We start from the raw sequence: 220300 nt of genomic DNA, 5'->3' as shown, positions 1-220300 counted from the left end.
GCGCGGTCCTTCTCGAAGTGCTGGCGGAACTCCTTATATGTGGTGGAGCCCATGGTGCGCAGTTTGCCGCCCTGAAGCGCGGGCTTCAGCAGGTTGGAGGCATCCATCGCGCCGCCCGAAGTGGCACCTGCACCGATCACGGTGTGGATCTCGTCGATGAAAAGCACGGCGTCCTTGTGATCCTCAAGCTCGGTCACCACGGCCTTCAGCCGCTCCTCGAAATCGCCGCGATAGCGGGTGCCTGCCAGCAGCGCGCCCATGTCGAGCGAGTAGATCGTGGTATTGGCCAGCACCTCAGGCGTTTCACCGGCAACGATCTTGCGCGCCAGCCCTTCGGCGATGGCAGTCTTGCCTACGCCCGGATCCCCCACCAAAAGCGGGTTGTTCTTGCGCCGGCGGCAGAGCACTTGAATGCAGCGCTCAACCTCGCCCTCGCGGCCGATCAGCGGGTCAATGTCGCCTTCGCGGGATTTGGCGTTGAGGTCCACGCAGTATTTCGCCAGCGCGGATTCCTTCTTGTCGCCATCGGTGACGCCTTGGGCCTCTTCCTCGGTCTCGGGCGCGCCTGTGACGGGGCGGGATTCACCATATGCCGGGTCTTTGGCGACACCATGGGCGATAAAGTTCACCGCGTCATAGCGGGTCATGTCCTGTTCTTGCAGGAAATAGGCGGCGTTGCTCTCACGCTCGGCAAAGATGGCGACCAACACGTTGGCGCCCGTCACTTCGGTCCGGCCCGAGGATTGCACATGGATTGCGGCGCGTTGGATCACGCGCTGGAAAGCCGCCGTTGGCACCGCTTCGGAACCGTCGATGTCGGTGATCAGATTGCTGAGATCATCGTCGACGAATTCCACCAGCGTATCGCGCAGGTCAGAGACATCGACGGAACAGGCTTTCATGACCTGCACGGCATCGGGTTCATCGAGCAAGGCCAGCAACAGATGTTCAAGCGTTGCGAATTCGTGGCGGCGGGCATTGGCCAGCGCGAGGGCCGCGTGGATTGCCTGCTCAAGTGTAGTCGAGAATGAAGGCACGGGCGTGCTCCTTTTCGATCGGGGTCGGTGAGGTGCTGAGATGTCTCAGGCCCCGGTCCGACCATGGCCTCATAGTATTAGAGTTTGGTTGATCATGGCCCATCTTCAAGAAGATTCTGGTCCGAATCGGTCACATTTGCCGTGAGCGAGGACTTTGAGCCATGATTGCAGGCGCTCAGAACTGGTCTTTTCGCCTGCGGATTTCGGTGAACACTTCTGTGTCGGTGGCGTCTGGCATCCCCAAGGTCGCGCGGATGGCCGGGTCGGCGGGGCGCAGGAAGGGATTGGTTTCTAGTTCCAGTGAAAGCGACGAGGGGACGGTCGGCTGCCCCTGGGCGCGGGCGCTGTCGATGTCCTTGGTCCTTGATATAAGGGCGGGATTGTCCGGATCAACGGTCAGGGCGAATTTTGCGTTGGCGGCGGTGTATTCGTGGCCCGAGCAGATCGTCGTGTCACGGGGCAGGGCGGCCAGCTTTTGCAGGCTTTCCCACATCTGCGCAGGCGTGCCCTCGAACAGGCGGCCGCAGCCGAGCGCCATGAGGCTGTCTGCGGTAAAGGCCGCCTTGGCTTGGGGCACATGAAAGGCGATATGGCCGACGGTATGGCCAGATACGTCGAGCACTTGGGCCGCAAGCGCGCCCAACTCGATGCTGTCACCCTCGGCCACCGCGCGGTCGAGCGGGGGCAGGCGGTGGGCATCGGCCTTGGCGCCGATCACCTCGGCGGGGAAACGGGTCAGGACCTCGGCCAGCCCTTGGACGTGGTCGGGGTGGTGGTGGGTCAACCAGACTTGGCTCAGCGTCCAGCCGCGGCGGTCAAGCTCTGCCATTATCGGCGCGGCCTCGGGCACGTCGATCAGCGCCACCGCGCCGCTGTCATGGTCACGCAGCAGAAAGGCGTAGTTGTCCGACAGACAGGGAATCGTGACCAGATCAAAGGCCATGGCGTCTTACCTCGCTGTGTTGTTATGGTCCGGTAAGAGTGACATTCACCAAGGCGGGCTGCAATGCATCTTGATGTACAGGATCTGCGCAATTTCTATTATCGCAGCGCGTTGGGACGTGCGGCGCAGAAATCCCTGCGCGGGCGGTTGTTGGAGCTTTGGCCCGAGGCGAAGGGCCAGACCGTTGTCGGCTTTGGCTTTGCTGCACCCCTGCTGCGCCCCTATCTGGCGGATGCGCGGCGGGTGATGGTCTTGATGCCCGGCCCGCAGGGGGTGATGCCTTGGCCGGCGGGGATGCCCAACACCTCGGTCCTGACGGAAGAGACGCTTTGGCCGGTCGAGACGGGGGCGGTGGATAAGCTGGTGCTGATGCACGGGCTCGAAACCTCTGAGCGGCCCAGTGAACTGCTGGACGAATGCTGGCGCGTGCTGGGGCCGGGGGGCAAGGCGCTGTTTATCGTGCCAAGCCGCGCGGGCATGTGGGCGCGGCGCGACCGCACGCCTTTCGGCTATGGGCGGCCCTATTCGCCGGGGCAGCTAGAGACGCAGTTGCGCAAGCATCAGTTCCTGCCCGAACGGCACCTTGGCGCGCTTTATCAGTTCCCGTCGCAGCAGCGAATCTGGATGAAATCGGCGCCTTTGTTCGAGAAAATCGGGCGTCAGATGCCGACGATGATGGGCGGCGGCGCGATCTTGGTGGAGGCCACGAAACTGGTTTACCCGCCACGGGGCCGCCCGCAACGCAGCACCGCAAGGCGCGCCATCGGGGTGTTGGAGGGGATGGCAGAGCCGCAGGCCAAACCGGTCTAAACGCCTCAGCGCCTTGTAGACTTAGCGCATGCAGCGGGCGAGGGGACTGGATTCGTGGGCCCGCTCCAGCGGTGAGTGGGGTGGCATTTTTCTGCGGCAAAGAGCCGCGATAGGCCGCAGCCCTTGCAATATTGCAGCACGCCGCGACATTACCTGCCTATACTGTGTTGCCGGGCGTGAACCTGTCTGCTACATCGCCCCTGATTTAGACGTCTTGGGTAACTTCAAGCCGCGCCAACTGCTGGTGACGCGACATCTTCGCATATCCGGCGCTTATTGAACGAGAGGATGGACGTGTCCGAACCTGCTTCCATTTCCACCGGTATCGCGGAACGTTATGCGACAGCCGTGTACGATCTGGCCCGCGAGGCCAATCAGGTCGATGCCATCGAGGGCGATCTTACCGCGCTTGAAGCGGCATTGAACGACAGCGACGATTTTCGCCGCCTGACCACTTCGCCGCTCTATACCCGCGAAGAGCAGGAGCAGGCGATCAAGGTGCTGGCCGAAAAGATGGGCCTGACCAAGATCATGGCGAACACGCTGCAACTGATGGCGCAAAAGCGCCGCCTGTTCGCGCTGCCCGCGCTGGTTAAAGCGCTGCGCGAGACCATTGCCGAAGCCAAAGGTGAAATCACTGCCGAGGTCACAACGGCCAAAGCACTGACGAAGACACAGTCGGACAAGCTGGCGAAATCGCTGACCGCTTCCACCGGCAAAAAAGTATCACTTCATGCGACCGTTGATGAAAGCCTCATCGGCGGTCTTGTCGTCAAAGTGGGCTCGAAGATGATCGACACCTCGATCCGCTCCAAGCTCAATTCCCTCCAGAATGTAATGAAAGAGGTCGGATAAATGGGTATCCAAGCAGCAGAGATTTCTGCGATCCTGAAGGACCAGATCAAGGATTTCGGTCAGGAAACCGAAGTGGCCGAAGTGGGTCGCGTTCTCTCCGTCGGTGACGGTATCGCCCGCGTCTATGGTCTGGACAACGTTCAGGCCGGTGAAATGGTCGAATTCCCCGGCGGCATTCAGGGCATGGCCCTGAACCTCGAAGCCGACAACGTGGGTGTCGTTATCTTCGGCTCCGACCGCGACATTACCGAAGGCGACACCGTCAAGCGCACCAACTCCATCGTGGACGTGCCAATCGGTGACGAACTGCTGGGCCGCGTTGTTGACGGTCTGGGCAACCCCATCGACGGCAAAGGCCCCATCGGCGCCACCAAGCGCGGCATCGCCGACGTGAAGGCACCGGGCATCATCCCGCGTAAATCCGTGCACGAGCCGATGGCCACTGGCCTCAAGTCCGTCGACGCGATGATCCCGATCGGCCGTGGCCAGCGTGAGCTGATCATTGGCGACCGTCAGACCGGCAAGACCGCCGTCGCGCTCGACGCGATGCTGAACCAAGCTCAGGTCAACGAAGCCGCTGGCGACGACGAGAGCAAGAAGATGTACTGCGTCTACGTCGCGATCGGCCAGAAACGCTCGACCGTGGCGCAGCTGGTGAAAAAGCTCGAAGAGACCGGCGCGATCGACTACTCCATCGTCGTGGCTGCGACTGCTTCCGAGCCCGCGCCGATGCAGTTCCTCGCGCCCTATGCCGCCACCGCGATGGCCGAGCATTTCCGCGACAACGGCCGCCACGCGCTGATCATCTACGATGACCTGTCCAAGCAGGCCGTGTCCTACCGTCAGATGTCCCTGCTGCTGCGCCGCCCGCCGGGCCGCGAAGCTTACCCGGGCGACGTTTTCTACCTTCACTCCCGCCTGCTCGAGCGTTCCGCGAAGCTGGGTGATGAGGCTGGCAACGGCTCGCTGACGGCTCTGCCGATCATCGAAACCCAAGGTGGCGACGTTTCCGCGTTTATTCCGACCAACGTGATCTCGATCACCGACGGTCAGATCTTCCTTGAGACCGAACTGTTCTACCAGGGCATCCGCCCCGCCGTGAACACCGGTCTGTCGGTTTCGCGTGTTGGCTCTTCGGCTCAGACCAAGGCGATGTCTTCGGTGGCCGGTCCGGTGAAACTGTCGCTGGCCCAGTACCGCGAAATGGCGGCCTTCGCCCAGTTCGGTTCCGACCTCGACGCCGCGACCCAGCAGCTGCTGAACCGTGGTGCGCGTCTGACCGAACTGATGAAGCAGCCCCAGTACGCGCCGCTGACCAACTCCGAAATCGTCTGCGTGATCTACGCCGGTACCCACGGCTATCTCGACAAGGTGGACATCTCGGACGTTGGCCGCTTCGAAGCGGGTCTGCTGGCGCATCTGCGCAGCAAGCATGACGACCTTCTCAAGGACATCACCAACAACGACCGCAAGGTCAAAGGCGAGTTGGAAGAGAAGATCAAAGCCGCCATCGACGGTTTCGCCGCCGACTTCGCTTAAACGGGAGATAAGGCAATGCCAAATCTCAAGGACCTGAAGAACAGGATCTCGTCGGTCAAATCGACCCGCAAGATCACCAAGGCCATGCAAATGGTTGCCGCGGCGAAACTTCGCCGCGCGCAGGAGGCTGCCGAGGCTTCGCGTCCCTATTCTGAGCGGTTCAACGCCGTGATGGCAGGGCTCGCGGCCAGCGTCGGCGGTTCCGACAGCGCGCCCAAGCTGCTCAGCGGCACGGGTGAAGACAAGGTGCATCTGCTGGTGGTCATGACCGCCGAACGCGGGCTGTGCGGCGGCTTCAACAGCAACATCGCGAAGAAGGCCAAGGCCCATGCGCGCGATCTGCTGGCCCAGGGCAAAGAGGTGAAAATCCTTACCGTTGGTAAGAAGGGCCGCGACGCGCTGCGCCGCGATCTGGGCGATCATCTGGTGGGCCATGTTGACCTCAGCGAAGTCAAAAAGATCGGCTACGGCGACGCGCAGAACATCGCGCAGGACGTGCTGAACCGCTTTGACGCGGGCGAATTCGACGTGGCGACGATCTTCTACGCGAAGTTCGTCAACGTGGTCATGCAGACGCCGACGGCGCAGCAGATCATCCCCGCCAAATTCGACGGCGAAGAAGGCGACGACAGCGCAGCGTCCACATTGTTCGACTATGAACCCAGCGAAGAGGCGGTCTTGGCCGACCTTCTGCCGCGCGGGGTCGCCACGGCGATCTTCTCGGCTCTGCTGGAGAACGGTGCATCCGAACAGGGTGCCCGGATGTCGGCGATGGACAACGCCACACGCAACGCGGGTGAGATGATCGACAAGCTGACCATCGAGTACAACCGCTCGCGTCAGGCTGTCATCACCAACGAGCTGATCGAAATCATTTCCGGCGCGGAAGCGCTGTAAGCAAATCGGAGACACGACATGGCAAAAGCTGTCGGTAAAATTACACAGGTCATCGGCGCTGTCGTTGACGTTCAATTCGAGGGCGACCTGCCCGAGATTCTCAACGCGCTCCACACCGAGAACCAAGGCAAGACGCTGGTTCTCGAAGTGGCGCAGCACCTTGGCGAAAACACCGTGCGTGCCATTGCGATGGACGCCACCGAAGGTCTGGTCCGCGGTCAGGACGTGACTGACACGGGCGACCAGATCCGCGTGCCCGTCGGCAACGCGACCCTGGGCCGCATCATGAACGTCACCGGCGAAGCCGTGGACGAGCAAGGCCCGGTCAACGCGGACAACTCCCGCGCCATTCACGGCGAAGCGCCCGAGTTCGCGGCCCAGTCGACCGAGACCGAAATCCTCGTCACCGGCATCAAGGTCATCGACCTGCTGGCCCCCTACACCAAGGGTGGTAAAATTGGCCTCTTCGGCGGTGCCGGTGTGGGCAAGACCGTTCTGATCATGGAACTGATCAACAACATCGCCAAAGTGCACTCGGGTCTCTCGGTGTTCGCGGGCGTGGGTGAGCGGACCCGTGAGGGCAACGACCTCTACCACGAGATGATCGAATCCGGCGTTATCGTTCCCGACAACCTCGTGGATTCGAAAATTGCGCTGGTCTACGGCCAGATGAACGAGCCTCCGGGTGCGCGTATGCGGATCGCCCTGACCGGCCTGACACTGGCCGAGCAGTTCCGCGACGAATCCGGTTCCGACGTTCTGTTCTTCGTTGACAACATCTTCCGCTTCACGCAGGCCGGTTCCGAAGTGTCCGCCCTTCTGGGCCGTATTCCTTCGGCCGTGGGCTACCAGCCGACACTGGCGACCGACATGGGCGTCATGCAGGAGCGTATTGCTTCGACCAAGAATGGCTCGATCACCTCGGTTCAGGCCGTCTACGTTCCCGCGGACGACCTTACCGACCCCGCGCCGGCGACCTCCTTTGCGCACCTCGACGCGACAACGGTTCTCGACCGTTCGATCTCGGAAAAGGGCATCTACCCTGCGGTTGACCCGCTCGGCTCCACCTCGCGTCTGCTTGACCCGCTGATCATCGGCGACGAGCACTACAAGGTGGCGACGGACGTGCAGCAGGTGCTTCAGCGCTACAAATCGCTTCAGGACATCATCGCCATTCTCGGCATGGACGAGTTGAGCGAAGAGGACAAGCTGACCGTGGCCCGCGCCCGTAAGATCGAGCGTTTCCTCAGCCAGCCTTTCGACGTGGCGAAAGTCTTCACAGGCTCCGACGGCGTTCAGGTGCCGCTGGAAGAAACCATCGCCTCCTTCAAGGCCGTGGTTGCCGGTGAGTATGACCACCTGCCCGAAGGTGCCTTCTACATGGTTGGTGGCATCGACGAAGTGAAGGCGAAAGCCGAGAAAATGGCGGCAGACGCCGCTTAAGGAGCGCTGACAATGGCAGACACAATGCAATTCGACCTCGTTTCGCCGGAACGGCGGCTGGCATCGATGCAGGTGACGGCCGTGCAGATTCCGGGCACCGAGGGTGACATGACGGCCATGGCCGATCATGCGCCCACCATCACCACCCTGCGTCCGGGCCTTCTGCGCGTGGAAGGGCCGGAGGGCACGACCGAATACGTCGTGACCGGCGGCTTCGCCGAAATCGGCGGTCAGGGCGGCGTGTCTGTGCTGGCGGAACGTGCCGTGGCGCGTGCCGACATGACGCAGGAGCAGATGGACAGCATGGTGGCAGAGGCGCATGCCGTCTACACCCGCGCCAAGGACAACTGGGAGAATGAGCCCGGTCCCGTGGACGACGCCGCCAAGCTGCTCTCCGATATGGTTGCCGTTGGTGATCACATCGGGTTGTCGAGCAAGCAGCCTAACCTGTAATGCGTTGAAAATTCGTGAAAAGCCCCGCTTCGGCGGGGCTTTTTGCTTTTCTGCCTCTCGCTGCTGCGGCATCATTGTGCAGTGAACAAAAAAGCGGGCAGGCTAGGGATATGAAACGACTGCGCAGCCATACCATCGGCGTGGATAATGGCGATGTCATGCTGTTTTCAGAGTTCGAAGACGGCGGTTCGATGTGGACGGGTCATGGCCAGCGTGAACGCCGCCGCCGGATCAATTTTTCCGAACCTTTCCGAGAGCCGCCGCATGTTCAGGTGAGCATGTCCCTTTGGGACATCGACGCCAGCACCGTCACCCGCGCCGATATCGGCGCCGAGGCAGTGACGGACACGGGCTTTGACATGGTGTTCCGCACATGGGGCGACACCCGCGTCGCGCGTGCGCGGCTGGCTTGGACGGCGATTGGATCGCTGGGGGAGGAGGATGACTGGGTCATCGGCTAGGCCCGGCGCTCTCGGGGAGGGGCCTAGAAGGCGTGGGCGGCCCGCTGGGGCCGGCCCTAGATCACAGCACGCGGCTTAGCTCGCGGCATACATCCCGTCATAGATCGGGCCCAGCGTTTCCGCCTCGAACAGAGAGGAGACGGAGGTGCCGTTCCAGATGTTCAGGATCGCTTGGGCAAACATCGGCGCGGTGGGCACGATGCGGATGTTCGGCGCTTTCTTGACCGCGGGGGTCGGCGCGATGCTGTCGGTGATGACCAGCGATTTCATGACCGAATTGGCCACACGTTCAACCGCCGGGCCGGACATGACGCCGTGGGTGATGTAGGAGTGTACCTCCTTGGCGCCGTTCTCCAACAGCACTTCGGCGGCTTTGCAGAGCGTGCCCGCGGTGTCGCAGATGTCGTCCACGATCAGGCAGGTCTTGCCCTTCACATCGCCGATCACGGTCATCTCGGCCACTTCGCCCGCTTTCTCGCGGCGTTTGTCGACGATCGACAGGGGGGAGTTGATCCGCTTGGCAAGTTCACGCGCGCGGGCCACGCCGCCAACGTCGGGGCTGACGACCATCAGCTCATCCATACGGTCTTTGAAAGCGTCCTTGATATCCAGCGCAAAGATCGGGGAGGCGTAGAGGTTGTCGACCGGAATGTCGAAGAAACCTTGGATCTGCGCGGCGTGCAGGTCCATGGTCAGGATCCGCTCGATCCCGCTGCCGGTCAGCATGTTGGCGACCATCTTGGCGGTGATCGGCGTGCGGGCCTTGGTCCGGCGGTCCTGACGGGCGTAGCCGAAGTAGGGCAGCACCGCAGTGACCCGCGCGGCCGAGGACCGGCGCAGCGCATCGGCCATGATCATCAGTTCCATCAGGTTGTCGTTCGCGGGGTTCGACGTGGGCTGGATGATGAACATATCCTCGCCGCGCACGTTCTCATAGACCTCGACGAAAATCTCGCCGTCGTTGAACCGTTCGACCCGTGCATCGACAAGGCCGACATTGACGCCGCGATGCAGCGACATGCGCCGCGCGATGGCCTTGGCAAGCGGCATATTGGCATTGCCTGAGATCAGTTTAGGTTCTGAAGTGCGTGGCATAGGGGCTCCGGGGCAGCGGTAGGTTGCAGATTCGTGACGTTGACACCGCTTAGCATGCGCTTACGGTCGGGCAAAGCTGCACCGCCCCCGAAGGAGAGCCAAATGGCCCGGATCGACTATTTTTTCGCAACGCTGTCACCCTATTGCTACCTCGCCGGGAATCGGCTTGAGGCGATTGCTGAAAAGCACGGGGCCGAGATCGTTTACAAACCTTTCGACATCGTGGCGGCTTTCCCGCGTACCGGCGGGCTGCCCCCGGCAGAGCGTCACCCCAGCCGGAATGAATACCGCGCCCAAGACCTGCCGCGGCAGGCGCGCAAGCTGGGCCTGCCCTTCAACCTCAAGCCCGCGCATTGGCCGACGAATGGCGCGCCTGCGGCCTATGCGGTGATCGCGGCGCAGAACGCGGGCGGGGGCGATTTGGGCAAGCTGACCCATGCCATCACCCGCGCCGTCTGGGCCGAGGAAAAGGACATCGGCCATGACGATGTGGTCCGCGCCTGTCTGAGTGAGGCGGGGTTCGATCCGGCTCTGGCCGACAGCGGGTTGCTGCAAGGCGCCGAGACCTATGCCGCGAACCTTGAAGAGGCTGTGGCGCAGGGTGTCTTTGGCGCGCCGTTCTATATCGTCGGCGATCAGAAATTCTGGGGGCAGGACCGTTTGGAAGACCTCGATCTGCACCTCGGGGGCAAGCTGTGATTCCAGAGATTAACGCGCGCCGTTTTGGTCACGGCCCGCGCCCGGCCTTGGCGATCCATTGCTCGCTGGCGCATTCCGGCGCGTGGCGGGGCATCGGGGCCGCGCTGTCGGATGAGCTGACCCTCCGCGCCTTCGATCTGCCGATGCACGGGCGGTCGGGCGATTGGGACGGGCAGGGGAATATCCACGACGTGGCGACAGAGATGGCACTGAGCCTGCTCGAAGCGCCGATGGACCTGATTGGCCATTCCTTTGGCGCGACGGTGGCGATGCGGTTGGCGATTGAACATCCCGAACTGGTGCGCAGCATCACACTGATCGAGCCGGTCTATTTCGCCGCCGCCAAACAGGATGACCCCGAGGCGATGGCCGAATACAACGAACAGAACGCGGCCTTTGAGGCGGCTTTGGCCGAAGGCGACGCGGAAACCGCCGCGCGGCTCTTCAACCGGGTTTGGGGCGATGGCACGAAATGGGATCAAATCCCCGAGCCGACCCGCGCCTATATGGTCGATCGCATCGGCTTCATCCCCGCCTCTTCGCCCTTCTTGGGGGAGGACAGCGCTGGCTTGCTGGCACCGGGCATGTTCGAGCGTGCGTCGATGCCCGCGCTTTTGGTCGAAGGCAGCGCCTCTCCCAAAGCGGCCCATGCGATCAACGCGTCACTGTTGCGCCGCTTGCCGGACGCGCGGCGCGTCTCGGTCGAGGGGGCAGGGCATATGGTGCCCATCACCCATGCCGCCGAGGTCGCCGAAGCGATCCGTGATTTCCTGAACGACGTGCCGCTGGCGTGAGCGTTTAGAACTGGCTCAGGAACTGGTCGATCTGCTCACGGCTGATCGACCAGTCGCAGACCATCCGCGCCGCGACCATCTCATCATCATCGCCGTCCAGCGTGCCGTCCCACAGATAATAGCGCGCACCAGCTTCATGCAGCTTGCGGTGGATGGCGCGGGGGAAGCGGGCGAAGATCATGTTCGCCGCAGGTTCATGCAGGAATTCCGCCCCCGCCGCGCGCAGCCCTTGGGCAAGATGGGCCGCATTAGCATTGGCCGCCTTGGCCGTTTCCAACCATGTGCCATCCGCAAGGTAGCCCGCCATCTGGGCCGAGAGATACCGATGTTTGGAGAAGAGATGCGCGCCGCGTTTGCGGCGCAACTCGAATTCCCACGCCTTCTTAGGGTCGAAGAAAACCACGGCTTCGACACCCATGCAGCCGTTCTTGGTGCCGCCAAAGCTCACCACATCGACGCCCGCTTTCCACGTCATCTCAGCCGGGGTGCAGCCCAGTGCCACCAGCGCATTGGCAAAACGCGCGCCGTCCATATGGACGGGCAGGTCGTATTCCTTGGCCACCGCGGTCAGCGCCCGCAACTCTTCAAGGCTGTGCACCCCGCCGCGTTCCGTCACCTGCGTGATCGACACCGGTCCGCGTTGCGGCGTGTGCACGTCGCCCGCCATCCGCGCGACGATGGCCCGGCGCAGGGCCTCTGGGGTCATCTTGTCTTCGGTCTCTACCAGCGTCAGCTTGGCCGCCCCGGCGTAGAACTCGGGCGCGTTGCACTCATCCTCTTCGATATGCGCGACCTTGGCGCAAAAGATCGTCTGCCACGGCTGGGTGTAGCAGGCCAGCGCCAGCGCATTGGCCGCGGTGCCGGTGGCAACGAGGTAGACCTCGGCCTCTGGCGCCTCGAACTGCTGCCTGATTTGGTCGCGGACCTCATCCATGATCGGGTCTTTGCCGTAGGGCATCGCGTAGTCCGTATTGGCGGCGATCACGCGCTCCATCACTTTGGGGTGGACGGGGCCGGCGTTGTCAGAGGCGAAAAACATCAGGTGGGCTCCTCGATAATATGGTCTTCCCATTCTTCGAACGGGGTATCAAATTCGGACACGGTATCAAATTGCACGCTGACCCCGGCGTCATGCACGCTGTCGGGGGTGCTGGTCAGCAGGGGGTGCCATTCAGGCAGCGGTTTGCCCTCCCACAGCAGGCGGTAAGCGCAGGTCTGGGGCATCCAATAGGCGTGGGTATCGAGGTTGTCGGGGCGCAGCACGATGCAGTCGGGCACGAACTCGTGCCGGTTTTCGTAGTGCACGCACCGGCAAGTGCTGTCGTCGAGCAGGCGGCAGGCGACGCGGGTCAGGGCCACTTCGCCGCTGTCCTCGTCTTCTAGCTTGTTTAGGCAGCATTTGCCGCAACCGTCGCAGAGCGCTTCCCATTCGGTCTGGGACATCTCCGTCAGGGCTTTCTTCTCCCAGAACTTCGGGGTCAGGCCCTTGCGGGGGATCGGATCGCTCATAACGCCGCCAGAATGGTCCGGGCGCGGTCGCAGTCCTGCCCCATCTGGGTGATCAGCGCATCGAGGCTGTCAAACTTCTCTTCGCCGCGCAGATGTTCGACCAGCCCGACCGAGAGCGGCGCGCCATAAAGGTCGCCTTTGAAGTCAAAGACATAGGTCTCGATATTGGCTTTGTTCTCACCGAACATCGGGCGGGTGCCGATGCTGGCCGCCCCGTGGTAGCTGCCCTTATGCGGCCCCTCCAGCACGTCGACCAGCACGGCGTAGACGCCGAAGGCGGGCGGGTGCAGACCGTCGATGGACATATTCGCGGTGGGAAAGCCCAGCTCGCGGCCACGCTGCTCGCCCGAGATCACCGGCCCGTCAATGCGGTGCCAATGGCCCAGCATGGCGGCTGCTTCGCGGGGCGCGCCGCGGGTCAGTGCTTCGCGGATGGCGGTCGACGACACGGTCAGCTCATCGCGGGCCATCAGCGGGGCGATGGTGACGCCAAAGCCATATTGCGCGCCGAAGCGAACCAGATCCTCAGCCGTGCCTTCGCGGCCCTTGCCAAAGCAGAAGTCAGCGCCGACGACCACATGGGCCAGCCCCAGCCCTTCATGCAGCACGTCGCGGGCAAAAGCCTCGGGCGAGAGGCCCGCCAGCGTGCTGTTGAAGGCCAGTTCATAGAGCCGTTTGACGCCTATTTTTTCAAGCCGATGCGCGCGGGCCTCGCGGCCCATCAGGCGAAAGGGCGGGGCGTCGGGGGCGAAGTATTCGCGGGGATGCGGCTCAAAGGTGACGACGCCGAGCGGCGCGGCGGGGGCCGCCTGCTGCGCCAGTTCGATCACCGACCGGTGGCCAAGGTGCACGCCATCAAAATTACCGATCGCGGCGGTGGCACCGCGATCTGGCAGGTCGACGAATTGATAATCTCGGATGATCCGCATGCGCCTTGCCTAGCCGTGCTGCGGGGCGAGAGCAAGATGCACAGGCGGCGAAAACCGCCTGCTTAGTCGAGCTTGGCCGAGGGCGCGAGCACCGTGGCCTCTCCGGCCAGCACGGGTTTGCCGTCGACCGTACAGCGGCAGTCCATTTTCACGCGGCGTTTGGCGATGTCCATGTCGGTCACGGTGACTTCGGCCAGCACCATATCGCCGGGGCGCACGGGGCCGAGGAATTTGAGCGATTGCCCAAGGTAGATCGTGCCATGGCCGGGCAGCTGTTCCCCGATCACCGCCGAGATCAGCCCGGCGGTCAGCATCCCATGGGCGATGCGCCCCTCGAATATCGTCTCGCGGGCATAGTCGTCATCCAGATGCACCGGGTTGCGGTCGGTCGAGACCTGCGCGAAAAGTTCGATATCCATATCGGTCACGACTTTGCGCAGATGGCGCGACATGCCGATTTCGATATCTTCGATGCAGATCGTCCCGCGTGGCATATTGTCCAACATGACGGCTCCTTGGTAACAAAGTGACGCTAGGCTGCGCCGAGATGCAACTTTATTACTTCGCGGCTGCAGAAAATCAAGCTCTTTCTGGGTTAGCGCAAGAATCCGATGGCATAGGTCGGGGCCGATGCTTCGCGGTCGAGATAGGCGCGGAGTTTGGCTTCGTCGGGCTGCTCGGTCGTGGCGGTTTCCGCGGCGGCCAGTCCGCCGGTGATGAAGAGCGAATCGATGCCTTCGTCCATCGCGCCTTTGACATCCGTCAGGATGCCATCGCCGATGGCAAGGATGCGATTGTCGGGGATGTCGACCTCAAGCGCGGGAAGACGGCGGCGGGCGAGGTCATAGATCGGGGCGTGGGGCTTGCCGAAATAGAGGCTTTCGCCCCCCATTTCCGTATATAGCGCAGCCAGCGCCCCGGCACACCATTCGCGCACCTCGCCCCGGTCGACCACGATATCGGGGTTGGCGCAGAGCAGCTTCAGCCCGCGGGCGATGGCCTGCTCAAACTCGGGGCGCATGACTTCCGGGTCGGCCATGGCATCGACGGGGCCGGTGCAGACGATGCCCTCGGCCTGCGCCAGCGGGACGGTCTCGATCTCAACCGGGTCTTTCAGGATCGTTAGCGGCTCGAAAAACTTGCGCTCACCGGGATGGCCGATGAACCAGACCTTTTCGCCCACGACCCCTCGGAACATCGCCGACCGCGCGGAATCGCCGGAGGTGGCGATGCTGTCCCATGCGTCTTGCGGCACGCCGAATTGCTGCAACTGTTTCTCCACGCCATCACGGGGGCGGGGGGAGTTGGTGACCAAGACGACCTTGCCGCCGGTCTTGCGATAGGCCTGCAAGGCCGCCACCGCCGCGGGCAGCGCTTTGCGCCCGTCATGCACACAGCCCCAAAGATCGACGAAAAGCGCGTCATATTGATCGGATACTTCGGGCAGAGCAGAGATAATGCGGGTCATGGGGCGGCCTTTCAAAAAGTGAGGGCGGGCACTGGGCCCGCCCGATTGGCTTACATCTTGAGGTTCGGGATGATCTGCTTTTTACGGCTCATCACACCGGGCAGCACGACCGTGTCGCCGGAGACCTCAGCGCCAAAGCTCTGCTCGGCAATATGTTTGACCATGTCGTTGGGCACCAAGAGGGTCGCCTCTTCTTTCAGAATGTCGACGATGAACAAAAGCACCTGCGCGGCACCGTCGGCTTCGGCCACTTTGGGCATCTCGGCCATCAGCGCGTCCTTACGCTCCAACAGCGGCGCGGGGGAGGTGGTTTCCAACACGCTCACGCGCAGGTTGGTGCCGTCAAGGTCAAAGCCCTTGCTGTCCATGCGCAGCAGTTCCGCTTCGCTGAAGGCAGAGACATCGGATTTCGCGGCGAACATTTCGGTCGCATAATCCGTGATATCGACGCCGAGATCCTGCGCGATGTCATGGGCGATGGCGCGGTCTTCTTGGGTGGTGGTGGGGCTGCGGAACTCAAGCGTGTCCGACAGGATGCAGGACAGGGCCGCGGCCTTTACCCCGCGCGGGGCCTGCGCCCAATCCTTGCCGATCATCTTGTACATGATCGTCGCGGTGCAGGCGAGCGGCTGGATGTTGATCTCGATCGGGCCGCGTGTCTCAAGCCCTGCCACCAGACGGTGGTGGTCGATGATGCCGGTGATATCGGCGTCATTGATGTTGTCGGGCAGTTCGGCGGGGTTGTTGGTGTCGACGATGACAACCTTGGTGTCGGCCTCAAGCTCGGTCAGGATCTCGGGCTTTTGGAGGTCCCATTTGTCGAGCATGAACAGCGCTTCGGTATTCGGCTCGCCCAGCAGGACGGGTTTGGCGGGGATGCCTTTGATCTCATTGAGATACCACGCCCAAACGATCGGGCTGCCGGTGCTGTCGGTGTCGGGGGATTTATGGCCAAAAACAAGCGTTGTCATGGGGCGGTCCTGTCTGTTCGGGTGGATTTGCGCGCCTTATAGCAGGTTGAATAGGCTTGTCACCTGCGCGCGCTGCAATGCGGCATTGCGCGGCACTTTCAGCCGGTGCCGCCCTTTGCATAGCGCCGCGCGATGGGGCAAGTTGCGCGCCATGAGCAATCCGCGCGAAACCGACCTTTACCCGCCGATCAAAGCCTTCCTTGAGGATCAGGGCTATATCGTGAAGGCCGAGGTCGGCGCGGCGGATGTGGTGGCCGTGCGCGGAGCCGAGCCGCCGGTGGTGGTCGAGTTGAAGCTCGGCTTTTCGCTGGCGCTGTTTCATCAATGTCTGGCGCGGCTGAAAGTGGCGGATGATGTCTACCTTGCCGTGGCGCGCCAACCGGGAAAGCGCTTTGCCAAGGCGGTGAAGGACAACGTCACGCTGGCCCGGCGGCTGGGGCTGGGGCTGATCACCGTGCGGCTGTCGGATGGGCTGGTCGAGGTGCATTGCGATCCTGGCCCCTATGCGCCGCGCAAGAATGCCAAACGGGCGGCGTTGCTCTTGCGAGAGTTTGCCCGGCGGCAGGGGGATCCGAACGACGGCGGCCAAACCCGCGCAGGGCTGGTGACGGCTTACCGACAGGATGCGCTGAAGCTCGCGGTCTACCTCTTCGAAGCGGGCGCCAGCAAAGGCGCGGATGTGGCCCGGGCGACTGGCGTCTCGGCGGCGACCCGCATGATGCGGGACGATCACTATGGTTGGTTTGAAAAGGTCGACAAAGGCATATACGGGCTGACCCCAAAGGGGGCCGAGGCTGTCGCGACTGCGGGGCGCATTTTAGGGGCCGAATAATGGTTCCAATGCGCTCAAAATTTTTCAACGCCGTTGTTGACAGGCCGCGGGCCGCTCCTTAGCTATGCATCGTTATCACTCATATGGGTCGAGTGCTAACGGCTGCACCCCTCGCCCGGAGGGGGTGGCTTGGAAGAGTAACTTTGAGCCTTAAGGAGCTGCAAAGATGGCATTGAAACCGCTTCATGACCGTGTGCTGGTCAAGCGCACAGAAAGCGAAGAGAAAACCGCCGGCGGGCTGATCATCCCCGATTCCGCCAAGGAAAAGCCTTCCGAAGGTGAAGTCGTGGCTGTCGGCACTGGCGCCCGCAAAGACAACGGCGAGCTGATCGAAATGGCCGTCGCACCCGGCGACAAAATCCTGTTCGGCAAGTGGTCCGGCACAGAGGTCACCGTCGACGGCGAAGAAATGCTGATGATGAAAGAAAGCGACATCATGGGGATCATCGCGTAAGCCACTTGGCTTGCCGAACCCTGACGACGCTCACATCAAATCCAAGATTTTAGGAGAAGACAACATGGCTGCTAAGGACGTCAAATTTGACACCGATGCCCGCAACCGGATGCTCAAGGGTGTGAACATCCTTGCCGATGCGGTGAAAGTCACACTCGGCCCCAAAGGCCGGAACGTGGTTCTGGACAAATCCTTCGGCGCACCGCGCATCACCAAAGACGGTGTATCCGTGGCGAAGGAAATCGAACTGGAAGACAAGTTCGAGAACATGGGCGCGCAGATGGTCAAGGAAGTCGCTTCCCGGACCAACGACGAAGCCGGCGACGGCACCACCACCGCGACCGTTCTGGCCCAAGCCATCGTGCGCGAAGGCATGAAATCGGTTGCCGCTGGCATGAACCCGATGGACCTCAAGCGCGGCATCGATCTGGCGACTGCCAAGGTCGTCGACGCGATCAAAGCCGCCGCACGCGACGTGTCCGACAGCGACGAAGTCGCGCAGGTTGGCACCATCTCCGCCAACGGCGAGCGTGAAATCGGCCGCCAGATCGCGGACGCGATGCAGAAAGTCGGCAACGAAGGTGTGATCACCGTCGAAGAGAACAAAGGTCTGGAAACCGAGACCGATGTCGTCGAAGGCATGCAGTTCGACCGTGGCTACCTGAGCCCCTATTTCGTCACCAACTCCGACAAGATGACTGTCGAGCTGGAAGACGCGATCATCCTGCTGCACGAGAAGAAACTGTCGAGCCTTCAGCCGATGGTGCCGCTGCTCGAGCAGGTCATCCAGTCCCAGAAGCCGCTTCTGATCATCGCCGAAGACGTCGAGGGCGAAGCCCTGGCAACCCTCGTCGTGAACAAGCTGCGTGGCGGTCTGAAAATTGCTGCTGTGAAGGCACCGGGCTTCGGTGACCGTCGCAAAGCGATGCTGCAAGACCTCGCGATCCTGACCGGTGGTCAAGTGATCTCCGAAGACCTCGGCATGAAGCTCGAGTCCGTGACCATGGACATGCTGGGTTCGGCCAAGAAAGTGTCGATCACCAAAGACGAGACCACCGTTGTTGACGGCGCTGGCGAGAAGGCCGAGATCGAAGCCCGCGTGGCTCAGATCCGCAACCAGATCGAAGAGACCACCTCCGACTACGACCGTGAGAAGCTGCAAGAACGCGTTGCCAAACTGGCAGGCGGTGTTGCCGTGATCCGCGTTGGCGGCATGACCGAAGTCGAAGTGAAAGAGCGCAAGGACCGCGTCGATGACGCCCTGAACGCGACACGTGCCGCTGTTCAAGAAGGCATCGTCGTTGGCGGTGGTGTGGCTCTGGTTCAAGGCGCCAAGAAGCTGGAAGGCCTCACAGGCGACAACAATGACCAGAACGTCGGTATCTCCATCGTCCGTAAGGCGCTGGAAGCACCGCTGCGTCAGATCGCTGAGAACGCTGGTGTGGACGGTTCCGTTGTGGCCGGCAAAATCCGCGAAAGCGACGACCTGAAGTTCGGCTTCAACGCACAGACCGAGGAATATGGCGACATGTTCTCCTTCGGCGTCATCGACCCGGCGAAAGTGGTGCGCACCGCACTGCAAGACGCAGCTTCGATCGCAGGTCTGCTGATCACCACCGAAGCGATGGTTGCCGACAAGCCCGCCAAAGAGGGCGCAGCCCCCGCAGGCGGCATGCCCGACATGGGCGGCATGGGCGGCATGATGTAAGCCAGCCCTTTCGGCTAAGGTTCCGGAGGCGCGCCAGCAATGGCGCGCCTCTTTTCGTTTCGGGCGAGGCTTTGACTGGCGGTTATCCGGTTCTCATCGGGCTAACTGGGCAGCTCCACGATCCGCGCGTAGGTGTTCAGCATGTCGAGCGCATTTGCAAAGGTCTCTGACGGGTTCTCCTTCACGATATAGCCTGCGACATTTTTGCTATAGGCCGATTGCACATCCGTGGGCATATCGGAGGTCGTGAAGACGAAGACCACCATACGCTCCAAGGCGGGATCGGCCCGAACGACCTCCAAGAACTCAAGCCCGCCCATGCGCGGCATATTGAGGTCGAGCGTGATGATGTAAGGCGGCAATCGCCCGTGCCGCTTCACCTCCTCCGCCAGAAACTCAAGCGCCTGCTGGCCGTCATGGCAAACCGCCGTCTCATTGACGATCTTCAACTTGCGCATTGCCCGTTGCATGGCCATCACGCTGACTTTGTCGTCATCGACGATAAGAAATTTCGCGGGCGTCGTTTTCATCCGATATTCCTTTCCGACTGCTGTCACGCCGCGGCCGCCACGGGCAGAGATTGATGTGCTTGTGGTGCCAGTGGAAGCTCAACCACAAAGGTCGCGCCGCGCCCTTTGTCAGGGTCGGAAAATAGCGTGACCTTGCCTTTTTGGTGGGCCGCAAGCTTGCTTACGATGGCGAGGCCCAAGCCGCTCCCCTCAACCTCATCGCGGGGTTTAAGGGTTTGAAAGAGTTCAAATATCTTTTGCTGATGTCGAAGCTCTATACCCGGCCCATCATCGCGGACGGTCAAGATAAGGTGGTTCTGCCGCCGTTGTGCACTGATATGGATCGTCCCATGATCCCGGTCATGGTGTTTGATGGCGTTCGAGATGAGATTGCCCAAGATTTGCTGCAAGGGTGTGAGCTGCGCGTCGACGACCTGTTCCGCCCCGGTAAAGGTGATTTTGAAACGGCCTTCGGTATCGATGTAGCGAGCGAGCTCCGTCACCAAGCGGCCAAGATGCACGGGCTCCGACGCAGGTTGGTCCTGCCCTGCGCGAGCGTAGTCCAAAAGATCGGCCAAAAGACGGTTTAGCCGGTCGATCCGCTGTTGAGACATCAGCAAATAGCTTCGGCTTTCGGCGCTCAGCGCGTTGTCTTCATCCTCCAGCACCCAAAGGCTCAATTCATGCACCGCCCGGAGGGGCGACCGCAGGTCGTGCGCAGCGACATAGGCGAATTTCTCCAACTCGATATTCGAGCGCCGCAGCTCCTCCGCCGTGGTGCGGAAGACGGTCAATGCGCGCGCCATCTCTCCAAGTTCGTCCCGCCCTCTCACGGTAATCGGATGGTCGAGATCCCCCCGAGCGATCGCGGTCACGGAATCGGTCAAGCGTCTGATGCGGCGGTTAAACTGCCGTTCGATAACCAAGCCGTTGGTCATTGCAATCACGAGAAAGGCGCAGGCCATGGTGAGGCCCACGGTCCAAATGACCTGGTTGATGGTATCACGCAGGGCCTGCGTCGCAGCATCCACCCGCTCTAGGGTGTTTTGGGTCAGATCGGAGGAGATATCGGAAATTTCCACGATCATGGGGAGATGTTCGGCTTGCAGCCTTTCGAAGCTATTGTGAAACCGCAGGCGGGCCGTTGTATGGGCAAAGAACCCTGTTTTGGGACGCAGCAGCAGGTCGCGCAACGCGTCAATTTGGCGGGCAAGTGACCGCCTGCTGGCTGTATCGTGAATGCGCGGTAAGCGGGTTATGGTATCCTGAAAATGTTCGTCGACAAGCAGTTTCGCGCGCGCGAGTTGAAGGGGTTGGTTCTGTAGCCCTTGCGATATGACGATATTGATGAGCGTGTCGAGACTGAGCTGAATGTCATTCAAATTGACCGCACTTAACAACAATTCGGGAAAGCGGGACGTAGGATTTTGAAGCTGGCCGGAACCCGAAGTCCTAAGGGCTTCGGCCAGCAAAGCTTCGGTTTGCCTAGAAAGCCGATAGGCCAGATCGTCGATAATGAGGTGACTTTGCTCTTGAATTTGCTCGACAAGATCGAGGGTTGAGACGATTTGCGCCTCGGCGCGCCGCATCTCTTGAAGGCTGACTACTGTCGCATCCGTCGCACGCCGTGCCATCTGCAGACGCTGTTCCAGCCGGGCGGCTAAGGGAGGCGCGATCTCGGACGTCGATAAGTCATCTAGAAGTTTGGAGACTTCGCTGATTTTTGTCTCGATTTCCTGCCCAAGTACTGATGGCGAAGCGGTGGTACCTTTCTGATTTAACTGCTCAATCGAAAGAAATACACCATTCAAAGAGTGCTCGATCTGCTGGGAGACGCCCAACATCGGTAGCGCCGATTGGCTTAGATGAGCATGACTGGCCAACACAGCGCGCATTTGCCCCGTAGCAACCCACCCCGCTAGGCCGATGATGCCCGCAACGAGCAGAAAAGCGGCCCGGAGACGGGTGCTGATGCGGCTGCCGAAAAGCTGCAGGAGGCGCCAAAGGGGGGGCATCGTTTTCATGCCTTGTGAATAGCCGTGACCGATTAACGCAATGTTAATCGCCGTCGCCCTAAAACCAGCGCCACGACAGCGGGAAGGGGTCATGCCCCGGCGTATTGGAGGATCGAATCGTGTCAGGCGGCCGCAGGTTAACAAGGCGAACGGTTTCAATCGGATTGGGCGCCGGTCTGAGCACGCTGATCGCCGCTCCGGCATTCGGTGAGGCGATCGATATAAAGGTGACCGCGCAGGCCCGCGAATTGGGGGGAAACGCCAAGACGCTTTCGGTGCTATTGCCTGAAGGGTCGCGGGCCAATCTCGCGCCGGTTGCAAAAGCCTTTACAGAACGGACCGGGGTCGCGGTCGACCTACAAGAAGTGCATGTAGATCAGATCAACGCGGAACTGATGCTTAATAGTGTGCTCGGGGAGGCGCGATATGATGTTGCTTTGCCCGCGACGTTTGGTCTTGCAGATCTGGTGGCCGCAGGGGCGGTCCATGCTTTGGATGGCTTCGCCGCACGCTATGAACCGCCGGGGTTTCGCGACCCTATGCTTTATCAAGAAGGGGACAAGTTCGACGGTAAAACCTATGGATTTCAAACGGATGGCGACGCCTATTTGATGTTCTACCATCGCGAGATGCTGCGCGATCCGCATGACCAAGCGCGCTACGCCGATCGTTTCGGCTATCCACTTGTTCAGCCAGAAACTTGGCAGGAACTGGACCGGCAAATCCGGTTCTTTCATGCACCAGAGGCCGGTCGATATGGCGGATTGTTGTTCCGCACGCCGGGGTATCTCGCATGGGAATGGTGGGTGCGGTTTCACGCCAAGGGCTATTGGCCTCTGTCCCCCGATATGACGCCGCAAATTGCAGATGACGCGGGTGTCGCGGCGCTGGAAGAGTTGATTGCGATCACGGACTGCCTTGCCCCCGAAACTTCGAGCCTGGGGCTGTTTGGAAATTGGGCGCGTTACGCGAAGGGTGATGTCTATTGCAATATCGGCTGGGGCGGAACGCAGAAATACCTTAACTCCCCTCGATCATTGATGCGCGGACGGATGGTTTACGGGCCAACCCCCGGAGGGCAGGTGGGGGAGGAACTGCTCGAAATCCCCTATTTCAATTGGGGATGGAGCTTTGTGATCAGCGCGGCATCGACCCAGAAAGAACTCGCCTATCTATTCGCCCTCTTCGCGGTCACGCCAGCAATGTCGACACTTGCCGTTCGGCAGCCGGACGGGTTTTTCGACCCTTTTCGTAATGAGCACTACAGTGACCGGGGCGTGGAAGCGGCCTATTCAAAGTCTTTTCTTGAGGTGCATCGCGCGGCGCTTAAAGGGGCGATTCCCGATTTCTATTTGAAAGGGCAATCAGAGTATTTCCAAACATTGGGAAGGGGATTGGATAAGGCGCTTCAGGGTGAGGTTTCGCCGAAAATGGCCCTGACCAGGGTGGCAAAGCAATGGCAGTTGATCACCAGCCGGGTTGGACGCGAAAGGCAAATACAAAGGTGGGCGCGCCTGCGAGCGAAATATCCGCCCAATGCGCGTCGATTGCTACGGGATATCGCTTGATGGAACTTTTAGTTTTAATTCGGGTTAGCAGGGCGTTTTGCTCATGCGCTGATCGCAGGGAGGTCGCGATATGACGCAGCGGCTGTTAAGGTTACCTGCCGACCATGAGTTACCTTCGCGCGAAGAGCCGCAGCCTCTCGGGCCTGATGCAGAGGAGTTTATCCATCTGGTAAGTCACGATCTGCGCGGCTCCATTCGCGCGTTGTTGGAACTGCCTGAATGGATCGCCGAGGATATTGAGGAGGCGGGACTGGAGGTAAGCGCTTCGGTCCACAGTTCCATCGCCTTGTTGAAGCGGCACGCGCGGCGGTTGGATCGAATGCTAGTCGACTTGCTTCAATACTCGCGCGCCGGAAGGGGGGGCAATGCGACTGTGCTTGAGGTTCGTCAGGCTTTTGATGCCGCGGTAAAGGAAGTCGGGCTGCCTAGTGGTTTCCGGGTTGATCATCATTTCGGGTGCGACTCTTTCGTCGTTGACGATCAGGACCTGCACTGGCTTTTCGTGGCGTTGATTGGAAACGCGCTCAAGCATCATGATCGGTTTTCCGGGCGGGTCGAGGTAGTGGTAAAAAACGAAGGGGAGGCCATGATGCTCACCGTTTCCGATGATGGGCCGGGAATACCGTCGCGTTATCATGAGCGTGTCTTCCAGCCGATGACCACTTTGCGGTCGCGCGATGAGGTTGAAGGGTCGGGCTTGGGGCTGGCCTTGGTTCGCAAAATCGCAGCGGCTTATGCGGGCCATGCCTGTTTGGTATCCACCGGTGCTGGGCGCGGTGCGACTGTATCCGTGCGTTTGGAGGGCGTGGCTATGACATAGCATAGGTGAAACCCCGGGGAGCCAAGGAACCCCTCTGCCGCCACTATCGAATTGCAGCGCGCGTACCGCCTTATCTCACCACAGCATTCAATGCGAAGGAGGAGATCATCACGTCCCAGTTAGAACCTTGTGCCAAAGGCATTCCGCGCTTGGCGCGGCTCGAGAGTGAGGCTAAGCGAGAGGTCATGCAGCTTTTCCTTCTTTCCGTCCTCACCATGTGCGCTTTTGCGGCGAACTCAATTTTGACCCGAATGGCGATGGACGGCGGGCATATCGATCCGGCGGGCTTTGCCCTTGTGCGGGTCGGTGCGGGGGCATTGGTTTTGGCCGTCTTGGTTGCGCTGCGGGGTGGACGGTTGCCGCTTTTGCGGCGCAACAGGATCGGCGGAGCCGTGAGCCTCGCTGTCTATATGATCGGGTTCAGTCTGGCGTATCTGACGTTGGATGCGGGGCTCGGGGCGCTCATCCTTTTTGGTGTGGTGCAGATTACCATGTTCACCTACGCCGCTTTGGCCGGCGCGGCGCCCACCGCGCGGCAGATTACAGGGGCTGCGGCGGCTTTTGCGGGGTTGGTTTTGGTCCTCTGGCCAGATGGGCAGGGTTCCACGGATCCAATCGGCGCCGGGCTGATGGTTCTGGCGGGGATCGGCTGGGCCGCCTATACGATCATCGGTCGCACATCGGGCGATCCGCTGGCGGCAACTTCGGCGAACTTTTTGCTCTGTTTGCCGTTCATGCTCATCCTGCCAGCTTTTGCGGGGGCGCATTTCAGCCTGACGGGGCTTTTATTGGGCGCGCTTTGCGGCGGGGTGACCTCGGGGCTTGGCTATGCCCTGTGGTATGCGGTGCTGACGCGGATCGACGGGGGCACGGCGGCGGTGGCGCAGCTAAGCGTGCCGATCATCGCCATCCTCGCCGGGGCGCTGCTCTTGGGTGAGCCGCTGAGCCTGACGCTGATCATCGCGACGGCCTTGGTTCTGGGCGGGATCGCTTGGGCGATCAGCGCAAAATCGGCTCCAAAGGATCGTAGGTGATCGCCGCCTCCGTCGGGCCAAAGGCAACTGTGCCGAGGCTATCGGGCTTGTGGGGGACTTGTGCCAGTTCCGCTTGGGTGACCCATCGATGCCGCGTGACGATGGCCTCTCGGTCTTGCCAATCGGGGGCGATTTGGGCGGATCCGAGGATGTGGCATCTGAAATAGATATCCACCTGATGGAAATCGCCGCCGGGGTCATGGAACTCATTGACCAAACAGGGCGCGCCGACAGAGATCGTGAGGCCCGTTTCCTCAAAGACCTCGCGGCGCAGGTTATCGGGGAGGGAGGCGCCGGCCTCCACCCCACCGCCGGGGGCGCACATCAGGCCCAGCCGATCATCGGCATAGGCGTTGACCAGCAGCAGCCGGCCTTCGTGCAGCAGCACGGCGCGGGCGGCCAATCGGGGGCAGGGTCGGGGCATCGGCATACTTTCGTCAGGTAACGCGCCAAGACCATTTCACAGTCGGGGCAATCAGTCTATCTGGGGGGCATGATGAGATTTTTCACTCTGCTGATTGCCGCGATCTGCTTGGCGATCCCCCTGCCTGCCGCGGCCGAAAACGCAGCGGGGCGCTGTGTGGTTTTGCTCCATGGGCTGGCTAGGACCGAGATGTCTTTTGCCGTGATGGAAGCCGCCTTGGCCGCCGAAGGCTACCGCGTGGTGCGCCCGGGCTACCCTTCGACTGAGGCCAATATCGCGGAATTGGCGAAACAGACCCTGCCGCGCGCAATTGAGGCCTGCGGCACTGCGCAGATCGATTTCGTGACTCATTCCATGGGCGGTATTTTGGTGCGCAAATGGGTGGCCGAGGCCGGTGCCGACCGGGTCGGGCGCGTAGTGATGCTGGGGCCGCCCAATCACGGCAGCGAGGTGGTGGACGAATTGGTCGAGAACCCTGCGTTCGAATGGTTGAACGGGCCCGCCGGGGCCGAGATCGGCACCGATGATGCGGCCTTGCCGAACCAATTGCCGCCGGTCCCTTTCGAATTGGGCGTGATTGCCGGCTCACAGTCGCTCAACCCCTATTTTTCGAGCCTTTTGCCGGGGCCGGATGACGGGAAGGTCTCGGTCGCCTCGACCCGTGTGGCGGGGATGAAAGATCATATCGTCCTGCCGGTGACCCATACCTTCATGATGAACAACCCGCGCGTTATCGCCCAGACGATGGCCTTCTTGAAAACCGGCAGTTTTGATCGGTCGATGACTTTTATCGATGGCGTCCTGAATGCGATCGGCTGCCCGGAAGCGGGCTGCCTGCCGGGGGTGGGAGGGGACGATGCCAAACCTTGATCTCGTCAATGCGGAGGTGCTTCACCCCGAGGGGCTGAGCCGCGCGCCGCTCTCTTTTGCCGACGGGGTGATTGCCGATGCCCCGGTCGGGCGGCCTGTCGATCTGACCGGCTTTCAAGTCTTGCCGGGGATCGTCGATCTGCATGGCGACGCGTTCGAGCGGCATCTGGCTCCACGTCGCGGGGCGATGAAGCAACTGTCCGAAGGGTTGGTCGCGGCGGAGGCGGAGCTTGCGGCGAATGGCATGACCACCGCGGTTTTGGCGCAATTCGTCAGCTGGGAAGGCGGGCTGCGGGGGCTCGCGTTCGCCGATCAGGTCTTTAGCGGCATCCGCGACACCGCGCCGGAATTGGTCACCGACATCCGCCCGCAGCTTCGGTTCGAGACCCATATGCTCGACCTTTACGACAGCCTGCCGCAGCGCATGGCGGATTGGGGCGTGGGCTATGTGGTGTTCAACGATCACCTGCCGCATGATCGTTTGGCGGCGGGCAAGACCCCAAAACGGCTGGTCGGGCAGGCGCTGAAGGCCGGGCGCAGCCCGGAGAGACATTTGGCACAGATGCAAGAGATGCACGCGCGGCGCGATGAGGTGCCCGCGGCCTTGGACCGACTCTGCGCGGAACTGGCGCAGCGTGGCGTTAAAATGGGCAGCCATGATGACCAAACCGCCGAGGGCCGCGCCCTTTGGCGGGCGCGGGGCGTGACGCTGGCGGAATTCCCCGAGACGCAGGAGGCCGCCGAGGCCGCGCATGGGGCGGGGGATGCGGTCATCATGGGCGCGCCCAATGTGGTGCGCGGCGGGTCGCATAATGGCAACCTTTCGGCGCTGGACCTGATCACCATGGGGCTTTGTCACGCGTTGGCGTCGGATTACCATTACCCTTCGCCGCGCCGCGCCGCCTTGATGCTGGCGCAGAGCGGATTGCTGGACCTTGCGGGCGCTTGGGCGTTGGTCTCATCCGGGCCGGCGCAGGTCTTGGGGCTTACGGATCGCGGCACGCTCGCGCCGGGCAAACGCGCCGATATCGTCGTCTTGGACAAGGCCACGGGGCGCGTCGCCGCCACTTTCGCGGCGGGGCGGGTGAGCTTCATGTCCGGCGCGGTGGCGGATCGGTTCTTCGGCTGACCTCAGCCGCGGGTGATCTGGTTTACATGACCCATCTTGCGGCCCGGCTTGACCTCGGCCTTGCCGTAGAGATGCAGCGCCGTGTCGCGGGCGCGGGCCAGTTCGGGCACGCGGTCCATGTCATCGCCGATGAGGTTGGTCATCACCACATCTGCATAGCGCTGCCCATCGCCCAAGGGCCACCCGGCCACGGCGCGGATATGCTGCTCGAACTGGTCGATGGTGCAGCCGTTCTGGGTCCAATGGCCAGAGTTGTGCACCCGCGGAGCGATCTCATTCACGATCAGCCCCTGCGGCGTGACGAAAAGCTCGACCCCCATAACGCCCACGTAATCCAGTGCGTTCAGCACGCGACCGGCAAGCAGCACTGCGTCGGTGCGCTGTGCATTGCTGATCTTGGCGGGCACGGTGGTGGTGTACAGGATGCCATCGCGGTGGACATTCTCACCAGGGTCGAAACAGGCAACCTCGCCCGTGGCACTGCGCGCGGCGATGACAGAGATTTCGGCACTGAAGTTCACGAAACCTTCGAGCACGGAAGGCGCACCGTTCATCTCGGCCCAAGCGGCGTCGAGGTCGGCATCGTCTTTCAGTCGCGCTTGGCCTTTGCCGTCATAGCCGAAACGGCGGGTTTTGAGGATCGCAGGCGTGCCGATCTGGGCCACGGCGGCCTTCAGGCTGGCGACGTCGGTCACATCGGCGAAAGGGGCCACGCGCAGGCCAAGGTCGCCGAGGAAGGTTTTCTCGGTCAGCCGATCTTGGGAAATGCGCAGCGCCTCGCGGCCTGGGCGCAGCGGGGTGATCGCCTCGACCACGTCGAGCGCTTCGGTGGGGATGTTCTCAAACTCGAAGGTGACGATGTCACAGGCACGGGCGAAAGCCTCCAGCGCCTTGTGGTCGTCATAGGGGGCGGTGGTCACCGCATGGGCCACATCGGCGGCGGGCGGGTTGGCGCCCGGCTCGAATATATGGGTGCGAAAGCCAAGCCGCGCGGCGGCGACGGAGAGCATGCGGCCCAATTGGCCGCCGCCCAGAATGCCGATGGTGGCGCCGGTTTGCAGGGGTTCAGTCATGCGGCACCTCGGGGATCGAAGCGCTGAGCGCATCGCGCCAATCGTCCAGCCGCTTGGCCAGTTCCGGGTCTTGCAGCGCAAGGATGCCCGCCGCCATCAGGGCGGCATTGGCTGCGCCTGCGGCACCGATGGCCATGGTCGCGACCGGGAAGCCGCGTGGCATTTGCAGGATGGAATAGAGCGAATCCACCCCCGACAGCGCCTTGGTCTGCACCGGCACACCGATCACCGGCACCCGGGTTTTGGAGGCCATCATGCCCGGCAAATGCGCCGCCCCGCCTGCGCCCGCGATGATGACTTGCAAACCCCGGTCCACCGCCGTCTTGCCATAGTCCCAGAGCCGGTCCGGGGTGCGATGGGCCGAAACGATGCGCGCCTCGAAGGGGATGTTAAGCTCGTCCAGCAGGGTTGCTGCTTCGCGCATGGTGGCCCAGTCGGACTGGGACCCCATGATGATGCCAACCGGGGGCGTGGTCATTGCTGCGGGCCTTCTCTTGGTGGATCAGAGCGCGCACTATACCCATCACGGCCCATCTGGCAACGCCGATTGCCGCGGGCCATGGGGATAATGGGTCAGGCGATGATATCGGGCGTCAGCCGGTCTTCGATCTGGGCGATCAGATCCTTGAGGCGCAGTTTGCGTTTCTTGAGGCGTTGCAGGGTCAGTTGATCTCCGGTGCCGCGTTCGACCAGCGCATGGATGGCGTCATCCAGATCGCGATGTTCCCGTCGAAAGACCTCAAGCTCGACACGCAGCACTTCGTCCGTTTTCATCGACAGATCGGTAGGGGCATTCATGGGCAGGTGATTCCGTTGGGCATCTGAACCTTGAATATAAGCGGTTGAGATCATTTGGCATAGCCCTTGCGCCCTTGCCCAAGCCCCCCCATATTCAATGCAACGGGCTGCCGGTTGCGGGGCCTGTGAAACACTGTCGCTTGACCTGATAAGGACGTGTCGCATGACGAAATTAACGCTTGCCTCTTACCCGCATATGCTTGGGTTTGAACAATTGGAACGGGTGCTTGAACGCAGCGCCAAGGCCGGAAACGAAGGTTATCCGCCGTTCAACATTGAACAAACCTCGGACTACAGCTATCGCATCACGCTGGCGGTAGCGGGTTTTTCGGAACAGGATCTGTCGATAACCGTTGAGGATAGACAGCTCGTGATCCGTGGGCGTCAGTCCGACGATGGCGAAGACCGGGTGTTTCTGCACCGTGGAATCGCCGCGCGTCAATTCCAACGCTCGTTCGTACTGGCCGATGGGGTCGATGTGGGCGAGGCGGTTATGGAGAATGGTCTGCTGCATGTCGACCTGACCCGCGCCAAGCCTGAAACGGTGGTTCAAACCATCAAGATCAAGAAGGGGTAACATCATGCAAGACGCAATCACCCACGGAAACGACCGTATGGTCTATGTCAAAACCATCGCTGTCGCCGACCTGCCGCGCGAGGTGCGCGATCAGGCCGAGGGGCTTGAGCTTCTCTATGCCGTTCACGATGCCGAAGGGCAGCAGCTTGCGCTGGTCGGCGACCAGAAACTCGCCTTCTCATTGGCGCGAGAGCATGACTACCGGCCAGTGATGGTGCATTGACGCCGCCCGGCACGACGATACGCTAAGCCCGATGCAAGGCCGCAGTCCGCTGCGGCCTTTTTTATTGGGAGCAGTCTTATGGATTTCGATTTCGACTGGGTAGACGCCTTTACCGACCAAGTCTTTGGCGGCAATGGCTGCGCCGTGGTGCATGGCGGGGCAGGGCTGCCGGATGAGCTATGCATGGCCTATGTGCGCGAAACATCCCTCGTGGAATGCACCTTTACCGGCCCGTCGGAGGTCGCGGATTTCAAGGTGAAATACTACCTCGCCAGTCGTGAGATACCCTTTGCGGGCCATCCCACCATCGCCACCGTCGCAGCGCTGCGCCATCGCGGGTTGATCGGCGAAGGGCCACTGCGGTTGGAGACCGGCGCGGGGATCGTTGAGGTCGAGGTGCGCGGCTCCCAGATCGCCATGACCCAGATCGCGCCGGTTTTCGGGGAGGAAGTGCCTGCCGATCTCGTCGCCAAGGTGGGCGGCTTGGTACCCGAGGATATCATCGCGCCGCCGCAGGTAGTTTCTACCGGGCTGCCGTTCTGTGTCACCGTTCTGCGCAGTCGCGCCGCCTTGGAAGGGCTGAAACTCAACCCCGAGGCGCTCGCGGCCTATAATGCCCATCTGGGGCAGGGCAGCGATATGATGGAGCCTTTTTGGGTCACCCTCGAGGGCGCGACCGCTGCGGGCAATACCTATGCGCGGCTGCTGCTGGCCCCGCCCAGCCCCGCCGAAGACCCTTTCACCGGATCGGCGACGGGTGCCATGGCAGCCTGTCTCTGGGCGCGCGGATTGATTGACAGCCCGAATTTCGTGGCCGAGCAGGGGTACCTCATGGGCCGCCCCGGACGGGCGGAGGTCGAGGTGCTTGGCCCCCGCGATGCGATCACCGGTGTCCGCGTGGCGGGGCAGGGGCGTGTGGTGATGTCGGGCCAAGTCTTCATGCCCGAGATGGCCTGACCCCAAACGTAAAACGCAGCCCCGAGGGGCTGCGTTGTTCTTAGCAGAGACTGAGCGGCTTACCCCGCGATCAGCCCCATGCTTTCGAGCTTCAGCAACACCTGATGCGCGCAGTTGTCGACCTCGACATTCTCGGTCTCCAGCACCAGTTCGGCGTTCTGCGGCACATCGTAGGGGTCGGAAATGCCGGTAAATTCCTTGATCTTGCCCTCCCGTGCCAGCTTGTAGAGCCCCTTACGGTCGCGGCGTTCGCATTCCTCGATGGAGGTTGCGACATGCACTTCAACAAAGGCACCAAAGCTTTCCACATCCTTGCGCACCGCGCGGCGGGTGGCGGCATAGGGCGCGATCGGTGCGCAGATGGCGATGCCGCCGTTCTTGGTGATCTCGCTTGCGACATAGCCGATGCGGCGGATGTTCAGATCGCGGTGCTCTTTCGAGAAGCCGAGTTCGGAACTGAGGTTTTTCCGCACGATGTCACCATCCAGCAGCGTCACCGGGCGGCCGCCCATCTCCATCAGCTTGACCATCAGCGCGTTGGCAATGGTGGATTTACCCGAGCCGGAGAACCCGGTGAAGAAGACAGTGAAACCCTGCTTGGAGCGCGGCGGGGAGGTGCGGCGCAACTCTTTCACGACCTCGGGGAAGGAGAACCACTCAGGGATCTCCAGCCCTTCACGCAGGCGGCGGCGCAGCTCGGTGCCCGAGATGTTCAGGATGGTGACGCTGTCCTTGTCCTTGATCTCATCCATGGCCTCATATTGCGCGCGTTCCTGCACCCAGACCATGTGTTTGAAATCGACCATCTCGATGCCCATCTCCTCCTGATGCGCGCGGAACAATTCCTGCGCGTCATAGGGGCCATAGAAATCCTCACCGGCGGAGTTCTTGCCGGGGCCAGCGTGGTCGCGGCCCACGATGAAATGGGTGCAGCCGTGGTTTTTGCGGATCAGCCCGTGCCAGACGGCCTCGCGCGGGCCAGCCATGCGCATGGCGAGGTTCAAGAGCGACATGGAGGTGGTGGCGGCAGGATACTTATCGAGCACCGCCTCATAGCAGCGCACGCGGGTGAAGTGATCGACATCGCCGGGTTTGGTCATGCCGACAACGGGGTGGATCAGCAAGTTGGCCTGCGCTTCACGGGCGGCGCGGAAGGTGAGTTCCTGATGCGCGCGGTGCAGCGGGTTGCGGGTTTGGAAGGCCACGACGCGGCGCCAGCCCAGCTTGCGGAAATAGGCGCGCAATTCGTTGGGCGTGTCGCGGCGGGCGCGGAAGTCGTAGTGCACGGGCTGCTGGATGCCGGTCACGGGGCCGCCGAGATAAACGTTGCCCGCCTGGTTGTGCAGGTAGTTCACCGCCGGATGCGCCTCGTCATCGGCGCCAAAGACCTTCTCGGCCTCGCGCGATTTGTTCGGGGTCCAGCGGTCGGTGACGGTCATGGTCGCGAGAATCACGCCCTCTTGGTCGCGCAGGGCGATGTCCTGCCCTACTTCCAGCTTCTCGGCGAAAGCCTCGGTCACGTCGAGGGTGATTGGCATCGGCCAGAGGGAGCCATCCGCCAGACGCATATTCTCGACCACGCTGTCGTAGTCCTCTTCGCCCAAGAACCCTTTCAGCGGGTTGAAGCCGCCGTTCATCAAGAGTTCCAGATCGCAGATCTGGCGCGGGGTGAGGTCGAGGCTCACCAGATTGCCCGCCTCCACCTTCAGCTTTTGCGAAGACTCGTAAGAGACGTAGAGTTCGGGGATCGGCGTGAGGTTGCTGGGCATCATGACTATCACTTTTCTTCAGGGAACAGGCGGCTTTGGTCCCGGCTGCCATAGCTGCAAAAGATGTGAAAAGTCTATAGAACTAAGGGGTGTCGCCCCGTTAAAGGCCGAAATCCCATGATCCGAGGGTGGCCTGCAATTCGGGTACTGAGGGGCGGCGGAAACCGGAATTATCTCCGCCGCGCCTTCGTCTGAGTTAAACGTCTTCCTTCACCTCGGCCCCGTAGCCGAGCGGGAGGGAGGTATCTTTGCCGTCATCGTCGCCCACTTCGGCAAGGAAGCGCTCGGCTTCGAGTGCTGCCATGCAGCCCATGCCGGCGCTGGTCACCGCTTGGCGGTACTTGTGGTCGGTCAAATCGCCTGCGGCAAAGACGCCGGGGATGGAGGTCTCGGTGCTGTCGGGTTTGGTCACGACATAGCCGCCCATGTGGGTCTCCAGCGTGTCTTTGACCAACTCGTTGGCAGGCGCATGGCCGATGGCCACGAAGACGCCCTTGGCGGGGATGTCGGTGATCTCGCCGGTCTTGGTGTGTTTGACCTTCACGCCCTCGACGCCGAGCGGGTTGTCGGTGCCGTAGACCTCATGCAACTCATGGAACCACAGCGGCTCGATCTTGGGGTTCTTCATCAACCGGTCGATCAGGATCTTCTCGGCGCGCAGCTCGTCCCGGCGGTGGATCAGCGTGACCTTGGAGGCGAAGTTGGTGAGGAACAGCGCCTCTTCCACGGCAGTGTTGCCGCCGCCGATGACCACGATCTCCTGACCACGATAGAAGAACCCATCGCAGGTGGCACAGGCCGAGACGCCGAAGCCCTTGAACTTTTCTTCGCTCTCCAGCCCGAGCCACTTGGCCCGCGCCCCGGTGGCGAGGATCACGGAATCGGCGACGTAAGTCGTGCCGCTGTCGCCCTTGGCGTGGAACGGGCGGCTCGACAGGTCGAGGTCGGTGATGATGTCGCCGATGATCTCGGTCCCCATGGCCTTGGCGTGGTCCTGCATGCGGATCATCAGGTCGGGGCCCTGCACCTCGCTGTCGCCGGGCCAGTTCTCGACCTCGGTGGTGGTGGTCAGCTGGCCGCCCGGCTCGATCCCCTGCACGAGGATCGGCTCCAACATGGCGCGGCTTGCGTAGACCCCGGCGGTATAGCCCGCAGGGCCGGAGCCGATGATCAGTACCTTGGTTTTACGTGTCTCGGCCATCTGGCGCCCCCGGGCTGTCATTGATATTGCCCGCCTCATATAGCGATAGCCGCGAAGCCGTTAAACCCCTGCCGTCACCGCCCCGTCATTACGCTTGCGTGAGCGGTGAGGGCGGTCGGCCTCAAGGGGCGCGATAAAGAATATTGCGCTTGTGTGAAACTTTATTGCGCGTACCACGCAGGCTGCTATAAGAATCGAAAATTCACTGAGGATGTTATGGCGGGTACACGACTTGATCCGATAGACCGGATGATCTTGGCCGAGTTGCAATCTGATGGCCGGATGACGAATGTCGAACTGGCCAAACGTGTCGGCATCTCTGCACCGCCCTGTTTGCGCCGGGTGCGCACCTTGGAAGAGCAGGGCTATATCAAAGGCTATCATGCAGATGTCGATGCGCGTGAACTGGGCTTTGAGGTGCAGGTCTTCGCCATGGTCGGGCTGGCCAGTCAGGCCGAGGCTGATCTGAGCGCGTTTGAAGAGAAATGCCGTGGTTGGCCGCTGGTGCGCGAGTGCCATATGCTGAACGGTGAGGTCGATTTCATCCTCAAATGCGTGGCACCGGATCTGTCGAGCTTTCAAAGCTTCCTGACCGGGCAATTGCTGACCACGCCCAATGTGGAAAGCGTGAAGACCAGCCTCGTGATCCGCGGGGCCAAGGATGAGCCCGGCGTGCCCTTCGACGTGTTGGAAGCGCGGCTGTCGACAGCGCCTTGAGATCAGCTGTCGGCGCGGTCTTCTGCCGCCTCGGGCGCGCGGGGGTGGGCGAGGGGGCCGAAATCCCGCCCATGCGCGATCTGCGGAAACATGGATAGAAAGCGATCCCGCAGGCCGGGTGTTGCGTCACGCAGCGCTTGAGCGCCGGGGTGAAACGTCTCCATCTCTAGCCCGCCTGCCTTGATCACCGCATGGCGCGACAGACAGATATGAAACAGGCGCACCGGAGTTGGCGGGGTGACCTCGATCACATTGACCCCATCCACGAATTCGCACAGCGGGGTGAGCAGGCGGCTGCCCTCCGCCTCGGCCCGCAGGTGGGGCGGCGTCTGGAGTACCCGTGCGGCGGGGCCGAGGGTGAGGAACGAACTCGGGCGCCCCTCGCCGAAACTGTCGGGCATGATGCGGATGAGGGGCAGCCGCCCACTGTCCGCCGGGATGAAACGGCTCGACCCGATCCAGATCAACTGCGCCGGACCTCCGGCACTCGTGTGGATCATGTCGCCGGGCTGGAGATCTTCGATGGCGATGTCGCCCTGCACCGTTTGGATTGGCGTCCCGCGGGCGAAGGCCGCGAAAGCGGCTTCGAAAAGTGGCGCAGTGGGGGCGGTGTCTTGCCCGATATAGAGCGACCCGTCGGCGCGGAGCGCGGCGACTTCATAGCTGCGCATCGGCGCGGGCGGCGGGCCTTCGGCTTTGGTGGCGGTCTCAGTCATGCAAAACCCTTTGTCGGCCCGGCTCAGCGGTGCCGTGGGCGGCATGCACCGGCGCGGGCTGACGGATACTGCGCCATGTTCTGCGGGATTTGTCAAAATATCCGGCCTGAGCGCTGCGCTTTGCGCGCCAATCTCGGCTGAATGCGGGGGCTGTTTCCGGGCCGGGTGCGTGATCGCCATATTCGCATGAAAACGCCCCTCGCAACGAATCAACGGCACGAGGGGCGGTCTGCTATACCGAGCGCGTGGCACCGGTACCGGGGGGAACTTCTCAGGCGGTCTTGCGGGCCGGCGCGTTGCCCGAGCGTTTGGCGATGAAAGCGGCGCGGCGCGCACCGCGGGCCCAAGGCATGACGGTGTCGTTCTTGGCCGCTGTCTCGACAACGGATTTGATGAAGCGCGGGTTCTTTTTCATGGCTCTGTTCCTCTTCGGGTCACGCGGGCATCGTTGCATCCACTATCGCAGTGCAATCGGGCCGGTTTTTGACCGTGGGCGAGAAACTTGTGGGAAATTGACGGGTTCGAAGGGCGATTTGGGGCGCCTTTGCCATACTTCGAAAAGTGTTAATTTTCGGTGGTTTGCAGGGGGTGCGAGAAACAATGGGGCCGCAAAGGGCTGATTGTGCCAGATTTCGCGACAGCAATGCGGCGCGAAGCGGGCAGGCTTTGCCGCAATCTCGCCCCGTTCAGAGGGTGATCGCCGAGAGCAAGCGGCCATAGTCCGCTTCTTTGGCGTGGGTCGTGCGCCGGTAGGAATAGAATCGCGCGGCATCGGCGTAGGTGCAATGCCGCGTCCATTCCGCATGGCCCACGCCTGCCGCGCGCAGCCGGTTCAGGCCAAAGCCGGGCAGGTCGAAATGCAGTCGGTCGCCTTCGCCTTGGGCAAAGTAGCGGGCAAACTCGGGGTCGGCATTCATGAAGTTGTCCAGAAACTCCGGCCCGACCTCATAGGCGCGCTGGCTGATGGAGGGGCCGATCACCGCGGTGATCTTTTCACGGGTGGCGCCGAGATCGACCATCGCATCGACGGTCGCTTCGAGTATCCCGTCAAGCGCACCGCGCCAGCCAGCATGCGCCGCGCCGACCACGCCGGCTTGTGCATCGGCGAAGAGCACAGGCTGACAGTCAGCGGTCAGGATCGACAGGGCGATGCCGGGGGTTTTGGTGACCAAGGCATCGGCGCGGGGTTTGTCGTCCTGCGGCTCCGTCACCGTGACGACGGTGGCGGAATGTACCTGATGCACGCCGACAAGATGGTCGGCAGGCAGGCCCATCGCCTCGGCGGCGCGGGCGCGGTTGATGCGCACGATTTCGGACTGGTCCGAGCTGCCGCTGCCGCAGTTCAGCCCGGAAAACACCCCCGATGACGCGCCGCCACGGCGGGTGAAAAACCCGTGCCGCAAAGGCGCAAGCGCATCGGATGTCAGAATTTCGAGCGTCATACTTCTGTCCCCGGGGGCGGGGTCTGACCTTTTTGGTAGAGCCCCATCACTTTGAACAAGTTTCCCATTTCCGCCGGGTGCGTCAACCGTCGATGTGCGGCAATATGGTTGCTGAGCGCGTCGCCGGTCAGCGCCTCGGCCAGTTTCTGCGCGCGGGGGGTGATGCCCAGCCGCTCCAGAAAAACGCCTTGGGTGACCACGCGGCTATGGGGGCAGGGGCAGGCGCGGGTCAGCGCCTCGAAATCGACATGGGCGGTCAGGTCGGCCTGCCCGGGATTGGCGAGGGGATCGGCGGGGCTGTGGTTCTCCAGCGCTTGCAGCGTGTCGCCCAAGGCGCGCCAATCGCCATAGTCGATGATCAGCCCCGCCCCGCCATGGGCCGCGATGCGTTTGCCGATCTCTTGCATGATCTCCGCCGCCGGGGCGCAAAGCTCAACAAGGTCGGCGTCCTTCGTATCCTCCAACCGATGGGTAAGGGCAGGCTGTGGGGTCACGGGGCCGAGGCCAAAGGTCAGCGCCCCCTCTGCCGCGCCCACCCGGCGCTCGGCCCAGCCTGCGCCTTGGCGGATGAATTGCCGGATTGGCAGCGCGTCGAAAAATTCATTGGCGACGAGGAACAGCGGCGCATCTGGCAGGTCAGCGGCACTCTCGGCCCAAGTGACCTCGGCCCCTCGCAGCGTCTCGCGCTGCACATCGCGTAAAGAAGGAGAGGCTTCGACCAGCGTGACCTGTGCCGCCGCCTGAAACCCCGGCACCCGCGCCGTGGCGCGCAGGATATCGGCCATCAATGTCCCCCGGCCCGGCCCAAGCTCGGCCAAAGTGAAGGGGGAGGGGGCGCCCTGATCTAGCCAGCTTTGCGCCAGCGACAGGCCGATCAACTCACCAAACATCTGGCTGATCTCGGGGGCGGTGATGAAATCCCCCTCCGGGCCGAAAGGCGCCCGGGTGGTATAGTACCCCCACTCGGGATGCAGCAGGCAGGACTGCATATAAGCGTCCAGCCGCATCGGCCCTTCCAGCGCGATCCGTGTGAGCAGATGGTCCTTCAGGCTCATGCCTGCCGCCGCGCTCGGATGATGAGGAAGACGCCCACGGCAATCATCGGCAGCGATAGGATTTGCCCCATGGTCAGCCCCCAGCCGCCGATATGCCACGCCAGCCCCAGCGGGTTGCCGGGGGTGACGAATTGCGCGTCGGGCTGGCGCAGGAACTCCACCGCGAACCGCGCCGCGCCATAGCCCGCAAGGAAAGTGCCGCCGATCAGCCCCGGCATTTTAAGCGCGCCGCGTTTCCACGCCATCCAGAGCAGGACGCCGCCCAAGAGCAGCCCCTCCAGCAGCGCCTCATAGAGCTGCGAGGGGTGGCGCGCGCAGATGCCCGCCACATCGGGGCAGAACTGCGCCGCTTCACCGGGGAAGGCCACGCCCCAAGGCAGATCGGTCGGGCGGCCCCAGAGTTCGGCATTGATGAAATTCGCAAGCCGCCCCAAAAACAGCCCCGGCGCCAGCCCCAGACAGACCATATCCCCGGTCGAAATCACCAGAATCCGGTGCCGCCATGTATAGAAAAGCCCCGCCAGAATGACCCCAAGCGCCCCGCCATGGAAGGACATGCCGCCCTCCCAAAGCTGCAAGATCGCGGCGGGGTTCGACAGGTAATAGGCCGGTTGGTAAAACAGCACATAGCCCAAACGCCCGCCAAGGATCACGCCCAGAATGACCCAAAAGAGCAGGTCCTCGACCTGACCGGGCTTCATGACCGGCGTGTCGTTCTTCCACAGATGGGGCCGTTTGACCGCCGCGGTGGCGACGCGCCAGCCCAGCAGAATGCCCACGATATAGGCCAGCGCATACCAGCGCAGCGCGAAGGTGGAACCAAACAGGGTCACCGAAAAGATTTCCGGCGCGATATCGGGGAAGGGGAGCATGGCTATCATGCTGTTGATTGAGCAAGGCCGCGCGGGGAAGTCAACCTTGCGAGTAAGGGCTGCGCGCCCCATATAGAGGCTAACAAACCTCCGGAGGCCAGACATGCAGACCCGTAACAAGTTTTTCGACGATGTATCACAGATGATGACAAACGCGATGGGCGTCGCCCAAGGCGCCAAGGACGAGGCCGAGACCGCCTTCAAGGGCATGCTCGACCGTTGGCTCGCCGATCGTGATTTCGTCACCCGTGAGGAGTTCGACGCGGTGCGTGCCATGGCGCAGAAGGCCCGCGAAGAGAACGAAGCGCTGAAAGCGCGGCTCGACAAGCTCGAAGCCAAGGACTGAACCCGATAGAATTTGATCAGCCGCCCCGGGCCGGGGCGGCGATCCTTCGCGTGGACAGAGGCCGTTTGCGGCCAGTCGCGCCCCCTGCCTCCAATTTATAGACGATTTCCGCGATTTACCCACAAGTTATTGCGGTTATCCCCTATCAATTGTGGTTATCCCCAAGAAAAAACTTGCCAGACTGTTCCGCTGCAAGCACCATATCTTGTATAGGTGATGTGAACTTACACGCCTATTTGTGCAGGCTTCCATGCATGGTGGGCCAGGTCCCGCCCCGTGGAGCAGATTGAGAGGTGGCGAAATGGCCCTGTCCGAGCATTACCTTGAAGAAGAAATCCACCCCATTGATATCGTTGAAAATCTCGCGGCTCATCATGATTGGGAATTCGACCGCGTGGCGGATGACCAGATCGCCATGGCGGTCGAGGGGCAGTGGCGGACCTATTCGATCACGCTGGCATGGTCAGCTTACGACGAAACGCTGCGCCTGATCTGCACCTTTGAGATGGAGCCTCCGGCTGAAAAACTGCCGGAGCTTTACGAATTGTTAAACCTCGTCAACGATCAATGCTGGGCGGGGGCCTTCAGCTTCTGGGCCGATCAGCAGTTGATGGTCTACCGCTACGGGCTGGTTTTGGCGGGCGGACAGGTCGCGGGGCCAGAGCAGATCGACACGATGATCGGTGCCGCCGTCATGAGCGCGGAACGCTACTATCCTGCGCTGCAATTGCTCGTCTGGGGCGATCAATCCCCAAAGGCCGCGATGGACGTCGCCATTGCAGAGGCTTACGGCCGGGCGTAACAAAGTCCCCGAACAACTTCGGGGGATAGGATGAAAGACGGGAGAGTGGCACGCGACGGTCTGGTTTTGCTGGGCTGTGGCAAAATGGGATCGGCCATGTTGGAAGGCTGGCTGGCGAAGGGGCTGTCGGCAAGCGCGGTCTGGGTCGTGGACCCGAAACCGTCCGATTGGCTGCAAGATACCGGCGTGAATCTGAACGCCGACCTGCCCGCCGCGCCAGCGGTGGTGCTGGTGGCAGTTAAACCGCAGATGATGGCGGACGCGCTGCCGACGCTTCAGGCGATGGGCAATGGTGAGACGCTGTTCGTCAGCGTCGCGGCGGGCACGACCATCGGCTATTTCGAAAGCGTCCTCGGCGGGGACACGCCCATTGTGCGGGCCATGCCCAACACGCCTGCCGCCATTTCCAAAGGGATCACCGCCATCGTCGGCAACGCCAAGGTGGGCAGCCGGTCTCTGGATGAAGCCGAAACGCTGCTGAGCGCGGTGGGTGAGGTCGTCCGCCTGACCGAAGAGGCGCAGATCGACGCGGTCACCGGGGTCAGCGGCTCCGGCCCGGCCTATGTCTTTCACATGATCGAATGCATGACCACTGCCGGTGTGGCCCAAGGCCTGCCCGAGGAATTGGCGATGCAATTGGCCAAGGCGACGGTCGCCGGGGCAGGGGCGCTGGCGATGCAGGCTGAAGAGGATCCGGCGCAGCTGCGCGTCAACGTCACCAGCCCCAATGGTACGACCCAAGCGGCGCTTGAGGTTTTGATGGATGAGGCCGAAGGCTTCCCGCCCCTTCTCAAGCGCGCAGTCGCCGCCGCGGCGGACAGATCGCGGGAGCTGGCCAATGGCTGAGATCACTTTCGACGATTTCCTGAAGGTCGATATTCGCGTCGGCACCGTGACCCGGGCCGAAGCCTTTCCGGAAGCACGCAAACCGGCGATCAAAATCTGGGTGGATTTCGGCGAGGAGATCGGCGAGCGTAAGACCTCGGCCCAGATCACCGCGCATTATACACCGGAAACGCTTGTTGGACGGCAGGTTGTGGCCGTGGTTAACTTCCCCGCGCGCCAGATCGGGCCTTTCATGTCTGAGGTGCTGGTGCTCGGCCTGCCCGACAAGGACAGAGAGATCGTGCTTTTGTCGCCCGATCAAAAAGTGCCCGAAGGAGGGCGGATGCATTGAAAAAGATATTGATTGCCAGACCCTTGCCCAAAGAAGTCACCGAAGCGTTGAAGGGCTGCGAAGTGACGGTGCGCGAGGAAACCGCGCCGCTTTCGGGCGAAGAAATGCGCGCCGTGCTGCACGACTATGACGGGGTGATGCCGACCCTGGGGGATGCTTTCTCGGCCGAGGTTTTCGCCGATGTGCCCGAGCCGCGCTGCAAGATCCTCGCCAATTTCGGCGTCGGTTATAACCACATCGACGCGGCAGCGGCCCGCGCGGCGGGGGTGGAGGTGACCAACACGCCCGGCGCCGTCACCGATGCCACGGCGGATGTCGCCATGACGCTTATGCTCATGTCCGCCCGCCGCGCTGCCGAAGGGGAGCGGCTGGTGCGCTCCGGCGCATGGGCCGGTTGGCACCCAACGCAGATGCTGGGTCTGCATTTGACTGGCAAGCGGGTCGGCATCGTTGGCATGGGGCGGATCGGGCAGGCCATCGCGCGGCGCTGCCACTATGGGTTCGACATGCAGGTCAGCTATTTCAACCGCAGTGAGAAAGAGCTCGATTTCCCCGCTACCCGTGTCGAGAGCCTGACCGCGCTGGCTGAAGCCGTGGATGTGCTTGTCATCGCCGTGCCCGGCGGCGGCGAGACACGGCATCTCGTTGATGAAACCGTTCTCCGCGCGATGGAGCCCCATGCCCATTTGATCAACATCGCCCGCGGCGATGTGGTGCAGGAGGCCGCGTTGATCGAAGCCCTGCAAGCGGGGCGCATCGGCGGTGCGGGTTTGGATGTCTATGAGTTCGAGCCCAAGGTGCCGCAGGCGCTACGCGATCTCGACAATGTTGTGCTGCTGCCGCATCTCGGCACCGCGGCGCATGAGGTCCGTGTCGATATGGGGCTGATGGCGGTGGCCAATCTGCAAGCCTTCATCGACGGAGAGACCGCGCCAAACCGGGTTTAACCGTCGCCCACAGCGGCGCGCCAGTGTTTGCGGCAGAGCGAGACATAGGTCTCGTTCCCGCCGATCTGCACCTGCGCGCCGTCCCGCATCGCTTGCCCTTCGGCGTCGCGGCGCACGACCATCGTGGCTTTCTTGCCGCAATGGCAAATGGTGCGCACTTCGCGCATCTCATCGGCCAGCGCCAGCAGGGTGGCGGAGCCGGGGAAAAGCTCACCCCGGAAATCGACGCGAAGGCCAAAACACATGATCGGCACGCCCAGATCATCCACCGCGCGGGCCAGTTGCCAGACCTGCTCGACCTCCAAAAACTGCGCCTCATCGACAAAGATACAGGCGCAGGGGCCTTGCTCCAACCGGGCTTCGATCTTGGCCAGAAGGTCTTCGCCCGGGGCGAAAGTATCGGCCTCTTGCCCGATGCCGATACGGGAGGCGATGCGCCCTTCGCCCGCGCGGTTGTCGAACTGCGCGGTGAGCAAAAAGGGCACCATGCCGCGTTCCACATAGTTATGCGCCGCTTGAAGCAGCACCGTGGATTTCCCGGCGTTCATGGTGGAGTAATTGAAGTAGAGCTTTGCCATGGGCAGGGTGTTACGCCGCCCATGACAGCGGATCAAGATGCAAACCCCGCCCTGATCTTAGGGCCGGGCGCCGCGGGTTAGCCGCGCTTTTTGACGATGACGGAGCCGACGGAATAGCCCGCCCCGAAGGAGCAGATCAGCCCAGTGTCGCCGTCTTCCAGATCGTCGGAGTTCTTGGCGAAAGCGATGATCGACCCGGCGGAGGAGGTGTTGGCGTAGTCTTGCAGAATGTTGGGCTGTTCGCCCGGCTCAGGCTCCCGCCCCAGCACTTTGCGCCCGATGAAATCGTTCATCGACTTATTCGCCTGATGCAGCCAGATGCGCTTGAGGTCGGCGGACTCCAACCCGTTGTCGGCCATATGCCCGCCGATATGGTCGGCCACCATGGGTAACACTTCCTTAAACACTTTGCGCCCATTCTGCATGAACTGCATATCGCGCCGGTCGCTCAGCCCATCGGGGCGGGAGCGGCGGAGGAAGCCGTTGTTGTTGCGGATGTTGTTGGAATATTCGGTTGCGCAGCGGGTAGAGATGACGTCGAAACAGGGGCCTTCGACATCTTCGGCGCGTTCCAGCAGCGTGGCGGTGGCCACGTCACCAAAGATGAAGTGGCAATCGCGGTCACGCCATTCGAGGTGGGCGGAGCAAATCTCGGGGTTCACCACGAGGGCGGAGCGGATGGAGCCGGAGCGGATCATATCCGCCGCCGCCTGAATGCCGAAAGTGGCCGAAGAACAGGCGACGTTCATATCGAAGGCAAAGCCCTTCACGCCAAGAAGCTTCTGAATCTCGATGGCCACGGCAGGATAGGCGCGCTCGAGGTTGGAGGCGGCGCAGATCACCGCGTCCACATCCTCGGCACTCTTTCCAGCGGCGGCGAGCGCCTTTTGCGCGGCATCAATGGCCATTTCGGCCATGAGGGAAGGCTCCTCATCCGCGCGCTGGCGCAGCAGGGGGTGCATCACATTGGGGTCCAGCACGCCGGATTTATCCATGACATAGCGCTGTTCAATGCCGCTGGCTTTGACGATGAACTCTTCCGAAGAATGCGCCTTGGCCTCCAGGGTGCCCGCTTCGATCGCCTCGGCATTCTCGGCATTGTAGAGGTCGGCATAGGCGTTGAAGGCTTCGACCAGTTCGGCGTTGGTGATGGTTTGCTGCGGCGTGAAAACGCCCGTACCGGTGATGGCGGCTTGATACATCGGTGTGATCCCTTTCTCTCCAACGGCATGGCTGGTCTGATAAAGCTGAGCAGCCCCGGGCGAATTGCAAGGGCCGTTGTCATGTCGGTGCACTTTGATGCAGGGGGCAGCAAGGTGCAGGTTCCATACTTTAGCGAAACCGCACAGGACTTGCCACGGCTTTGACGGGGCAGACGTGTGAATGCCGCTACAGTTGCGAATTTTGATCGCCCCGGCCCCCGCGCGCTGGCTTGACTATGCAACCGGAAGCGCGCAGTGATTGAGCATTAGCAATCATTAATTGAACGAGAACAGTCAGGGTTTTTTTGAGGCAGCGGCCCCTCCGGCGCGTGATTTACAGGTCCACCATCCGCGGATGCCGCAGCCTAAAGCACAGAATTTGCTTACGGATTCAACCTCCGAAAAAGAGAGGTGTCATGAGGCGCAGTATTATCAGTCGAATGCTTTGCGAGCGGGCAAAGCGTTTTCGCAAGGACGAGGGCGGCGGCATGCTGGTCCTCATGTTGGTCGTGTTTTTCGGGATCACGATCTTTGGCGGGCTGGCCGTGGATCTGGCGAACCACGAGCGGACGCGGACCACCTTTCAGACCCACCTCGATAATGCCGTGCTCGCCGCGGCGAGCCTGTCACAAGACCTCGACCCTGAAGAAGTCGTGCGCAGCTATCTTACCTCAGCGGGGCTCGATCCTTCCGAGGTGGTGATCGACTCGAGCGAAGAAAAGATCGGCGGCATTCTGGTGGGGCGTACCGTCGAAGCCTCGCTCCCCGCCGGGCTGAACACCTATTTCTTCCGGTTTTTCGACATCGATTCACTCGGGATGACGATCAGCTCTGAGGCGACCGAACGGGTTGAGGATATCGAGATTTCGCTGGTGTTGGATGTGTCGGGGTCGATGGGGGAGAGGACCAGCGACCGCAGCGGGATCAAGCTGACCCTGCTGAAGAATGCGGCCATCGACTTCGTCGATACGATCCTAAGCGATACCGAAGAGGGACGCGTATCGATTTCGATCATTCCCTATTCGACCAAGGTAAATGCGGGAGAAGCTCTGCTGGGCCAGTATTCGACAACCACCGAACATAGCTATTCCCACTGCGTGGATTTCGATGGGAATGACTATGGTTCCTTGGCGATCGACCCCCAACAACAGATGCAACGGACAGGGCACTTCCAGTTCCAGAGCATGTCGAGTTCCAACCAGGAAAGGGGCCAATGGGTTTGCCGTAAAGACGCAGGCTTTGAAATTACTCCTTTGTCAGACTCGGTCGCGGCGCTGAGATCGCAAATCCTCGCTTTGACCGCCGAAGGGTCGACGTCGATCGACGTTGGTGCGAAGTGGGGGCTGGCCTTGCTCGACCCATCCGCACAGGGGCCGGTGAGCGGCTTGATCGACGCCGGTCTGGTCCCGCAGGAGTTTCAAGGCCGCCCGCACCCGCACGGGGCTGATAACAGTATGAAGGTTCTGGTGCTGATGACGGATGGTGAGAACTTTCCGGAATACCGTCTTGAGCCTGAGTATGCTTCCGGCGAGTCGGATGTGATCCGCACCGATTACGGGTCGGTGGTGTTCTATACAGTGGATTCTGCCGAACGCTCCAACGAATACGACGGGGATAATTCCTATCCTGAAGACTACTTTTATGCGACCCACCCTTGGGGCTCTGATCGTAGGTGGGATGATTACACACTGCTCAATCACCCCAGTCTAAGGCAATATAGGGATCAGGGGCAGGAAGAACGGCTCGACTGGCCCGAGGTTTGGGCCGAGATGTCCCCATATTACTACGGCTATAACCTCTATGGCCGGCGGCGGACGACAAGCTGGTGGGGCGGATCGCAGACTTGGAGTTCCCGCGCGAATAGTTTTTGGAACAACATGCACGACACCATCAGCGCGAGCGAGAAGGACCGCCGTCTGCGCCAAATCTGCGGCGTCGCGAACACCGCTGGCGTCGTGGTCTATTCCATCGGCATGGATGTCGACAGCACCAACTCCCTCAGCCTGTTGAAAGACTGCGCCTCTTCCGAGGCCCATTACTTCGACGTTCAGGGTCTGGAGATCCAAACCGCCTTCGACATGATCGCGGCGTCCATCTCTATGTTGAGGCTGACAAAATGATCCGCTTCGTCAAAGACCGCTTTCGCCGGTCCGAGGCGGGCGGGGTCACCATTGAGTTCGTCATTCTCTTGCCGCTCGTCTTTTACTTCTTCTTCCTCGCGCTTGAGACGGGCCTGTGGAGCGCGCGTGAGATCATGCTGCGCCGGGCCACGAATTTGGCCGTGCGGGACGTGCGTTTGGCCACCGGTTCTGTGCCAGGCTATGACGCGATGAAGGCGCTGATTTGTGAGCGGTCGGTTTTCGATGCGGGCTGCATCGAGAATATCCGGATCGAGATGCGCGCCATGCCGATTGCCGATTGGGCTGATCTGAACGGGGCTGCCCCCTGTGTCGACCGGGATGAGGATTTCGACCCGGCCAATGGTTTTCTGCCCGGTCAGCAGAACAACCTGATGATGATGCGGGTCTGTCGTTTGTTCGATCCGCTTTTGCCGGGGACAGGCTTGGGCCGGAAATTGCCCGAAGGGTCGGATGGCACATATGGCGTGCGGGTCACCACCGCTTTCGTGACGGAGCCGCGCGGATGAGGGGGATCGTATTCAAACGTTTCGTCCAGTCGGAAGAGGGCAGCCAGACGATTGCCTTTCTGGTTCTGCTGCCGTTGTTGGTCTGGTCGATTATGGCGATGCTGACCTTTACCGATGCCTTTCGGGTGCGCGGGATGGCGACCGATGCCACCGCCGTCATCGCCGACAGCCTGTCGCGGCAGACGACGCCAATTAACGCCGCTGATCTCTTGGGCCTGCAATCGGTGGCGGAGCAGCTCACCGGTTACGAAGTCTCTCTGCGCGTCACCCAGGTGCGGTGCATTCTGAATTGCGACAGTCTGGACCGCCGGATTTTGGCGGTGGATTTCTCGCAAGGCATCGGGCTGGACAGCCTGCTCGACCTCGACTTTATCGCGGGGCTTTCGCGCGAACGGGTGCCGCTGATGGCCAATGGTGACCGTCTGGTGTTGGTGGAGACTTCTTTCATGCACGAGCCGATTGCGCAGATCGGCTTGGAGGGCACGGAGGTCAACGTCTCGCATGCCACGCGAATGCGTTTCGCGCCTCAGCTTTGCTGGATCCGGTGCATCATCAGCTAAGCGGGCACCGATGCCCAAATGCGAAAGGGGCCGCCCGATGGGCAGCCCCTTTTCCTTATCCCTGAAGCGCTTTCACGCCGATCGCATCCTCGGCCTGCGCCTTGATCGCCAATGCGGCGGCATGGGCGCCTGCGGCGGTGGTGAAATAGGGGATCTTGTCATAGAGCGCGATGGAGCGGATCGACTTGCTGTCTTCGACCGCCTGTGCGCCTTCGGTGGTGTTCATCACCAGATGCACCTCGCCGTTCTTCATCATATCGGTGATGTCCGGGCGCCCCTCGTAGACCTTGTTCACCACATCGCAGGCATGACCATTGGCGGTAAGCCATTCCGCCGTGCCACGGGTGCCGATGAGGGTAAAGCCTTGGTCTAGCAGGATCTTCGCCGCATCCAGCATGTTCTGCCCCTTATCCGCATCCTTGACCGACAGGAAGGCGCAGCCCTTGCGCGGCAGCGGGTTGCCCGCGCCCATCTGCGCCTTGAGGAAGGCGCGGGGGAAGTCGCGGTCCCAGCCCATGACCTCACCGGTGGAGCGCATTTCTGGCCCCAGCAGCGTGTCGACGCCGGGGAAACGGGCAAAGGGCAGCACCGCCTCTTTGACCGAGAACCAAGGCATATTGGGGTCGGCCAGCGTCATCGGGTCGCCCAAGGGCAGCGTGTCTTCATAGGCGGCCTGATCGGGGTAGGCGGGGCGCTGCGGGAAATTGCTCAGCGGCTCGCCGGCCATGATCCGCGCGGCGATGGAGGCGATGGCGCTGTCGGTCGCCTTGGCCACGAAGGGCACGGTGCGCGAGGCACGGGGGTTCACCTCGATGAGGTAAATCTCGCCGTCCTTCACCGCGAACTGGATGTTCATCAAGCCTACGACGTTAAGCGCCTTGGCCAGCGCGCGGGTCTGCTCTTCGACCTCTTCGATCACCTCGCGCGGAAGAGAGTAGGGCGGCAGCGAACAGGCGCTGTCGCCGGAGTGGACGCCCGCCTCTTCGATGTGCTGCATGATGCCCGCCACATGGACATTCTCGCCGTCGCAGAGCGCGTCGACGTCAAGCTCCACCGCGCCCGACAGGTAGCTGTCGAGCAGCACCGGGCTGTCGCCCGAGACCACCACGGCATTGGTGATGTAGCGCTCAAGGCTGGCCTGATCGCGCACGATCTCCATCGCGCGACCGCCCAGAACATAGGAGGGGCGGATCACCAGCGGGAAACCGATTTCCTTGGCGATTTCCATCGCCTCCGCATCAGAATGGGCGATGCCATTGCGCGGCTGTTTCAGGCCGAGGTTCAGCACAAGCTGCTGGAAACGCTCACGGTCTTCGGCCAGATCGATCATGTCGGGCGTGGTGCCGAGGATCGGAATGCCCGCTTCTTGCAAACCATTGGCAAGCTTCAGCGGGGTCTGGCCGCCGAACTGGACGATGACGCCGTGTAGCGTGCCGTTCTCCTGCTCGACGCGCAGGATTTCCATGACATGCTCAAAGGTAAGCGGCTCGAAATACAGGCGGTCGGAGGTGTCATAGTCGGTCGAAACCGTCTCGGGGTTGCAGTTGACCATGATGGTTTCATAGCCCGCATCCGTCAGCGCGTAGCAGGCGTGGCAGCAGCAATAGTCGAACTCGATGCCCTGACCGATCCGGTTCGGGCCACCGCCGAGGATGACGACCTTCTTGCGGTCCGAGGGCCGCGCTTCGCATTCCGCCTCACCCATCAGCGGGGTTTCATAGGTGGAGTACATGTAGGGCGTCTGCGCCTCGAACTCGGCGGCGCAGGTGTCGATGCGTTTGAACACGGCCTTGACGCCGAGCGCCAGCCGCGCGTCGCGGACCTGTGCTTCGCGGCTGTCGGTCAGCATGGCGAGGCGGGCGTCGGTGAAGCCCATCATTTTCAACTCGCGGAAGGTATCGGCATCGCTTGGCAAGCCGTTTGCGCGAACGCCTTCCTCAGCCTCGATGATTTCACGGATGCGGGCAAGGAACCACGGGTCGAACATCGTATGCGCGTGCAGATCGTCATCCGACATGCCGTGGCGCATCGCTTGGGCGATGGTGCGCATCCGGTCGGGCGTGGGCGCCGACACGGCTTTGATAAGCGCCGCCATATTCTCAGGCGCGTCGCCGGGCAGGTCGTTGTTGAGCCCGGCGATTTCCACCTCGTCAAAGCCTGTAAGGCCCGATTCCATGGAGGCCAGCGCCTTTTGCAGGCTCTCGTGGATGGTGCGGCCAATGGCCATGGTCTCACCCACCGATTTCATCGCGGTGGTCAGGTTGGGCTCGGCCCCGGGGAATTTCTCAAAGGCGAATTTCGGGATCTTGGTGACCACATAGTCGATGGTCGGCTCGAAGGAGGCGGGGGTGACGCCGGTGATGTCGTTGTCGAGCTCATCTAGCGTGAAGCCCACGGCGAGCTTCGCGGCGATCTTGGCGATGGGGAAACCCGTGGCCTTGGACGCCAGCGCCGAGGAGCGGCTGACGCGCGGGTTCATCTCGATCACCACCATGCGGCCATCGGCAGGGTTCACCGCCCATTGCACGTTGGAACCACCGGTCTCCACCCCGATCTCGCGCAGCACCGCGATGGAGTGGTTGCGCATGATCTGGTATTCTTTGTCCGTCAGCGTCAACGCAGGGGCCACGGTGATGCTGTCGCCGGTGTGCACGCCCATCGGGTCGATGTTCTCGATCGAGCAGACGATGATGGCGTTGTCGGCGGTGTCGCGCACCACCTCCATCTCGTATTCCTTCCAGCCCAGCAGGCTCTCGTCGACGAGGATCTGGCCCATCGGCGAGGCATCCATGCCCGAGCGGCAGTAGAACTCATAATCCTCGCGGTTGTAGGCCACGCCGCCACCGGTGCCGCCCATGGTGAAGGCGGGGCGGATGATCGCGGGCAGGCCGACGTATTCAAGCGCTTCGAGCGCGAGGTTCACGCCAGCGGCGAGGTCTTTCTTGCCGTCCTCGCGCTTGGGCGCGGTGACGATGGTGGCTTTGGGGTTTTCGATGCCCAAACGGTCCATCGCCTCGCGGAAGAGCTTGCGGTCTTCGGCCATTTCGATGGCTTCGCGCTTGGCACCGATCATCTCGACGCCGAATTTCTCCAGCACGCCCATTTCTTCGAGCGCGAGCGAGGTGTTGAGGCCCGTCTGGCCGCCCATGGTGGGCAGCAGCGCATCGGGGCGCTCTTTCTCGATGATCTTGGCGACGATTTCGGGTGTGATGGGCTCGATATAGGTGGCATCGGCGAGGCCGGGATCGGTCATGATCGTGGCCGGGTTCGAGTTGACGAGGATGACGCGGTAGCCTTCCTCCTTCAGCGCCTTACAGGCTTGGGCGCCGGAATAGTCGAACTCGCAGGCTTGTCCGATGACAATCGGCCCCGCACCAATGATCATGATCGACTGGATGTCGGTACGTTTCGGCATGGCGGCCCCCTAATTTTGCAAATTGTCCTGCCTTATAGGGATGGCGGCACGGGCTGCAAGGGGGGAATGGCTTTGACGGCCCCAGAAATAAGGGCGGGGCCGCCGGTTCAACCCTTACGGGCGGTGTTTTGAGTCTCTGTCGGGGCGAAAGGGCTTAGCCCGTGGAGGCAGCCCCTTCGGCGTTTAGAAAGATGCGCAGCGTGGCTTCGAACTCGCGCGGTTTCTCTGCGTGCAGCCAATGCCCCGCGCCGGGGATTTTGGCAAAGCGCGCTTGTGGGAACAGCGCCTTAATCGGATTGCGATGTTCGGGCTGCACATAGTCCGAGGCACCGCCCGACAGAAACAGGGTCGGCCCCGCGAACTGGCCGGTCACATCCTCGGGCCAGCCGATGATCTTGGGCATCTCCGCCTCAAGCGCGTCGAGGTTCAGCCGCCAGCGCTTGCCGGGCAGGTCGAGCGATTGGGTGAAAAAGCTTTGCAACGCGCGCTCGACCCCGGCTGAGGCCAGTTGCGCCTCTGCGTCCGAGCGGCGCTCGACTTCGCTTAGGTCCACGCCGCGCATGGCGTCGATGAACATCTGCTGCGTATGGCCATAGGTGACGGGCGCAATGTCGGCGACGATTACGCGGCGCAGCAGGTCGGGCCGTGTCAGCGCCAGCATCATCACCGCTTTGCCGCCCATCGAGTGGCCGCAGATGTCCACCGGGCCGCCCAGATGGGTGATCACCTCGGCCAGATCCTGCGCCATTTCGGGATAGCTGTGGGTGTCGTGATGCGGGCTGCTGCCGTGGTTGCGCATGTCGACGGTGACGACATGACGCGCGTCCGCAAGACGCTTGGCGATCACGCCCCAGTTGCGGCCAGAGCCATAGAGGCCATGGACAATAAGCAGGGTCGGGCGGTCGGCGGCGGCTTCGCCATATTCGATGTAATTCAACATGTGGGCAAATTACGGGCATTGCAGCCCGGGGACCAGAGCGATTAGATGCGCGCATGATTGACCGGCAAAATTTCAACACCCGCGCCGAGGCGCTGCGCCCCCTGTTCGAGGACCGTCTGCGCATCAAGGCCCGTGACCTACGCGAGGCGTTTCACCGCGCCGGACCAGAACTGCCACGCGGCATTCGTGGTGACGGGGTGTTGCTCAGCAAGACCGAGCATCTGGTCGCCAATCCCCATATCGCCCGTCAGTTGGAAGATGCCCCGGTTTGGGCTGCCTTCAACCGGGTTGCGGCGCATTTGAAAGAGATCGACCCGAAGGCCCGGCGGCGCGGCATCATCCTTGACCGGCTGGCCGGGGTGGCCTTCAACATTCTGGTGGTTATCGTGGGTTTCGTAATCTGGCTTTGGTGGCGCGGCTACGTGTAAGCCGCCGCGCCGATGGGCTCAGGCCGGGTCGTAATCCGCGTCCGATACCTTTTCCATCCATTCGACCGCCTCACCGACCTGTGCCTCTTGCAGCGCGATGTGGGTCATGGCGCTGTCGGGCGCGGCCCCGTGCCAGTGTTTCTCACCGGGGCCGAACCAGACGACATCGCCTTTGTTCAGCGTTTGCACCGGGCTGCCTTCGGTCTGGGCGCGGCCTTTGCCTTCGGTGACGATCAGGGTCTGGCCCAGAGGGTGGACATGCCACGCGGTGCGCGCGCCGGGCTGAAAGGTCACCGTCACCCCGCGCAGGCGGGCGGGGGCGGGGGCCGAGATCAGCGGGGTCATTTCGACCTCTCCGGTGAAATAATCGTCGGGGCCGGGTTCAGAGGGGCGGCTGCCCTTGGGGTGAATGATCATGCGGTTCTCCTTTGCGAGAGAATGTGGCGCGGGGAGGGGGGATCGGCAAGGGGGCTGTCTGGCGATGATCGCCCGGAATTAAGGCCCTTTGCGCCGCCGGGCAGCGCCCGACCGCCCCATGGGCGGGCGCTTTTGCTGCCGGGCACATCACCTTGGCCGCACATCATGGTTGAGAAATAAAGCAGTAGGAACGCAGGTTGCGATGCCCACCCGCGGTCGGGCGCCGCCCGGCCGGAGGGTAAAGTGGCCCCCGCATCGCTGCGAGGGCCAGAGAGCTTACAGGTTCGGATACATCGGGAAACGCTGGCACAGCGCTTCGACTTCGGCTTTCACCTTGGCCTCGACCTCGGCATTGCCATCGGCACCATTGGCCGCCAGCCCGTCGACCACTTCAATGATCCAATCGGCGATCTGGCGGAACTCGGCCTCACCAAAGCCGCGTGTCGTGCCCGCAGGGGAGCCGAGACGGATGCCGCTCGTCACCATCGGCTTTTCCGGGTCAAACGGCACGCCGTTCTTGTTGCAGGTGATATGCGCGCGGCCCAGAGCCTTCTCGGTGTCGTTGCCCTTCACGCCTTTGGGGCGCAGGTCGACCAGCACAACATGGGTGTCGGTGCCATGGGTCACGGTGTCGAGGCCACCTTTGATCAACTGATCCGACAGCGCCTGCGCATTGGCGATGACCTGTTTGGCATAGGCTTTGAACTCAGGCTGCTGCGCTTCGCCAAAGGCCACGGCCTTGGCTGCGATCACATGCATCAGGGGGCCGCCCTGAATGCCGGGGAAGATGGCGGAGTTGATCTTTTTCGAGATCGCCTCGTCATTGGTCAGGATCATGCCGCCACGCGGGCCGCGTAGGGTCTTGTGGGTCGTGGTCGTCGCCACATGCGCATGGGGGAAGGGGGAGGGATGCTCGCCCGCTGCCACGAGCCCCGCGAAATGCGCCATATCGACCAGCAGATAGGCGCCCACGCTGTCGGCAATCTCGCGCATCTTGGCAAAGTCGATCTGACGCGGGATGGCAGAGCCACCGGCGATGATCATCTTGGGCTGATGCTCTTTCGCCAATTCGGCGACTTGGTCGTAGTCCAGCAGGTTGTCCTGTTTGCGCACACCGTATTGCACGGCGTTGAACCATTTGCCCGACTGGTTCGGCTTGGCCCCGTGGGTCAGGTGGCCGCCGGCATCAAGGCTCATGCCCAGAATGGTGTCGCCCGGTTGCAAAAGCGCTGTGAAGACACCTTGGTTCGCTTGGCTGCCGGAGTTCGGCTGCACATTGGCGAACTGGCAATCGAAAAGCGCGCAGGCGCGTTCGATGGCAAGGTTCTCGGCCACGTCGACATGCTCACAGCCGCCATAGTAGCGGCGGCCCGGATAGCCTTCGGCGTATTTGTTGGTCATGATGCTGCCCTGCGCCTCAAGCACCGCAGCCGAAACGATGTTCTCGCTGGCGATCAACTCGATCTCGTCGCGCTGGCGGCCCAGTTCGGCGTCGATCGCAGCGGCGAGGGCGGGGTCGGAATCAGCGAGAGATTTGGTGAAGAAATCGGACATCAGGGGATCCTCATTGGAGCTGGTTTCGCGTGTTGCCTATCGGAAACGCGGCCTGAGGTGAAGGCTGTAAACCGACAGGTTGCAAGATATGTGCGTCAACACTGGTGGCGCACGGAATAATGTGATTGTTTTGGCCCCAAACGCCGATGATCGGAAACTTCGCCGGAATGAGCCTGCTGACATGTCCTTAAAGATCGCTTTTGTGGCCAGCCGGGCCAGCGTGGCACAGACGGCGCGGGCCGCTTTGATCGGGCGTTATGGCGATGTGCCACTGCGTCAAGCCGAGGTGATCGTGGCGCTTGGGGGCGACGGGTTCATGCTGCACACGCTGCACAGCACCCAAGACATGGACGCGCCGGTCTATGGGATGAACCGGGGCACCATCGGCTTTTTGATGAACGCCTACCGAGAGGGCGACCTGCAAGCGCGGTTGGCGGCGGCGGAAGAGGCGGTGATCAACCCTCTGGTCATGCGCGCCACCCATATCGACGGGACGATTTCGACCGCGCTGGCGATTAACGAGGTGTCTTTGCTGCGCGCGGGGCCGCAGGCGGCCAAGCTGCGCATCACGATAGATGGGCGTCAGCGGATGGAGGAGCTGGTCTGCGACGGGGCGCTGGTGGCGACCCCTGCGGGCTCCACCGCCTATAACTACTCGGCCCATGGGCCGATCCTGCCCATCGGTTCTGACGTTTTGGCCCTGACCCCGATCGCCGCTTTCCGCCCGCGCCGCTGGCGTGGGGCCTTGCTGCCGAAACGGGCCACGGTGCGTTTCGATGTGCAAGAACCGCAGAAACGCCCCGTGATGGCCGATGCCGACGGCCAGTCGCACCGCGATGTCACGACGGTTGAAGTTTCCTCGGACCCCAGCGTCAGCCACCGGATCCTCTTCGATCCCGGTCATGGGCTGGAAGAGCGGTTGATCTCGGAACAGTTCAACTGACCGGGAAGGGCGGCGCCTTTCCGCCGCACCTCGCGCTCGCCGGAACCCTAACTTCGCGCCAGCGTTGAGCCTGCAAGAGCGGGATCCCCCCGCGTCTTAACAGCCGAAGAAAGGAGACCTAAGATGAATTGGGACCGTATCGAAGGCAATTGGAACCAGATGACCGGCGCGGTGAAATCGCAATGGGGCGATCTGACCGATGACGAAATCGCCGAAGCCCGCGGCAACCGCGAGCAACTCGTTGGCAAGATCCAAGAACGCTATGGCATCGCCAAAGACGAGGCCGAGCGTCAAGTCGATGACTTCGCCGCGAAATACTAAGTTTCGTCGGCAGAATTAAAAAAGGCGACCCCCTGAGGGTCGCCTTTTGCGTTTCAAGAGAGGCTCAAGCCTCGTGCCACGCGCGGTCACCCTTGTCGTCTTTGACACGGGTGGGCAGGCCGATGTCGTCGAGCAGACCGAAGAGGGGCTTGGGGTCCAACTCTTCGACATTGACCATGGTGGCGGTGTCATAGGTGCCATCGGCGATCAGCATCGCAAAGGCCACCGGCGGCACGCCCGCGGTGTAGGAAATGCCTTGGCTGCCCACTTCGTTATAGGCGTCCTTGTGATCGGCGACGTTATAGACAAAGACCTCAACCTCTTCGCCGTCCTTCACGCCTTTCACCAGATCGCCAATGCAGGTCTTGCCGGTGTAGTTGGGCGCAAGGCTCGACGGGTCGGGCAGCACGGCTTTCACCACTTTCAGCGGGACGACCTCCAGCCCCTCGGCGGTGGTCACGGGCTGCTCGGACAGCAGGCCGAGGTTTTGCAAGACGGTGAAGACGTTGATGTAGTGGTCGCCAAAACCCATCCAGAAGCGCACGTCGGCCTGCGGGTAGTTCGCCGACAGCGAATGCACCTCGTCATGGCCCGACAGATAGGCCTTCTGCTTGCCGACCACGGGCAGGTCCCATTCGCGACCCACTTCGAACATCTTGTTCTCTTGCCACGCGCCTTCCTGCCAGCTGTAGACCGTGCCGGTGAACTCGCGGAAGTTGATCTCAGGGTCGAAGTTGGTCGAGAAATACTTGCCGTGGTTGCCCGCGTTGATATCGACGATGTCGATGGATTTGACCTCATCCATGAATTCATCCACCGCGAAACGCGCGAAGGCGTTGACCATGCCCGGATCGAAACCGGCGCCGAGGATCGCGGTCACGCCCGCTTCGGCGCAGGCCTCGCGGCGCTTCCACTCGTAGTTGCCATACCACGGCGGGGTCTCGCAGATCTTGGTCGGGTCTTCGTGGATCGCCGTGTCGATATAGGCGGCACCGGTGTCGATGCAGGCTTGAAGCACGGTCATGTTCACGAAAGGCGAGCCCACGTTGATGACGATCTGGCAGCCGGTCTCCTTGATCAGGGCGGCCACGGCATCGGTGTCCATTCCGTCAACGGCATGCGCCTTGAAGACGCCGTCTTGCTTCATCGCGTTTTTCTCATGCACGCTGGCGATGATCGCCTCGCATTTGGAGACCGTGCGGCTGGCGATATGCAAGTCACCCAAACGGTCATTATTCTGCGCGCATTTATGCGCCACGACCTGTGCGACGCCGCCCGCGCCGATGATAAGAACATTGCGTTTCATAGTGTTGACCTCTTTCCTTGTCACGACAGGGCGGCGGCGAAATCGTCATAATCGAAATCGCGCACCATTCGGGTGGTTCCGTCCAACTCGCGCACCGCGATGCCGGGCATCTTCACGCCGTTGAACCAGTTTTTCTTGACCATCGTGTAACCGGCAGCGTCCTGAAACGAGAGCCGGTCGCCCGCTTTCAGCGGCGCATCGAAGCGAAACTCGCCAAAGATATCGCCCGCAAGGCAGGACTTGCCGCAGATCATCCATTCGTGGTCACCGCTGTCGGGGCTCACCTTCGCAGGCTCACGGTAGATCAGCAGATCGAGCATATGCGCCTCGATGGAACTGTCCACGATGGCGAGGTTCTTGCCGTTGTACATCGTGTCGAGCACGGTGACCTCCAGCGTCGCCGCCCCGGTGATCGCGGCCTCCCCGGGCTCAAGGTAGACCTGCACGCCAAAGCGGTCGGCAAAGGCCTTGAGCCGCAGCGCCAGGTCGTCGAGCGGATAGCCTTCGCCGGTGAAATGGATGCCGCCGCCGAGGCTGATCCACTCCATCTTATGCAGCACCGCGCCGAAGCGGTCTTCGATCAGGGTCAGCATCTCATCGAAACGGGCGAAGTCGTCATTCTCGCAGTTGTTGTGAAACATCAACCCGCTGATCCGGTCCGCAACCGCGTCGATCGCCGCAGGCTCATGCTCGCCCAGGCGGCTGAAGGGGCGGGCGGGGTCGGCGAGATCAAAGTCCGAGGTGGACACGCCGGGGTTCACCCGCAGCCCCCGGATATGGCCCTGCGATTGCGCATCGAACTTGTCGAGCTGGCCGATGGAGTTGAAGATGATCTTGTCGGCATGGCCCAGCACCTCGTCGATCTCATGCTCGGCGTAGGCCACCGAATATGCATGGGTCTCGCCGGGGAATTTCTCGGCCCCGAGCCGCACTTCGTAAAGCGACGAGGAAGTCGAGCCGTCCATATACTCGGACATGAAGTCAAAGACCGACCATGTAGCAAAGCACTTCAGCGCCAGCAGGCAACGCGCACCGGAAAGCGCGCGGAGGCGGGCGATCTTTTCCATATTGTCGCGGAGATTGGCCTTGTCGATCAGGTAATAGGGTGTCTGCACGTCGAAAACCTTTCTGCGCGGCCGGAGGGCAAGCTCCGGGAGGGAAAAGACCCACTGAATGTGCTGTCGTGGTTGGCCCCGCCGGGGGGCATTTCCGGGGGCGCTTCGCATATTTTGCGCAAGCAACGCAATTGTAAAAAACGCGCGGGCTGGGCTGCGCGCGCGTTTCTGTGGGGGTAACTGTAGCGCCGGACCGGCAAAGGTCCACCGCCATGTGATTTTTGGCTAGCTCTGCGGGTAGCCGATGCCACTCAGCGCCGTGCGGATTTCGTCCAAGATCGCCGGGTCGTCGATGGTGGCGGGGGTCTTGAAATCCTCCCCATCGGCGATCTTCACCATCGTCGCGCGCAGGATCTTGCCCGAGCGGGTCTTGGGCAGGCGGTCGACCACCACGGCCTGTTTGAAGGCGGCGACGGGGCCGATCTGCTCGCGCATCCGGGTGACGCATTCGGAAACGATTTCCTCATGCGGGCGGTCGACACCCTTGGTCAGGCAGAGAAACCCGACCGGCATCTGTCCTTTAAGCTCATCGCTGACCCCCACAACCGCGCATTCCGCCACGTCGGGGTGACCGGCCAAGACCTCTTCCATCGCGCCGGTCGAGAGGCGGTGGCCCGCGACGTTGATCACGTCATCGGTGCGCGCCATGATCCAGACATAGCCGTCCTCGTCGATCCGGCCCGCATCGCCCGTCTCGTAATAGCCGGGGAAGGTGCTGAGGTAGGATTTGCGAAAACGGTCTTCGGCGTTCCAGAGCCCCGGCAGGGTGCCGGGGGGCAGGGGCAGCTTGATGGCGATGGCGCCCAACTCTCCGGCGGGCAGGGGGTCGCCGCGCTCATCCAAAATCTGCACGTCATAGCCCGGCATCGGCACGGTTGGGGAGCCGACCTTGACCGGCAGCGCCTCAAGCCCCGCCGGATTCCCGACGATGGTATAGCCGGTCTCGGTCTGCCACCAGTGATCGTAGACCGGCTTGCCCAGTTTCTCCTGCGCCCATTCGACGGTATCGGGATCGGCCCGCTCCCCCGCCAGATAGAGCGCACGCAGGCTCGACAGGTCGTATTTCTTGATCTCCTCGCCCTCGGGGTCTTCGCGTTTAACGGCGCGAATGGCGGTGGGGGCGGTAAAGAAGCTCGCCACGCCATGTTCCTCAATCACCCGCCAGAAGGTGCCGGCATCGGGCGTGCCCACGGGCTTGCCTTCGAACACGACGGTGGTGTTCCCGGCGATCAGCGGGGCGTAGCAGATATAGCTGTGCCCCACGACCCAGCCCACGTCCGAGGCGGCCCAAAAGACCTCTCCCGGTTCGACGTTATAGACGTTTTTCATGGTCCAGTTCAGCGCCACCAGATGCCCCGCCGTGGGCCGCACCACGCCCTTGGGTGCGCCGGTGGTGCCGGATGTGTAGAGAATATAGGCCGGGTGGTTCCCCTCCACAGGCACGCAGGGCGCCGGGCGCACGCCGTCTTGGGCGGCGTACCAATCGATGTCCCGCTCGGGGTTCAACTCGCAGGGTTTCTGGCCGCGTTGCAGGATGATGCAGGTGTCAGGCTTGTGGCTGGCCTGTTCGATGGCTCCGTCAAGCAGCGGTTTGTAATCCACCACCCGCGACGGCTCCACCCCGCAGGAGGCGGCGATGATCGCCTTGGGTTTGCAATCGTCGATCCGCACCGCCAATTCGCTAGAGGCGAAACCGCCGAAGACCACGGAATGGATCGCGCCGATGCGCGCGCAGGCCAGCATCGCCTCCACCGCTTCGGGGACCATGGGCATATAGATCACCACGCGGTCGCCCTTCTCGACGCCCTGCGCCACCAACGCCCCGGCGAGCGAGGCGACATGGGCCTGCAACTCCCCATAGGTCAGGGTGGATTTGCTGCCGGTGATCGGGCTGTCATGGATGATCGCCACGCGTTTGCCGTTGCCTTGGTCGACATGGCGGTCCACGGCGTTGTAGCAGGTGTTCACACTGGCATCCGCGAACCATTCGTAGATATGGTCGCCCCGATCAAACAGCGCGCGCGTCGGCGCGATGTCCCAGTCGATCGCCTCGGCTTGCTCTAGCCAATAGGCTTCCGGGTCGGCCTTCCAGCGGTCGTAGGTGTCGCGATATCCCATGGTGTTCCTCCTCCTGTTGCGCTGTCCGGCAAACCCGTGGCCCGGGTATAGCTGTGCTGATGCGCAATTATTTCCAGTCACTCTGGCCGCTTAGAAAGATTTCGGCAAGCGGAACGCTATTGTTCCTGTCAGTCGCGCCGCGTCATGCTAAATTGGGCGGAAATTCACTGTTTTTCCGGAGCCTGCCATTATGCGTCTCGCCCTTTCTTTGCCTCTTGCATCCTGCCTTGCCATCGTTGCCGCGCTGCCTGCCGCGGCGCAGGACCGTAGCATCAACTTCGCCCTGCGCGGCGGTGTCGGCGCGGCGCCGGATTATCCGGGCGCCAGCAGCTATCGCGCGACGCCGGATTTGGCCTTTACCTTCGGCACGCTGGAATGGGGCGGGCGCAAGATCGGCACCAACATTGGCGAAGCGCCCAAGACCGGTTTCGGCTTCACTGGCGCGTTCCGCTATCTGGGCGAACGTGACAGTTCCGATCACGCGGAGCTTGCGGGGCTTGAGGATATCGACGCAGCGGTCGAACTGGGCTTTGGCGTGGTCTACCGCGAGGTGAACTGGCAGGTCTTCGGCAAGGTGCGCCGTGGCTTTGGCGGCCATGAAGGCGTGACCGGCGACATCGGCGGCGATGTGATCTTCCGCCCCGATGAACGCTGGACTATCACCGCAGGCCCGCGTTTCAGCCTTGGCAACGACACCTATGCTGACACCTATTACGGCGTCGACACCGCCACCACGAACTTCGCCGCTTATGAGGCCGGTGGCGGTCTGCTCGGCGCGGGTGTCGAGGTTGAGGCGACCTATCGTTTGGACGAGGCATGGGCGCTGGAAGGGGCCGTGGCCTATCAACGCCTGCTGAATGACGCTGCCGACAGCCCGATCACGCAGGCCGGGTCAGAGGATCAATGGACCATGCGCATTGGCGTCAGCCGCGCCTTTACTTGGCGGTTCTAAACGGCTTTGCGCCGCCCCTTGAGGGCGGCGCCTTGTCTTGTCTTAGCCGTAATGCGCGACCGGCGTGCCCGCGATGGCGCCCACGTTCAGCAGCCCGCGCGCGGTGATCGAGGGCGACACGATATGCGCCCGGTTGCCCATGCCCATCAGGATCGGCCCGACCTCAAGCCCGTCGCCCTTCATTTTCAGGATGTTGCGCACGCCCGAGGCAGCATCGGCATGGGCAAAGACCAGCACATTGGCGGCCCCTTCCATCCGGTTGCAGGGCAGCAGCCGCGCGCGCAACTCGGCATCAAGCGCGGTGTCGATGTTCATCTCACCTTCGTAGACGAAATCATGATTGCCCGCGTCGAGGATCTCCAGCGCCGCGCGCAGACGTTTGCCCGACCCTTCGCCCTGATTGCCGAACTGGCTTTGTGAGCAGAGCGCGACTTTCGGCTCGATGCCAAAACGGCGGACGTGACGGGCGGCCCCGATGGCGATCTCGGCGATCTGTTCGGGGGTGGGGTGCAGGTTCACTTGGGTATCCGCGATGAAAAGCGGCCCGTCTTCGAGGATCATCATCGAAAGCGCGCCATGCGGGCGGAAACCGTCGCGGCCCAGCACTTGGTTGACGTAATTGAGGTGCCAGCCAAATTCGCCAAAGGTGCCGCAGATCAGGCTGTCGGCCTCACCACGATGCACCATGACGGCGCCAATGGCGGTGGTATTGGTGCGCATGATTGCCCGCGCGATGTCGGGGCTGACGCCGCGGCGGCACATCAGGCTGTGGTAGGTCTCCCAATAGTCGCGGTAGCGGGGGTCGTTCTCGGGGTTCACCAGATCGACGTTTTGGCCCAGTTGCAGGTTCAGACCCGCCTTTTCGATGCGCCGTTCGATCACCTCGGGGCGGCCAATCAGAATGGGCCGTTCCACCGTTTCTTCGATGATCGCTTGCGCGGCGCGCAGCACGCGTTCGTCCTCCCCCTCGGCAAAGACCAGACGGCGGGGGGAGGAGCGGGCGGATTCAAAGACCGGGCGCATGATCAGCGCCGATTTGAACACCGATCCGTCGAGTTTGCGCTTGTAGGCGTCGAGGTCTTCGATGGGCCGCGCCGCCACGCCCGTCTCCATCGCGGCCTTGGCCACGGCGGAGGAGACGACGCCGATGAGGCGCGGATCGAAGGGTTTTGGGATCAGATATTCCGCGCCAAAAGTCAGCTGCTCGCCCTGATAGGCCGCTGCCGCCTCCGCGCTCGTGGTGGCGCGGGCGAGGGCGGCGATACCGTCGATACAGGCGATCTTCATCTCGTCGTTGATCGTGGTCGCACCCACGTCCAGCGCGCCCCGGAAGATGAAGGGGAAGCAGAGCACGTTGTTGACCTGATTGGGAAAATCGCTGCGCCCTGTGGCAATGATCGCATCCGGTGCCACGGCGCGGGCGACATCGGGCAGGATTTCCGGCGTGGGGTTCGCCAGCGCGAAGATGATCGGGCGTTTGGCCATCTTCGCCACCATCTCGGGCGAGAGCACACCGGGACCGGAGAGGCCGAGGAAGAGGTCGGCCCCGTCGATCACATCATCCAACGTGCGCAGGTCGGATTTCTGTGCATATTCGGCTTTGCTGGGGTTCATATCCTCGGTCCGGCCGTCATAAACCAGCCCGTTGATGTCGCAGAGCCAGACGTTCTCGCGCTTCACGCCGAGTTTCAGCAGCATGTTGAGGCAGGCGATGCCCGCAGCCCCGCCCCCGGTGGAGACGATCTTGATGTCCTCGAAACGTTTGCCCGCCACATGCAGCGCGTTCTTGGCGGCGGCGCCGACGACGATGGCGGTGCCGTGCTGGTCATCATGGAAAACGGGGATGTTCATGCGCTCGCGGCAGATCTTCTCGACTACGAAACAGTCGGGCGCCTTGATGTCTTCGAGGTTGATCGCGCCAAAGCTTGGCTCCATCGCGCAGACGATCTCGGCCAGTTTCTCGGGGTCGGATTGATCAAGCTCGATGTCGAAACAGTCGATATTGGCGAACTTCTTGAAGAGCACGGCCTTGCCCTCCATCACCGGTTTCGAGGCCAGCGCGCCGATATTGCCCAGCCCCAGCACCGCGGTGCCATTGCTGACCACGGCCACCAGATTGCCGCGCGAGGTATAGCGCGCGGCGGTGTCGGGGTCGTTCTTGATCTCGATGCAGGCCTCGGCCACGCCCGGTGAATAGGCCCGCGCCAGATCGCGGCCATTGGCCAGCGGTTTGGTCGCGCGGATCTCCAGTTTCCCGGGCCGGGGGTGTTCGTGGTAATCCAATGCAGCTTGGCGCAGGTTGGGGGTGTCGGACATCGTTTATGCTTCTCCCGAATAATGGTTTAGCGTTAAACTAATTTTCGCGCGCAGGCAAAGCGGCTTTTGGCGGGGGCGGTCTGGGCGCCGGATGGCTTTGCCCCAGCGTCGCCCTTGCAGGTCATTTTGCGCGGGCTTTTAAGAGGCGATTGAGGGGACATGTGGTTTTGCATCGCACAGGGCGGGGCAATTTTCTATAGTCCGAGAAAAGGGAGAGCCTAATGACTGATTTGCGCGACGCGGCTGTGTTGGTGCGGGAAAACGCCCATGCGCCCTATTCGAATTTCAAGGTCGGCGCGGCGATCCGCACTGCCTCGGGCGCGGTGTTCAGTGGCTGCAATGTCGAAAACGTCGCCTACCCGCAGGGCACCTGCGCCGAGGCGGGTGCGATTGCCGCCATGGTGGCGGCGGGCGAGCGTGAGATCGCCGAGGTCTATGTCGTGGCGGGCAGCGATATGCCGGTGACGCCTTGCGGCGGCTGCCGCCAGAAACTGGCGGAATTCTCAGGCGGGGATGTATCCGTGACCATGGCGACCGTGGCGGGCAAGGAACAGCAGACCACCATGGGCGACTTGCTGCCGGGGGCCTTTGGCGCCGCCCATATGCAGGGTTAACCGCATGAGCGCGCGGGACATTCTAGCGCGGCTGCGCCATGGTGAGGCATTGGATGCAGAGGCGCTGACCTGGATGGCCGGGGCGCTGGCCGATGGACGTGTCAGTGACGCGCAGGCCGGGGCCTTCGCCATGGGCATCTGCCTTAATGGTTTGGACCAGCAGGGCCGCGTGGCGCTGACCCTCGCGATGCGCGATTCGGGGCAGGTGTTGGACTGGGATTTGGATGGCCCCGTGCTCGACAAACATTCGACCGGCGGGGTGGGCGATTGCGTCTCATTGATCCTCGCCCCCGCGCTGGCCGCCTGCGGGGCCTATGTGCCGATGATCTCGGGTCGGGGGCTGGGGCATACGGGCGGCACGCTCGACAAGCTTGAGGCGATCCCCGGCGTCAGCACGCAGTTGGAAGAGGCCCGCTTTCGCGACGTGGTGCGGGACGTGGGCTGCGCCATCGTCAGCGCCAGTGGCGACATCGCCCCGGCGGATCGGCGGCTTTATGCGGTGCGGGATGTGACCTCGACCGTGGATTCGCTCGATCTGATCACCGCGTCGATCCTGTCGAAAAAGCTCGCCGCTGGGCTGGATGGGCTGGTGTTGGATGTAAAGGTCGGCTCGGGCGCTTTCATGAAGGAGCTCGCGCAGGCGCGTGCCTTGGCCGAAGCGCTGAGCGGCACCGCCACGGCGGCGGGCTGCCCGACGACGGCGGTGATCAGCGACATGAACCAGCCGCTGGTGCCGAGCCTTGGCAACGCGCTGGAGGTGGCCGAGGTGATGCGGGTGCTGACCGGGGCGGTGACGGGGCCGATCCTTGATGTGGCGGCTGAATTGGGCGGTGGGCTTCTTGCCAATGGCGGTCTGGCCGCGACGGCTGAGGCGGGGGCCGAAGCCCTGCGCACGGCGGTCCGCGATGGCCGCGCGTTGGAGCGTTTCACCCGGATGCTCAGCGCCATGGGCGCACCTGCCGATTTCGCCGAAAACTGGGAGCGCATTCTGCCCAAAGCCCCGGTGATCCGAACGGTTCCCGCGCCGCGCGGCGGCTACGTGAGCGCGATCGACGGCGCGGCACTCGGCATGGCGGTGGTCAATCTCGGCGGGGGCCGACTGGTCGAGGCGGACCAGATCGATCCGGCGGTGGGCCTGTCGCAGGTGCGGCGCTTGGGCGAAGAGGTCCGCGCGGGCGCGCCTTTGGCCACGGTCCACGCAGCGGGAGAGGCGGCTGCGGATGCGGCAGAGGCGGCGGTTCTGGCGGCAATCACGCTAGGCGATAGGGCGGTTGAAGTGCCGGATTTGATCTTGGAAAGGATCGGCTGATGGAACGTGCATTCTTGGTCGTGATCGATTCCGTGGGCATCGGCGGGGCGCCGGACGCGGGGGATTTCTTTAACGGTGATCTGCCCGATACCGGGGCCAATACGCTGGGCCATATCGCGCAGGCCTGTGCCGCGGGAGAGGCCGAAGAGGGGCGCAGCGGGCCGCTGGCCCTGCCCAATCTCGACCGGTTGGGTCTGGGGGCCGCGCTGAAGCTGGCCAGCGGGATGGAGGCGCCGGGTCTGGGGGCTGCGCCCGAAGGCCGCTGGGGCGCTGCGACGGAGGTTTCGCAGGGCAAAGACACCCCCTCGGGCCATTGGGAATTGGCCGGGCTGCCGGTGCCTTGGGCATGGCATTACTTCCCGGATGAAACGCCTGCCTTTCCCGCAGACCTGACCGCAGAGGTCGCGCGGCTCGCGGGCACCGATGGCATCTTGGGCAATTGCCACGCCTCTGGCACGGCGATCATCGAACAGCTGGGGGCGGAGCATTGCGAAAGCGGCTGGCCGATCTGCTATACCTCTGCCGACAGCGTGTTCCAGATCGCCGCGCATGAAGAGACCTTTGGCCTCGATCGCCTTTTGAAGCTGTGCCAAGACATCGCGCCGCGGCTGCATGAGATGAAGGTGGGCCGTGTCATCGCACGGCCCTTCACCGGGGAAGTGGGTGCATTCCAGCGCACCGCGAACCGGCGCGACTATGCCATCACCCCGCCCAAACCCGTGCTGACCAATTGGGTGCAGAACGCCGGAGGGCGGGTCTATGCGGTGGGCAAGATTGGCGACATCTTTACCATGCAGGGCATCGACGAGCTGCGCAAAGGGCCGGATGCCAAGCTGATGGATCATCTGCATGATCTGGTGGGTGAAGCCGAAGAGGGCAGCCTGACCTTCGCCAATTTCGTGGAGTTCGACAGTCTTTACGGGCACCGCCGCGATGTGTCGGGCTATGCCCGCGCGTTGGAGTGGTTCGATGCCGAGATCGGCAAGGTGATCGCCGCACTGCGCGACGGCGACATGCTGGTGGTCACGGCGGACCATGGCAATGATCCGACATGGGCGGGCAGCGATCACACCCGCGAAAGGGTGCCGGTACTGGTCGCCGGGACCGGGGCAGGGGCGTTGGGGCAAATCGGCTTTACCGATGTCGCAGCCCTCGTCGCCAGGCATCTGGGGGTAGAGGTGCCGCAGTAGCCGCGCAGCCTTTGCTTGCGAGCGGGGCGCTTGTGCGGCTAGAAGCAGGGCAAATAAAGGAGCCTGCCGCATGACCGATACCCCCAATCACCTGACGATCGTCGACCATCCGCTGGTGCAGCACAAGCTGACCATCATGCGCGACAAAGCCACCTCGACCGCCGTCTTCCGGCAGTTGCTGCGCGAGATCAGCCAGCTTTTGGCCTATGAGGTGACGCGCGGCCTGCCGATGACGACCAAGCGGGTCGAGACCCCGATGCAAGAGATGGACGCGCCAACGCTCGACGGCAAGAAACTGGCGCTGATTTCGATCCTGCGGGCGGGCAACGGGCTGATGGATGGGGTGCTCGAATTGATCCCCTCGGCGCGGGTCGGCTTTGTCGGTCTCTACCGTGACGAAGAGACCCTTCAGCCGGTGCAGTATTACTTCAAAGTGCCCGAGGCGATGGAAGACCGTTTGGTCATCGCCGTAGATCCGATGCTGGCCACCGGCAACTCCTCGGTCGCGGCGATCAATCTGCTGAAAGAGGCAGGCGCCACCAATATCATCTTCCTCTGCCTGTTGGCCTCGCCCGAGGGGGTCGCCACGATGAAAGCGGCGCATCCGGACGTGCGCATCGTCACGGCCTCGCTGGACGAGTCCCTCAACGAGAAGGGCTATATCATCCCCGGTTTGGGCGACGCGGGTGACCGGATGTTCGGCACCAAGTGATCGGGTAAGTTTCGCTAATCGGCGCGCGGTGCTTTACTCAGGCCGCGCGCTGATGCATCGTTCTACCAGATAGTGTGGGGGCATTAGATGACACTTACCAGAAGTATTGCCATGGCGATGATCGTCGCAGCCTTGGGCGTCGGCGGATCGCAGACCCAAGCGCAGGACAGCCGCAGCCAACCGGCAGAGTTTCCGCCGTCCTCTTACAAGGGCAAGCAATATGTCGACAGCGCGGGATGTGTGTTCATCCGCGCGGGCATTGACGGCAATGTGTCTTGGGTGCCCCGCATGAGCCGCGCGCGCGAGCAAATCTGCGGGTTCCAGCCCACAAATGGCGTGAAAGTGGCAGAGGCAAAGGTTGAGGCGGCGCAGACCAAGGTCGACCCCGCCCCGGCCAAGAGGCCCCCGGCCCGCGTCGCCGAAGCGCCTGCGCCCAAGGCGAAGCCGAAAGCCCCCGTGGCCCGGCCCGCGCCGCAAAAAGTGGTGCGCCGTGTCGCGCCAGCCCCGGCGCGGAGCACTGCCCCCAAAGTCGTGCGCGAAACCGCGCCGCGCCCCGTGCCCGTGGTGCCCAGCAAACCCGTCGCGTTGGCCGCCCCGGCACCGGCTGGCTTCGTCACCGCTTGCCCCGGCGCGTCGCCCCTGTCGCAGCGCTATATGCGGCGCGGGAATGGTTATAGCGTGCGCTGCGGTCCGCAGGCGGAGCCGATCGTGACGGGGCGTCTTGCCCCTTCGAGCCCGCAGCGCGGCACCGCACCGCAGCCCTACCGCAGCGCGGGTATGATGCCCGGCGTTGCCGCTGCACCCGCGCGGATCGTGGCCCCTGCCGCCGTCACCGCACCGGTGGTCAGCGCCAAACCCGCCCGCGCCGTGGGCACGCAGACGCGGATCGTGCCGAAACATGTGGCGATCAATCGGGTAAACACGACCAATGTGAAAGTCCCGAAAGGATACCGGAAGGTTTGGGAAGACGACCGTCTGAACCCGCACCGGGCCGAGCAGACCTTGGAAGGCCGCGCCGACATGCTGTTGGTCTGGACCCAGACCCTGCCGCGCCGTTTGGTCAACAAGGCCACCGGCGAAGACGTGACCGCCAAAGTGCCGCTGATCTATCCCTATCTCGATATCGAAACGCAGCGCCGCAAGCTTGGGCGGGTCAAGATCGTCGAGCGGGATGGCCAAGTGGTGAAACGGGTGCTGCGCTACCGCAACGCCGCGCCGATCCATCGGGATGCCCGCCCGATCAAGACGGCCCCCGTCTATTCCAGCCGCTCGGCCCCGACAGCCCAGCCCAGCACCAAAGCGGGCTATGTGCAGGTCGGTGTCTTCGGCAGCCCCGCCAATGCGCAGCGCGCGGCGCGGCAGATCGCGGCCTTGGGCCTGCCCGCCCGCATCGGCAAACAGACCCGTGGCGGCAAAACCTATCACAGCGTTCAGGCAGGCCCCATTGCGGGCGGCTCTGCCCAAGCGGCGCTTGGCCAATTGCGCCGGGCGGGATACCGGGACGCCTATCTGCGGCGCTAAGCGTTTTGCAATGAAGGAGAAAGGCCAGCCGCGGTGTTCCCCGGCTGGCCTTTTTCTTGGGCCAATCCGTCAGCCGCCGCAGATGCTTTGCAATCTCAGCCAATCGGCATCCGACATCAGCGGTGCGGTCAGCTTGCCGTTCATCGGGTCACCTTCGATCAGGGGCAGGGTGCTTTCGCCGGTGATGTCACGCGCAAAGGCATAGGGCTTGCTGCGCAGCTCGGCTTGGGCAAATCGCGCCAGTTGAGCCTCGACCTGCGGTGTCGCGGCGGGGCGCATCAGCAGTTGCTCGGCATAGGCATCCAGCGCCTCGGAAGAGATATCGCCGGTGGTCAGCAGGCGGAAGTTCTCGCGCAGGCCCACGGCCTCCAAAAGCGCGCGCAGCGGGTCATGTTCCCGGCGGGCCACATCCTCGGTCAGCACATAGCCCGCAGCGACGTCGGGCTCTTCGTAATCCTCCAGCACCGCGCGGTCGAGCACGATGAGACGCCCTGGCAGATGCAGGCTGGCGCGGGTCATATCGGGTAGGATCGCCACGCGCCCGACCTCCAACCGTTTGGTGAGCCGCGACAGCGCGGCACTGCCGCCGGGGCTTTCGCAGGCGGGGCCAGAGACGCGTTCAAGCCGCTTGAGCAGCGCCGTGCCCAAAGAGACACGCTTGACCTCTGGCACCACTTTGATCGCATGATCGCGCAGCGCGCCGGGCATCCAAAAGACCGCCAGCGCCGCCACCACCGCGACGGAGGCCAACATGCCGACCGACCGCAACCGCCCCGGCTTGGGACGGCTGCGATTGATCGCGCGGCGCAGCTTTTCGATGGCCTCGATCATCTCGGTTTCATTGTCGGGCAGTTCCAGCGTCTCGCCCGGATCGCCGTCTGGATGATAGAGCGCGGGGGTCTGGCCGGGGTTGGCCCTGTCGACGGCGGCCAGCGACCAATGGGTCAGCGCCTGATCCTTGAGATCGCTGATCACCAGCGTCGCGTCACCGATAGAGACGATCACCTCGCGCCGCTGCGCATCGGGCGTGGCGCGCCAAAGGCCCGTCGCTTCGAGCCGGGCGTATTTTGTCAAGGCGGTCATGGGGTTCTGCTGCGGGCCTGTCAGTTTTCGCCACTCTACCACGCGCTGCGGGATCAGCAATGGCAGGTGACATAATGCCCCGCCTTAGAGGGCCGCCGCCTGTTTGCGCAATTCGAATTTCTGGATTTTCCCGGTGGAGGTTTTGGGCAGTTCGCCAAAGACCACGCGCTTGGGCATCTTGAATCCGGCAAGGCGCGCGCGGGCGAAGGCGATCAGCGCCTCTTCGCTGGCCTCCGCCCCCGGTTTCAACTCGACAAAGGCGCAGGGCACTTCGCCCCATTTCTCATCCGGTTGGGCCACCACGGCGGCGAGGTTGACCGCGCCGTGGCCCATCAACACGCCCTCGACCTCGACGCTCGAAATATTCTCTCCGCCCGAGATGATGATGTCTTTGGCACGGTCTGCGATCTGGATGTAGCCATCGGGGTGCTGCACTGCGATGTCGCCGGAGTGGAAGTAGCCGCCCGCAAAGGCTTCGACCGTGGCCTCGGGGTTCTTGAGGTAGCCTTTCATCACCGCATTGCCGCGGATCATGATCTCGCCCTGCGCGGTGCCGTCGCGCGGGGTTTGGGCCATCTCGGCGTCCATTACGGTGATCTCTTCCATCATCGGCATGGCGACACCTTGGCGCGCCTTGATCCCGGCGCGTTCGGGTTCGGGCAGCCCGTCCCATGCGCCTTGCCAGAGACATTCGGTGACATGGCCAAAGGTCTCGGTCAGCCCATAGACCTGCGTGACGTTGAACCCCAGCTTTTCGATCTTCGACAGGGTCGCGGGGGCCGGGGGCGCGCCCGCGGTGAAAACCTCGACCCGGTGATCGAAGGCGCGGCGGTCTTCTGCGTCCGCGTTGACCAGCATGTTCAACACGATGGGCGCGCCGCCGAAATGGGTGACGCCGTGATCGGCGATGGCGTCATAGATCGCCGCGGCGGTGATGTCGCGGCAACAGACCAGCGTGCCGCCCAAAAGCGGCATCATCCATGTGTGGTTCCAGCCGTTGCAATGAAACAGCGGCACGATCTGCATGAAGACCGGGCGCAACACCATCTGCCAAGAGATTACCGTGCCCATGGTCATCAGGTAGGCGCCGCGGTGGTGGTAGACCACGCCCTTGGGCCGCCCGGTGGTGCCGGAGGTGTAGTTGAGCGCGAGGCTCTCCCATTCGTCCTGCGGCATGATCCAGCGAAAGTTCGGATTCGCCTCCGCAAGCAACTCTTCGTATTGCGGGTGTCGTCCGCTGGCGGGGAAACCGGCGGGGGCGTCGGGCACTTCGATGATGGCGGGGCAGGTGCCCTCCATCCGCGCGCAGGCGTCTTCGGCCAGCGGCAGGAACTCGGTATCGACCAAGAGCACCTTGGCGCCGCCGTGGTCGAGGATATAGGCCACCGTGTCGGGATCGAGGCGAATGTTGATGGTGTTAAGCACGGCCCCGCAGGCGGGCACGCCGAAATGCGCCTCGGCCTGTGCGGGCAGGTTGGGGATGAGGGTGGCGACCACATCGCCGGGGCGCACGCCGATCTCGGCCAGTAGCGCGGCGAGGCGGGTGCAGCGGTCGTGGTACTGGGCATAGGTGACGCGATGCGCGCCGTGGATGACCGCCGTCTGGTTCGGGAAAACCTCTGCGGCGCGGGCCAAATGCGACAAGGGCGTGAGCGGCACGAAATTCGCCGCGCATTTCTCAAGCCCGCTTTCATCCGTCATCCACCCCATGCGACCCCTCCCAAGGCATTGGTTGCGATTTGGGGTTGAGTATTGCTGCCCGGACGTGACTTTGAAAAGAGGGCAGGAGGGAAAAGGAGGGCAGATGCAGGACACAGCGGTAAAATCGGGGCTGGCGGCGCTTTGCGCGGTGAGCGGTATGGCGGCCTTGGGGCTGACGGATAATTTCGTGCCCTTCATCACCGAGCGCGGGTCGCTCTGGCAGTTCCACTTCCTGCGCGGGCTTATGGCGGTGGCCATTCTGATGGTGCTGGCGGCCCTGGGTTTCGGCATTCTGCGCCCGCGGCGGTTCTGGGCCGTGGCCGGGCGCAGCTTGTTTCAGGCGGGCGCGATGTTGATCTATTTCGGCTGTCTGGCTTTTCTGCCCATCGGGGTGGTGGTGGCCGGGCTGTTCACCTCGCCGCTTTTCGTGCTGATGATCTCGGCCCTGTTTCAAGGCAAGCGCGTCGGCCCGTGGCGGTGGGGGGCCGTGGCCGTGGGCTTTGCCGGGGCCTTGATGGTGATCCGCCCTGACCCGAGCGATCTTGACCCCGTGGCCTTCCTCCCGCTGTTGGCCGGGGCGCTCTATGCCATCGGCGCCGTGGCGACGCGGGCGTGGTGCGAGGGGGAGAGCACGATGGTGATGACCGCGGGCTTCTTCGGCATGTTGGCAGTCATGGGCGGCATCGGTGTCTTGGTCCTGCCGGGGGCGGAGGTGGCGGGGGCCGAAGGTTTCGTCAGCCGGACATGGGGGCCGCTCGACGGCGCGATGTGGTTCTGGATCGCGGTGCAGGCGGTGGGCTCGCTCATCGGCATCGGCTTCCTGGTGCGCGGCTACCAACTGGGAGAGGCCGGGCATGTGGCGATTTTCGAGTACTCGCTGCTGATCTTCGCCAGTTTCTGGGCCTATATCCTCTGGGATCAAGAGGTGCCGCCCTTGGCATTCGCGGGCATGGCGTTGATCGCACTGGCCGGGGCGGTGATCGCCCTGCGCAGCGATGAGCCTTCGACCCTACGCGCGCCGGAGGCGGTGGAGTGATCATTAGTCGCGGTCGGCGTTACGTCTTCGTTCATATCCCCAAGACCGGGGGCACCTCACTGGCGCTGGCGCTGGAGGCGCGCGCGATGAAAGACGACGTGATGCTGGGCGATACGCCGAAAGCGCGGAAGCGGCGGCGGCGGGTGCAGGGGGTCGAGACCGCGGGGCGGCTGTGGAAGCATTCGACGCTGGCGGACATCGACGGGTTGGTGACAGCGGAGGAACTCTCGGGGCTGTTCTGCTTCACGCTGGTGCGCAACCCGTGGGACCGGGTGGCGAGCTACTATCGCTGGCTGCGCGGGCAGGGGTTCGAGCATCCGGCGGTGGCGCTGGCGAAGGCGACGGATTTTGCTGGGTTCCTGCGGCATCCGCAGACGCAAGCCAGCCTGCGGGCATGGCCCGCGCGGCGGTATATGCGGGATGCGGCGGGGCGGGAGCGTTGCGATCTCTATATTCGGCTGGAGCATTTTCCGCAGGATGCGGCGCCGTTGTTTGAGCATCTTGGGTTTGAGTTGGAGTTGCCGCGGGTGAATGCCTCGGAGGGGCAGGCGGCCTATACGCCCGAGTTGCGCGATTTGGTGTCGGAGGTCTGTGCCGAGGATATCGCGCGGTTTGGCTACGGTTACAAAGAGCACTAGGGCCAGCGCCTGCCCGTGGGTTGGCGACCCGCGCGGCGTCGCTGCCACTTTATCGTTCAACCGTGGCGTGCCATCGCGAGGGCAGGCCCAACCTCGCCAAATCGCCTACCCGGGGGACGGGCAGGCGATGGCCCGGCGCCTGCGGCTTGATTCCGGGCCGGGTGGCATCACAGACGATGACCCTCCTACCAATAAAAAGGGGCGCCGAAGCGCCCCTCTCCCCCTTACGCCGCTTTGGCGTCCGGGTTGAACCGTCCGTAGAAACTCTGGTTCTTCTGCGCCATATCGCGCAGCAGGTCCGGGCAGGCAAAACGCTCACCGTATTTCTCGGTCAATTCGTCACAACGCTCCGCCGCATAGGGCGCGCCGATCATGTCGAGCCAGCTCAGCGGGCCACCCGACCAAGGCGCGAAGCCCCAGCCGAGGATCGCGCCCACGTCGCCCTCGCGGATGTCCATCAAGACACCTTCCTCCAGCGCGCGCACGGCTTCCAGCGTCTGCGAGAATAGCAAGCGGTGCTGCACCTCGATCAGCTCAGGCTGCTCGTCTGCCACGGGGTACTTGTCCCCCATGCCCTGCCACAGCCCCTCGCGCTTGCCCTTGGCGTCGTAGCTGTAGAAACCGGCGTTGGCCTTGCGGCCCAGACGGCCCTCTTCCTCCATCCAGAACACCAGCGGATCGATGTCGTCGTTCGGATAGGCATCGCCCATCGCCGCCTTGGTCGCCCGGGCGATCTTCGCCCCCAGATCGATCGAGGTCTCGTCCATCAGCTGCAGCGGGCCCAAGGGCATGCCGACCAGCTTCGCGGCGTTCTCGATCAACGCGGGCTCGACACCCTCCTGGACCATGCGCACACCCTCGTTGATATAGGGAATGATGCAGCGGTTGGCATAGAAGAAGCGCGCGTCATTGACCACGATCGGCGTCTTGCGGATCTGGCGCACGTAGTCGAGCGCCTTGGCCACGGCCCGGTCACCGGTCTCTTGCCCCTTGATGATCTCCACCAGCAGCATCTTTTCGACCGGCGAGAAGAAGTGAATGCCGATGAACTGCTCCGCGCGGCTCGACGCCTTGGCCAGATCGGTGATCGGCAGGGTCGAGGTGTTGGAGGCAAAGATGCAATCCTCGGGGATCACGGCTTCGACCTTTTGGGTCATCTCGGCCTTCACCTTGGGGTCTTCGAAGACCGCTTCGATGATCAGATCGCAGTCCTTGAGCGCATCGAGATCGGTGGTGGCGGTGATCAGATCGAGCGCCTTGGCCTTCTTCTCCTCGGTCGATTTCTTGCGGGCGATGCCCTTGTCGAAATAGCTCGCGGAATAGGCCTTGCCCTTGTCGGCGGCTTCCTGCGTCTGGTCGATCAGCACGACCTCGATCCCGGCCTGAACCGAGACCAAAGTGATGCCAGCCCCCATCATGCCGGCACCCAGAACGCCCAGCTTCTTCACGCGCTGGTCCGGCACGCCTTCAGGCCGAACGGCGCCTTTCTCTAGCGCTTCCTTGTTGAGGAAAAGCGAGCGGATCATATTGCCCGATGAAGGGTTCATCAGCACATTGGTGAACCAGCGTGCCTCGATTTTTAGCGCCGTGTCGAAGGGCACCAGTGCGCCTTCGTAGACCGCCGAGAGCAGCGCCTTGGCCGCCGGATAGACGCCCTGGGTCTTGCCGTTGACCATGGCATTGGCGCCGACAAAGGTCATGAAGCCCGCCGGGTGGTAGGGCGCGCCGCCGGGCATCTTGTAGCCCTTGGCATCCCACGGCTTGACCAGATCGGCATCCTTGGCGTTCAGCACCCAGTCGCGGGCCGCGGCCATCGGGTCTTCGCTGACCTCGTCGATGATCCCGGCCTTCTGCGCTGCGGCAGGGGCGACCATCTTGCCTTCCAGAAGGAAGGGCGAAGCCGCCATGGCGCCGAGCTTGCGCACCATCCGCGTGGTGCCGCCAGCACCCGGGAAGATGCCCACGAGGATCTCCGGCAGGCCGATGCGTGCCTTGGGGTTGTCCGCGGCAAAGGTGCGATGCGTGGCCAGCGGCAGTTCCAGCCCGATGCCCGCGGCGGTGCCGGGGATCACGCAGGCCACGGGCTTGCCGCCCTTGTTGGTCTTGGGGTCCATGCCCGCGCGCTCGATCTTGCGCAGCAGGGCGTGCATCTGCATCGTGCCCTCAAACAGACCCTTGGCCGGATCGTCGCCTGCGTCTTCCTTCATCTTCGCCAACAGGTTCAGGTCCATGCCCCCGGCGAAGGAGCCTTCCTTGCCGGAGGTGATGACGATGCCCTTGACGGCGTCATCGGCCAGCGCGTCGTCGATGTGCTTTTCCAGATCGCGCAGGCCGTCGAAGGACATGACGTTCATGCTCTTGCCCGGCACGTCCCAAGTGATGGTGGCGATGCCTTCGGCATCCTTGTTCATTGTGAAATCGGTCATTCTCTTGCTCCCTTCGCGGCTCACACGCGCTCGATGATGGTGGCGGCACCCATGCCCGACGCGATGCAGAGCGTGGCCAGCCCCACTTCCTTGTCGGCGCGCTCCATCTCATCGAGCAGGATGCCGATGATCATGGCGCCGGTGGCGCCCAGGGGGTGCCCCATGGCGATGCCGCCGCCGTTCACGTTGACCTTGCTGTCATCCACGTCGAAGGCCTGCATGAAGCGCAGCACCACGGCGGCGAAAGCCTCGTTGACCTCGAACAGATCGATATCGCCGATGGTCATGCCGTTGTCCTTGAGGATCTTCTCGGTCACCGGCACCGGGCCGGTCAGCATGATGGTGGGATCGGTGCCGATCTTGGCGGTGGCGCGGATGCGGGCGCGGGGCTTCAGGCCGTGCTGCTCGCCGAACTCCTTGTTACCGATCAACACCGCGGCGGCGCCGTCGACGATGCCCGACGAGTTGCCCGCGTGGTGGATGTGGTTGATCCGCTCAAGATGCGGGTATTTCATCAGCGCGACCTTGTCGAAGCCGGGCATGACCTCGCCCATCTGCTGGAAGGCGGGGTTCAGGCCGCCAAGGCTCTGCATATCGGTCTGCGGGCGCATGTATTCGTCGCGGTCAAGGATCGCGAGGCCGTTCTGGTCACGCACGGTGATGACGGACTTGTCGAAGCGGCCCTCTTCCCAGGCCCGCGCGGCGCGCTGCTGGGACTGCATGGCCAGTTGGTCGGCCTCGTCGCGCGAAAAGCCGAACTCGGTGGCGATGATGTCGGCGGAAATACCCTGCGGCACGAAGTATTTCTCCATCGCCAGCGTCGGGTCCACGGCGATGGCCGCCCCGTCGCTGCCCATGGCCACGCGGCCCATCATCTCGACACCGCCGGCGATATAGCCGTTGCCGGCGCCGCCTTTGACTTGGTTCGCGGCGAGGTTCACCGCTTCCATGCCCGACGCGCAGAAACGGTTGATTGCAAGGCCGGGGATGCGCTCATCAAGGTCCGAGGCCAACACCGCCGAGCGTGCCAGGCAGCCGCCCTGTTCCATCACCTGGGTGACGTTGCCCCAGATCACGTCCTCGACGGCATGGCCTTCGAGGTTGTTGCGCTCCTTCACGGCGTTCAGGGTCTGCGCGGAAAGTCGCAGCGAGGTCACCTCGTGCAAAGCGCCGTCCTTGCGGCCCTTGCCGCGCGGAGTGCGCAGGGCGTCGTAGATGTATACGTCTTGGGTCATGTCATGTCCTCCGGGTCAGGCGCGGTCAGCAGGGCTGCCGGGCATCAAATCATACGGGGCTTTCCAGCCCGGTGTTTCGCTCAGACGCGTGAGCCACGCGTCGATATGGGGCCAGTCGCTGCGGTCGAAGCCAAAGGGCTCGGGGTAATAAAGATACCCGCAGCAGCTGAGGTCTGCGTTGGTGATGTCGTCGCCCACGATCCAGTCGCGGCCGTCGAGATGGTCGTTCAGCACGTTATACGCGGCCTTGAGCCGGCCTTGATTAAAGGCGATGACCTCGGCGGGACGTTTGTCTTCGGGCAGGAAGTTCATCAGAAAACGGGTCATCCCGGCAACGGAGCTAAGCTTGTGGTTATCCCATAGCACCCAACGCAGGATTTCGCGCCGTTCCGTCGCGTCGCGCCCGCCGAATTTGCCCGTCTTTTCCGCGACGTAATCCTGAATTACGCCCGATTGGGTGAGCCGAAGATCGCCGTCGATCATCACCGGCGCCTCGCCCATGTTGTTGATCTGCGCGCGGTAGTCGGGCTGGCGCGTCTGGCCACCGAAGAAGTCCACCTTCACCGGCTCCCAGTCGAGCCCGGACAATTCGAGCGCAAGCGCCGCCTTGTAGGCGTTGCCCGATTCGCCAAAGCAATAAAGCTGTATGGTCACCTGTCATTCCTCCTCTTCTGTCGGCGCCCGCTGAAATGTCGGAAGGTATTTGTGAAAGGATGAAGGGGGCAGGGGGCGCCTTATCTTCATCCTTTTTCAAATACCTCTGCGCCGGTGTTTCAACCCGCGCGCGGTCAGAGGTTGCGCGCGATCAGTTCCTTCATGATCTCGTTGGTACCGCCGTAAATGCGCTGCACCCGCGCGTCGGCCCACATTTCGCCCACGGCATATTCCTGCATGAAGCCGTAGCCGCCGTGCATCTGCAAGCAGACATCCAGCACCTCGCCTTGAGTGTCGGTGAGCCAGTATTTCTGCATCGCCGCCTTGTCGACGCTGAGTTCGCCGCGCAGGTGTTCCGCGATACATTCGTCGAGGAAGGCGCGGGCCACCGCGGTCTTGGTTTTGACCTCGGCGAGTTGGAAGCGGGTGTTCTGGAACTGGGTCAGCGGGCCGCCGAAGGCCTCGCGTTCCTTGCAGTATTGTACCGTGCGCGCCACTGCGCCTTCCATGGCGCCCACCGCGCCGCAGCCGATGATCAAGCGTTCCTGCGGCAGTTGCTGCATCATCTGGTAGAAGCCCTGGCCCTCGTCTTGGCCGAGGATGTTCTCGGGCGGGATCTCGACATTGTCGAAGAAGAGCTCGGAAGTGTCGGCGGCATGCAGGCCGATCTTGTCGAGGTTGCGGCCGCGCTGGAAACCTTCGGCCTTGTCGGTTTCCACGACGACGAGGCTGACGCCCTTGGAGCCTTCCTTGGGGTCGGTCTTGGCCGCCACGATGATCAGGTTGGCGTGCTGGCCGTTGGTGATGAAGGTCTTTTGGCCCGAGAGTTTGTAGGCGTTGCCCTCGCGGATCGCCTTAGTTTTGATGCGCTGCACGTCCGAGCCGGTCGAGGGTTCAGTCATCGCCAGTGCGCCGACCAGCTCGCCCGAGACCATCTTGGGCAGCCAGCGTTTTTTCTGGTCCTCGGTGCCATAGGCGAGGATGTAATGCGCCACGATGCCGGAGTGGATGCCGTGGCCCCAGGAGGCGAGGTTGGCGCGGGAGCCTTCGATCAGGATCGCGGCCTCATGGCCGAAGTCGCCACCAGCGCCGCCGTATTCTTCGGGCACCGAGGGGCAGAGCAGGCCGAGCTCTCCGGCCTGGGCCCATGTGTCGCGGTCCATCTGGCCCTGCTTGCGCCATTTCTCGAAATGCGGCGCCCATTCGGTGTTGATGAACTGCGCCGTCATGTCGGCGATCATCTGGTGTTCTTCGGTCATCCAGCTGGATGTTTTGGTCTGCATCTTCTGGCCCCCTCCCCAAGGGTTCAGCGTTTGCGGGCGTCCAGTTCGGCGTTGAACAGGCGCAGCCGCGCGATCAGGTTTTCCTCGTTCATGACTGAGTTGAAATTCTCGAACAGGAACGACAGCGCTTCCCCCTCATCAAGACCTGCTTCGGTGCTGAACTTCTTCAGCCTGCGGTAGCCTTCTTCGGTCATGGCGACGGGGAAGCGGCGGGTCAGGCGGAAGCGTTTGGGCATGGTCTCTCCGGGTGTTGGGCAGGGTGGGGGGCTTGCCCCCACCCCCCGTTTTAGAAGTTTGCGGCCTCCAGCGCCATGACCGTATCCGCGCCCGATTGGATGCGGGTCAGGTGCAAGGCCGTGGCGGGCAGTTGGCGCGCCATATAGTAGCGCCCGGTGGCCAGCTTGGTCTCGTAGAAGGTGGCGTCGCCGCTGCCGCTCTTCAATGCTTCTTTCGCCGCCAAACCCATCTTGGCCCACATCAGGCCGAGGCAGACATGACCGAACATATGCATGAAGTCATTGGACCCGGCGAGCGCGTTGTTGGGGTTCTTCATGCCGTTCTGCATGAAGTACATGCCCGCCGATTGCAGGTCCTTGCTGGCCGCCTTCAGGGGTTCAAGGAAGGCCGCGTCGAATTCGGCGTCTTGGCCCGCGTTGTCCTTGATGAAGCCCTTCACGAGGTCGAAGAAGGCCATGACGTGTTTGCCGCCGTCCTGCGCCAGTTTGCGGCCCACGAGGTCAAGCGCCTGCACGCCGTTGGCGCCTTCGTAGATCTGTGCGATGCGGGCGTCACGGGTGAATTGGGACATGCCCCATTCCTCGATATAGCCGTGGCCACCGTAGACCTGCTGGGCCTTCACGGTCATGTCGTAGCCTTGGTCGGTCAGGAAGCCCTTGATGACCGGGGTGAGCAGCGACACGAGGCCATCTGCGTCCTTATCCTCAGCGCGGTGCGCCGCGTCGATCATCGTGGCCCCCCAAAGGACGAAGGCACGGGCCGCTTCGACAAAGCTTTTCTGATCCATCAGCGAACGGCGGATGTCGGGATGCACGATCAGCGGATCCGCGGGTTTTTCGGGGGCGACGGCACCGGTGACGGCACGACCTTGCAGGCGGTCCTTGGCGTATTCCAGCGCGTTTTGATAGGCCACTTCGGCCTGTGCCAGACCCTGCATGCCGACGCCGACGCGGGCTTCGTTCATCATGGTGAACATGGCGCGCATGCCCTTGTGTTCGGTCCCCAGCAGATAGCCGGTGGCGCCGTCGTAGTTCATCACGCAGGTGGAGTTGCCGTGGATGCCCATCTTCTCTTCGATGGAGCCGACGGAGACGCCGTTACGCTCCCCCAAGGAGCCGTCTTCGTTCACCATGAACTTCGGCACGATGAAGAGCGATACGCCCTTGATGCCCTCGGGGCCGCCTTCGATCTTGGCCAGCACCAGATGGATGATGTTGTCGGCCATGTCATGCTCGCCTGAGGAGATGAAGATCTTCTGGCCGGAGATTTTATAGCTGCCGTCGTCCTGCGGGGCGGCTTTGGTGCGCATCAGGCCCAGATCGGTGCCGCAATGCGGCTCGGTCAGGTTCATGGTGCCGGTCCATTCGCACGAGACCATCTTGGGCAGGTAGGTGTCTTTCTGCGCGTCGGTGCCATGGGCGAGGATCGCGGAGGCCGCGCCGTGGGTCAGACCTTGATACATGGTGAAAGCTTGGTTCGCGGCGGAGAACATCTCGCCCACGGCGGTGCCGAGGACATAGGGCATGTTCTGCCCGCCGTATTGCTCGGGCATGTCAAGGCCGGGCCAGCCGCCTTCTTTCACCTTTTCAAAGGCTTCTTTGAACCCTTTCGGCGTGTAGACGGCACCGTTTTCCAAGCGGCAACCTTCCTTGTCGCCCACGACGTTCAGCGGGGCGAGCACTTCGGAGGTGAGCTTGCCCGCCTCTTCGAGGATGGCGGAGGTGAAATCAGGCTCCAACTCTTCATAGCCGGGGGTCTTGCTTTCGGTGACCTTCAGCACGTCGTGCAGCACGAATTGCAGGTCTTTGGTGGGGGCTGTGTAACTGGGCATCTTTGCTCTCCGGGTCGTCTTTTTATGGATGTCTGGGGGGCGGCATCGCCGCCGGGGTTATTCGGCGGCGCGGCGGGGTTGGTTCATGGAGGCGATCATCTTTTCCCCCCATTTCAACTGGTCCTTGAGGTCTTCGATGGCCTCGTTCAGCTCTTCGCGGCGCGACTCGAGGTCGGCCAAACGGGCGCGGGCGATCTCATAGGCCGCGGCGATCTGCGTCTGTTGCTGGTCGCCCATATGATACAGGTCGAGCAGCTGGCGGATTTCTTCGAGGCTGAAACCAAAGCGCTTGCCGCGCAGGATCAGCTTGAGCCGGGCGCGGTCGCTTTTGGTGAACAGGCGTTTCTGGCCCTCGCGCAATGGGAAGAGCAGCTCTTTCGCTTCGTAGAACCGCAGGGTGCGGGGGGTCACTTCGAAAGCGTCGCACATCTGGCGAATGGTCAGCGTGTCGGCGGTCATCTCATCACTCTCCAATCGTCGTTTCATGACTTCAGTTGGGGGCTGGCATTTCTGATACAATGGGAGTTGACGTTGACGTAAGTGATACGTTGCGTCACTTTATGCGCAGGGTAATTTCCTTTAGGTTTGAAAGGATGATGGGCGTGCGCCGCCGCCATGGCGCTGGGCATTAGAACGGGTGGGAGATGGCAAACCTCGATCAAATCGGGCCGAAGACGTTGGACGGATTGGTTCACTGTGCGCAGAACGCCACCTCCGCGGCGCGTCTTCTGGCTTGCGGCCTTGCCTATTATCAAGGTCGTGGAATTGATCTGGTCAGCTATCACGGTGACAGCCCCGGCGCGCCTGCGATCCTCTATCAGTTCGACAGCAGTGGGACAGATGGACCGCAGTGGCATTCGCAGTTTCTCGACATAGAGAAGCTGCGCGAAAGCCCGGTGGAGGCGCTGGCCCGGCAACAGGTGATGCCGATTTACTGGTCGGATGTGGCCCGCACGGCGCGGCTTACCTCTGCGGAAGGCCTCTATATGAAAGGATTGATGCGGCGCTACCCGAATGACGGCATTTCGCTTAGGGTGCATGGTCCGGGCAGGGATTCCGCCGTGGTAGGACTGGGGTTTGCCGCCAAACAGGCGCGTCTGCCGCCGGAAGCGTTGTACAAACTTCTCAGCGCCGCCCAGATCGCGCATCTGCGCTATTGCGTCTTGGCCGAAAGCCAATCGCCGCGGGATTTCGGCCTGTCCCCGCGCGAGGTCGAGGTGCTGGAGTGGATCGCTACCGGCAAGAGCAATGGCGTCATCGCCGAAATACTTGGGATTTCGCCCCATACGGTCGATACGATCGTGCGGCGGATTTTCTCCAAGCTTGAGGTGAATGACCGCACGACCGCGGCCATTCGCGGGCTGGGGGCGGGGCTGCTGCGCCGCCCGAAAGAGGGCGCGCCCTAGGGCAAGGTTGACCTCGCGTCGCTGTCGCGTGACTGCGTGACATGACCCCACGTCGTGGGGGCTGTAGGTGCGGGCGCTCGACCTAAAGAGGCACGAGGCATGTCAGAAAAACAAGAGCAGACAGGTAGCGGGGCTGAAAACGGTTCCGTGGCAGAAACGCGCGCGCGCGTGGTTGCAGAGCTGAAAGGCGCGTCCGAGACCATCGAAAACGGCGCATTCGATCTGGCCGGAGACGCGAGCGCGGATGTGGTGTCCGATCTCATCCGCATCACGGCGGATTTGCAGATGCTCATCGGGCAGTTGGCGCAGCGCAACAGCCGCTGAGCCCGCCGCTCAGCCAGCCGCTCAGCTCTTGTCCGAGGCGATGGCCGCGGCGGTGTCGTCGCGCAGCTTTTGCAATTCCGCCATGGCTTCGTCCAACTGGCGGCGCTGCTCGGCCAGTTCTTCCAATTGACCATCGGCCATGGTGACCCAAGTGCGCATCTGCGCCTCGGTCCCCTCTTTTTCGTAGATCAACAGCCACTGGCGGATGTCCTCCAGCGCGAAGCCGAACTTGCGGCCGCGCAGGATCAGCTTCATCCGCGCCCGTTCGCGCGGGCCATAGAAACGCGAGCGCCCCTCACGGTGCGGTTGCAGCAATTCGATATACTCGTAATAGCGCAACGTGCGTGGCGTCACGTCAAATGCCGCGCACATCTCTTTGAATGTCAGGCGTTCATCGTCCAAAGCATCTTCTCCCTTCCGGCAAACTATGGTCACGCGCGGGGATGCGCAACAGGCGGTCTTGCCCTTTGGCTATCTCGCCCTGATAAAGGACAAAACCAGAGGCAGAGGGTTGGGTTGCATGTCCGACAAATTAAAGCTGGCGCGACAGTTCATTCAGGCGCTGCCCCATTCCATGGCACTGGGGATGGAGTTGCAGGAGTTGGGCGATGGCTCTGCCGTGATCACCATGCCCTATGACGACAAGCTGATCGGCGACCCGCAGACCGGGGTGATCAGCGGCGGGGCGGTCTCGGCGCTGATGGACACCTGCTGCGGGGCTGCGGTGATGAGCCACCCCAGCAATCCCGCGGCCACCGCCACGATGGATCTTAGGATCGAATATCTGCGTGCCGCCACACCGGGGCAGACGATCATCACCCGCGCGACCTGCTATCACGTCACCCGTTCGGTGGCCTTCGTGCGGGCCACGACGACGGATGAGGACGCCGACAACCTTGTCGCCACAGCGACCGGCACTTTCACCGTGGAGGGGCACACATGACCACACGTCGCAAGCCGGAGCCGGTTCAGGTCATCAAGCAACGCCGCGACGGGGTGCTGCGCGCCATGGTCGAAGGCGTGCCCTATATCCGTTTTCTGGGCATCGAGTTCGAGCGCCGTGGCGATGAGCTAACCGGCATCATGCCGTTTTCCGAGCAACTGATCGGCAACCCGATCCTGCCCGCCCTGCACGGCGGGGCCACGGCGGCCTTTCTTGAGGCGACCGCGATCATCACCCTCAGCTGGGGGCTGATCTGGGAAGATATGGAAAGCGGCGCGCTCGATCTGGACAATCTGGATGCCGACCACTTGCCGCGGCTGCCCAAGACGATCGATTTCACCGTGGATTACCTGCGGTCGGGCCTGCCGCGCGATGCCTATGCGCGGGCGCGTATCAACCGCTCGGGGCGGCGCTATGCCAGCGTCCATGTCGAGGCATGGCAGGACAACCGCAGCCGTATTTTCGCGCAGGCCACGGGCCATTTCCTGATGCCGCAACGGCGTGGCTGAGCCGCAATCAGAGACAGAGCCGCTGACCGAGGCAGAGGTGCGCGCGGTTGAGCGTGGTACGCTGGCGGCGCGTGATGTGGTGACCCACCGCCGTGTGCTCAAGATCGCGGTTCCCATTGTCATTTCCAACGCCACCGTGCCGATCCTCGGCGCGGTCGACACCGGCGTGGTGGGGCAGATGGGCGCCGCCGCCCCCATCGGCGCGGTGGGGCTGGGGGCGATCATCCTCTCGGCGCTTTACTGGATTTTCGGCTTTCTGCGGATGGGTACCGTGGGCCTCACCGCGCAGGCGGCGGGCAATGGCGAAGAGGGCGAGGTCGCCGCGCTGCTGACGCGCGGGCTTTTGATCGGCGCGGGGGCGGGGCTGGCCTTGATGGCGCTGCAATGGCCGCTTTTCTGGGCCTCGTTCCAGATCGCCCCCGGATCGCCCGAGGTCGAGGGGCTGGCGCGGCAATATATGGCGATCCGCATCTGGTCTGCCCCCGCCGCGATCTCGATCTATGCAATCACCGGCTGGCTCATCGCGCAGGAGCGCAGCCGCGCCGTGCTGGTGTTGCAGGTCTGGATGAACGGGCTGAACATTCTGCTGGACCTGTGGTTCGTGCTGGGCCTCGGTTGGGGTGTCGAAGGCGTCGCCATCGCCACCTTCCTTGCAGAGTGGAGCGGGGCGGCCTTGGGCCTGTGGTTCTGCCGCGCGGCTTTCGCAGGGGTGGCCTGGCGCGATTGGGCGCAGGTCTTTGACGGGCCGCGCTGGACGCGCATGATGCAGGTGAACACCGATATCCTGATCCGCTCGCTTTTGTTGCAGGCGATCTTTGTCTCCTTCCTCTTCATGGGGTCGGGCTTGGGCGATGTGACCTTGGCGGCCAATCAGGTGCTGCTGCAATTCCTGATGATCACCTCCTACGGGCTGGACGGTTTCGCCTTCGCCGCCGAGGCGATCATTGGCCGGGCCTACGGCGCGGGGCAGCGCGATGTCCTGCGGCGCGGGGCGGTGCTGACCTCCGCTTGGGCGCTGTTGGTTAGTCTGCTGTTGGCGGTGGTCTTTGCCGTCAGCGGCGGCGCGATCATCGACCTGATGGCCAAGGCCCCGCAGGTGCAAGAGCTCGCCCGGGTCTATCTGCCCTATATGGTCGCGGCGCCGCTGCTGGGCTGTGCTGCCTATATGTTCGACGGTATCTTCATCGGCGCCACGCGGTCGCGCGACATGCGCAATATGATGCTTGTGTCGTTTCTGATCTATGCCGTGACCGCACTGGCTCTGGTGCCGAGCCTGGGCAATCACGGGCTTTGGATATCGCTTCTGGTGTCCTTCGTGGTGCGCGGCATCACCTTGGCGCTGCGCTATCCGGCGTTGGAGCGCGCGGCGGGCTAGAGCAGCGCCTGCACCGCTTCGGGCGGGCGGCCGATCACGGCGCGGCCATTGGCAAAAGCGATGGGGCGTTCGATCAGGATCGGATGGGCGGCCATGGCGTCGATCAGAGCCTCTTCGGGGCTGTCCTTGGTCAGGCCCAACTCTTTGAACAGCGTCTCGCCCGTCCGTATCATCTTGATCGCAGGCAGGCCAAGGGTGTCGCGGGCGGCGATGACCTCATCCCGTGTCGGCGCGTCTTCGAGGTAGCGGCGGAAGGTTGCTTCCACCCCCGCCGCTTCGATCAGCGCCAGCGTCTGCCGCGATTTCGAACAGCGCGGGTTATGCCATAGGGTGATCATAGCCAATCCTCGCGTTTGCTGCTCACGGCCTCGGCCACGCTGGCAAAACCATCGCGGGCCAAGAGTGCATCCAGCCCGGTGGTGATCTCTCGCACCAGTCCGAGACCGCCGAAGACCAGCGCGGTGTAAAGTTGCAGGGCAGAGGCCCCGGCGCAGATCTTGGCATAGGCGGTCTGCGCGTCCGACACCCCGCCGACGCCGATCAGCGGAATATCCGTCAGCCCTGCCAGCCGCGCCAAGACGCGGGTCGAGCGGTCGAACAACGGCGCACCGGACAGACCACCCGCTTCGCCTGCATGGGCGCTGGCAAGGCCAGTCCGGTCAAGCGTGGTATTGGTCGCGATGATGGCAGCAACGCCCGAATTTTGGGCAACCTCGGCCACATCCTCAATCTCGGCTTCGCTGAGATCGGGGGCGATTTTCAGGAAAACCGGCGTGGCGCCGCGCACGTCCATCACCCCTTCGAGCAGGGCCGAGAGCGCCGCCTTGCCCTGAAGGTCGCGCAGCTTCTCGGTATTGGGGGACGAGACATTGACCGTCGCGAAATCGACGTGATTGCGCGCGGCGGTCATCACGCGGGCAAAGTCGGCGGCGCGGTCCGCGCTGGTCTTGTTCGCACCAAGGTTCAGCCCCACCGGCACACCCGTGCCACGGCGCGAAAGCCGGGCGCAGATCGCCTCCATCCCCTCGTTATTAAAGCCGAAGCGGTTGATCGCGGCGCGGTCTTCGGTCAGGCGAAACAGGCGCGGGCGCGGATTGCCGGGCTGGGGCAGGGGCGTGGCGGCCCCCACTTCGACAAAGCCAAACCCGGCGCGGGAGAGGGGGGCGATTGCAGTGGCGTTCTTGTCAAACCCCGCCGCCAACCCGACAGGGTTCGGCAGGTCCAGCCCGGCAAGCGTGGTGTGCAGCCGCGCCGAAGTCTGCGGCCCCGGCGCGGGCGCAAGCCCCGCCCGCAGCGCGCGGATCGCCAGACCGTGCGCCGCTTCGGGATCGACCCGGTGCAGCGCCCGCAGGCCCAGCCTTTCCAACAGCGGCGTCATTTGCTGGCCTCGCCCAGTCCTGCGGGGAATTCATGCACGCCACCCACCAGCGGCAGGGGCTGCGCCCAGACCACGTCTTCGATCTTGAGCGGACGGTAGAGATGGGGAAAAAGCGCGCCGCCGCGCGAGGGCTCCCATTTCAGCGCATCGCCCAGAGCGTCGGCCTCAAGCGCGAGCAGGAAGAGGCCGTCCTCCCCTTTGAAATGTTTGGCAGCGGTTTCCGCCGCCTGTTCGGCGGTGGAGATGTGCACATAGCCATCGGTAACATCGATAGGCGCCCCGTCCGAGACCCCATTCTTGCGCAGCGCAGCCCATTCGTCTGCGCGGAATATCTTGAAAATCAGCATGGCTTCTGATGCCCGCCGGGCGGGGCGGGGTCAAGACCCGCGGGTGACCATAGGGCAGGTCATATGACCTTTGACACGGGCCAAACCCCGCGCCACGATACCGGCATAACAAGCAACAGGGGAACTATCATGAAACGATTCCTGACCGCGACCGCCGCGCTGGCTTTGACCAGCGGCATGGCGGCGGCCGAGTATAATCTGACCATTCTGCATACCAATGATTTCCATGACCGGTTCGAGCCGATCAGCAAATATGACGGCCCCTGCAGCGCCGAGGACAATGCCGAGGGCAAATGCTTTGGCGGTGTCGCGCGGATGGTCACCGCCATCGAAGCCGCCCGCGAACGTGCGGGTGAGAACCATCTGCTGCTGGATGCGGGCGACTGGTTCCAAGGCTCACTTTTCTACACGCGCTACAAGGGCGACATGGCGGCCGAGTTCATGTCGAACCTCGACTATGACGTGATGGCCGTGGGCAACCACGAGTTTGACGACGGCCCCGAAGGGCTGGCCGATTTCGTGGCCAAGGTCGATTTCCCCGTGCTCTCGGCCAATATCGACGTGAGCGGTGTCGAGGGGCTGGAGGGCGAGATCGGCAAATCCACCGTGCTTGAGGTCGGCGGCGAGAAGATCGGCATCGTTTCCGTCCTTGCCGAGGACACGCCCGAGACCTCGTCACCCGGGGCCGAGGTGATCTTCTCTCCGGCGGCGGATGCGGCACAGGCCGAGATCGACGCGCTGACCGAGGATGGGGTCAACAAGATCATCCTGCTCACCCATATCGGGCTGGCGGGCGACAAACGGCTGGCCGAAGAGCTGACTGGCGTCGACCTGATCGTTGGCGGCCATTCCCATACGCTGCTTAGTAACAGCGAGGAGCGGGCCGAGGGCGCTTACCCGACCATGGTCAACGATGTGCCGATCGTTCAGGCCTATGCCTACAGCAAGTATCTGGGCGAGCTGAATGTCACCTTCGACGACGCGGGGGAGGTGACCGCAATCTCCGGCGATCCGATCCTGCTCGACGCCTCGGTCGAAGAGGATCAGGCGACGGTCGATCTGGTGGCCGAACGCGCCGCCCCGCTGGAGGAGTTGCGCCAGAAGGTCGTGGCCGAGACGTCGGAAACCATCGAAGGCAGCCGTGACATCTGCCGTGCGCAGGAATGTGCGATGGGCAACCTTGTCTCTGACGCGATGCTGGACCGGGTCAAGGATCAGGGCATCGACGTGGCGATCTCCAACGCGGGCGGCTTGCGTGCCTCCATCGACGCAGGCGAGGTGACCATGGGCGAAGTGCTGACCGTGCTGCCGTTCCAGAACACGCTCTCGACCTTCCAGATCAGCGGTGCGACCCTGATCGAAGCCTTGGAAAACGGGGTGAGCCAGTTGGAAGACGGCGCGGGCCGTTTCCCGCAGGTGGCGGGCATGTCCTATACCTTTGATCCCAAGGCCGAGCCCGGCAGCCGCATCAGCGATGTGATGGTGGGCGGCGAACCGATTGATCCCGAAAAGACCTATGGCGCCGTGTCCAACAACTATGTCCGCAATGGCGGCGACGGCTACGCGATGTTCAAGGACGCCGAGAATGCCTATGACTTCGGCCCCGATCTGGCGGATGTGACGGCGGAGTATCTGGCGAAGAACGGCAGCTACAAGCCCTACACCGATGGCCGCATCAAGATGAAGTAAGGGTCTCGGGCCTTAGCGAGAGGGCGCGTCCAGCGGGGCGCGCCCTTTTTGTTTGTGAATAGCCGGACAGGGCCCTTGATTCCGGGCTGTTGCCCAAGCTGCGCGCCCCCCCCCGCAAGCCAGCCCCTTGCACCTCTCCCGCCAAGGGATACACATGCGGTAACCAAACAGGAGACCGCTATGCTCACCCCCTTCCACCTTGCCTATAACGTCCGCGACCTTGATGAGACCCGCGCCTTCTACGGCGATGTGCTGGGCTGCACCGAAGGCCGTTCGACCGAGACTTGGGTCGATTATTCCTTCTTCGGCCACCAGATCTCCATGCATCTGGGCGAGCCTTTCAAGACAGAGGCCACCGGCAAGGTCGGTGAGCATATGGTGCCGATGCCGCATCTGGGCGTCGTCCTGCGGATGGAGGATTGGAAGGCGCTGGCGGAGCGGCTGAAGGGTGCAGAGGTCGACTTCGTGATCGAACCTTCGCTGCGTTTCGAAGGGGAGCCGGGCGAGCAAGCAACCATGTTCTTCCGCGACCCGTCGGGCAATCCGATTGAGGTCAAAGGTTTCGCCGATATGGACCGCGTTTTTGCCCAATAAGGCCAAGCGCTGAAACGACAAAGCCCCGCTGTCATAAGCGGGGCTTTGAGTGGCTCATGCTGCTGCGGGCTCAGTCGAAGCTGATCGCCCCTTCGAAAGCAGGCTCTTCCAAGGTTTGCCCGCTGAAACGGGTCGGGGTCTGTGCGGTGATGTCGAGCGTGTAGTTGCCGTTCACGGGGATCGGGCCGCTGGTCCAAGCCTCGTCCTCGCCGGTGATCGTATGGCTGCCGGTGGCGTTATTGGTAAAGACCACCTGATCGCCTGGCTGCACATGGGACAGCGATGGGAAATAGGCGCCGTCGACGATCAGCACGTTGCGGCTTTCGGCCATGGCGCCAGCGGCGCAGAGGCTCAGGGCAAGGGCCAGAGCGCCGGTGCTTTTGCGATATGAACTTAGCATCATCTGCTCCTTTGGAACGCCCGATGCGGGCGGGTTAGCCGGTTTCATACAAGGTAAATGCGGCATAACTTGGGCCAGCTTTGCGCGGCTCATCCTGCCGTCGCAGGCTCCGCCTGCTGGGCCAGCCAGCCGCGGAATGACGCAAGCGCCGCCGTCTCATCGCGGTCGTCGGGCCAGACGAGGTAGTAGTTGCCGATGCTCTGCGTGGTGGGCGAGGCGGCCAGCACCAATTGCCCGTCGCGCAGGTAGGGGCGGGCGAAGAAGGTCGGCAGCAGCGCCACCCCCAGCCCGTGAATCGCCGCCTGCGCCATGGTCGAGAATTGGTCGAACATCATGCCGCCGGGCGGCTCATCCGTCACCCCGAGCGAGGACAGCCACCGCGCCCATCCGCGCGGGCGGGTTTCTAGGTGAAGCAGCGGCAGATGGCGCACGTCGCGTGCATCCTCCAACGGTGCGGGCAGCAGGTCGGGCGCGCAGACCGCCACCACCGTTTCCGGCAAAAGCGGCAGGTAGCGCACGCCGGGCCAATCTTCATGACCAAAATGAATGGCGGCGTCGAATCGGCTGCCCGCAAAGGTAAAGGGCCGCAGCCGGGTCGATAGGTTCACCGTCACCTCCGGGTGGTCACGCGCGAAATCGCGCAGGCGCGGGGCCAGCCAATGCATCCCGAAGGCAGGCAGGATCGCCAGATTAAGCGTGCCCCCCGTGGGGTTCGTCCGAGCCGAGACCGAGGCCTGCGCCAGCCGGTTCAGGATGTCGCGCACCTGCGTTACATAATCCAATCCCGCCTGCGTCGGGGTCAGACGGCGGCCCTGACGGATCATCAGCGTCACGCCCAGCTGTTCCTCCAGCGTCTTGATCTGACGGCTCACCGCGCTCTGCGTGAGGTTCAATTCCTGCGCCGCCGCCGTGGCGGTGCCGAGCCGCACGACCGCCTCGAAAGACAGCAGGGCCGAGATCGAAGGCAAGAAGCGGCGCGGCGCGATCATATGACTTTTTCTCATGAACTCAGGACAAAGCAGCGATAGAGTTCGCGCCGCCGATTTGCAATACTGCCGCAAATCACATCACCCGAAAGGATGCATCATGACCGCTGACGCCCCCAAGTTGCGCGCCAAGGACAAACCCGATCTTGGAACCTTCGACTGGCAGGATCCCTTCCGCCTCGACAGCCAATTGACCGAAGACGAGCGGATGATCCGCGATTCCGCCCGCGCCTATGCGCAGGAAAAGCTGCAACCGCGCGTAATCGAAGCCTTTGCCGAAGAAAAGACCGACCCCGAGATCTTCCGCGAGATGGGCGAGATGGGCCTTCTTGGCGTCACCATCCCCGAGGAATACGGCGGTCTGGGCGGCAGCTACGTCTCCTACGGTCTCGTCGCCCGTGAGGTCGAGCGTGTGGACAGCGGCTACCGCTCCATGATGTCGGTACAGGCAAGCCTCGTGATGTATCCGATCTATGCCTATGGCTCCGAGGAGCAGCGCCAGAAATACCTGCCCAAGCTCTGCTCGGGCGACTGGATCGGCTGCTTCGGCCTGACCGAGCCCGACGCGGGCTCCGACCCCGCCGGCATGAAGACCCGCGCGGTGAAGACCGACACCGGCTACACGCTCACCGGCTCCAAAATGTGGATCTCGAACTCGCCCATTGCCGATGTCTTCGTGGTCTGGGCCAAGTCCGAGGCGCATGGCGGCAAGATCCGCGGCTTCGTGCTGGAGAAGGGCATGAAGGGCCTGAGCGCGCCGAAGGTAGGCAACAAGCTTTCCTTGCGCGCCTCGATCACCGGCGAGATCGTCATGGACGGCGTCGAAGTGGGCGAAGATGCGCTGCTGCCGCATGTGGAAGGCCTGAAAGGTCCCTTCGGTTGCCTTAACCGCGCCCGCTACGGCATCTCCTGGGGCGCGATGGGCGCCGCCGAATTCTGCTGGCACGCCGCGCTGCAATACGGTCTCGACCGCAAGCAGTTCAACAAGCCGCTGGCCCAGACCCAGTTGTTCCAGAAGAAACTCGCGGACATGATGACCGAAATCTCGCTTGGCCTGCAGGGGTCACTGCAGGTGGGCCGCCTGATGGATGCCGCCAATGCCGCCCCCGAGATGATCTCGATCGTGAAGCGCAACAACTGCGGCAAGGCGCTCGACGTCGCCCGCATGTCGCGCGACATGCACGGCGGCAACGGCATCTCGGGCGAATTCCAGGTGATCCGTCACATGATGAACCTCGAGACGGTGAACACCTACGAGGGCACCCATGATGTGCACGCGCTGATCCTGGGCCGTGCCCAGACCGGTCTGCAGGCGTTCTTCTAAATACTGGCTTCGGGGGGCACCCCCCGGCCACCGAAAAAACTTATGGCCAGAAAGAGGGGCGCCGCCTTTCTTTCTGGCCGACATGCTTTCGCCGAGAGCGATTAATTTCTATTTCAAGAGGCCCCATGGACCGCGTTGCCATCGTTCATGAGAACTTCCTCCGTCGCGTTGCGGCGGGGGATTTTCCCGTTTCCACCTCCCCGCAAAAGGCGCTTGATCGCGACCAGTTGGAGCAGCTCTACCGCGCGCAGGTGCTGAGCCGAGCGCTTGATCTGCAAAGCCGCGTCATGCAGAAGGAGGGGCAGGGGTTCTACACCATCGGTTCCTCCGGCCACGAGGGGATGGCAGCGGTGGCGGCGGCGCTGCGCGTCGATGACATCGCTTTCCTGCATTACCGCGACGCGGCCTTTCAGATCGCCCGTGCCGATCAGGCCGGGGGGCAGGACATGATGCGCGACATGCTCCTGAGCTTTGCCTGCTCGGCGGAGGACCCGACCAGCGGCGGGCGGCACAAGGTGCTGGGTTCGCGCCCACTGATGATCCCGCCGCAGACCTCTACCATCGCGAGCCATCTGCCCAAGGCGGTAGGGGCCGCGCATTCCATCGGCATGGCACGGCGGCACCGGCCTGAGCACGCGATCCTGCCGCGTGACGGCATCGCCATGTGCAGTTTCGGCGACGCCTCGGCCAATCACTCCACCGCGCAGGGCGCGATCAATGCCGCCTGCTGGACCGCCGTGCAGGGCGTGCCGCTGCCGCTGCTCTTCGTTTGCGAGGACAACGGCATCGGCATTTCGACCAAGACGCCGACGGGCTGGATTAAGGCGTCGATGTCGGGCAGGCCGGGGTTGAAGTATTTCGAGGGCGACGGGCTTGACCTGCATGCGGCCTATGCGGCGGCGAAGGAAGCGGCGGATTGGGTGCGGGTGCATCGCAAGCCTGCCTTCCTGCATCTGCGCACCGTGCGGCTCTATGGCCATGCGGGGGCAGATGTGGCGACCTCCTATCTGCCCCGCGCCGAGGTGGAGGCGGATGAGGCCAACGATCCGCTGCTGCATTCCGCGCGGCTGCTGGTGGAGGCCGGGGCGTCTGCCGAGGAGGCGCTGGCGATCTACCGCGATACGCAAGAGGCGGTCGCGAAGGCGGCTGACGAGGTGGTGAAACGCCCCCGGCTGAAGACGGCGTCGGACGTCATGGCGAGCCTCGTGCCGCCCAAGCGCGACTGCGCGCCCAGCAACGGGCCGAGCGCCGAGGCGCGGGCTGACACCTTTGGCAGCGATATGGGGCAGATGCACAACCCGCAGCCGATGTCGCGGCTGATCAACTGGGCGCTGCACGACCTGATGCTGGCGCACCCGGAGACCATGCTGATGGGCGAGGACGTGGGCCGCAAGGGCGGGGTCTATGGCGTCACCCAGAAGCTGCAGAGCCGTTTTGGCCCCGGTCGCGTGATCGACACGCTGCTGGATGAGCAGAGCATCCTCGGCCTCGCCATCGGCATGGCGCACAACGGTTTCGTGCCGATGCCGGAGATCCAGTTCCTCGCCTATCTGCACAACGCCGAGGACCAGCTGCGCGGCGAGGCGGCGACTTTGCCCTTCTTCTCGGACGGGCAGTGGAGCAATCCGATGGTGCTGCGCATCGCGGGGCTGGGCTATCAGAAAGGGTTCGGCGGGCATTTCCACAACGACAATTCGCTGGCCGTGCTGCGCGACATTCCGGGCATCGTCATTGCCTGCCCCTCGGCAGGGGACGACGCGGCGATGATGCTGCGCGAGGCGCACCGCTTGGCGCGTGAGGAGCAGCGGGTGGTGGTCTTTGTCGAGCCCATCGCGCTCTACCCGATGCGCGACCTGATGGAGGCCGGGGATGGCCGCTGGATGCGCAGCTATCCGGCACCGGACCGGCGGATCGGGCTGGACGAGGTCGGGGTCACGGGTGCGGGCGGTGATCTGGCGATCGTGAGCTATGGCAACGGGCATTACCTGAGCCAGCAGGCGGCGCGCGATTTGGCCGAGGCAGGTGTTGATGCGCGGGTGATCGACCTGCGCTGGCTGGCGCCTTTGCCGGAGGATGCTTTGATCGAGGCCATCGGGGATCGTCCGGTGCTGATCGTTGACGAGTGTCGTCGGACGGGCGGGCAGGCCGAGGCGCTGATGGCGCTGATGGCGGAGCGCGGTGTGGCAAAGTTTGCTCGGCTGACGGCGGAGGACAGTTTTATCGCCACGGGGCCAGCTTATGCGGCGACGTTGCCCTCACGCGAGGGGATCGTGGCGGCGGCACGGGATCTGTTGGGGTAGCTGAGGGCCAGCGTCTGCCCGCGGGTCGGCGATTCGCGGGTGCCTTATGCCACTTTATGGTGCAATCTCGGCGCGCATTCGCGAAGTTGTGCCAAGCCCCGCCAAATCGCCTACCCGGGGGGCGGGCAGGCGATGGCCCGGCGCCTGCGGCTTGAATCCGGGCCGGGTACGCGCGCCTAGTGGCTATCCGCTGGCGCACCGCCCTGAAAATTATTCCCATTCACATAATCGCAAGGCTCTTCGCGCATCTCCAGATGCAGGCCATCGCCTGTGTAAGGATGCGCGCGGGCGAGTTCCTCATCGACTTCGATCCCCAGACCGGGTGCTTTGGGGGCGGTGATGAACCCGTCCTCCACCCGGATCGACCCTTTGATCAATTGGTCATGGAACGGCGTCTCAATACATTCGCACATCAGGATGTTCGGGATCGCGGTGGCAAGCTGCACATTCGCGGCCCATTCCACCGGTCCGGCATAGAGATGCGGCGCCACTTGCGCGTTATAGACCTCGGCCATGGTGGCGATCTTCTTGGCCTCCGCGATGCCGCCCACACGGCCAAGGGCCGGTTGCAGGATCTCCGCCGCGCCCGCCCGCAACAAAGGCGCGAATTCGGCCTTGGTGGTCAGCCGCTCGCCCGTGGCCACAGGGACGCGCACGCCGCGCGCGACCTTGGCCATCTGCTCAGGCGCGTCTGGCGGGATTGGCTCTTCGTACCACAGCGGGCTATAGGGTTCGATCGCTTGGCCCAGCCGGATCGCGCCCGCGGTCGTGAACTGCCCGTGGGTGCCAAAGAGCAGGTCGGCGCGGTCGCCCACCGCCTCTCGGATGGCTTTGCAGAACGCCGCCGAAGTGCTGATGTCCGACATCGCAGGCATATGCCCGCCGCGCAGCGTATAGGGGCCGGCGGGGTCGAATTTTACCGCCGTATAGCCGCGCGCCACGCAATCCGCCGCCGATTCCGCCGCCATCTCAGGCGAGGTCCAGAAATCCGCCATGCTGTGATGCGGCAGCGGGTAGAGGTAGGTATAGCCGCGCACCCGGTCATTGGTGCGCCCGCCGATCAGCGCATGCACCGGGCGGTCGCGGTCCTTGCCCAGAATATCCCAACAGGCGATCTCAAGCCCCGAAAACGCGCCCATGACCGTCAGGTCTGGCCGCTGGGTGAAGCCTGCGGAATAGGCGCGGCGGAACATTAACTCGATATTCTCGGGGTTTTCGCCCTGCATATGGCGGGCAAAGACATCTTCGATTACCGTGCGCATCGCGTCGGGACCGACGCTGGCGGCATAGCATTCGCCCCAGCCGGTTATGCCGGCGTCGGTGGTCAGTTTGACCAATATCCAATAGCGCCCGCCCCAGCCGGGGGCGGGCGGGGCCGTCACGATGATATCGAGGTCTTGCAGTTTCATGACGGTCCCTTTCGTTTGGCCGCTTAGGTCTCTTTCTTGTCGTCGACGATGGTCATCTGCGCGATGCCGCTTTCGCCCAGATCGACCTTGGCGAAGGGGCCGCCGTGGCACATTTGGCCGGGGTCGGTGATGTCGACGGGGCCTTCTTCGGCCAGCACTTTTTCGGCAAATTGCTCGGCGTTGTCCTTCGGCCGGTAGCCGAGGAAGGAGGCTTTCGAGTTGTCCACCGGGGCGCGGTCGTTGTTCGACACGCCGTAGATCACCGAGAAGCCGACCGAAGGCGTATCCACCGCGCGGGTCACCAATTGGATCAGATCGTCATACGACAGCCACGAGCCAAGCGCGCGGGAGTTGTTGACCTGTGCCGCGCTCAGGATGCGCAGATGCACGGATTCGAGTTGGCGCTTGTCCCAATACATGGAGCCGAGGTCTTCGGTGAAGCATTTGGCGAGGCCGTAGAAAGTATCGGGCTTGTGGGCCGCGTCGATGCCGATGAAATCGGCCTTTTTGTGCATCCCCACCGCATGGATCGACGAGGCATAGACGACGCGCCGTGCGCCCGCCTGATAGGCCGCTTCCCATACGTTGTAGGAGCCGACGAAGTTCGGGCCAAGCAATTCCATGAAGGGTTTTTCATCCACGATGGCGCCGAAATGCACCACCATGTCAGCGCCCTCCATCAGGGCCGCGACCTCGTCGTAGCTCGCCAGATCGGCCTTCTGATAACGCTCACCGTCGTAAAGCTTGCCAATGTCCTCGGCGATGTCGGAGCTGACCAGTTCTTCGCACATCGCGGCCAGCGGCTCGCGCAGGTAGGAGCCGAGGCGCCCGGCGGCGCCTGTCAGGACCAGTTTCTTAAATTTCATTACATCTTCCTTTCACGTCTCAGAAATCTTGTCGCGCACCTTCGCACGCAGGGCATCGGCGCCTTGGGCCAAAAGGCCCACATCCGTGCCGCAGGCGACAAAGGTGAAGCCTTCGTTCAGCAGTTGGGCGGCGAAATCGGGGTCGGTGACCAGCGTGCCCACGGGAATGCCCTTGTCCATCAAGAGTTTGGCCGCGGGGCGGATGACCTCCCAGACCTCGGGGTGCAGGGTCTGGCCCAGATGGGCCATGTCGGCGGCGATATCGGCGGGGCCAAAGAAGATACCGTCGATCCCCTCGACCTCGGCAAAGGCGGCGGCGTTTTCGACGGCGGCGCGGGTTTCAAGCTGGATCAGGATGGCGGTCTGGTTCTCGACCTCGGCGTTGTAATCCGCGACCCGACCAAATTGGTTGGCGCGGTTCAGCCCGGCCACGCCCCGAATGCCGCGCGGCGGATAGCGGCAGGCGGCCACGGCGGCGCGGGCCTCATCAGGGGTCTGCACCATGGGAAACAGCAGCCCCGGTGCGCCGAGGTCCATCAGCCGTTTGACCTTGACCGCATCGTTCCAGTCGGGCCGCACCATCGCCGTGGTCTCACTGCCCGAGAACGCCTGCAACTGCCCCAAGACCGAGGCCATGTCGCTGGGCGCATGTTCCATATCCAGCATCACCCAGTCATAGCCCGCATGGGCCACCACCTCGGCGGCATAGCCGTTGGAGAGGGAGACCCAGAGGCCAAGCTGCTTTTGCCCGGCGCGGATGGCCGTGAGGAAGCTGTTCTCGCGCAATTTCATATCACGGCCCTTTCGACGAATTTCTCGGAACGCACGATCCGCGCGTAGTCCAGCGGGGTCAGGTCAAGCGTGCGGTAGCCGCCATGGGTGATCAACTCTGCCGTGCCGCGCCCGATGGCGGGGGCCTGTTGCAACCCGTGGCCGGAAAAGCCGTTCATGAAGACGAAATTCGCGACCTTGTCGTGCCGACCCAGAATCGCGTTCTGGTCGACGGTGTTATAGGCGTAATGGCCGACCCATTCGTTGATCACCTTGACCCGTTCAAAGGCCGGAACGCGGGTGGCGATGGTGGGCCAGACCTTTTCCTCCCAGATCGAATGATCGAAGGTGAAATCGTCATAGCCAGCGTCGTAGTCATCCTCCGGCGGGCAGCCTGCCATGTAGTATTTGCCCTCTTGGCGCATATGCACGCCGCTGGGGTCGATGGTCAGCGGCAGGTCCATTTCCAGCGGCTCGGCGGCGTCAAAGATGAAAGTGTAGCGTTTGCGCGGCATGACGGGCAGGGCGATGCCTGCCATCTGCGCCGTCGCGGCGGCACGGGGGCCGGAGGCATTGACGACCGTGCCGCAGGAGACCGTCGCACCTGACTTCAACGTCACCGCATCCACCGCGCTGCCTGCGGCGTTCAGCGTCATACCCGTCACCTCGTCATGGACAAAGGTCACGCCGCGCCGCTTGGCCATGCGTTTGAACCAGTCGAACATCGTGCCGCCGTCGAAGTAGCCTTCGTTGACCGTGTTGTGATTGCCCGCGATCACATCGTCGAGCATGTAGAACGGATAGCGCACGGCGATCTCATCCTTGGTCATATGCTGGGTATGCGCGCCCATGGAGGTCTGGATGCTCTGTGCCTCGCGCAGGGTCTGGGCAAACTCGGGCGTGTCGGCAAGATAGAGGTAGCCAAAGCTTTGCAGCGCCAGTTCCGGCACCTCGGGATCGTCATGCATGAAGTGGCGGAAGTTTTTGATGAACTCGGCCCCGAACTGCGAAATCTGGATATTCACGGGGGCGCTGAACTGCTGGCGGATGCAGGAATTCGTATGGCTGGTCGAGGCGAATTCATAGGTTGGATCCCGCTCGACCACCAGCACCTCGCCGTCGAACCCCGGCGTGTTGGTCAGCCACCAAGCCAAAGCCGAGCCATAGATGGCCCCGCCCACGATCACCACGTCATAGGACGTCTCAAGCGCGTTTTGCATGCACAGTCTCCCTTTGCGCATTCCCCTCTGAATCGTGGGTAGCCTAAGCATCCAGAGCCTGCAATCTTTGTGAAGCGCGGCGCGAATTTTCGTTTTGCGGCGATGGGTTGCGCCTGTGCCTATGGATGAGGCAGGGTTGACTTTTACTGCGGCTGTCGCACCATGAGCGCAATGCCGCAACACAGATGACCGCCCAAAGGAGTGACCCTTGGACAGCGACCGCGAAGAGATTGAGCGTCTGATTGCGCAGGTCGCAATGGGGGACCGTGCCGCCTTTGAGGCGCTTTATGATCGGGTGTCGGCGAAACTATTCGGGGTCTGCCTGCGTGTGTTGGATACACGCGCCGCAGCAGAGGATGCCATGCAGGACAGTTTCGTCAAAATCTGGAATAATTCCGACCGCTATCAGGCCAATGGCCTGTCGCCGATGACGTGGCTGATCACCATTGCGCGTAACACGGCGATTGACCGGCTGCGCGCCACCCGCAAGGGCCATCAGGACATCGACACGCCGGGGCTGGAACTGGCCGCGCCGGGGCCGAACCCCGAGCAATCCGCCGTGGCCGCGTCAGAGGCCAAGCGGCTGACCAATTGTCTGGATGATCTTGAAGCGGATCGCGGTGCAGCGGTGCGCGGGGCGTACCTTGATGGCGACAGCTATGCCGAGCTTGCGCAGCGTTTCAACGTGCCGCTCAACACCATGCGCACATGGCTGCGCCGTGGTTTGATGGCCCTGCGGGAGTGTATGAGCATATGAGCGACACCCCCATCACCCCGCCCGAAGACGACGATCTGCTGGCCGCCGAAATGGCCTTGGGCCTGTTGGAAGGCGAAGACCGTGCCGCGGCCCGCACCCGGCTGATGCAAGACCACGAGTTCGCCCGCCGCGTGGCCGATTGGCAGGAGCGTTTCGTGGCGATGACCGACGATATCGCCCCCGTCGCCCCGCCTGCGAAGCTGCGCCGCGCGCTGATGGCGCGGCTCTTCCCCGCGCGGCAGGTGCCGCTGTTGCAGCGGCTCTGGCTGTGGCAGGGGATTTCGGTGGCGGCTTTGGCCACCGTGGCCTTCCTTGCCCTGCCGATGCTGCGCGAGCCGCCGATGCAGCCCCCGGCCGAGGTCTATGCCACCCGCATGGCCGCCGAGGACAGCGCGCTGGAATTGCTGGCCGTCATGGACATGTCGCGCGGCGATATCGCGCTGCGCCGCGTCTCGGGCGACGCGCCCGCGGGCCGCGTGCTGGAGCTTTGGGCAATCCTGCCGGATCGTGCGCCGATCTCTCTGGGCGTGCTGCCTGAGGGGGAGGTTAACCGCGTGACCTTGCCCGCCGATCTGGCGCCCGAGGCGGCGCAGATCACGCTGGCCATCACCGATGAGCCGCCCGGCGGCGCACCCGGCGGTGTCCCCACTGGGGAGGTCATGGCCGCTGGTGCTGTAGCGGAACTCTAAACCCCCGAAACGCCCTGCTTTGACCGAGCAGGGCGTTTCATTTTTCACATCCCTTACAACGCGTTATGATTTTGTTGCGAATTTTCTGAACCATTCTGAAACTCCTCTCACGTCTGCCCCGTGGGTCCAGTATCGCCGCCCACAACGGGGGGCATTCAAGGGAGGAAATCCAATGAAGACGCTCAAGACATTCGCCGCCGCCACCGCCACTGCCGCTCTGCTGGCCACCGGTGCCATCGCCGCCAATCCCGAAGTGGGCGGCGCGCCCATGTTCGAGAATAAGAACATCGTCGAAAACGCCGTGAACTCCGCCGATCACACCACGCTGGTCGCCGCCGTCAAGGCTGCCGGTCTGGTCGATACGCTGGCCTCCGAAGGGCCGTTCACCGTTTTCGCCCCGGTCAACTCCGCCTTTGACGCGCTGCCTGCGGGCACTGTCGAGACCCTGCTCAAGCCCGAGAACAAGGACATGCTGACCAAAGTGCTGACCGCCCATGTGGTGGCCGGTAAATGGTCCGCCGCCGACATCGCCGCCAAGGCACGCGCCTCCAGCGATGGGTTCTACCACTTCAACGCCGTGTCCGGCGATGCGCTTTCGGCGCAGGTGAAGGGCCGCAACGTCTATATCATCGACGAAAGCGGCAATGCCTCGCGCGTGACTATCGCAGATGTGAACCAGTCCAACGGGGTGATTCACGTTGTAAACAGCGTGTTGGTTCCCAAATAAGAGGCAACCCTTAGGCCTGTTGCCGGGCCAGTACCCCCATGCTGGCCCGGCGCTATCCCACCCGAACGCGAGGAGTAACACCATGAACAGACGTCATTTTCTGACATCGACCTTTCTGGGCGCCACCGCCATCGGGTTCGGCGCGCGCGGCGCTTTGGCCGCTTATGTCGAGGGCAAGTTTGAGGTTACCCGCAGCGAAGCCGAGTGGCGCGCGATGCTGAGCGACTTGGAATATGCGGTCATGCGCGAAGGCGACACGGAGCGCGCCTTTACCAGCCCTCTAAACGACGAGAAACGCCCCGGCACCTTCATCTGCAAGGGCTGTGATCAACCGCTTTATGATGCGGCGACCAAGTTCAAAAGCGGCACCGGCTGGCCGAGCTTTTATCAGCCGCTCGACAATGCGGTTGAGACCATGGCCGACAACAGTTTCTTCATGCGCCGGACCGAGGTGCATTGCGACCGTTGTGGCAGCCATCTGGGCCATATCTTTGATGACGGGCCAGAGCCCACGGGCAAGCGGCATTGCATCAACGGCGTCTCGCTGAAGTTCGTCGCAGCTTGACGGATAGGTCTCACCCCAACGGATCGCGCGCCGCTTTCGGCGCGTGTTGCCCCGTCAGGTGCCGCGCGGTTTGGCGCGCAGGGTCGGGTCCGCCACCGTGGGGTCTTCGGGCCACGGATGACGCGGATACCGCCCTCGCATGTCCTTTCGCACATCGGCATATGAGCTTGCCCAAAAGCCGGGGATGTCCATCGTGACCTGCACCGGGCGCTGCGCAGGCGACAGCAGGGTAACTTGCAATGGCTGGCCGCCCACCGTCGGGTGCCGCGTCACGCCGAACATCTCTTGTAAACGCAGCGCGATGCCGGGGGTCTCTCCGCTATAGTCGATGGCCACGCGCCGCCCGAGCGGGGTTTCAAAATGGGCAGGGGCCGAGCGGTCCAATTCTCGCTGTTGCTCCCAACTCAGCCGGGTTTTGAGCGCCGGGGTGAGGTCGAACCCTTTCCAATCGGCGCTGCTTCGCACGCCCGTCAGATGCGGCAGCAGCCAGTCTTCCAGCGTATCCATCAGATGCGCTTCGCTGAAATCGGGGAAGGGCGCGGGCATCAGCCGGGCGCGGGCCAGAAACAGCGCCGCCGTCTTGCCGGGGTTCAGCCCCAATTGCCGCACACCGTCCAGCATCGCGACCGCCACAGCATCGGCGGGCGCATCGGGCCATGTGCGGTCCTCCAGAACCAGCGCACCGAAGACCTCCTGCTTGCGGGTCAGCACACGCCCCTCACGGCGCGACCATAGGCAAACATCCTGCCAGTGGATTTGATCGGCGAAGGTAGCGCGCAACTCGGCGTCCGAGATCAGCGCCGCCTGCCGGATACGCGCCTCACGCGGGTCGCCGTCGAGGTCGGTGGCCACCAAGAGCCGCGCGCCCGCCATCGGGTCGGCCTCTGACAGCACCGCGCCCTTGCCGCCTGAGAGCACATAACGCGGTGCCTCGCCCTTGCGGCGCAGCCCGACGCGGTCGGGATAGGCGAGCGCGGCCAGCACGCCCAAGGAGTCCGGCCCGTCGCCCTTCGCGCCGCGTGCCAGACGTTTCGCCTCGGCCTTGATGCGCGCTAGCGTGGGCGCATGGGGTGGCGTGGCAGTGCGTTTTCCGGCCAGCGCGTCCATCCGCAGCGCAAGGTCGACCGGCGCGCCGCGCATGGGGTCACGCTCGGCCAGAAGGGCCGCCAGCAGCGGCGCGCGAGGGCCGCCGCGGGTCACCATATGCGCCAGTCGTGGGTGCAGGGGGAGCTTCGCCAAGCCGCGGCCATGCTCGGTGATGCGCCCCGCAGCGTCCAGCGCGCCCAACATCTGCAGCACCGATTGCGCCTCGGCCAGACGGCCCGCGTGGGGCGGGGTGACGAAGCTCAGATCGCTCGCCTGCGCGCCCCAGAGCGCCAGTTCCAAGGCGAAACCGGTGAGGTCGCCAGCCTCGATCTCGGCCGGGGGGAAGGCCGCCAGCGCGCCTTCCTCGCCCCGGGTCCAGAGCTTGTAGGCCACCCCGGTATCCAGCCGCCCGGCACGGCCCGCGCGCTGCGTGGCCTCGGCGCGGGTGACCCGCTCGGTCACCAGCCGGGACATGCCCGAGGCCGGATCGAAGAGCGCGCGCCGCGCGCGGCCCGCATCGACGACGATGCGGATGCCTTCGATGGTCAGGGAGGTCTCGGCGATGGAGGTCGCCAGCACCACCTTGCGACCCGAGGGCGCGGGCGCGATGGCGGCCTGCTGCGCCTTGAAGTCGAGCGCGCCGAAGAGCGGGGCGAGGGTGCAATCTGCGGGCAGGGCAGGGCGCAAAAGCGCCTCGACCCGGCGAATCTCCCCCTCGCCGGGCAGGAAGACCAGCGCGGAGCCGGGCGATTCCGACAGCGCCTTTAGCGTGAGGTCGGCCACGGCGTTCTCTAGCCGTTGTTTGCCCATGGGCTTGTCGAGCCAGCGCGGCTCGACCTCGAAACTGCGCCCCTCGGAGGTCACGATCGGCGCCGCCATCAGCGCGGCCACCGGGGCGGCGTCGAGCGTGGCGGACATGGCCACCAGCATCAGGTCGTCGCGCAGCGCGCCCGCAACTTCGAGCGCCAGCGCGAGGCCGAGATCGGCGTTGAGCGAGCGTTCGTGAAATTCGTCGAAGATCACCGCGCCGACGCCCGGCAGGTCGGGGTTGTCCTGCAACATGCGGGTCAGGATGCCCTCGGTGACGACCTCGATGCGCGTGGCCTTGGACACCGCCGAGGCGCCGCGCACACGAAAACCGACGGTCTGGCCGGTCTCCTCGCCAAGGCTTTCTGCCATGCGCGCGGCGGCGGCGCGGGCGGCGAGGCGGCGCGGCTCCAACATCAGGATGCGGCCCGGCGTCAGCCCGGCCTCCAGCATCGCCAGCGGCACCCGCGTCGTCTTGCCCGCGCCGGGGGGCGCTTGCAGCACGACGCGGCCCGTGTTGCGCAGGGCGGTGATCACATCCGGCAAAACGGCGTCGATGGGCAGGGCGAAATCAGCGTTGGACATGGCGCGGTTATCGGGCATCGCGCGCGCCGCGCCAAGGGTGGGGATGGACAATTCCACGCCGCCCCCGCAAAAGTTGCCCCATGGATATCGAGACATTGGCCGAAGGCATCATAGCAGGAGAGCGCCGCGCATTGGCGCGGGCGATCACCTTGGTGGAATCAGGCCGCGCCGACCATCGCACGGCGGCGGCGGAGCTGCTGGCGAAGCTGCCAGCCGACCGGCAGGCGCTGCGCATCGGGCTTTCGGGCACGCCCGGTGTGGGCAAATCCACCTTCATCGAAAGCTTCGGCATGATGCTGACCGGGCAGGGCAAACGCGTGGCGGTGCTGGCGGTGGACCCCAGTTCGGCGCGTTCGGGCGGGTCGATCCTCGGCGACAAGACGCGGATGGACCGGCTGAGCCGCGACCCCAATGCTTTCATCCGGCCCTCGCCCAGCCAAACGCATCTCGGCGGCGTCGCGCGCCGCTCGCGCGAGGCGGTGCGGCTTTGCGAAGCGGCGGGCTTTGACGTGGTGCTGATCGAGACCGTGGGCGTGGGCCAGTCGGAAACCGTGGTGGCCGAGATGTCGGACGCCTTCGTGCTGCTTCTGGCCCCCGCTGGCGGGGACGAGTTGCAGGGCGTCAAACGCGGCATCATGGAGATTGCCGACCTCATCGTCATCAACAAGGCCGACGGCGATCTGAAATCCACCGCCGCGCGTACCCGCGCTGACTATGCCGGTGCCCTGCGCCTGTTGCGCAAGCGCCCGCAGGACCCCGAGGGTTTTCCGCGTGCCACCGCCGTTTCAGCGCTGGAGGAAAACGGGCTGGAGGAGACTTGGGCCGCTTTGCAGGAACTGACCGACTGGCGCCGGGAAAACGGGTTCTGGGACCGCACCCGCGCCGCACAGGCGCGTTATTGGTTTGAGCAGGATGTGAAGCAGCGGCTTTTGGCGCAGCTTGAGACCCCACAGGCCAAGGACGATCTGACGCGGCTCAGCGATGCCGTGGCCGATGGCGCGCGTGATCCGGCGGAAGCGGCGGCGGAATTCGTCCGCCGCCTCAGGGCAGATTAAGACGCGTTTGCGGGTTCCGAGACGGGGAAGAGCACGTCGTAGATCCAGTTAAAGACGAAGGCGTAGATCAGGTAAAACACCGCCAAGGACACGTCGATCAAGAAGGCTTCGCGCAGAGAAATCTCAAGATACCACGCGATGAAGGGCAAGAGCACGAAGAGCAGCCCGATCTCGAAACTCACGGCATGAAGCACGCGGATCGGCACCGTCTTTTTCACCGTGCCGCGCAACCGGCGCAGGGCGTGGTCGAAGCCGAGGTTGTAGACATAGTTCCACCCCGTCGCGATGCTGGCGCTGACCACGGCGACGACGCCGATATGGCCGATGGGCTTGTCAAAGAGCCAAGCACTGGCGGGGGTGACGATCAGCAGGGCGATGATCTCAAAACTAAGGGCGTGGCGGATGCGGTCTGCGGTGCTGCGCATGGGGTGGTCCCGGTATTGGTCGGGTCGTCCCGAGTGGCTGCCCAAATGGGGGAGGTCGTCCTCGCTTGGGGCCAATATGGCGATTGACGCGCGGGGTGCAAGGGGCTCAGCGGCCCGCCTTGGGATGGGCGTTGTTATAGACCTCCATCAGCCGCGCGGTATCGACGGCGGTATAGGCCTGCGTGGTCGACAAGGACGCATGGCCCAAAAGCTCCTGAATGGCGCGCAGATCGCCGCCCGCGTCGAGCAGATGGGTGGCAAAGCTGTGGCGCATGGCGTGGGGCGTGGCGCTGGCGGGCAGGCCCAGTTGCATCCGCGCATCGGCCATCACCTGCGCCACGGCGCGCGCGCCCAAACCACCGCCACGGATGGCGCGGAACAGCGGGGCCTGCGCCTCACGCGGGTGCGGGCAGAGGGCGAGGTAGTCTGCGACCGCGGCGCGTGCGGCGGGCAAGACCGGCACGACCCGTTCCTTCCCGCCTTTGCCAAGGATGCGCAGGCTGGCAGGCAGGGGCGCATCGCCGCCTTTCAGCGCCAGCGCCTCGGAAATCCGCAGCCCGCAGCCCCAGAGCAGGGTCAGCACCGCCACGTCACGCGCCGCCACCCATGGCGCGCGGGCTTGGGTCTCGACACAGTCGATCAGCGCGCGGGCAGCGTCTTCGGCCAGCGGGCGGGGCAGTTTCTTGGTGAACTTCGGCGACCGGGCGAGCAGAACGGCAGTGGGCTCGAACCCCTCCCGCTCGGCCAGCCAGCGGTAAAAGGCTTTCACCGCCGAGAGCTTGCGCGCGACTGACCGTGACCCCGCCCCGCCGCTGCGGGTGCTGGCCATCCATGCGCGCATATCGCTGATGGTGATTTTCGCCAACGCACCCAGACCTTGGGTGTCGCCCTTATGCAGCGTCATGAAGGTGAGGAATTCGGTCACATCGCCCCGGTAGGCGATGATCGTATTTTCGGCCGCATCCTTTAGCGCGCTTTGGTGTTCCAACCACGTCTGAAGCGCGTCCCGCGCGGCGGGGCTGATCAGCAGCGGATTTGCCTTCTCGCTCAAGACAGCCAGCGGCGCATGGATCGCTCCAGCACGCCGGTAAAGAAGGTGAGCAGATCGGTGCCCTGTTGCGGGCCGAACATATGCGGGTCTTCGGCGCCCATGACCAACAGGCCGGGCAGCCGTCCGGGGCCGAAATCAAGCTTGAGACAAGCCTCGGACCGGATCCATCCCGCCTTGCTGCCATAGAGCGCTTCGGATCCGTCTTGCAGCGCGCGCAGGGTCACCTGCCGCACCATGCCGCCGCGCCCTTGGCTCAGGTAGTCGTCGATGAACCCTGGCTCGGCCACGCTGAGCACATCGCCCAAACGCTGCACCGCCGGGTCATTGTCGTTCTGGGTGGATTCCAACACCAGCCGCACCGCATCGACGCGCAGGATATCGGCCACTTCGCCGCCGAGATCGCGCAGGAAAGTCTCGAACTCCACCGGGTCGAGCATGCGCAGGATGGCGCGGTGGATCTGATTGGTCCCGGCAAGGTTTTCATAGGCCGCCGCGATGACGCTGCGGTGGGTGTCCTCCAGCCGGTCGAGACGGGTTTCCAGCCGCTCCATCGCGATGCCGCGCAGGTCGACGATATTGCCGCCCATGGCCTTTTCATTCGCCGCGATCAGCGCCTGCATCACGTCGCTGTCGTCAAGAATGACGTCAGGCGCTGAGATGATCGCCTCCCGCAGGGCGTCGTCGATTTTGGGGCTGCTGCTCATGGGCGTCTCTTTTTGATTTGCAGTGTCATAGCATGCTGGGGCGTCAAGATCTGCCCCCAATTGGTCACGGGTCCTGCCGCCTGCGGTCTTTGTTGCCGCCTTGCGTCAGGCCGGGATGTAGAACGAAGCCTGGCGGAACAAAAGCGGCGCAGACGTGTTGGCCCCGGTCGACGCGCGGATTTCAGCCGTAGGGCCGCGCGTACCTGATCGAAGCCTGCCGCATATCCCCGGGTGCGGTGGGAGAGGTCTTTGCCGGGAGAGGAAATCTTACATGGAACATGTCTCTGTCGATCTTTGGGCCGCCAACCTTCAGGTCGCGCCGGACTCGCTGCAAAGCTGGCTCGCCAGTGTCGAGACGCGTCTGCAACAGGCCGCCGAGCGTGAGGCGCAGCTTTTGGTGATGCCCGAGTTTTGCTGCGCGCAGTGGCTGAGTTTCGCCCCCGCCGACCTGCCTGCGGAAGAGCAGCTTGGCTGGCTCGCGCAGACCGCCACGCTGGCGCTCGACCCGATGCGGCGCATGGTTGAGCAAACCGGCGTGGCCCTGCTGCCCGGCACCTTTCCCGTGGCCTTCCCTACGGTCGATGCGCCCGAAGGTTACCTTAATCAAGCGTGGTTTCTAACCCCCGATGGCGGGCTGCAAGTGCAGAACAAGCTGAGCCTGACCCCGCTTGAGGCGAATGGCGCCAGCGGCGTGACCATCGCGGGCACGGGGATCAACCTGTTCGAGTGGAACGGGCTGCGCTGTGTCATCGCGATCTGTCTTGATGCGGAATATACCGCGCTCTGGTCCAAACTGGGGGAGCTGAACCTCGATCTGGTGATCATTCCCGCCAAGACCGATATGATCACCGGCTATAACCGCGTGTTCAGTTGCGCACGGGCGCGGGCCATTGAATTGCAGACCGCCGTTTGCTGTGTCGGCGCGGTGGGCGCGCCGCTGACCCCGTGGCAGCAGGATACCGGCGTGGGCGGGGCGAGCGTTTACCTGCCCTGCGACGTTTCGGTGGCTTTGGACGGGATGCATGCGGCCCTGCCGCCCCAGACAGCGGCGCAGGGCATGGATTTGGTCTTGGAAGCTCCCGCAATTCCCGTGGGACAGTGCCGCCGCATCCGCGCAGGCGCGGCAGAGGCCGAGGTGCGCCCGGGGCTGTGGTCGGGCGATCACCTGACGGTCGAAGGGAGTGCGGCCTAAGGCAAAGAAAAACCCCCTCCGCCACGGGCGGAAGGGGTTTGATGTTCGCGCGTTAAGGCGGGATCAGAGGATGTTCTGACCGGTCTTTTTCCAATCGGCCATGAACTGCTCCAGCCCCTTGTCGGTCAGCGGATGCGCGGCCAGTTTCTTGATCACCTCGGGCGGCGCGGTCATCACGTCGGCACCGATGCGCGCGGCGTCCAGAATGTGGTTCACGCTGCGGATGGAGGCGGCGAGGATCTGCGTTTCGAAACCGTAGTTGTCATAGATGGTGCGGATGTCTTGGATCAGGTCCATGCCATCGAGGTTGATGTCGTCAAGGCGCCCGATGAAGGGCGAGATGAAGGTCGCGCCCGCCTTGGCCGCGATCAGCGCTTGGTTCGCCGAGAAGCAGAGCGTCACGTTGATCATGTGACCTTCGCCCGACAGAACCTTACAGGCTTTCAGCCCGTCCCATGTCAGCGGCAGTTTGATGGTGATGTTGTCGGCGATTTCGGCCAGTTTGCGGCCCTCGGCGATCATCGCGTCGGCTTCCAGCGCCACGACTTCAGCGGAAACAGGGCCGTCGACGAGGTCACAAATCTCTTTGGTGACTTCAAGGATGTTGCGGCCCGATTTCAGGATTAGGGAGGGATTGGTGGTCACGCCGTCGACCATGCCAAGGTCATTGAGTTCGGCGATGGCGTCGATCTCGGCTGTATCTACGAAGAATTTCATGGGCTTTCCTTCCGGGTTGGAATGTGATCGCTATCGGGTCAATTCGTTGCCTTGGCTTTACCGCATGATCTGCGATGCTTAAAGCCTCAATTCCCCCAAGCGTCACGGAGCATGCGGCAGGTATGGCTGAATTCTACCACCATGGTGAGTTGTTGTCGGTAATGACCACCCAGCCTTTGGGCCGCGCTTTGGATTATCGCGCGCCCGAGGGCGGTTGCCATGCAGGGGCCTTTGTCGAGGTGCCGCTGGGGCCGCGCAAGGTGATGGGTGTGGTCTGGGGGCCGGGGGCCGGGGATTACGACATCAACAAGGTGCGCCATGTGATCCGGGTGCTCGACGCGCCGCCGATGCGCGAGGAGATGCGCGAGTTTTTGCTGCGGTCTGCTGCCTATACGCTCACGCCGCTGCCCGCCATGCTGCGGTTGGCGACCCGCGCGCCGGGCCTCGGCGATCCGCCGTCGATGCGCAAGATTTACCGCGCCGGCGATGGTATGCCGTCGCGCATGACCGATGCGCGGCAAAGGGTCATGGCGGTGCTGGAGGAATATGGCGATCTGGCCTTCACGCTGAAGGAGCTTTCTGAGATGGCCGGGGTGACGTCCTCGGTCGTGAAAGGGCTGGTCGACCAAGGCGCCGTGCGCGAGGAGGAAAGCCCCCGCGACCTGCCGTTCCGCCCGCTCGATCCCTCGCTGCCGGGCAAGGCGCTGACCGAGGATCAGGCCAAGGCGGCGGCAGTGCTGCGCGAGGGGATCAAGTCCGAGACCTACGGCACCACGCTTTTGCGCGGGGTCACCGGTTCGGGCAAGACGGAGGTCTATCTCGAAGCCGTGGCAGCTGCGGTGCAAGCGGGGCGGCAGGCGCTGGTGCTGCTGCCCGAGATCGCGCTGACCGAGCAGTTTTTGGAGCGTGTCGAAGAGCGTTTCGGCGCCAAGCCCGCCGAATGGCACTCGGGCGTGACCATGACCGAGCGGCGCCGCATCTGGCGCATGGTGGGGCAGGGCAATGCGCAACTGGTGATCGGCGCGCGCTCGGCCCTGTTTCTGCCGTTCCAGAACCTCGGGCTGATCGTCGTGGATGAGGAACATGACACCTCCTACAAGCAGGAGGACGGCGTGCTCTACAACGCGCGGGACATGGCGGTGCTGCGGGCCTCGATCTGCGGCGCGCAGGTGGTGCTTGCAAGCGCCACGCCGAGCCTCGAGACATGGGCCAATGCCGAGGCCGGGAAGTACCGGCGGCTGGAACTGACCTCGCGTTTCGGCCCGGCGGTGATGCCGCAGATGGGCGCGATCGACATGCGGCAGGCGGGGCTGCCGGGGGACAAGTGGATTTCGGGCGAGATGAAGCGCGAGGTCGATGCGCGACTGGCGCGCGGCGAACAGGCGATGCTCTTCATCAACCGACGCGGCTATGCGCCGGTGACGCTCTGCCGTGCCTGCGGCGAGCAGATCGGCTGCGACCAATGCGATGCGCGGATGGTCGAACACCGGTTCCTGAAACGCCTCGTCTGCCACCAATGCGGTGAGAGCAAGCCGATGCCCGAGGCCTGCCCCTCATGCGGGGTCGAAGGCAAGCTCGCGCCCGTGGGGCCGGGGGTGGAGCGTCTGGGCGAAGAAGCGGCAGGGCTCTGGCCCGAGGCCCGGATCGCGACGCTCAGCTCGGACATGTACGGCTCGGCCCGCGCGCTCAAGGCCGAGATCGCGGGCATCGCCGAGGGGGCGGCGGATATCATCATCGGCACGCAGCTGGTGGCCAAGGGGCATAACTTTCCCAAGCTGACGCTGGTGGGGGTGATCGACGCCGATCTTGGCCTCACCGGGTCGGACCTGCGCGCGGCGGAGCGGACCTTCCAACTGATGCGGCAGGTGGCGGGGCGTGCGGGCCGGGCCGAGGCGCCGGGCGCGGCCCTGTTGCAGACCTATCAGCCCGAGCACCCGGTGATCCGGGCGATCTTGGCGGGTGAGGAGGAGGCCTTTTGGGCCGCCGAGGCCGGGGAACGGCGGCAAGCCGGGGTGCCGCCCTATGGGCGCATGGCGGGGATCATCCTGAGCGGCAGCGACGCGGCGGCGGTGTTCGATCTGGGCAACCATCTGGCGCGGCATGACGGGCCTTTGCGTGCCATGGGGGCGCAGGTTTTCGGCCCTGCGCCCGCGCCGATCGCCCGGGTGCGCGGGCGGCATCGTGTGCGGCTGTTGGTGAAGGCGGATAAAGGCGTGGCGCTGCAGGAGGCGCTGGGCCGCTGGGTCGGCGGGCTGCGGCTCAAGGGGGATTTGCGTCTGGCGGTGGATATTGATCCGCAGAGTTTTTATTGAAGCTGGCTGCCAAGACGTTTGCACCTCGCGCACCAGCCCGGAATCAAGGGCGTATGCCCGCCGGGCAGCGCCAGACCGGCCCATGGTCTGGCGCTTTTGCTATCGGAGTGGCGGCTTGCGCATGTTTCATATGAGTTGCTGCCATAAAGTGCCCACCTGAAAGTTCGTGTGCGCCAGCCCCCGGTCTGGCACTGCCCGGCTCCTGAGCCGGATCGTCCTTTTCTCTCGCCATCCCCGGGCCTTGGGCGTAATGAATTGCCATGACCCGTTTTATCACCCTCGAAGAGGCCAAGCGCCTGCCGTTCTGGCGCCGTCCCGTGGCCCTGCTGTTCCTCATGGCGCTGGCCATGCCGATCGCCTTCAACACATGGTCGGCGTTGCTCAATAACTTCGTTATCGAGGTCGCCGATTTCGACGGGTCCGACATCGGACTGCTGCATACGGTGCGCGAGATCCCGGGCTTCTTCGCCATCGGTGTCATCGCCATCCTGCTCTTCATGCGCGAGCAGGTGCTGGGGCTGGTCTCGCTCGCGCTTCTGGGCGCGGCCACGGCGGTCACGGCCTATTTCCCCTCCATGGGCGGTATCCTGACGATCACCATGCTCAGCTCCATCGGGTTCCACTACTACGAGACGGTGAACCAGTCGCTGCAACTGCAATGGCTGAAGATTGAGGACGCCCCGCGCATGATCGGCTGGCTCATGGCCGCGGGCTCGCTGGCCACGTTGGTGGCCTATCTCGCGATCATGGCGCTGTGGGAGACGCTGAGCCTCAGCTACAGCATCGTCTATATGATCGGCGGGGGCGTTACCGTCGCCATCGCACTCACCGCCATGCTGGCCTATCCGCAGTTCGAGGCGCCCACGGTGCAGAACAAGAAAATGGTGCTGCGCCGCCGCTACTGGCTCTATTATGCGCTGCAATTCATGTCCGGCGCGCGGCGGCAGATCTTCGTGGTCTTCGCGGGCTTCATGATGGTCGAACGCTTCGGCTTTGAGGTGCATGAGATCACCATGCTCTACCTCATCAACCTTGTCGCCAATATGCTCTTTGCCCCGCTGATGGGCCGCGCCGTGGGCCATTTCGGCGAACGCCGGACCTTGGCGGTGGAATACATCGGGCTGATCTTGGTCTTTCTGGCCTATGGCGGGGTCTATTACCTCGGCTGGGGCGTGGTGATCGCGGCGGCGCTCTATGTCATCGACCATATGTTCTTTGCCCTCGCATTGGCGTTGAAGACCTATTTTCAGAAGATCGCGGACCCTGCGGATATCGCACCCACGGCGGCGGTGGCTTTCACCATCAACCATATCGCCGCGGTCTTCCTGCCGGTGCTCTTGGGGCTCTTGTGGCTGGCCTCGCCGGCGGCGGTGTTCTTCCTCGCGGCGGGCATGGCGGCTGTGTCGCTGATGCTGTCGCTGCTGATCCCGCGCCATCCCGCGCCGGGGCATGAGACGATCTTTCAAAGTGTCCTGCCGCAGGCCGCCGAATAAGGCGCAAAACCCAGCATGGCTTGACCCGGCGCGCGCGCGGCCCTAGGCGAAACGCAACCGCACCGCAGCAAAGGACCGCGCCATGCCCACTTTCACCGCCCTCACCACCCTCGAAGGCCGCGACCCCGCCTATGCTCTGGGCGAGGCGATGGAGCGGCTGACCCCTGAGCCCACCGGCGTGGGCGTTTTCGAGGTCGAGGACGGCTCGGGCCTGTGGGAAGTCGGCGGTTACTTCGAAGAAGCGCCCGATACCGCAGCACTTGCCGTGCTGGCCAAAGCCATGGGCGCCAAGGAGTTCACCGTCTCCGAACTGCCCGAGACCGACTGGGTCGCCCATGTCCGGCGCGAATTGGCGCCGGTGGAGGCGGGCCGCTTCTTCGTCTACGGCAGCCATGACGCAGACAAGGTGCCCGAAGACTGCGAGCCGCTGCTGATCGAGGCCGCCATGGCCTTCGGCACCGGGCACCACGGCACCACCTTGGGCTGCCTCAAGGCGCTCGACCGGCTGGCGAACGAGGGGTTCCACGGCCGCAACGTCGCCGACATCGGCTGCGGCACCGCGGTGCTGGCCATGGCCGCCGCGCGCATCTGGCCGGAAACCGTGCTGGCAAGCGACATCGACGAAGTCGCGGTGGAGGTGGCGCAGGCCAATGTCGACGCCAACGGGCTAACGGGCCGCGTGACCTGCGTGGAGGCCGCGGGTTTCGACCATCCCGCGTTGGCCGAAGCCGCGCCTTTCGATCTGGTCTTTGCCAATATCCTCAAAGGACCGCTGGTGGCGCTGGCCCCCGACATGGCGGCGGCGCTCCAACCCGGCGGCTATGCGATTCTCTCCGGCCTGCTGAACGAACAGGCGGAAGAGGTGATCGAGGTTTATGCGCGATCCGGCATCAATCTGACCCACCGCGAGAGTATTGGTGACTGGACGACACTAACGCTTCAAACGAAAGTATAATTCACGCCTCATTTTCGTTGCATTCGAGCCTTTTGCCGCTTTGTTGCCACATTTGGACTTTATTCAAATTGACAGCAAACGGTGGGGGCCGGATTGCTACGGAGGCTGTGATGGCTGAAGGACACGCTCAATTCGCGAAACGGATCGAACTTCTGGGGCGCAAGCATCGGAAGCTGGAACGAGGATATGTCACCCGCGTCGGACGCGATGGGTTGATCTCTGTCTTGCCGAAACGCGCCCGCCGGGGTTTCCCGATGACAGGGCTTTTCCTGATCGTTCTAGTGTTCTTCGGCTTCAAAGCCTTCACCCTCGCCGCGATCGGCCCGGTGACCTATAACGAACGCCTCTCACGCCTCGCCAATGGGTCGAACCTTGAGCAGATCGGCGCCAAGATGATGGCCATCGACCCGGTGACCCAGACATTGGCCGAGCTGACCGGCCCGATCATGCGGTAACGGGGCATCGCCTCTTGCGTAAAGAAAAAGCCGTAGCGGAGGCTCTCCGCTACGGCTTTTTCTAATTGGGCTGGTGATTATCCCGTAGGGTCAACGCACGAAGTGGCTCTGCGCCACAAAGTCGATGTCGCCCCGGATCAAGCCGATGTCTTGCAACTCGAGATCGGTCAGGTCCGACAGCGCCTTGCGGGTGGCGCGGCTGTCTTGCCAAGCCTCAACCGCAGCGAAGAAGGTGCCGAAAAAGCCAAGGATGCGTGTGACGGCCGAGGGGGAGCCGTAAGCGGTGCGGGTGGTGTCGAAAGCTGCCATGGGGCCGTCCTTTGTTTGATCTCAGGTTGCGTCGGTAGGGGGGCGGGATGACCTTCCTTACCGAACGGAATTTTCGGCAAGTATGCCCGAAATTCGCCCCGCGCAATCCCTCAAAAACGACAGTGAGGCTTGCGTTTTTTGCATGGGTCGAAAATAGGGTTAACCCACTCTCATTACGGGAAAAATTTACCGCCCGGCATGTCGGTTTTGAACCATGGAGAGGCGCAATTCGACACCGCGGTTCAAAAGCGACAGAGCGCCTGTCGCAAAGCGCCCGCCGCGCATCAGGGCTTTGCGATGTTCGCCTTTCGTGCTAGTGCACCAAAAAAGCAACAACTTTATCGAGGGGCAGAGATGATACGGGTGATCGGCATAGATCCGGGGCTGCGCAATCTGGGCTGGGGCGTGATCGATGTCTCGGGCAGCCGAATCGCCCATGTGGCCAATGGCATCTGTCACTCCGAAGGCGACGACCTTGGCGCGCGGCTCTTGTCCTTGCATGGGCAGCTTACGCGTGTGCTGACGGCATGGCGGCCCCAAGCGGCAGCGGTTGAGCAGACCTTCGTGAACAAGGATGGCGCCGGGACGCTGAAACTGGGGCAGGCGCGGGGCATCGCCATGCTGGTGCCCGCGCAGTTTGGTTTGACGGTGGGCGAATATGCCCCCAACAAGGTCAAGAAAACCGTGGTCGGCGTCGGCCATGCGGATAAGGGACAGGTGGCGCATATGGTCAAGATGCAGATGCCGGGGATCGAGATTTCGGGGCCGGATGCCGCCGATGCACTGGCCATCGCGATCTGCCACGCGCATCACGGCGGGGCGAGCACCTTGGCCCAAGCGGTGGCGAGGGCAAGCGCATGATCGGCAAGCTTTCGGGCCGCATCGACTACCGCGCCGCCGATCACGTGCTGATCGACGTGCGCGGGGTGGGTTACCTCGTCTATGTCTCCGACCGCACCATGGCAGCACTCCCGGGGGTGGGCGAGGCGGTGGCGCTTTATACCGACCTCGTGGTGCGCGAGGACCTGATGCAGCTCTTTGGCTTCCAGACGCTGGTGGAGAAGGAATGGCACCGGCTACTGACCTCGGTGCAGGGGGTGGGGGCCAAGGCCTCGCTCGCGATCCTCGGCACGCTGGGGCCGGATGGCGTGAGCCGCGCCATCGCGCTTGGTGACTGGAACGCGGTGAAGGCCGCGAAGGGCATCGGGCCCAAGATCGCCCAACGCGTGGTGCTTGACCTCAAGGACAAGGCGCCCGGCGTCATGGCGATGACCGGCACCGTGGCCGACGCCATGGGCGAGACTGAGGCCGCCGCCGACGAGGCGGTGATTGAAGCTGCCGCCCCGCGCCCCGCGCCGAAACCTGCCGCCCCCAATGCCTCTGCCCAGTCCGAGGCGCTTTCGGCGCTCGGTAACCTCGGCTATGCCCCGGGCGATGCGGCGGGCGCCGTGGCGCAGGCGACAGGCGAGACGCCCGAGGCCGATACCAAGGCGCTCATTCGCGCGGCGCTGAAGCTGCTGGCGCCGAAGGGGTGAGCACGAATGCGCGCGGCGGTTGGTGCGTGAACCTTCTGCTGGAAGAACCACGCACCCTACGGCATAACGAGGCCCTATGACCGACATCGACCCCACCGTGCGGCCCGACCCGCTGCCCGAAGACACCGACCGCGCGCTGCGGCCGCAGATGCTTGGCGAATTCGTCGGGCAGGCGGAGGCGCGGGCGAATCTGTCGGTCTTTATCCAATCCGCCCGCCAGCGGGGCGAGGCGATGGACCACACGCTGTTTCATGGCCCGCCCGGCTTGGGCAAGACGACGCTGGCGCAGATCATGGCGCGCGAGCTTGGCGTGGGCTTTCGCATGACCTCCGGCCCGGTGCTGGCCAAGGCCGGGGACCTCGCCGCGATCCTCACCAATCTCGAGGCGCGCGATGTGCTGTTTATTGACGAGATCCACCGGCTGAACGCCTCCGTCGAAGAGGTGCTCTACCCGGCGATGGAGGATTTCGAGCTCGATCTGGTGATCGGCGAAGGCCCCGCCGCGCGCACCGTGCGGATCGAATTGCAGCCCTTCACGCTCGTGGGCGCCACCACCCGCATGGGGCTTCTGACCACGCCGCTGCGCGACCGTTTCGGCATCCCGACGCGGCTGCAGTTCTACACCGAGGACGAGCTTTACATCATCGTCGACCGCAACGCCCGCAAGCTCGGCGCCCCGGCGGACGAAGGCGGCGCGCGCGAGATTGCCAAACGCGCCCGCGGCACGCCGCGCATCGCCGGGCGGCTGTTGCGCCGGGTGGTGGATTTCGCCGTGGTGGAGGGCGACGGTCGCGTGACGCGCGAGTTGGCTGATATGGCGCTGACGCGGCTCGGTGTCGATCACCTCGGCCTCGACGGGGCGGACCGGCGCTACCTGCGCCTGATGGCTGAGAATTATCAGGGCGGCCCGGTGGGGATCGAAACGCTCTCGGCCGCGCTTTCGGAAAGCCGCGATGCGCTGGAGGAGGTCATTGAGCCGTTCCTGTTGCAGCAAGGCCTGATCCAGCGTACCCCGCGCGGCAGGATGTTGGCCGCCAAGGCGTGGAGCCATCTCGGGCTTGCCGCGCCCCGAGGGCAGAGCGACCTTTTCGGCTGACGTTTCGGAGCGAAGGTAGACCAGATGACGATGACCGCAGAGCAGATCGAGACCCTTTTCACCCGCCGCGACGGGCAGTTCGCCTTTGCCCGCTGGGGCCGCCCCATCGCCCCCGTGGCCTTTGGGATCGAGGAAGAGGCGCTGCCGGTGGTGAAAGGCGCGCTCGAAGCGGTGGCCAAGCTTGCCGGTCACGACATGGCCGAAACCGACCCGGAGTTAGGCAGCAATCTGATGATGTTCTTCTTCGCCGATTGGGCGGAACTGCTCGATGTGCCGGGGATGGAGGGTCTGGTGCCGGACCTCGCCGCGCAGGTCGAGCGGCTGCAGGCCGCCGGGGCGAACCAATACCGTTTCTTCCGTTTCGACGAGAACGGCGCGATCAAGGCGGCTTTCGTCTTCCTGCGCATGGACGAGAGCCTGCAAGACATGTCCGCGCAGGTGCTGGCGCTTAGCCAAGCGGTGCAGGTCATCCTCTTGTGGTCCGAGGATGCCTTTCAGGAGCAATCCCCGCTGGCGATGGCCGATGACGCGCTGGTGCTGCGCCCCGAGGTCGCGGATGTGATCCGCGCCGCCTATGACCCGGTGATGCCCCCCGCCGCCAATGATGCCAGCCACGCGCTGCGCCTTGCCGCACGGGTGCAGGTGGCGTCATGAGCCATAGCTTCCCGGTCCGCATCTTCTATGAAGATACCGATATGGCGGGTGTCGTCTATTACGCCAACTACCTGCGCTATATCGAACGGGCCCGGTCGGATATTGTCGAACAGATCGGCCTTGATCAACGCGCCATGCGCGACGAGGGGCTGGTCTTTGTCGTGACGCGGGTGGAGGCGGATTACCTCGGCGCCGCGCGCTTTGGCGATCGGCTGGAGGTGCAGACGACCCATCAGGCCAAAGGGCCGGTGCGTTGGGTGTTCGACCAAGACGTGCTGCGCGATGGCAAGGTCATCTTTCGTGCCAAAGTTACCGCCGTTTGCATGACAACGGGCGGAAAACCCACGCGGCTGCCAGCGAAACTCCGCCTGTCGGAGGGCGATCCGGCGCGATGATACCATAATTCTGGCAATCTAGGTTGCAGTCCGTTAGCTTTGCTCCAAATTGAGGCCGGAAAATAGGGCCCAGAGATAGAACCCAGAGGCAGAATGCCCCGACGGGGCGGCAGTAAAAGAGCATAGTTAAATGGAAGCAGAGACGCTGGCATTGGCACAGGGGATCGATTTCTCCCTGTGGGGTCTGTTCGCGAAGGCGACGGTCACGGTCAAACTTGTAATGATCATGCTGATCGGGGCCTCTTTCTGGTCTTGGTCGATCATCATTCAGAAAACCATCCAATACCGCAAAGCCCGTGCCGAGGCGGCGCAATTCGATCGGGCCTTCTGGTCGGGTGAGCCTTTGGACGGTCTCTTTGACACCATCGGCGCGGACCCCGATGGGCCATCGGAGAAGATCTTTGCCGCCGGCATGTCGGAATGGCGCCGCTCGCACCGCGAGGATGGCGCGCTGATCCCCGGTGCAACCGCACGCATCGACCGGTCGATGGACGTGGCGATCGCGAAAGAAGCGGAGCGCCTGCAAAAGGGCCTGCCGGTACTGGCGACCGTGGGCTCCACCGCGCCGTTCGTTGGCCTCTTCGGCACCGTCTTCGGCATCATGAACTCCTTCATCGAGATCGCGGCCCAGCAGAACACCAACCTCGCCGTCGTGGCCCCGGGCATCGCCGAGGCGCTTCTGGCGACCGGCATCGGCCTTCTCGCCGCGATCCCGGCGGTGGTCTTCTACAACAAGCTGAGCGCCGACAGTGACCGGATCTTGGGCACCTACGAGGCCTTCTCGGACGAATTCGCCACCATCCTCAGCCGCCAGTTGGACAGCTAAGCCATGGGTGCGGGTGTCATGAAAAAGCAAGGCGGCAAGGGGCGGCGGCGTGGCCGCGCCCAGCCGATGGCCGAGATCAACGTCACGCCCTTCGTGGACGTGATGCTGGTGCTGCTGATCATCTTCATGGTCGCGGCCCCGCTTTTAACCGTGGGCGTTCCGGTGGAGCTGCCCAAGACCGCCGCCACGGCCCTGCCGGCCGAGCAGGAAGAGCCGCTGACCGTCACGGTCACCGCCCAAGGCGCGGTGCAGATCCAGACCACCGACACGCCGCGCGACCAGCTGGTGACCAAGCTGCGCGCCATCGCGGCTGAACGGGCCAGCGACCGGGTCTTTTTGCGCGCCGATGGCGCGGTGCCCTATGCGCAGGTCATGGAGGTCATGGGCGCGCTCAACGCGGGCGGATTTTCCAACATCGGTCTGGTGACCGACATCGGCGGCCCGGCGATGGACGGCAGCGACACGTCGGGTGGCTGAGCGGTGCATACCGGGCATTACATATCAGGTGCCGGGCATCTGGGTCTTATCGGCTGGCTTCTGCTCGGGAACATTTTCACCTCCGAGCCGGACCCGGTTGAGATGACCGAGGTCTCGGTGATCTCGGCGGCGGAATATGACGCGCTCGTCTCGGCCCAGCAGCCGCCCGCCTCGACCACCGAGGTGGCCCAGCCCGCATTGCCCGCGCCGAGCGAGGAGGCGCCCGAGGTCACCGCCGAGCCGGATGCCGAGATCGAACAGCCCGAGCCGGTGCAGACCGAAACCCCGCCCGAGGACACACCGCCTGAGGTGACCGAGCTGGAACTGCCGCCGCAGACTGAAGTGGACGACAGCGCCCCCGAACTGAACGAGCCCATCGGCGACACCGCCGTTCTGGTGCCCGAGATCGCCCCCGAGGCCCGCCCCCGCGAGGCCCCGCGCGTGGCGCCCGAGCCTGTGGCCCCGCCCGAGCCCGAAGCGCGCCCCGACCTTGATGAACAGCCCGCCGTCGCGCCCGAACCCGAGGCCGAGCCGGAAGTCGTCGTCGAAGAAGAGCCGCAAGAGGCGCAGACGCCCGAGGACAGCACGACCGAAATCGTGACCGAGGCCGATCAGGCCCCGGCGGCCTCGGCCCGCCCGCCCGGTCGCCGTCCGGCCCCGCCGCCGCCCGTCGAGGTGGCCGAGGCCCCGGAGGAACCCGAGGAGGAAGCCGCCCCCGAACCGACGCCGGCGCCCGCCGAGGAACCTGCGCAGGACACGACCGAAGACGCCATCGCCGATGCGCTGAGCGAAGTCCTCGGCCAGCCGGAGGCCGAGGCCCCGGTGCCGAGCGGCCCGCCGCTGTCGTCGGGCGAGCGCGAGAGCCTGCGCGTCGCGGTCTCGGCCTGCTGGAACATCGGCGCATTGTCGACCGAAGCGGCGCGGACCACGGTGATCGTGGGGCTGCAGATGAATCAGGACGGCACGCCGGTGATCGGGTCGATCCGGATGCTCAGCGCCTCGGGCGGTGGCGATGCCGCAGCAAGGCAGGCCTTCGAGGCGGCCAAACGTGCAATCATCCGCTGCGGCAGCCGCGGCTACGACCTGCCACAAGAAAAATACAGCCAGTGGCAAGACATCGAGATGACATTCGATCCAATGAGGAGCCGATAACATGCTGACGAGACTTCTGGGACTTCTGGCACTGGGGGCCGCGACCGTCTTCGCGGCGGCCCCGGACACCGCGCGCGCCGAGCCGTTGCGCATCGTGATCGACGACCCGACCATCGAACCCTTGCCCTTTGCCGTCCCCAGCTTTCAGCCCGAAAGCGGTGAGGCGGGGCAATTGGCCGTCGACATCGCCCGCGTCGTCTCGGACGATCTGACTGGCACTGGCCTGTTCCGCGAGATTCCGGCCAGCGCCTATATCTCCACCGTGAGCGACTTCAACGCGCCGGTCGAATATGCCGACTGGAAGGCGATCAACGCGCAGGCGCTGATCACCGGGGCTGTCAATGTCACCGGCAATAGCGTGAACGTGAAGTTCCGCGTCTATGACGTCTTCTCGGGTGAGGAGTTGCTGGATGCCAGCGGGCAGGGCGGTCTGCAATTCAGCGGCACCGTCGACGGCTGGCGGCGCATGGCGCATAAGGTGGCCGATGCGGTTTACAGCCGGATCACCGGCGAGGGTGGCTATTTCGACAGCCGCGTGGTTTTCGTCTCTGAGACCGGGCCGAAGGACAATCGCCAGAAACGTCTGGCCGTGATGGACTATGACGGGGCGAACCTGAAATACCTTACCGAATCCGGCTCCATCGTGCTGGCGCCGCGTTTCTCGCCCAGCGGGGACCGTGTGCTTTACACCAGCTATGAAAGTGGCTTCCCGCGCATCTATGTCTTGGATATCGGCACCGTCCAACGCCGCGCGCTGCAAAGCGCGGAAGGCTCCATGGCTTTCGCGCCGCGGTTCTCGCCCAGCGGTCAGACGGTGGTCTATTCGTTGAGCCAAGGCGGCAACACGGATATCTATTCGATGGACATCAACAGCGGCCAGTCGGTGCGCCTGACCAACACCCCTGCGATTGAGACGGCGCCGAGCTTCTCGCCCGATGGCAGCAAGATCGTTTTTGAGAGTGACCGTTCCGGCAGCCCGCAGCTTTACGTCATGCCCGCCACCGGCGGAGAGGCGACGCGGATTTCCTTTGGCGAGGGGCGTTACGGCACGCCGGTCTGGTCGCCGCGCGGGGATCTGGTGGCCTTTACCAAGCAGAACAAGGGCCGCTTCCACATCGGTGTCATGCGGTTGGATGGCTCGGAAGAGCGTCTGCTGACCGCCTCTTTCCTTGATGAAGGTCCGACTTGGGCCCCCAATGGGCGGGTGATCATGTTTGCGCGCGAAACCCAAGGGGCGGGCGGATCCTCCTCGCTCTATTCCGTCGATATTTCGGGGCGCAACCTCAAGCCTGTGCGCACGCCCGAAGGCGGCTCTGACCCCTCGTGGTCACCGCTGCAAGACTAAGGTTTCCCCATGCCACCACCCACGGGTGCGGGCAATTCCAATGATCCCGCGCCTGTGTTAATACCAGCAACGATAACGCCACCACATAGAAGGCAGACCCCATGAAACGCATTCTGACCAGCACGCTTTTGATTTCCGCATTGGCCGTGTCGGCCTGTACCAACCCTGACCGCTTTGGTGCCGATGGCATGGGCGGGGCAAATGCAGGGGCCGGGGTCAACGCCGGCGTGGTGCCGGGCAGCGCGAATGACCCGACCTCCACCGCCTATTTCCAGCAGGCCGTGGGCGACCGGGTGCTGTTCCTTGTAGACCAATCCACTCTGACCGACGAAGGTCGCGCCACGCTTGACGGGCAGGTCGCATGGCTCCAGGCCAATTCCGACTACCAAGCCGTGATCGAAGGCCATGCCGATGAGCAGGGCACCCGCGAATACAACATCGCCCTTGGGGGTCGCCGCGCCAACGCGGTGCGTGAATATATGATCTCGCGCGGGATCGCGGCCTCGCGGCTCAAGACCATCAGCTATGGCAAGGAACGCCCGATCGAGATCTGCTCGGCCGAGGCTTGCTATGCCAAGAACCGCCGCGCGGTGACCGTGCTGGCTGGCGGCGCGCTGACCAGCTGACCGCGGCAACTGCCCAAGCAATGACCAATCCAAGGAGGCCGATGTGCTGAAGCGATATATCTTCGTGGCCGCGATGGGGCTGATGACCGCCCCCGCCGCGCTTATGGCGCAGGACAACGATCAAACGCTGGCGGACATTCGCCAGCAGCTGACCGTGCTCAACGTCGAGGTGCAAAAGCTGCGCCGCGAATTGTCGACCACCGGCGGCGCCTCGGTCGAGACCGGCGGCAATTCGGTGTTGGAGCGGGTCAGCACCATGGAGAGCGAGTTGCAGCGCCTCACCTCCAAGACCGAGGAGATGGAGAACCGGATCAACCGGATCGTCGCCGATGGCACCAACCGGATCGGGGATCTGGAATACCGTCTGGTCGAGCTTGAAGGCGGCGATCTGGGCGCTTTGGGTGAGACTTCGACCCTCGGCGGAGGGGAGGCGCCTGCCGTGGCGGCCCCCGCTCCCGAGGCAGATCGCGAGGTTGTCGAAGTGACCCCCGGCAGCGGTGGCGCAGGTACATCTGGCGGCATCATCACTCCGATCAACGAAGCAGAGCTGGCGGTCAGCGAGAAGGCCGATTTCGAGCGGGCGCAGGAGGCGCTCGCATCGGGTGACTTTCGCAGCGCCGCCGATCTCTTTGCGTCCTTCAATACGACCTACCCCGGCGGTCCGCTAGCCGCCGAGGCCGAGATGCGCCGGGGCGAAGCCCTGACCGGTCTGGGCGACAACCGCGAAGCGGCGCGCGCCTATCTTGCGGCCTTCAGCACCGATCCCGAAGGGCCGGTGGCCCCGCGGTCGCTCTTCGAGCTGGGCCGCGCTCTTGGCGTGTTGGAACAGACCCAAGAAGCCTGCGTGACCCTTTCGGAAGTCGCCGTGCGCTTTCCGAACGCCCCGCAGGTCAGCCAAGCCGAGGCGCAGCGCCAGACGCTGGGTTGTTCCTGACCGCAGATGACTGCACCCGCCGCAACGGCTGATGCAGGGCTGACCGAGGGGTTGCTTTCTGGCTTGGGCGGCGCGCTGCCGCCCCGCCTTGGCGTCGCCGTCTCGGGCGGGGGCGATTCCATGGCCCTGCTGTCGCTCCTGCATGGGCTGGCGACGGCGAAGGGCAGCCATCTCGAGACCGTGACCGTCGACCATGGGCTGCGCCCGGAAGCGGCGGAAGAGGCCGCCATGGTCGCGCGCCATGCCGCCCGACTGGGGTTGGCCCATGAAACACTGCACTGGCGCGATTGGGACGGGCAGGGGAATCTTCAAAACGCCGCGCGTGAGGCGCGCTATCGCCTGATGGCCGATTGGGCCGCGCGGCGCGGGCTTCCCGTCGTGGCCCTTGGCCATACGGCGGACGATCAAGCCGAGACGGTGCTGATGCGCTTGGCGCGCCGGTCGGGGGTCGATGGGCTTGCGGCCATGGCGCCGCGCAGCGAAAGATTTGGTGTCACATGGCTGCGCCCGCTGCTTTTCGCCCGGCGCGCGGCCCTGCGCGATCATCTGCGGCGGGCGGGGCTGCACTGGGTCGAAGACCCCAGCAATGATGACCCGCGCTATGCCCGGATCAAAACCCGCCAAAGCCTTGATGCCCTCGCGCCGCTTGGCATCGATGTAGAGACTTTGGCCGAGGTCGCGCGCAACATGGCCACCGCCCGGGCGGCGTTGGACGCCCAAACCGACCGCGCCGCGGGCGATATCCTGCGTATGGAGGCGGGCGCGCAGGTGATGCAGGCCGATGCCTTTTTCGCCGAGCCGGAAGAGATCCGCCGCCGCCTGATGCTTTGCGCGCTCGGGCAGATCAACGGCGGCGCTTACCCCCCGCGCCGCGGCCCCGTGGCCGCTTTGATCGCGGGGCTAGCGGAAGGGCAGGCGGCCACGCTGGCGGGGTGTCAGGCACTGCTCCGGCGCGGTGAAATCTGGATCTTTCGCGAGTATAACGCGGTGCGCGATCTGCGCGTGCCTGCGGATCAGCTTTGGGACGGACGCTGGCGTGCGATCCCCCCCGAAGGGCTGCCGCCCGAGGCCGAATTGCGCGCGCTTGGCCCAGAGGGGCTGGCCCAATGCCCCGATTGGCGCAGCCTTGGGCGACCCCGTGCTGCCTTGCTGTCGACCCCGGCCATCTGGCAGGGCCCGCGGCTGCTTGCCGCGCCCCTTGCCGGGCTGGACCAGAAATGGCATGTCCGGCGCGAAAGCGGCGCGGAATGGAACAAAACCGCGCCATTATCGCATTGAACATGAGCGCATCATGTCTATCTTAGTATGGTGGTTGCCCGAACGGGCGCCCCTTGGGTTGCGGGACTTGCCCGCGGCCATGTGAATTTAGGAGAATTCCCTTGGGAAATGTTCGTAACCTCGCCTTCTGGGTTGTCCTGATGTTGCTTGTGCTGGCGCTGTTCAACCTGTTCAGCGGGTCCAGCGGGTCGCTGCAAAACAACGAAGTCAGCTATTCCGAATTCGTCACCTCCGTACAGGATGGGGATGTCCGAAATGTGACATTGGATGGTGAGCAGGTGCGATTCCGCCAAGCGGATGGTGCCGACTATCTGACGATTAAACCCGGCGATGCCGAGCTGACCCAGCTTTTGATCGACAACGACATCCCCGTCAAAGCGCGCCCCCAGCAACAGTCCGGTTTCCAGACCTTCCTGATGTCGCTTTTGCCTATCGCGCTGCTGATCGGCGTGTGGATTTACTTCATGAACCGCATGCAGGGCGGCGGCAAAGGCGGGGCCATGGGCTTTGGCAAATCCAAGGCCAAGATGCTGACCGAAAAGCATGGCCGGGTGACCTTTGACGATGTCGCGGGCATCGACGAGGCCAAGGAAGAGCTTGAAGAGATCGTCGAATTCCTTCGCAACCCGCAGAAGTTCTCGCGCCTCGGCGGCAAGATCCCGAAAGGCGCGCTGCTGGTGGGCCCTCCGGGCACCGGTAAGACGCTGCTGGCCCGTGCGATTGCGGGCGAGGCGGGCGTGCCCTTCTTCACCATTTCGGGCTCCGACTTCGTCGAGATGTTCGTGGGTGTCGGTGCCAGCCGCGTGCGTGACATGTTCGAACAGGCCAAGAAGAACGCCCCCTGCATCGTCTTCATCGACGAGATCGACGCCGTGGGTCGCCACCGCGGCGCAGGCTACGGCGGCGGCAACGACGAACGTGAGCAGACCCTGAACCAGCTTCTGGTCGAGATGGACGGTTTCGAAAGCAACGAAGGTGTCATCATCCTCGCCGCGACCAACCGCCGCGACGTGCTCGACCCCGCGCTGCTGCGCCCGGGCCGTTTCGACCGTCAGGTCACCGTGCCCAACCCCGACATCAAGGGCCGCGAGAAGATCCTTTCGGTGCACGCCCGCAAGACCCCGCTGGGGCCGGACGTTGACCTGCGCATCATCGCGCGCGGCACGCCGGGTTTCTCGGGTGCGGATTTGGCGAACCTCGTGAACGAGGCCGCGCTGATGGCCGCCCGCGTCGGTCGCCGTTTCGTCACTATGGTCGATTTCGAGCAGGCCAAAGACAAGGTGATGATGGGCCCCGAGCGCCGGTCGATGGTGATGACCGCCGAGCAGAAGGAAATGACCGCCTATCACGAGGCCGGTCACGCGCTGGTGGGCATGACGCTGCCCAAATGCGACCCGGTCTACAAGGCCACGATCATCCCGCGCGGCGGCGCGCTCGGCATGGTGATGAGCCTGCCTGAGATCGACCGGCTGAACATGTTCAAGGACGAATGCCATCAGCGTCTGGCCATGGCGATGGCGGGCAAGGCGGCGGAGATCCACAAATACGGGCCGGACTCGGTCTCCAACGGTCCGGCGGGCGACATCCAGCAAGCGTCTGCGCTGGCGCGTGCGATGGTGCTGCAATGGGGCATGTCGGATAAGGTCGGCAATATCGACTATTCTGAAGCCGCACAGGGCTATCAGGGCAACACTGCGGGCTTCTCCGTCTCAGCCAATACCAAGGAGTTGGTCGAGAAAGAGGTGCAGCAGTTCATCCAAGACGGCTACGATCGCGCGATGAAGATCATCACCGAGAAAGAGGTGGAGTTCGAGCGTCTGGCCCAAGGTCTCCTGGAGTATGAGACCCTGACCGGCGACGAGATCAAACGCGTCATGGACGGCCTGCCGCCGGCAGAGGATTCCGACGACGACAACTCCGACACCGGCAGCGCGCCGAGCGTTACTGCGATCCCCAAGGCGAAGGGCAAGAAGACCCCGCCGAAGGATGGCGGGATGGAACCTGAACCTTCGGTCTGATCCGACCTGCGACATTTGAAAGACCCCGCTTCGGCGGGGTCTTTTCGTTTTCGGCACTCCCTCCGGTCGGGGCGGGAATTCCACTATCGCTTCACGGTCGCCATCGCGTTAGACAGGGACGGAATTCTGGAACAAGCCGGGTCTTATGCGACGCATCCTTTCTGCCCTCGCCCTTCTACTCGCCTTCACCGCCGGACCGGTCTGGGCCGAGCCGCAGACCTATGCTGTCGCTTTAGGCGGGCGGCAGCTGGGGACCTTGCAGTTCAACGGGCAAAGCCGGAACGCGGCCTTCCTCTTGTCGCTCGACAACGCGCCTTTCGGCATCAAGAACGGCAGCTTCAAGGCGGCCACCCAGTCGCGTGGCACCGCGGTCAGCTATCTCGGGTCCAACCGGGGGAGCGAGACGCGCGATATCGCGATTGACCGGGCCGCGGGGCAGGTCACCTCGGTGGCGATCACCCCGGCTTCGGAAATGACGAAAATGTCGGAGGCCGGAGCGGTGCCTGCCGGTGTCCTCTTCCCGCCCGAGCTTTTCGCCGCCCTTGCCACCGGCAAAAGCTGCCCCGCGCCGCTGTCGCTCTACGATGGCCGCCGCGTGGTGCAGATCGCGACGCAGAGCAGCCGAGAGGAGGGGGCTTCGGTGTTCTGCGATATTTCCTACCGGGTCGTCATGGGGCCGGGCTATGTCTCTCCCTTTTATCTCAAATCCTTTGGGATGGCGCTTGTCTACAGGGCGGGCACCCTTGCCAAAGCCTCATTGAGCGGGGGCGGTTTCAAGGTGCATCTGATCCGGCAATAGGCATAGGATGGCGTTGCCAAACCAGCCCAAAGGACGCCCCATGCCCGAACTGCGCAAGACAGACCATACCGCCCGGATCACTTGGCTGGGCATGGTCCCTCAGGACCGCGAAAACATCCGCTCGGTCGCGGTGGAGCAGGCCTTTGCGACCTATGCGGGCATCAAAGGTGATTTTCACGCAGGGCTGACCCGCCCCGCCTGCGTGCGCGTGCGCAACCTGCATGCCAAGGGGACGGAGATACGCAACACGCGTCAACTCTCCATCCTCTCCGCCGAAGAGATGGCCGAGATCGCCGCCGCCATCGACCTTCCCAAGCTCGACCCGACCCTGCTGGGCGCTTCGATCAACCTTGAAGAGATCCCGGATTTCACCCTTGTCCCGCCGGGGTCGCGGCTGCAAAACGCGCATGGCACCACCTTGGTCGTGGACATCGAAAACGGCCCCTGCAACCTGCCTGCCCGCGAGATTGAGGTGGAGGCCCCCGGCCATGGCAAAACCTTTAAAGCCGCCGCCCAAGGCAAACGCGGCGTGACCGCATGGGTCGAGCGGGAGGGGCCGTTGAGCATCGGGGACGAACTACGGCTTTTCGTGCCGAACCAGCCGGTCTGGCCGCATCTGGGCTAAGCGCGCGCCGTTTCGCGAACTTTGAGTGTCGGAAACACGGCCCCCCGTCGGGGGCTTGTCGCGCTATGGCTAAAGAATAAAGATCGCCAACAACGGCAACAGGGGATTCTCATGGCTTTCAAAACCGACATTCAAATCGCCCGCGAAGCGGCGAAACGCCCTATTCAAGAAATCGGCGCGAAGCTGGGGATCTCAAACGACGACCTGCTGCCCTATGGCCATGACAAGGCGAAGGTGAGCCAAACCTTCATCGATTCCGTGCAGGAGCGCGCGAACGGCAAGCTGATCCTCGTCACCGCGATCAACCCAACCCCGGCGGGGGAAGGCAAGACCACCACCACCGTCGGGCTCGGCGACGGGCTGAACCGGATCGGCAAAAAGGCGGCGGTCTGCATCCGCGAAGCCTCGCTGGGGCCGAACTTCGGGATGAAGGGCGGGGCCGCGGGCGGCGGCTATGCCCAAGTTGTGCCGATGGAAGAGATGAACCTGCATTTCACCGGCGATTTCCATGCCATCACAAGCGCCCACAACCTGCTGGCGGCGATGATCGACAACCACATCTACTGGGGCAATGAGCTGGAGATCGATACCCGCCGCGTCACATGGCGCCGGGTGGTCGACATGAACGACCGCGCCCTGCGCCAAATCACCGCCTCCCTGGGCGGCGTGCCCAACGGGTTCCCGCGCGAGACGGGCTTTGACATCACCGTAGCCTCCGAGGTGATGGCGATCCTTTGTCTGGCCAAGAGCCTCACCGATCTGCAAGAGCGCCTTGGCGCGATGATCGTCGCCTACCGCCGCGACCGCAGCCCGGTCTATGCCCGCGACATCAAGGCGGATGGGGCCATGACTGTGCTTTTGAAAGACGCGATGCAGCCGAACCTCGTGCAGACGCTTGAGAACAACCCCGCCTTCGTCCACGGCGGGCCCTTCGCCAATATCGCCCATGGCTGCAACTCGGTCATCGCCACGACAACGGCGTTGAAACTGGCAGATTATGTGGTGACAGAGGCAGGCTTTGGCGCCGATCTCGGGGCCGAGAAATTCATGAACATCAAATGCCGCAAGGCGGGGCTGGCGCCTTCTGTGGTGGTCGTCGTCGCCACGGTGCGCGCGATGAAGATGAACGGCGGGTTGGCGAAAGCCGACCTAGGGACCGAGAATGTCGAGGCTGTGCAACAGGGCTGCGCCAACCTTGGCCGCCACATCGAAAACGTGAAATCCTTTGGCGTGCCCGTGGTCGTGGCGATCAACCATTTCGTCACTGATACCGATGCCGAAGTGGCGGCTGTGAAGGACTATGTCGCGGCCCAAGGGGCTGAGGCGATCCTCTCGCGCCACTGGGAGTTGGGCTCGGAAGGCTCCGCCGATCTGGCCACCCGCGTGGCAGAGATCGCCGATGGCGATCACGCGAATTTCGCCCCGCTCTATGCCGACGAGATGCCGCTGTTCGAAAAGATCGAGACCATCGCCAAACGTGTCTACCGTGCCGACGAAGTGCTGGCCGACCAAAAGGTGCGCAACCAGTTGAAGGATTGGGAGGCGCAGGGCTATGGCGATCTGCCGGTCTGTATGGCCAAGACCCAATATAGCTTTTCGACCGATCCCGACCTGCGCGGCGCGCCCACTGGTTTCAGCGTCCCCATCCGCGAGGTGCGCCTTTCGGCAGGGGCGGGTTTCGTTGTCGTCATCTGCGGTGAGATCATGACCATGCCGGGCCTGCCGCGGGTGCCTTCAGCGGAGGCAATCAAGCTCAACGCCGATGGCGATGTGGAGGGATTGTTCTAAGGCGGGTTGCAATGACCCGCCGTCGCGGTGATGTAAAGCATGTTCAACCTGCAGCGAGCGAAAGTGAGACGGATATGGCAGCGACAATCATCGATGGCAAAGCCTTTGCAGCAACGGTGCGTGAGAAGGTCGCGGGCCATGTCGACCGGCTGAAGACGGATCACGGCGTCACCCCCGGCCTCGCCGTGGTGCTGGTGGGCGAAGACCCGGCAAGCCAAGTCTATGTCCGCTCCAAGGGCAAAATGACTCGCGAGGTCGGCATGAAGTCGGTCGAACACAAGCTGCCCGCGACCGTCGATCAGGACGACCTGCTCAAGCTGATCGACGCGTTGAACAACGACCCCGAGATCCACGGCATCCTCGTGCAACTGCCGCTGCCGGATCATCTGGACGAAACCCGCGTGGTCAATGCCGTCTCGCCCGCCAAGGACGTGGACGGTTTTCACATCTCCAACGTCGGCCTACTGGGCGCAGGGCAGAAAAGCATGGTGCCCTGCACCCCGCTGGGCTGCCTGATGATGCTGCGCGACCATCACGGCGATCTGACGGGTATGAACGCGGTGGTCATTGGCCGGTCCAACATCGTCGGCAAACCGATGGCGCAGCTGCTCTTGGGCGATAGCTGCACGGTGACCATCGCGCATAGCCGCACCCGCGATCTGCCCGAGGTGGTGCGCCGCGCCGATATCGTGGTCGCCGCCGTTGGCCGCCCCGAGATGGTGCCCGGCGATTGGATCAAAGAGGGCGCGACGGTGATCGACGTGGGCATCAACCGGATCGAGACCGGCGAGAAAACCAAACTGGTCGGCGACGTGGACTTCGACAGCGCCAGCCAGCGCGCCGGGGCCATCACCCCGGTGCCCGGCGGGGTCGGGCCGATGACCATCGCCTGCCTGCTGGCCAATACGGTCACCGCCTGCTGCCGCGCCAATGGGTTGGCAGAACCCGAAGGGCTGACCGCCTAAGCGCCTGGCACCGGCACGATGGTGCCCTGCAGGATGGCGATGAGCTTGGCGGCGCCATGCGTTTCCGCATGCACCTCCGCCGTGACCACACAAAGCCGCCGGCCCGGTTTCACCACCCGGCCCGTGGCAATCAGCCGGTCTCCCCGAGCGGGAGCCAGAAGGTTGATCTTGATCTCCGAGGTCACGACATCGACCTCCGGCGGCAACATGCTCAAGGCCGCATAGCCCGCCGCGGAATCGCCGATGGAAAAGGTCAGCCCCGCATGGCCAAAACCCTGCTGCTGCATCGCGCCCGGCAGGACCGGCGCCGCAACCTTGACCAGACCCGACTGCACATCGATGATCTCGGCCCCCAGGGTCTGCATCATGGTCTGCTTGGCAAAACCCTCCCGCACCCGTCGTTCAATCTGATCATCCATCATCGCTTCTTTCCGGGCATGGGGATCGCCACAGGGTGCGGCCCCGTGAGTACCGCACAGGCCTCTGGCCCCATCAAATCACAAAGCACCCGCGACTGGCTGCGCAGCCCGCCGGTATAGGTGCCATATGCAGGCAGGATTAGCCGCTTGCTGTCAAACAAAAACGCCGGACGCGAGATGCTGCGGCCCCGCGCGCGGATCGATGCCTTGGGATGATAATGCCCCGACACCTCGCCGGAGGTCCCCTCCGCCGCAATATGCCGAAAGGTCAGCGGGCCGAGCGCCAACTCACCCAAATGCGTACCGCCCAACCCAACCGGGCCCGGATCATGATTGCCTTCGATCCAATCCCACCGCCGCCCGGCCTGCAGGCCGAGAATCCAAAGCCGCTCTTCCTCTGGCAACGCCTGCGCCGCGCCGAGGTCATCAAAACTATCGCCAAGGCAGATCACATGACGCGCTTGCGTGAAAGACAGGTCCGCCGCCAAACGGTTCAACGTATCGCGCGTCTCATAAGGCGGCAGCGCCGACCCGCCGCGCCGCGCGATCCTTTCCGACTTGCCCAAGTGAAGGTCGCTCACACAAAGCAAATCCCTTTCGCGCCACCAAAGCGCGCCAGAACCAAGCGCAGTCAGCCCCGCCCCGGCGAATGAAAACTCAAGTCCGTTCATCCTTTGTTCATCTGAGATCAGCTCTGATTTGGCAAGGGGCCAAACGCGAAGGTTGCGCAGATGGAATGGTCAGCGCAGAGGTATTTAAGAAAGGATGAATTGCAGAAAGCGCGCCCCGCGATCGGGTGGTCACCGGACCGGAGACGCGCCTTCATCCTTTGCGGTCATCGGCTCCTCAGCCTGTACCGCGAGAGGAAGATGCGCCACCTTAATTAAAGAACCCTTAATTATCTTCATCCTTTTTCAAATACCTTGCAGAACCTCTCTGCCCGCGAAACGCTCAAGTTCAACGACCATCCCGCCATGGCGGCTGATCCGATGGCGGCGGGGTGAGTTGCGCGAGGCCGGAGGCTTCCATCAAGCGTTCCGCCTCTTCTGCCAACAGACGATCCTGCCCGGCGCCTTCGACCGGAACGCGGCCCATTTCGAGAAACAGCGGCGCGGCCAGGGGGCTCACGCGGGAGAGCTTGCGATGGGTGATCCGCCCGGCGATCCGCCCGAGCATTTCTTCGATTCTGCCGAAATCCACCAAACCGCTGAGGGCTTCTTCGCGGGTGATGTCGAGCATCAGGTGGTCCGGTTCATAGCGCTGCAGCGTGTCGTAGAGGATATCGCTGGAAAAGGTCGTTTGCCGTCCGGATTTGCGCGCCTGCGGGCTGTTGCGCTCGATCAGCCCGGCGATAGTGGCGGCGGCGCGAAAAGTGCGTTTCATCACGGCATTGCCCGCGAGCCAACTGTCGAGCCCTTCGTGCAGCACTGTCGGATCAAGCAGCGGCGCGGGGTCGTCGACAGGGGAGAGTCCCCAGATTAGCGTGGCATAGTCCGTCGCGACGAAGCCTAAGGGGCGTAGGCCAAGGTCTTCCATGCGTTTGGTGAGCAGAAGGCCGAGCGTTTGTTGGCCGTTGCGTCCGGCAAAGCCGTAGAACACCGTCTGTTCGGCAAAGTCATGGGGGAAGCTTTCCACCAGCAGCGTGCCGGGCTGCGGCAGTTGGCTGACCTCGCGTTGCAGGCTGAGCCATTCGGCGGTGTGGGGCGGCAGTTCGGGCCAGCTGTCTTGTGTGAACATTTGTTGCACGCGGGCCGAGAGTTGGGTGGAGGTGGCGAATTTCGTACCGCCGAAGGTCGCCACTTTCGGCTTTTTGGCGGCATTTCGGCTGACCTCGACCACGGTTTCGCGCAGCCCTTCGTAGCGCACGATTTGCCCGCCGATCAGGAAGGTATCGCCTTTGGTCAGCGTGGCGGCAAAGCCTTCTTCGATCTCGCCCAGGGGCTTGCCGCCGCGGTTGCGTTTCATGCGGACCTTGAGCTTGTCGGTGTCCTGAATGGTGCCAATGTTCATGCGGATGCGTTGCGCGGCGCGGGGGTCACGCAGTTGCCATTGCCCGTCGGGGCGTTGCAGCAGCCGTTGCCAACGGTCGTAGGCGCGCAGCGCGTAGCCCCCCGTGGCGCAGAAGTCGAGGCAGGCGTCGAAGGCGGCGCGCGACAGGTTGGCATAGGCCCCGGCGGTGCGGATTTGTGCAAAGAGGTCCTCGGCGTCGAAAGGCCCGGCGCATGCAGCGATGAGGATGTGCTGGCAAAGCACGTCGCGCGGGCCGTCGCCCCGCGGGTCGCCGTCGAGCGCGCCTTCGAGCACGGCCTCCAGCGCTGCGACGCATTCCACCACTTCGAAGCGGTTGGCGGGGACCAGAAGCGCCTTGGAGGGCGCATTGTAGCGGTGGTTGGCACGGCCGATGCGCTGGACCAGACGTTTCACGTTCTTCGGCGCGCCGATCTGGATGATGAGGTCCACGTCGCCCCAGTCGATCCCCAGATCCAGCGTGCCGGTGCAGACGATGGCGCGCAAATCGCCTCGTACCATCGCCGCCTCGACCTTTTCGCGCTGCGCGCGGTCGAGGCTGCCGTGGTGGATGGCGATGGGCAGGGCGTCCTCGTTGGCGAGCCAGAGTTTGTGGAAGAAGATCTCGGCCTGCGCGCGGGTGTTGTGGAAGATGAGCGTCGTCTTGTGTTGGCGCACCTGTTCGAGGACCGCGGGGATCGAATAGGCGGCGCCGCCGCCGGCCCAGGGGGGGGCTTCTTCGGTGCGCAGCATCTGGATGTCGGGGGCGGGGCCAGGATCGGCCATGAGCACTTCGCAGGGGTCGGGGTGGCAAGCCATCAGGTGGGCGATGGCGGCGGGGTCTTCGACAGTGGCCGAGAGGCCCACGCGTTTCAGACCCGGGCACAGCGCTTGCAGCCGGGTCAGCGCCAACATCAGCTGGTCGCCGCGTTTGCTTTCGGCCAGCGCGTGAATCTCGTCAATCACCACGCGTTTGAGGCCCCGAAAGGTGCGCCCGGCGTCCTCATAGGAGGTCAGCAGGGCGAGGCTTTCGGGCGTGGTCAGCAGGATATGCGGCGGGTCGGCGCGTTGGCGACGGCGGCGCGCGTGCGAGGTGTCGCCGGTGCGGTCCTCAATGCGGATCGGCAGGCGCATCTCCTCGACCGGGCGGGTGAGGTTGCGCTTGATGTCTGCCGCGAGCGCCTTCAGCGGCGAGATGTAGAGCGTGTGCATCCCCTCGTGATCATGCTCGGACAGATCGACGAGGGTGGGTAGGAAACCGGCCAGCGTTTTGCCGCCCCCTGTGGGGGCGATGAGCAGCAGGGCGGGGGCCTCGGCACGGTCCAGCATCTCTTGCTGGTGCGGGTGCAAAGACCAGCCGTTCTGGGCGAACCAATCGGCGAATTTGGGGGGTAGGGCGCGCATGACACCCAATGTAGTATCGGCAGGGCGCGGTGCCAGCGGCGGAGGCTATTTAACGATCACCTCGTCGCGAACGAACATATTGGCCCATGCCCGGTCCACCAGATCGGGGTTCATCTGATAGGGGATGCCTTCGAAATCGCAGATCGCGATCATCTGGTCGATCAGGAAGTTTGGCTGATAATTCGCATAGACATTGTTGATGGTCGGGTATTTTACCTTGAGCAGATGGACCAGCGTCGCCTCATCCAGCGGCATGCCGCGTTTGCGGGCGACCATGGCAAAGATCTTGAGGAAGTTCTCTTGGTCCGGCCCATCGACCTTGATCTTGAAAAAGATACGCCGCAGGGCGGCTTGGTCGAAAATCTCGTTCGGGTGGAAGTTGGTCGAGAAGATCACCAGCGTGTCGAAGGGCACCTCGAATTTCTCGCCCGATTGCAGGGCGAGGATGTCTTTGCTTTCCTCCAGCGGGACAATCCAACGGTTGATGATGCTTTGCGGCGGCTCTTTCTGGCGGCCTAGGTCGTCGACGATGAAGATGCCGCCGGTCGCCTTGAGCTGCAGCGGCGCCTGATAGGTCCGCGCCGTGGGGTTGTAGACCAGATCGAGCATGTCGAGCGACAGCTCGCCGCCGGTGATGACGGTGGGGCGTTCGCAGCAGACATAGCGGGCGTCATAGCGCGTGATCCGGCGCAGGGAGGTTGGGTCTTGCACCTCGGCCTCGGCGGCGGAATGAACGATCGGATCATAGACGGTGATGACTTGGCCTGCGTATTCGATGGCACGGGGGACATAGACCCGATCGCCAAGCGCGTCGCGTATGCCATTGGAAATGCTGGATTTACCGTTTCCCGGCGGGCCGTACATCAGGATCGACCGCCCGGCAGAGACGGCGGGGCCGAGGTGATCCAGCAGGCTGTCGGGCAGCACCAAATGGCCCATGGCGCCGGTCAACTGGTCACGGGTGATTTGCAGATTGCGCACGGATTGGCGTTTGACCTGCTCGCGGTAAACCTCAAGCGGGACGGGCATGGCGCCGAAATATTCCGACTGCGCCAGCGCATCCAATGCGCGCGCCTTGCCCGCGTCGGTCAACTGATAGCCCATTTCATTGCCGCTGGTGGCGCTGAGCGTGCCGGTGGCTTCGATCAGGCGCTGGCTGCGGGCTTGGTCGACCATCTCCTGCGTGACCGGGATCGGCAGGCAGAGCGCTTGGGCCAGATCGCTGACCATCTCGACGTTCTTGCGAAAAATCGTTTTCAGAAGGATATCGCGCATCATCACGATGGGCAGTTTCATATCCTCCAACCGCTTGGGGGGCGGCGGGGCAAGCACGGTGCTGGTCGGGGCGTTCATCAATGGCTTCCTTGGAAAGTCATGCGGCGGTGCGGCTTGTCGGTCAGACTGAAGGGTAAATCTTGAATATGGCGTGAATGTGGACGCATTTGCGCGCTGAAAAAGAGTTTGCAGCGGGGCGGTCAGACCCCGAAGAGCGCCCCCAAGATCAGATAGAGCCCCAGCGTGGTGCCAAGGGCGAGGCCCATGGGGAATTTCTTGGTTTCCTGCCAGCTCTGCCAATCGGGGGCGAGGCGGCGCAGGGGGGTGTATTTCACCCCGCGATGCGTGGCGGCGGCGGCGAGAAGGGTGGCCATGAAAAGCACCATCAGCAATCGCAGATCGCCCCATGCGATATAGGGCGCGGCGGCGGCGGCGAATTTCGCGTCACCGGCCCCCATGACCCCGGCGGCGTTCAGGGCGATGCCGACCACCAAAACCACGACAAGGCTCAGCAGGCGCCAGAGATAGGTGTCAAAGGGCAGCAGAAACAGCCCCAGCAGCACAAAGATCGCAGTCAGCACCAAGACCGCCTGATTGGTAATGCGCATCTGCTTCATGTCGGTGAAGGCGACATAGAAGCAGATCGGCAGGACGAAGGGCAGAAACCACAGGGCCGCCGTGGCAGAGATCGCCATGGATCAGCCGTTTTCCAATGCGCGCAGAGAGCGGACGGCGGCTTCGAAATGCTGGGGATGCGTGTCGATTGCTTCGCGCAGCAGTCCCTTGCCAGTTTCAACGTCGCCACGTTTGATCGCCGACAGCGCCATTGTGTGCAACAGCTGGGCGCGTTCGGATTGCTCCATCGGCATCACGGGCAGGGTGTAGTCGCGCTGTGCGGCGCGGGCCATGACGAGGTTGTTCTTGGCGGTGAAAAGCGTGTTGTCCTGACGGATCGCTTCGCCGAACAGTCGCTCGGCCTCGGCATAGTCGCCGCGGGTCAGTTTGGAGTAGCCCCAGTTGTTCATCACGGCGGCGGGGGTCGTGGTCAGGCCGACGGCGATTTCGTAAAAGCTGTCGGCGCGGTCCCACTGTTCTTTGCTGTCGGCGACCATGGCCTCAAGCCGGTAGCGGGCAAAAGTCTCATGGGTGGGGGGGATGCCGTTGAGCACCGTCTCGGCCCGCGCCCAATTGCCCGAACGGATCAGCGCATCGGCCAGTTGCACGCGGTCTTCGGGGGTGGCGCCCTCCATTTTGACGACCTTGTCCCATTCGCTCACGGCCTCGGTCGTGCGTTTGGCGCGGACCAGTGACGTAGCGAGCCCGCGCTGGTGGTCGATGCGGTCGGGGCTTTCCTTGACCGAACGCGCGAAATAGCTCACCGCCTCATTCGGGTCGGCCACTGTCAGCATCACGTCGGAGAGGTTGGTCTCATCCACCACGTTGACGTCCTTGAAGGCCCGTTCAACGGTGGCGTTCGCGTCTTTTTCACCGCAGCCCGCAAGGGCGGTGACGCCTGCCATGCAGACGGCCAGAATGATTGGATGGCGCATTTTGCGTCCTCTTACTGCTCTGCCGGGTCATGGTGTCGGACGGATCAGGTAATCCCCGCTGCCGCGCCGCACCAATTTGTAATTATGCTCATTGACTTCTGTTATAACAGATTTTTCCGTTTTTGCGAGCGCCAAGCGCAGATTGTCCCGGATTGCGTCACTTTCGCCATTGTCGAGCGCATAGGCTTTGCGGAAAATCTGCTCGGCCTCGGCGGTCTGGCCGCTCTCCATCAGCACGACGCCAAGGTTGTTCCAGACTTCCGGCTCGGCGGCGTCTTTCTCAACGGCGCCGCGTAGCAGGGTTTCGGCTTGTCCCAAACGCCCAAGCCCGAGGTTGGCACTGCCAAGGGCCGAGAGGATTTCACCCGTGAGCCCATGGTCCAACGCGGCGCGGTTAAAGGATTTGATGGCCAGTTCATACTGCCCTGCCGCGATCAGCCTATGGCCCACTTCGATCCCATCGACAGCCTCGGCCCGTTGGTTCACGCCGGGGGCATAGAGGTTTTCGGGTGTCTGATCCCCGCGCAACGCGGAAAAGCCGCCTGTCGAACAGGCGGCCAGAGCAAGGCCCAATATCGGCCCGATGAAAACGGCGCGGAGAAGGCTGCGCCGAATTTCCTTTTTCATTAATTCCCCATCTGACCCAGTTGCGAGATGCCATGTGCCGAGGGGCCGATCAGAATGATCAACAGCGGCGGCACGGTAAGGCCCATAGTGGCAAGGGTCATCTTGGTTGGCAACTTGTTTGCCGCCTCCTCGGCGCGCATCACGCGTTTGTCGCGCATCTCGGCGGCATAGACGCGCAGGGCGTCGGCGATGGAGGTACCAAAGGCAGCCGATTGGATCAGCACGGTCACGAAAGAGGAGACATCCTGCACGCCGCAGCGTTCGCCCATATCGTTGAGCACCGATACCTTGTCCTTACCGGCCTTCATCTCATAGGCGACCATCTCGAACTCTTCGGAAAGGGCGCGGTAGGAGGCGCGCAGCTCGCGGGCGACGCGGACGATGCATTGGTCCAGCGATTGCCCGGCTTCGACGCAGACCAGCATCATATCCAGCGCGTCGGGGAAGCCCCGGGTAATCTCTTCTTTGCGGGAATCGACCCGGCGGCGGACCCAGTATTTCGGCAGGTAGTAACCAATGGCGCCGGGGCCGATGGCCCACATCATGGTCTGCTGCGTTGTCAGCCCTTCGCCGCCGCCCAAGACATTGGTATAGACCAGACCGCCGACCAGCCCGAGCATCCCGAGTGCAAATTGGGCAAAGTAATAAAGCCGCACCGCATCGCGCGAACGATAGCCCGCTTGGCGCAGCATCAACTGTTTGGCGCTGAGTTCGGCCACGTCTTCAGGCTCAAGAAACTTGGCGAATTTCTGCAACTGGGCGTTTTGATCCGATTGGCGCAGCTTTTCGCGCGAACTGTCGCCCGTGGGGGCAGAGCTGGTGCGCTTAAGCTTGGTCAGCGGGTCTTCGGGCTGGCGCAGCATCAAGACCAGCGTGATCGCCACCAAGGCGACGCCCAAAGTGCCGATGATGATGATCAGCCCCATCGGCCCCAAGGCTTGGTTGATCTGATCGTTAAGCTGATTGAAAAATTCCATCACCGGCCTCTCAGACTTTGATATTGGTAAGGATGCGCATCACGAAAAGGTTCAGCACAAGGAAGATCCCCACAAGGAAACAGGCGGGAATGAAATAGGGGTGATCGCGCACCTCGTCATAGTAATGCGGATCGCCGAGGTTGATCACCACCAGCGCGGCCAGCGGGAAGGCCGACAGGAACTTGCCCGACCATTTCGCCTCGGCCGTGATCGCTTTGACCCGGCGGAACAGGCGGAAGCGGGCGCGGATCACCTTGGCCAGACCGGCGAGGATCTCGGCCAAGTTGCCGCCCGATTGCTGCTGAATGGTCACGGCGACGGCGAGAAAGCGCAAATCCTGCATGTCGAGCCGTTCGGCCATATCTTTCAGCGCCTCGCCCAGATCGCGGCCATAGGCGGCCTCATCGGCGATCACGCCAAATTCCGAGGCAAGCGGGTCTTGAATTTCTTTCGACACAATGGAAATCGCGTTGGAGAAAGGGTGCCCCACCCGCAGGCTGCGCACCATCAGCTCCACCGCATCGGGAAGCTGTTCTTCGATCATCGCCATGCGTTTGCCGGCCTTATGCGACACCCAGAAGAATACCGCACCCACGCCCATGGCGATGGACATCAGCGCGCGCACCGACACGGATGTATCGGTGCCGATGGTCAGCCCCAGAAATGCCAAAGCGGCCAACCCGGCCATGATCATCAACAACTGCTGCGGCGTGAAGGCAATCGCGGCCTTCTGCGCACGTTCTGACAGCAGGGAGTAGAGCGGGATCGACTTGGCGTTCATATGCTGCTGCATTTCCTTGCGCAGCTTATCGAGCACCTCTTCGCGGCGGGCGCCTTTCTCCAGCATCTCAAGGCGGCGGTTCACGCGGCTGTTGAGGCTGATGGATTTGCCGAATGCGACAAGGTACAGCCCCTCGACCAGCACCAGAACGCCGATGAAGATCAGGCCATAGATGATTGGTTCGGCACTCATTGCATCAATCCTTACTGGGCCGCCACGGGTTCGTAGATGGAGGCGGGCAGGTCATAGCCCCACATGCGGAACCGCTCAGAGAAGTGGCTGCGCACGCCGGTGGCGGTGAAATGGCCGATGATCTTGTTCTCGGGCGTCAGGCCGACGCGCTGGAAGCGGAAGATCTCTTGCATCGAGATGACCTCGCCCTCCATGCCCGTGATCTCGGTGATCGAGGTCATCCGGCGCGAGCCGTCTTGCAAGCGGCTGGCCTGCACGATCAGGTTCACAGCCGAGGAGATCTGGCTGCGCATCGCCTTGAGCGGCATTTCGATCCCGGCCATGGCGATCATGTTTTCCAGACGGCTGATGCCATCGCGGGCCGAGTTGGCGTGAATCGTGGTCATGGAACCGTCGTGGCCGGTGTTCATCGCCTGCAACATGTCGATGACCTCTTCGCCGCGCGTCTCGCCGACGATGATGCGGTCGGGGCGCATCCGAAGGGCGTTTTTCAGACAGTCGCGGGGGGAGACCTCGCCCTTGCCTTCGACGTTGGGCGGGCGGCTTTCCATCCGGCCCACATGGGTCTGTTGCAGTTGCAATTCGGCGGTGTCTTCGATGGTCAGAATGCGTTCGGCATTGTCGATGAAAGACGAAAGCGCGTTGAGCGTGGTGGTCTTACCCGAGCCCGTACCGCCCGACACGATGATGTTAAGACGCGTGGCCACGGCGGCCTGCAAATAGGCGGCCATCTCTTCCGAGAAGGCGCCGAAGTTCACCAGATCGTCGATGCCCAGCTTGTCTTTCTTGAACTTACGAATAGACACGAGCGAGCCATCGACGGCCACCGGGGGCACCATGGCGTTGAAACGCGAGCCATCCTTGAGACGCGCGTCAACGTAAGGGTTGCTTTCATCCACCCGACGCCCCACCGCCGAGACGATCTTGTCGATGATCCGCAGCAGGTGTTTTTCGTCTTTGAATGTGATGTCGGTCAATTGCAGCTTGCCGTCGCGTTCGACGAAAATCTGTTGCGGGCCGTTCACCAGAATATCGTTGACGCTGTCGTCTTTCAGCAGCGTCTCTAGGGGGCCCAGACCGGTGACCTCGTCATAAAGCTCGGAGTTCAGCGTCATGCGGTCTTCGCGGTTGAGCACGATGCTCTTTTCCGAAAGGATCTCGACGGCGATATCGTTGATTTCCTGCCGCAAATCAGCTTCCGAGGCATGTTCCAGCGCGGCGAGGTTGAGGTTGTCCAAGAGCGCGCGGTGCAGTTCGAGCTTGATCTCACTCATCCGCTGCTTGCGCTTGACCTCACGGTCCTCGGGGGACGCGGCGGCGGGTTTGACCGCGCGGCGCATTGAAACCGGTTTGGCCGCCGGCGCGGGCGCAGGTGCCGCGGGGGCGGGCTGGGCGGCTTTGGCTGGCTTGGCCTCGCGCGCCGGCGCGGGGGCGGCGGCTTTCGGGGTGGCAGAGGCTGGTTTCTTGTATTTCGAGAACATCGGTACGCTCTTTCGCTAGGGGGCTCAGGCGGCTTTGGCCTGCTCGCCCTTGAGATCGTGGATGGAGCTTGCCAGTTTGGCGATTTCGCGGCGCAGCGGGCTTTTCGGCGCGGAATTGGCCAGCGGCAGCCCGTGGTCATTGGCTTGGGTCACCGCCTTGCCGCCATCGGGCATCTGCACGTCGATCGAAATGCTCAGCGATTCGGCCATGCGCTTGACCCGGCTCTTGGCGCTGAGATCGGTGAATTTCGGCGCGCGGTTCATCACATAGCGCAGCTTTTCAAAGGGCAGTTCCTCAGACTGCAGCGCCCGTTTGAAGCGCAGCGCGTTCTGGGCCGAGCGCATGTCGAGCTCCAGCATGGCAAAGTAGACATGCGCGCTGGTCAGCACGGTCTCGGACCATTGAACCAGCGTCGAGGGCATGTCGACGATGACATAGTCGAACTGGTTGCGCGCCATGTTGAGGATGCGGTCGATATCTTCGTTGGTCACGATATCGAGCGGCAGCATCTCTGCCGGGGCGGTCAGCACATGCAGCTTGTCCTCAAAGGTTTGCAGCGCTTGACCAAAAATCTCTTCGTCCATGGATTCCGTGTCGGACATCATCTCATAGACCGCCTCGCGGCGTTGCAGATCAAGGAAGGTCGCGACAGAGCCATATTGCAGGTCGAAATCCAGCAGGCAGACCGAGGGCGGGTTTTTCTTGTCGGCATTTGCCAGTTCCCAAGCGAGGTTCACGGCAAGGGTCGTGGCCCCAGTGCCGCCAGCCAAACCATGCACGACGATCAGTGCGCCATCCTTTTGCGCACCGGCCTTCAACTGCGGCGCACTGCTGTCGGCTGCGGGGGCAGGGGGGGCGTTCTCTCCGGCGCGGACGCGGGCAATGGCCTGGGCCAATTCGCCTTCGGGCAGTGGATAGGGGACGAACTCATCCGCCCCCTTCCGCAGCAGCGAATGCAATGCGGCGGGGGTCATGTCTTCGGCGATCAGGATCACCCGGATGTCGCGCGCCTTGGCCTGCGTGATGATTTCACTCATCAAAACGAGGTTGTCCTCGTCGGTCTCATCCATGGCGAGGGCGACGAATTCCATCGCCTCGGCTTCGGGTTGGCTGAAAAAGGCCAGCGCTTCGGCGAATCCCAGATCGCCCCAGCTTTCGCCCAAAGTGGCTTCCATATCTTCGATCAAGAGGTCGAAGTTCTGTACATCACGGCTGATTGTGCAGGCAACGATCGGCGCTGCTTCGGGTTGTGGCATAGTGCTGCTCATGACCTTTTGTCCTTTACATCAACGGTTTGGCCGGAGGGCGGCGATATTCTGTCGCCGCGAACGCTCTGACCTCTGCCTTATGCGCGGCTCTTGAGCCGGGCACATTTATCCTTCTGCGTCGAATATCACCCCCAACTGGGGCGAGATTGGGGCCAAAAAGCCTCTATTGTTGGGTATCTTGAAACGATACGTCCATTCGCGCCCGATTGGACATGGCTTTTCAGAGACAAAAACCCCCGCGGCCCGAAGGCGCGGGGGGATATTATCCATGCGAAAGAAGGGCTTACCCTTACTCCTCGCCGCCACCTGCCTCGGTGGCACCGGAGCTTAGCTGAGAGGGGGGCACGGCGCTGGCTACATATTCGCGGTAGATGATCTGCGCATATTTGCCGTCCAGCAGCATCGGGTGGCCCTGGACGAAGCCGCTGACCTCGGTCACCGTGCGCCGGTTGCGACGCTCGCGGCCCTGGGTCACGATCAGCGGCTGCGTTTCGCCAAAGGAAACAACGGCTTCCAAACGGCTGGGGCTGATTCCCAAGGTCGAGAGATAGCGCACCACGGCCTGCGCCCGGCGCAGCCCCAAGGCGCGGTTATAGGCCTGCGAGCCGACCAGATCAGTGTGGCCATAGACCCGGAAGCGAATCTCGGGGAATTGGCGAATCCAGCTGGCTTGCTGGCGCAGGATGGCTTTCGCATTCGCGTCCAGACGGGCCGAGTTGAAGGCGAAGGTCACGGTCGAGCGGACCTCATTAGAGAAACGGTTCGCCAGATCAAAGGTCACACGCTTCTCGCCGGTCATGACTTGGCGGTTGTGCAATGTGGCATTGCCGAATTGGCCCGTGTCCACGACCGACCCCGCCTCGCGGTAGAACTGCGTATAGACCGGATCGTTGTTGGGCGCGCAGGCGGCGAGCCCGGCAAGGGCCGCGGTGCCCGCGATCAACGTGATATGTCTGCGTGTCATCGGATCAATCCAGTACATAACCGTAGGAACCGCGGAAGTCCTGCTTGGCCACTTCGCCCGCAGCGCCGCGGCTGGGGGTGCGGGTGCCATCCGCCGTGCGCCCGTGCAGGAACAGGTCTTTCTCGGAGGGCGGTTTGATGCGATCCGTGGGCAGGGCCAGCGCTTCGCCACGGGTCGGGGTGACCAGATGGGCGGTGACGATGATGACCAATTCGGTCTGGCTGCGCTGGTAATCCGCCGAACGGAACAGCGCGCCTAGCACTGGCACATCGCCGATCCACGGCAGTTGCCGCGTGCTGTCGGTGAAGTCGTCGGTCAAAAGGCCCGCGATGGCAAAGCTTTCCCCGTCACGCATTTCGACCGTGGTCGAGGTTTCGCGCCGGGTGAAGGCGGAGATCTCAATGCCGTTGCCCAACGAAATGCTGTTGCTTGCGTCGATGGCCGAAACGGCGGCGTTCATCTCGAGGTTAATGATATCCTTGTCCACGACGCGCGGGATAAAGGCGAGTTCTACGCCGAAGGGTTTGAACTCCACCGACACCGTATCACTGGTTTGGGCGACTGGGATCGGGTACTCGCCCCCGGCGAGGAACTTGGCCTCTTGGCCCGAAAGCGCCACGAGGTTCGGCTCTGCCAAGAACCGGACGACGCCCTTTTCCTCCAATGCTTCCAACAGGATGCCCACTTGGGTAGAGCCTGCATTGAAGCCGAAAAGAACTGCACCTGCGTTCTGGTTCGCCGATGGGATCGACCCGCCGAGCGAAGTCGCGACCCCGCCTGACGTATTGGTGCTGCCGGTCCCCGCGCTGAAATCGGAGCCGCCGTTGATTGCCAGCGAAGAGCCGAGCGATTTCGACACATTGCGTTGCATCTCAGCAAAGCGGACCTTCATCATGACTTGCTGGATGCCGCCCACGCTCATCAGGTTGCTGACCCGTTCCGGAGCATAGCGTTCGGCAAGATCGAGCGCGCGTTGCAGCCGTTGCGTGGAGGAGACGATGCCCGACAGCACGATACCGTCATTAGCGGTGCGCACTTCGATCTTCTCACCCGGCAGGATCTGACGCAGCCGTTCTTTGAATTCAGAGACATCCGCCGCGACGCGGACATCGACATTGGTGATCAGCTGTCCCGCCGCGTCGAGCAGCGTGAGCGTGGTCAGCCCCGGCGATTTGCCCAACACATAGATCGTACGGTCAGACAGGGAGGAGATATCCGCGATACCGGGGTTGGCGATGCTGAGTTCCGCGAAGGGAATGTCGCTTTCCACCACCACGGCGCGGTTCATCGGGACGTCGAGGCTGGAATTAGTGCCGCGTTTGACAACGCGCAGCGTGTCGGCGCCAGCTGAACTGGGCAGGGTCAATGCCATCGGCATCGCGCCCAGTGTCAGCCCCAGCAGGGCTGCTTTCAGAAATCTATCGATTTTCATGTGACCTGCCTTTTTGATCACGCCTCGGGATGGGTCTTTTTGCCCTCGTTTGGCAACACTCTGCGGCAATTCCAAATTTATTGCAAGAATCAAGCTCTTCGCGGGCGCTGTGCATGTGGGCTATGCGCAACATACCTGCAAAAATGAAAGACGCCGCATGGGAGTGCGGCGCCTTCATTAACTTAGCAAGAGGTTGTTTTCAGGTCAGTTTGTGCAGGGGATCGGCAGTTCGACCACCTCGGCCCCGCGGCGGGTGCGGATCGTGCAAACCTTCTCTTTGGTAACTTCGGCGATGGTCTCTTGCGCCTCGATTCCCAGAAGCGAGCGTTGGTCGACTTCGATGGCCTCGGCCACGGTGTCGTCATTCGTGCCGACGAGAGCGAGGGAGAGTTTGCCGGTCGATTGCGCTTGGGCGAGGGCGGCGACCTGTTGCGGTTTCACGGCCACCGTCACTGTCTTGGCGATCGAGGCTTCTTCCATCACCAGCGCATCGGCGCTCTGGTCGATGGCGATCAGCTGCACGCCAGATTCGATCAGCTTGGTCACATCGCCGTTGCTGGATTGGTTGCCCACGTTCACGCGGCCCGTCCAATAGACGTCAACCCGGTCCCCGGGGCGCAGGAAGCCCGAAACGCCGCTAGAGACGTCGACTTTGATGGTGAAGGCACGCGTGCCGCGGGCCAAACGGGAGGTGAGACCGGAATCTTCGCCCGGCTCGGTCACCTTGACGGCCATGATCGCTTCATCTTTCTCGATGTTGCGCAGCACGATGCGTTGTTCTTTGGTGTTCTCAGGGAACAATACGGTTTCTTCGAAGAATGTACCTTCGGGAATGGCATTCTCAGGCCATTTCACCGCACGAACGTCCTCGCGGGTGAGGGGCTGCCCGTATTTCAAGGGCTTGTCGGCCACCCAAACGGTTTTCGTTGGCACGACCTGCGCCAGCGCGGCCTGCGCTTGTGCATTGGCGGCTTGATACTGTGAAATCCGGTCTTTCGCCAGATAAACGGCCCCACCGGCAAGTGCGACACCTACCAAAAGAACCAATCCGAATACGGCTCGCATGATGTTACCTCTTTGCTATGGAAGCGAATCTCGGCTCGCTTTGATCACCCCGGCAAGTTAGCTGCCGAATATGGCGAGAATTGGTCTGGGCGGGGGCGATGGGGTGAAGTTTGGCGCAGCGCGCCGCGGCACACGATGGCTCAAGTTGCGAGCTTTACCCGGATATATTCAACAAGGACATCTAGGCTGTCGGAGAGGACGCTCAGCGCTAGGATTGCCAGGCCGACCAACCCGGCGGTCAGGACAAGCCAATCTACAGTGATGGCACCAGATTGACTGCGTAAAAAATAGTGAAGGGCGCGGCGCATAAGGTTTTTTCCTAAGAAGCTTCGTGCCTAGTTTGAAGACAAAAGGGGGCCGCTCCCGGCTGGAGGTGCGGCCCTGATGATTAGATTTCGCTTAACTAGCGATTAGTTACTGCGGTCAGCTGTTGTTTCGAAGTTAGTGATGTCTGTGGCGATATTGTCCGACATTGTTTCGACGTTGTCACCAATCGTGTTGAACGCAACAATAGCCAGGCCAACGATCGCAGCGGTCAGAACGACCCAGTCAACTGTCACGGCACCGTCTTCATCTTTGCGGAAGTTTTTGATAAAGTTCATCATGTCATGTCCCTCCAAGGATCACTGAGTAAAAGGTCTTAACCTCGCCGTCCGGTTTGCCTCGCTCTCTCATTTGAAGCTGTCCGACTTGGTATGACCCTATATAGCCGTCAGATTGGGGCGCGAATTTGGCAGCAAACGTGCCTTTTCCGGACTGTCCGTGCTTTTCTTGCGAAAACACGTTAACTCTCTGTTTAATGGCGTTTTAAATATTGTATCGGGCCTTCCGCCTGCGCTTTCCCACCGTCGAACACCGCAATTGCGGCGAAATTGCCATGATCCCCGCCTCAAACGCTGGCCCGATTCCACGATTCGTGTGATATTGCCGCGCAAAGGCGCGTCAGACGCAAGGTAGAGCAGGCATGTATCGCATATTGGCATTCTCGCTGGTCACGGCCCTCATGGCCCCTGCCGCCATGGCAGAGGGGCCGAAACCGTTCCCTGAGTTCTCGGCCAAACGGGTCGGCCCGCCCAAGAAGGGGGCCAAACGCATCACGGTGCAAATCGATCCGGCGGCCCGCGCCGCGGCAGCGGCGGAGGTGGACACAGGCCCCGCGGTCGCCGCGACCCCGAGCGGCGCGATCGCGCCTTTGAACGCCGGGCAGTTCGATTGGTTCTGGGATAAAATCTCTCCCGCGGCTGAGCGGAGCGGGGCAGGGCGATTGGCCCCCGCGATGGCGGCGCTTTCGGGCGGAAAAGTGCCCGCACCGCGCCTGCAACATTTGCAAGATATCGCGCGCAGCAACGGGGTGGATATCCTGCGCGCCACGGTTGGCACCAATGTCTCTCCGGCGCTGGTGCTGGCGGTGATCAGCGTGGAGTCCGCAGGGCGTGCCGATGCGGTCAGCCGGGCGGGCGCAGCCGGTCTGATGCAACTGATGCCCGATACCGCCGCCCGTTTTGGCGTGCGCGACAGTATGGTCGCGGCCGAGAATATCTCAGGCGGGGTCAAATACCTCGACTGGCTGATGGGGGAGTTCGACCGCGATCCGATTCTCGTGCTCGCGGGTTATAACGCGGGGGAGGGCTCGGTGCGCAAACATGCGGGCGTGCCGCCCTTTGCCGAGACGCGCGACTATGTGCCAAAGGTGTTGGCGGCGTTTCAAGTGGCGCAGGGGCTTTGCCTGACACCGCCGGAACTGATCAGCGATGGCTGCGTCTTTGCTGCGATGAACTGAGCGCGACGGGCATGCCCCCGGCGGAAGCCGCCGAGGGCTGTTTTCTCAAACGATGGTCGCTTGGGTCGCGGCGCGCAGCTCTTCCTCGGTCACGCCATCGGCGCATTCGACGATCTTCAAGCCACCTTCGACCACGTCGAGCACACCGAGGTTGGTGATGATCCGGTCGACCACGCCTTTACCGGTCAGCGGCAGGGTGCATTCTTTCAGCACCTTCGAGTCACCGGCCTTGTTCTGGTGGTCCATCACCACGATGACCTTGCGGACACCGGCCACGAGGTCCATCGCGCCGCCCATGCCCTTGACGAGCTTGCCGGGGATCATCCAGTTCGCCAGATCGCCGTTCTCGGCCACTTCCATGGCGCCGAGGATTGCCGCCGCGATCTTGCCGCCGCGGATCATGCCAAAGGACATGGCGCTGTCGAAATAGGCGGTGCGGCTCAGCTCGGTGATGGTCTGCTTGCCGGCGTTGATCAGGTCTGGGTCTTCCTCGCCCTCGTAAGGGAAGGGGCCCATGCCCAGCATGCCGTTCTCGGACTGAAGGGTAATGTCCTTGTCGCCGACGTAATTCGCCACCAGCGTCGGAATACCGATGCCGAGGTTCACATACATGCCGTCTTCGAGTTCCTCTGCGGCCCGCGCCGCCATCTGATCTCTATCCCAAGGCATTAGGCTTCCTCCCGCTTGCGTGTCGTGACCTTCTCGATGCGTTTCTCATGCTCGCCTTGGATGATGCGATGCACATAGATGCCCGGCAGGTGGATGTGGTCGGGGTCGAGGCTGCCGCGGGGGACAATCTCTTCGACCTCGACGATGCAGACCTTGCCACACATGGCCGCGGGCGGGTTGAAGTTGCGCGCGGTCTTGCGGAAGACGAGGTTGCCGGTGTCGTCGGCTTTCCATGCCTTCACGATCGACAGATCGGCAAAGATGCCTTCTTCGAGGATGTAATCCTCACCGTGGAACTGTTTCACTTCCTTGCCCTCGGCGATCTGGGTGCCGACGCCGGTCTTGGTGTAGAAACCCGGAATGCCCGCACCACCCGCGCGCATGCGCTCGGCCAAGGTGCCTTGAGGGTTGAATTCCAATTCCAGCTCGCCCGAGAGATACTGGCGCATGAATTCGGCATTCTCCCCCACATAGGAGGAGATCATCTTTTTCACCTGCCGCGATTGCAGCAGAATGCCGATGCCGAAGTCATCGACGCCCGCATTGTTCGACGCAAAGGTGAGGTCTTTGGCCCCGTTTTCCTTGATCGCCTGCAACAGCAATTCCGGAATGCCGCAAAGGCCAAAGCCCCCGGCGGCGATCAGCATGCCATCCGACAGAACGCCTTCCAGCGCCTCGGCGGCGGATCCATAGATTTTGTTCACGGGCGACCTCCCTACAGTTTCGCTGCGCCATATGTGACCCTGCGTCGGGGCAGTGTCAATTACGTGGTGCTACGCAGGAAAGGCCGCCCGGAAAGTCAGATGATGCGCACCTGCGTGCCCACGGGGCAGAGGCCGAAAAGTTCTTCGATCTTCTCGTTGTAAAGCCCGATGCAACCGTCCGAGGACCGCCGCCCGATCTTGCGCGTGTCATGGGTGCCGTGGATGATATAGGCAGGCCAGCTAAGATACATCGCATGGGTGCCGAGCGGATTGTCCGGGCCCGGCGGCATGTATTTGTAATGCGGGAAACGTTCCATCATCGAGGCGGTGGGCGTCCAATCAGGGCCGACTTTCTTGCGCACGATCTCGGTATAGCCGCGCTTGGTCAACTCTTCGGTGGCGGGCACCGAGGTGGGGTAGACCTTGTAGGTCTGGCCGTCCGCGCTCCAGTAATGCAGGGCGCGGCTGGTGGTGTCGGCCACGATCGCGCCTTTGCCAAGGCTGTCGAAATGGTCCTGCCAACGCTGGGTGGCAAAGCTCGACGTGTTGCGCGACACCGGAGGTTCGGCGGAATATTCGCGGGGCGCTTGGCCGGGTTCCTGCGCGCGCAGGATCTGGGGCGTCATCAGCGCCGCGCTGCTCGCGGCGATCAGCCCGCGCCGGGTAAATTTCATGCCTGACATTGATCTGCCTTTCATAGTGGTCTTGCCGCCGCCCCTGATCCGAAAATCGAAGGCGAATGGCAAATCACATATTCATGATGCTGGATATAAAGGCAGGCCACAGGCGGAACCGCGCCGATCCCCCGGCGCGGTTGCTGTGCCTAGGCGCGGCTTACGCGCTGTCGGCTTTTTTCGCGGTTGTTTTCTTGGCCGCGGGTTTCTTTGTGGCCGCCTTTGCCGGAGCCTTCTTGGCCGCCGTCTTTTTCGCCGCCGGCTTTTTGGCTGCCGTTTTCTTGGCCGGCGCTTTCTTTGTCGCCGCTTTGCGCTTGGCGGGGGATTTGGCGAGCTTCTCTTCGATCAACTCCACCGCGCGTTCCATCGTCAGATCCGCGGGTTCGATCTCCTTCGGGATCGTGGCGTTCACCTTCTCCCATTTGACGTAGGGCCCGTATTTGCCCTCCATGACATTGACCTCGCCGCCCATATCCGGGTGCTCGCCCATCTCGCGGATCGGTTTCGCGGCCTTGCCCCGGCCACCGCGGCTGGCGACTTTCTCGGCCAACAACTGCACCGCGCGATTCATGCCGACGGTCCAAACCTCATCGATGCCTTCGAGATTGGCATTGGTGCCGCCCCGGTGCGAGGTGCTTTCGGCGTGCTTGATGTAAGGCCCATAGCGCCCGATGTTGGCCCAGACCATAACGCCATCCTCGGGGTGAGGGCCGATCTCACGCGGGAGTGACAGGAGCATCACGCCCTGCTCCAGCGTCAGATCCTCGGGCACCCAATCCTTGGGGATCGACTGGCGCGGGGGTTTCTTGTTCTCTTCCGTCACCGGGCCGCGCTGGACATAGGGCCCGAAACGGCCCTTGAAAACGCGGATTTCGTCGCCCTGATCTTCACCCAGAAGCTTACCGTCGGGCGGGATGGCTGAGGCTTCGGCCTCCGGGTCGGGCGGGCCAAAGGGGCGGGTATAGCGGCATTCGGGGTAGTTCGAACAGCCGATGAAGGCGCCGCCCGAGCGCGCGGTGCGCATCGACAGGCGGCCAATCTCGCAATTGGGGCAAAGCCGCGGGTCGCTGCCGTCTTCGGTGGGCGGGAAGAGATGCGGCTCCAGCACCTCGTTAATCTTTTCCAGCACCTCGGTGATGCGCAGCTCGGATGTCTCGGCGATGGCCGCCGAGAAATCGCGCCAGAAGCGGCGCAGCACTTCCTTATAGGCGGCATCCCCGGCGCTGACCTTGTCGAGTTGATCCTCCAGATCGGCGGTGAAGTCATAGCCGATGTAGCGGCGGAAATAATTCTCAAGGAAGGCGGTCACCAGACGGCCCTTATCCTCGGGGATCAGGCGGTTGCCGTCCTTGCGGACATATTCGCGGTCCTGAATCGTGGTGACGATGCTGGCATAGGTCGAGGGGCGGCCGATGCCGAGCTCTTCCATCTTCTTGACCAGCGTCGCCTCGGTGTAGCGCGGCGGGGGCTGGGTGAAATGCTGCTCGGGCGTGACGCTGCGCTTGTCCATCGCGTCACCTTGGCTGATCTGGGGCAGGCGCTTGTCGTCCTCGTCGACGACATCGTCGCGGCCTTCTTCGTAGACCCGCAGGAAGCCGTCGAAGAGCACGACCTGGCCGTTGGCGCGCAGCCCGACCTGCGCGTCGTCGCTGCCGATCTCGACGGTGGTGCGCTCCAGTCGGGCGCTTTCCATCTGGCAGGCGAGGGTGCGTTTCCAGATCAGGTCATAGAGTTTCGCCTGATCGGCATCGAGCTTCAGCGCCTTGGCGTCCTTGGTCATATCCGTGGGGCGGATACATTCGTGGGCTTCCTGCGCGTTCTTCGCCTTGTTCTTGTAAATGCGCGGCTCTTTCGGCACGTAATCCGCGCCAAACCGGTCCTTGATCGCATCGCGCGCCATGGCAACGGCCTCGGGCGCCATGTCGATGCCGTCGGTCCGCATGTAGGTAATGTGACCGGCCTCGTAGAGACGCTGCGCGGTCGACATGGTCTGGCGCGCGCCCATGGAGAACTTGCGGCTGGCCTCCTGCTGCAGCGTCGAGGTCATGAAGGGGGCCGAGGGGTTGCGGCTGGCCGGTTTCGCCTCGACGTTCATCACCTTCAGCGCCCGGCTGGTGATCGCCTGCACCGCCATTTCGGCCTGTGTGGCATCCGCGAGATCGAAACGTTCGAGCTTGTTTCCGGCGAGCGAGACGAGACGGGCTTCGAATTCCTGACCGCGCGGCGTGGCGAGCAGCGCCTTTACCGACCAATACTCACGGGCGCGGAAAGCCTCGATCTCCATCTCGCGCTCGACGATGAGGCGCAGGGTGACCGATTGCACGCGGCCCGCAGACTTGGCGCCCGGCAGCTTGCGCCAGAGCACGGGGGAGAGGTTGAACCCCACCAGATAGTCCAGCGCGCGGCGGGCGAGATAGGCCTCAACCAGCGGCATGTCGACCTGACGCGGGTTCTGCATCGCCTCGGTCACCGCCTTCTGGGTGATCTGGTTGAAGACCACGCGACTTACGGGCGTGTCTTTCTTGATCGATTTGCGCTTGGTCAGCGCCTCTTGCAGGTGCCAGCTGATCGCCTCACCTTCGCGGTCGGGGTCAGTCGCGAGGATCAATGCGTTGTCTTGGGCCAGCGCGTCGGCGATGGCCTTGACGTGTTTCTTGCTGTCGCTGGCCACCTCCCATTTCATGTCGAAATCGGCGTCGGTATCGACCGAGCCGTCTTTCGGCGGCAGGTCGCGGACGTGGCCGTAAGAGGCGAGGACGGTGTAATCGTCGCCCAGATATTTGTTGATCGTTTTGGCCTTGGCTGGGGATTCGACGACGACGACGGGCATAAATACAGGCACCTTAGATCAAAAACGGGGGCGGCTTTGCGCTGTCTCATGTGGGATTGCAGGGGTGTTTGTCAATGCAGCTGCTGCGTATCACGGGTTTACGGCACAGCGGTTTCGTGGGCCGAATGGGCCGTTTCGCCGGCATCGACGGTCGGCATTCGAGGCTTGCTTGGCCCGGCCAACTGCCCCGCGGTTGGTCCCCGGTTTCGCGGCGCTTTGACCGGGCCGCGCTCCTTCGCGGCGTCAGGCAGAGCGGCTGAGCAGCCCGCCGGGTTGGCGCTGAATTTCCCCCTCCATCTCAAGATCGAGGAGCGCGGGGGCGACATCGCTACTCGGCACTTGCAAGTCGCGGATCAACTGATCCTCCGCAACCGGCGCATGGCCGAGACGAGAGAGGATCTGCGCATGGAGCTTCGCGACAGTGCTTTGGTTTCGCGGCGGTGTTTCCGGGCGCGGGGCCGCGGGGGGCTTGCTGCGGGGTGGCGGGGTTTGAGCTCCCCCCTCCGGCAAAACCTCCAACACATCCGCGGCAGCGCGCACCAGCACCGCGCCGTCGCGGATCAGCATGTTGCAGCCTGCCGCGCGGGCGTCCATCGGGTGGCCGGGGACCGCCAGCACGTCGCGCCCTTGATCGAGAGCGTCGCGGGCGGTGATCAAACTGCCCGAGCGGGCCGCCGCCTCAACCACCACCGTCGCGCGGCTCAGGCCTGAGATGATGCGATTGCGGCGGGGGAAGTGCCGGGCCATCGGTTGCAGCCCCATCGGTTGCTCTGACAGCCGCAGCCCCTGCGCGGCGATCTGGCCGGTCAGCACGGTGTTCTCGCTGGGATATATAATGTCGACCCCGCCCGCCTGCACGGCGATGGTGCCGCGGGGCAATGCGGCCTCATGCGCCGCCGCGTCGATGCCCCGAGCAAGGCCGGAGACCACGACGAAGCCAGCTTCGCCCAGTTCGGCGGCGAGGTTGCGGGCCATGCGCAGCCCAAGCGAAGAAGCGTTTCGCGCGCCCACGAGGGAGATCATCGGACGGCCCAGCAATGCCGGGTCGCCGATCAGCCATAGGAAGGGCGGCGCATCGGGAAGGTCGCTGAGCAGGCGCGGGTAGGGTGCCTCCCCCTCAACCAGTAGCCGGGCCCCGGCGCGGCGGGCGGCGTTGAGTTCCGCCTGAACCACCCCTTCGGGGCAGATGCGGTAGTCTGATATCCCGGCGGCACGCGCGACTTCCGGCAGCGCTTTCAGCGCCTCTTGGGCAGAGCCATGTTCATCCAGCAAGCGCCGATAGGTCGAAATACCCACGCGGCGAGAGCGCAACAGACGAAGCCGGGCAAACTGTTCATCTTCCTGGGTGGGTGGGAGTGGGGGGTGAGTGGAAGAAGGATGTAGGTCCTTGTCAGTCATCCCGAAACTCCGTCCGTTGCAGAATCAGGTATAGGATTTAGTGCTTAACAACCTATGAAGATTTCCCCGCGTATTTGATTCAACCCCAGCGTGCCACCGTCAGGTCGCGGCCCCGCCGACGGTCAACCCGCCGATCATCAAAGTGGGCTGGCCCACACCCACCGGCACCCACTGCCCCTGCTTGCCGCAGTTGCCCATGCCGGGGTCGAGCGTCGGGTCGTTGCCAATAGCGCGGATCTTTTGCAAGGCCGTGGCCCCATCGCCGATCAAGGTCGCTCCTTTGACCGGCGCGCCGATCTTGCCGTTTTGCACGCGGTAGGCCTCAGTGCAGGAGAAGACGAACTTGCCATTGGTGATATCGACCTGCCCGCCGCCGAAGCCCACGGCATAGATCCCGTCCTTGAGATCAGCCACGATATCGCCCGGTGCCGCCTCGCCGCCCAGCATATAGGTGTTGGTCATCCGCGGCATCGGGATATGTGCATAGGACTGCCGCCGCCCGTTGCCCGTTGAGGCGCTGCCCATGAGCCGCCCGTTCTGACGGTCCTGCATATAGCCGACCAGCTTACCATCTTCGATCAGCACATTGCGCGCCGAGGGGGTGCCCTCGTCATCGACAGAGATTGAGCCGCGCCGGTCGGGGATCGTGCCGTCATCCAGCACGGTCACGCCCTTGGCTGCGATCTGTTGGCCCATCAACCCGGCAAAGGCGCTGGAGCCCTTGCGGTTGAAATCGCCCTCAAGCCCGTGACCGATGGCTTCGTGGAGCAGGATGCCGGGCCAGCCGGGGCCAAGCACCACGTCCATCACGCCCGCGGGCGCGGGGACGGCTTCGAGGTTCACGCAAGCGATGCGCAGGGCTTCGCGGACCTTCGCCTGCCAATCTTCGGGGGCCAGCATGCCGTCCAGCCCGATCCGCCCGCCGCCGCCGACACCGCCGCTTTCGCGGCGGCCGTCCTGCTCGACGATGACCGAGACATTGACCCGCGTCATGGGGCGCACGTCGCGCACCGAATGCCCTTCGGGGCGAAGAATCTCGACCTCCTGAATGCTGGCGGCGATCGTGGCGCTCACCTGTACTACGCGGGAATCGAGGCTTCGGGCATAGGCGTCGATCTCGCGCAGGCTATCGACCTTGACCGGGAAGGCATGGCCCGCGATCGGGTCTTCGTCCGTATAAAGCCGCTTGTTACTGGCCTGAGGGGCATCGGCCCATGTGCCGCCACCATCGCCCACCGCCAGCCGCGCCGTCTCCGCCGCGCGGCGCAGGGCGGCCTCGCTCAGTTCGGTGGAATGGGCGTAGCCTGCCACTTCGCCGCGCACGGCGCGCAGGCCAAAGCCCTCGGCGGCATCATAGCTGGCGGTTTTGAGGCGTCCGTCGTCGAAAACCAGCGCTTCAGAGCGGCGGCGTTCGAGGAACAATTCGCCGTCATCGGCACCGGCCACGGCCTCGCGTAGCACGCTCAGAGCAGTTTCTCGGTCCAGATCGGCCTCGAAGGGGGTGAAATGCGCGCGGCTCATCGGGGGTATCCTTGCTTGCTGTCACAAAACTGTCTCGCGCGGCTCTATGACGCAAGCATGTGACTTTATCTTGTAGGCAGAATATGATTGTAAGCACCCAGGATTACAACGGCACCGGATCGCAGCAGCGGTTTGGGGTGCTTATCGGCTTCTTAATGGTCACAAGATCAGGACGACATATGAAACATCTACTCCCCCTTTCCGGTCTTTTGACCAGCCTTGCCGCCCTGCCTGCATTGGCACAGGACAGCCTGCGCATTGACGGGCTTGATGTCATCGGCAGACCTGTTGACGGCGAGACAGGCTTTCAACCCGCCGTTACCGAATTGGCGCGGGATATCCATGCTTTGGATCACCTGATTCTGGTGATCATCGCCGCGATCACCGTCTTCGTGACCGGCCTGATCATCTGGGTCATGATCCGCTACAACAAAAAGCGGAACCCGAACCCCTCGTCCTTTACCCACCACACTCCGATCGAAATCGCCTGGACGATCGGGCCGATTCTCATCCTTGTGCTGATCGGTGCCTATTCGCTGCCGATCCTGTTCCGTCAGCAGGAAATCCCCGAAGCGGACATCACGATCAAGGCCATCGGCAACCAGTGGTACTGGACCTATGAATATGTCGACGAAGAGATCGCCTTTGACAGCTACATGATCGGCGCTCCGGCGACGCTGGGCGACGGTGATGAGGACGTGACCCCCTTCGTGCTGAATGACGCGATGGTCGCCAAGCTTGAAGACGAAGGCTACAGCCGCGATGACTTCCTGCTGGCCACCGACACATCCGTCGTGATCCCCGTGGGCAAGACCATCGTCGTGCAGGTGACCGCCAGCGACGTGATCCACTCTTGGACCATCCCCGCCTTCGGCGTGAAGCAGGATGGCGTGCCGGGCCGTCTGGCCGAACTGTGGTTCACGGCCGAGCAAGAGGGCGTCTACTTCGGCCAGTGTTCCGAGCTTTGCGGTCAGGCCCACGCCTATATGCCGATCACCGTCAAAGTGGTTTCGGAAGAGGCCTATGCGGAATGGCTTGGCAATGCCAAGGCGGAATATGCTGGCATCGAACAGCCGCTGACCGTCGCCTCTAAGTAAGCCAGTTCCACGGGGCAGGGCACAGGCCCGTGCCCCGTGTTTACCCTTGGAAGGTTCGGGATGACTGACATCACCAATACGCCAACAAGTGAATACGACGCGCAGCTGGGGGATTACTTCGCCCTGCTGAAGCCGCGCGTCATGTCGCTGGTCGTCTTCACGGCCTTCGTGGGGCTGTTGGCCGCGCCGGTTTCGGTCAATCCCGTCATCGGCTTTTGCGCGATCCTGTTCATCGCCATAGGCGGCGGTGCCTCTGGCGCGCTGAACATGTGGTGGGACGCCGATATCGACGCGGTGATGCGCCGCACGCGCGGGCGCCCGATCCCCTCGGGCCGGGTTCAGCCCGGAGAGGCGCTGACGCTTGGCGTGGCGCTCTCGGGTCTGTCGGTGATGATGCTGGCGCTGGCGACCAACCTGCTGGCGGGCGGGATGCTGCTCTTCACCATCCTTTTCTATGCCGTTTTCTATACCATGTGGCTCAAGCGTCTGACGCCGCAGAACATCGTCATCGGCGGCGCCGCGGGGGCCTTCCCGCCGGTGATCGGCTGGGTCGCGGCCACGGGCAGCTTCTCGGTCGAGGCATGGCTGATGTTTGCGCTGATCTTCATGTGGACCCCGCCGCATTTCTGGGCGCTGGCGCTCTTCATGCGCTCGGACTACGACGATGCCAAGGTGCCGATGCTGACCGTGACCCATGGCCGCCCGGCCACGCGGCTGCATATCTTTGTCTACACCGTCCTTCTGGCTGCATTGGCCATCGGCACGGCCTTCACTGCCATCGGCGGTATCTTCTATTTCGCCGTGGCGCTGGTGCTGAACGCCGCCTTCCTGCTGGGGGCCTACCGTATCTGGAAGCGGGATGAGGTCATGGCCGAGGGTGACGACTATGCCGAAGAGCGCAAGTTCTTCCGCCTGTCGCTGGCCTATCTCTTCTTGCACTTCGGCGCGATCCTGGGCGAAGCAGCCCTGCGCACCTTTGGCTTGGGAGGCTGGTAATGGGCATCCGACCCGAGCATGAGCTGCACAATCGCCGCCGCGGCCGCAACATCGGCGTGGGCCTGATGCTGGGTGCCTTCGTGGTGCTGATCATGGCGTTGACCTACGTCAAGATCACCCAGACCGATTTCGAACTCCCCCCGGAGCAACGTGAGGTGACACAGTAATGGCGCTTTCCGGTCCTCAGAAAACAGTGATGCAAACCGTCGGCGTGGTGGTGCTTATGGGCGGCCTCGCTTGGGCGTCGGTACCGTTTTACGACTGGTTCTGCCGCGTCACCGGCTTTGGCGGCACGCCGGGGCAGGTCTCTGCCGCCAAAGCCGACGTGCTGGATAAGACGGTCAAGGTCCGTTTCGACGGCTCCCTGAACGACGGTATGCCGTGGGAATTCAAGCCCGTGGTCCGCGAAATGGAGATCCGCATCGGCGAGACCGGGTTGGCTTTCTACGAGGCGTACAACCCGACCGACAAACCGGTGGCGGGGCAGGCGAGCTATAACGTCACCCCTTATACCGCCGGGGCCTTTTTCGAGAAGATCGACTGCTTTTGCTTTACCGAACAGGTGCTGGCCCCAGGCGAGCGCGTGCAGATGCCGGTAAGCTTTTTCGTCGACCCGGAAATGGTCGAAGACCGTGATGGGAAGTTTGTACATACCATCACTCTGTCCTATACATTCTACGAAATTGACCTGCCCGAGGGCTATGCCGCCCTTGATCAGGACAGCGCCACAACAACCAATTAACGACCTGATTGAACAAAGGTGAGGGACCCGCAACCATGGCCCATGCAAAAAACCACGACTACCATATTCTCCCCCCCTCGACCTGGCCGCTGCTGGGGTCGGTAGGCGGATTTGTCATGCTGGCGGGCGCTGTCCTGTGGATGCACGGGATGACCCCCTTCGTTTTCTTGGGCGGTCTGGTGGCCACGCTCTACGTCATGTTCGGATGGTGGGCCGAAGTGGTCTCCGAAAGCGAAGTGGGCGATCACACCGGTGTGGTGCGCATCGGCCTGCGCTATGGTTTCATCCTCTTCATCATGTCCGAAGTCATGTTCTTCGTGGCGTGGTTCTGGTCCTTCTTCAAACAGGCCCTTTACCCGATGTATGAATATGTCGGCACGGAATACGTCCAGCCCGACATTCATGCGGTCGATGCCTTCCACCTGCCGCTGATCAACACGCTGGTTCTGCTGCTGTCGGGCTGTGCCGTGACGTGGGCGCACCATGCGCTGGCCCATGAAAACAACCGCAAAGACCTGATCTCGGGCCTGACCATCGCGGTGATCCTCGGCGTGCTCTTCACCGCGCTGCAGGCTTACGAATACTACGAACTGCTGGTCCATGACGATTGGACATTCGGCGGCGACATGTATTTCTCCAGCTTCTTCATGGCGACCGGCTTCCACGGTTTCCACGTGATCATCGGCACGATCTTCCTCTTCGTCTGCCTGCTGCGCGCCATGCGCGGCCACTTCACCCCCGAACGCCACGTCGGCTTCGAGGCGGCAGCGTGGTACTGGCACTTCGTTGACGTGGTCTGGCTGTTCCTCTTCTTTGCCGTCTACATGTGGGGCCAGCCCTGACCATAGGGCGGGGTTGCATCCGCGCCCCACACCCGTAAAACCCAAACGCGCGAAGCCCTCTTCGCGCGTTTGTCGTTTCAGCCAGAGAGATTCGAATGCGGCGCAGCCTGTTCTTCATCATTGTCGGCCTTGGCGGGGCAGCCATCCTCGTCGCACTCGGGGTCTGGCAGGTGCAGCGGCTGGCGTGGAAAGAGGCGATCATCGCCGACATCAACAACCGCATCGCCGCAACACCCGTGGCCTTGCCCGCCGATCCCGATCCAGAAGCCGACGCCTATCTGCCCGTCACCGTCAGCGGAGAGATCGGGGCGCAGGCGCTGCATGTGTTGGTCAGCCAAAAGCAGAAAGGCGCAGGCTACCGCGTCATCGCACCCATGGCGTTGGAGAGCGGGCGGCGCGTGCTCATCGACCTCGGCTTTACCGCCACATCGAACAAAGACGCTATCGCCCCCGCAGGCACCGCCACTCTGACCGGCAACCTGCAATGGCCTCAGGAGGTCGACAGTTTCACGCCCGAGGCCGACATGGATCGCAACATCTGGTTCGCCCGCGATGTGGATGTCATGGCCGAAACCCTCGACACCGAACCGCTTTTGATCGTCATGCGCGAAGGCGCCGGGCCGGACCCAAAGATCACCCCGCTGCCCGTCGATACCGCCCGCATCCCCAACGATCACTTGCAATATGCGATCACCTGGTTTTCCCTCGCCGCCATCTGGCTGGCGATGACCGTCCTTTTCCTGCGCCGCCGCCGCGCCCCTGCAACGCCGAAAGTCGACTGACCCTATGCGCTATATCTCTACCCGTGGCTCCGCGCCCGTTCTGTCCTTCGAAGAGGCGATGCTGACCGGCCTTGCCCGTGACGGCGGCCTCTACGTCCCCGAAACGATCCCGACGCTGAGCGCGGAACAAATCAGCGCCATGCAGGGCCAGAGCTACGAAGAGGTCGCATTTACGGTTATGCGCCCCTTCATCGGCGACACTTTCACGGACGAAGAATTCCGCGCCATCATCGCCCGCGCCTATGAGGGCTTTGGCCACACCGCCCGCGCGCCCATGGTGCAACTCGCCCCGAACCACTTCCTGCTTGAGCTGTTCCACGGGCCGACACTGGCGTTCAAAGACTTCGCCATGCAGCTTATCGGCCAGATGTTCCAAGCCGCCTTGGGCCGCAAGGGCGAGCGGGTGACCATCGTGGGCGCCACCTCGGGTGACACCGGCTCCGCCGCGATCGAAGCCTTCAAGGGGCTCGACAATGTCGACGTCTTCATCCTCTACCCCCATGGCCGCGTGTCTGACGTGCAGCGCCGCCAGATGACCACGCCTGCGGAATCCAACGTGCACGCGCTGGCCATCGACGGAGATTTCGACGATTGCCAAGCCCGCCTTAAAGACATGTTCAACGATTTCGACTTCCGCGATTCGGTGCGTCTGGCAGGCGTGAACTCGATCAACTGGGGCCGGGTGCTGGCGCAGGTGGTCTATTACTTCACCGCCGCTACGAGCCTTGGCGCGCCCCTGCGTGAGGTCAGCTTCACCGTGCCTACCGGCAACTTCGGCGACATTTTCGCGGGCTATATCGCCAAGCGGATGGGCCTGCCCATCGCCGATCTCGTCGTCGCCACCAACCAGAACGACATCCTGCACCGCTGTTTGTCGGGTCAGGGCTACCACAAAGGCGGCGTGACCCCGTCGATCAGCCCCTCGATGGACATTCAGGTCTCCTCGAACTTCGAACGCGCCCTCTTTGATGCCTATGATCGCGACGCCGGTGCAGTGGCGCAGTTGATGGACGAATTGGGGAAGGGCGGTTTCGACGTCTCTCAAGGGGCGATGCAGGCGCTGCAAGACATCTACCGCTCGGGCCGCGTCTCCGAAGAGGAAACCACCGCCACCATCGCTGACCGTCGCCGCACCACGGGTGAGCTGCTCTGCCCGCATTCCGCCGTGGGCGTGAAAGTCGCAGACGATCTGCGCGATGCCGCGACGCCGATGGTCACGCTGGCCACCGCCCATCCGGCAAAATTCCCCGACGCGGTCGAAGCCGCAACCGGCATCCGCCCCGCCTTGCCGCCCCGCATGGCGGACCTTTTCGATCGGGAGGAACGTTTCACCCGGCTGCCCAACGACCTCGACGCGCTCAAAGCGCATATCAAAGGAAACCTCTCCGCGTGAGCCTTCAACAGACCACATTGCCCAACGGCTTTCGCATCGTCACCGAACATATGGAGGGGCTCGCCTCCTCCGCCATCGGCGTCTGGGTCAACGCAGGCGCGCGCCACGAGACCCCGCAGCAAAATGGCATCGCGCATTTCCTCGAACATATGGCGTTCAAAGGCACCGCGACCCGTTCTTCGCTGCAAATCGCCGAGGCGATTGAGGATGTGGGCGGCTATATCAACGCCTATACCTCGCGCGAAGTGACGGCCTATTATGCCCGCGTGTTGGAAAATGACGTGGCGCTCGGCCTCGACGTGATCGCCGACATCCTGCGCAACCCGGTGCTGGACCCTTCGGAAGTCGAAGTCGAACGCGGCGTGATCCTGCAAGAGATCGGCCAAGCGCTCGACACGCCCGACGATGTGATTTTCGACTGGCTGCAAGAGCAGGCCTACCCGGATCAGCCCATCGGTCGCACGATCCTTGGGCCGAGCGAGCGGGTCTCGGCCTTCTCGCGCGACGACTTGCAACGTTTCATCGCCGATCACTACGGGCCAGAGCAGATGATCCTTTCGGCTGCCGGTGCGGTGGACCATGACAGAATCGTCAAACTCGCCGAAAGCCTCTTTGGCGACATGCCCGCCAAGACGCTCTACCAGATCGACAGCGCCCGTTTCGGGGGCGGCGAATATCGACAGGTCAAACAGCTAGAACAGGCCCATTTCGCCCTCGGCTTTGAAAGCCCCGGGTACCGCTCCGACGACATCTACATCGCCCAGATCTACGCCTCGGCCCTGGGCGGCGGCATGTCCTCCCGCCTGTTCCAAGAGATTCGTGAGAATCGCGGCCTTTGCTATACGATCTTCGCCCAAGCTGGCGCCTATGCCGACACGGGCATGACCACAATCTACGCCGGCACCAGCGCCGAGCAACTGCCCGAACTGGCCAATATCACCATCGACGAGATGAAGCGCGCGGCCTCTGACATGTCGCCTGCCGAAGTCGCCCGCGCCCGTGCGCAGATGAAGGCCGGGCTGCTCATGGGGCTGGAAAGCCCCTCCAACCGTGCCGAACGTCTGGCCCGGCTGATCCAGATCTGGGACCGCGTGCCGCCGCTGGAAGAAACCGTCGCCCAGATCGACGCGGTGACCACCGGCGACGTGCGCGACTTCGCCGAACGCATGGCCACGCAAGCCCCGGCGGCTCTCGCGCTCTACGGTCCGGTCGACGCCGCCCCGACGCTGGACGACCTTCACAACCGACGCGCCGCCTGATGCTGGGGCGACGCAAACTGCGGATTGAAACGGAACGGCTGACCCTGCGCCCGCCGATCCACGCCGATTTCCGCGCCTGGGCGGCCCTGCGCCGCGCCAGCAACGACTACCTGCGCCCGTGGGAGCCGACATGGGCCGAGGATCACCTCACCCGCAAGGCTTTCACCAACCGCGTCTACTGGGCGCAGCGCTCGGTCTCCTCGGGCAATGCCATGCCGCTCTTCCTGATCCGGCGCAGCGATCAAAACCTTGTCGGTGCGATCACCCTCGACAACATCCGCCGGGGGCCGGCCCAATCCGGCACCTTGGGCTATTGGACGGGCGAACCCTTTGCCCGCCAAGGCTACATGCGCGAGGCGATCGAAGCGACGGTGCATCAGGCCTTCACCCGCCTCGACCTGTCGCGCATCGAGGCCGCCTGCCTGCCGGAAAATCAAGCCTCCCGCGGCCTGCTTGAAAAGGCGGGCTTCAAATACGAGGGTGTCGCGCAGAGCTATCTGCAAATCGATGGCCGCTGGCGGACCCATGTGCTCTACGCCTCCCTGCGCAAAGACCGGCGCGGCCGCACGGGCGTAGGCTAAGCCGCAGCCCGAAACCTTTCGCTGACAACAAAAACATCCGCTGATAACACAAGCATCGCCGGGGCATGATCGCCCCGCCTCATGCCCCGCATTCTCCCAGCCGTTCCGGTGCTTTGCCCTTGCATCCGCGCGCCCCGCGCAGGATCAAAGGCCCATGACATTGAACCCCGCCGACACCGCCGCCTTCATCGACACCCTGCGCGCGCAACTGCCAGTCGATGTGCTGCGTGATCCCGAGCAGCGCTACCTTGAAGAACCCCGCGGCCGCTACGCGGGGCAGGGGGGCGTCTTGGCCCTGCCGCGCAGCACCGAAGAGGTCGCCATCCTGATCCGCGCCGCCCATGCCGCCCGCGTGCCGGTCGTGCCCTATGGCGGCGGCACCGGGCTTGTTGGCGGCCAGATCAGCAGCGATGGCCCGGCACCTCTCATCCTCTCCCTCGAGCGCATGAACCGCATCCGGGCCGTCCTGCCCGAAGAAAATGTGCTGGTCGCCGAAGCAGGCACGATCCTCGCCGATGTCCAAACCGCCGCCGAAGAGGCAAACCGCGTCTTCCCCCTGTCCCTCGCCGCCGAGGGCACCGCGCGCATCGGCGGCACGCTTTCAACCAACGCAGGCGGCACCGGCGTGCTGCGCTACGGCAACGCCCGCGACCTCTGCCTCGGCCTCGAAGCCGTCCTGCCTGACGGCCAAATCTGGCACGGGCTGACCCGCCTGCGCAAAAACAACACCGGCTACGATCTGCGCAACCTGCTGATCGGCGCGGAAGGCACCCTCGGCGTGATCACCGCCGCGGCCCTCAAGCTCTACGCGCGCCCCGCCCGCAGCGGCACCGCACTCATGGTGGTCGAGAGCCCCGCCGCCGCATTGGCGCTCCTCTCTCTCGCGCGCGACCACTTGGGCGAAATGATCAGCGCTTTCGAATTGATGCACCGAAGAGGTTTCGATTTCCTTAACGAAACCCTGCCCAACATCCGCCAACCCTTCGCCAAAACCCCGCAATGGTGCGTCCTGATCGACATCGGCACCCCCGGAGAGATTGATACCGACGCCGCCCTAGAGGCCCTCTTCGCCGCTGCCCTCGACGCGGGCCTCGTCTCCGACGGCCTCATCGCCCAGAACGCCCAACAGGCCCAAGACTTCTGGACCATCCGCGAAACCATCCCCGAGGCCAACCGCCTGATCGGCTCGGTCTCCAGCCATGACATCTCGGTGCCCCTCGGCGCGATCCCCGAATTCATCACCCGCGCGACCGATGCGCTCTCGGCCCTCGGCGACTTTCGCATCAACTGTTTCGGCCATGTCGGGGACGGCAACCTGCACTACAACGTCTTCCCCGCAAAGGGCAAAAGCCGCGCCGATTACGAAGATAAGCGCGACGTCGTGAAACGCCTGGTGCACGACCTCGTCCACGACCTTGGCGGCTCATTCAGCGCGGAACATGGCGTGGGCCGCATCAAGGTCGACGACCTCGAACGCTACGGCGACCCCGCCAAACTCACCGCCATGCGCGCCATCAAAACGGCGCTCGACCCTCAAGGCATCATGAACCCCGGCGCCGTCCTAAGGGCTTAAAGCCCGTCGAAAGCGCAGAGCGCATGCACCTCTTTGCCAAGCGCTTCCAACCGCTTGCGCCCGCCCAACTCGGGCAGATCAATGATAAAGGCGCAGGAAACGATCTCGCCGCCCAAACGCTCAATCAGTTTGATCCCGGCCTCCGCCGTGCCGCCGGTGGCCAAAAGATCATCCACAACCAGAACCTTCTCGCCCGGTTTGATCGCATCATCATGCAGCTCGACAATGGCCTCGCCATATTCAAGCTGATAGTCCTGACTGATCACCGTGCCGGGCAGCTTGCCCTTTTTGCGGATCGGCACGAAACCCACGCTCAGCTGATGCGCAATCGCCCCGCCAAGAATGAAGCCGCGCGCCTCCAGCCCCACGACCTTATCAATCGCAATTCCCGCATAGGGGTGCAGCATCTGGTCGATCGCCATGCGAAACCCGCGCGGATCGGCAAAAAGCGTTGTCACGTCACGAAACATGATCCCCTCATGGGGGAAATCTACGATCGTGCGAATATAGTCCTGAACCTGTTTCATGCCGCCCTTCCGCGTGTTTGACCGGACCCGTCTTAGCGCAACGCGCCGCCCGGGCGAACCCCCGATCTGCGCGCACCGCACAACATCTAAAAAGGGGCGCCACCCCCCTCCCTTCATCCTTTCTTAAATACCTTCCGCACGCAGCCAAGCAAAGCCGCCGCCTGCGGTCAAAGCATCCGCCCCGCCACCGCATCCAACTTGGCCAGCAATTCCGGATCCCGCGCATCCGGCTGGGTCAGGATCGCAAATTCCAGCGCCCGGTCACAGCCGTGCGGGCAGGGCGCGCGCTCGGCCCCCAGAAGCGCGGGCAGGCGCGAGACCATGGCGCGGCCCTTGTCGGCGTTGCCCATCAGCGTGGCGATGATCTGCGTCACATCCACCTCGCCGTGGTCCGGGTGCCAGCTGTCGTAATCGGTGATCATCGCGACACTGGCATAGCAAAGCTCCGCCTCGCGGGCGAGTTTCGCCTCGGGCATATTGGTCATGCCGATCACATCCGCCCCCCAGCTGTCGCGGTACATCTTGGATTCCGCGAGCGTCGAGAATTGCGGCCCCTCCATCGCCAGATAGGTGCCGCCGCGGTGGACGTTGATGCCCGCGTCTCGTGCTGCGGTCTCGCAGGCGTCCCCCAGTCGCGGACAGGTGGGATGGGCGACCGAGACATGGGCCACGCAGCCGGGGCCGAAGAAGCTCTTTTCGCGCGCCATGGTGCGGTCGATGAATTGGTCGACGATCACGAAGTCGCCCGGGGCCATCTCCTCGCGGAACGACCCGCAGGCTGAGACGCTGATCACATCCGTGCAGCCCAGCCGTTTAAGCGCATCGATATTCGCGCGGTAAGGGACGGAGGTCGGCGTATGCACATGCCCGCGGCCATGGCGCGGCAGAAAGACCATGGCGACCCCATCCAGCGTGCCGGTCAGCACTTGGTCCGAGGGCGCGCCCCATGGCGTCTCCACGGTGACCCAATCGGCATCCTGAAGCCCGTCGATGTCGTAAATGCCGGAGCCGCCGATCACGGCGATTTTCGTATCTGTCATGAGGGGTAAGCCTGTGCCTTGGTTGGTTGCGGGTAAGGGTCAAAGAACCTCATAGAATGCCACGGGGTTCAAGTGTTTTTGCCGAGAGGCAAGACACGACTGCGTCAGGGGAGGGGGGGGCGAAAGTGTTTCTGCATTGCAGCAACTTCCGTGACCAAGTAGCCAAGACACTTTTCTTTGGGGCGAAATTCCTCTAGGTGCAGCCAAAAGCGCCCCGCATCCGCGGTCAGGGCGCTATACCCGTTTTCCGAAAGTCAAAGGACGCCCCTATGCGCGCCACGCTGCACAATTTCGCCAAGAACCTCGATGTGACCGATCTGCGTTGGATGCCGGATGACGGTTTCTCCATCGGTCGGCTGCGGATCGAACTGCTGTCGGGGCTGACCGTGGCGCTGGCGCTGGTGCCCGAGGCGGTGGCCTTCGCCTTCGTCGCCGGGGTGCACCCGCTGGTCGGGCTCTATGCCGCCTTTCTCGTCGGTCTCATCACCGCGCTGATCGGTGGGCGGCCCGGGATGATCTCGGGCGCGACCGGCGCGCTTGCCGTGGTCATGGTGGCGCTGGTGGCGCAGCACGGGGTCGAATACCTCTTTGCCACCGTCGTGTTGATGGGGCTGTTGCAAATTTTCGCGGGCGTCATGCAATGGGGCAAGTTCATCCGGCTGGTGCCGCATCCGGTGATGCTGGGCTTTGTCAACGGTCTGGCGATCGTGATTTTCCTCGCCCAGATGAGCCAGTTCAAAGTGCCCGGCACCATGGTCGACACCGGTCATGGCGTGGGCGGTGGTGAATGGCTTTCGGGCCAGCCGCTCTACCTCATGCTGGCGCTGGTGGCGGCGACCATGGCGATCATCTGGATCACCCCGCGCATCACCAAGGTCATCCCCGCGCCGCTTGCGGGCATCGGCGTGATTGCCGCCGTGGTGATCGGTTTCGGCCTCGACGTGCCGCGGGTGGGTGACTTGGCGTCGATCCAAGGTGGCCTGCCGAGCTTGCATATCCCCATGGTGCCACTGACTTGGGAGACCTTTGAGATCATCCTGCCTTATGCCGTCATCCTCGCGGCCATCGGTCTGATCGAAAGTCTGCTGACCCTGAACCTCGTCGGGGATCTCACCGGCAAGCGCGGCGGCGCGAGCCAAGAATGTATCGCCCAAGGTGTGGCCAATACGGTCACCGGTTTCTTTGGCGGCATGGGCGGCTGTGCGATGATCGGCCAGTCGATGATCAACGTGAAATCCGGCGGTCGCACCCGTGTCGCGGGGATCGCCGCGGCGGTGTTCTTGCTGCTCTTCATTCTCGTCGGCTCCTCGGTGATCGAGCTTATCCCGCTGGCCGCTCTTGTCGGTGTGATGTTCATGGTGGTGATCGGCACCTTCGCGTGGAACTCGCTCACCATCCTGCGCAAAGTGCCGCTGATGGATGCTTTCGTCATCATTCTGGTGACCGTGGTGACCGTGATGGCAGACCTCGCCGTGGCGGTTGTCGTCGGCGTGATCGTCTCGGCGCTGGCCTATGCGTGGAACAACGCCCGCCGCATCCACGCGACCACGCGGGAATCGGTGACCGAGAAAGGCGCCAAGGTCTATGAGATTCACGGGCCGCTGTTCTTCGGCTCTTCCGACGGCTTTGCCGAGCTTTTCGACGTGGAGAACGACCCCGAGGTGGTGATCGTCGATTTCGCCGACAGCCGGGTGGTGGACCAATCCGCGCTTCAGGCGATTGAAGCGATGGCCGCGAAATACGAGGCCGCGGGCAAACGTCTGCAACTGCGCCACCTCAGCCGGGATTGTCACCGGCTGCTGAACAAGGCGGGGCATTTGATGGTCGATAGCGATGACGACCCTGATTACGAATTGGCGGTTGATTACGATGTGCGCACCGGGGTTCTGGGCGGGCACTGAATGGAAAACCCGGCGCCGAAAGGTGCCGGGTTTTTTGTTTCTGGTCGAGTTTGCCACCGGCCCGGAATCAAGCCGCAGGCGCCGGGCCATCGCCTGCCCGCCCGTCACGCCAAAGGCGTGCCGTATTATTCTGAGCGCACCTCCGGTGCGACCGGGTAGGCGATTTGGTGAGGCTGGGCGCAACCTTGCGAGCACACATCACAGCTGAAACATAAAGTGGCAGTTGGCGTCGTCAGATCGCCGACCCGCGGGCAGGCGATGCCCCTCGCATCTCGACTGCGGTCCTCAACCCTCAATCATCAGGCCGCTTCAACTCGAACACATCCCGCACCACTGTGTAATCGCGGTACCCCAAACGCGACAGCGGCTGGAACCTGGTCACGTCGAACCGCCCGTCAACCACGCAATCGTCGCGCATGTGCACGCCCACGACCTCACCGAAAACCGCGAAATTCGCCTCGCCCGGCAATTGCACGATTTGGGTCAGCTTGCACTCAAGACTGGCGGGCGCATTCGCCACCCGCGCGCAGGCGATCTGTTCGCACTCGGCCTTGTCGATCCCGGCGCGGGCGAATTCATCCTCGCCATGGGGCAGCATGGTGGAACTCACGTTCATCACGTCGCGCGCCGCATATTCCACCACGTTCACGCAGAACACCCCGGTCTCCCGGATGTTGGCCACGGAATCCTTGGTGCCGTCCACGTCTTCCTTGGCGCTGGTCGAGGCGAACATCACCTGCGGCGGCATATAGGCGACGGCATTGAAAAAGGAATAGGGCGCGAGGTTGTCGCGGCCCGCGCCATCACGGGTAGAGATCCAGCCGATTGGGCGGGGGCTGATGATGGCGTTGAACGGGTTATGCGGCAGACCATGGCCGTCTTCGGGACGATAGAACATGTACACTCCTTGATGGTTTGCACCCATGGCTAGCCTCATGCTACGTCCAGCGCCACCCGCAATTGCTCCCGAAAGCCTCCGGCCTTGCATCAGACGCCTTACAAGATGACCCCGGAGGTGCCCACCGACCATTGGGAGGTCGAAGCGCTCTATGACACCTGTTTCGCGCCGGGGCGCGAGGCGCTGTCGTCTTACCGTCTGCGCGATGGCGTGCCGCCGGTGGCGGGGCTGAACCATGTGGCCCGTGACAGCGGCGGAATTCTGGCCGGGGCGATCCGCTATTGGCCGGTGCGCATCGGCGCGGCGAAGGCGCTTTTGCTGGGGCCGGTGGCGGTACACCCGACAAGGCAGGGCGAAGGGCTGGGCGCGGGGCTGATCGAGACCTCGCTTGCGCAGGCGGCCCCGCTGGGCTGGGAACGGGTGATGCTGGTGGGCGACGCGCCCTATTACAATCGCTTCGGCTTTGCACTGTTGCAGGGTGTCGAGATGCCGCCGCCCACGAACCCCGCGCGCATCTTGGGCCGCGCCCTGGCTGAGGGGGCTTGGGCCGGGGTGACGGGCAAGGTTCGCCGCTGGCACGATTGATTTTACCCCGCTCGCGACCCACATTGAGCCTAAGCTCAAAGAGGGACGCCCATGCAGATCGAAAGCAACCTGCCCAGCACCATTGATGTCGATGCCCGGCTGGATGAGATCGCCCGCCGTTACAAACAGGCGGGTGGCGTGGGCATCCATGTGCTCAACCTCATCGGCGGCAGCGCGGATGGGTTGATCGACCGTTTGCCAGGGGCGGTGCGCCGCAACCTCGAAGGGGCGACGATGAAGGCACTTGGCCATGCCATGCAGGCCGCCCATTCCAGCCGCAGCTATGTGAAAGACCAACAGGGTTGGCTGAACCAAGCGGTCTCGACCGCGATGGGCGCCGCAGGCGGGGCCGGGGGGCTGCCGACCGCCTTGGCCGAACTGCCGGTGACCACCACGCTGCTGTTGCGGGTCATCCAAGGGGTGGCGGCGGAACATGGGTTCGATCCATCGGCGGAGAATGTGCAATTCGACTGCGTGCATGTCTTTACCGCCGCCGGGCCGCTGGCGGATGACGATAGCGCCGATCTGGGGTTTCTTACCGTGCGCATGGCGCTCACGGGCCGCGCGATGAATGCGGTGATCGCCCGGGTGGCGCCGCGTCTGGCGCTGGTGCTGGGACAAAAGCTTGCCGCGCAGGCGGTGCCGGTGCTGGGCGCAGTGGCTGGGGCTGCGACGAACTATGCCTATACCAGCTATTACCAAGACATGGCCCATGTGCATTTCGGCCTGCGCAAACTGGCGATAGAGGCGGATATCCCGCAAGAGGAACTGGTCGCCCGCCTACGCAAGAAAATGGGCAGCACGCCGCCCAAACTGTGATCAGCGCCCGATGCTGCCCGGGGCCACGGTGGTGGCCTTGAGGATGGCATAGCAGCCCATGCCCGCGCGCAGATCAAGGTCGCGGACCGCCCGCGCCGTCACCCGCGCCAAAAGCCGGTCTCCGCCTGCGTCGAGCGCAATGGCCGCACCGGGGCCGTCGCCGGGATGCACGGCCTCGACCCGCACGGGCAGGATGTTGACCGAAGACAGCCCCTCGGGCCGCGCGCGCGACAGGATCACATCCTGCGCCAAGACCCGCAGCCGCACCCGCGCGCCCACCGGCGCTTGCACGCCGGGAAGCTCCAACTGCCCCGCCCGCACGGCGAGGGTCGAGAGCCCATCCTCGGCATGGGCGATAACATCGGCCTCCAACACCGCGCCCGCTTCGCGCACGCCGAGCAGCGGCACGGCGGCGGGATCGGCCATCACGTCGAACAGCGCGCCCTGGGCCTTCAGCCGCCCGTTTTGCAGCAGCACCAAGCGATCGGCGAGGCGGGCGATCTCGTCCACCGCATGGCTGACGTAGAGGATTGGCAGGTCCAACCCCCCGTCGCGCAGCCGTTCGAGATAGGGCAGGATCTCTTGCTTGCGCGGACCGTCGAGGCTGGCCAGCGGCTCATCCATCAGCAACATGCGCGGATGGCACAGCAGGGCGCGACCAAGGGCGACGCGCTGTTTCTCCCCGCCTGAAAGCGTTGCCGGGGCACGGCTGAGCAGTGGTTCAAGTCCCAGAAGCGCCACCACATCTGCAAAACCCGCACCTTGGCTGCCGCGCGGGGCATAGCGCGCGCCGAAGGTTAGGTTCCTCCGCACGTCCAGATGCGGGAAAAGCCGCGCGTCTTGAAAGACATAGCCCAGCCTGCGGCGATGCGGCGGCACCCAGATGCCACGCTGCGTATCCAAAAGCACCTCACCGTCCAGCACCACGCGCCCGACATCGGGGCGCAGCAATCCGGCAAGCGCATTGATCACCGTCGTCTTGCCCGCGCCGGAGCGGCCAAAGAGCGCGGTGATCCCGCCTTGGGTGGTGAAAGAAAGGTCCAGATCGAAGCCGTCGAACCCATGGCGCAGCGTGACCTCAAGCATCAGCGCGCCCCCGAAATGCGTTTCGCGACCCGCCGGGCCAAGGCTTCGGAGAGCAGCACGGCAGCCAGCGCCACCAGCCCGGCCAGCCCGGCCATGGCCAGCGCACGATTCTCACCGCCCGGCACCTGCAGGGCCGTCCAGATCGCGCTCGGCAGGGTTTGGGTCTGGCCGGGGATATTGGCGACAAAGGTGATCGTGGCGCCGAATTCGCCCATCGCCTTGGCAAAGCCCATCACTGCCCCGGCGAGGATGCCGGGAAAGATCAGCGGCAGGGTGACGCGGCAAAATACGCTGAGGCGCGGCGCGCCGAGGGTGGCGGCGGCGTCTTCGATCCGGGGGTCGACCGCCTCGATCGCCAGCCGCATGGCGCGGACCATCAGCGGGAACCCCATGATCAGCGCGGCCAGCACCGCGCCCGTCCAATGAAAGGCAAGACCGATGCCGAGGCTCTCTAACAGGCGGCCCAAAGGGGCGTTGCGGCCAAAGCCGAGCAGCAGCAGATAGCCCGTCACCACTGGCGGCAGCACCAGTGGCAGATGGACCAGCGCGCTCACCACGCCTTTGCCGCGAAACTCCTTCCGGGCGAGGATCCACGCCACCCAAAGCGCCAGCGGGAGGGAGCAGAGCATCGCCACGCTGGCCACCCGCAGCGACAGCAACAGCGCGGCCCAAGCGGCGGCGTCAAGAACCATGATCGGCCCGAAGGAACCCGTGGTCCACAAAGATCGCCTGCGCCGTCTCGGTGCTCAGGAAATCGACCAGCGTCTTGCCCTCGGGCGTCAATGCGGCGGCGGGATAGGTGATCGGGGCATGGGCCTCGGCGGGCACTTCATAGACGGTTTGCACCTCCGGCTCGGCCTGCGCGTCACTGGCGTAGACCAAGCCAAGCGGCGCATCGCCCCGCGCGACCAGCGCCAGTGCGGCACGGACATTGTCGGTCTCGGCCAAACGGCTTTGCAGCCGCTGCCAAAGCCCGGAATGGGTCAACCAGGCGCGGGCATAGCTGCCTGCGGGAACGGCATCGCGTTGCCCCATGGCGAGCCGCCCTTCGGGGCCGAGCCGGGCTGGCAGGTCGGCGGGATCGGCAAGCGGTACGCTGCCAGCGGGGGCAATCAGCACGAGGCGGTTGCGGGCGATGATCTGCGCATTCCCGGCCCCCTCAACGCCTTCGTCCGCGAGCCATGTCATCCAGTCGCTATTGGCAAGCAAGACCACATCGGCGGGCGCCCCGGAGGCGACCTGCCGCGCCATCGTGCCTGAGCCGCCATAAGACAGCACCACCGGCGCGGGGAAATCCGCCGTGACCTCCTCCAAGGCGCCGCGCAGGCTGGCGGCGGCAAAGACCGTCACGGGTGCCTCAGCCCGAAGGGGCAGGGCAAGGCTGCAAAGCACTGTCAGAAGAGCGGAAAATCTTATCATTTTGGTAGTATCTTTGATGCGATGAAAGGGGGCAAGGGGATATGGCCAGACGGGGATCGCCGCGCTAGGGTCAAAGGGAAACAACCTGCCAAGGGGCGCAGCTGCAACGGATGGTGAAACAGGCTCCGATATCCTTGAACGGCGGACAGAAGGATGAGCTGCGCATTCAATTCGCGGCGCTTTGCTGGCGTCGTAAACGGGGCAAGTTGCAGATCCTGCTGATCACCTCGCGCGGGAGCAAACGTTGGATCATTCCCAAGGGTTGGCCGATGGAGGGCAAGACCCCCGCCGCCTCGGCCTTGGTCGAGGCTTGGGAGGAAGGCGGCGTCGTGGGGCAGGCGCGGGGGCAATGTCTGGGCGTCTATAGCTATGCCAAAACCGGCGCGGATGGGACCTTGCCCTGTCTGGCGATGCTCTACCCGGTAAAGGTCAAGGCGCTGGCCAAACACTTCCCCGAGGAGGGACAGCGCAAGCGGATGTGGTGTTCGCGCCGCAAGGCCGCCCGGCTGGTGGAGGCCCCCGATCTGGCGCGGCTGATCCGAGATTTCGATCCGCGCAGCGGTGGTTTGGCAGGCTGACAGCGCGGCGTTTCGATGCGCGCCGCGCCCGCGCTTGTCTTGACCTCTTTCGCGCCGCAGCCCATTTAAAGCAGAGAGTTTGAGGACCGGGCGAATGATCCGTTATGCACTGAAATGCGAGGCCGGGCATGGTTTCGAAAGTTGGTTTCAATCTGCGGCAGCCTTTGACAGCCTCGCCCGTGCGGGCCATCTGAGCTGTGCGGTCTGCGGGTCGACGGAGGTGAGCAAATCGCTGATGGCCCCGCGGGTCACCTCGGGCGGCAGCGCTCCGGCTGCGCCGGAAGCGGCAGAAAAACCGCAACCCGCCGAGACACCCGCCCCGGCCCTGTCCAATCCGGCAAGTGATGTGGAAAAGGCACTGACGGCCCTGCGCAAAAAGGTCGAATCCACCTCCGATTACGTCGGCAAGAATTTCGTGCGCGAGGCGCGGGACATGCACGCAGGGCGCACCCCTGAGCGCCCGATCTATGGCGAGGCGCGGCTGGATCAGGCGCGGGAATTGGTGGCCGAGGGCGTGCCCCTGATGCCGCTCCCGTTCAAACCCAAACGCCAACTTTCCTAAAGGCCCGTTTTCATAAAGGATCGCCCATGACCATCGTTATCACAGGCGCCAGCCGCGGCATCGGCGCGGCGCTGGCCCGCCAGTATGAAGACGCGGGCGAAGAGGTGATCGGCACCGCACGCGGCGCAGGCGCGCAGGCCGTGCTGGACGTGACCGACCCGGCAAGCCACGCGTCCTTCGCCGCAAGCCTGCAAGACCGCCCGCTGGACCTGCTGATCTGCAATGCGGGTGTGTATCTCGACAAGGGCGATGACTTGGATACCGGCTTTGGCCCCGACCTCTGGGCGCAGAGCTTTGCGACCAATGTGACCGGGGTTTTCCTCACGGTGCAATCCCTGCTGCCCAACCTGCGTGCGGCGCAGGGGGCGAAAATCGCGATCATCGCCTCGCAGATGGGCTCCCAGACGCGCGCGCCGGGGGGCAGCTATATCTACCGCGCCTCCAAAGCGGCTGCGATCAATCTGGGGCGCAATCTGGCGGTTGACCTGAAGCCCGAGGGGATCGCGGTGGGCATGTACCACCCCGGCTGGGTGCGCACCGATATGGGCGGCGATCAGGGCGAAATCAGCGTTGAGGATTCGGCGCAGGGCCTCGCCGGGCGGATCGCCGCGCTGGACATCGCCCAGACGGGTTGTTTCGAAACATGGGATGGCCGGGCGCATCCGTTCTAGGCGGCGCTACATAACGTCATGTTAAATAGGCTTGCCCTTGCCGTGCCGTGGGCTTAGACCGCGCTGGACTGTTGCGCGGGGGACAATATGCCTGTTCTGGTTATGAAATTCGGTGGGACTTCGGTTGCCACTTTGGACCGTATCCGCCGCGCGGCAAAGCGCGTCGGCGTTGAGGTGGCCAAGGGCTATGACGTGATCGTCATCGTATCCGCCATGTCGGGTGAGACGAACAAGCTGGTGGGCTTCGTCAATGAGACCTCGCCGCTCTATGATGCGCGCGAATATGACGCCATCGTGTCGAGCGGGGAGAATGTCACCGCCGGGCTGATGGCGCTCACTTTGCAGGAAATGGACGTGCCCGCGCGCTCGTGGCAGGGCTGGCAGGTGCCGGTGCGCACCACCGACGCCCATTCCGCCGCGCGGATCGAAGAGATCCCCACCGACAACATCACCGCCAAATTCGGCGAAGGCATGAAGGTGGCCGTGGTCGCAGGCTTTCAGGGCATCAGCCCGCAGGGCCGGATCACCACGCTGGGCCGGGGCGGATCGGACACGACCGCCGTCGCCTTTGCCGCCGCCTTTGGCGCGGAGCGTTGCGATATCTATACCGACGTCGATGGTGTCTACACCACCGACCCGCGGGTCGAATCCAAGGCCCGCAAACTTGACAAGATCTCCTTTGAAGAGATGCTAGAACTGGCTTCTCTCGGGGCGAAGGTTTTGCAGACCCGTTCGGTCGAACTGGCGATGCGCTACAAGGTTAAACTGCGGGTGCTGAGCAGTTTCGAAGAACAATCTGACGACGCCGGGACGCTCGTCTGCGATGAGGAGGAAATCATGGAAAGCAATGTGGTGGCCGGGGTCGCGTTTTCCCGTGATGAGGCAAAGATGACCTTGGTGTCCGTGGCGGACCGCCCCGGCATCGCCGCGACGATCTTTACCGCGCTCAGCGAGGGCGGCGTGAACGTCGATATGATCGTTCAGAACATTTCCGAAGAGGGGCGCACCGATATGACGTGGTCCTGCCCCGTCGATCAGGTGATCCGCGCTGAAAAGGCCATGGAAAAGGCCCATGAAGAGGGGATCATCAACTATCAGGAATTGATCGCCGACAAGGCCGTGGCCAAAGTCTCTGTCGTGGGGATCGGCATGCGCAGCCACACTGGCGTGGCCGCCAAGATGTTCAAGGTGCTCTCGGACGAGGGGATCAACATCAAGGTGATCACTACCTCCGAGATCAAGATCAGCGTGTTGATCGACCGCAAGTATATGGAATTGGCCGTGCAAGCCCTGCACGACGCTTTCGAGCTCGATAAAGCGGCCTAAACACCTGCGATGACACGGGTTTTACGCAAGGTGACCCCTTGCGTAAATCTGCAGCATCCCGCCGATATACTGGCTGAGGATGTAGGGTATGGCGCGAATAGCATTTCTATCCTTGCGCGAGTGCGCTAAACCCTGCTCCAGAGGGACAGGGACCGGATCATATGGCCGAACGGGTTGAGACAGAAAGCCGCAAGCTGCTGGGGCGGCTGCGTGATGCGATGGCCAGCGATGTGGCGGGCCAAGCGCGGCTGGACAAGATCACCCAGTTGATCGCCAATTCCATGGGCTGCGAAGTTTGCTCGATCTATCTGTTCCGCGACGAAGACACGCTTGAGCTTTGCGCCACCGAAGGGCTGAACGAAGCGGCGGTGCATGAAACGCGCATGAAACTGGGCGAAGGTCTGGTCGGTCGGGTCGCCAAGAGGCGCACGGTCATCAACACGCCCGATGCGCCCCAAGCCGCCGGTTTCCGCTTCATGCCCGAGACGGGGGAGGAGATTTATTCCTCCTTCCTTGGGGTGCCGGTGCAACGTCTGGGTGAGACGCTGGGCGTGTTGGTGGTGCAGTCCAAAGTCGCGCGGGAGTTCTCCGCTGATGAGGTCTATGCGCTTGAGGTCGTCGCGATGGTGCTGGCCGAAATGGCCGAGCTTGGCGCCTTTGTCGGCGAGGGGGCTGCGATGTCGGCCCGGCATAGCCAGCCGGTGCTGCTGCGCGGCACCGTAGGGCAGGAGGGCGTGGCCGAGGGGCACGTCTGGCTGCATGAGCCGCGGGTGGTGGTCTCCAACCCCATTGCCGATGACCCTGAACGCGAGACGGAGCGGCTGACCGAAGCGGTTGAGCAATTGCGGCTCAGCGTTGACCAATTGTTAAGCCTTACCGCCGACAAAGAGCAGCAGAAGGTGCTCGAAGCCTACCGCATGTTCGCCAATTCCAAAGGCTGGATGCGGCGCATGGTGGAGGATATTCAAAGCGGGCTGAGTGCTGAGGCCGCGGTCGAGAAAGAGCAATCTATGGCCCGCGCCCGTCTGGGGCAGGTCAATGATGCCTACCTGCGCGAGCGGTTGTCGGATCTGGATGATCTGTCGAACCGCTTGCTGCGCAATTTGACGGGGCAGGGCAGCGATACCGGGGCCGAGATGCCGGTCGATCCGATCCTCGTGGCGCGCAACATCGGCCCGGCGGAACTGCTGGATTACGGGCGGTCGCTGCGCGGCATCGTGCTGGAGGGCGGCTCGGTCGGCTCGCACGCCGCTGTTGTCGCGCGAGCACTGGCGATTCCGCTGATCGTCCATGCCAGCCGCGTGACCAATGACGCGCTGAACGGTGATCACATCATGGTCGATGGTGAGCAGGGCGTGGTGCATCTGCGCCCGGACGATACCGTGGCCACGGCCTTTCGCGACAAGATCGCGATGCAGGCGGCGGCGCAGGAACGCTATGCCTCGATCCGCGACAAACCGGCTGAGACGAAATGCGGGCGGATCATCAGCCTACAGATGAACGCAGGTCTGATGGCCGATCTGCCCTCGCTCGAAGGGTCGGGGGCCGAAGGGGTCGGGCTCTTCCGCACCGAATTGCAGTTTCTGGTGCGCAACCAGATGCCCCGCCGGACCGAGCTTGCCGCGCTTTATGCCCGCGTGCTCGATGCCGCCCATGGCCGCCGCGTGGTCTTTCGTACGCTCGACATCGGGTCGGACAAGGTGCTGCCCTATATGAAGCCCCATGATGAGCCGAACCCGGCCCTCGGCTGGCGCGCGATCCGGGTGGGGCTGGATAAGCCCGGTGTCATGCGGATGCAGTTGCAGGCCCTGATCCGCGCCGCCGCGGGCCGCCCGCTGGCGGTGATGTTCCCCTTTATCGCCCAGTTCGAGGAGTTCCGCGCCGCACGGGCCGAGGTCGACAAGGCGATGGAGCGAGAGCGTATTCTGGGCCATGTCCTGCCTGAAAAGCTGGAGGTCGGCGCTATGCTAGAGACCCCCAGCCTCGCCTTTGCCCCAAAGAAATTCTTTGAGGAGGTCGAGTTCCTGTCGATCGGGGGCAATGATCTCAAGCAGTTCTTTTTCGCCGCCGACCGTGAGAACGAGCGTGTGCGGCGGCGCTATGACACGCTGAACGTCTCTTTCCTGACCTTCCTTGAGGGCATCGTAGAACGCTGCGCCGAAACAGATACTGCGCTGTCTTTTTGCGGGGAGGATGCGGGCCGCCCGGTCGAGGCGCTGTGTTTCGCGGCCATCGGGCTCAAGACCCTGTCGATGCGCCCGGCCTCCATCGGGCCGGTCAAAAGCCTGCTGCGGCGTTGCAATCTCGACGACGTGCGCGCGGTCATCCATGCCGCACGAGAGCAGGGCGAGATGTCGGTCAGGGGCGCGGTGATGGACTACGTCCGCCAGCAGCACCAGCATTGAGCGCTGCGGCTATCTGCCGTGATAGTCCCGAAACCAAGCGACGAAACGCGCGATGCCTTCGTGAATGCCGGTCTGTGGGCGGTAGCCGGTGAGCCTATGTAGCAGGGTCGCATCGGCCCATGTGGCGGGGGCGTCACCCATCTGCATCCCCATGTAATTACGGACCGCCCGCTTGCCGAGCGCGGCTTCGATCGCCTCGACGAAATCCAGCAGGCGCACCTTTTCGGAATTGCCGATATTCACCACACGGTAGGGGGCCGCGGGGGAGAGCGAATCCCAGTCCGGCGGCGGTGGCGCCGTGCCCGGTTGCGGCGGGACGCAATCCATCAGCAGCCGGATGGCGCGCACCAGATCGTCGACGCAGGTGAAATCGCGGTACATCTCGCCGTGGTTGTAGATGTCGATCGGGCGGCCATCGAGGATCGCGTCGACGAATTTACTCAAGGCAAGGTCGGGCCGACCCCAAGGCCCGTAGACGGTGAAAAACCGAAACATCGTCGTCGGCAGACCCCAGAGATGCGCATAGGCATGGGCCATCCCCTCATTCGCCTTTTTCGTGGCGGCGTAGATCGACAGGGGCCGGTCGGTGGCCCCGGCCTCGGCGAAAGGCATATCGGTATTGGCCCCGTAGATTGACGAGGAGGAGGCCATGAGCAGGTGTTTCACCTCCAACCGCCGCGCGGCTTCCATCACGTTGAAGGTGCCGGTGATATTCGCCTCCAGAAAGGCGCGGGGGTGGTGGATGCTGTGACGCACGCCCGCCTGTGCGGCAAGGTGCACGATCATGTCGGGGGCAAAGTCATCGACCAGCGCGTCGAAGGTCTCGCGGTCTTCCAGCAGCGCTTCTTTGGTGGTGAAATGCTCATGCTGCAGCAGCATCGCATGGCGGCGTTGTTTCAGGGCGACATCGTAGTAATCGGTCATCCCGTCATAGCCCTGCACCCGCGCGCCTTCGGCCAGCAACAGCCGGGCAAGGTGAAAGCCGATGAAACCGCCCGTGCCGGTGACAAGTATCCTTTGCGTGCTGTCCATTCTGGCATCCTCGCTTTGCGCGGCTTGAGTTGCCTTTCCCATCGTCCTGGTGAAGGTTGGGCCGTGAATGCTAAAAATTTGGTTAAATTTGGGCCGGAAACTGCAAAGCATTGTCAGGCGGGCCAAAATCAAGTCGCGGCACGACGAAACGCTTCGCGGGCAGGGCGCGCGAAGGAGCATCACAGGGAAGGCGGCTCATGCCCAAGAACGTTCTTTTCATCATGTGCGACCAGCTTCGCTGGGATTACCTCTCCTGCACCGGCCATCCGCATCTGCAAACGCCGCATATCGATGCGTTGGCCGCGCGCGGGGTGCTTTTTGACCGCGCCTATGTGCAATCGCCGATTTGCGGCCCCTCGCGCATGTCGTTCTACACGGGCCGCTATGTCAGCTCGCATGGGTCGACTTGGAATGGCATCCCGCTGAAAGTGGGGGAGATGACGCTGGGCGACCACCTGCGCCCTTTGGGTGTGCGCACGGCGCTTTGCGGCAAGACCCATATGGCCGCCGATATCGAAGGGCTGCGCCGCCTTGGCCTAGCGCCCGACAGCGAGATTGGCGTGCTGATTTCGGAATGCGGGTTCGAACCCTATGAGCGGGACGACGGGCTGCACCCCGACGGCGGGCCCTACGCCCGCAACCCCGCCTATGACGCGCATATGAAGGACCGCGGGTGGCAGGATGAGAACCCGTGGCATTCCGTCGCCAACAGTGCCGAGGACGCAGAGGGCAATATCCTGAGTGGTTGGTTCCTGGACCACGCCGACAAACCGGCCCGCGCCGCGGATGAGGAGAGCGAGACGCCCTATATCACAGGCCGCGCCATCGATTTCATCCGCGAGGCCGGGGATCAGCCGTGGTGTCTGCACCTGAGCTATATCAAACCGCACTGGCCCTATATCGTCCCTGCGCCCTACCATGATCTCTACGGGCCCGAGAGCCATCTGGACCCGGTGCGCAGCGCGGCGGAGAAGCGCGACCCGCATCCCGTCTATGGCGCATTCATGCAGGAGCGCGTTTCCCAAGCCTTTTCCGATGACGCGACCCGAGGCCGGGTTCTGACTGCCTATATGGGGCTGATCAAACAGCTTGACGACCAGATCGGTCGGCTGATGGCGTTCCTGACCGAAGAGGGGGTCGCGGATGATACGATGATCGTCTTCACCTCGGATCACGGCGATTACCTTGGCGACCACTGGATGGGCGAGAAGGAGCTTTTTCACGACCCCTCCGCGCGCATCCCGATGATCGTCGTTGATCCCCGCCCCGAGGCCGATGCGACCCGCGGCGCAAAATCCTCGGCACTGGTCGAGGCGATCGACGTGGTGCCCACCATTCTTGATTATTTCGGCGGCGCCGCCGTGCCGCATATCATCGAAGGCCGATCCCTCTTGCCGCTGTTACATGGCAAGGCCGAGCGGTTGCGCGATTTCGTGGTCTCGGAATACGACTACGCGCAGCGCGACGTGCGCAAACGCTTGGGGGTCGAGGTGAAGGACGCCAAGCTGACGATGCTTTTCGACGGGCGGTGGAAATACGTCTTTGCCGAAGGGTTCCGCCCGATGCTGTTCGACCTTGAGAGCGATCCCGATGAGTTGGACGATCTGGGGGCCGACCCCGCCCATGCGCCGGAGCGCGCCCGGCTAGAGCAACTGCTGTTCCGCTGGGCGCGCCGCACCGCTCAGCGCACCACCATCTCCGACGCCAAGATCGCAGCCAGCGATGCCACGATGGGTGAGGCGACGGCGGGTATTCTGATCGGCTACCGGAATGAAGATGAGTTGCGCGAGGTTTTGGCGGCGGCGGGGAAAGGCGGCGAGGTGTGAGACATGGCCGCGTCGTTGATGACGAGGGGGCCTGGGTGGCTTTTAAGAGAAGCGCGCGCGAATAGTGGTTTCACCGGGGCAGCGGTATCGCGTAGCCGCTTATGTCGGGGATTGGAGGCGAGTACCGGAATCGAACCGGTGTACACGGATTTGCAATCCGCTGCGTAACCACTCCGCCAACTCGCCGACCGGTGGTTGGCGCACTGCTAACGGATCACGAAGGGGGCCGCAAGTCCCATATGCGCGCGAAAATGCGGTCAGGGCGTTGCCGCTGGCCCGGCAATGTGGCACATCACTCTTCAGACACCCTGAACGAATGAGTTTAGCTGATGAGTGATTTCGCCGCCCGCCGCGTAACCATGGTAGATACGCAGGTTCGTCCTTCGGATGTGACCAAGTTTCCAATCATCGACGCGATGCTGACCGTGCAGCGCGAAGACTTCGTGCCGGCGGCACAGCGCGAGGCTGCCTATCTGGGTGAAAACCTCGATCTGGGGCAGGATCGGGTGCTCCTCGACCCGCGAACATTGGCCAAGATGCTCGATCACCTCGACATCACCAATGAGGAACTCGTGCTCGATATCGGCTGCGCCATGGGCTATTCCAGCGCCGTGATCGCGCATATGGCCGAGGCCGTCGTCGCCGTTGAGGAAGACGAGGCCATGGCTGCCGAGGCGCAAGAGGCGCTGGCGCAGGCAGGCGCGGACAATGTGATCGTCCATGTCGCCCCGCTGACCGAAGGCGCGCCGCAGCATGGGCCCTATGATGTGGTCATCGTCCAAGGTGCGGTGGGTGAGCTGCCCGCAGCGCTGGTGGAACAGGTGAAAGAGGGCGGGCGGATCGCTTGTCTCTTTATGGATCGGGGTCTGGGCGAGGTGCGCGTGGGCTATAAACGCGGCGGTCAGGTGTCTTGGCGGCCCGAATTCAACGCCGGTGCGCCGGTGCTGCGTGGCTTTGAACGTCAGGCAGAATTCCAGCTGTAAGCGACAGGATGGCGCGCCGATCATACCGCGCGCCACTTCGCCTTCAGAGGAGGGGCACCCGCCCCGATCGGCCTACGGGCCGGTTAAAGGTCTAAAAAAGCCATTCAGGGGCATTGAGCCATGAGCGCGAACAGTTTCACGAAATCCCTCAAACGTTTTGCCATCGCCGTGCCGGTGAGCCTTGTCCTCGCCAGCGGCGCTGCCCTGCCGCGTGTGGCTGCTGCTGAAACATTGGCCGATGCGCTGGTGGGGGCCTATGAGCATTCCGGCCTGCTGGAGCAGAACCGCGCGCTTTTGCGTGCCGCCGATGAGGATGTGGCCGCGGCGAAGTCGACACTGAAACCTGTGCTGCGGTGGGCCGCCGGGCTGACGCAGAGCTTTGGCACCACGCGCAGTTCCTCTCTTCTGCCAGCCCAGTCGACGGAAAGCCTCAAGGCGTCGATCAGCCTGATTGGCGAATTGCTACTCTATGATTTCGGGGCAAGCGCCTATCGGGTGGAGGCGGCAAAAGAGACCGTGCTGGCCACCCGTCAGGCCTTGGTCAACCTAGAACAACAAGTCCTGCTGCGCGCGGTTGCGGCCTATATGGGCGTGATCGAAGCCTCGGAAACGGTCGAGCTGCGCAACAATAACCTGCGGCTGCTGACGCAGGAATTGCGCGCCGCGCGGGATCGTTTCGACGTGGGCGAAGTCACCCGCACCGATGTGGCCTTGGCCGAAGCGCAGCTTGCCAATGCCCGCAGCGGGCTGGCGGGCGCCGAAGGCGTGCTGCTGCGCGCGGTCGAGGAGTATCGCAATGCCGTGGGCCATGCCCCGGGCAACCTTAGCCAACCGCCGAGCCTGCCGAATGTCGGCGGCAACCTCGCCTCGGCCAAGGCTTTGGCCGTGCGCGCTCACCCGTCGATCATCGCCGCACAGCATCAGGTGGCGGCGGCCGATCTCAGCGTCGAAGCCAATGAGGCCGCCATGGCCCCGCGGATCACGCTGAACGGGCAATATGGGCTGAACGAGACTTTCGACAGCGAAGCCTATACCCGCAGCGGCAGCGTTGGGGTCGAGGTCGGTCAGACCATCTATCAGGGCGGGGCGCTGTCCTCGGCCGTGCGCAGCGCGATGGCCCAGCGAGACGCGCAGCGCGCGAACCTGCATGTGGTGCGCCAAGACGTCGAGCAGGAAGTGGGCAACGCCTATGCCGCGCTGGCCTCGGCGCGGGCGCAGTTGGAAGCCTCCGACCGGCAGATCAGGGCCGCGCGTATCGCCTTCCGCGGCGTCCGCGAGGAAGCCACCCTCGGCGCGCGTACCACATTGGACGTGCTGGACGCCGAACAATCCTTGCTGGATGCGGAATCGACCCGCGTATCGGCCCGTGCCAATCTCTATGTGGCGGCCTATTCCGTGCTGGCGGCCACGGGCCGCCTGACCGCGCAGGATCTGAAGCTTCCGGTGCAGATCTATGACGCGGGGGCCTATTACAACCTTGTTAAGGACGCTCCTGCTAAATACTCGAAAGAGGGCCAAGCGCTGGATCGAGTGCTGCGCGCGCTGCAAAAAGACTGACGGTTTGCGCGGTCGTTTGGCATTTTGCACCGCCCCATTGTGAGAATCCTCCCACGCGGTTAAGCTATCCGCGAGGCAAGAGTGGTAGAGAAATATGTCCGAACCCGTCACAAACGCGGAGGTGGAAGACGTCCTGTCGTCGATTCGCCGATTGGTGTCCGAAGACAAGCGTCCCCTGCAAACGTCCAACCCTACGCCGGTTTCCAAGTCGGAGGCTGCCGATTCTGCAAATGACACCGGTGCCGCGTTCAAAAGCATGCGGGGCGCATTGGACGAGCCGACATCGGATAGCGTGACCTCTGAGGATTTCACCCCGCACCTGTCGCTGCGCACAGCTTCGGGCGGCACGGCGCGTCCCGCTTCTGACGAGGGCGTCGGTGAAACACCCAAAGCCGCGCCGCAGCCGCTGAGCTTGACCCAAGCCATGCAGACCGAAGCGGAAGACAGTGTCGATGAGGCAGAGCGTCCATTCGTCTCGGCCCGTCACCCGGCGACCCCGCCTGCCGAGAAGGCTCCCGCGGCGTCGAGTGACCGGTTGGTGCTGACCCCCGCGCTTAGGGTCGCCACGTCGGATGGCGAGGATCGCCCAAAGGCCGCTGCTGTTGATCCGGCGAAGGTCTCGCCCTTGGACTATGACATGCTGCATGACGATCCGAGCGATTTGCATGCCGAGGACTATCGCACCCCCGCGTCTGAGACCGCGGATGAGGCCCGGGCCCGCGCCGTTTCCGACGCGGTGGCTAAGGCGACCGGGGCCAGCCGTAGCGACAAGCTGGCGGCGCTTGAGACCGCCATTGGCAAGATCTCTGACGATTGGGATCCGGACGCGCCCGGCGATAATGACTATTCCGGCACCGAACCTCCGGCGATGGAGTGGAAAGACGATGCGGAGCTTGACGCGCCAGAGGCCCCGATTGCCGATACGGCGACGGTAGAGGCTGAGACGCCAGCCCCAAACCGCCCGCAGCCCACGACACCGCAGCTCGAAGAGCAGGTGCGCCGTTTCGCCGACAGCGGCCCGCGTGTGGCCGATCCTGCCGCCACCGCGCCGGAATTCGACTATGCCGCCCCCGCGCAGGAGGCGGGCAGCGCGGGTGAGGATCAGTTCCTCGACGAGGAAGCACTGCGCGACATGGTGACCGAGATCGTCCGCGCCGAGCTTCAGGGGGCCTTGGGCGAGCGGATCACCCGCAATGTGCGCAAATTGGTCCGTCGCGAAATTCACCGCGCGCTGACGGCGCAAGACCTCGAATAAGCGAAGCGGCGGCACCCGCCGCCATGCCCGCCCTGCCAAGGTGACGCTGCGCGAGCCGCTTCGCGCGGTCTTGCGCGATAGGCGCTGCCCGCTACATTGGGGGCACCAGCGCGGAAGGATCACCGATGGAATTGACGGTTAACGGCACGGTCCACGAGGTGGACGTGGAAGACGACATGCCGCTGCTCTGGGTTTTGCGCGACGAGTTGGGGATCACCGGGCCGAAATACGGCTGCGGCATCGCGCAATGCGGGGCCTGTACGGTGCATGTCGATGGGCTGGCCGTGCGGTCTTGCCAATTGCGGGCGGCGGATGTGAACGGCGATGTCACCACCATCGAAGGCTTGGGCACGCCCGAAGCGCTGCATGTGGTGCAGGCGGCATGGGTGGAGCATCAGGTGGCGCAATGCGGTTACTGCCAATCGGGGCAGATCATGCAGGCGGCCTCATTTCTGGAGTTGAACCCCGAGCCGACCGACGATCAGATCGAAGCCGCGATGAGCGGGAACCTCTGCCGCTGCGGCACCTATCCGCGTATTCGCGCCGCCGTTCACAGCGCCGCCGCGCGGCTGCGGGGGGCCTGACATGTCGCGCCTGCGCACCATCACCCGCCGCAGTTTCATCGTCGGCTCCGCCGCCATTGCCGGGGGCGTGGCCTTTGGCACCTACCTGTACAAACGCGACCTGAAGAACCCGTTGCTCGCTGGTCTGCCACCCGGCGCGGCGGCGATCACGCCTTACGTCAAGATCGACGCGAGCGGCGTCACCCTGATCACCCCGCGCGCCGATGTGGGGCAGGGGGCCTATTCGATCCAAGCCCATATGATCGCCGAGGAATTGGATGTCGACCTCGACACGGTGCAGATCACGCCCGGGCCGCCCTCGCCGGTCTATTACAACGGCGTGGTCGGGGTTGAGGCGATGCCGATCGCCGCGACCTCGGAAACGCTGCTGGCGCGGACCGGGCGCGGCGCCTCGGATGTGGCGGGAAAGCTGCTCGGCCTGCAATTGACCGGCGGCAGTTCGACCGTGCCGGATATGTACGACCGGCTGCGCATGGCCGGGGCCGTGGCCCGCGAAACGCTGCTGGCCGCCGCCGTGGCGCAGACAGGGCTAGAGCGGAGCCAAATCAAGACCGAGGCGGGCGCGGTGGTGCTGCCCGACGGCATGCGGCTGGCCTATCAAGACCTCGCCGCAGCCGCGGCGGAGATCGACCCGGTGACCGAGGTCACGCTGCGCGACCCCGGCGCGTGGCGGCACCTTGGCAAGACGCAGATGCGCACCGATATCATGGCCAAATCCACTGGCACCCAGACCTATGGCATCGATATGATGATGGAGGGGATGCTTCACGCCACGACCCGCACCAACCCGGCGCAGGGCGGGGCGATCATGGGCTTTGACGCGGGCCGCGCCGAAAAGATGCGCGGCGTGAAGGCGGTCTTGCCCATCACCGGCGGTGTCGCGGTGGTGGCAGACAACACCTGGCGGGCCTTTCAGGCCGCGCAGGCGGTGAAATGTGATTGGGGCCCGTCGCCCTATATCGGCGACACGGCGGATCAATTCAAAGCCGTGGCGGCCTCCTTCACCGATGACCGGCAGGACAGCCGGTTTCGCGATGACGGCGATGTCACCGCAGCACTGGCCGATGGGGAGGTGTTGGAGGCCGAGTACCGCATCCCCTATCTGGCCCATGCCCCGCTGGAGCCGATGAGCGTGGTGGTGAAGCTGGAGAAGGCCCGCGTCGATATCTGGACCGGCACGCAGATCCCGCGTTTCATGCAGGCCAATGTCGCCGCGCTTACCGGGATCGACGCTGAGAATGTGCATATCCATGTGCTGATGTCAGGCGGCAGTTTCGGGCGGCGGCTTGAGGATGACTATACCCTGCGCGCCGTCGAAGTGGCGATGCAACTGCCCGGCACGCCGATCAAGATGGTCTGGTCGCGCGAGGAGGATTTCACCCATGACTTCCCCCGCCCGCTGGCCATGGCGCGGGCGCGGGGCAAAGTCTCGGAGGGGCAGATCGCGGCCTATGATCTGGCCATCGCGGCACCTTCGACGGCAGAATCGCAGATGGCGCGGTTGAACCAGCCGGTCTTCGGCCCCGACATCGCCATCGTGGCGGGCGCGTGGGATCAGCCCTTCGCGATCCCCGATTACCGCGTGACCGGCCACCGGGTGCCCGCAATGGTGCCGGTCAGCTCTTGGCGGTCGGTTGGGGCATCGGGCAACGGCTTCCTGCACGAAAGCTTCATGGATGAGATGTGCCATGCGGCGGGTGTCGACCCTTTGGAGGAACGGTTGCGCCTTTGCACCCATGCGCCCTCGCGCAAGGTGTTGAAGGCTGTGGGCGAAATGTCGGATTGGGGTGCGGACCTCGGGCCGGGGCGGGGCCGCGGGCTGGCCTTTTGCCTGTCCTTCGGCGTGCCGGTGGCCGAGGTGGTCGAGGTCAGCCAGACCGACGCGGGCCTCAAGATCGACCGCGTTTTCGTTGCCGCCGAAGTGGGCCGCGTGATGGATCCGGTGAACTTCGAGGCGCAACTCTCCGGCGCGGTGATCTGGGGTTTGGGCCATGCGATGAACTGCGAACTGACCTATCGCGACGGGGTGCCGCAGCAGGACAATTACCACCTCTACGAAGGGTTGCGGCTGTATCAGACGCCGAAGATCGAGGTGCGCGGGCTGGAGAATGGCGGCAAGCTGCGCGGCATTGGCGAGCCGGGCGTGCCGCCCGCCGCGCCTGCGCTGGCCAATGCAATCTTTGCCGCCACGGGCCAGCGGGTCCGTGAACTTCCCCTCTCCAAATCCGTGGATTTCGCATGAGATATCTATCGACCTGCGCAGCCCTCATGCTGGCCGTCCCCGCCTTTGCGCAGGAGGCGCCCGATCGCGCCGAGGGGCTGGCCGCTTGGGATCGGATTTTCACCGTCACCGCGCATCCGCGTTGCACCAATTGCCATGTCGGCGAAGAGGGTCAGCCGATGTGGCAGGGCTTGGGCTATGGGCCGGAGGCGGAGCACGGCATGAATGTGCGCGCGGGCGAGAGCCGGATCGGGGCCGAGAGCATCCCTTGCGACGCCTGCCACGTCACCTCTGCCGCCGCGAACACCGTGCCCCATGCCCCGCCGCATATCGACGATGCTTGGCGGCTGCCGCCGGTGGAATTGGCGTGGTTCGGCAAGTCCTCAGCCGAGGTCTGCATCCAGTTGCGCGACCCTGAGACCAATGACGGCCATGACATCGCCTCTCTGGTCGACCACCTGCAAAACTCGGCCTTCGTGAACTGGGGTTTCGCCCCCGGCGCGGGGCGATCGGTGCCCGAAGGGACGCTCGATGCGCTGGTGCATGACATGACGGTCTGGGGCGCTGCGGGCACGCCCTGCGCAGGGGATCAGGGCTGATCGCTCATCGCGCGGGCCAATCTGCGGATGCGCAACGCGCGGTTCAACTCACCGCCAAAAATCAGCACCAGTGCGGCAAGATACATGAAGTAAAGTGCCGCAATGATCCCCGCCATGCCCGCGTAATAGCTGGCATAGGTGCCAAAGCTGCGCAGGTAGGATGAGAACAGCACCGCCAGCACCGTCCAAGCAGCGGCGGTGGCGACAACCCCGGGCCAGATGTTGTTAAACCGCGTCCGCCGTGCGGGCAGGATCACATGGGCCGCAAAAAGCGCGACCAGCAGGATCGTGGCCGAGGCGGGAAAACGGACCAGCCCCACGGTAACCGAGCGCGGATCGAAACCCGGCATCAACATATGCAGCCAAGACCCGGCCCGGGGGGCGAGCACCAACAGATAGCCCACGATCACGAGGATCAGGCTCGCCAGCAGCACCATGGCCACCTGCACCGCGTAGATCGTAAAGACCGACCGCGTCTCGCGTAGCCCATAGGCGCGGTTCAACCCCACGCGCACCCCATCGACCCCGCCCACGGCGAACCAAACGGTCAGCAGGATACCCACGCTCAGCAGATCGCCGCGCGGCACGGTCATGACCTTTTCCACCTCCGACACGATCGGCTCGATCAGGGCAGGGGGGACGATGGCGATCAGGAAATGGATCAGGTCGTCGGCCATCGACCGGTCGCCGACAAAGGCAGTGAGCGAACTGGTGAAGATCAGAAACGGAAAAATCGCCAGCAGCGCGCGAAAGGCCACATTTCCGGCCATCCCGAAAGCATCATCGCTCCACAGCCGCAGCACCGCCTCGTGCAGGACGGCCCGCACCACCCGCAGCCCGGTGCCGTGAAACAGATCCTCGGGGTCCTCGCTGAGAACACCGTGGGTCATGACGACCTCGCGCTTTTGGTCTTGGGCTGGTCTGGCGTCCATTCCAATGCCTCGTTTTCATCCCGTGAGGCTAAGCTAGTGCCCCTTGGGCCGGGCTGCCACCTTGATGACGGGCCAGTGGCAAGAGCAGGCTCATGTGATTGATCTTGCCAAAGGGGCATCGCTCCACTTGACGCTCAGGGAGCGATAAAATAGGAGAGGAGCCGTAGCGCGGGCGTTGTGTAATGGTAAGACCTCAGCCTTCCAAGCTGATGATACGGGTTCGATTCCCGTCGCCCGCTCCACTCTTTCCCCGAAGCTTTCATGACCGCCGCCGCGCGGGATAGATGCGCCCGCCGCTGTCTGTCGGGGGCGGCAGATTGTCCTTATCGGGGCGGTCTTGCTTGACCCCGCCCAGCCCCCGCGCCATGACCGATGTGGAAAGACAAAGGAAAGCCCATGGCACGCACCCCAGCCCCCGCACCAAGCGCCAAAGACGAACGCGAAAAGTCGCGGCGGATCGGGGCTTTGGCGGCGCTGATGCCCTTCATGGCGCCCTATCGCTGGCTGATGGCCGCCGCCGGGGCGGCACTGGTGCTGACCGCGATGATCTCGCTCACCTTGCCCTTGGCGGTCCGGCGGGTGATCGACAATTTCGGCACGGGGGAGAGCGAATTGCTCGATCTCTATTTCATCGCCGCTTTGTTGATCGCGGGGCTGCTCGCCCTTGGTACCGGGCTGCGCTATGCGCTGGTGACACGGCTGGGCGAACGGGTGGTGGCCGATATCCGGCGCGCGGTGTTCGACCGTGTCGTGGGCATGAGCCCCGCCTTTTATGAGCGTATCGTGACCGGTGAAGTGCTGAGCCGGATCACCACCGACACGACGCTGATCCTCTCGGTGATCGGCTCTTCGGTCTCGATCGCGCTGCGCAACCTGCTGATCTTTGTGGGCGGCTTGGGGCTGATGCTGCTGACCTCGGCCAAACTGACCGGGCTGGTGCTGCTGATCGTGCCCGCCGTGGTGATCCCCATCCTGACGCTGGGCCGCCGCCTGCGGGTGCTGAGCCGCGAGAACCAAGACTGGATCGCGGCGAGTTCCGGCAACGCCTCTGAAACGCTGGGCGCGGTCCAGACGGTGCAGGCGTTTACCCATGAAGCGGCGAGCCGGGGCCAATTCGCGCAGATGACCGAAGCCTCTTTCGATGCCGCGCAGCGCCGGATCAAAACCCGCGCCGTGATGACGATGATCGTGATCTTTCTGGTCTTCGCGGGGGTGGTGGGCGTGCTGTGGATCGGCGCGCGCGACGTGCGGGCGGATGTGATGAGCGCGGGCGCGCTGGTGCAATTCGTGATCTACGCGGTCATGGTCGCGGGCGCGGTCGCTGCCCTGTCAGAGATCTGGGGCGAGTTGCAGCGCGCCGCGGGCGCCACGGAGCGGCTGATCGACCTGTTGCAAAGCGAGGATACGGTGCAAGACCCGGCGCCCGCAAGCCAGAGCAGCCTGCCGCAGCCTGTCGCGGGCCGGATCGCATTTGAGAACGTGCAGTTCACCTATCCGGCGCGCCCCGATGTGGCGGCGCTTGATGGTGTCGACCTTGAGATCAACCCCGGCGAGACGGTGGCCTTTGTCGGCCCCTCGGGCGCGGGGAAGACGACGATCATCCAGATGATCCTGCGCTTTTATGACCCGCAGTCGGGGCAGATCACCTTGGATGGGGTCGACCTGCGTGACGTGGCGCGGGACCACTTCCGCCGTTCGGTCGCGCTGGTGCCGCAAGACCCGGTGATCTTTGCCGCCACGGCGGCTGAAAACATCCGTTTCGGACGCCCCGATGCCAGTGACGCCGAGGTCGAGGAAGCCGCCCGCGCCGCCGCCGCGCATGACTTCATCACCGCGCTGCCCGATGGCTATGACAGCTATCTGGGCGAGCGCGGCGTGATGCTGTCGGGCGGGCAGAAACAACGCATCGCCATCGCCCGCGCCATCCTGCGTGACGCGCCGGTTCTGCTGCTGGACGAGGCTACTTCGGCGTTGGATTCCGAGAGCGAAGGTCTGGTGCAGGCCGCCGTCGACCGGCTGAGCGCGGATCGCACGACGCTGATCGTGGCCCACCGTCTGGCCACCGTGAAAAAGGCCGACCGCATCGTGGTGATGGAGGCCGGGCGCATCGCGGCCATCGGCACCCACGACGAATTGGTCGCCAGTGACGGGCTTTATGCGCGCCTGGCGCGGCTTCAGTTCACCGATGGGGCCGCCGCCGCGGCCTGAGCCGCCCTTGAACAGTGCAACCCCGGCGTTACGTCACCCTAGTGTGACGTTGCGTTTGTTGCCGCCGATTGCTTGCGAAACGGCGCGTTTCGCCGCAATCTGGCGCGAGGAGAATAAGCCGGAACACCGGCACAGGGGAGGAGACACCATGACATTCGCCGGGATCGAAGACCGCAATGCCATCGCGGCGGAAATGCCGTGGGAAGACCGCGACGTGGCCAAGACGCTTTACGGAATGCTGAGCAATACGGCCGCGAAATTCCCCAACCATAATGCCGTCAGCTATCAGATTTTCTCGGGCCCAAAGGACAAGGCCGAAACGCTGTCTTGGAAAGAGTTGCATGGCCGCGTGACGCAGGCGGCGAACCTCTTCCGCAGCCTCGGCGTGGGTGAGAAGGACGTGGTGGCCTATGTGCTGCCCAACTGTAACGAGACGACGATCACCCTGTTGGGCGGTGCCGTGGCCGGGATCGTGAACCCGATCAATCCGCTGCTGGACGCCGAACAGATCGGTGCCATCCTGCGCGAAGTGGGCGCCTCCGTCGTCGTCACCCTGCGGCCTTTCCCCAAAACGGATGTGGCCCAAAAGACCGCCGAAGCGGTGCGGCTTGCGCCCAAGGTGCACACGGTGCTCGAGGTCGATCTGGTGCGCTATCTCACCCCGCCGAAAAGCTGGATCGTCCCGCTGGTGCGGCCTAAGGGGATGGTGAACAACCAAGCCAAATACCTCAACTTCAACGCGGAGATCGCCAAGCAGAACACCTCGCTCAACTTTGAGGACGTGCAAGAGGATCGCGTTGCCTGCTATTTCCACACTGGCGGCACCACCGGGATGCCAAAGGTGGCGCAACACAAATATTCCGGGCTGATCTACAACGGCTGGCTGGGGCACCGCCTGCTGTTCAGCGAGCAGGACAATATCATGTGTCCGCTGCCGCTGTTCCACGTCTTTGCTTGCCATGTGATCCTGATGGCCGCCGTGTCCTCGGGCGCGCATGTGGTCTTCCCCACGCCGCAGGGCTATCGCGGGGATGGGGTGTTCGATAACTTCTGGAAGCTGGTGGAGCGGTGGAAGATCACCTTTATCATCACCGTGCCCACGGCGATTTCGGCCAAGATGCAGCGCCCGATCGATGCGGATGTCAGCACGGTGAAAACCGCCTTTTCCGGCTCCGCCCCGCTGCCGCTGGAACTCTTCCGCCGGTTTGAGAAGGCCACTGGCGTCACGCTGGTCGAAGGCTATGGTCTGACCGAGGCGACCTGCCTTGTCTCTTGCAACCCGACGGACGGCATCAAGAAGGTCGGCTCCATCGGTATCGCTTTCCCCTATTCGGACGTGCGAATCATCAAGGGCACCGTGGATGGTCCGATCGACGCGGAGACGGATGAGATTGGCGAGATCTGCGTCTCGAACCCCGGCGTCTTCTCGGGCCATACCTATGTCGAGGAAGACAAGAACAAAGACCTCTTCTACCACGGCAAATACCTGCGCACCGGCGATCTGGGCCGGATCGACAGCGATGGCTATATCTGGATCACGGGCCGGGCCAAGGACCTGATCATTCGCGGCGGGCACAACATTGACCCCGCCGAAATCGAAGAGGCGCTGCTGGGCCATGAGGCCGTCGCCTTTGCGGGTGCCATCGGCCAGCCCGACCCCCACGCGGGCGAGGTGCCCTGCGCCTTTGTCGAACTCGTCGAGGGGGCCAATGTCACCGAAGAGGAACTGTTGGCCTATGCGCGCGAACATGTCGCGGAACGCGCAGCCCAGCCCAAGCACCTCAAGATCATGGACGAGCTGCCCAAGACGGCTGTTGGCAAGATCTTCAAACCCGATCTCCGCAAGGACGCGATCACGCGGGTCTATAATGGCAGCCTTGAAAAGGCGGGCTGTGCCGCGCGGGTAACCGAGGTGGTGGACGACAAGAAGCGTGGGTTGGTCGCGCAGGTCACGATGAACGACGCGACCCATGACGAGGTGTCAAAGGTGCTCAGCGTCTACACACGCCCTTGGGAACCGGTGAGCTAATCGACTCACACAAGAAAGGGCGGCACGCCGCCGCCCGTCCCCAAATCCCCTGATTGCAGCCCCGCTGCGTTGCGCCGATGCACATTTCCTGTGTATCAGCGCAAAAATTTTAGGCTGTTTACCTGTAGTTAGCCCCCGGCCTTTCGTTTCGGGCATAGCGCCTATGCAAATTCTGCGGGTTCAAAATAGGGTCAGAGCGTACTACTTCTGCATTGCAGCATTGATAATGCACTTGCAGCATTCTGAAAGGAGTTGCGCTTATGACGATGGCAATCTCACGTGGCACTACCCTGAGCTCCGCGCTCGATGGGCTTCATCACAGCGTTGACAGCATGCGCCGTCGCGTGGCCCAGATCAAGGCCCGGCGCGCAGCTTACAACCGAACCTTCACAGAACTCAACGTACTGAGCGATCGCGAACTGTCCGATATCGGCATCGCACGGTGCGAGATCCGGCGTGTGGCGTCGGAAGAACTTTCAAAGGAACAGACCTATGAAGTATGACAACACCCTATCCGCCCCCCACGGTTTCTCCCTGCGTGATGCGACCGCTCCGGTTCTCGGTGCGCTTGGCACCGCTGCGGGCAAGGTCGGCAACCTGCTGGCGCGTGGCGTCACCCAGATGCAGATCTCGCGCATGCAGGCCGTCCTCAACAGCATGAGCGACGCACAGCTTGAGCGTGCGGGCATCGACCGCGACCAAATTCCCCAGCACGCCCAAGCGCTGGTGACCGAAGAATACGACGGTCTCTAAGACACTGCGCTTATAGACCCTCAGCCATCAATGTCGCGCCTTACGCGCTGCATTGTCAGGTGCCAGACCCCGCTCCTTCCCGGGTTGATCTGACACCGCATATTAACGGTCCTCCTCCTCCCGGACCCGTTATACCGGCCGGCAAGCTTACCTCCTCCCAAGCTTGCCGGCCCATGCTTTCCACCGAACTATCAGGGCGCCGCCGTATCGAGCCAGAGGGTCACCGGCCCGTCGTTGACCAGCGCCACGGCCATATCCGCGCCGAACCGTCCGGTCTGCACGGGGATCTCGAGCCCGGCGAGGCTGCGGGCGAAATGGGAATAGAGCGCCTCGGCCTTCTCGGGCTTCGCTGCGCCGGAAAAGCCGGGGCGGTTGCCGCGCGAGGTATCGGCGGCGAGGGTGAACTGGCTCACCACCAAGGCGCCGCCACCGGTTTGGGCTAGGCTCAGGTTCATCTTGCCGCCATCGTCCTTGAACAGCCGCAGTTTGGAGATCTTCAAGGCCAGTTTCTCGGCGGTCTCTTCGGTGTCTTCGGGCATGGCGCAGACGAGGATCAGGAGGCCGGGGCCGATCTTGCCGATAACCTCGCCCTCGACCGTGACCGAAGCCTCGGTTACCCGTTGCAGCAATGCGCGCATGTCAGTTTTTCCAATCGATAATGTCAGAGGGGGCGGCACGTTCGGTGCGAAAGGCGTTCGCGGGATGCGTCTCATCGGCATAGCCGAAGGAGATCGCGCAGAGCACCAGCCGATCCTCGGGCAACGCTAGCACTTCGCGTACCAAGGGCGCATAGGCGGCGATGGCGGCCTGCGGGATGCTGGCCACGCCAAGCGCTGTCGCGGCGAGGGTGAAGGCGGTGACGAAGCCGCCGCAGTCCATCGCGCCATAGGGGCCAAGCTCGGCCGGGGCGGTCACGATGGCCACATGCGGCGCGTCGAAAAGCGCGTAGTTGCGCAGCATCTGCGCCTGACGCGCGGCGCGGTCGGATTTGGCGATGCCCACCGCGTCGTAAAGCTGGAAGCCACAGGTGCGGCGGCGTTCGGCATAGGCCCCGGAGTAGCCCGTGGGCCATGGCAGGTCCGGCGCGACCGGGGTGTCGGCGCTGGCGGCTTCAAGGAGGGCTGCGCGAAAGGCATCGGTGCCCGCGCCGCGCGTAATGGTCACCTGCCATGGCTGCGCATTGCACCACGAGGGCACATGGCGCGCGGCGCTGACGATCTGAGTGATGCTCTCTTTGGGGACGGGATCGGGCCGAAAGGCGCGGCAGGAATAGCGCGCCTGCAAAAGGTCGGTGAACTGGTCGTAAGTCTGGGTCATTGCTGGGCCATGAAATAGCCGACGATGGCGGCGGCGATCAGCCCCAGCACCACGGCAAAGGTGATCTTGATGGCGGAATAGGGGCGTTCGCCCTGCACCTTGCCGGAATGGCCGTTCACCACGAAACGATAGGTCTTGCCGCGGTATTTATAGGCGGCAAGCCAGACCGGCAGCAGGATATGTTTGAAGGTCACATCGCTGACTTGGGTATTGATGTCATGCACCCGCTGGCGGTCGCCGCCGATGTCGAACTTCACGTCCCGCTCGATCACCCGGTCCATATGGGCGCGGGCCTGAACAAAGCCTTCCTCCAGCGTGATGCCATATGCTTCGGCCCGGAAACCGGCGAGATATTCGGGCGCATAGGGCTCCAGCGCCGAGAGGTCCCAAGGGTGCAGCGCGTCGGTGTGTTTCTTGGGCAGCGACCGGGAGGCCAGCACCAGTACGTCGTCAAAGAAGCGTGCCACCCGCCCCGAAGCGGCCCGCCAGCGGATTTTCGGCACTTGCTGCTTCACCCGCTTGCCATCGCGCATGACGGTGCGGGTGACGTAATAGACGGTTCCACGCTCCCCGCGATAGCTGGAGGCGGTCTGTGCGTCATAGGTCCAGAAGGGCACATAGATGCCCTGCATCCGGCGGCCCTTGCGGGCATATTGTTGCAGCCCGTTGGGGGCGAACCAAAGGCTGCCGAGCCAGTCTTTCATCGCGTCGCGGGCGCGTTCTTCGGGCAGGGCGAAGGGCAGCACGGCGCGGGGTTTGATATGGCGGTTGGTGCCGGTGTCGATCACCACGGGCGTCGCGCAGAAAGGGCATTCGGCGGCGTGTTTGCCGGGCTCGAATTCCACCTGCGCTGCGCAGTTGGGGCAGGTGGTGACGCGGGTCTCTTCCATCTCAGCGGCGGGCAGGGCGGCCTGCAATCCAGCGCGAAAGTCCTGTTCGGCGATGGCATGGGCGTGGCGCCCGTTGCCGTCGATCGGCTCCACATTGCCGCAGTGATCGCAGATCAGCAGCGCCTGCGCCGGGTCAAAGCGCATGTCCGACCCGCAGGTGTCGCAGGGGAAACGGTGCTCTTCAAGCGGGGCGGCGGGGGGCAGATCGGTGGCGGACATAAGGGGTGCTTTGCAAGGTCAATCGCGGCGGAGCGGATGGGGGTGGCCCGTGGACCTGAGGGGCCACGGGCGGGACGCGCGAAGGCCTTTTGCCCACGCGCCTGCGGATCAAGCCGGGGGCGGCGGCGGTGGCGGGGGCATCACGGTGAAAAGCTGCGCCAATTCGGCCACATCCTCGGCCCGCTGCCAGCCATCTTGGCCCGGCGTCCAAACCAGAGACTCGCGGGTAAGGCTGCCCTCACTCGCCTTGCGGCCCATGGCCGCCTTGGAAAACGGGCCTGAGGTCGCGCCGTCCTTGGCGATATGCCAGACCTTTTCGACCGGCGGCGGGGGTGGCGGCACCGGTGCGGCGGCGGTGGGGGCAGGGCGCGCGCCCCAAGGGCCGGCCTGCGCGGTGGCGGCTTGGGCCATGCTCATCCCCAGCCCCGCGCCGAGGCCCGTTTGCATCGCGGCCCCGCCCGCACCTTCGCGGCCAAGCGCCTCAGCCGCTTGGAATTGCATGTACTCGTTGAGGTTGCCGACCACGCCCATCGAAGTGCGTTTGTCCATCACCGCCTCGACCGCGGGCGGCAGGGAGATATTCTCGATATAAAGCTCGGGCATCGCCAGCCCGTATTCTGCAATCTGTGCGGCGATATCCTTGCCCACCAGCTGCCCCAACTCGCGCGTGTTGGCGGCCATGTCGAGCACCGGGATGCCAGAGGAGGCGAGCGTGCGCGAGAAAGCCTGAACAATGATGTTGCGGATCTGGAACGAGATTTCGTCCATGGTGAACTCACCATCGGTGCCAACAATCTCGGTCAGGAACTTCGCGGGGTCGCTCACCCGCACGGAATAGGTGCCATAGGCGCGCAGGCGCACCGGGCCAAACTCAGGGTCGCGGGCGATGATCGGGTTCTTGGTGCCCCATTTCAGGTCGTTGAAGCGGGTCGTATTGACGAAATAGATCTCGGATTTGAACGGGCTGCGAAAGCCGTGATCCCAGTGTTGCAGGGTCGTCATGATCGGCATGTTGTTGGTCTCAAGCATATAGAGACCGGGGGTGAAGACATCCGCCAACTGCCCCTCATGCACAAAAACCGCCGCTTGCCCCTCACGCACCGTCAGCTTGGCGCCGTATTTGATCTCATGACCCTCACGCTCGAACCGCCAAACCATCGTATCGCGGGTGTCGTCGGTCCAATGGATGACGTCGATGAACTGGCCAGAGAGGAAATCGAAAATACCCATGGGGATGGTCCTTATTCTTTCGTCGTAATGCTGCGTTACACCGGCCCGTCCGTCAACTCGCGCGCGATGATCCGGGTGATCGGGTTGACCTGCTCTGCCGTCATGCCGGGGCGCAGGCGCCGGTCGTAGAGCATCTTGAGCAGGAGTTCGTCGTGTTTGGTAAGCAGCGCGAATTCGTCGTCGTCGTTAAAGATCGACGGGCGCGCGGCGGGGCTATCATTGGCAAGTCCCAGACCCTGCGCCAATTCCTCATGGATGCAGGAGAGCCGCAGCAGTTCAGGATTTTCCGAGCGGATCACGGCCACAGCGGCGGTATAGACGTTGGGGTTGTCGCCCGCAGCATAGGCGGCCACGGCGCAATAGGTGTCGCGCCGCATGTTGCGCATGGCCCGCAGGGAGGATTTGCTCACGCCCGCGACCTCTTCCGCCGCTTGGGCCAGCGCATCGACGCGGTCATCTTCCGAGGCCACGACCACCATGAAATTCGGCCTGTCGCCGATTGAGACCGAATGCCCGGTCACCCGCGCCAAACGGCGGGCGAAGGCGTTGATCTTAGCGGTGTCGGATCGGCGCTGCGAGGGCGGTACGCTGTCGCCAAAGATGATCTGCATCCGCACCGGCGCATCCCAACGGCGCAGCGGGCTGGCACCGCCTTGGCCTGAAAAATTGCCGTCATATTCGTTATATAGCGCGATCTGCTCAAAGTTGCGCGCCAGCATTTCGCTGGTAAAGGGTGTGTCCTCTCCGCCCCCGTCTTGGCGCAGCAGATCTTGGCCCAACTGCGCCTTTTCGACCTGATGCAGATAGCTGCGCAGCATGGCGCTTTTTTGCGAGGTCGGTTTCGCCACCGCTGCCGGGGAAGGGGTGGCGGCGGCAGGGCGGGCCTGCGGTTTGGCGACCTTTTGCAAGACGGGCGCAGGTTCGGCGCAGGCCAAGAGCAGCGTGCTCAGCGCGAGCGCCCCTGCGGCGCGCAGATTTCTGCGCAGACGTCCTTGCATGGCCTGTTCCCTCACGTCGGTCTTAGCTTGGCACCGCGCCGCCGGTGGTATCGCCCAACCCCGTTTCGCGGGCCTTGGCGGCGGCGAGCGTGTCGCGCAGGCGGCCTTCCATCTCCTGCAACTCTTTCTCGGCATTGGCGCGTTTCGCCTTGCCCTCATCCGCGATTTGCAGGGATTCCTCAATGGTGCCGATCAGGTCTTCATTGGCCTGTTTCACCGCCTCGATGTCGAAGACGCCGCGCTCCATCTCTTGACGGATCACCTTGTTGCTGTCGCGCAGGTTCTTCGCGTTGGAGGTGAGCAATTCATTGGTCAGGTCATTGGCCTCGCGCACCGCATTTGCCGCCTCGCCGCTGCGCTGGATGGTGACGGCCTGCGCCAATTGCGTCTCCCACAGGGGCACGGTGTTGACCAAGGTCGAGTTGATCTTGGTCACAAGGCTCTTGTCATTCTCCTGCACCAGACGGATCGAGGGCAGCGATTGCATGGTGACCTGCCGCGTCAGTTTCAGATCATGCACCCGACGTTCCAGATCATCACGGGCGGCACGCAGATCGCGCAGCTCCTGCGCGCGCATCACCTGATCGTCCTCGCCCGCCTTATCCAGCGCGGTCTGTTTGGCGGGGATGGTCTTGTGATCCAACTCTTCGATCTTGGCCTCACCGGCAGAGATATAAAGCGCCAGTTCGTCGTAGAATTGCAGCGTCTTTTCATAAAGCAGGTCGAGCGATTTGATGTCTTTCAACAGCGTATGCTCATGCGCCAGCAGGTTGTCGGTGATCCGGTCGATCTGGCCCTGCACCTCTTCGAAACGGGCGGTGAACTTGGCAAAGGGCGTGGCACGGCCCAGCAGTTTCTCCCACCAGCTTTGCTTGCGCCGCACGTCCAATTCCGAGACCGAGAAGCCGCGGATCGCGCTGACCATGGTGCGCAGGCTGTCGCCCGCGGGGCCAACATCCTTGTTACGCACATCCGCCAGCATGGATTGGCTGATCTCTTGCAACTCGGCCTGCGCGGCAGAGCCGAAGCTGACGATGGACTGGGTATCGGTCACGTCGATCTCGGCCATGCGCTTTTGGATTTCCGCGCTCTGTTCGGGATCGGCTTTGTTCAGCGGCACGATGGCATTGGCATCCGCCGGTTCCGGCAAGACGGTTGCGTTCACTTCTTCCACCAACCCTTGCGATTGGGCAGCTTTGTCACGGAGGGCATCGGTCATCACTGATCTTCCTTAGTATTTGCAGGGGTGGGTTGCTCCAGTCGGACACCCTCGCGAGAGAGGCGCGCCCGCAGCACGTCGATTTCCACGTTTAAATCGCTGCGGTCGTCTAGCAGCGACTTGGCCGTGCGCGCGGCGAAGTTCTGATCCAGATCGTCCAGCAAGGCGAGGTAGTCATCGCGTGCTTGGGTGTCTTGGTTGCGGGCATAGAGGTCGGCGAATTTCACCGTCGCATCATGCGCCCCGCGCAGATAGACGACAAGGTATTTGCGAGCGGCGGTCAGGTCGCGGGGGTCTTCCTCGACGGTGCGGATCAAATGGCGGGCGGTTTCTTGAAACTCGGCCAGCCGCGCTTCGGCGCGGCGGTCGCCCGCGCGCAGGATCGCTTGGCTCATGCCCGAGAGCAGTTTTTCGGCCTCATCCACCACCCGGGCGACGCGGTCTTGCTGGAAGGTGTCGATGCCCTCCATGCCCTTGTTCTGTAGCGGGTCGATGCCGAATGCGGCGAGGTGCAGCGCAGTGGCGGCGATGCCATAGAGCAAGGCCGCGGCGAGACTGGGATCGTTGCTATAAGCGGCGAGGGCCGCGCCCGCACCGGCCAAGAGGGCCGCGATGAACTTGCGCGGCAGGACGGGGCGGCGGGCGACTTTGCGCTCGTGGTATTCCGCCTCGGCCAAAAGGCCATCGCGCAGCAACCAGACGCCCGAAGCCAGCAGGAACGCGCCACCAAGGCCTAGCACCAGCGTGCCTGCTCCCCCGATGAGCGAGGTTGCCGCCAAGAGCACCGGCGGCAGGAACATCAGGTTCACCCGACCGCCCGCCGGATCGACGCGCAGGCGCGCGGTTTTGCGCGGGGCGCTGCCGGGGGCGGCATCGGTGTCGGGGCTATATTTGCCGCCAAAGCGTTGCGCCATAGGTCAAAGCCCTCCGAGAAAACCGCTGGTGAGCCCAAGCAGCAGCACCAGCAACGCGCCAAAGGCGATTTTCTGAAAGGTAGTTGGCGCCATCATGTTTCCCCTTTTGCTGCCCCAGATCGGGCGCAACGCCGTGCCGGCACTGTCAGCCGCACGCCCCACGAGCGAGGCTGCGCCGAGGATGATAACCACGAGCGCGGCCAAGGCCACCAAAAACATCACTATTCGCGCCATATTGCCCTTTTCTGACAGCGGTTTCGCGCTGATCTTGCCTGCCGTTCTCTATTCAACGCACGCAGGTCGGCCGCGTTCCGGAAACGCGCAGGGGCAGGTCGGGGCAGGGCCGGTCAGCGGCGGGGTTTTGGCCCCCGGCCTGTGGGTTTTGGCCCCGGTTTGCCATTCGGTCGCCCCGTCGGGCGCGCCCCCGGTTTGCCGCTTGCCTTGCCGCCTGCTTTGCCAGCCGTCTTGCCCATCGCGGCCTTGCCACGCGGTGCGTTCTTTGCCTTGCCGCCCCCACGGCGGGGCGGCGGTTCGTCGTCTTCGCCCCGTTGCACGGGCAGGCCCGGTTGGCCCGCGCCGCCGAAACCGCCGGGCTTGCGGCGCGGCGGGCGGCGCAGACCGGTGGGTTTCTTGGTGGCGGTGCCGCTGGGGTCTTCCAACTCGAGCCCCAGTTGATCGCGCACGACCTTGCGGCGCAGCTCTTCCACCTCGCCGATCTTCAATTCGCCCAGTTGGAACGGGCCGTAGGAGATGCGGATCAACCGGTTCACGGTGAGGCCCACGGCCTCCATCGCGCGGCGAATCTCGCGGTTGCGGCCTTCGCGCAGGCCGACGGTCAGCCAAGCGTTGGCCCCTTGTTGGCGGTCGAGTGTCACGTCCATCGGCTGAAAGTTCTCGCCTTCCACGGTGATGCCTTTGCGCAGCGGCTCCAGCATCTCATCGGTGGGGCGGCCATTCACCCGTGCGCGGTAGCGGCGCAGCCAGCCGGTGCTGGGCAGTTCCAGCTTGCGCTTCACCCCGCCGTCATTGGTCAGCAGCAACAGCCCTTCGGAGTTGAGGTCGAGCCGACCCACGGTCATCACGCGGGGCATATCCTCGGGCAGGGCGTCAAAGATCGTCTCGCGGCCCTTTTCATCGCGGGCGGTGGTCACCAGTCCGGCAGGCTTGTGATACAGCCACATGCGCGGCGGTTCGGGCGCGCCGACGGGGGTGTTGTCGACGGTGATCTTATCCTCTGGCGTGACGTTCAGCGCGGGCGAGGTGATCTGCTCCCCGTTCACGCGCACGCGGCCCGCTTCGATCATGCGCTCGGCCTCGCGGCGTGAGGCGATGCCCGCGCGCGACAGCACCTTGGCAATGCGGTCGCCGGTGGGGGTGCCTGCACTTGCATCGGTGTCGGGGTTTTGCGGGCCGGAGCCGGAGGGGGGCGTTTTTGCGTTCATACACTGCGCTTACCCTGTTTCACGGGCTTGCGAAAGGGTGGCGTTTGCGGCCATGTGGCGGGATGGAGTTTCGCTCGTATATGGGACAGGCCTTGGCCGAGGCCCGCGCCGCCGCCGCGCGCGGCGAAGTGCCGGTGGGGGCAGTCGTCGTCTCTCCGAAAGGGCAGATCGTTTCCGCCGCAGGCAATGAGACCCGCGCCCGCAATGACCCAACTGCCCATGCCGAGATGCTGGCCCTGCGCGCCGCCTGCGCCGCCGTCGGCTCGGAACGGCTGATCGGTCACGCGCTTTACGTCACGCTGGAGCCCTGCGCCATGTGCGCCGGTGCCATCGCCGCCGCCCGGGTGGAGCGGCTCTACTACGGCGCGGCGGACCCGAAATCAGGCGGCGTGGCGCAGGGCGCGCGGGTATTCTCGCATCCCCAATGCCACCATGTGCCGGAGGTCTTTGACGGGATCGCGGCGGGAGAGGCGGAAGAGATGCTCGTGAGGTTTTTCCGCGAGAAGAGAGGCCGCTAGCCGGGCAGCGCCGGACCGGGGATGGCATTCAGGCGTCCCAACGATTATCCGGACGCCCCGCGTCCGGATCGCGCCCGGCCCGCCCCCAGGGCGGGCGCGATCCAGCCCTGCACAATGCAAAAGGCCACGCGAAACCGCGTGGCCCTTTGAAACTCAAAAGTCAGGCGATCTTACTTGATCTTGCCTTCTTTGTATTCGACGTGCTTGCGCGCAACGGGGTCGTACTTCTTGATGACCATCTTTTCGGTCATGGTGCGTGCGTTTTTCTTGGTCACGTAGAAATGGCCTGTGCCCGCGGACGAGTTCAGGCGGATCTTGATCGTGGTTGGCTTCGCCATGTGTCTTCTCCTGCTGCAGCGCCGCGCAGGCCTGCGTGAATTCTGAATTTCGGGTTCTAGTCAGACCCGCGCCCGAGTCAACCGCTATTTGCCCGCCCGGTGCCGAAAGACGCCGGTTTCGTCGAAAAACCTGCCTTTCAGCCTCGAAAGAGCAGAAATATGCGCGGAAGGCCTATAAGCCGGATTTTGTACCTGTCCGAAAACAGGCGATGACCATTCCTCTGACCGCACCGTTGCCGATGCGGCTATAGCTGCCAACCCGGACCTGCTGGGGCAGAAGAGCCCCGCCTTTGACCCGAAGATCATCGGCGCGCGGTCCCTATTTGGCATTGCTCCCGGTGGGGCTTGCCTTGCCAGAGCTGTTGCCAGCCCCGCGGTGGGCTCTTACCCCACCGTTTCACCCTTACCCCTCGGCTGTTCCGGCAAGCCGGACCGTAGGGGCGGTTTCATTTCTGTGGCGCTTTCCGTCGGGTTGCCCCGCCCGGGCGTTACCCGGCACCGTTCCTTCTTGGAGTCCGGACTTTCCTCTACGTCGCTTTCGCCCCGCAAAAGCGACGCCACGGATGTCACACATGCGTGTGACGAGAGCGGACGTCGGTCATGCGACGCGAGTCGACGCAGCGGCCATCCAGCCTTCCGCGCAGCCCCGCCCTAGACGCCGCCGCGCGGCGCGTCAATGGGGGCGGGAAGGGCGGCGAGGTCAGCGGGGGTGAGAGGGCCGCGTCCCCATGGCCTGAAACGCAACCGCACGGCGTTTAGCAGCGTGTCATCGTCGCAAGGCGCGGTGAAGCCTGTGGCCTGCGCGGCAGCGCGGAAGGTTTCGGTGGTTACGCTGTCAGGAAGGGGGCCATCGCCCGCAGGAAGCGCCAGCCCGCGCCCTGCGAGCCGGGCCCAATCGAATCGGGGGCCGGGGTCGGTCTTGCGGCCCGGTGCCATGCAGGAATGGCCGATCACCCCTTCGGGCGGGATGCCGTGGCGGGCCAAGATGCCGGGCAGGAGGGTCTCAAGCGCCTGCATCTGTGGCTGGGAAAACGGGTGATCGCCGCGGTTGTCCAACTCGATCCCGATGGAGCGTGAGTTGATGTCCTCCAACCCCGCCCATTCGCCCGCGCCTGCATGCCAGGCGCGTTGCTCTTCCTCGACCATCTGAATGACCTCTCCGCGCCCTGAAATCAGGTAATGGGCCGAGACTTCGGCGGAGGGGTCGCACAGCCGCTCCAGCGCCGCTTGGGCGCTGGTCATGGCGGTGTAGTGCAGGACGATCAGCCGGGGGCGCAGCCCGCCGCGTCGCGGGCCACAATTGGGCGAGGGATGCGCCGTCACGTCAGGCGCGGCAGGCATCTGTCAGCCCTGTGCAGCCCGGCGGAAGGGGGTGGGGTCCCAGTCGCAGGCGAAACCATCGCCATCGGGGTCCATGCCAAGGCGGTCTTTCTCGGGGCCACCGGCCTCAAGGAAGGCGATCTGCGCTTGGTCGGCGTGGCCGTATTGCGCACAGGCGCGTTCGAACTTGCGGGCCTTGTTGAAACCGATGCGGCTATAAATCTGCTGACCGACCGACTGATTGGTTTGCAGCGCATAGGCAACGATATTCGGGCCGACATTGCGGCGCTCGGGCAGGGCCTCGGGTTGGACGACCTCATATTGCGCGCGGTTCGCGGCCACGCGGGCGGCGTCGTCTTGAATGCTGCGCTGGCCCGACACGGCGTCAAAGTTGTTCTCGTTCGAGATGCCCACGGCGTTGACCGCGGCGGGGGGCGGGTTCGACGGGCTGGCGTTCACCGGGGCCACGCCCGAGTTGGTGGCCGCGTCATTGCCCAGACCGTTGCTGGCCCCGCCCGGACGGGTCGCGGCGAGCACGCGGGCGGTTTCCGCCGCCGTCGCTTCGGGAGAACCGTCATCCAAAGGCTGGGCGGTCACCTCCGAGGCGGCGGGCATGTAGCTGCCGTCGCCCGCCAGCGCGGCATCGCGCGCGCGCTGCTCGGCCTCGAAACTGCCGTCACCAAAGCCGACACCGCGCCCGGTGTTGATGTTCCCGGAATCGGGGATCGCCGGTTGGCAGGCCGCCAAAAGACCGCCTGCCGTCATCGCTAGAAGTGTCCGTGTGATCATCTGACCCGCTCTCGCTTCTTGTTCACCGCTCTGCGGCTTACCACCATTTCTCGGGCTTGGCCACAAAACCGGCGGCCTTCTCCAGCGCATAGGCGGAGGACAGCAGTTCGGCCTCTTCCCAAGGACGCCCGATCAGCTGCAGACCCAGCGGCAAGCCGGTGGCGCTTTGGCCCGTCGGCAGCGCGACACCGGGCAATCCGGCGAGGTTCACCGTCACGGTAAAGACGTCGTTGAGATACATGGCCACCGGATCGGCGTCCTTCATCTCGCCCAAGCCGAAGGCCGCCGAGGGGGTCGCCGGGGTCAGGATGCTGTCGATGCCTTGGGCAAAGACGTCTTCGAAGTCCTTCTTGATCAACGTGCGGACCTTGCGGGCGCGGTTGTAATAGGCGTCGTAGAAACCGGCGGAGAGCACATAGGTGCCGACCATCACGCGGCGCTGAACCTCATGGCCGAAGCCCTCGGCGCGGGTTTTTTCGTACATCTCGGTGATGCCGTCGCCGTGGTCGAGCTTGGCGCGGTGGCCAAAGCGCACACCGTCATAGCGCGCAAGGTTCGACGAGGCCTCGGCGGGCGCGATGACGTAATAGGCGGGCAGGGCGTATTTCGTATGCGGCAGCGAGATGTCGACGATCTCGGCGCCCGCGTCTTTCATCATGGCGATGCCGTCGGCCCACAGCTTTTCAATCTCCTCGGGCATGCCATCCATGCGGTACTCGCGCGGGATGCCGATCTTCTTGCCGCGGATGTCCCCGGTCAGCGCTGCCTCGAAGTCCGGCACGGCCAGATCGGCGCTGGTGCTGTCCTTGGCGTCATGGCCGCACATGGCTTCCAACATGATGGCAGCGTCGCGCACTGTCTTGGTCATCGGCCCAGCTTGGTCGAGCGAGGAGGCGAAGGCCACGATGCCCCAGCGGGAGCAGCGGCCATAGGTCGGCTTGATCCCCACGGTGCCGGTGAAGGCGGCGGGCTGGCGGATTGAGCCGCCGGTGTCGGTGCCGGTGGCCGCAAGGCAGAGGTCGGCTGCCACGGCGGCAGCAGAGCCGCCCGAGGAGCCGCCGGGTGTCAGTTCTGCCGTCTCACCTTCGCGACGCCACGGGTTCACCGCGTTGCCGTACACGGACGTTTCGTTCGACGAGCCCATGGCGAATTCGTCCATGTTGAGCTTGCCCAGCATCACCGCGCCGCTGTCGCGCAGCTTTTGGCTCACGGTGCTCTCATACTCGGGCAGGAAGCCTTCAAGGATGCGGCTGCCTGCTTGGCTCGGCACGCCCTTGGTGCAGAAGAGGTCCTTGATGCCGATGGGCAGGCCGCACATGGCCGGAGCGTCGCCCTGTTTGATGCGGGCGTCGGCCTCGGCGGCCTGTTCCATCGCGATCTCTGGCGTGCGGTGCACGAAGGCGTTCAGCGCGCCTGCGCCGTCGATGGCTTGGATGCAGGCCTCGGTCAGGTCTTTCGAGGTGGTCTCACCCTTGCGCAGGGCGTCGCGGGCCTCGGCCAGGCTCAGTTTGTTCAGATCGGTCATTATTCCACCACCTTCGGCACGGCAAAGAACCCTTCACGGGCATCGGGGGCATTGGCCAGCACGCGGTCCTGCTGGTCGCCATCGGTGACCACGTCTTCGCGCCGTTTCAGGCGCTGCGGGGTCACGGAGGTCATCGGCTCGACGCCGTCGACATCCACCTCGGACAGCTGTTCGATAAAGCCAAGGATGGTGTTGAACTCTTCCGCCAGCGCCGGCAGCGCGTCGGGTTCAACCTTGATCCGGGCCAGTTTCGCCACGCGTGCGGCGGTGTTTTCGTCGATCGACATGAACATCTCCATCTCTTTGAGGCTCCTCTACCGTTTGGGGGCGGGCCTCGCAAGGGTTTGAGAGGCCCGTAACGGAGCCGGGCGGCGCCAGACCGAAGGATGGTGCTTGCGCCGAGGCAGTTGGGCAATTTATGGCCGCGGCGGTATTCGGTGATGTCGGGATGGCGTCCGGGTTGCACAAGCGCCAGCCCGTCGGGCATGCCCCCTGATTCCGGGCTAGGGTGGCATGTTCGGGGTTACTTGATTCCGCGCAGCATAGGGTCAAATCTGATGTTAGACCCACCGCAATCAGGAGGACTCCCATGAACATCATCTGGCTCGGCCACGGCTCATTCCGCATCGAGATCGAAGACCAAGTGCTGCTGATCGACCCTTGGCTCAAAGACAACCCCATGCTGGACGACGCGCACCATGCCGATGCAATCAAGGGCGCCACGCAGATCCTTGTGACCCATGGCCATTTCGACCACACGGCAGACATCGCCGACATCGCCAGCCGCACCAACGCCCCGGTCGCGGGGATGGTCGAGCTGATGGGCTGGCTGGAAAGCAAAGGCGTGCAGCAGACCACGGGCTTTAACAAAGGCGGGACGATCCGCGCGGGCGAGGTGGCGATCACCATGGTCCCGGCCTCGCATTCCTCATCGGTAGAGGGCGAGAACGGGCCGATTTACACCGGGATGGAGACCGGCTTCATGATCTCGGGCGAGGGCCATACGATCTACCATTCCGGTGATACGGCGATCATGGCGGATATGGATTGGATGGGCGACTACCACAAACCCGATATCGGCATTCTCTCGGCGGGCGGGCATTTCACGATGGACATGGCGCAGGCCGCCTATGCCGCCAAACGCTATTTCGATTTCAAGACGGTCATTCCCTGCCACTACCGGACCTTCGACACGTTGGATCAATCGGCGCAGACGCTCATCGACGGGCTTCCGGGCGTCGATGTGGTGGAACCGCAGGTGATGCAGCCGATCACCGTCTGATCCTCCTCCGCCCCCGACGCCTTGCGCGGCGGGGCGGAACGGGGGATACCTGAAGGAACTGCCGGGGGAATGCCATGTTTGCCAAATCGACTGCCGTTATCTTGCTGCTGACACTGGGGGCCTGCGCCCCGTTGAACCGGGCGGAACCCACCGGCAGTGTCGGCTTTACCGGGGTGGGCGGCGACAGGCCGGTCATCTTCCCGGCGCATCTGTTGGTGTATCAGCCGCAGTAGACGCAAGGCGGGTCAGATGCCCAAAGAAGGCCACTTCATAAACCGCAGCAACTGGCTGCGCGCCGCCGTTTTGGGGGCCAACGATGGTATCGTCTCTTCGGCCAGCCTGCTGGTCGGGGTGAGCGCGGCTGGCATGACGCAGGGCAATGTACTGCTGACGGGGCTTGCGGGGCTCACCGCCGGGGCACTTTCGATGGCGGCGGGGGAATATGTCTCGGTCTCGGCGCAGGCGGATGTGGAGAAGGCCGATCTGGAGCGCGAGCGCGTCGCCCTGATCGAAGACCCGGACTATGAACTCAGCGAACTGGCCGAAGGGCTGGAGAACCGGGGCGTGCAAAGCGACCTCGCCCTAGAGGTCGCCACCCAGATGACGGACCATGACGCCCTCGGCGCCCATGCGCGCGAAGAGTTGGGCATGTTCGGCCTCGCCGGTCAGGCCGATCCGCTACAGGCAGCGGGCGCTTCGGCATTGGCCTTTGCCTTGGGGGGCGGGCTGCCGCTGTTTGCGGCGGTTCTGGCGCCTGCGGGGCTGCGCGGCGTGACCATTGCCTTGGTGGCGCTGTTGGCGCTGATACTGCTCGGCGCGGGCGGCGCGCAACTGGGCGGTGCGCCAAAGCGGCCCGCCATCGGGCGCGTCGTGGTTTGGGGCGGTCTGGCAATGGCTGTGACGGCCGGGGTCGGACATCTGTTCGGCGCGATTGGATGAGCGGTGCCAAAGAAAAAGGCCGGCCCTTTCGGAGCCGGCCTTTCGCATCAGATGGCAGGGCGATTACTCGCGGTTGCCGAAGAGCGACAGCAACATCATGAACATGTTGATGAAGTCCAGATAGAGGCTCAGCGCGCCCATGATCGCGGCTTTGCCCAGCCACTCTGTGTCGCCGTGATGGGCGTGGGCCAGATACTCGGTCTTGATCTTCTGGGTGTCATAGGCGGTCAGACCCGCGAAAATCAAAACACCGATCGCCGAGATCGCGAACATCAGCGCCGAGGAGGCGAGGAAGATGTTGACGATCGACGCGACGACCAGACCAATCACACCCATGATCAGGAAGCTGCCCCAGCCGGAGATGTCCTTTTTCGTGGTGTAGCCCCAGAGCGACAGACCCGCGAAGGCGATGGAGGTGATCAGGAAGACCTGCGCGATGGAGTAGCCGGTGAAGACCAGAAAGATCGAGCTGATCGAGATGCCCATGACGGCGGCGAAGGCGTAGAACACAACCTGCGCCGTGGCGGCGGACATGCGGTTGATCATGGCGCCAAAGCCGAAAACAAAGGCAAGAGGCGCAAACATCACGACCCATTTCAGGGGCGAGGCGTAGAGCGCATAACCCAATTGCGTCAGGTATTTATCCTGGCTGAGCTGCGCCACGGCGGCGGAGGGGTCGGTGGTGACCGACAGGCCCGAGATGGCCCAGGCCGCGGCGAAGGTGATGAGCATGCCGATCGACATGGTGCCATACACCTTGTTCATATGAGCGCGCAGACCCTCGTCGATCGCGGAGATGCGCGACCCGGCAGCAGAGCGAATTGAATTGACGTCAGCCATTTAGTGACTCCCATTGGCAAAGTTGCGTGTCGAAACCCGGCCGACACGTTCTTGGGTCTGAATATCGGGCCTGAGGGGGCGAATTTCAAGTGTCTTGCGGGCTGATAACACGGCAATAATCGCGGGTTTTACGGGTGGGGATGTTCGGGGCATGCGCGGGGCGTCGGCTTGCCCTGCGCGCGCCTTGGACGGGACTGCCGCGAGCGGTCGATCGGCGGAAAAGCACCGATGCATTTCAAGCGGCGCGCGCGCGGGCGGCAGCCATTCCCACCGCCCCAAACACGGAAAGATGGCATTTGACGCATTCCGACGGGAACCGATTGATATTCTTCGCGTTCATCCAGCGGTTGCCGAGCGGGAAACCGACAGGCCCAAGGAAACTTGGGGATTTCACACCCGCCGGTCGCAGAGAGAGAGGGGCAGTGCACCGCCTGAGGTTGCAGTCGATACAGGGCAGGTTTTTACCATCCCGTGAAAATTCTTGGCCGAATTCAACGCAACCGCTATGATAGGAGGCAGAACTTTCGCGCAACCCCTGCGGTATCGTGCGAGGCGACGGCACACTTCGTCCTTGTTTGGAACTGAGATTGGCACGGTCGCATGTGCCCTATAAGGATTAGAGAATATGGTGCATGTGGTAGATGTACATGTAGGCAAACGTATCCGGCAGCGCCGCTGGCTGACGGGGATGACCCAGCAGAAACTGGCGGAACTGGTTGGGATCAAATTCCAGCAGATACAGAAATACGAAACCGGCGCGAACCGCGTCAGCGCATCTCGGCTGTGGGATATCGCCGATGCGCTTGGGGTGCCTGTGTCCTTCTTTTTCGAAGGGTTGAAGGATGAGGAGGTCGCCGAAGGCGCGCCGATGGACGGGCTGCCTGCTGATCTGATGGCCGACAAGGAGGCGATGGAACTGGTGCGCTCTTACTACGCCATCCCCGAGAACCAGCGCCGCCGGTTGTTTGAACTGGCCCGCGTCTTGAGCGACGTGGCCTGAGCCTGCCCGCCCGCGTCTGGACGCGGCTCTAACGCACTGACAGGCTTGCGCAAAGGGGCGCAAACTGTCAGGTCTTCGCCATGATGAACACCAGTGACTTCGATCCCGATATCCGCCGCGTTGCCCATCTGATGGCGGATGCGGCGCGGCAGGTGATCCTGCCCTATTTCCGCAGGCTCGATTTGCAGGCCGACAACAAGCTCGGCACGGGTTTCGATCCGGTGACCGAGGCCGACCGCGCCGCCGAACGGGCGATGCGCGATATCTTGGCGGCGGAGCGGCCCGCGGATGGTATTCTGGGTGAGGAATATGGCGCGCAGCCCGGCACATCGGGGCTGACTTGGGTGCTCGACCCCATCGACGGGACGCGCGGCTTTCTCAGCGGTACACCGACTTGGGGCGTGCTGATCGCGGTCTCCGACGCCTCGGGGCCGTTCTATGGCATCATTGACCAGCCCTATATCGGGGAGCGGTTCGAGGGGGCGCCGGATGGCGCGCTGTTGACCGGGCCCCACGGCAGCCACCCTTTGCAGACCCGTGCGGCGCGAGACCTGCGGCAGGCCATCGTTTTCACCACATTCCCCGAGGTCGGCAGCAGCGAGGAGGGCAGCGCCTTTCGCGCCGTCGCCTCGCAGGCGTTGCTGACTCGCTATGGCATGGATTGTTATGCCTATGCGTTGGTCGCGGCGGGGCAGGTCGATCTGGTGATCGAAGCGGGGCTGAACGCCTATGACATTCAAGCGCCGATCGCGGTGATCCAAGCCGCCGGGGGCATCGTCACCGATTGGCAGGGCAACCCGGTGCATGAAGGGGGCAGGGCGCTGGCCGCGGCCAACCGCGACATCCACGCCCAAGCGCTTGCGGTCCTTTCCGCCTATTGATCCAATTGTCGGGAAAGCCCGGATTGACCGGCCCCGGCGGGATGCGATAAATCCCGCAGAAGGTCGGTTCTCTCGCCCGTTTTCCACCGATCACACACGCTTTGCATGAGACGGGCATAGCGAAAGTGTGACCTATGGCAGAGACCCTCATCCGCGGCGCGGATTACCTTATCACGATGGACGACACCCGGCGGGAGCTTGCGGGCGCGGACCTGTTGCTGCGCGACGGCGTGATTGCCGAGATCGGGCAGGGCCTTTGGACAGAGGGTGAGATTGTCGAGGCGAAGGGCTGTGTCGTCACACCGGGTCTCGTGAATACCCATCACCATCTTTACCAAAGCATGACCCGCGCCGTGCCGGGGGCGCAGGATGCGCTGCTCTTTGGCTGGCTGCAACGGCTCTACCCGATCTGGGCGCGCATGGGGCCAGAGCATATGTTCGTCTCGGCCCAGATCGGGCTGGCGGAATTGGCACTCTCGGGCTGTAGCCTGAGTTCGGACCACCTTTATCTCTACCCAAACGGCGTGCGGTTGGAGGATACGATCCACGCCGCCGCCGAACTTGGGCTGCGCTTTCACCCCACCCGCGGCTCGATGAGCATCGGCGAAAGCGATGGCGGCCTGCCGCCCGATGCACTGGTGGAGCGCGAGGCGGCCATTTTGGAAGACTGCATTCGCGTGGTCGACGCCTTTCACGACCCCACCGAAGGGGCGATGTGCCGCGTCGGATTGGCACCCTGTTCGCCCTTTTCGGTCAGCCGCGAATTGATGCGCGACACGGCGCTGCTGGCGCGCGACAAGGGCGTGATGCTGCACACCCATCTGGCCGAGAATGCCGAGGATGTCGCCTATTCGCAGGAGAAATTTGGCTGCCGCCCGGGGGAATATGCCGAAAGCCTCGGCTGGCTCGGCGACGACGTTTGGCACGCCCATTGCGTGCAGTTGGATGGGGCCGAGATCGACCTTTTCGCCCGAACCCGCACCGGGGTTGCGCATTGTCCCTGCTCGAACTGTCGCCTCGGCTCGGGCATCGCGCCGGTGCGGGCGATGCTGGACGCGGGCGTTCCGCTGGGGCTGGGCGTCGATGGCTCGGCCAGCAACGACAGCGGCAATCTGGCCGCCGAGGCGCGGCAGGCGATGCTGTTGCAGCGGGTGGCCCGCGGGGCCGACGCGATGAGCCCGCGCGCGGCGCTCGAACTGGCCACGCGGGGCGGTGCGGATGTGCTGGGGCGGCCTGACTGCGGGCGGCTGATGCCCGGCAAACGGGCCGATGTGGCGATCTGGGATGTTTCGGGCGTGCACAGTGCGGGCAGTTGGGACCCGGCTGCGCTGCTTCTTGCCGGTCCAACAGCGGTGCGCGACCTTTTCGTTGAAGGCCGACAGGTGGTGCGCGATGGTCAGATCACCACCATCGACTTGGCCGCTCAGGTGGCGCGGCAGAATGATTTGGCGAAAGGCTTGGCTGGATGAAGCCGGTTTTACTCTCGATACTGATACTGGCGGGGATGCCCGCTTTGGCCGATCCGATGGGATTGGACAGGGTGAACGCCCTGCGCGATGTGAAGGGGTTGCAGCCCCTGAGCTATGATAGCCGTTTGGAACAGGCGGCAAAGGACCACGCCCGCGACATGGCCACGCATGACTATTTCAGCCACCAAGGCCGCGATGGCACCGATGTTGGCCGCCGCGCGGCGGTGGCGGGCTATGAATGGTGTTTCGTGGCCGAGAATATCGCCAAGGGGCAGCAATCGCTTGATGAGGTCATGACCGGCTGGACCAACTCGCCGGGGCATTACCGCAATATGGTCGACGCCCGGGCCGAGGAGATGGGGCTGGTCCGTGCCGATGACGCGGTTTGGGTTATGGTGCTGGGCGCGCCCTGCTGATCCCAGCCATAGGCGGGGGGGGGGCGTTACGCCGTGCCGCCCTGCCGTGCGCCCGCCACCCAAACATCCGCGATCGCGCGGTCGTCGCCCATCATGATCGTGGCGAAAAGGCTTTCCCAGATGTCCTTGGCCGCGGCATGACGCTGCGCGATGGCGGGGGTGGAGTCGAGCGACAGCACGGTGATGTCGGCCTCCATCCCTTCGGCCAGTGAACCCACATGATCTTGTAAATGCAGGCTGCGGGCCGAGCCTGCGGTGGCCAGCCAAATGAGCTGTGCCGCATGCAGCGGCGTGCCGCGCAATTGGCCGACCTCATAGGCCGCCGCCATGGTGCGCAGCATCGAAAAGGATGAGCCGCCGCCGGTATCCGTTGCCAGCGCCAGCGGGATGCCCCGCGCGGCAAGGCCGGTCATGTCGAACAGCCCCGAGCCGATGAAGGTGTTTGAGGTTGGGCAATGCACCAGCGCGCCGCCGACCTCCGCCAGCCGGTCAATCTCGCGCGGTTCCAGATGGATCGCATGGCCGTAGAGGCCGCGTTCGCCCAGCAGGCCATGGGCCTCATAGGTATCAAGGTAGTCGCGCGCCTCTGGGAACAGGTCACGGACCCATTCGATCTCATCCGTTTGCTCGCTGAGGTGGGTCTGCATCAGGCAGGTCGGATGCTCTGCCCAAAGCGCGCCGAGGGCGGAAAGCTGCTCGGGCGTGGAGGTGGGTGAGAAACGTGGCGTGATCGCATAGGTGGCGCGGCCCTTGCCATGCCAGCGCTCGATCAGCGCTTTGCTGTCGTCATAGGCCGATTGCACCGTGTCGCGCAGCCCCTCGGGTGCGTTGCGGTCCATGCAGGTCTTGCCCGCGACGATCCGCTGGCCGCGTTCTTCCGCCGCCTGAAACAGCGCGTCGGCGCTATGGGGGTGGATGGTGCAATAAGACGCGACCGTGGTGGTGCCATGGGCCAGCGTCAGGTCCAGATAGCGCGCGGCAATCTCGCCCGCGTAGGCGGGATCCGACAGGCGCATCTCTTCGGGGAAAGTATAGGTGTTCAGCCAGTCGATCAGCCGCTTGCCCCATGAGGCGATGATCGCGGTCTGCGGGTAGTGCACATGGGCATCGACAAAACCCGGGCAGATCAGCGCATCGGCGTAGCGCGTCACCTCGGCCTGCGGATGCGCGGCGCGCAGCGCGTCCCCCTTGCCGACGGCGGCGATCCTGCCGTTTTCGATCAGCACACCGCCTTGGGTGTCGATCTTCACGGCATCCTCCCAAGCGCTTTGCATCGGGTTGCCGGAATAGGTGAGCGTCGCGCCCAAAAGGAGTCGTTGATTTGTCATGCCAGTGGTTTAGGTGAGGGCGGGACGGGGAACAATACCGAAGCGTCGCTGGTGCCGTTGTACCGGCTTGGGCGCTCGCATATCATCCTTCCCAACAAAGGCGCAGAGACGGAGAGCAGCGGATGTCAGAGCAGATTGAAGAGCTGGATCCGGCGGCCTCCCCTGAAGAGCGTGCCGAGGCCTATGTGCTGGACCGCAAAGCGGTGGCCGCGATCCTTGAGGCGGTGGAGGCCAATGATCAGGCCCATCTGACCCAACTGATGGAACCGCTGCACGCGGCGGATATCGCTGACCTTCTTGAGCAGATCGACGAAGACGACCGCGCTGCGCTGATCCGGCTTTACGGGCAGGAATTCGACGGGGAGATCCTGTCGGAACTCGACGAGTCGGTCCGCGAGGAAGTCATCAGCATCCTGACGCCGCAGGTCTTGACCCAAGCGGTGCGCGAGCTGGACAGCGACGATGTGGTCGACCTGATCGAGGATCTGGAAGACGCGCAGCAGGAAACCATCCTCGACGCGCTGGAAGAGACCGACCGCGTCGCGGTGGAACAGGCGCTGAACTGGCCCGAATATTCTGCCGGCCGTCTGATGCAGCGCGAGGTTGTCATGGCGCCAGAGCATTGGACGGTGGGTCAAGCCATCGACCATCTGCGCGCCACCAAGGAAGAAGACCTGCCGGATCAGTTTTATCACATCGTCATGGTCGACCCGCGCCTGCATCCGGTGGGCAATGTGACCTTAGGCAAGCTCATGCGCTCGCGCCGAGAGACGCGGCTGGCGGATATTCTGGAAGAGACCTTTCAGATTATCCCCGCCATGCGCGATGAGGGCGATGTGGCCTATGCCTTCAACCAGTACCACCTGATCTCGGCCCCCGTGGTCGATGAAGAGGGGCGGCTCATCGGTGTCATCACCATCGACGACGCCATGGCGGTGCTCGACGAAGAACACGAAGAAGACATTCTGCGACTGGCGGGTGTGGGCGAGGGGTCGCTCTCTGACCGGGTGACGGAGACGACGAAGCAGCGGCTGCCGTGGCTGGCGGTGAACCTTGTGACGGCGATTGCGGCTTCGGTGGTGATCTCGCAATTCGAGGCGGCGATTGCGCAGATCGTGGCGCTGGCCGTGTTGATGCCGATTGTGGCCTCCATGGGCGGCAACGCGGGCACGCAGAGTTTGACGGTGGCGGTGCGCGCCATCGCGACCAAAGACCTTACCGGCTCAAACGTCTGGCGGGTGATCCGGCGCGAGGTCTTGGTGGGGCTGGTCAACGGGCTGATATTTGCGGTGATCATGGGCATTGTCGGCGTGCTCTGGTTCGGCTCGCCGGGGCTGGGCTATGTCATCGCCACGGCGATGGTGATCAACCTCGTGGTGGCGGGGCTTGCGGGCACCGGCATCCCGATCTTGCTGGAGCGGTTCGGGGTGGACCCGGCGCTTGCCTCAGGCGCGTTTGTGACGACGGTGACGGATGTGGTGGGCTTCTTCGCCTTCCTCGGCCTTGCCGCCATGGTGCTGTTGTGAGCGATTGCGCCGCCCGGAAGGCCGAGGCGCGCAAGGCGGCCTTTGCCCGCCGTAAGCCCTTGTTCGATCAAGCGAATGCCGCGCAGGCAGGGTATCTTTCCGAGGTTCTGGCGGGCTACCGCGGCGTACCGCTGTCGGGTTTCATGCCGATCCGAACGGAGATTGATCCACGCCCCGCCATGGCCGAAGCCTGCGCCCATGGTCCCGTCGGCGTGCCGGTGATCAAAAAGCCGAACCACCCGCTGTCCTTTGCCCGTTGGACCCCCGAGACTGCGATGGTGCCGGGCACCTTTGGCGCGATGATCCCCGCTGAGCCCGATTTCTTCGAGCCTGAGATCGTGATCGTGCCGCTTTTGGCCTTCAACCGCGCAGGCGGGCGGCTGGGCTATGGCGGCGGGTTCTATGACCGTACGCTGGCGATGCTGCGCGCGCGGCGGGCCACGCTGGCCATTGGCTTTGCTTTCGCGGGGCAGGAGTGGGACGATATCCCGCTGGAAGACACCGACGCGCCGCTCGATCTGATCGTGACCGAAGCCGGGGTGATCGAGGTGACGCAGGGCCAACCTCCGTCCCACGCGGAATAAGGGTTGCCGCCAAGCCGCCCGCGTCCTAGTCCATGGGCATGAAGATTTTGTTTCTTGGCGATGTGATGGGCCGGGCCGGACGGCGGGCGATCACCGAAAATCTGGCGCGGCTGCGGCGCGACTGGAAGCTCGATTTCATTGTGGTCAACGGCGAGAATGCGACCGGCGGCATGGGGCTTTCGGGCGCACATGCCAAGACGCTGCTCGATGCTGGGGCCGATTGTCTGACCCTTGGCGATCACGCTTTCGACCAGAAAGACATGCTCAGCTTTATCGAGCAGGAGCCGCGCGTCATCCGGCCGCTGAACTTCTCCAAATCCGCGCCGGGCAAGGGGGCTAAACTCTTTACCACGCAGAACGGGAAGAAGGTTCTGGTCACCCAAGCGCTCGGGCAGGTCTTTATGAAGCGCCCTTTCGACGATCCCTTCTCGGCGCTGGAGCCGGTGCTGAAAACCCATCCTTTGGGCGGCATGGCGCAGGCGATCATCGTCGATATGCACTGCGAAGCCACGAGTGAGAAGATGGCCATGGGCCATTGGTGCGACGGGCGGGCGAGCCTTGTGGTCGGCACCCATACCCATGTGCCCACGGCGGATGCGATGATCCTGCCGGGCGGGACGGGCTACCTGAGCGATGCTGGCATGTGCGGCGATTATCATTCGGTGATCGGCATGGATAAGGCCGAGCCGCTGCGCCGTTTCATCACCGGCATGCCGCGCGAACGTTTCACTCCCGCCAATGGCGAGGCGACCCTGTCGGGCGTCTATATCGAGACTGACGACCGCACAGGCCGCGCCGCGCGGATCGTCCCGGTGCGTGAGGGCGGTGCCCTTCAGGCCAGCGCCCCTTAAGACCGGCAAGGCGCGGCCCCATGCGTCGCGCTTGCACCGAGGGCGGCAATCGGCGTAACTGGACAACGGCCTTTTGCCCGAATGACAGGTTCTTGATGGAATTTTTCAGCTTCTCTCCGATGGAGACGGCGGTGCTGACCCTCGTGGTCGTCGGCATGATGTTCGTGCTTTTCCTGCGCGAAGCCTTTCCGACCGAAGTCGTCGCCATCGCCGGGGCGGCCTTGCTGCTGGCGCTTGGCGTGCTGCCCTATGACGACGCGCTTGAGGTGCTTTCAAACCCCGCGCCTTGGACCATTGCGGCGATGTTCATCATCATGGGGGCCTTGGTCCGCACCGGGGCGCTGGATGTTCTGACGCGACTGGCCGAACGTTCGGCCAAGACGCATCCTAAAACGGCGGTGGCGGGGGTGATCCTGTCGGTCATGGCGGCCAGTGCGATCATGAACAACACGCCTGTGGTGGTGGTGATGATCCCGGTGGTGGTGCAACTGACCCGCACACTGAACACCAAAGCCTCCAAGCTGCTGATTCCGCTCAGCTATGCCGCGATCATGGGTGGCTCTCTGACGCTGATCGGCACCTCGACCAACCTCTTGGTCGATGGTGTGGCGCGGTCGCAGGGCATGGCCCCTTTCGGCATTTTCGAGATCCTGCCCGCGGGCCTTGTGGTCTGCGCTTGGGGCTTGCTTTACATGCTGCTCTTCGCCGACCGGCTGCTGCCCGCGCGCGACAGCATGGCGAATATGCTCTCTGACCGCTCCAAGATGAAATTCTTTACCGAGGCTGTGATTCCGCCCGAAAGCAACCTGATTGGCCGTGAAGTGCTGGACGTGCAGCTTTTCAAACGCGAGGGCGTGCGGTTGATCGACGTGGTGCGGGGCGACGACTCGCTGCGCCGCAACCTTAAAGGGGTCGCGCTTCAGGTCGGCGACCGTGTCGTGCTGCGCACCCAGATGACCGAGCTTCTCAGTCTGCAAAACAACAAGGAACTCCGCCGGGTCGACCAGCTTTCGGCAGTGGAGACCACGACCGTCGAGGTGCTGATCACCCCCGGTTGCCGGATGGTGGGGCGCAGCTTGGGCTCAATGCGGCTGCGGCGGCGCTATGGGGTCTATCCGCTGGCGGTGCATCGGCGGAACCAGAACATCGGCCAGCAGCTTGACCAATTGATCGTCAAGGTCGGCGATACGCTGCTACTGGAAGGGGCTGCCGAAGACATCCAGCGGCTGGCAAGCGAGATGAACCTTGTCGACGTGACCCAACCTTCGGCCCGGGCGTTCCGCCGGGGTCATGCGCCGATCGCCATCGCCGCCCTCGTGGGGATCGTGGCGCTGGCGGCCTTCAACGTGGCGCCGATCCTCCTGCTGGCCGTGATCGCCGTGGCCGTGGTGCTGGTGACGGGCTGTATCGACGCGGAGGAGGCTTTCTCTTTCGTCGAGGGGCGCTTGCTGGCGCTGATCTTTGCCATGTTGGCGGTTGGCGCGGCCTTGCAGAACTCCGGCGCGATCACGCTGATCGTCGACAATATCGCGCCGGGGCTGGCGCAATTGCCACCGTTTTTCATCATCTGGGCGGTGTTCCTGCTGACCACCATCCTGACCGAGATCGTCAGCAACAATGCTGTGGCGGTGATTATGACGCCGATTGCCATCAGCCTCAGCACCGCGCTTGGCATGGACCCGCGCCCGCTGGTGGTGGCGGTGATGATCGCGGCCTCCTGCGCCTTTGCCACGCCCATCGGCTATCAGACCAACACGCTGGTTTACGGGCCGGGGGGCTATCGTTTCACCGATTTCATGCGCATCGGGATCCCGCTGAACCTGAGCATGTCGGTGCTGGTCAGCGCGGTGATCCCGCTCATCTGGTAGCTTAGGCGCTGCGCGGCACGTCGGACTGGGCGACGATTGCGTCAAAGCCCGCTTGTGCC

At 63.5% G+C, this 220300-nt stretch carries 221 protein-coding genes, 2 tRNA genes and 1 other RNA gene (2 of these 224 running past the window's edge); 119 read left to right on the top strand and 105 right to left on the bottom strand.

The annotated features are described in order from the left end of the window. Both clpA and gloB read right to left on the bottom strand, forming a co-directional pair. Window positions 1-1037, bottom strand: partial view of an ATP-dependent Clp protease ATP-binding subunit ClpA gene (gene clpA, locus ACGYLO_RS06465; protein ID WP_067262217.1) — the 5' portion only. It extends 1285 nt beyond the left edge of the window; the window shows 1037 of its 2322 coding nt (coding positions 1-1037); it begins with the start codon at window positions 1035-1037; its stop codon lies beyond the left edge, outside the window. Between the two features lie 175 nt (window positions 1038-1212). After that, a complete protein-coding gene (gene gloB / locus ACGYLO_RS06460; RefSeq protein ID WP_271688177.1) occupies window positions 1213-1980 on the bottom strand; it encodes a hydroxyacylglutathione hydrolase in 768 nt (255 codons plus the stop codon). A 63-nt stretch (window positions 1981-2043) separates the two neighbouring features. Here gloB and ACGYLO_RS06455 point away from each other — a divergent pair, with 63 nt between their 5' ends. The 7 genes from ACGYLO_RS06455 (at window position 2044) to ACGYLO_RS06425 (ending at window position 8438) form a co-directional block, all read left to right on the top strand. Beyond that, a complete protein-coding gene (locus tag ACGYLO_RS06455; protein WP_067262215.1) occupies window positions 2044-2790 on the top strand; it encodes a class I SAM-dependent methyltransferase in 747 nt (248 codons plus the stop codon). Between the two features lie 294 nt (window positions 2791-3084). Further along, entirely contained in the window at window positions 3085-3645 is a 561-nt protein-coding gene (locus tag ACGYLO_RS06450) for a F0F1 ATP synthase subunit delta (RefSeq protein ID WP_271688175.1), read from the top strand. Then, on the top strand, window positions 3646-5184 hold the full coding sequence (gene atpA, locus ACGYLO_RS06445) for a F0F1 ATP synthase subunit alpha (RefSeq protein WP_209218275.1): 1539 nt from the start codon (window positions 3646-3648) through the stop codon (window positions 5182-5184). It begins immediately after the preceding gene. 15 nt (window positions 5185-5199) lie between these two features. Then, window positions 5200-6081: a F0F1 ATP synthase subunit gamma gene (locus ACGYLO_RS06440; protein WP_136720392.1), complete on the top strand. Its 882-nt coding sequence runs from the start codon at window positions 5200-5202 to the stop codon at window positions 6079-6081. Between the two features lie 18 nt (window positions 6082-6099). Further along, on the top strand, window positions 6100-7524 hold the full coding sequence (gene atpD, locus ACGYLO_RS06435; protein ID WP_209218274.1) for a F0F1 ATP synthase subunit beta: 1425 nt from the start codon (window positions 6100-6102) through the stop codon (window positions 7522-7524). A 12-nt stretch (window positions 7525-7536) separates the two neighbouring features. After that, window positions 7537-7977, top strand: coding sequence for a F0F1 ATP synthase subunit epsilon (locus ACGYLO_RS06430; protein ID WP_067262733.1), 441 nt, complete (start codon window positions 7537-7539; stop codon window positions 7975-7977). Window positions 7978-8087: 110 nt separating this feature from the next. After that, window positions 8088-8438 carry an H-type lectin domain-containing protein gene (locus tag ACGYLO_RS06425; protein ID WP_271688174.1) on the top strand — a complete coding sequence of 117 codons (351 nt, stop codon included), beginning with the start codon at window positions 8088-8090 and terminating at the stop codon, window positions 8436-8438. A gap of 75 nt (window positions 8439-8513) precedes the next feature. On the opposite strand, the gene ACGYLO_RS06420 is transcribed toward ACGYLO_RS06425, so the two are convergent. Further along, on the bottom strand, window positions 8514-9533 hold the full coding sequence (locus ACGYLO_RS06420; RefSeq protein WP_067262737.1) for a ribose-phosphate pyrophosphokinase: 1020 nt from the start codon (window positions 9531-9533) through the stop codon (window positions 8514-8516). Window positions 9534-9635: 102 nt separating this feature from the next. On the opposite strand from ACGYLO_RS06420, the gene ACGYLO_RS06415 reads away from it, so the two are divergent. Then, window positions 9636-10232, top strand: coding sequence for a 2-hydroxychromene-2-carboxylate isomerase (locus ACGYLO_RS06415; protein WP_067262740.1), 597 nt, complete (start codon window positions 9636-9638; stop codon window positions 10230-10232). Then, a complete protein-coding gene (locus ACGYLO_RS06410; protein ID WP_271688171.1) occupies window positions 10229-11026 on the top strand; it encodes an alpha/beta fold hydrolase in 798 nt (265 codons plus the stop codon). The genes ACGYLO_RS06415 and ACGYLO_RS06410 overlap by 4 nt, the downstream gene beginning before the upstream one ends. Before the next feature lie 4 nt (window positions 11027-11030). Here the strand turns inward: ACGYLO_RS06410 and ACGYLO_RS06405 are convergent, their stop codons facing one another. The 6 genes from ACGYLO_RS06405 to ACGYLO_RS06380 form a co-directional block, all read right to left on the bottom strand. Continuing rightward, window positions 11031-12065 (bottom strand): low specificity L-threonine aldolase, encoded by a 1035-nt coding sequence (locus ACGYLO_RS06405; RefSeq protein ID WP_271688170.1) that lies wholly within the window; start codon window positions 12063-12065, stop codon window positions 11031-11033. Next, the gene (locus ACGYLO_RS06400; RefSeq protein WP_271688169.1) at window positions 12065-12535 is read right to left on the bottom strand and encodes a YcgN family cysteine cluster protein; all 471 of its coding nucleotides are present in this window, start codon (window positions 12533-12535) and stop codon (window positions 12065-12067) included. Before ACGYLO_RS06400 ends, ACGYLO_RS06405 begins: the two co-directional genes overlap by 1 nt. After that, window positions 12532-13464 (bottom strand): bifunctional riboflavin kinase/FAD synthetase, encoded by a 933-nt coding sequence (locus tag ACGYLO_RS06395; protein WP_271688168.1) that lies wholly within the window; start codon window positions 13462-13464, stop codon window positions 12532-12534. Before ACGYLO_RS06395 ends, ACGYLO_RS06400 begins: the two co-directional genes overlap by 4 nt. A gap of 62 nt (window positions 13465-13526) precedes the next feature. Beyond that, window positions 13527-13970, bottom strand: coding sequence for a MaoC family dehydratase (locus ACGYLO_RS06390; protein ID WP_067267345.1), 444 nt, complete (start codon window positions 13968-13970; stop codon window positions 13527-13529). Between the two features lie 89 nt (window positions 13971-14059). After that, entirely contained in the window at window positions 14060-14932 is an 873-nt protein-coding gene (locus ACGYLO_RS06385) for a TIGR01459 family HAD-type hydrolase (protein ID WP_271688165.1), read from the bottom strand. 50 nt (window positions 14933-14982) lie between these two features. Next, on the bottom strand, window positions 14983-15903 hold the full coding sequence (locus ACGYLO_RS06380; protein ID WP_271688164.1) for a manganese-dependent inorganic pyrophosphatase: 921 nt from the start codon (window positions 15901-15903) through the stop codon (window positions 14983-14985). 151 nt (window positions 15904-16054) lie between these two features. On the opposite strand from ACGYLO_RS06380, the gene ACGYLO_RS06375 reads away from it, so the two are divergent. From ACGYLO_RS06375 to groL, 3 genes are all read left to right on the top strand, one after another. Then, window positions 16055-16735 (top strand): DUF2161 domain-containing phosphodiesterase, encoded by a 681-nt coding sequence (locus ACGYLO_RS06375; protein ID WP_271688162.1) that lies wholly within the window; start codon window positions 16055-16057, stop codon window positions 16733-16735. 166 nt (window positions 16736-16901) lie between these two features. Further along, window positions 16902-17189 (top strand): co-chaperone GroES, encoded by a 288-nt coding sequence (gene groES / locus ACGYLO_RS06370; RefSeq protein ID WP_067267338.1) that lies wholly within the window; start codon window positions 16902-16904, stop codon window positions 17187-17189. A gap of 64 nt (window positions 17190-17253) precedes the next feature. After that, entirely contained in the window at window positions 17254-18897 is a 1644-nt protein-coding gene (gene groL, locus ACGYLO_RS06365) for a chaperonin GroEL (RefSeq protein ID WP_067267336.1), read from the top strand. 101 nt (window positions 18898-18998) lie between these two features. Here the strand turns inward: groL and ACGYLO_RS06360 are convergent, their stop codons facing one another. Together ACGYLO_RS06360 and ACGYLO_RS06355 are read right to left on the bottom strand one after the other, a co-directional pair. Then, a complete protein-coding gene (locus ACGYLO_RS06360) occupies window positions 18999-19427 on the bottom strand; it encodes a response regulator (RefSeq protein ID WP_067267334.1) in 429 nt (142 codons plus the stop codon). A 23-nt stretch (window positions 19428-19450) separates the two neighbouring features. Further along, window positions 19451-21514, bottom strand: coding sequence for an ATP-binding protein (locus ACGYLO_RS06355; protein ID WP_276154874.1), 2064 nt, complete (start codon window positions 21512-21514; stop codon window positions 19451-19453). Window positions 21515-21540: 26 nt separating this feature from the next. Between ACGYLO_RS06355 and ACGYLO_RS06350 the strand changes: the two genes are divergently transcribed. The 3 genes from ACGYLO_RS06350 to ACGYLO_RS06340 all read left to right on the top strand — a co-directional run bounded on the left by ACGYLO_RS06350 (window position 21541) and on the right by ACGYLO_RS06340 (window position 24843). Next, the gene (locus ACGYLO_RS06350) at window positions 21541-22989 is read left to right on the top strand and encodes an extracellular solute-binding protein (protein WP_271688156.1); all 1449 of its coding nucleotides are present in this window, start codon (window positions 21541-21543) and stop codon (window positions 22987-22989) included. Between the two features lie 70 nt (window positions 22990-23059). After that, complete coding sequence (locus tag ACGYLO_RS06345) at window positions 23060-23809, top strand: ATP-binding protein (RefSeq protein WP_271688155.1); 750 nt, start codon at window positions 23060-23062, stop codon at window positions 23807-23809. A 185-nt stretch (window positions 23810-23994) separates the two neighbouring features. After that, window positions 23995-24843, top strand: coding sequence for a DMT family transporter (locus tag ACGYLO_RS06340; protein ID WP_271688154.1), 849 nt, complete (start codon window positions 23995-23997; stop codon window positions 24841-24843). On the opposite strand, the gene ACGYLO_RS06335 is transcribed toward ACGYLO_RS06340, so the two are convergent. After that, on the bottom strand, window positions 24809-25273 hold the full coding sequence (locus ACGYLO_RS06335; RefSeq protein WP_271688153.1) for an NUDIX domain-containing protein: 465 nt from the start codon (window positions 25271-25273) through the stop codon (window positions 24809-24811). The genes ACGYLO_RS06340 and ACGYLO_RS06335 overlap by 35 nt on opposite strands. A 66-nt stretch (window positions 25274-25339) precedes the next feature. On the opposite strand from ACGYLO_RS06335, the gene ACGYLO_RS06330 reads away from it, so the two are divergent. Further along, window positions 25340-26137: an alpha/beta fold hydrolase gene (locus ACGYLO_RS06330; RefSeq protein ID WP_271688151.1), complete on the top strand. Its 798-nt coding sequence runs from the start codon at window positions 25340-25342 to the stop codon at window positions 26135-26137. Continuing rightward, the gene (locus ACGYLO_RS06325; protein ID WP_271688150.1) at window positions 26124-27266 is read left to right on the top strand and encodes an alpha-D-ribose 1-methylphosphonate 5-triphosphate diphosphatase; all 1143 of its coding nucleotides are present in this window, start codon (window positions 26124-26126) and stop codon (window positions 27264-27266) included. The genes ACGYLO_RS06330 and ACGYLO_RS06325 overlap by 14 nt, the downstream gene beginning before the upstream one ends. 2 nt (window positions 27267-27268) lie before the next feature. Here the strand turns inward: ACGYLO_RS06325 and ACGYLO_RS06320 are convergent, their stop codons facing one another. From ACGYLO_RS06320 to ACGYLO_RS06310, 3 genes are all read right to left on the bottom strand, one after another. Further along, complete coding sequence (locus ACGYLO_RS06320) at window positions 27269-28339, bottom strand: 5-(carboxyamino)imidazole ribonucleotide synthase (RefSeq protein WP_271688149.1); 1071 nt, start codon at window positions 28337-28339, stop codon at window positions 27269-27271. Next, the gene (gene purE, locus ACGYLO_RS06315) at window positions 28332-28817 is read right to left on the bottom strand and encodes a 5-(carboxyamino)imidazole ribonucleotide mutase (protein WP_209218256.1); all 486 of its coding nucleotides are present in this window, start codon (window positions 28815-28817) and stop codon (window positions 28332-28334) included. Before purE ends, ACGYLO_RS06320 begins: the two co-directional genes overlap by 8 nt. Window positions 28818-28912: 95 nt before the next feature. Then, the gene (locus ACGYLO_RS06310; RefSeq protein WP_067267347.1) at window positions 28913-29137 is read right to left on the bottom strand and encodes a YdcH family protein; all 225 of its coding nucleotides are present in this window, start codon (window positions 29135-29137) and stop codon (window positions 28913-28915) included. A 163-nt stretch (window positions 29138-29300) separates the two neighbouring features. Between ACGYLO_RS06310 and ACGYLO_RS06305 the strand changes: the two genes are divergently transcribed. The 3 genes from ACGYLO_RS06305 (at window position 29301) to ACGYLO_RS06295 (ending at window position 30894) form a co-directional block, all read left to right on the top strand. Beyond that, complete coding sequence (locus tag ACGYLO_RS06305; protein ID WP_067267324.1) at window positions 29301-29714, top strand: Hsp20 family protein; 414 nt, start codon at window positions 29301-29303, stop codon at window positions 29712-29714. A 4-nt stretch (window positions 29715-29718) separates the two neighbouring features. Next, window positions 29719-29937, top strand: a complete 219-nt coding sequence (locus ACGYLO_RS06300; protein WP_007119022.1) for a DUF1150 family protein — start codon at window positions 29719-29721, stop codon at window positions 29935-29937. A 78-nt stretch (window positions 29938-30015) separates the two neighbouring features. Beyond that, a complete protein-coding gene (locus ACGYLO_RS06295) occupies window positions 30016-30894 on the top strand; it encodes a PhzF family phenazine biosynthesis protein (protein WP_271688148.1) in 879 nt (292 codons plus the stop codon). Between the two features lie 59 nt (window positions 30895-30953). Here ACGYLO_RS06295 and ACGYLO_RS06290 read toward each other — a convergent pair whose 3' ends face one another. After that, on the bottom strand, window positions 30954-32666 hold the full coding sequence (locus tag ACGYLO_RS06290; RefSeq protein WP_271688146.1) for a bifunctional sulfate adenylyltransferase/adenylylsulfate kinase: 1713 nt from the start codon (window positions 32664-32666) through the stop codon (window positions 30954-30956). 193 nt (window positions 32667-32859) lie between these two features. Next, window positions 32860-33864, bottom strand: a complete 1005-nt coding sequence (trxB, locus tag ACGYLO_RS06285; RefSeq protein WP_271688145.1) for a thioredoxin-disulfide reductase — start codon at window positions 33862-33864, stop codon at window positions 32860-32862. A 216-nt stretch (window positions 33865-34080) separates the two neighbouring features. Between trxB and ACGYLO_RS06280 the strand changes: the two genes are divergently transcribed. Continuing rightward, the gene (locus ACGYLO_RS06280) at window positions 34081-34581 is read left to right on the top strand and encodes an Lrp/AsnC family transcriptional regulator (RefSeq protein ID WP_067267317.1); all 501 of its coding nucleotides are present in this window, start codon (window positions 34081-34083) and stop codon (window positions 34579-34581) included. A 2-nt stretch (window positions 34582-34583) separates the two neighbouring features. Here ACGYLO_RS06280 and ACGYLO_RS06275 read toward each other — a convergent pair whose 3' ends face one another. The 5 genes from ACGYLO_RS06275 to lgt all read right to left on the bottom strand — a co-directional run bounded on the left by ACGYLO_RS06275 (window position 34584) and on the right by lgt (window position 38675). Next, window positions 34584-35297, bottom strand: a complete 714-nt coding sequence (locus tag ACGYLO_RS06275) for a Hint domain-containing protein (RefSeq protein ID WP_271688143.1) — start codon at window positions 35295-35297, stop codon at window positions 34584-34586. 271 nt (window positions 35298-35568) lie between these two features. Continuing rightward, on the bottom strand, window positions 35569-35712 hold the full coding sequence (locus tag ACGYLO_RS06270; protein WP_271688141.1) for a hypothetical protein: 144 nt from the start codon (window positions 35710-35712) through the stop codon (window positions 35569-35571). Between the two features lie 271 nt (window positions 35713-35983). Continuing rightward, window positions 35984-36739, bottom strand: coding sequence for a peptidoglycan editing factor PgeF (pgeF, locus tag ACGYLO_RS06265; RefSeq protein ID WP_209218251.1), 756 nt, complete (start codon window positions 36737-36739; stop codon window positions 35984-35986). After that, a complete protein-coding gene (locus tag ACGYLO_RS06260) occupies window positions 36736-37794 on the bottom strand; it encodes a class I SAM-dependent methyltransferase (protein WP_271688139.1) in 1059 nt (352 codons plus the stop codon). Before ACGYLO_RS06260 ends, pgeF begins: the two co-directional genes overlap by 4 nt. Then, window positions 37791-38675: a prolipoprotein diacylglyceryl transferase gene (lgt, locus tag ACGYLO_RS06255; RefSeq protein ID WP_271688138.1), complete on the bottom strand. Its 885-nt coding sequence runs from the start codon at window positions 38673-38675 to the stop codon at window positions 37791-37793. Before lgt ends, ACGYLO_RS06260 begins: the two co-directional genes overlap by 4 nt. A gap of 94 nt (window positions 38676-38769) precedes the next feature. On the opposite strand from lgt, the gene ACGYLO_RS06250 reads away from it, so the two are divergent. The 5 genes from ACGYLO_RS06250 (at window position 38770) to ACGYLO_RS06230 (ending at window position 41938) form a co-directional block, all read left to right on the top strand. After that, window positions 38770-39012 (top strand): accessory factor UbiK family protein, encoded by a 243-nt coding sequence (locus ACGYLO_RS06250; RefSeq protein WP_067267308.1) that lies wholly within the window; start codon window positions 38770-38772, stop codon window positions 39010-39012. 301 nt (window positions 39013-39313) lie between these two features. Continuing rightward, window positions 39314-39814 (top strand): YbjN domain-containing protein, encoded by a 501-nt coding sequence (locus ACGYLO_RS06245; protein WP_271688136.1) that lies wholly within the window; start codon window positions 39314-39316, stop codon window positions 39812-39814. 30 nt (window positions 39815-39844) lie between these two features. Then, window positions 39845-40660, top strand: a complete 816-nt coding sequence (gene proC, locus ACGYLO_RS06240; RefSeq protein WP_271688134.1) for a pyrroline-5-carboxylate reductase — start codon at window positions 39845-39847, stop codon at window positions 40658-40660. Next, entirely contained in the window at window positions 40653-40991 is a 339-nt protein-coding gene (locus tag ACGYLO_RS06235; RefSeq protein ID WP_271688133.1) for a tRNA-binding protein, read from the top strand. The genes proC and ACGYLO_RS06235 overlap by 8 nt, the downstream gene beginning before the upstream one ends. Next, window positions 40988-41938 carry a D-glycerate dehydrogenase gene (locus tag ACGYLO_RS06230; RefSeq protein WP_271688131.1) on the top strand — a complete coding sequence of 317 codons (951 nt, stop codon included), beginning with the start codon at window positions 40988-40990 and terminating at the stop codon, window positions 41936-41938. The genes ACGYLO_RS06235 and ACGYLO_RS06230 overlap by 4 nt, the downstream gene beginning before the upstream one ends. Here ACGYLO_RS06230 and ACGYLO_RS06225 read toward each other — a convergent pair. Beyond that, on the bottom strand, window positions 41935-42516 hold the full coding sequence (locus tag ACGYLO_RS06225; protein WP_067267300.1) for a thymidine kinase: 582 nt from the start codon (window positions 42514-42516) through the stop codon (window positions 41935-41937). The two genes, ACGYLO_RS06230 and ACGYLO_RS06225, sit on opposite strands and share 4 nt — an antisense overlap. A gap of 77 nt (window positions 42517-42593) precedes the next feature. Continuing rightward, the gene (locus ACGYLO_RS06220) at window positions 42594-43718 is read right to left on the bottom strand and encodes a beta-ketoacyl-ACP synthase III (protein WP_271688129.1); all 1125 of its coding nucleotides are present in this window, start codon (window positions 43716-43718) and stop codon (window positions 42594-42596) included. A 416-nt stretch (window positions 43719-44134) separates the two neighbouring features. On the opposite strand from ACGYLO_RS06220, the gene ACGYLO_RS06215 reads away from it, so the two are divergent. From ACGYLO_RS06215 to ACGYLO_RS06205, 3 genes are read left to right on the top strand one after another with little or no spacing between them, the layout of a single operon-like run. Next, a complete protein-coding gene (locus ACGYLO_RS06215) occupies window positions 44135-45838 on the top strand; it encodes a TadE/TadG family type IV pilus assembly protein (protein ID WP_271688128.1) in 1704 nt (567 codons plus the stop codon). Then, complete coding sequence (locus tag ACGYLO_RS06210) at window positions 45835-46365, top strand: TadE/TadG family type IV pilus assembly protein (protein WP_271688127.1); 531 nt, start codon at window positions 45835-45837, stop codon at window positions 46363-46365. The genes ACGYLO_RS06215 and ACGYLO_RS06210 overlap by 4 nt, the downstream gene beginning before the upstream one ends. Further along, window positions 46362-46925 carry a TadE/TadG family type IV pilus assembly protein gene (locus ACGYLO_RS06205; protein ID WP_271688126.1) on the top strand — a complete coding sequence of 188 codons (564 nt, stop codon included), beginning with the start codon at window positions 46362-46364 and terminating at the stop codon, window positions 46923-46925. Before ACGYLO_RS06210 ends, ACGYLO_RS06205 begins: the two co-directional genes overlap by 4 nt. 55 nt (window positions 46926-46980) lie before the next feature. Here the strand turns inward: ACGYLO_RS06205 and carB are convergent, their stop codons facing one another. Continuing rightward, window positions 46981-50340: a carbamoyl-phosphate synthase large subunit gene (gene carB, locus ACGYLO_RS06200; protein WP_271688124.1), complete on the bottom strand. Its 3360-nt coding sequence runs from the start codon at window positions 50338-50340 to the stop codon at window positions 46981-46983. A gap of 154 nt (window positions 50341-50494) precedes the next feature. Further along, window positions 50495-51280, bottom strand: a complete 786-nt coding sequence (locus ACGYLO_RS06195; RefSeq protein WP_271688123.1) for an alpha/beta fold hydrolase — start codon at window positions 51278-51280, stop codon at window positions 50495-50497. Window positions 51281-51333: 53 nt separating this feature from the next. Here ACGYLO_RS06195 and ACGYLO_RS06190 point away from each other — a divergent pair, with 53 nt between their 5' ends. Beyond that, complete coding sequence (locus ACGYLO_RS06190; RefSeq protein WP_271688121.1) at window positions 51334-51708, top strand: hypothetical protein; 375 nt, start codon at window positions 51334-51336, stop codon at window positions 51706-51708. A gap of 18 nt (window positions 51709-51726) precedes the next feature. On the opposite strand, the gene ACGYLO_RS06185 is transcribed toward ACGYLO_RS06190, so the two are convergent. Together ACGYLO_RS06185 and glyA are read right to left on the bottom strand one after the other, a co-directional pair. Then, window positions 51727-52125: a cupin domain-containing protein gene (locus ACGYLO_RS06185; RefSeq protein WP_271688119.1), complete on the bottom strand. Its 399-nt coding sequence runs from the start codon at window positions 52123-52125 to the stop codon at window positions 51727-51729. Window positions 52126-52401: 276 nt separating this feature from the next. Then, the gene (gene glyA / locus ACGYLO_RS06180; protein WP_259945921.1) at window positions 52402-53679 is read right to left on the bottom strand and encodes a serine hydroxymethyltransferase; all 1278 of its coding nucleotides are present in this window, start codon (window positions 53677-53679) and stop codon (window positions 52402-52404) included. A 181-nt stretch (window positions 53680-53860) separates the two neighbouring features. Between glyA and ACGYLO_RS06175 the strand changes: the two genes are divergently transcribed. Both ACGYLO_RS06175 and ACGYLO_RS06170 read left to right on the top strand, forming a co-directional pair. After that, window positions 53861-54622 carry an NAD kinase gene (locus ACGYLO_RS06175; protein WP_067267283.1) on the top strand — a complete coding sequence of 254 codons (762 nt, stop codon included), beginning with the start codon at window positions 53861-53863 and terminating at the stop codon, window positions 54620-54622. Between the two features lie 123 nt (window positions 54623-54745). Then, window positions 54746-54943: a CsbD family protein gene (locus tag ACGYLO_RS06170; RefSeq protein ID WP_067267282.1), complete on the top strand. Its 198-nt coding sequence runs from the start codon at window positions 54746-54748 to the stop codon at window positions 54941-54943. 64 nt (window positions 54944-55007) lie between these two features. On the opposite strand, the gene ACGYLO_RS06165 is transcribed toward ACGYLO_RS06170, so the two are convergent. The 3 genes from ACGYLO_RS06165 to ACGYLO_RS06155 all read right to left on the bottom strand — a co-directional run bounded on the left by ACGYLO_RS06165 (window position 55008) and on the right by ACGYLO_RS06155 (window position 59482). Continuing rightward, window positions 55008-56249: a saccharopine dehydrogenase family protein gene (locus ACGYLO_RS06165; protein ID WP_271688118.1), complete on the bottom strand. Its 1242-nt coding sequence runs from the start codon at window positions 56247-56249 to the stop codon at window positions 55008-55010. 20 nt (window positions 56250-56269) lie between these two features. Continuing rightward, window positions 56270-57364 (bottom strand): carboxynorspermidine decarboxylase, encoded by a 1095-nt coding sequence (locus ACGYLO_RS06160; RefSeq protein WP_271688117.1) that lies wholly within the window; start codon window positions 57362-57364, stop codon window positions 56270-56272. A 225-nt stretch (window positions 57365-57589) separates the two neighbouring features. Next, entirely contained in the window at window positions 57590-59482 is a 1893-nt protein-coding gene (locus ACGYLO_RS06155) for a propionyl-CoA synthetase (protein ID WP_271688116.1), read from the bottom strand. 190 nt (window positions 59483-59672) lie between these two features. On the opposite strand from ACGYLO_RS06155, the gene ACGYLO_RS06150 reads away from it, so the two are divergent. Next, complete coding sequence (locus ACGYLO_RS06150) at window positions 59673-60434, top strand: MipA/OmpV family protein (RefSeq protein WP_271688115.1); 762 nt, start codon at window positions 59673-59675, stop codon at window positions 60432-60434. Between the two features lie 42 nt (window positions 60435-60476). On the opposite strand, the gene ACGYLO_RS06145 is transcribed toward ACGYLO_RS06150, so the two are convergent. Next, entirely contained in the window at window positions 60477-62750 is a 2274-nt protein-coding gene (locus tag ACGYLO_RS06145; protein WP_271688113.1) for an NADP-dependent malic enzyme, read from the bottom strand. Window positions 62751-62971: 221 nt separating this feature from the next. Here ACGYLO_RS06145 and ACGYLO_RS06140 point away from each other — a divergent pair, with 221 nt between their 5' ends. The 5 genes from ACGYLO_RS06140 to ACGYLO_RS06120 all read left to right on the top strand — a co-directional run bounded on the left by ACGYLO_RS06140 (window position 62972) and on the right by ACGYLO_RS06120 (window position 68096). Beyond that, window positions 62972-63364 (top strand): cytidine deaminase, encoded by a 393-nt coding sequence (locus ACGYLO_RS06140; protein WP_067267269.1) that lies wholly within the window; start codon window positions 62972-62974, stop codon window positions 63362-63364. A 4-nt stretch (window positions 63365-63368) separates the two neighbouring features. Further along, complete coding sequence (locus ACGYLO_RS06135; RefSeq protein ID WP_271688112.1) at window positions 63369-64673, top strand: thymidine phosphorylase; 1305 nt, start codon at window positions 63369-63371, stop codon at window positions 64671-64673. Continuing rightward, window positions 64673-65863 (top strand): phosphopentomutase, encoded by a 1191-nt coding sequence (locus ACGYLO_RS06130; RefSeq protein WP_271688111.1) that lies wholly within the window; start codon window positions 64673-64675, stop codon window positions 65861-65863. The genes ACGYLO_RS06135 and ACGYLO_RS06130 overlap by 1 nt, the downstream gene beginning before the upstream one ends. A gap of 70 nt (window positions 65864-65933) precedes the next feature. Next, window positions 65934-66575, top strand: coding sequence for a uracil phosphoribosyltransferase (upp, locus tag ACGYLO_RS06125; protein ID WP_067263778.1), 642 nt, complete (start codon window positions 65934-65936; stop codon window positions 66573-66575). 87 nt (window positions 66576-66662) lie between these two features. Further along, complete coding sequence (locus ACGYLO_RS06120) at window positions 66663-68096, top strand: SPOR domain-containing protein (protein WP_271688109.1); 1434 nt, start codon at window positions 66663-66665, stop codon at window positions 68094-68096. A gap of 69 nt (window positions 68097-68165) precedes the next feature. Here ACGYLO_RS06120 and ACGYLO_RS06115 read toward each other — a convergent pair whose 3' ends face one another. Beyond that, entirely contained in the window at window positions 68166-69179 is a 1014-nt protein-coding gene (locus ACGYLO_RS06115; protein WP_271688108.1) for a hypothetical protein, read from the bottom strand. Window positions 69180-69263: 84 nt separating this feature from the next. Beyond that, window positions 69264-70889: an AMP-binding protein gene (locus ACGYLO_RS06110; RefSeq protein WP_271688107.1), complete on the bottom strand. Its 1626-nt coding sequence runs from the start codon at window positions 70887-70889 to the stop codon at window positions 69264-69266. Between the two features lie 94 nt (window positions 70890-70983). Here ACGYLO_RS06110 and ACGYLO_RS06105 point away from each other — a divergent pair, with 94 nt between their 5' ends. Beyond that, window positions 70984-71916 (top strand): DMT family transporter, encoded by a 933-nt coding sequence (locus tag ACGYLO_RS06105; RefSeq protein ID WP_209218225.1) that lies wholly within the window; start codon window positions 70984-70986, stop codon window positions 71914-71916. Continuing rightward, window positions 71913-72554, top strand: a complete 642-nt coding sequence (locus tag ACGYLO_RS06100; protein ID WP_271688106.1) for a sulfotransferase family 2 domain-containing protein — start codon at window positions 71913-71915, stop codon at window positions 72552-72554. Before ACGYLO_RS06105 ends, ACGYLO_RS06100 begins: the two co-directional genes overlap by 4 nt. Before the next feature lie 224 nt (window positions 72555-72778). On the opposite strand, the gene ACGYLO_RS06095 is transcribed toward ACGYLO_RS06100, so the two are convergent. The 7 genes from ACGYLO_RS06095 to ACGYLO_RS06065 all read right to left on the bottom strand — a co-directional run bounded on the left by ACGYLO_RS06095 (window position 72779) and on the right by ACGYLO_RS06065 (window position 80679). Next, entirely contained in the window at window positions 72779-74980 is a 2202-nt protein-coding gene (locus ACGYLO_RS06095) for a 3-hydroxyacyl-CoA dehydrogenase NAD-binding domain-containing protein (protein ID WP_271688105.1), read from the bottom strand. 20 nt (window positions 74981-75000) lie between these two features. Then, entirely contained in the window at window positions 75001-76215 is a 1215-nt protein-coding gene (locus ACGYLO_RS06090) for an acetyl-CoA C-acetyltransferase (RefSeq protein ID WP_209218222.1), read from the bottom strand. A gap of 15 nt (window positions 76216-76230) precedes the next feature. Beyond that, window positions 76231-76869 (bottom strand): glutathione S-transferase family protein, encoded by a 639-nt coding sequence (locus tag ACGYLO_RS06085; RefSeq protein WP_271688103.1) that lies wholly within the window; start codon window positions 76867-76869, stop codon window positions 76231-76233. A gap of 134 nt (window positions 76870-77003) precedes the next feature. After that, entirely contained in the window at window positions 77004-78152 is a 1149-nt protein-coding gene (locus tag ACGYLO_RS06080) for an acyl-CoA dehydrogenase family protein (RefSeq protein WP_271688101.1), read from the bottom strand. 23 nt (window positions 78153-78175) lie between these two features. Next, window positions 78176-78388 carry a hypothetical protein gene (locus tag ACGYLO_RS06075; RefSeq protein WP_271688099.1) on the bottom strand — a complete coding sequence of 71 codons (213 nt, stop codon included), beginning with the start codon at window positions 78386-78388 and terminating at the stop codon, window positions 78176-78178. 50 nt (window positions 78389-78438) lie between these two features. Beyond that, window positions 78439-80220, bottom strand: coding sequence for an acyl-CoA dehydrogenase C-terminal domain-containing protein (locus tag ACGYLO_RS06070; RefSeq protein ID WP_271688097.1), 1782 nt, complete (start codon window positions 80218-80220; stop codon window positions 78439-78441). 57 nt (window positions 80221-80277) lie between these two features. Next, on the bottom strand, window positions 80278-80679 hold the full coding sequence (locus ACGYLO_RS06065; protein ID WP_067261195.1) for a MerR family DNA-binding transcriptional regulator: 402 nt from the start codon (window positions 80677-80679) through the stop codon (window positions 80278-80280). Between the two features lie 185 nt (window positions 80680-80864). Between ACGYLO_RS06065 and ACGYLO_RS06060 the strand changes: the two genes are divergently transcribed. Then, window positions 80865-81626 carry a LuxR family transcriptional regulator gene (locus ACGYLO_RS06060; RefSeq protein WP_271688095.1) on the top strand — a complete coding sequence of 254 codons (762 nt, stop codon included), beginning with the start codon at window positions 80865-80867 and terminating at the stop codon, window positions 81624-81626. Between the two features lie 99 nt (window positions 81627-81725). Further along, window positions 81726-81950, top strand: coding sequence for a hypothetical protein (locus tag ACGYLO_RS06055; protein ID WP_271688094.1), 225 nt, complete (start codon window positions 81726-81728; stop codon window positions 81948-81950). 21 nt (window positions 81951-81971) lie between these two features. Here the strand turns inward: ACGYLO_RS06055 and ACGYLO_RS06050 are convergent, their stop codons facing one another. Further along, window positions 81972-82352 carry a MerR family DNA-binding transcriptional regulator gene (locus tag ACGYLO_RS06050; RefSeq protein ID WP_209218215.1) on the bottom strand — a complete coding sequence of 127 codons (381 nt, stop codon included), beginning with the start codon at window positions 82350-82352 and terminating at the stop codon, window positions 81972-81974. Window positions 82353-82470: 118 nt separating this feature from the next. Here ACGYLO_RS06050 and ACGYLO_RS06045 point away from each other — a divergent pair, with 118 nt between their 5' ends. From ACGYLO_RS06045 to ACGYLO_RS06035, 3 genes are read left to right on the top strand one after another with little or no spacing between them, the layout of a single operon-like run. After that, on the top strand, window positions 82471-82893 hold the full coding sequence (locus ACGYLO_RS06045) for a PaaI family thioesterase (RefSeq protein WP_067261213.1): 423 nt from the start codon (window positions 82471-82473) through the stop codon (window positions 82891-82893). Beyond that, a complete protein-coding gene (locus ACGYLO_RS06040) occupies window positions 82890-83402 on the top strand; it encodes a PaaI family thioesterase (RefSeq protein ID WP_209218213.1) in 513 nt (170 codons plus the stop codon). The genes ACGYLO_RS06045 and ACGYLO_RS06040 overlap by 4 nt, the downstream gene beginning before the upstream one ends. Window positions 83403-83424: 22 nt before the next feature. After that, window positions 83425-84777: an MATE family efflux transporter gene (locus ACGYLO_RS06035; RefSeq protein ID WP_394374280.1), complete on the top strand. Its 1353-nt coding sequence runs from the start codon at window positions 83425-83427 to the stop codon at window positions 84775-84777. Here ACGYLO_RS06035 and arsC read toward each other — a convergent pair. Genes arsC through ACGYLO_RS06020 form a run of 3 tightly spaced genes read right to left on the bottom strand, consistent with a single transcriptional unit; the run spans window position 84774 to window position 86502 of the window. Next, entirely contained in the window at window positions 84774-85115 is a 342-nt protein-coding gene (gene arsC / locus ACGYLO_RS06030; protein WP_271688091.1) for an arsenate reductase (glutaredoxin), read from the bottom strand. The two genes, ACGYLO_RS06035 and arsC, sit on opposite strands and share 4 nt — an antisense overlap. Further along, a complete protein-coding gene (locus tag ACGYLO_RS06025) occupies window positions 85112-86155 on the bottom strand; it encodes a quinone-dependent dihydroorotate dehydrogenase (RefSeq protein WP_271688089.1) in 1044 nt (347 codons plus the stop codon). The genes arsC and ACGYLO_RS06025 overlap by 4 nt, the downstream gene beginning before the upstream one ends. Continuing rightward, the gene (locus ACGYLO_RS06020) at window positions 86152-86502 is read right to left on the bottom strand and encodes a DUF952 domain-containing protein (RefSeq protein WP_271688087.1); all 351 of its coding nucleotides are present in this window, start codon (window positions 86500-86502) and stop codon (window positions 86152-86154) included. Before ACGYLO_RS06020 ends, ACGYLO_RS06025 begins: the two co-directional genes overlap by 4 nt. Window positions 86503-86631: 129 nt before the next feature. Here ACGYLO_RS06020 and ACGYLO_RS06015 point away from each other — a divergent pair, with 129 nt between their 5' ends. Continuing rightward, window positions 86632-88191, top strand: a complete 1560-nt coding sequence (locus ACGYLO_RS06015) for a bifunctional UDP-sugar hydrolase/5'-nucleotidase (RefSeq protein WP_271688086.1) — start codon at window positions 86632-86634, stop codon at window positions 88189-88191. Between the two features lie 180 nt (window positions 88192-88371). Beyond that, window positions 88372-88785: a VOC family protein gene (locus tag ACGYLO_RS06010; protein ID WP_271688085.1), complete on the top strand. Its 414-nt coding sequence runs from the start codon at window positions 88372-88374 to the stop codon at window positions 88783-88785. Window positions 88786-88855: 70 nt separating this feature from the next. On the opposite strand, the gene ACGYLO_RS06005 is transcribed toward ACGYLO_RS06010, so the two are convergent. Next, complete coding sequence (locus ACGYLO_RS06005) at window positions 88856-89185, bottom strand: hypothetical protein (protein WP_271688084.1); 330 nt, start codon at window positions 89183-89185, stop codon at window positions 88856-88858. Between the two features lie 89 nt (window positions 89186-89274). Continuing rightward, window positions 89275-90174: a LysR substrate-binding domain-containing protein gene (locus ACGYLO_RS06000; protein WP_271688083.1), complete on the bottom strand. Its 900-nt coding sequence runs from the start codon at window positions 90172-90174 to the stop codon at window positions 89275-89277. Between the two features lie 97 nt (window positions 90175-90271). Here ACGYLO_RS06000 and ACGYLO_RS05995 point away from each other — a divergent pair, with 97 nt between their 5' ends. Further along, complete coding sequence (locus tag ACGYLO_RS05995) at window positions 90272-91495, top strand: acyl-CoA dehydrogenase (RefSeq protein WP_271688082.1); 1224 nt, start codon at window positions 90272-90274, stop codon at window positions 91493-91495. A gap of 125 nt (window positions 91496-91620) precedes the next feature. Then, complete coding sequence (locus tag ACGYLO_RS05990) at window positions 91621-93795, top strand: thiamine pyrophosphate-dependent enzyme (protein WP_271688080.1); 2175 nt, start codon at window positions 91621-91623, stop codon at window positions 93793-93795. A gap of 176 nt (window positions 93796-93971) precedes the next feature. On the opposite strand, the gene ACGYLO_RS05985 is transcribed toward ACGYLO_RS05990, so the two are convergent. Genes ACGYLO_RS05985 through ACGYLO_RS05970 form a run of 4 tightly spaced genes read right to left on the bottom strand, consistent with a single transcriptional unit; the run spans window position 93972 to window position 98061 of the window. Next, on the bottom strand, window positions 93972-95204 hold the full coding sequence (locus ACGYLO_RS05985) for a mandelate racemase/muconate lactonizing enzyme family protein (RefSeq protein ID WP_271688079.1): 1233 nt from the start codon (window positions 95202-95204) through the stop codon (window positions 93972-93974). Window positions 95205-95227: 23 nt separating this feature from the next. Next, window positions 95228-96070 carry an NAD(P)-dependent oxidoreductase gene (locus ACGYLO_RS05980; RefSeq protein ID WP_271688078.1) on the bottom strand — a complete coding sequence of 281 codons (843 nt, stop codon included), beginning with the start codon at window positions 96068-96070 and terminating at the stop codon, window positions 95228-95230. 12 nt (window positions 96071-96082) lie between these two features. Beyond that, window positions 96083-96862: an HpcH/HpaI aldolase/citrate lyase family protein gene (locus ACGYLO_RS05975; RefSeq protein WP_271688077.1), complete on the bottom strand. Its 780-nt coding sequence runs from the start codon at window positions 96860-96862 to the stop codon at window positions 96083-96085. Further along, a complete protein-coding gene (locus ACGYLO_RS05970; RefSeq protein ID WP_271688075.1) occupies window positions 96859-98061 on the bottom strand; it encodes an FAD-binding oxidoreductase in 1203 nt (400 codons plus the stop codon). The genes ACGYLO_RS05975 and ACGYLO_RS05970 overlap by 4 nt, the downstream gene beginning before the upstream one ends. Window positions 98062-98317: 256 nt before the next feature. Here ACGYLO_RS05970 and ACGYLO_RS05965 point away from each other — a divergent pair, with 256 nt between their 5' ends. The 4 genes from ACGYLO_RS05965 to msrB all read left to right on the top strand — a co-directional run bounded on the left by ACGYLO_RS05965 (window position 98318) and on the right by msrB (window position 100799). Continuing rightward, a complete protein-coding gene (locus ACGYLO_RS05965; RefSeq protein ID WP_209218390.1) occupies window positions 98318-98818 on the top strand; it encodes a sigma-70 family RNA polymerase sigma factor in 501 nt (166 codons plus the stop codon). Then, the gene (locus ACGYLO_RS05960) at window positions 98815-99507 is read left to right on the top strand and encodes an anti-sigma factor domain-containing protein (RefSeq protein WP_271688074.1); all 693 of its coding nucleotides are present in this window, start codon (window positions 98815-98817) and stop codon (window positions 99505-99507) included. Before ACGYLO_RS05965 ends, ACGYLO_RS05960 begins: the two co-directional genes overlap by 4 nt. Window positions 99508-99679: 172 nt before the next feature. Further along, window positions 99680-100234, top strand: coding sequence for a fasciclin domain-containing protein (locus tag ACGYLO_RS05955; protein ID WP_067268384.1), 555 nt, complete (start codon window positions 99680-99682; stop codon window positions 100232-100234). Between the two features lie 82 nt (window positions 100235-100316). Continuing rightward, window positions 100317-100799, top strand: a complete 483-nt coding sequence (msrB, locus tag ACGYLO_RS05950; protein ID WP_271688073.1) for a peptide-methionine (R)-S-oxide reductase MsrB — start codon at window positions 100317-100319, stop codon at window positions 100797-100799. Window positions 100800-100853: 54 nt separating this feature from the next. Here the strand turns inward: msrB and hrpB are convergent, their stop codons facing one another. After that, window positions 100854-103295, bottom strand: a complete 2442-nt coding sequence (gene hrpB, locus ACGYLO_RS05945; protein WP_271689991.1) for an ATP-dependent helicase HrpB — start codon at window positions 103293-103295, stop codon at window positions 100854-100856. A 62-nt stretch (window positions 103296-103357) separates the two neighbouring features. Here hrpB and meaB point away from each other — a divergent pair, with 62 nt between their 5' ends. After that, window positions 103358-104332, top strand: coding sequence for a methylmalonyl Co-A mutase-associated GTPase MeaB (gene meaB / locus ACGYLO_RS05940; RefSeq protein ID WP_271688072.1), 975 nt, complete (start codon window positions 103358-103360; stop codon window positions 104330-104332). Here the strand turns inward: meaB and ACGYLO_RS05935 are convergent. The 3 genes from ACGYLO_RS05935 to ACGYLO_RS05925 all read right to left on the bottom strand — a co-directional run bounded on the left by ACGYLO_RS05935 (window position 104329) and on the right by ACGYLO_RS05925 (window position 106512). After that, on the bottom strand, window positions 104329-104757 hold the full coding sequence (locus ACGYLO_RS05935) for a PACE efflux transporter (protein WP_067263523.1): 429 nt from the start codon (window positions 104755-104757) through the stop codon (window positions 104329-104331). The genes meaB and ACGYLO_RS05935 overlap by 4 nt on opposite strands. 106 nt (window positions 104758-104863) lie before the next feature. After that, on the bottom strand, window positions 104864-105808 hold the full coding sequence (locus tag ACGYLO_RS05930) for a tyrosine recombinase XerC (RefSeq protein ID WP_271688070.1): 945 nt from the start codon (window positions 105806-105808) through the stop codon (window positions 104864-104866). After that, entirely contained in the window at window positions 105805-106512 is a 708-nt protein-coding gene (locus tag ACGYLO_RS05925; RefSeq protein ID WP_067263525.1) for a DUF484 family protein, read from the bottom strand. The genes ACGYLO_RS05930 and ACGYLO_RS05925 overlap by 4 nt, the downstream gene beginning before the upstream one ends. Before the next feature lie 271 nt (window positions 106513-106783). Between ACGYLO_RS05925 and ACGYLO_RS05920 the strand changes: the two genes are divergently transcribed. After that, window positions 106784-107704, top strand: a complete 921-nt coding sequence (locus ACGYLO_RS05920) for a nitrilase-related carbon-nitrogen hydrolase (RefSeq protein WP_271688069.1) — start codon at window positions 106784-106786, stop codon at window positions 107702-107704. Window positions 107705-107767: 63 nt separating this feature from the next. Here the strand turns inward: ACGYLO_RS05920 and fsa are convergent, their stop codons facing one another. Further along, window positions 107768-108421 carry a fructose-6-phosphate aldolase gene (gene fsa / locus ACGYLO_RS05915; RefSeq protein WP_067263530.1) on the bottom strand — a complete coding sequence of 218 codons (654 nt, stop codon included), beginning with the start codon at window positions 108419-108421 and terminating at the stop codon, window positions 107768-107770. A 122-nt stretch (window positions 108422-108543) separates the two neighbouring features. Here fsa and ACGYLO_RS05910 point away from each other — a divergent pair, with 122 nt between their 5' ends. From ACGYLO_RS05910 to ACGYLO_RS05895, 4 genes are all read left to right on the top strand, one after another. Continuing rightward, complete coding sequence (locus ACGYLO_RS05910; RefSeq protein ID WP_271688068.1) at window positions 108544-110733, top strand: primosomal protein N'; 2190 nt, start codon at window positions 108544-108546, stop codon at window positions 110731-110733. Window positions 110734-110993: 260 nt separating this feature from the next. Then, window positions 110994-112226: an MFS transporter gene (locus tag ACGYLO_RS05905; protein ID WP_271688067.1), complete on the top strand. Its 1233-nt coding sequence runs from the start codon at window positions 110994-110996 to the stop codon at window positions 112224-112226. 82 nt (window positions 112227-112308) lie between these two features. Beyond that, a complete protein-coding gene (locus ACGYLO_RS05900; protein WP_271688066.1) occupies window positions 112309-113181 on the top strand; it encodes a 50S ribosomal protein L11 methyltransferase in 873 nt (290 codons plus the stop codon). Between the two features lie 110 nt (window positions 113182-113291). Beyond that, window positions 113292-113636 (top strand): hypothetical protein, encoded by a 345-nt coding sequence (locus ACGYLO_RS05895; RefSeq protein ID WP_271688065.1) that lies wholly within the window; start codon window positions 113292-113294, stop codon window positions 113634-113636. A gap of 90 nt (window positions 113637-113726) precedes the next feature. On the opposite strand, the gene ACGYLO_RS05890 is transcribed toward ACGYLO_RS05895, so the two are convergent. Further along, window positions 113727-113945, bottom strand: coding sequence for a DUF1127 domain-containing protein (locus ACGYLO_RS05890; protein ID WP_271688064.1), 219 nt, complete (start codon window positions 113943-113945; stop codon window positions 113727-113729). A 354-nt stretch (window positions 113946-114299) separates the two neighbouring features. On the opposite strand from ACGYLO_RS05890, the gene ruvC reads away from it, so the two are divergent. The 17 genes from ruvC (at window position 114300) to folD (ending at window position 130458) form a co-directional block, all read left to right on the top strand. Further along, window positions 114300-114806, top strand: a complete 507-nt coding sequence (ruvC, locus tag ACGYLO_RS05885) for a crossover junction endodeoxyribonuclease RuvC (protein ID WP_271688063.1) — start codon at window positions 114300-114302, stop codon at window positions 114804-114806. Next, complete coding sequence (gene ruvA, locus ACGYLO_RS05880; protein ID WP_271688062.1) at window positions 114803-115480, top strand: Holliday junction branch migration protein RuvA; 678 nt, start codon at window positions 114803-114805, stop codon at window positions 115478-115480. Before ruvC ends, ruvA begins: the two co-directional genes overlap by 4 nt. A 76-nt stretch (window positions 115481-115556) precedes the next feature. Beyond that, window positions 115557-116576: a Holliday junction branch migration DNA helicase RuvB gene (gene ruvB / locus ACGYLO_RS05875; protein WP_067263549.1), complete on the top strand. Its 1020-nt coding sequence runs from the start codon at window positions 115557-115559 to the stop codon at window positions 116574-116576. A 30-nt stretch (window positions 116577-116606) separates the two neighbouring features. Next, window positions 116607-117230, top strand: coding sequence for a hypothetical protein (locus ACGYLO_RS05870; RefSeq protein ID WP_271689990.1), 624 nt, complete (start codon window positions 116607-116609; stop codon window positions 117228-117230). Continuing rightward, complete coding sequence (locus ACGYLO_RS05865) at window positions 117227-117625, top strand: YbgC/FadM family acyl-CoA thioesterase (RefSeq protein ID WP_271688061.1); 399 nt, start codon at window positions 117227-117229, stop codon at window positions 117623-117625. The genes ACGYLO_RS05870 and ACGYLO_RS05865 overlap by 4 nt, the downstream gene beginning before the upstream one ends. Window positions 117626-117755: 130 nt before the next feature. Then, entirely contained in the window at window positions 117756-118451 is a 696-nt protein-coding gene (tolQ, locus tag ACGYLO_RS05860) for a protein TolQ (RefSeq protein WP_271688060.1), read from the top strand. Between the two features lie 3 nt (window positions 118452-118454). Continuing rightward, a complete protein-coding gene (tolR, locus tag ACGYLO_RS05855; protein WP_209218187.1) occupies window positions 118455-118928 on the top strand; it encodes a protein TolR in 474 nt (157 codons plus the stop codon). A gap of 3 nt (window positions 118929-118931) precedes the next feature. Further along, window positions 118932-120080 (top strand): energy transducer TonB, encoded by a 1149-nt coding sequence (locus tag ACGYLO_RS05850; RefSeq protein WP_271688058.1) that lies wholly within the window; start codon window positions 118932-118934, stop codon window positions 120078-120080. Between the two features lies 1 nt (window position 120081). After that, window positions 120082-121425 (top strand): Tol-Pal system beta propeller repeat protein TolB, encoded by a 1344-nt coding sequence (tolB, locus tag ACGYLO_RS05845; protein WP_271688056.1) that lies wholly within the window; start codon window positions 120082-120084, stop codon window positions 121423-121425. Between the two features lie 101 nt (window positions 121426-121526). Beyond that, entirely contained in the window at window positions 121527-122051 is a 525-nt protein-coding gene (pal, locus tag ACGYLO_RS05840; protein ID WP_067262930.1) for a peptidoglycan-associated lipoprotein Pal, read from the top strand. A gap of 73 nt (window positions 122052-122124) precedes the next feature. After that, window positions 122125-122985 (top strand): tol-pal system protein YbgF, encoded by an 861-nt coding sequence (ybgF, locus tag ACGYLO_RS05835; protein ID WP_271689989.1) that lies wholly within the window; start codon window positions 122125-122127, stop codon window positions 122983-122985. A 6-nt stretch (window positions 122986-122991) separates the two neighbouring features. Beyond that, a complete protein-coding gene (tilS, locus tag ACGYLO_RS05830) occupies window positions 122992-124263 on the top strand; it encodes a tRNA lysidine(34) synthetase TilS (RefSeq protein WP_271688053.1) in 1272 nt (423 codons plus the stop codon). A gap of 101 nt (window positions 124264-124364) precedes the next feature. Continuing rightward, entirely contained in the window at window positions 124365-126281 is a 1917-nt protein-coding gene (gene ftsH / locus ACGYLO_RS05825; RefSeq protein ID WP_067262909.1) for an ATP-dependent zinc metalloprotease FtsH, read from the top strand. A gap of 145 nt (window positions 126282-126426) precedes the next feature. Continuing rightward, entirely contained in the window at window positions 126427-127080 is a 654-nt protein-coding gene (locus ACGYLO_RS05820) for a hypothetical protein (RefSeq protein ID WP_271688051.1), read from the top strand. Window positions 127081-127120: 40 nt separating this feature from the next. Next, on the top strand, window positions 127121-127705 hold the full coding sequence (locus ACGYLO_RS05815; RefSeq protein ID WP_271688050.1) for an MOSC domain-containing protein: 585 nt from the start codon (window positions 127121-127123) through the stop codon (window positions 127703-127705). 111 nt (window positions 127706-127816) lie between these two features. Continuing rightward, entirely contained in the window at window positions 127817-129493 is a 1677-nt protein-coding gene (locus ACGYLO_RS05810; RefSeq protein WP_271688049.1) for a formate--tetrahydrofolate ligase, read from the top strand. A 74-nt stretch (window positions 129494-129567) separates the two neighbouring features. After that, a complete protein-coding gene (folD, locus tag ACGYLO_RS05805) occupies window positions 129568-130458 on the top strand; it encodes a bifunctional methylenetetrahydrofolate dehydrogenase/methenyltetrahydrofolate cyclohydrolase FolD (RefSeq protein WP_271688048.1) in 891 nt (296 codons plus the stop codon). Here folD and ACGYLO_RS05800 read toward each other — a convergent pair. The 15 genes from ACGYLO_RS05800 to ACGYLO_RS05730 form a co-directional block, all read right to left on the bottom strand. Then, the gene (locus tag ACGYLO_RS05800; protein ID WP_271688047.1) at window positions 130455-130877 is read right to left on the bottom strand and encodes a PaaI family thioesterase; all 423 of its coding nucleotides are present in this window, start codon (window positions 130875-130877) and stop codon (window positions 130455-130457) included. The two genes, folD and ACGYLO_RS05800, sit on opposite strands and share 4 nt — an antisense overlap. Further along, window positions 130877-131548 carry a ligase-associated DNA damage response endonuclease PdeM gene (gene pdeM / locus ACGYLO_RS05795; protein WP_271688046.1) on the bottom strand — a complete coding sequence of 224 codons (672 nt, stop codon included), beginning with the start codon at window positions 131546-131548 and terminating at the stop codon, window positions 130877-130879. Before pdeM ends, ACGYLO_RS05800 begins: the two co-directional genes overlap by 1 nt. A gap of 286 nt (window positions 131549-131834) precedes the next feature. Continuing rightward, window positions 131835-134288, bottom strand: a complete 2454-nt coding sequence (locus ACGYLO_RS05790; protein ID WP_271688045.1) for a ligase-associated DNA damage response DEXH box helicase — start codon at window positions 134286-134288, stop codon at window positions 131835-131837. A gap of 45 nt (window positions 134289-134333) precedes the next feature. Further along, the gene (locus ACGYLO_RS05785) at window positions 134334-135641 is read right to left on the bottom strand and encodes an ATPase (RefSeq protein ID WP_271688044.1); all 1308 of its coding nucleotides are present in this window, start codon (window positions 135639-135641) and stop codon (window positions 134334-134336) included. A gap of 122 nt (window positions 135642-135763) precedes the next feature. Beyond that, complete coding sequence (locus tag ACGYLO_RS05780) at window positions 135764-136258, bottom strand: prepilin peptidase (RefSeq protein ID WP_271688043.1); 495 nt, start codon at window positions 136256-136258, stop codon at window positions 135764-135766. A gap of 3 nt (window positions 136259-136261) precedes the next feature. Continuing rightward, complete coding sequence (locus ACGYLO_RS05775; protein ID WP_271688041.1) at window positions 136262-137113, bottom strand: lipopolysaccharide assembly protein LapB; 852 nt, start codon at window positions 137111-137113, stop codon at window positions 136262-136264. Between the two features lie 27 nt (window positions 137114-137140). Then, window positions 137141-137740 (bottom strand): tetratricopeptide repeat protein, encoded by a 600-nt coding sequence (locus tag ACGYLO_RS05770; protein WP_271688039.1) that lies wholly within the window; start codon window positions 137738-137740, stop codon window positions 137141-137143. After that, window positions 137740-138717, bottom strand: a complete 978-nt coding sequence (locus ACGYLO_RS05765) for a type II secretion system F family protein (protein ID WP_271688038.1) — start codon at window positions 138715-138717, stop codon at window positions 137740-137742. The genes ACGYLO_RS05770 and ACGYLO_RS05765 overlap by 1 nt, the downstream gene beginning before the upstream one ends. A gap of 10 nt (window positions 138718-138727) precedes the next feature. Continuing rightward, window positions 138728-139690, bottom strand: a complete 963-nt coding sequence (locus ACGYLO_RS05760) for a type II secretion system F family protein (RefSeq protein WP_276154284.1) — start codon at window positions 139688-139690, stop codon at window positions 138728-138730. Between the two features lie 11 nt (window positions 139691-139701). Next, window positions 139702-141171: a CpaF family protein gene (locus ACGYLO_RS05755; protein WP_271688036.1), complete on the bottom strand. Its 1470-nt coding sequence runs from the start codon at window positions 141169-141171 to the stop codon at window positions 139702-139704. 24 nt (window positions 141172-141195) lie between these two features. After that, a complete protein-coding gene (locus tag ACGYLO_RS05750) occupies window positions 141196-142440 on the bottom strand; it encodes an AAA family ATPase (protein WP_276154285.1) in 1245 nt (414 codons plus the stop codon). 289 nt (window positions 142441-142729) lie between these two features. Further along, entirely contained in the window at window positions 142730-143404 is a 675-nt protein-coding gene (locus ACGYLO_RS05745) for an OmpA family protein (protein ID WP_271688034.1), read from the bottom strand. A 4-nt stretch (window positions 143405-143408) separates the two neighbouring features. Then, window positions 143409-144836: a type II and III secretion system protein family protein gene (locus tag ACGYLO_RS05740; RefSeq protein WP_067267251.1), complete on the bottom strand. Its 1428-nt coding sequence runs from the start codon at window positions 144834-144836 to the stop codon at window positions 143409-143411. A 204-nt stretch (window positions 144837-145040) separates the two neighbouring features. After that, window positions 145041-145901: a Flp pilus assembly protein CpaB gene (gene cpaB / locus ACGYLO_RS05735; protein WP_271688033.1), complete on the bottom strand. Its 861-nt coding sequence runs from the start codon at window positions 145899-145901 to the stop codon at window positions 145041-145043. 410 nt (window positions 145902-146311) lie between these two features. Beyond that, entirely contained in the window at window positions 146312-146506 is a 195-nt protein-coding gene (locus tag ACGYLO_RS05730) for a Flp family type IVb pilin (RefSeq protein WP_067267255.1), read from the bottom strand. Window positions 146507-146865: 359 nt separating this feature from the next. Here ACGYLO_RS05730 and ACGYLO_RS05725 point away from each other — a divergent pair, with 359 nt between their 5' ends. Then, the gene (locus tag ACGYLO_RS05725) at window positions 146866-147681 is read left to right on the top strand and encodes a lytic transglycosylase domain-containing protein (protein ID WP_271688031.1); all 816 of its coding nucleotides are present in this window, start codon (window positions 146866-146868) and stop codon (window positions 147679-147681) included. 45 nt (window positions 147682-147726) lie between these two features. Here ACGYLO_RS05725 and ACGYLO_RS05720 read toward each other — a convergent pair whose 3' ends face one another. The 6 genes from ACGYLO_RS05720 to tldD all read right to left on the bottom strand — a co-directional run bounded on the left by ACGYLO_RS05720 (window position 147727) and on the right by tldD (window position 155477). Beyond that, the gene (locus ACGYLO_RS05720; RefSeq protein WP_271688030.1) at window positions 147727-148350 is read right to left on the bottom strand and encodes a CoA transferase subunit B; all 624 of its coding nucleotides are present in this window, start codon (window positions 148348-148350) and stop codon (window positions 147727-147729) included. Then, window positions 148350-149054 (bottom strand): CoA transferase subunit A, encoded by a 705-nt coding sequence (locus tag ACGYLO_RS05715; protein ID WP_271688029.1) that lies wholly within the window; start codon window positions 149052-149054, stop codon window positions 148350-148352. Before ACGYLO_RS05715 ends, ACGYLO_RS05720 begins: the two co-directional genes overlap by 1 nt. Before the next feature lie 95 nt (window positions 149055-149149). After that, complete coding sequence (locus ACGYLO_RS05710) at window positions 149150-149737, bottom strand: L,D-transpeptidase (RefSeq protein ID WP_271688028.1); 588 nt, start codon at window positions 149735-149737, stop codon at window positions 149150-149152. A 151-nt stretch (window positions 149738-149888) separates the two neighbouring features. After that, window positions 149889-152558 carry a type I DNA topoisomerase gene (gene topA / locus ACGYLO_RS05705; protein WP_271688027.1) on the bottom strand — a complete coding sequence of 890 codons (2670 nt, stop codon included), beginning with the start codon at window positions 152556-152558 and terminating at the stop codon, window positions 149889-149891. A 243-nt stretch (window positions 152559-152801) separates the two neighbouring features. Then, entirely contained in the window at window positions 152802-153956 is a 1155-nt protein-coding gene (dprA, locus tag ACGYLO_RS05700; RefSeq protein WP_271688024.1) for a DNA-processing protein DprA, read from the bottom strand. Window positions 153957-154055: 99 nt separating this feature from the next. Beyond that, a complete protein-coding gene (tldD, locus tag ACGYLO_RS05695) occupies window positions 154056-155477 on the bottom strand; it encodes a metalloprotease TldD (protein WP_271688023.1) in 1422 nt (473 codons plus the stop codon). A gap of 179 nt (window positions 155478-155656) precedes the next feature. Between tldD and coxB the strand changes: the two genes are divergently transcribed. From coxB to ACGYLO_RS05645, 10 genes are all read left to right on the top strand, one after another. After that, entirely contained in the window at window positions 155657-156574 is a 918-nt protein-coding gene (gene coxB / locus ACGYLO_RS05690; protein ID WP_271688022.1) for a cytochrome c oxidase subunit II, read from the top strand. Window positions 156575-156634: 60 nt separating this feature from the next. Beyond that, complete coding sequence (gene cyoE / locus ACGYLO_RS05685) at window positions 156635-157570, top strand: heme o synthase (protein ID WP_067267787.1); 936 nt, start codon at window positions 156635-156637, stop codon at window positions 157568-157570. Then, window positions 157570-157737, top strand: a complete 168-nt coding sequence (locus ACGYLO_RS05680; RefSeq protein ID WP_271688021.1) for a cytochrome C oxidase assembly protein — start codon at window positions 157570-157572, stop codon at window positions 157735-157737. Before cyoE ends, ACGYLO_RS05680 begins: the two co-directional genes overlap by 1 nt. After that, on the top strand, window positions 157737-158312 hold the full coding sequence (locus tag ACGYLO_RS05675; protein WP_271688020.1) for a cytochrome c oxidase assembly protein: 576 nt from the start codon (window positions 157737-157739) through the stop codon (window positions 158310-158312). Before ACGYLO_RS05680 ends, ACGYLO_RS05675 begins: the two co-directional genes overlap by 1 nt. A 35-nt stretch (window positions 158313-158347) precedes the next feature. Next, window positions 158348-159154: a cytochrome c oxidase subunit 3 gene (locus ACGYLO_RS05670; protein ID WP_271688018.1), complete on the top strand. Its 807-nt coding sequence runs from the start codon at window positions 158348-158350 to the stop codon at window positions 159152-159154. 95 nt (window positions 159155-159249) lie between these two features. After that, entirely contained in the window at window positions 159250-159936 is a 687-nt protein-coding gene (locus tag ACGYLO_RS05665; RefSeq protein ID WP_271688017.1) for an SURF1 family protein, read from the top strand. Between the two features lie 4 nt (window positions 159937-159940). Further along, on the top strand, window positions 159941-161329 hold the full coding sequence (gene thrC, locus ACGYLO_RS05660; protein ID WP_271688016.1) for a threonine synthase: 1389 nt from the start codon (window positions 159941-159943) through the stop codon (window positions 161327-161329). Beyond that, entirely contained in the window at window positions 161326-162588 is a 1263-nt protein-coding gene (locus tag ACGYLO_RS05655; protein ID WP_271688014.1) for a pitrilysin family protein, read from the top strand. The genes thrC and ACGYLO_RS05655 overlap by 4 nt, the downstream gene beginning before the upstream one ends. Beyond that, the gene (locus ACGYLO_RS05650) at window positions 162585-163169 is read left to right on the top strand and encodes a GNAT family N-acetyltransferase (RefSeq protein WP_271689988.1); all 585 of its coding nucleotides are present in this window, start codon (window positions 162585-162587) and stop codon (window positions 163167-163169) included. The genes ACGYLO_RS05655 and ACGYLO_RS05650 overlap by 4 nt, the downstream gene beginning before the upstream one ends. Before the next feature lie 154 nt (window positions 163170-163323). Continuing rightward, window positions 163324-164742, top strand: coding sequence for an FAD-binding oxidoreductase (locus tag ACGYLO_RS05645; protein ID WP_271688013.1), 1419 nt, complete (start codon window positions 163324-163326; stop codon window positions 164740-164742). Here the strand turns inward: ACGYLO_RS05645 and ACGYLO_RS05640 are convergent. Both ACGYLO_RS05640 and ACGYLO_RS05635 read right to left on the bottom strand, forming a co-directional pair. After that, a complete protein-coding gene (locus ACGYLO_RS05640; protein WP_067267801.1) occupies window positions 164739-165269 on the bottom strand; it encodes an adenine phosphoribosyltransferase in 531 nt (176 codons plus the stop codon). The genes ACGYLO_RS05645 and ACGYLO_RS05640 overlap by 4 nt on opposite strands. A gap of 167 nt (window positions 165270-165436) precedes the next feature. Beyond that, window positions 165437-166309: an S-methyl-5'-thioadenosine phosphorylase gene (locus ACGYLO_RS05635; RefSeq protein WP_271688012.1), complete on the bottom strand. Its 873-nt coding sequence runs from the start codon at window positions 166307-166309 to the stop codon at window positions 165437-165439. A 269-nt stretch (window positions 166310-166578) separates the two neighbouring features. Here ACGYLO_RS05635 and ACGYLO_RS05630 point away from each other — a divergent pair, with 269 nt between their 5' ends. Beyond that, window positions 166579-168210, top strand: a complete 1632-nt coding sequence (locus tag ACGYLO_RS05630) for a SulP family inorganic anion transporter (RefSeq protein WP_271688011.1) — start codon at window positions 166579-166581, stop codon at window positions 168208-168210. A 292-nt stretch (window positions 168211-168502) separates the two neighbouring features. Here ACGYLO_RS05630 and ACGYLO_RS05625 read toward each other — a convergent pair whose 3' ends face one another. Beyond that, complete coding sequence (locus tag ACGYLO_RS05625) at window positions 168503-169108, bottom strand: flavin reductase family protein (RefSeq protein WP_271688009.1); 606 nt, start codon at window positions 169106-169108, stop codon at window positions 168503-168505. Between the two features lie 105 nt (window positions 169109-169213). Here ACGYLO_RS05625 and ACGYLO_RS05620 point away from each other — a divergent pair, with 105 nt between their 5' ends. Continuing rightward, window positions 169214-169693, top strand: a complete 480-nt coding sequence (locus tag ACGYLO_RS05620) for a GNAT family N-acetyltransferase (RefSeq protein WP_271689987.1) — start codon at window positions 169214-169216, stop codon at window positions 169691-169693. A gap of 51 nt (window positions 169694-169744) precedes the next feature. Next, a complete protein-coding gene (locus tag ACGYLO_RS05615; RefSeq protein ID WP_209219102.1) occupies window positions 169745-170512 on the top strand; it encodes an EcsC family protein in 768 nt (255 codons plus the stop codon). Here ACGYLO_RS05615 and modC read toward each other — a convergent pair whose 3' ends face one another. Genes modC through modA form a run of 3 tightly spaced genes read right to left on the bottom strand, consistent with a single transcriptional unit; the run spans window position 170513 to window position 173017 of the window. Further along, window positions 170513-171598 carry a molybdenum ABC transporter ATP-binding protein gene (gene modC, locus ACGYLO_RS05610; protein ID WP_394376367.1) on the bottom strand — a complete coding sequence of 362 codons (1086 nt, stop codon included), beginning with the start codon at window positions 171596-171598 and terminating at the stop codon, window positions 170513-170515. Continuing rightward, window positions 171598-172290 (bottom strand): molybdate ABC transporter permease subunit, encoded by a 693-nt coding sequence (gene modB / locus ACGYLO_RS05605; RefSeq protein ID WP_271688008.1) that lies wholly within the window; start codon window positions 172288-172290, stop codon window positions 171598-171600. Before modB ends, modC begins: the two co-directional genes overlap by 1 nt. Continuing rightward, a complete protein-coding gene (modA, locus tag ACGYLO_RS05600) occupies window positions 172280-173017 on the bottom strand; it encodes a molybdate ABC transporter substrate-binding protein (RefSeq protein WP_271688006.1) in 738 nt (245 codons plus the stop codon). The genes modB and modA overlap by 11 nt, the downstream gene beginning before the upstream one ends. A 110-nt stretch (window positions 173018-173127) precedes the next feature. Between modA and ACGYLO_RS05595 the strand changes: the two genes are divergently transcribed. The 5 genes from ACGYLO_RS05595 (at window position 173128) to ptsP (ending at window position 178559) form a co-directional block, all read left to right on the top strand. Beyond that, the gene (locus ACGYLO_RS05595; protein ID WP_271688005.1) at window positions 173128-173595 is read left to right on the top strand and encodes an NUDIX hydrolase; all 468 of its coding nucleotides are present in this window, start codon (window positions 173128-173130) and stop codon (window positions 173593-173595) included. 94 nt (window positions 173596-173689) lie between these two features. Then, window positions 173690-174157, top strand: coding sequence for a DUF1178 family protein (locus ACGYLO_RS05590; RefSeq protein WP_271688003.1), 468 nt, complete (start codon window positions 173690-173692; stop codon window positions 174155-174157). A gap of 26 nt (window positions 174158-174183) precedes the next feature. Beyond that, a complete protein-coding gene (locus ACGYLO_RS05585; RefSeq protein ID WP_271688001.1) occupies window positions 174184-174828 on the top strand; it encodes an SDR family oxidoreductase in 645 nt (214 codons plus the stop codon). Between the two features lie 87 nt (window positions 174829-174915). Next, window positions 174916-176154: an aspartate kinase gene (locus ACGYLO_RS05580; RefSeq protein ID WP_209219097.1), complete on the top strand. Its 1239-nt coding sequence runs from the start codon at window positions 174916-174918 to the stop codon at window positions 176152-176154. 161 nt (window positions 176155-176315) lie between these two features. After that, the gene (ptsP, locus tag ACGYLO_RS05575) at window positions 176316-178559 is read left to right on the top strand and encodes a phosphoenolpyruvate--protein phosphotransferase (protein WP_067263814.1); all 2244 of its coding nucleotides are present in this window, start codon (window positions 176316-176318) and stop codon (window positions 178557-178559) included. 9 nt (window positions 178560-178568) lie between these two features. On the opposite strand, the gene ACGYLO_RS05570 is transcribed toward ptsP, so the two are convergent. Next, on the bottom strand, window positions 178569-179591 hold the full coding sequence (locus ACGYLO_RS05570) for an NAD-dependent epimerase/dehydratase family protein (RefSeq protein WP_271687999.1): 1023 nt from the start codon (window positions 179589-179591) through the stop codon (window positions 178569-178571). A 197-nt stretch (window positions 179592-179788) separates the two neighbouring features. Here ACGYLO_RS05570 and ACGYLO_RS05565 point away from each other — a divergent pair, with 197 nt between their 5' ends. Beyond that, window positions 179789-181417 (top strand): alkaline phosphatase family protein, encoded by a 1629-nt coding sequence (locus tag ACGYLO_RS05565; RefSeq protein ID WP_271687998.1) that lies wholly within the window; start codon window positions 179789-179791, stop codon window positions 181415-181417. 112 nt (window positions 181418-181529) lie between these two features. On the opposite strand, the gene ACGYLO_RS05560 is transcribed toward ACGYLO_RS05565, so the two are convergent. Then, window positions 181530-181603 (bottom strand) — tRNA-Cys (locus tag ACGYLO_RS05560). A gap of 143 nt (window positions 181604-181746) precedes the next feature. Between ACGYLO_RS05560 and ACGYLO_RS05555 the strand changes: the two genes are divergently transcribed. From ACGYLO_RS05555 to ACGYLO_RS05530, 6 genes are all read left to right on the top strand, one after another. Further along, window positions 181747-182400 carry a protein-L-isoaspartate O-methyltransferase gene (locus ACGYLO_RS05555; protein ID WP_271687992.1) on the top strand — a complete coding sequence of 218 codons (654 nt, stop codon included), beginning with the start codon at window positions 181747-181749 and terminating at the stop codon, window positions 182398-182400. Window positions 182401-182520: 120 nt separating this feature from the next. Further along, window positions 182521-183957, top strand: coding sequence for a TolC family outer membrane protein (locus ACGYLO_RS05550; protein ID WP_271687991.1), 1437 nt, complete (start codon window positions 182521-182523; stop codon window positions 183955-183957). A 94-nt stretch (window positions 183958-184051) separates the two neighbouring features. After that, window positions 184052-185212: a hypothetical protein gene (locus ACGYLO_RS05545; protein WP_271687990.1), complete on the top strand. Its 1161-nt coding sequence runs from the start codon at window positions 184052-184054 to the stop codon at window positions 185210-185212. A gap of 125 nt (window positions 185213-185337) precedes the next feature. Beyond that, on the top strand, window positions 185338-185796 hold the full coding sequence (locus ACGYLO_RS05540) for a (2Fe-2S)-binding protein (RefSeq protein ID WP_271687989.1): 459 nt from the start codon (window positions 185338-185340) through the stop codon (window positions 185794-185796). Window position 185797: 1 nt separating this feature from the next. Then, window positions 185798-188038 carry a molybdopterin cofactor-binding domain-containing protein gene (locus ACGYLO_RS05535; RefSeq protein WP_271687988.1) on the top strand — a complete coding sequence of 747 codons (2241 nt, stop codon included), beginning with the start codon at window positions 185798-185800 and terminating at the stop codon, window positions 188036-188038. Continuing rightward, window positions 188035-188616 carry a hypothetical protein gene (locus ACGYLO_RS05530; protein WP_271687986.1) on the top strand — a complete coding sequence of 194 codons (582 nt, stop codon included), beginning with the start codon at window positions 188035-188037 and terminating at the stop codon, window positions 188614-188616. The genes ACGYLO_RS05535 and ACGYLO_RS05530 overlap by 4 nt, the downstream gene beginning before the upstream one ends. Here the strand turns inward: ACGYLO_RS05530 and ACGYLO_RS05525 are convergent. Continuing rightward, window positions 188607-189548: a YihY/virulence factor BrkB family protein gene (locus tag ACGYLO_RS05525; RefSeq protein WP_067267703.1), complete on the bottom strand. Its 942-nt coding sequence runs from the start codon at window positions 189546-189548 to the stop codon at window positions 188607-188609. The two genes, ACGYLO_RS05530 and ACGYLO_RS05525, sit on opposite strands and share 10 nt — an antisense overlap. A gap of 168 nt (window positions 189549-189716) precedes the next feature. Between ACGYLO_RS05525 and ACGYLO_RS05520 the strand changes: the two genes are divergently transcribed. The 5 genes from ACGYLO_RS05520 (at window position 189717) to ACGYLO_RS05500 (ending at window position 194538) form a co-directional block, all read left to right on the top strand. Further along, window positions 189717-189790: transfer RNA gene (locus ACGYLO_RS05520), tRNA-Gly, on the top strand. 154 nt (window positions 189791-189944) lie between these two features. Further along, complete coding sequence (locus tag ACGYLO_RS05515) at window positions 189945-191756, top strand: ABC transporter transmembrane domain-containing protein (RefSeq protein ID WP_271687985.1); 1812 nt, start codon at window positions 189945-189947, stop codon at window positions 191754-191756. A gap of 148 nt (window positions 191757-191904) precedes the next feature. Next, window positions 191905-193785 carry an acyl-CoA synthetase gene (locus ACGYLO_RS05510; protein ID WP_271687984.1) on the top strand — a complete coding sequence of 627 codons (1881 nt, stop codon included), beginning with the start codon at window positions 191905-191907 and terminating at the stop codon, window positions 193783-193785. Between the two features lie 260 nt (window positions 193786-194045). Continuing rightward, entirely contained in the window at window positions 194046-194288 is a 243-nt protein-coding gene (locus tag ACGYLO_RS05505) for a DUF1127 domain-containing protein (protein WP_271687983.1), read from the top strand. Further along, a complete protein-coding gene (locus ACGYLO_RS05500) occupies window positions 194278-194538 on the top strand; it encodes a hypothetical protein (RefSeq protein ID WP_271687982.1) in 261 nt (86 codons plus the stop codon). The genes ACGYLO_RS05505 and ACGYLO_RS05500 overlap by 11 nt, the downstream gene beginning before the upstream one ends. A gap of 191 nt (window positions 194539-194729) precedes the next feature. Here the strand turns inward: ACGYLO_RS05500 and dtd are convergent, their stop codons facing one another. From dtd to ACGYLO_RS05455, 9 genes are all read right to left on the bottom strand, one after another. Next, window positions 194730-195176 (bottom strand): D-aminoacyl-tRNA deacylase, encoded by a 447-nt coding sequence (dtd, locus tag ACGYLO_RS05495; protein WP_271687981.1) that lies wholly within the window; start codon window positions 195174-195176, stop codon window positions 194730-194732. A 1-nt stretch (window position 195177) separates the two neighbouring features. Next, window positions 195178-195855, bottom strand: a complete 678-nt coding sequence (locus ACGYLO_RS05490; protein ID WP_271687979.1) for a nitroreductase — start codon at window positions 195853-195855, stop codon at window positions 195178-195180. After that, window positions 195852-196964, bottom strand: coding sequence for a TFIIB-type zinc finger domain-containing protein (locus ACGYLO_RS05485; protein ID WP_271687977.1), 1113 nt, complete (start codon window positions 196962-196964; stop codon window positions 195852-195854). The genes ACGYLO_RS05490 and ACGYLO_RS05485 overlap by 4 nt, the downstream gene beginning before the upstream one ends. A gap of 108 nt (window positions 196965-197072) precedes the next feature. Further along, entirely contained in the window at window positions 197073-198194 is a 1122-nt protein-coding gene (locus tag ACGYLO_RS05480) for an SPFH domain-containing protein (RefSeq protein ID WP_271687976.1), read from the bottom strand. Window positions 198195-198229: 35 nt separating this feature from the next. Beyond that, a complete protein-coding gene (locus ACGYLO_RS05475) occupies window positions 198230-199192 on the bottom strand; it encodes a DUF2927 domain-containing protein (RefSeq protein WP_271687975.1) in 963 nt (320 codons plus the stop codon). A 22-nt stretch (window positions 199193-199214) separates the two neighbouring features. After that, the gene (locus ACGYLO_RS05470; protein WP_271687974.1) at window positions 199215-200411 is read right to left on the bottom strand and encodes a toxic anion resistance protein; all 1197 of its coding nucleotides are present in this window, start codon (window positions 200409-200411) and stop codon (window positions 199215-199217) included. Beyond that, window positions 200411-201325, bottom strand: coding sequence for a 5-bromo-4-chloroindolyl phosphate hydrolysis family protein (locus ACGYLO_RS05465; protein WP_271687973.1), 915 nt, complete (start codon window positions 201323-201325; stop codon window positions 200411-200413). The genes ACGYLO_RS05470 and ACGYLO_RS05465 overlap by 1 nt, the downstream gene beginning before the upstream one ends. Before the next feature lie 3 nt (window positions 201326-201328). Beyond that, window positions 201329-201544 carry a hypothetical protein gene (locus ACGYLO_RS05460; RefSeq protein ID WP_067267561.1) on the bottom strand — a complete coding sequence of 72 codons (216 nt, stop codon included), beginning with the start codon at window positions 201542-201544 and terminating at the stop codon, window positions 201329-201331. Between the two features lie 128 nt (window positions 201545-201672). Continuing rightward, window positions 201673-202767: a pseudouridine synthase gene (locus ACGYLO_RS05455; protein WP_271693215.1), complete on the bottom strand. Its 1095-nt coding sequence runs from the start codon at window positions 202765-202767 to the stop codon at window positions 201673-201675. Between the two features lie 62 nt (window positions 202768-202829). Here ACGYLO_RS05455 and ACGYLO_RS05450 point away from each other — a divergent pair, with 62 nt between their 5' ends. Beyond that, on the top strand, window positions 202830-203285 hold the full coding sequence (locus tag ACGYLO_RS05450) for a nucleoside deaminase (protein WP_271687970.1): 456 nt from the start codon (window positions 202830-202832) through the stop codon (window positions 203283-203285). Between the two features lie 170 nt (window positions 203286-203455). On the opposite strand, the gene rpmG is transcribed toward ACGYLO_RS05450, so the two are convergent. The 6 genes from rpmG to gatC all read right to left on the bottom strand — a co-directional run bounded on the left by rpmG (window position 203456) and on the right by gatC (window position 207544). Then, window positions 203456-203623, bottom strand: coding sequence for a 50S ribosomal protein L33 (gene rpmG, locus ACGYLO_RS05445; protein WP_007119221.1), 168 nt, complete (start codon window positions 203621-203623; stop codon window positions 203456-203458). 159 nt (window positions 203624-203782) lie between these two features. Beyond that, window positions 203783-204263: RNase P RNA component class A (gene rnpB / locus ACGYLO_RS05440), an RNA gene on the bottom strand. Between the two features lie 11 nt (window positions 204264-204274). Further along, complete coding sequence (locus ACGYLO_RS05435; protein WP_271687966.1) at window positions 204275-204964, bottom strand: N-acetylmuramoyl-L-alanine amidase; 690 nt, start codon at window positions 204962-204964, stop codon at window positions 204275-204277. A gap of 3 nt (window positions 204965-204967) precedes the next feature. Further along, complete coding sequence (locus ACGYLO_RS05430) at window positions 204968-205732, bottom strand: hypothetical protein (protein WP_271687965.1); 765 nt, start codon at window positions 205730-205732, stop codon at window positions 204968-204970. A 37-nt stretch (window positions 205733-205769) separates the two neighbouring features. Then, entirely contained in the window at window positions 205770-207257 is a 1488-nt protein-coding gene (gene gatA, locus ACGYLO_RS05425; RefSeq protein ID WP_271687963.1) for an Asp-tRNA(Asn)/Glu-tRNA(Gln) amidotransferase subunit GatA, read from the bottom strand. Next, window positions 207257-207544 (bottom strand): Asp-tRNA(Asn)/Glu-tRNA(Gln) amidotransferase subunit GatC, encoded by a 288-nt coding sequence (gatC, locus tag ACGYLO_RS05420; RefSeq protein WP_209219074.1) that lies wholly within the window; start codon window positions 207542-207544, stop codon window positions 207257-207259. Before gatC ends, gatA begins: the two co-directional genes overlap by 1 nt. A gap of 302 nt (window positions 207545-207846) precedes the next feature. Between gatC and ACGYLO_RS05415 the strand changes: the two genes are divergently transcribed. The 3 genes from ACGYLO_RS05415 (at window position 207847) to ACGYLO_RS05405 (ending at window position 209478) form a co-directional block, all read left to right on the top strand. After that, window positions 207847-208539 (top strand): metal-dependent hydrolase, encoded by a 693-nt coding sequence (locus ACGYLO_RS05415; protein WP_271687961.1) that lies wholly within the window; start codon window positions 207847-207849, stop codon window positions 208537-208539. A gap of 74 nt (window positions 208540-208613) precedes the next feature. Then, window positions 208614-208772: a hypothetical protein gene (locus ACGYLO_RS05410; protein WP_271687960.1), complete on the top strand. Its 159-nt coding sequence runs from the start codon at window positions 208614-208616 to the stop codon at window positions 208770-208772. Window positions 208773-208788: 16 nt separating this feature from the next. Beyond that, window positions 208789-209478, top strand: a complete 690-nt coding sequence (locus tag ACGYLO_RS05405; protein ID WP_067267575.1) for a VIT family protein — start codon at window positions 208789-208791, stop codon at window positions 209476-209478. Window positions 209479-209541: 63 nt separating this feature from the next. Here ACGYLO_RS05405 and ACGYLO_RS05400 read toward each other — a convergent pair whose 3' ends face one another. Further along, entirely contained in the window at window positions 209542-210318 is a 777-nt protein-coding gene (locus tag ACGYLO_RS05400; RefSeq protein WP_271687958.1) for a Bax inhibitor-1/YccA family protein, read from the bottom strand. Between the two features lie 625 nt (window positions 210319-210943). Between ACGYLO_RS05400 and ACGYLO_RS05395 the strand changes: the two genes are divergently transcribed. The 4 genes from ACGYLO_RS05395 (at window position 210944) to ACGYLO_RS05380 (ending at window position 214084) form a co-directional block, all read left to right on the top strand. Further along, the gene (locus ACGYLO_RS05395) at window positions 210944-211318 is read left to right on the top strand and encodes a helix-turn-helix domain-containing protein (RefSeq protein WP_168612238.1); all 375 of its coding nucleotides are present in this window, start codon (window positions 210944-210946) and stop codon (window positions 211316-211318) included. A gap of 80 nt (window positions 211319-211398) precedes the next feature. Then, window positions 211399-212199: a histidinol-phosphatase gene (gene hisN / locus ACGYLO_RS05390; protein ID WP_271687957.1), complete on the top strand. Its 801-nt coding sequence runs from the start codon at window positions 211399-211401 to the stop codon at window positions 212197-212199. Window positions 212200-212333: 134 nt separating this feature from the next. Then, complete coding sequence (locus tag ACGYLO_RS05385; protein WP_271687956.1) at window positions 212334-213668, top strand: 8-oxoguanine deaminase; 1335 nt, start codon at window positions 212334-212336, stop codon at window positions 213666-213668. After that, window positions 213665-214084 (top strand): CAP domain-containing protein, encoded by a 420-nt coding sequence (locus ACGYLO_RS05380; protein WP_271687955.1) that lies wholly within the window; start codon window positions 213665-213667, stop codon window positions 214082-214084. Before ACGYLO_RS05385 ends, ACGYLO_RS05380 begins: the two co-directional genes overlap by 4 nt. Window positions 214085-214110: 26 nt before the next feature. Here the strand turns inward: ACGYLO_RS05380 and guaD are convergent, their stop codons facing one another. Continuing rightward, a complete protein-coding gene (guaD, locus tag ACGYLO_RS05375; protein WP_271687954.1) occupies window positions 214111-215412 on the bottom strand; it encodes a guanine deaminase in 1302 nt (433 codons plus the stop codon). Between the two features lie 122 nt (window positions 215413-215534). On the opposite strand from guaD, the gene mgtE reads away from it, so the two are divergent. The 4 genes from mgtE to ACGYLO_RS05355 all read left to right on the top strand — a co-directional run bounded on the left by mgtE (window position 215535) and on the right by ACGYLO_RS05355 (window position 220241). Then, complete coding sequence (mgtE, locus tag ACGYLO_RS05370; RefSeq protein WP_271687952.1) at window positions 215535-216938, top strand: magnesium transporter; 1404 nt, start codon at window positions 215535-215537, stop codon at window positions 216936-216938. Further along, window positions 216935-217522, top strand: a complete 588-nt coding sequence (locus tag ACGYLO_RS05365) for a 5-formyltetrahydrofolate cyclo-ligase (RefSeq protein WP_271687951.1) — start codon at window positions 216935-216937, stop codon at window positions 217520-217522. The genes mgtE and ACGYLO_RS05365 overlap by 4 nt, the downstream gene beginning before the upstream one ends. 38 nt (window positions 217523-217560) lie before the next feature. Beyond that, window positions 217561-218373, top strand: coding sequence for a TIGR00282 family metallophosphoesterase (locus tag ACGYLO_RS05360; RefSeq protein ID WP_271687950.1), 813 nt, complete (start codon window positions 217561-217563; stop codon window positions 218371-218373). A gap of 95 nt (window positions 218374-218468) precedes the next feature. Then, window positions 218469-220241: an SLC13 family permease gene (locus ACGYLO_RS05355; protein WP_271687948.1), complete on the top strand. Its 1773-nt coding sequence runs from the start codon at window positions 218469-218471 to the stop codon at window positions 220239-220241. Window position 220242: 1 nt separating this feature from the next. Here the strand turns inward: ACGYLO_RS05355 and ACGYLO_RS05350 are convergent, their stop codons facing one another. Next, on the bottom strand, window positions 220243-220300 hold the end of the coding sequence (locus ACGYLO_RS05350) for a hypothetical protein (RefSeq protein ID WP_271687947.1). It continues 977 nt past the right edge of the window; only the last 58 of its 1035 coding nucleotides appear in the window; its start codon lies off the right edge, out of view — the gene reads right to left on this strand; its stop codon occupies window positions 220243-220245.

Source organism: Sulfitobacter sp. 1A13353 (assembly GCF_043557255.1).
Lineage (GTDB): Bacteria > Pseudomonadota > Alphaproteobacteria > Rhodobacterales > Rhodobacteraceae > Sulfitobacter > Sulfitobacter faviae.
Note: the sequence above shows the minus strand (reverse complement) of the source record. Positions and strands in the feature narration are given on the sequence as shown.

Bases quoted from the DNA above. Each gene is read 5' to 3' on its own strand.
- ACGYLO_RS06295 (WP_271688148.1), top strand. From the start codon at position 30,016: ATGGATTTCGATTTCGACTGGGTAGACGCCTTTACCGACCAAGTCTTT.
- arsC (WP_271688091.1), bottom strand. From the start codon at position 85,115: ATGATCACCCTATGGCATAACCCGCGCTGTTCGAAATCGCGGCAGACG.
- ACGYLO_RS05820 (WP_271688051.1), top strand. From the start codon at position 126,427: ATGCGACGCATCCTTTCTGCCCTCGCCCTTCTACTCGCCTTCACCGCC.
- ACGYLO_RS05965 (WP_209218390.1), top strand. From the start codon at position 98,318: ATGGGGGACCGTGCCGCCTTTGAGGCGCTTTATGATCGGGTGTCGGCG.
- ACGYLO_RS05460 (WP_067267561.1), bottom strand. From the start codon at position 201,544: ATGTTTTTGGTGGCCTTGGCCGCGCTCGTGGTTATCATCCTCGGCGCA.
- ruvC (WP_271688063.1), top strand. From the start codon at position 114,300: ATGATACGGGTGATCGGCATAGATCCGGGGCTGCGCAATCTGGGCTGG.
- ACGYLO_RS05670 (WP_271688018.1), top strand. From the start codon at position 158,348: ATGGCCCATGCAAAAAACCACGACTACCATATTCTCCCCCCCTCGACC.
- ACGYLO_RS05890 (WP_271688064.1), bottom strand. From the start codon at position 113,945: ATGGCAGCTTTCGACACCACCCGCACCGCTTACGGCTCCCCCTCGGCC.
- ACGYLO_RS06055 (WP_271688094.1), top strand. From the start codon at position 81,726: ATGTCAGAAAAACAAGAGCAGACAGGTAGCGGGGCTGAAAACGGTTCC.
- ACGYLO_RS05515 (WP_271687985.1), top strand. From the start codon at position 189,945: ATGGCACGCACCCCAGCCCCCGCACCAAGCGCCAAAGACGAACGCGAA.
- ACGYLO_RS06235 (WP_271688133.1), top strand. From the start codon at position 40,653: ATGGCTGAGATCACTTTCGACGATTTCCTGAAGGTCGATATTCGCGTC.
- ACGYLO_RS06335 (WP_271688153.1), bottom strand. From the start codon at position 25,273: ATGCCGATGCCCCGACCCTGCCCCCGATTGGCCGCCCGCGCCGTGCTG.
- ACGYLO_RS06015 (WP_271688086.1), top strand. From the start codon at position 86,632: ATGAAACGATTCCTGACCGCGACCGCCGCGCTGGCTTTGACCAGCGGC.
- ACGYLO_RS06260 (WP_271688139.1), bottom strand. From the start codon at position 37,794: ATGAGCCTGAAGGACCATCTGCTCACACGGATCGCGCTGGAAGGGCCG.
- pal (WP_067262930.1), top strand. From the start codon at position 121,527: ATGAAACGCATTCTGACCAGCACGCTTTTGATTTCCGCATTGGCCGTG.
- ACGYLO_RS05645 (WP_271688013.1), top strand. From the start codon at position 163,324: ATGACATTGAACCCCGCCGACACCGCCGCCTTCATCGACACCCTGCGC.
- meaB (WP_271688072.1), top strand. From the start codon at position 103,358: ATGGATATCGAGACATTGGCCGAAGGCATCATAGCAGGAGAGCGCCGC.
- ACGYLO_RS05625 (WP_271688009.1), bottom strand. From the start codon at position 169,108: ATGTTCTATCGTCCCGAAGACGGCCATGGTCTGCCGCATAACCCGTTC.
- ACGYLO_RS05710 (WP_271688028.1), bottom strand. From the start codon at position 149,737: ATGTCAGGCATGAAATTTACCCGGCGCGGGCTGATCGCCGCGAGCAGC.
- atpA (WP_209218275.1), top strand. From the start codon at position 3,646: ATGGGTATCCAAGCAGCAGAGATTTCTGCGATCCTGAAGGACCAGATC.
- tolR (WP_209218187.1), top strand. From the start codon at position 118,455: ATGGGTGCGGGTGTCATGAAAAAGCAAGGCGGCAAGGGGCGGCGGCGT.
- ACGYLO_RS06355 (WP_276154874.1), bottom strand. From the start codon at position 21,514: ATGACCCCTTCCCGCTGTCGTGGCGCTGGTTTTAGGGCGACGGCGATT.
- ACGYLO_RS06150 (WP_271688115.1), top strand. From the start codon at position 59,673: ATGCGTCTCGCCCTTTCTTTGCCTCTTGCATCCTGCCTTGCCATCGTT.
- ACGYLO_RS05400 (WP_271687958.1), bottom strand. From the start codon at position 210,318: ATGGCTGACGTCAATTCAATTCGCTCTGCTGCCGGGTCGCGCATCTCC.
- ACGYLO_RS05665 (WP_271688017.1), top strand. From the start codon at position 159,250: ATGCGGCGCAGCCTGTTCTTCATCATTGTCGGCCTTGGCGGGGCAGCC.
- dtd (WP_271687981.1), bottom strand. From the start codon at position 195,176: ATGCGCGCATTGCTGCAACGGGTAACCGAGGCTTCGGTCACGGTCGAG.
- ACGYLO_RS05510 (WP_271687984.1), top strand. From the start codon at position 191,905: ATGACATTCGCCGGGATCGAAGACCGCAATGCCATCGCGGCGGAAATG.
- ACGYLO_RS06045 (WP_067261213.1), top strand. From the start codon at position 82,471: ATGTCCGACAAATTAAAGCTGGCGCGACAGTTCATTCAGGCGCTGCCC.
- ACGYLO_RS05720 (WP_271688030.1), bottom strand. From the start codon at position 148,350: ATGCCTTGGGATAGAGATCAGATGGCGGCGCGGGCCGCAGAGGAACTC.
- ACGYLO_RS06135 (WP_271688112.1), top strand. From the start codon at position 63,369: ATGAGCGCGCGGGACATTCTAGCGCGGCTGCGCCATGGTGAGGCATTG.
- ACGYLO_RS05790 (WP_271688045.1), bottom strand. From the start codon at position 134,288: ATGCGCGCCCTACCCCCCAAATTCGCCGATTGGTTCGCCCAGAACGGC.
- ACGYLO_RS05680 (WP_271688021.1), top strand. From the start codon at position 157,570: ATGGGCATCCGACCCGAGCATGAGCTGCACAATCGCCGCCGCGGCCGC.
- ACGYLO_RS06385 (WP_271688165.1), bottom strand. From the start codon at position 14,932: ATGACCCGCATTATCTCTGCTCTGCCCGAAGTATCCGATCAATATGAC.
- ACGYLO_RS05630 (WP_271688011.1), top strand. From the start codon at position 166,579: ATGCGCGCCACGCTGCACAATTTCGCCAAGAACCTCGATGTGACCGAT.
- glyA (WP_259945921.1), bottom strand. From the start codon at position 53,679: ATGTCCGATTTCTTCACCAAATCTCTCGCTGATTCCGACCCCGCCCTC.
- ACGYLO_RS06220 (WP_271688129.1), bottom strand. From the start codon at position 43,718: ATGTATCAAGCCGCCATCACCGGTACGGGCGTTTTCACGCCGCAGCAA.
- ACGYLO_RS06065 (WP_067261195.1), bottom strand. From the start codon at position 80,679: ATGACCGCCGACACGCTGACCATTCGCCAGATGTGCGACGCTTTCGAA.
- ACGYLO_RS05985 (WP_271688079.1), bottom strand. From the start codon at position 95,204: ATGAAACTGCAAGACCTCGATATCATCGTGACGGCCCCGCCCGCCCCC.
- ACGYLO_RS06225 (WP_067267300.1), bottom strand. From the start codon at position 42,516: ATGGCAAAGCTCTACTTCAATTACTCCACCATGAACGCCGGGAAATCC.
- fsa (WP_067263530.1), bottom strand. From the start codon at position 108,421: ATGAAATTCTTCGTAGATACAGCCGAGATCGACGCCATCGCCGAACTC.
- ACGYLO_RS05415 (WP_271687961.1), top strand. From the start codon at position 207,847: ATGAACATCATCTGGCTCGGCCACGGCTCATTCCGCATCGAGATCGAA.
- ACGYLO_RS05485 (WP_271687977.1), bottom strand. From the start codon at position 196,964: ATGTCCGCCACCGATCTGCCCCCCGCCGCCCCGCTTGAAGAGCACCGT.
- ACGYLO_RS06425 (WP_271688174.1), top strand. From the start codon at position 8,088: ATGAAACGACTGCGCAGCCATACCATCGGCGTGGATAATGGCGATGTC.
- ACGYLO_RS05545 (WP_271687990.1), top strand. From the start codon at position 184,052: ATGTCCGAACCCGTCACAAACGCGGAGGTGGAAGACGTCCTGTCGTCG.
- ACGYLO_RS05935 (WP_067263523.1), bottom strand. From the start codon at position 104,757: ATGCGCAGCACCGCAGACCGCATCCGCCACGCCCTTAGTTTTGAGATC.
- ACGYLO_RS05640 (WP_067267801.1), bottom strand. From the start codon at position 165,269: ATGAAACAGGTTCAGGACTATATTCGCACGATCGTAGATTTCCCCCAT.
- ACGYLO_RS05745 (WP_271688034.1), bottom strand. From the start codon at position 143,404: ATGACACGCAGACATATCACGTTGATCGCGGGCACCGCGGCCCTTGCC.
- ACGYLO_RS05550 (WP_271687991.1), top strand. From the start codon at position 182,521: ATGAGCGCGAACAGTTTCACGAAATCCCTCAAACGTTTTGCCATCGCC.
- carB (WP_271688124.1), bottom strand. From the start codon at position 50,340: ATGCCGAAACGTACCGACATCCAGTCGATCATGATCATTGGTGCGGGG.
- ACGYLO_RS05750 (WP_276154285.1), bottom strand. From the start codon at position 142,440: ATGAGCAGCACTATGCCACAACCCGAAGCAGCGCCGATCGTTGCCTGC.
- ACGYLO_RS05765 (WP_271688038.1), bottom strand. From the start codon at position 138,717: ATGGAATTTTTCAATCAGCTTAACGATCAGATCAACCAAGCCTTGGGG.
- ACGYLO_RS06330 (WP_271688151.1), top strand. From the start codon at position 25,340: ATGAGATTTTTCACTCTGCTGATTGCCGCGATCTGCTTGGCGATCCCC.
- ACGYLO_RS05615 (WP_209219102.1), top strand. From the start codon at position 169,745: ATGCAGATCGAAAGCAACCTGCCCAGCACCATTGATGTCGATGCCCGG.
- ACGYLO_RS06275 (WP_271688143.1), bottom strand. From the start codon at position 35,297: ATGACTGAGACCGCCACCAAAGCCGAAGGCCCGCCGCCCGCGCCGATG.
- ACGYLO_RS05815 (WP_271688050.1), top strand. From the start codon at position 127,121: ATGCCCGAACTGCGCAAGACAGACCATACCGCCCGGATCACTTGGCTG.
- ACGYLO_RS06215 (WP_271688128.1), top strand. From the start codon at position 44,135: ATGAGGCGCAGTATTATCAGTCGAATGCTTTGCGAGCGGGCAAAGCGT.
- ACGYLO_RS05595 (WP_271688005.1), top strand. From the start codon at position 173,128: ATGGTGAAACAGGCTCCGATATCCTTGAACGGCGGACAGAAGGATGAG.
- ACGYLO_RS05395 (WP_168612238.1), top strand. From the start codon at position 210,944: ATGGTGCATGTGGTAGATGTACATGTAGGCAAACGTATCCGGCAGCGC.
- ACGYLO_RS06375 (WP_271688162.1), top strand. From the start codon at position 16,055: ATGAGCAATCCGCGCGAAACCGACCTTTACCCGCCGATCAAAGCCTTC.
- ACGYLO_RS05385 (WP_271687956.1), top strand. From the start codon at position 212,334: ATGGCAGAGACCCTCATCCGCGGCGCGGATTACCTTATCACGATGGAC.
- ACGYLO_RS05925 (WP_067263525.1), bottom strand. From the start codon at position 106,512: ATGAGCAGCAGCCCCAAAATCGACGACGCCCTGCGGGAGGCGATCATC.
- ruvB (WP_067263549.1), top strand. From the start codon at position 115,557: ATGACCGACATCGACCCCACCGTGCGGCCCGACCCGCTGCCCGAAGAC.
- ptsP (WP_067263814.1), top strand. From the start codon at position 176,316: ATGGCCGAACGGGTTGAGACAGAAAGCCGCAAGCTGCTGGGGCGGCTG.
- ACGYLO_RS06000 (WP_271688083.1), bottom strand. From the start codon at position 90,174: ATGATCGCGCCGCGCCGCTTCTTGCCTTCGATCTCGGCCCTGCTGTCT.
- ACGYLO_RS06395 (WP_271688168.1), bottom strand. From the start codon at position 13,464: ATGCGGATCATCCGAGATTATCAATTCGTCGACCTGCCAGATCGCGGT.
- ACGYLO_RS05900 (WP_271688066.1), top strand. From the start codon at position 112,309: ATGCCCACTTTCACCGCCCTCACCACCCTCGAAGGCCGCGACCCCGCC.
- msrB (WP_271688073.1), top strand. From the start codon at position 100,317: ATGAACAGACGTCATTTTCTGACATCGACCTTTCTGGGCGCCACCGCC.
- ACGYLO_RS05810 (WP_271688049.1), top strand. From the start codon at position 127,817: ATGGCTTTCAAAACCGACATTCAAATCGCCCGCGAAGCGGCGAAACGC.
- ACGYLO_RS06300 (WP_007119022.1), top strand. From the start codon at position 29,719: ATGCAAGACGCAATCACCCACGGAAACGACCGTATGGTCTATGTCAAA.
- modC (WP_394376367.1), bottom strand. From the start codon at position 171,598: ATGCTTGAGGTCACGCTGCGCCATGGGTTCGACGGCTTCGATCTGGAC.
- atpD (WP_209218274.1), top strand. From the start codon at position 6,100: ATGGCAAAAGCTGTCGGTAAAATTACACAGGTCATCGGCGCTGTCGTT.
- ACGYLO_RS06115 (WP_271688108.1), bottom strand. From the start codon at position 69,179: ATGACCGCCTTGACAAAATACGCCCGGCTCGAAGCGACGGGCCTTTGG.
- ACGYLO_RS06455 (WP_067262215.1), top strand. From the start codon at position 2,044: ATGCATCTTGATGTACAGGATCTGCGCAATTTCTATTATCGCAGCGCG.
- ACGYLO_RS05760 (WP_276154284.1), bottom strand. From the start codon at position 139,690: ATGAGTGCCGAACCAATCATCTATGGCCTGATCTTCATCGGCGTTCTG.
- ACGYLO_RS06325 (WP_271688150.1), top strand. From the start codon at position 26,124: ATGCCAAACCTTGATCTCGTCAATGCGGAGGTGCTTCACCCCGAGGGG.
- ACGYLO_RS05455 (WP_271693215.1), bottom strand. From the start codon at position 202,767: ATGAACGCAAAAACGCCCCCCTCCGGCTCCGGCCCGCAAAACCCCGAC.
- ACGYLO_RS05800 (WP_271688047.1), bottom strand. From the start codon at position 130,877: ATGGATGATCAGATTGAACGACGGGTGCGGGAGGGTTTTGCCAAGCAG.
- dprA (WP_271688024.1), bottom strand. From the start codon at position 153,956: ATGACTGACAAGGACCTACATCCTTCTTCCACTCACCCCCCACTCCCA.
- ACGYLO_RS06345 (WP_271688155.1), top strand. From the start codon at position 23,060: ATGACGCAGCGGCTGTTAAGGTTACCTGCCGACCATGAGTTACCTTCG.
- gatA (WP_271687963.1), bottom strand. From the start codon at position 207,257: ATGACCGATCTGAACAAACTGAGCCTGGCCGAGGCCCGCGACGCCCTG.
- ACGYLO_RS05970 (WP_271688075.1), bottom strand. From the start codon at position 98,061: ATGCAAAACGCGCTTGAGACGTCCTATGACGTGGTGATCGTGGGCGGG.
- ACGYLO_RS05725 (WP_271688031.1), top strand. From the start codon at position 146,866: ATGTATCGCATATTGGCATTCTCGCTGGTCACGGCCCTCATGGCCCCT.
- ACGYLO_RS05540 (WP_271687989.1), top strand. From the start codon at position 185,338: ATGGAATTGACGGTTAACGGCACGGTCCACGAGGTGGACGTGGAAGAC.
- ACGYLO_RS05570 (WP_271687999.1), bottom strand. From the start codon at position 179,591: ATGGACAGCACGCAAAGGATACTTGTCACCGGCACGGGCGGTTTCATC.
- ACGYLO_RS05730 (WP_067267255.1), bottom strand. From the start codon at position 146,506: ATGATGAACTTTATCAAAAACTTCCGCAAAGATGAAGACGGTGCCGTG.
- ACGYLO_RS06305 (WP_067267324.1), top strand. From the start codon at position 29,301: ATGACGAAATTAACGCTTGCCTCTTACCCGCATATGCTTGGGTTTGAA.
- ACGYLO_RS06130 (WP_271688111.1), top strand. From the start codon at position 64,673: ATGGAACGTGCATTCTTGGTCGTGATCGATTCCGTGGGCATCGGCGGG.
- ACGYLO_RS05465 (WP_271687973.1), bottom strand. From the start codon at position 201,325: ATGGCGCAACGCTTTGGCGGCAAATATAGCCCCGACACCGATGCCGCC.
- rpmG (WP_007119221.1), bottom strand. From the start codon at position 203,623: ATGGCGAAGCCAACCACGATCAAGATCCGCCTGAACTCGTCCGCGGGC.
- ACGYLO_RS06400 (WP_271688169.1), bottom strand. From the start codon at position 12,535: ATGAGCGATCCGATCCCCCGCAAGGGCCTGACCCCGAAGTTCTGGGAG.
- ACGYLO_RS05865 (WP_271688061.1), top strand. From the start codon at position 117,227: ATGAGCCATAGCTTCCCGGTCCGCATCTTCTATGAAGATACCGATATG.
- ACGYLO_RS05785 (WP_271688044.1), bottom strand. From the start codon at position 135,641: ATGAACGCCCCGACCAGCACCGTGCTTGCCCCGCCGCCCCCCAAGCGG.
- proC (WP_271688134.1), top strand. From the start codon at position 39,845: ATGAAAGACGGGAGAGTGGCACGCGACGGTCTGGTTTTGCTGGGCTGT.
- ACGYLO_RS05475 (WP_271687975.1), bottom strand. From the start codon at position 199,192: ATGCAAGGACGTCTGCGCAGAAATCTGCGCGCCGCAGGGGCGCTCGCG.
- ACGYLO_RS06405 (WP_271688170.1), bottom strand. From the start codon at position 12,065: ATGTTTTTCGCCTCTGACAACGCCGGCCCCGTCCACCCCAAAGTGATG.
- ACGYLO_RS06440 (WP_136720392.1), top strand. From the start codon at position 5,200: ATGCCAAATCTCAAGGACCTGAAGAACAGGATCTCGTCGGTCAAATCG.
- ACGYLO_RS06095 (WP_271688105.1), bottom strand. From the start codon at position 74,980: ATGACCGATTTCACAATGAACAAGGATGCCGAAGGCATCGCCACCATC.
- ACGYLO_RS06245 (WP_271688136.1), top strand. From the start codon at position 39,314: ATGGCCCTGTCCGAGCATTACCTTGAAGAAGAAATCCACCCCATTGAT.
- gloB (WP_271688177.1), bottom strand. From the start codon at position 1,980: ATGGCCTTTGATCTGGTCACGATTCCCTGTCTGTCGGACAACTACGCC.
- ACGYLO_RS06105 (WP_209218225.1), top strand. From the start codon at position 70,984: ATGCAGGACACAGCGGTAAAATCGGGGCTGGCGGCGCTTTGCGCGGTG.
- ybgF (WP_271689989.1), top strand. From the start codon at position 122,125: ATGGGGCTGATGACCGCCCCCGCCGCGCTTATGGCGCAGGACAACGAT.
- ACGYLO_RS05380 (WP_271687955.1), top strand. From the start codon at position 213,665: ATGAAGCCGGTTTTACTCTCGATACTGATACTGGCGGGGATGCCCGCT.
- ACGYLO_RS06195 (WP_271688123.1), bottom strand. From the start codon at position 51,280: ATGTTGAATTACATCGAATATGGCGAAGCCGCCGCCGACCGCCCGACC.
- folD (WP_271688048.1), top strand. From the start codon at position 129,568: ATGGCAGCGACAATCATCGATGGCAAAGCCTTTGCAGCAACGGTGCGT.
- ACGYLO_RS06140 (WP_067267269.1), top strand. From the start codon at position 62,972: ATGACTGATTTGCGCGACGCGGCTGTGTTGGTGCGGGAAAACGCCCAT.
- ACGYLO_RS06250 (WP_067267308.1), top strand. From the start codon at position 38,770: ATGCAGACCCGTAACAAGTTTTTCGACGATGTATCACAGATGATGACA.
- ACGYLO_RS05585 (WP_271688001.1), top strand. From the start codon at position 174,184: ATGACCATCGTTATCACAGGCGCCAGCCGCGGCATCGGCGCGGCGCTG.
- ACGYLO_RS05555 (WP_271687992.1), top strand. From the start codon at position 181,747: ATGAGTGATTTCGCCGCCCGCCGCGTAACCATGGTAGATACGCAGGTT.
- ACGYLO_RS05430 (WP_271687965.1), bottom strand. From the start codon at position 205,732: ATGATCACACGGACACTTCTAGCGATGACGGCAGGCGGTCTTTTGGCG.
- ACGYLO_RS06005 (WP_271688084.1), bottom strand. From the start codon at position 89,185: ATGCTAAGTTCATATCGCAAAAGCACCGGCGCTCTGGCCCTTGCCCTG.
- ACGYLO_RS06080 (WP_271688101.1), bottom strand. From the start codon at position 78,152: ATGCAGACCAAAACATCCAGCTGGATGACCGAAGAACACCAGATGATC.
- ACGYLO_RS06110 (WP_271688107.1), bottom strand. From the start codon at position 70,889: ATGGGGTGGATGACGGATGAAAGCGGGCTTGAGAAATGCGCGGCGAAT.
- ACGYLO_RS05990 (WP_271688080.1), top strand. From the start codon at position 91,621: ATGGACCGCGTTGCCATCGTTCATGAGAACTTCCTCCGTCGCGTTGCG.
- pgeF (WP_209218251.1), bottom strand. From the start codon at position 36,739: ATGACGCTCGAAATTCTGACATCCGATGCGCTTGCGCCTTTGCGGCAC.
- ACGYLO_RS05500 (WP_271687982.1), top strand. From the start codon at position 194,278: ATGAAGTATGACAACACCCTATCCGCCCCCCACGGTTTCTCCCTGCGT.
- ACGYLO_RS05780 (WP_271688043.1), bottom strand. From the start codon at position 136,258: ATGGCGATCTCTGCCACGGCGGCCCTGTGGTTTCTGCCCTTCGTCCTG.
- ACGYLO_RS05975 (WP_271688077.1), bottom strand. From the start codon at position 96,862: ATGAAATTGCGCGAGAACAGCTTCCTCACGGCCATCCGCGCCGGGCAA.
- ACGYLO_RS06020 (WP_271688087.1), bottom strand. From the start codon at position 86,502: ATGCTGATTTTCAAGATATTCCGCGCAGACGAATGGGCTGCGCTGCGC.
- tilS (WP_271688053.1), top strand. From the start codon at position 122,992: ATGACTGCACCCGCCGCAACGGCTGATGCAGGGCTGACCGAGGGGTTG.
- ACGYLO_RS06340 (WP_271688154.1), top strand. From the start codon at position 23,995: ATGCAGCTTTTCCTTCTTTCCGTCCTCACCATGTGCGCTTTTGCGGCG.
- ACGYLO_RS06415 (WP_067262740.1), top strand. From the start codon at position 9,636: ATGGCCCGGATCGACTATTTTTTCGCAACGCTGTCACCCTATTGCTAC.
- modA (WP_271688006.1), bottom strand. From the start codon at position 173,017: ATGATAAGATTTTCCGCTCTTCTGACAGTGCTTTGCAGCCTTGCCCTG.
- tldD (WP_271688023.1), bottom strand. From the start codon at position 155,477: ATGAGCCGCGCGCATTTCACCCCCTTCGAGGCCGATCTGGACCGAGAA.
- gatC (WP_209219074.1), bottom strand. From the start codon at position 207,544: ATGTCGATCGACGAAAACACCGCCGCACGCGTGGCGAAACTGGCCCGG.
- ACGYLO_RS06380 (WP_271688164.1), bottom strand. From the start codon at position 15,903: ATGACAACGCTTGTTTTTGGCCATAAATCCCCCGACACCGACAGCACC.
- ACGYLO_RS06145 (WP_271688113.1), bottom strand. From the start codon at position 62,750: ATGTCCGACACCCCCAACCTGCGCCAAGCTGCATTGGATTACCACGAA.
- ACGYLO_RS05895 (WP_271688065.1), top strand. From the start codon at position 113,292: ATGGCTGAAGGACACGCTCAATTCGCGAAACGGATCGAACTTCTGGGG.
- ACGYLO_RS05590 (WP_271688003.1), top strand. From the start codon at position 173,690: ATGATCCGTTATGCACTGAAATGCGAGGCCGGGCATGGTTTCGAAAGT.
- ACGYLO_RS06010 (WP_271688085.1), top strand. From the start codon at position 88,372: ATGCTCACCCCCTTCCACCTTGCCTATAACGTCCGCGACCTTGATGAG.
- ACGYLO_RS05580 (WP_209219097.1), top strand. From the start codon at position 174,916: ATGCCTGTTCTGGTTATGAAATTCGGTGGGACTTCGGTTGCCACTTTG.
- ACGYLO_RS06210 (WP_271688127.1), top strand. From the start codon at position 45,835: ATGATCCGCTTCGTCAAAGACCGCTTTCGCCGGTCCGAGGCGGGCGGG.
- cyoE (WP_067267787.1), top strand. From the start codon at position 156,635: ATGACTGACATCACCAATACGCCAACAAGTGAATACGACGCGCAGCTG.
- ACGYLO_RS05525 (WP_067267703.1), bottom strand. From the start codon at position 189,548: ATGGACGCCAGACCAGCCCAAGACCAAAAGCGCGAGGTCGTCATGACC.
- modB (WP_271688008.1), bottom strand. From the start codon at position 172,290: ATGGTTCTTGACGCCGCCGCTTGGGCCGCGCTGTTGCTGTCGCTGCGG.
- ACGYLO_RS06165 (WP_271688118.1), bottom strand. From the start codon at position 56,249: ATGAAACGCAATGTTCTTATCATCGGCGCGGGCGGCGTCGCACAGGTC.
- ACGYLO_RS05755 (WP_271688036.1), bottom strand. From the start codon at position 141,171: ATGTTCTCGAAATACAAGAAACCAGCCTCTGCCACCCCGAAAGCCGCC.
- hisN (WP_271687957.1), top strand. From the start codon at position 211,399: ATGATGAACACCAGTGACTTCGATCCCGATATCCGCCGCGTTGCCCAT.
- ACGYLO_RS05740 (WP_067267251.1), bottom strand. From the start codon at position 144,836: ATGAAAATCGATAGATTTCTGAAAGCAGCCCTGCTGGGGCTGACACTG.
- ACGYLO_RS05530 (WP_271687986.1), top strand. From the start codon at position 188,035: ATGAGATATCTATCGACCTGCGCAGCCCTCATGCTGGCCGTCCCCGCC.
- ACGYLO_RS06090 (WP_209218222.1), bottom strand. From the start codon at position 76,215: ATGACCCAAGACGTATACATCTACGACGCCCTGCGCACTCCGCGCGGC.
- ACGYLO_RS05355 (WP_271687948.1), top strand. From the start codon at position 218,469: ATGGAATTTTTCAGCTTCTCTCCGATGGAGACGGCGGTGCTGACCCTC.
- ACGYLO_RS05535 (WP_271687988.1), top strand. From the start codon at position 185,798: ATGTCGCGCCTGCGCACCATCACCCGCCGCAGTTTCATCGTCGGCTCC.
- ACGYLO_RS05450 (WP_271687970.1), top strand. From the start codon at position 202,830: ATGGAGTTTCGCTCGTATATGGGACAGGCCTTGGCCGAGGCCCGCGCC.
- purE (WP_209218256.1), bottom strand. From the start codon at position 28,817: ATGACCACGCCCCCGGTTGGCATCATCATGGGGTCCCAGTCCGACTGG.
- ACGYLO_RS05435 (WP_271687966.1), bottom strand. From the start codon at position 204,964: ATGCCTGCCGCGCCTGACGTGACGGCGCATCCCTCGCCCAATTGTGGC.
- ACGYLO_RS05490 (WP_271687979.1), bottom strand. From the start codon at position 195,855: ATGACCCAGACTTACGACCAGTTCACCGACCTTTTGCAGGCGCGCTAT.
- ACGYLO_RS05920 (WP_271688069.1), top strand. From the start codon at position 106,784: ATGGAACATGTCTCTGTCGATCTTTGGGCCGCCAACCTTCAGGTCGCG.
- ACGYLO_RS06120 (WP_271688109.1), top strand. From the start codon at position 66,663: ATGACACTTACCAGAAGTATTGCCATGGCGATGATCGTCGCAGCCTTG.
- ACGYLO_RS06070 (WP_271688097.1), bottom strand. From the start codon at position 80,220: ATGCCCAGTTACACAGCCCCCACCAAAGACCTGCAATTCGTGCTGCAC.
- ACGYLO_RS06290 (WP_271688146.1), bottom strand. From the start codon at position 32,666: ATGATGCCCAGCAACCTCACGCCGATCCCCGAACTCTACGTCTCTTAC.
- pdeM (WP_271688046.1), bottom strand. From the start codon at position 131,548: ATGAACGGACTTGAGTTTTCATTCGCCGGGGCGGGGCTGACTGCGCTT.
- hrpB (WP_271689991.1), bottom strand. From the start codon at position 103,295: ATGCCCGATAACCGCGCCATGTCCAACGCTGATTTCGCCCTGCCCATC.
- ACGYLO_RS05405 (WP_067267575.1), top strand. From the start codon at position 208,789: ATGCCCAAAGAAGGCCACTTCATAAACCGCAGCAACTGGCTGCGCGCC.
- ACGYLO_RS06270 (WP_271688141.1), bottom strand. From the start codon at position 35,712: ATGAAAAAGAACCCGCGCTTCATCAAATCCGTTGTCGAGACAGCGGCC.
- ACGYLO_RS05955 (WP_067268384.1), top strand. From the start codon at position 99,680: ATGAAGACGCTCAAGACATTCGCCGCCGCCACCGCCACTGCCGCTCTG.
- guaD (WP_271687954.1), bottom strand. From the start codon at position 215,412: ATGACAAATCAACGACTCCTTTTGGGCGCGACGCTCACCTATTCCGGC.
- ACGYLO_RS05565 (WP_271687998.1), top strand. From the start codon at position 179,789: ATGCCCAAGAACGTTCTTTTCATCATGTGCGACCAGCTTCGCTGGGAT.
- ACGYLO_RS06310 (WP_067267347.1), bottom strand. From the start codon at position 29,137: ATGAATGCCCCTACCGATCTGTCGATGAAAACGGACGAAGTGCTGCGT.
- ACGYLO_RS05635 (WP_271688012.1), bottom strand. From the start codon at position 166,309: ATGACAGATACGAAAATCGCCGTGATCGGCGGCTCCGGCATTTACGAC.
- ACGYLO_RS06075 (WP_271688099.1), bottom strand. From the start codon at position 78,388: ATGCCCAAACGCTTCCGCCTGACCCGCCGCTTCCCCGTCGCCATGACC.
- ACGYLO_RS06420 (WP_067262737.1), bottom strand. From the start codon at position 9,533: ATGCCACGCACTTCAGAACCTAAACTGATCTCAGGCAATGCCAATATG.
- trxB (WP_271688145.1), bottom strand. From the start codon at position 33,864: ATGGCCGAGACACGTAAAACCAAGGTACTGATCATCGGCTCCGGCCCT.
- ACGYLO_RS06170 (WP_067267282.1), top strand. From the start codon at position 54,746: ATGAATTGGGACCGTATCGAAGGCAATTGGAACCAGATGACCGGCGCG.
- groES (WP_067267338.1), top strand. From the start codon at position 16,902: ATGGCATTGAAACCGCTTCATGACCGTGTGCTGGTCAAGCGCACAGAA.
- ACGYLO_RS06360 (WP_067267334.1), bottom strand. From the start codon at position 19,427: ATGAAAACGACGCCCGCGAAATTTCTTATCGTCGATGACGACAAAGTC.
- ruvA (WP_271688062.1), top strand. From the start codon at position 114,803: ATGATCGGCAAGCTTTCGGGCCGCATCGACTACCGCGCCGCCGATCAC.
- upp (WP_067263778.1), top strand. From the start codon at position 65,934: ATGACCGATACCCCCAATCACCTGACGATCGTCGACCATCCGCTGGTG.
- mgtE (WP_271687952.1), top strand. From the start codon at position 215,535: ATGTCAGAGCAGATTGAAGAGCTGGATCCGGCGGCCTCCCCTGAAGAG.
- thrC (WP_271688016.1), top strand. From the start codon at position 159,941: ATGCGCTATATCTCTACCCGTGGCTCCGCGCCCGTTCTGTCCTTCGAA.
- ACGYLO_RS05870 (WP_271689990.1), top strand. From the start codon at position 116,607: ATGACCGCAGAGCAGATCGAGACCCTTTTCACCCGCCGCGACGGGCAG.
- ACGYLO_RS06175 (WP_067267283.1), top strand. From the start codon at position 53,861: ATGTCCTTAAAGATCGCTTTTGTGGCCAGCCGGGCCAGCGTGGCACAG.
- cpaB (WP_271688033.1), bottom strand. From the start codon at position 145,901: ATGCGAGCCGTATTCGGATTGGTTCTTTTGGTAGGTGTCGCACTTGCC.
- ACGYLO_RS05675 (WP_271688020.1), top strand. From the start codon at position 157,737: ATGGCGCTTTCCGGTCCTCAGAAAACAGTGATGCAAACCGTCGGCGTG.
- ACGYLO_RS05775 (WP_271688041.1), bottom strand. From the start codon at position 137,113: ATGCGCCATCCAATCATTCTGGCCGTCTGCATGGCAGGCGTCACCGCC.
- ACGYLO_RS05410 (WP_271687960.1), top strand. From the start codon at position 208,614: ATGTTTGCCAAATCGACTGCCGTTATCTTGCTGCTGACACTGGGGGCC.
- topA (WP_271688027.1), bottom strand. From the start codon at position 152,558: ATGCCCGTCGTCGTCGTCGAATCCCCAGCCAAGGCCAAAACGATCAAC.
- lgt (WP_271688138.1), bottom strand. From the start codon at position 38,675: ATGATAGCCATGCTCCCCTTCCCCGATATCGCGCCGGAAATCTTTTCG.
- ACGYLO_RS05910 (WP_271688068.1), top strand. From the start codon at position 108,544: ATGGCTGAATTCTACCACCATGGTGAGTTGTTGTCGGTAATGACCACC.
- ACGYLO_RS06430 (WP_067262733.1), top strand. From the start codon at position 7,537: ATGGCAGACACAATGCAATTCGACCTCGTTTCGCCGGAACGGCGGCTG.
- ACGYLO_RS05620 (WP_271689987.1), top strand. From the start codon at position 169,214: ATGACCCCGGAGGTGCCCACCGACCATTGGGAGGTCGAAGCGCTCTAT.
- ACGYLO_RS05980 (WP_271688078.1), bottom strand. From the start codon at position 96,070: ATGAAATTTAAGAAACTGGTCCTGACAGGCGCCGCCGGGCGCCTCGGC.
- tolB (WP_271688056.1), top strand. From the start codon at position 120,082: ATGCTGACGAGACTTCTGGGACTTCTGGCACTGGGGGCCGCGACCGTC.
- ACGYLO_RS06190 (WP_271688121.1), top strand. From the start codon at position 51,334: ATGATTGACCGGCAAAATTTCAACACCCGCGCCGAGGCGCTGCGCCCC.
- ACGYLO_RS06040 (WP_209218213.1), top strand. From the start codon at position 82,890: ATGACCACACGTCGCAAGCCGGAGCCGGTTCAGGTCATCAAGCAACGC.
- ACGYLO_RS05360 (WP_271687950.1), top strand. From the start codon at position 217,561: ATGAAGATTTTGTTTCTTGGCGATGTGATGGGCCGGGCCGGACGGCGG.
- ACGYLO_RS05960 (WP_271688074.1), top strand. From the start codon at position 98,815: ATGAGCGACACCCCCATCACCCCGCCCGAAGACGACGATCTGCTGGCC.
- ACGYLO_RS06185 (WP_271688119.1), bottom strand. From the start codon at position 52,125: ATGATCATTCACCCCAAGGGCAGCCGCCCCTCTGAACCCGGCCCCGAC.
- ACGYLO_RS06280 (WP_067267317.1), top strand. From the start codon at position 34,081: ATGGCGGGTACACGACTTGATCCGATAGACCGGATGATCTTGGCCGAG.
- ACGYLO_RS06320 (WP_271688149.1), bottom strand. From the start codon at position 28,339: ATGACTGAACCCCTGCAAACCGGCGCCACCATCGGCATTCTGGGCGGC.
- ACGYLO_RS06155 (WP_271688116.1), bottom strand. From the start codon at position 59,482: ATGGGATATCGCGACACCTACGACCGCTGGAAGGCCGACCCGGAAGCC.
- ACGYLO_RS05995 (WP_271688082.1), top strand. From the start codon at position 90,272: ATGACCGCTGACGCCCCCAAGTTGCGCGCCAAGGACAAACCCGATCTT.
- ACGYLO_RS06025 (WP_271688089.1), bottom strand. From the start codon at position 86,155: ATGACGCCGCTGTTGGAAAGGCTGGGCCTGCGGGCGCTGCACCGGGTC.
- coxB (WP_271688022.1), top strand. From the start codon at position 155,657: ATGAAACATCTACTCCCCCTTTCCGGTCTTTTGACCAGCCTTGCCGCC.
- ACGYLO_RS06205 (WP_271688126.1), top strand. From the start codon at position 46,362: ATGAGGGGGATCGTATTCAAACGTTTCGTCCAGTCGGAAGAGGGCAGC.
- ACGYLO_RS05505 (WP_271687983.1), top strand. From the start codon at position 194,046: ATGACGATGGCAATCTCACGTGGCACTACCCTGAGCTCCGCGCTCGAT.
- ACGYLO_RS05905 (WP_271688067.1), top strand. From the start codon at position 110,994: ATGACCCGTTTTATCACCCTCGAAGAGGCCAAGCGCCTGCCGTTCTGG.
- ACGYLO_RS06060 (WP_271688095.1), top strand. From the start codon at position 80,865: ATGGCAAACCTCGATCAAATCGGGCCGAAGACGTTGGACGGATTGGTT.
- ACGYLO_RS05470 (WP_271687974.1), bottom strand. From the start codon at position 200,411: ATGACCGATGCCCTCCGTGACAAAGCTGCCCAATCGCAAGGGTTGGTG.
- ACGYLO_RS06390 (WP_067267345.1), bottom strand. From the start codon at position 13,970: ATGTTGGACAATATGCCACGCGGGACGATCTGCATCGAAGATATCGAA.
- ACGYLO_RS05770 (WP_271688039.1), bottom strand. From the start codon at position 137,740: ATGAAAAAGGAAATTCGGCGCAGCCTTCTCCGCGCCGTTTTCATCGGG.
- tolQ (WP_271688060.1), top strand. From the start codon at position 117,756: ATGGAAGCAGAGACGCTGGCATTGGCACAGGGGATCGATTTCTCCCTG.
- ACGYLO_RS05480 (WP_271687976.1), bottom strand. From the start codon at position 198,194: ATGGGTATTTTCGATTTCCTCTCTGGCCAGTTCATCGACGTCATCCAT.
- groL (WP_067267336.1), top strand. From the start codon at position 17,254: ATGGCTGCTAAGGACGTCAAATTTGACACCGATGCCCGCAACCGGATG.